The 230686-nt window shown below is 53.8% G+C and carries 193 protein-coding genes, 1 tRNA gene, 2 other RNA genes and 11 pseudogenes (1 of these 207 cut by a window edge); 99 read left to right on the top strand and 108 right to left on the bottom strand.

Going from position 1 to position 230686, the window contains the following annotated elements; translation table 11 throughout:
- Nucleotides 1-1446 precede the first annotated feature (1446 nt).
- Nucleotides 1447-2219: pseudogene (locus JG725_RS20645) on the bottom strand (DDE-type integrase/transposase/recombinase); the annotation flags it as partial.
- Between the two features lie 107 nt (nt 2220-2326).
- Between JG725_RS20645 and JG725_RS10520 the strand changes: the two are divergent.
- The 3 pseudogenes from JG725_RS10520 to JG725_RS10530 form a co-directional block, all read left to right on the top strand.
- Nucleotides 2327-3114, top strand: a pseudogene (locus JG725_RS10520) (integrase core domain-containing protein); the annotation flags it as partial.
- Nucleotides 3115-3161: 47 nt separating this feature from the next.
- A pseudogene (locus JG725_RS10525) lies at nt 3162-3374 on the top strand (iron chelate uptake ABC transporter family permease subunit); the annotation flags it as partial.
- A pseudogene (locus JG725_RS10530) lies at nt 3371-3879 on the top strand (ATP-binding cassette domain-containing protein). The pseudogenes JG725_RS10525 and JG725_RS10530, both read left to right, overlap by 4 nt.
- A 406-nt stretch (nt 3880-4285) precedes the next feature.
- Here JG725_RS10530 and JG725_RS20650 read toward each other — a convergent pair.
- Complete coding sequence (locus JG725_RS20650; RefSeq protein WP_233356397.1) at nt 4286-4564, bottom strand: DUF2913 family protein; 279 nt, start codon at nt 4562-4564, stop codon at nt 4286-4288.
- A gap of 484 nt (nt 4565-5048) precedes the next feature.
- Nucleotides 5049-6020 carry an IS110 family transposase gene (locus JG725_RS10540; RefSeq protein ID WP_199377909.1) on the bottom strand — a complete coding sequence of 324 codons (972 nt, stop codon included), beginning with the start codon at nt 6018-6020 and terminating at the stop codon, nt 5049-5051.
- Between the two features lie 335 nt (nt 6021-6355).
- On the opposite strand from JG725_RS10540, the gene JG725_RS10545 reads away from it, so the two are divergent.
- The 15 genes and pseudogenes from JG725_RS10545 (at nt 6356) to JG725_RS10615 (ending at nt 14704) form a co-directional block, all read left to right on the top strand.
- On the top strand, nt 6356-6622 hold the full coding sequence (locus JG725_RS10545) for a hypothetical protein (protein WP_233356391.1): 267 nt from the start codon (nt 6356-6358) through the stop codon (nt 6620-6622).
- 12 nt (nt 6623-6634) lie between these two features.
- Nucleotides 6635-6946 carry a hypothetical protein gene (locus JG725_RS10550; RefSeq protein WP_199377913.1) on the top strand — a complete coding sequence of 104 codons (312 nt, stop codon included), beginning with the start codon at nt 6635-6637 and terminating at the stop codon, nt 6944-6946.
- Nucleotides 6947-7004: 58 nt separating this feature from the next.
- Nucleotides 7005-7472, top strand: coding sequence for a hypothetical protein (locus tag JG725_RS10555; RefSeq protein WP_199377915.1), 468 nt, complete (start codon nt 7005-7007; stop codon nt 7470-7472).
- A gap of 46 nt (nt 7473-7518) precedes the next feature.
- Entirely contained in the window at nt 7519-8058 is a 540-nt protein-coding gene (locus JG725_RS10560) for a DUF4234 domain-containing protein (RefSeq protein WP_199377917.1), read from the top strand.
- A gap of 88 nt (nt 8059-8146) precedes the next feature.
- Nucleotides 8147-8965: a DUF932 domain-containing protein gene (locus JG725_RS10565; protein ID WP_199377919.1), complete on the top strand. Its 819-nt coding sequence runs from the start codon at nt 8147-8149 to the stop codon at nt 8963-8965.
- Between the two features lie 337 nt (nt 8966-9302).
- Nucleotides 9303-9698, top strand: a pseudogene (locus JG725_RS10570) (antirestriction protein).
- Between the two features lie 11 nt (nt 9699-9709).
- The gene (radC, locus tag JG725_RS10575) at nt 9710-10189 is read left to right on the top strand and encodes a DNA repair protein RadC (RefSeq protein WP_199377921.1); all 480 of its coding nucleotides are present in this window, start codon (nt 9710-9712) and stop codon (nt 10187-10189) included.
- A gap of 13 nt (nt 10190-10202) precedes the next feature.
- Complete coding sequence (locus JG725_RS10580; protein WP_199377923.1) at nt 10203-10424, top strand: DUF987 domain-containing protein; 222 nt, start codon at nt 10203-10205, stop codon at nt 10422-10424.
- Between the two features lie 22 nt (nt 10425-10446).
- A pseudogene (locus JG725_RS10585) lies at nt 10447-10807 on the top strand (type IV toxin-antitoxin system YeeU family antitoxin).
- Between the two features lie 5 nt (nt 10808-10812).
- On the top strand, nt 10813-11043 hold the full coding sequence (locus JG725_RS20875; RefSeq protein WP_199377925.1) for a hypothetical protein: 231 nt from the start codon (nt 10813-10815) through the stop codon (nt 11041-11043).
- Nucleotides 11044-11139: 96 nt separating this feature from the next.
- On the top strand, nt 11140-11517 hold the full coding sequence (locus JG725_RS10595) for a TA system toxin CbtA family protein (RefSeq protein ID WP_199377927.1): 378 nt from the start codon (nt 11140-11142) through the stop codon (nt 11515-11517).
- A pseudogene (locus tag JG725_RS10600) lies at nt 11514-11994 on the top strand (DUF5983 family protein). Before JG725_RS10595 ends, JG725_RS10600 begins: the two are co-directional and overlap by 4 nt.
- 28 nt (nt 11995-12022) lie before the next feature.
- On the top strand, nt 12023-12226 hold the full coding sequence (locus JG725_RS10605; protein WP_199377929.1) for a hypothetical protein: 204 nt from the start codon (nt 12023-12025) through the stop codon (nt 12224-12226).
- 82 nt (nt 12227-12308) lie between these two features.
- Nucleotides 12309-13157: a DUF4942 domain-containing protein gene (locus JG725_RS10610; protein ID WP_199377931.1), complete on the top strand. Its 849-nt coding sequence runs from the start codon at nt 12309-12311 to the stop codon at nt 13155-13157.
- Nucleotides 13158-13447: 290 nt separating this feature from the next.
- Nucleotides 13448-14704: an integrase arm-type DNA-binding domain-containing protein gene (locus JG725_RS10615; protein ID WP_199377933.1), complete on the top strand. Its 1257-nt coding sequence runs from the start codon at nt 13448-13450 to the stop codon at nt 14702-14704.
- Between the two features lie 451 nt (nt 14705-15155).
- On the opposite strand, the gene JG725_RS10620 is transcribed toward JG725_RS10615, so the two are convergent.
- The 6 genes from JG725_RS10620 to JG725_RS10645 form a co-directional block, all read right to left on the bottom strand.
- Nucleotides 15156-16025: an integrase domain-containing protein gene (locus JG725_RS10620; RefSeq protein WP_199377936.1), complete on the bottom strand. Its 870-nt coding sequence runs from the start codon at nt 16023-16025 to the stop codon at nt 15156-15158.
- 775 nt (nt 16026-16800) lie between these two features.
- Nucleotides 16801-17022, bottom strand: coding sequence for a helix-turn-helix transcriptional regulator (locus JG725_RS10625; RefSeq protein WP_199377938.1), 222 nt, complete (start codon nt 17020-17022; stop codon nt 16801-16803).
- Nucleotides 17019-17618, bottom strand: a complete 600-nt coding sequence (locus JG725_RS10630; RefSeq protein WP_330528910.1) for an ash family protein — start codon at nt 17616-17618, stop codon at nt 17019-17021. The genes JG725_RS10625 and JG725_RS10630 overlap by 4 nt, the downstream gene beginning before the upstream one ends.
- Before the next feature lie 210 nt (nt 17619-17828).
- Nucleotides 17829-19115 carry a restriction endonuclease subunit S gene (locus JG725_RS10635; protein ID WP_199377942.1) on the bottom strand — a complete coding sequence of 429 codons (1287 nt, stop codon included), beginning with the start codon at nt 19113-19115 and terminating at the stop codon, nt 17829-17831.
- Entirely contained in the window at nt 19108-20742 is a 1635-nt protein-coding gene (locus tag JG725_RS10640) for a class I SAM-dependent DNA methyltransferase (RefSeq protein ID WP_199377944.1), read from the bottom strand. Before JG725_RS10640 ends, JG725_RS10635 begins: the two co-directional genes overlap by 8 nt.
- Nucleotides 20736-23831, bottom strand: coding sequence for a type I restriction endonuclease subunit R (locus tag JG725_RS10645; protein ID WP_199377946.1), 3096 nt, complete (start codon nt 23829-23831; stop codon nt 20736-20738). Before JG725_RS10645 ends, JG725_RS10640 begins: the two co-directional genes overlap by 7 nt.
- Before the next feature lie 293 nt (nt 23832-24124).
- Between JG725_RS10645 and JG725_RS10650 the strand changes: the two genes are divergently transcribed.
- The 3 genes and pseudogenes from JG725_RS10650 to JG725_RS10660 form a co-directional block, all read left to right on the top strand.
- Nucleotides 24125-24907, top strand: a complete 783-nt coding sequence (locus JG725_RS10650; RefSeq protein ID WP_199377948.1) for a type IV toxin-antitoxin system AbiEi family antitoxin domain-containing protein — start codon at nt 24125-24127, stop codon at nt 24905-24907.
- Entirely contained in the window at nt 24894-25823 is a 930-nt protein-coding gene (locus JG725_RS10655) for a nucleotidyl transferase AbiEii/AbiGii toxin family protein (protein WP_199377950.1), read from the top strand. The genes JG725_RS10650 and JG725_RS10655 overlap by 14 nt, the downstream gene beginning before the upstream one ends.
- A 499-nt stretch (nt 25824-26322) precedes the next feature.
- Nucleotides 26323-26610, top strand: a pseudogene (locus tag JG725_RS10660) (nucleotidyl transferase AbiEii/AbiGii toxin family protein); the annotation flags it as partial.
- Nucleotides 26611-27115: 505 nt separating this feature from the next.
- Here JG725_RS10660 and JG725_RS10665 read toward each other — a convergent pair.
- A pseudogene (locus tag JG725_RS10665) lies at nt 27116-27827 on the bottom strand (Fic family protein).
- 514 nt (nt 27828-28341) lie between these two features.
- Between JG725_RS10665 and JG725_RS10670 the strand changes: the two are divergent.
- From JG725_RS10670 to JG725_RS10690, 5 genes are all read left to right on the top strand, one after another.
- Entirely contained in the window at nt 28342-28836 is a 495-nt protein-coding gene (locus tag JG725_RS10670) for a group 1 truncated hemoglobin (RefSeq protein ID WP_172290223.1), read from the top strand.
- A gap of 1180 nt (nt 28837-30016) precedes the next feature.
- Nucleotides 30017-31261, top strand: a complete 1245-nt coding sequence (locus JG725_RS10675) for an aspartate aminotransferase family protein (RefSeq protein ID WP_172290224.1) — start codon at nt 30017-30019, stop codon at nt 31259-31261.
- The gene (locus JG725_RS10680; protein WP_199377952.1) at nt 31261-32322 is read left to right on the top strand and encodes a zinc-binding dehydrogenase; all 1062 of its coding nucleotides are present in this window, start codon (nt 31261-31263) and stop codon (nt 32320-32322) included. The genes JG725_RS10675 and JG725_RS10680 overlap by 1 nt, the downstream gene beginning before the upstream one ends.
- Nucleotides 32323-32326: 4 nt before the next feature.
- Entirely contained in the window at nt 32327-32968 is a 642-nt protein-coding gene (locus JG725_RS10685) for an HAD family phosphatase (protein WP_199377954.1), read from the top strand.
- Between the two features lie 43 nt (nt 32969-33011).
- Nucleotides 33012-34160 carry an MFS transporter gene (locus JG725_RS10690; protein WP_172290227.1) on the top strand — a complete coding sequence of 383 codons (1149 nt, stop codon included), beginning with the start codon at nt 33012-33014 and terminating at the stop codon, nt 34158-34160.
- Between the two features lie 219 nt (nt 34161-34379).
- On the opposite strand, the gene JG725_RS10695 is transcribed toward JG725_RS10690, so the two are convergent.
- The 3 genes from JG725_RS10695 to JG725_RS10705 all read right to left on the bottom strand — a co-directional run bounded on the left by JG725_RS10695 (nt 34380) and on the right by JG725_RS10705 (nt 37243).
- Entirely contained in the window at nt 34380-35672 is a 1293-nt protein-coding gene (locus tag JG725_RS10695; protein WP_233356394.1) for a glycoside hydrolase family 68 protein, read from the bottom strand.
- A 279-nt stretch (nt 35673-35951) separates the two neighbouring features.
- A complete protein-coding gene (locus tag JG725_RS10700) occupies nt 35952-36290 on the bottom strand; it encodes a phage holin, lambda family (protein ID WP_172290228.1) in 339 nt (112 codons plus the stop codon).
- 254 nt (nt 36291-36544) lie between these two features.
- Complete coding sequence (locus JG725_RS10705) at nt 36545-37243, bottom strand: antitermination protein (protein WP_172290229.1); 699 nt, start codon at nt 37241-37243, stop codon at nt 36545-36547.
- Between the two features lie 422 nt (nt 37244-37665).
- Between JG725_RS10705 and JG725_RS10710 the strand changes: the two genes are divergently transcribed.
- On the top strand, nt 37666-38364 hold the full coding sequence (locus tag JG725_RS10710; RefSeq protein ID WP_172290230.1) for a helix-turn-helix transcriptional regulator: 699 nt from the start codon (nt 37666-37668) through the stop codon (nt 38362-38364).
- Between the two features lie 104 nt (nt 38365-38468).
- On the opposite strand, the gene JG725_RS10715 is transcribed toward JG725_RS10710, so the two are convergent.
- The 11 genes from JG725_RS10715 to JG725_RS10765 form a co-directional block, all read right to left on the bottom strand.
- Nucleotides 38469-39185, bottom strand: a complete 717-nt coding sequence (locus JG725_RS10715; protein ID WP_172290231.1) for a 4'-phosphopantetheinyl transferase — start codon at nt 39183-39185, stop codon at nt 38469-38471.
- A 106-nt stretch (nt 39186-39291) separates the two neighbouring features.
- Nucleotides 39292-40569, bottom strand: coding sequence for a NupC/NupG family nucleoside CNT transporter (locus JG725_RS10720; protein ID WP_233356395.1), 1278 nt, complete (start codon nt 40567-40569; stop codon nt 39292-39294).
- A gap of 313 nt (nt 40570-40882) precedes the next feature.
- Complete coding sequence (locus JG725_RS10725) at nt 40883-41707, bottom strand: TatD family hydrolase (protein ID WP_172290232.1); 825 nt, start codon at nt 41705-41707, stop codon at nt 40883-40885.
- A 94-nt stretch (nt 41708-41801) separates the two neighbouring features.
- Nucleotides 41802-41990 (bottom strand): stress-response protein, encoded by a 189-nt coding sequence (locus JG725_RS10730; protein ID WP_172290233.1) that lies wholly within the window; start codon nt 41988-41990, stop codon nt 41802-41804.
- A gap of 122 nt (nt 41991-42112) precedes the next feature.
- A complete protein-coding gene (locus JG725_RS10735; RefSeq protein ID WP_000490275.1) occupies nt 42113-42274 on the bottom strand; it encodes a DUF1328 domain-containing protein in 162 nt (53 codons plus the stop codon).
- Between the two features lie 163 nt (nt 42275-42437).
- On the bottom strand, nt 42438-43052 hold the full coding sequence (gene osmY, locus JG725_RS10740; RefSeq protein ID WP_172290234.1) for a molecular chaperone OsmY: 615 nt from the start codon (nt 43050-43052) through the stop codon (nt 42438-42440).
- 485 nt (nt 43053-43537) lie between these two features.
- The gene (gene prfC, locus JG725_RS10745) at nt 43538-45127 is read right to left on the bottom strand and encodes a peptide chain release factor 3 (RefSeq protein ID WP_172290235.1); all 1590 of its coding nucleotides are present in this window, start codon (nt 45125-45127) and stop codon (nt 43538-43540) included.
- 235 nt (nt 45128-45362) lie between these two features.
- Nucleotides 45363-46121: a 2,3-dihydro-2,3-dihydroxybenzoate dehydrogenase gene (gene dhbA, locus JG725_RS10750; protein WP_172290236.1), complete on the bottom strand. Its 759-nt coding sequence runs from the start codon at nt 46119-46121 to the stop codon at nt 45363-45365.
- On the bottom strand, nt 46118-46996 hold the full coding sequence (locus tag JG725_RS10755; RefSeq protein ID WP_172290237.1) for an isochorismatase: 879 nt from the start codon (nt 46994-46996) through the stop codon (nt 46118-46120). The genes dhbA and JG725_RS10755 overlap by 4 nt, the downstream gene beginning before the upstream one ends.
- A complete protein-coding gene (locus JG725_RS10760; RefSeq protein WP_199377956.1) occupies nt 46996-48624 on the bottom strand; it encodes a (2,3-dihydroxybenzoyl)adenylate synthase in 1629 nt (542 codons plus the stop codon). Before JG725_RS10760 ends, JG725_RS10755 begins: the two co-directional genes overlap by 1 nt.
- On the bottom strand, nt 48621-49811 hold the full coding sequence (locus tag JG725_RS10765; protein WP_233356400.1) for an isochorismate synthase: 1191 nt from the start codon (nt 49809-49811) through the stop codon (nt 48621-48623). Before JG725_RS10765 ends, JG725_RS10760 begins: the two co-directional genes overlap by 4 nt.
- Before the next feature lie 169 nt (nt 49812-49980).
- On the opposite strand from JG725_RS10765, the gene fepB reads away from it, so the two are divergent.
- Entirely contained in the window at nt 49981-50994 is a 1014-nt protein-coding gene (fepB, locus tag JG725_RS10770) for a Fe2+-enterobactin ABC transporter substrate-binding protein (RefSeq protein WP_199377960.1), read from the top strand.
- Here fepB and entS read toward each other — a convergent pair.
- A complete protein-coding gene (gene entS, locus JG725_RS10775; RefSeq protein WP_199377962.1) occupies nt 50991-52247 on the bottom strand; it encodes an enterobactin transporter EntS in 1257 nt (418 codons plus the stop codon). The two genes, fepB and entS, sit on opposite strands and share 4 nt — an antisense overlap.
- Nucleotides 52248-52450: 203 nt before the next feature.
- Between entS and fepD the strand changes: the two genes are divergently transcribed.
- Nucleotides 52451-53446 (top strand): Fe(3+)-siderophore ABC transporter permease, encoded by a 996-nt coding sequence (fepD, locus tag JG725_RS10780; RefSeq protein ID WP_172290423.1) that lies wholly within the window; start codon nt 52451-52453, stop codon nt 53444-53446.
- Nucleotides 53446-54444, top strand: a complete 999-nt coding sequence (gene fepG, locus JG725_RS10785) for an iron-enterobactin ABC transporter permease (protein ID WP_172290422.1) — start codon at nt 53446-53448, stop codon at nt 54442-54444. The genes fepD and fepG overlap by 1 nt, the downstream gene beginning before the upstream one ends.
- A gap of 78 nt (nt 54445-54522) precedes the next feature.
- Here the strand turns inward: fepG and JG725_RS10790 are convergent, their stop codons facing one another.
- The 6 genes from JG725_RS10790 to JG725_RS10815 form a co-directional block, all read right to left on the bottom strand.
- Nucleotides 54523-61695: a non-ribosomal peptide synthetase gene (locus JG725_RS10790; RefSeq protein WP_199377965.1), complete on the bottom strand. Its 7173-nt coding sequence runs from the start codon at nt 61693-61695 to the stop codon at nt 54523-54525.
- Between the two features lie 26 nt (nt 61696-61721).
- Nucleotides 61722-61946, bottom strand: coding sequence for an MbtH family protein (locus JG725_RS10795; protein WP_172290243.1), 225 nt, complete (start codon nt 61944-61946; stop codon nt 61722-61724).
- A gap of 1 nt (nt 61947) precedes the next feature.
- Nucleotides 61948-63294 (bottom strand): enterochelin esterase, encoded by a 1347-nt coding sequence (fes, locus tag JG725_RS10800; RefSeq protein ID WP_199377967.1) that lies wholly within the window; start codon nt 63292-63294, stop codon nt 61948-61950.
- 153 nt (nt 63295-63447) lie between these two features.
- Nucleotides 63448-65544 carry a TonB-dependent siderophore receptor gene (locus tag JG725_RS10805; protein WP_233356403.1) on the bottom strand — a complete coding sequence of 699 codons (2097 nt, stop codon included), beginning with the start codon at nt 65542-65544 and terminating at the stop codon, nt 63448-63450.
- Nucleotides 65545-65816: 272 nt separating this feature from the next.
- Nucleotides 65817-66629, bottom strand: coding sequence for an ABC transporter ATP-binding protein (locus JG725_RS10810; RefSeq protein WP_199377969.1), 813 nt, complete (start codon nt 66627-66629; stop codon nt 65817-65819).
- Between the two features lie 91 nt (nt 66630-66720).
- Nucleotides 66721-67383: a YtjB family periplasmic protein gene (locus JG725_RS10815; protein WP_172290246.1), complete on the bottom strand. Its 663-nt coding sequence runs from the start codon at nt 67381-67383 to the stop codon at nt 66721-66723.
- A 163-nt stretch (nt 67384-67546) separates the two neighbouring features.
- Here JG725_RS10815 and serB point away from each other — a divergent pair, with 163 nt between their 5' ends.
- Both serB and radA read left to right on the top strand, forming a co-directional pair.
- Nucleotides 67547-68524 carry a phosphoserine phosphatase gene (serB, locus tag JG725_RS10820; protein ID WP_199377971.1) on the top strand — a complete coding sequence of 326 codons (978 nt, stop codon included), beginning with the start codon at nt 67547-67549 and terminating at the stop codon, nt 68522-68524.
- 17 nt (nt 68525-68541) lie between these two features.
- The gene (radA, locus tag JG725_RS10825; RefSeq protein WP_172290248.1) at nt 68542-69924 is read left to right on the top strand and encodes a DNA repair protein RadA; all 1383 of its coding nucleotides are present in this window, start codon (nt 68542-68544) and stop codon (nt 69922-69924) included.
- Nucleotides 69925-70022: 98 nt separating this feature from the next.
- Here radA and JG725_RS10830 read toward each other — a convergent pair whose 3' ends face one another.
- From JG725_RS10830 to JG725_RS10840, 3 genes are read right to left on the bottom strand one after another with little or no spacing between them, the layout of a single operon-like run.
- On the bottom strand, nt 70023-70931 hold the full coding sequence (locus JG725_RS10830; protein WP_199377973.1) for a DMT family transporter: 909 nt from the start codon (nt 70929-70931) through the stop codon (nt 70023-70025).
- Complete coding sequence (locus tag JG725_RS10835) at nt 70918-71889, bottom strand: fatty acid desaturase family protein (protein ID WP_199377975.1); 972 nt, start codon at nt 71887-71889, stop codon at nt 70918-70920. Before JG725_RS10835 ends, JG725_RS10830 begins: the two co-directional genes overlap by 14 nt.
- Nucleotides 71890-71891: 2 nt before the next feature.
- Nucleotides 71892-72164, bottom strand: a complete 273-nt coding sequence (locus JG725_RS10840; RefSeq protein ID WP_199377977.1) for a 2Fe-2S iron-sulfur cluster-binding protein — start codon at nt 72162-72164, stop codon at nt 71892-71894.
- A gap of 365 nt (nt 72165-72529) precedes the next feature.
- Between JG725_RS10840 and nadR the strand changes: the two genes are divergently transcribed.
- A complete protein-coding gene (nadR, locus tag JG725_RS10845; protein WP_172290250.1) occupies nt 72530-73807 on the top strand; it encodes a multifunctional transcriptional regulator/nicotinamide-nucleotide adenylyltransferase/ribosylnicotinamide kinase NadR in 1278 nt (425 codons plus the stop codon).
- Here nadR and JG725_RS10850 read toward each other — a convergent pair.
- The 3 genes from JG725_RS10850 to zapA all read right to left on the bottom strand — a co-directional run bounded on the left by JG725_RS10850 (nt 73780) and on the right by zapA (nt 75036).
- Nucleotides 73780-74406 (bottom strand): 5-formyltetrahydrofolate cyclo-ligase, encoded by a 627-nt coding sequence (locus JG725_RS10850; RefSeq protein ID WP_172290251.1) that lies wholly within the window; start codon nt 74404-74406, stop codon nt 73780-73782. The genes nadR and JG725_RS10850 overlap by 28 nt on opposite strands.
- Nucleotides 74407-74448: 42 nt before the next feature.
- Nucleotides 74449-74632, bottom strand: a non-coding RNA gene (gene ssrS, locus JG725_RS10855) — 6S RNA.
- Nucleotides 74633-74706: 74 nt separating this feature from the next.
- Nucleotides 74707-75036 carry a cell division protein ZapA gene (gene zapA / locus JG725_RS10860; RefSeq protein WP_048639681.1) on the bottom strand — a complete coding sequence of 110 codons (330 nt, stop codon included), beginning with the start codon at nt 75034-75036 and terminating at the stop codon, nt 74707-74709.
- 187 nt (nt 75037-75223) lie between these two features.
- Between zapA and JG725_RS10865 the strand changes: the two genes are divergently transcribed.
- From JG725_RS10865 to ubiI, 4 genes are read left to right on the top strand one after another with little or no spacing between them, the layout of a single operon-like run.
- Nucleotides 75224-75808 carry a YecA family protein gene (locus tag JG725_RS10865; protein ID WP_199377979.1) on the top strand — a complete coding sequence of 195 codons (585 nt, stop codon included), beginning with the start codon at nt 75224-75226 and terminating at the stop codon, nt 75806-75808.
- A 60-nt stretch (nt 75809-75868) separates the two neighbouring features.
- Nucleotides 75869-77188 (top strand): Xaa-Pro aminopeptidase, encoded by a 1320-nt coding sequence (pepP, locus tag JG725_RS10870; RefSeq protein ID WP_199377981.1) that lies wholly within the window; start codon nt 75869-75871, stop codon nt 77186-77188.
- A gap of 55 nt (nt 77189-77243) precedes the next feature.
- A complete protein-coding gene (gene ubiH / locus JG725_RS10875) occupies nt 77244-78422 on the top strand; it encodes a 2-octaprenyl-6-methoxyphenyl hydroxylase (protein WP_199377983.1) in 1179 nt (392 codons plus the stop codon).
- Between the two features lie 33 nt (nt 78423-78455).
- Nucleotides 78456-79667, top strand: coding sequence for an FAD-dependent 2-octaprenylphenol hydroxylase (ubiI, locus tag JG725_RS10880; protein WP_199377985.1), 1212 nt, complete (start codon nt 78456-78458; stop codon nt 79665-79667).
- Between the two features lie 39 nt (nt 79668-79706).
- Here the strand turns inward: ubiI and JG725_RS10885 are convergent, their stop codons facing one another.
- Together JG725_RS10885 and JG725_RS10890 are read right to left on the bottom strand one after the other, a co-directional pair.
- Nucleotides 79707-80207 carry a TIGR00645 family protein gene (locus tag JG725_RS10885; protein ID WP_172290256.1) on the bottom strand — a complete coding sequence of 167 codons (501 nt, stop codon included), beginning with the start codon at nt 80205-80207 and terminating at the stop codon, nt 79707-79709.
- A 144-nt stretch (nt 80208-80351) separates the two neighbouring features.
- On the bottom strand, nt 80352-81389 hold the full coding sequence (locus JG725_RS10890; protein ID WP_199377987.1) for an NADP-dependent oxidoreductase: 1038 nt from the start codon (nt 81387-81389) through the stop codon (nt 80352-80354).
- 599 nt (nt 81390-81988) lie between these two features.
- Between JG725_RS10890 and JG725_RS10895 the strand changes: the two genes are divergently transcribed.
- The 5 genes from JG725_RS10895 (at nt 81989) to JG725_RS10915 (ending at nt 87859) form a co-directional block, all read left to right on the top strand.
- A complete protein-coding gene (locus tag JG725_RS10895) occupies nt 81989-82531 on the top strand; it encodes a DUF1440 domain-containing protein (protein WP_172290258.1) in 543 nt (180 codons plus the stop codon).
- Between the two features lie 224 nt (nt 82532-82755).
- Nucleotides 82756-84384 carry an ABC transporter substrate-binding protein gene (locus JG725_RS10900; protein WP_199377989.1) on the top strand — a complete coding sequence of 543 codons (1629 nt, stop codon included), beginning with the start codon at nt 82756-82758 and terminating at the stop codon, nt 84382-84384.
- Nucleotides 84362-85324, top strand: coding sequence for an ABC transporter permease (locus JG725_RS10905; protein WP_172290260.1), 963 nt, complete (start codon nt 84362-84364; stop codon nt 85322-85324). The genes JG725_RS10900 and JG725_RS10905 overlap by 23 nt, the downstream gene beginning before the upstream one ends.
- A complete protein-coding gene (locus tag JG725_RS10910) occupies nt 85314-86180 on the top strand; it encodes an ABC transporter permease (RefSeq protein ID WP_172290261.1) in 867 nt (288 codons plus the stop codon). Before JG725_RS10905 ends, JG725_RS10910 begins: the two co-directional genes overlap by 11 nt.
- Nucleotides 86177-87859 carry an ABC transporter ATP-binding protein gene (locus JG725_RS10915; protein ID WP_199377991.1) on the top strand — a complete coding sequence of 561 codons (1683 nt, stop codon included), beginning with the start codon at nt 86177-86179 and terminating at the stop codon, nt 87857-87859. The genes JG725_RS10910 and JG725_RS10915 overlap by 4 nt, the downstream gene beginning before the upstream one ends.
- Nucleotides 87860-87992: 133 nt before the next feature.
- Here JG725_RS10915 and JG725_RS10920 read toward each other — a convergent pair whose 3' ends face one another.
- From JG725_RS10920 to JG725_RS10975, 12 genes are all read right to left on the bottom strand, one after another.
- A complete protein-coding gene (locus tag JG725_RS10920) occupies nt 87993-89546 on the bottom strand; it encodes a methyl-accepting chemotaxis protein (protein WP_172290263.1) in 1554 nt (517 codons plus the stop codon).
- Nucleotides 89547-89711: 165 nt separating this feature from the next.
- Nucleotides 89712-90491, bottom strand: coding sequence for an ABC transporter ATP-binding protein (locus tag JG725_RS10925; protein ID WP_172290264.1), 780 nt, complete (start codon nt 90489-90491; stop codon nt 89712-89714).
- Nucleotides 90475-91335 (bottom strand): ABC transporter ATP-binding protein, encoded by an 861-nt coding sequence (locus JG725_RS10930; protein WP_199377993.1) that lies wholly within the window; start codon nt 91333-91335, stop codon nt 90475-90477. Before JG725_RS10930 ends, JG725_RS10925 begins: the two co-directional genes overlap by 17 nt.
- A complete protein-coding gene (gene opp1C, locus JG725_RS10935; protein WP_199377995.1) occupies nt 91335-92162 on the bottom strand; it encodes a nickel/cobalt ABC transporter permease in 828 nt (275 codons plus the stop codon). Before opp1C ends, JG725_RS10930 begins: the two co-directional genes overlap by 1 nt.
- Nucleotide 92163: 1 nt before the next feature.
- Nucleotides 92164-93096, bottom strand: coding sequence for a nickel/cobalt ABC transporter permease (opp1B, locus tag JG725_RS10940; protein WP_199377997.1), 933 nt, complete (start codon nt 93094-93096; stop codon nt 92164-92166).
- 126 nt (nt 93097-93222) lie between these two features.
- Complete coding sequence (gene nikA, locus JG725_RS10945) at nt 93223-94824, bottom strand: nickel ABC transporter substrate-binding protein (protein WP_172290268.1); 1602 nt, start codon at nt 94822-94824, stop codon at nt 93223-93225.
- Nucleotides 94825-95244: 420 nt separating this feature from the next.
- Complete coding sequence (locus JG725_RS10950) at nt 95245-96858, bottom strand: methyl-accepting chemotaxis protein (RefSeq protein ID WP_199377999.1); 1614 nt, start codon at nt 96856-96858, stop codon at nt 95245-95247.
- A 161-nt stretch (nt 96859-97019) separates the two neighbouring features.
- On the bottom strand, nt 97020-98087 hold the full coding sequence (locus JG725_RS10955) for an alpha/beta fold hydrolase (RefSeq protein WP_172290270.1): 1068 nt from the start codon (nt 98085-98087) through the stop codon (nt 97020-97022).
- 231 nt (nt 98088-98318) lie between these two features.
- Nucleotides 98319-98582 carry a hypothetical protein gene (locus tag JG725_RS10960; protein ID WP_199378001.1) on the bottom strand — a complete coding sequence of 88 codons (264 nt, stop codon included), beginning with the start codon at nt 98580-98582 and terminating at the stop codon, nt 98319-98321.
- A gap of 283 nt (nt 98583-98865) precedes the next feature.
- Nucleotides 98866-100041 carry a VENN motif pre-toxin domain-containing protein gene (locus tag JG725_RS10965; protein ID WP_330528922.1) on the bottom strand — a complete coding sequence of 392 codons (1176 nt, stop codon included), beginning with the start codon at nt 100039-100041 and terminating at the stop codon, nt 98866-98868.
- 405 nt (nt 100042-100446) lie between these two features.
- Nucleotides 100447-107466 carry a hemagglutinin repeat-containing protein gene (locus tag JG725_RS10970; protein ID WP_199378003.1) on the bottom strand — a complete coding sequence of 2340 codons (7020 nt, stop codon included), beginning with the start codon at nt 107464-107466 and terminating at the stop codon, nt 100447-100449.
- 42 nt (nt 107467-107508) lie between these two features.
- Nucleotides 107509-109287: a ShlB/FhaC/HecB family hemolysin secretion/activation protein gene (locus tag JG725_RS10975; RefSeq protein WP_199378106.1), complete on the bottom strand. Its 1779-nt coding sequence runs from the start codon at nt 109285-109287 to the stop codon at nt 107509-107511.
- Nucleotides 109288-109351: 64 nt separating this feature from the next.
- Between JG725_RS10975 and JG725_RS10980 the strand changes: the two genes are divergently transcribed.
- Both JG725_RS10980 and JG725_RS10985 read left to right on the top strand, forming a co-directional pair.
- Nucleotides 109352-109627 (top strand): hypothetical protein, encoded by a 276-nt coding sequence (locus JG725_RS10980; protein WP_199378114.1) that lies wholly within the window; start codon nt 109352-109354, stop codon nt 109625-109627.
- Nucleotides 109533-110036, top strand: a complete 504-nt coding sequence (locus JG725_RS10985; RefSeq protein ID WP_172290272.1) for a GNAT family N-acetyltransferase — start codon at nt 109533-109535, stop codon at nt 110034-110036. Before JG725_RS10980 ends, JG725_RS10985 begins: the two co-directional genes overlap by 95 nt.
- 79 nt (nt 110037-110115) lie before the next feature.
- Here JG725_RS10985 and rraB read toward each other — a convergent pair whose 3' ends face one another.
- Nucleotides 110116-110541 carry a ribonuclease E inhibitor RraB gene (gene rraB, locus JG725_RS10990; protein WP_172290273.1) on the bottom strand — a complete coding sequence of 142 codons (426 nt, stop codon included), beginning with the start codon at nt 110539-110541 and terminating at the stop codon, nt 110116-110118.
- 162 nt (nt 110542-110703) lie between these two features.
- On the opposite strand from rraB, the gene argF reads away from it, so the two are divergent.
- Nucleotides 110704-111711 (top strand): ornithine carbamoyltransferase, encoded by a 1008-nt coding sequence (gene argF / locus JG725_RS10995; protein ID WP_172290274.1) that lies wholly within the window; start codon nt 110704-110706, stop codon nt 111709-111711.
- Between the two features lie 45 nt (nt 111712-111756).
- Here argF and JG725_RS11000 read toward each other — a convergent pair whose 3' ends face one another.
- On the bottom strand, nt 111757-112224 hold the full coding sequence (locus tag JG725_RS11000; protein ID WP_172290275.1) for a YhcH/YjgK/YiaL family protein: 468 nt from the start codon (nt 112222-112224) through the stop codon (nt 111757-111759).
- Nucleotides 112225-112691: 467 nt separating this feature from the next.
- On the opposite strand from JG725_RS11000, the gene pyrB reads away from it, so the two are divergent.
- The 7 genes from pyrB (at nt 112692) to JG725_RS11035 (ending at nt 118785) form a co-directional block, all read left to right on the top strand.
- Nucleotides 112692-113627 carry an aspartate carbamoyltransferase gene (gene pyrB, locus JG725_RS11005; protein WP_172290276.1) on the top strand — a complete coding sequence of 312 codons (936 nt, stop codon included), beginning with the start codon at nt 112692-112694 and terminating at the stop codon, nt 113625-113627.
- A gap of 15 nt (nt 113628-113642) precedes the next feature.
- On the top strand, nt 113643-114107 hold the full coding sequence (gene pyrI, locus JG725_RS11010; RefSeq protein WP_172290277.1) for an aspartate carbamoyltransferase regulatory subunit: 465 nt from the start codon (nt 113643-113645) through the stop codon (nt 114105-114107).
- 113 nt (nt 114108-114220) lie between these two features.
- On the top strand, nt 114221-114607 hold the full coding sequence (ridA, locus tag JG725_RS11015; RefSeq protein WP_172290278.1) for a 2-iminobutanoate/2-iminopropanoate deaminase: 387 nt from the start codon (nt 114221-114223) through the stop codon (nt 114605-114607).
- 234 nt (nt 114608-114841) lie between these two features.
- Complete coding sequence (locus JG725_RS11020; protein ID WP_172290279.1) at nt 114842-116281, top strand: circularly permuted type 2 ATP-grasp protein; 1440 nt, start codon at nt 114842-114844, stop codon at nt 116279-116281.
- Nucleotides 116275-117204: an alpha-E domain-containing protein gene (locus JG725_RS11025; protein ID WP_172290280.1), complete on the top strand. Its 930-nt coding sequence runs from the start codon at nt 116275-116277 to the stop codon at nt 117202-117204. Before JG725_RS11020 ends, JG725_RS11025 begins: the two co-directional genes overlap by 7 nt.
- The gene (locus tag JG725_RS11030) at nt 117201-118025 is read left to right on the top strand and encodes a transglutaminase family protein (RefSeq protein WP_172290281.1); all 825 of its coding nucleotides are present in this window, start codon (nt 117201-117203) and stop codon (nt 118023-118025) included. Before JG725_RS11025 ends, JG725_RS11030 begins: the two co-directional genes overlap by 4 nt.
- A gap of 22 nt (nt 118026-118047) precedes the next feature.
- Entirely contained in the window at nt 118048-118785 is a 738-nt protein-coding gene (locus tag JG725_RS11035; RefSeq protein WP_199378005.1) for a proteasome-type protease, read from the top strand.
- A 3-nt stretch (nt 118786-118788) separates the two neighbouring features.
- Here JG725_RS11035 and JG725_RS11040 read toward each other — a convergent pair whose 3' ends face one another.
- From JG725_RS11040 to JG725_RS11060, 5 genes are all read right to left on the bottom strand, one after another.
- Nucleotides 118789-120372: an ABC transporter ATP-binding protein gene (locus JG725_RS11040; RefSeq protein ID WP_199378007.1), complete on the bottom strand. Its 1584-nt coding sequence runs from the start codon at nt 120370-120372 to the stop codon at nt 118789-118791.
- Nucleotides 120365-121186 carry an ABC transporter permease gene (locus JG725_RS11045; protein ID WP_172290284.1) on the bottom strand — a complete coding sequence of 274 codons (822 nt, stop codon included), beginning with the start codon at nt 121184-121186 and terminating at the stop codon, nt 120365-120367. Before JG725_RS11045 ends, JG725_RS11040 begins: the two co-directional genes overlap by 8 nt.
- A gap of 63 nt (nt 121187-121249) precedes the next feature.
- On the bottom strand, nt 121250-122236 hold the full coding sequence (locus tag JG725_RS11050; RefSeq protein WP_172290428.1) for an ABC transporter permease: 987 nt from the start codon (nt 122234-122236) through the stop codon (nt 121250-121252).
- 14 nt (nt 122237-122250) lie between these two features.
- Entirely contained in the window at nt 122251-123795 is a 1545-nt protein-coding gene (locus tag JG725_RS11055) for an ABC transporter substrate-binding protein (protein WP_199378009.1), read from the bottom strand.
- An 83-nt stretch (nt 123796-123878) separates the two neighbouring features.
- Entirely contained in the window at nt 123879-124787 is a 909-nt protein-coding gene (locus JG725_RS11060; protein WP_199378011.1) for a homocysteine S-methyltransferase family protein, read from the bottom strand.
- Between the two features lie 370 nt (nt 124788-125157).
- Between JG725_RS11060 and nrdD the strand changes: the two genes are divergently transcribed.
- Together nrdD and nrdG are read left to right on the top strand one after the other, a co-directional pair.
- Complete coding sequence (gene nrdD, locus JG725_RS11065; protein WP_199378013.1) at nt 125158-127296, top strand: anaerobic ribonucleoside-triphosphate reductase; 2139 nt, start codon at nt 125158-125160, stop codon at nt 127294-127296.
- Between the two features lie 57 nt (nt 127297-127353).
- A complete protein-coding gene (gene nrdG, locus JG725_RS11070; RefSeq protein WP_172290288.1) occupies nt 127354-127818 on the top strand; it encodes an anaerobic ribonucleoside-triphosphate reductase-activating protein in 465 nt (154 codons plus the stop codon).
- A gap of 41 nt (nt 127819-127859) precedes the next feature.
- On the opposite strand, the gene JG725_RS11075 is transcribed toward nrdG, so the two are convergent.
- The 5 genes from JG725_RS11075 to JG725_RS20795 all read right to left on the bottom strand — a co-directional run bounded on the left by JG725_RS11075 (nt 127860) and on the right by JG725_RS20795 (nt 132363).
- Nucleotides 127860-128513, bottom strand: a complete 654-nt coding sequence (locus tag JG725_RS11075; RefSeq protein ID WP_199378015.1) for an NAD(P)H-binding protein — start codon at nt 128511-128513, stop codon at nt 127860-127862.
- 14 nt (nt 128514-128527) lie between these two features.
- Nucleotides 128528-128992 (bottom strand): YhbP family protein, encoded by a 465-nt coding sequence (locus JG725_RS11080; protein WP_199378017.1) that lies wholly within the window; start codon nt 128990-128992, stop codon nt 128528-128530.
- A 186-nt stretch (nt 128993-129178) separates the two neighbouring features.
- A complete protein-coding gene (locus JG725_RS11085) occupies nt 129179-131326 on the bottom strand; it encodes a YgiQ family radical SAM protein (protein WP_199378019.1) in 2148 nt (715 codons plus the stop codon).
- Nucleotides 131327-131536: 210 nt separating this feature from the next.
- Complete coding sequence (locus JG725_RS11090; RefSeq protein ID WP_330528926.1) at nt 131537-132232, bottom strand: polymer-forming cytoskeletal protein; 696 nt, start codon at nt 132230-132232, stop codon at nt 131537-131539.
- 2 nt (nt 132233-132234) lie between these two features.
- On the bottom strand, nt 132235-132363 hold the full coding sequence (locus JG725_RS20795) for a hypothetical protein (RefSeq protein WP_255556155.1): 129 nt from the start codon (nt 132361-132363) through the stop codon (nt 132235-132237).
- A 263-nt stretch (nt 132364-132626) separates the two neighbouring features.
- Between JG725_RS20795 and JG725_RS11095 the strand changes: the two genes are divergently transcribed.
- The 5 genes from JG725_RS11095 to JG725_RS11115 all read left to right on the top strand — a co-directional run bounded on the left by JG725_RS11095 (nt 132627) and on the right by JG725_RS11115 (nt 139298).
- A complete protein-coding gene (locus JG725_RS11095; RefSeq protein ID WP_199378021.1) occupies nt 132627-133562 on the top strand; it encodes an aminoimidazole riboside kinase in 936 nt (311 codons plus the stop codon).
- Nucleotides 133563-133847: 285 nt separating this feature from the next.
- Entirely contained in the window at nt 133848-135380 is a 1533-nt protein-coding gene (locus JG725_RS11100; protein ID WP_172290293.1) for a carbohydrate porin, read from the top strand.
- Between the two features lie 87 nt (nt 135381-135467).
- Entirely contained in the window at nt 135468-136838 is a 1371-nt protein-coding gene (locus JG725_RS11105; protein WP_172290294.1) for a sucrose-specific PTS transporter subunit IIBC, read from the top strand.
- Nucleotides 136838-138247, top strand: a complete 1410-nt coding sequence (locus tag JG725_RS11110; protein ID WP_199378023.1) for a sucrose-6-phosphate hydrolase — start codon at nt 136838-136840, stop codon at nt 138245-138247. The genes JG725_RS11105 and JG725_RS11110 overlap by 1 nt, the downstream gene beginning before the upstream one ends.
- Nucleotides 138248-138278: 31 nt before the next feature.
- Complete coding sequence (locus JG725_RS11115; RefSeq protein ID WP_172290296.1) at nt 138279-139298, top strand: substrate-binding domain-containing protein; 1020 nt, start codon at nt 138279-138281, stop codon at nt 139296-139298.
- 42 nt (nt 139299-139340) lie between these two features.
- On the opposite strand, the gene exbD is transcribed toward JG725_RS11115, so the two are convergent.
- The 5 genes from exbD to pepA all read right to left on the bottom strand — a co-directional run bounded on the left by exbD (nt 139341) and on the right by pepA (nt 146053).
- The gene (gene exbD, locus JG725_RS11120) at nt 139341-139763 is read right to left on the bottom strand and encodes a TonB system transport protein ExbD (RefSeq protein ID WP_172290297.1); all 423 of its coding nucleotides are present in this window, start codon (nt 139761-139763) and stop codon (nt 139341-139343) included.
- 3 nt (nt 139764-139766) lie between these two features.
- Complete coding sequence (exbB, locus tag JG725_RS11125) at nt 139767-140798, bottom strand: tol-pal system-associated acyl-CoA thioesterase (protein WP_199378025.1); 1032 nt, start codon at nt 140796-140798, stop codon at nt 139767-139769.
- Between the two features lie 338 nt (nt 140799-141136).
- Nucleotides 141137-143992: a valine--tRNA ligase gene (locus JG725_RS11130; RefSeq protein WP_199378027.1), complete on the bottom strand. Its 2856-nt coding sequence runs from the start codon at nt 143990-143992 to the stop codon at nt 141137-141139.
- A gap of 12 nt (nt 143993-144004) precedes the next feature.
- Entirely contained in the window at nt 144005-144454 is a 450-nt protein-coding gene (locus JG725_RS11135) for a DNA polymerase III subunit chi (protein ID WP_172290300.1), read from the bottom strand.
- Nucleotides 144455-144541: 87 nt separating this feature from the next.
- Nucleotides 144542-146053, bottom strand: a complete 1512-nt coding sequence (gene pepA, locus JG725_RS11140; protein ID WP_172290301.1) for a leucyl aminopeptidase — start codon at nt 146051-146053, stop codon at nt 144542-144544.
- A gap of 280 nt (nt 146054-146333) precedes the next feature.
- On the opposite strand from pepA, the gene lptF reads away from it, so the two are divergent.
- The 5 genes from lptF to JG725_RS11165 all read left to right on the top strand — a co-directional run bounded on the left by lptF (nt 146334) and on the right by JG725_RS11165 (nt 151298).
- Nucleotides 146334-147434 carry an LPS export ABC transporter permease LptF gene (gene lptF / locus JG725_RS11145; protein ID WP_199378029.1) on the top strand — a complete coding sequence of 367 codons (1101 nt, stop codon included), beginning with the start codon at nt 146334-146336 and terminating at the stop codon, nt 147432-147434.
- Complete coding sequence (gene lptG / locus JG725_RS11150; RefSeq protein WP_172290303.1) at nt 147434-148504, top strand: LPS export ABC transporter permease LptG; 1071 nt, start codon at nt 147434-147436, stop codon at nt 148502-148504. The genes lptF and lptG overlap by 1 nt, the downstream gene beginning before the upstream one ends.
- Nucleotides 148505-148730: 226 nt before the next feature.
- Nucleotides 148731-148815: transfer RNA gene (locus JG725_RS11155), tRNA-Leu, on the top strand.
- Between the two features lie 219 nt (nt 148816-149034).
- The gene (locus JG725_RS11160) at nt 149035-150294 is read left to right on the top strand and encodes an integrase arm-type DNA-binding domain-containing protein (protein ID WP_199378031.1); all 1260 of its coding nucleotides are present in this window, start codon (nt 149035-149037) and stop codon (nt 150292-150294) included.
- Between the two features lie 50 nt (nt 150295-150344).
- Nucleotides 150345-151298 carry a hypothetical protein gene (locus tag JG725_RS11165; RefSeq protein WP_199378033.1) on the top strand — a complete coding sequence of 318 codons (954 nt, stop codon included), beginning with the start codon at nt 150345-150347 and terminating at the stop codon, nt 151296-151298.
- Between the two features lie 251 nt (nt 151299-151549).
- On the opposite strand, the gene JG725_RS11170 is transcribed toward JG725_RS11165, so the two are convergent.
- The 4 genes and pseudogenes from JG725_RS11170 to JG725_RS11185 all read right to left on the bottom strand — a co-directional run bounded on the left by JG725_RS11170 (nt 151550) and on the right by JG725_RS11185 (nt 154081).
- Nucleotides 151550-151834 (bottom strand): helix-turn-helix domain-containing protein, encoded by a 285-nt coding sequence (locus JG725_RS11170; RefSeq protein WP_010298306.1) that lies wholly within the window; start codon nt 151832-151834, stop codon nt 151550-151552.
- A complete protein-coding gene (locus JG725_RS11175) occupies nt 151824-152144 on the bottom strand; it encodes a type II toxin-antitoxin system RelE/ParE family toxin (RefSeq protein WP_005971241.1) in 321 nt (106 codons plus the stop codon). Before JG725_RS11175 ends, JG725_RS11170 begins: the two co-directional genes overlap by 11 nt.
- 284 nt (nt 152145-152428) lie before the next feature.
- Nucleotides 152429-153175: pseudogene (locus JG725_RS11180) on the bottom strand (AAA family ATPase); the annotation flags it as partial.
- A gap of 27 nt (nt 153176-153202) precedes the next feature.
- On the bottom strand, nt 153203-154081 hold the full coding sequence (locus tag JG725_RS11185) for an integrase domain-containing protein (protein ID WP_199378035.1): 879 nt from the start codon (nt 154079-154081) through the stop codon (nt 153203-153205).
- A 1011-nt stretch (nt 154082-155092) separates the two neighbouring features.
- Here JG725_RS11185 and JG725_RS11190 point away from each other — a divergent pair.
- Both JG725_RS11190 and JG725_RS11195 read left to right on the top strand, forming a co-directional pair.
- Nucleotides 155093-155173: pseudogene (locus JG725_RS11190) on the top strand (type II toxin-antitoxin system RelE/ParE family toxin); the annotation flags it as partial.
- A gap of 40 nt (nt 155174-155213) precedes the next feature.
- On the top strand, nt 155214-155537 hold the full coding sequence (locus JG725_RS11195) for a DNA-binding transcriptional regulator (protein WP_199378037.1): 324 nt from the start codon (nt 155214-155216) through the stop codon (nt 155535-155537).
- A 414-nt stretch (nt 155538-155951) separates the two neighbouring features.
- On the opposite strand, the gene JG725_RS11200 is transcribed toward JG725_RS11195, so the two are convergent.
- Complete coding sequence (locus JG725_RS11200) at nt 155952-156131, bottom strand: hypothetical protein (RefSeq protein WP_199378039.1); 180 nt, start codon at nt 156129-156131, stop codon at nt 155952-155954.
- Between the two features lie 176 nt (nt 156132-156307).
- Between JG725_RS11200 and JG725_RS11205 the strand changes: the two genes are divergently transcribed.
- Nucleotides 156308-157222 carry a WYL domain-containing protein gene (locus JG725_RS11205; protein ID WP_199378041.1) on the top strand — a complete coding sequence of 305 codons (915 nt, stop codon included), beginning with the start codon at nt 156308-156310 and terminating at the stop codon, nt 157220-157222.
- Nucleotides 157223-157911: 689 nt separating this feature from the next.
- Here the strand turns inward: JG725_RS11205 and JG725_RS11210 are convergent.
- From JG725_RS11210 to JG725_RS11225, 4 genes are all read right to left on the bottom strand, one after another.
- Complete coding sequence (locus tag JG725_RS11210; protein WP_199378043.1) at nt 157912-159012, bottom strand: DUF1615 domain-containing protein; 1101 nt, start codon at nt 159010-159012, stop codon at nt 157912-157914.
- 99 nt (nt 159013-159111) lie between these two features.
- Entirely contained in the window at nt 159112-159930 is an 819-nt protein-coding gene (locus JG725_RS11215; RefSeq protein ID WP_172290329.1) for an ABC transporter ATP-binding protein, read from the bottom strand.
- The gene (locus JG725_RS11220; protein ID WP_172290330.1) at nt 159927-160679 is read right to left on the bottom strand and encodes an ABC transporter permease; all 753 of its coding nucleotides are present in this window, start codon (nt 160677-160679) and stop codon (nt 159927-159929) included. The genes JG725_RS11215 and JG725_RS11220 overlap by 4 nt, the downstream gene beginning before the upstream one ends.
- 14 nt (nt 160680-160693) lie before the next feature.
- Nucleotides 160694-161725, bottom strand: coding sequence for an ABC transporter substrate-binding protein (locus JG725_RS11225; RefSeq protein WP_172290331.1), 1032 nt, complete (start codon nt 161723-161725; stop codon nt 160694-160696).
- Nucleotides 161726-162217: 492 nt separating this feature from the next.
- Here JG725_RS11225 and JG725_RS11230 point away from each other — a divergent pair, with 492 nt between their 5' ends.
- The 5 genes from JG725_RS11230 to dkgA all read left to right on the top strand — a co-directional run bounded on the left by JG725_RS11230 (nt 162218) and on the right by dkgA (nt 168281).
- Complete coding sequence (locus JG725_RS11230) at nt 162218-163213, top strand: LysR family transcriptional regulator (RefSeq protein ID WP_199378045.1); 996 nt, start codon at nt 162218-162220, stop codon at nt 163211-163213.
- A 241-nt stretch (nt 163214-163454) separates the two neighbouring features.
- The gene (gene aspA / locus JG725_RS11235; protein WP_199378047.1) at nt 163455-164885 is read left to right on the top strand and encodes an aspartate ammonia-lyase; all 1431 of its coding nucleotides are present in this window, start codon (nt 163455-163457) and stop codon (nt 164883-164885) included.
- Between the two features lie 259 nt (nt 164886-165144).
- Complete coding sequence (metC, locus tag JG725_RS11240; protein WP_172290334.1) at nt 165145-166338, top strand: cystathionine beta-lyase; 1194 nt, start codon at nt 165145-165147, stop codon at nt 166336-166338.
- A 200-nt stretch (nt 166339-166538) separates the two neighbouring features.
- A complete protein-coding gene (locus JG725_RS11245; RefSeq protein ID WP_172290335.1) occupies nt 166539-167198 on the top strand; it encodes a DedA family protein in 660 nt (219 codons plus the stop codon).
- Nucleotides 167199-167453: 255 nt separating this feature from the next.
- A complete protein-coding gene (gene dkgA, locus JG725_RS11250) occupies nt 167454-168281 on the top strand; it encodes a 2,5-didehydrogluconate reductase DkgA (RefSeq protein WP_199378049.1) in 828 nt (275 codons plus the stop codon).
- 83 nt (nt 168282-168364) lie between these two features.
- On the opposite strand, the gene ftsP is transcribed toward dkgA, so the two are convergent.
- The 3 genes from ftsP to parC all read right to left on the bottom strand — a co-directional run bounded on the left by ftsP (nt 168365) and on the right by parC (nt 173150).
- A complete protein-coding gene (gene ftsP / locus JG725_RS11255; RefSeq protein ID WP_199378051.1) occupies nt 168365-169780 on the bottom strand; it encodes a cell division protein FtsP in 1416 nt (471 codons plus the stop codon).
- Nucleotides 169781-169959: 179 nt separating this feature from the next.
- The gene (locus JG725_RS11260; protein WP_199378053.1) at nt 169960-170697 is read right to left on the bottom strand and encodes a 1-acylglycerol-3-phosphate O-acyltransferase; all 738 of its coding nucleotides are present in this window, start codon (nt 170695-170697) and stop codon (nt 169960-169962) included.
- A gap of 182 nt (nt 170698-170879) precedes the next feature.
- The gene (parC, locus tag JG725_RS11265) at nt 170880-173150 is read right to left on the bottom strand and encodes a DNA topoisomerase IV subunit A (RefSeq protein WP_172290339.1); all 2271 of its coding nucleotides are present in this window, start codon (nt 173148-173150) and stop codon (nt 170880-170882) included.
- Between the two features lie 400 nt (nt 173151-173550).
- Here parC and JG725_RS11270 point away from each other — a divergent pair, with 400 nt between their 5' ends.
- The gene (locus JG725_RS11270; RefSeq protein ID WP_199378055.1) at nt 173551-175992 is read left to right on the top strand and encodes a TonB-dependent hemoglobin/transferrin/lactoferrin family receptor; all 2442 of its coding nucleotides are present in this window, start codon (nt 173551-173553) and stop codon (nt 175990-175992) included.
- Nucleotides 175993-176101: 109 nt separating this feature from the next.
- Here the strand turns inward: JG725_RS11270 and parE are convergent, their stop codons facing one another.
- From parE to nudF, 5 genes are all read right to left on the bottom strand, one after another.
- On the bottom strand, nt 176102-177997 hold the full coding sequence (parE, locus tag JG725_RS11275) for a DNA topoisomerase IV subunit B (protein ID WP_172290341.1): 1896 nt from the start codon (nt 177995-177997) through the stop codon (nt 176102-176104).
- A 117-nt stretch (nt 177998-178114) separates the two neighbouring features.
- Nucleotides 178115-178696: an esterase YqiA gene (gene yqiA / locus JG725_RS11280; protein ID WP_172290342.1), complete on the bottom strand. Its 582-nt coding sequence runs from the start codon at nt 178694-178696 to the stop codon at nt 178115-178117.
- The gene (gene cpdA / locus JG725_RS11285; protein ID WP_199378057.1) at nt 178696-179523 is read right to left on the bottom strand and encodes a 3',5'-cyclic-AMP phosphodiesterase; all 828 of its coding nucleotides are present in this window, start codon (nt 179521-179523) and stop codon (nt 178696-178698) included. The genes yqiA and cpdA overlap by 1 nt, the downstream gene beginning before the upstream one ends.
- An 84-nt stretch (nt 179524-179607) precedes the next feature.
- The gene (locus JG725_RS11290) at nt 179608-180039 is read right to left on the bottom strand and encodes a DUF1249 family protein (RefSeq protein ID WP_172290344.1); all 432 of its coding nucleotides are present in this window, start codon (nt 180037-180039) and stop codon (nt 179608-179610) included.
- A 4-nt stretch (nt 180040-180043) separates the two neighbouring features.
- Nucleotides 180044-180676, bottom strand: a complete 633-nt coding sequence (gene nudF / locus JG725_RS11295; protein WP_172290345.1) for an ADP-ribose diphosphatase — start codon at nt 180674-180676, stop codon at nt 180044-180046.
- Between the two features lie 345 nt (nt 180677-181021).
- Here nudF and tolC point away from each other — a divergent pair, with 345 nt between their 5' ends.
- From tolC to JG725_RS11310, 3 genes are all read left to right on the top strand, one after another.
- Nucleotides 181022-182422, top strand: a complete 1401-nt coding sequence (gene tolC / locus JG725_RS11300; RefSeq protein ID WP_172290346.1) for an outer membrane channel protein TolC — start codon at nt 181022-181024, stop codon at nt 182420-182422.
- 192 nt (nt 182423-182614) lie between these two features.
- Nucleotides 182615-183280: a DUF1190 family protein gene (locus tag JG725_RS11305; RefSeq protein ID WP_172290347.1), complete on the top strand. Its 666-nt coding sequence runs from the start codon at nt 182615-182617 to the stop codon at nt 183278-183280.
- Between the two features lie 11 nt (nt 183281-183291).
- The gene (locus JG725_RS11310) at nt 183292-184452 is read left to right on the top strand and encodes a glutathionylspermidine synthase family protein (protein ID WP_172290348.1); all 1161 of its coding nucleotides are present in this window, start codon (nt 183292-183294) and stop codon (nt 184450-184452) included.
- A 49-nt stretch (nt 184453-184501) separates the two neighbouring features.
- Here the strand turns inward: JG725_RS11310 and ygiD are convergent, their stop codons facing one another.
- From ygiD to rsmI, 3 genes are all read right to left on the bottom strand, one after another.
- On the bottom strand, nt 184502-185287 hold the full coding sequence (ygiD, locus tag JG725_RS11315) for a 4,5-DOPA dioxygenase extradiol (protein ID WP_199378059.1): 786 nt from the start codon (nt 185285-185287) through the stop codon (nt 184502-184504).
- A 217-nt stretch (nt 185288-185504) separates the two neighbouring features.
- Nucleotides 185505-185883, bottom strand: an RNA gene (gene rnpB, locus JG725_RS11320) — RNase P RNA component class A.
- A gap of 32 nt (nt 185884-185915) precedes the next feature.
- Nucleotides 185916-186779, bottom strand: a complete 864-nt coding sequence (rsmI, locus tag JG725_RS11325; RefSeq protein ID WP_199378061.1) for a 16S rRNA (cytidine(1402)-2'-O)-methyltransferase — start codon at nt 186777-186779, stop codon at nt 185916-185918.
- A gap of 61 nt (nt 186780-186840) precedes the next feature.
- On the opposite strand from rsmI, the gene JG725_RS11330 reads away from it, so the two are divergent.
- From JG725_RS11330 to dolP, 4 genes are all read left to right on the top strand, one after another.
- Complete coding sequence (locus JG725_RS11330; RefSeq protein WP_199378064.1) at nt 186841-188853, top strand: penicillin-binding protein activator; 2013 nt, start codon at nt 186841-186843, stop codon at nt 188851-188853.
- Entirely contained in the window at nt 188850-189206 is a 357-nt protein-coding gene (locus JG725_RS11335) for a YraN family protein (protein WP_172290433.1), read from the top strand. The genes JG725_RS11330 and JG725_RS11335 overlap by 4 nt, the downstream gene beginning before the upstream one ends.
- A gap of 155 nt (nt 189207-189361) precedes the next feature.
- The gene (diaA, locus tag JG725_RS11340) at nt 189362-189952 is read left to right on the top strand and encodes a DnaA initiator-associating protein DiaA (RefSeq protein WP_172290352.1); all 591 of its coding nucleotides are present in this window, start codon (nt 189362-189364) and stop codon (nt 189950-189952) included.
- 10 nt (nt 189953-189962) lie between these two features.
- Nucleotides 189963-190538, top strand: a complete 576-nt coding sequence (dolP, locus tag JG725_RS11345; RefSeq protein ID WP_199378066.1) for a division/outer membrane stress-associated lipid-binding lipoprotein — start codon at nt 189963-189965, stop codon at nt 190536-190538.
- A 299-nt stretch (nt 190539-190837) separates the two neighbouring features.
- Here the strand turns inward: dolP and mtgA are convergent, their stop codons facing one another.
- The 4 genes from mtgA to JG725_RS11365 form a co-directional block, all read right to left on the bottom strand.
- Complete coding sequence (gene mtgA / locus JG725_RS11350; RefSeq protein ID WP_199378068.1) at nt 190838-191569, bottom strand: monofunctional biosynthetic peptidoglycan transglycosylase; 732 nt, start codon at nt 191567-191569, stop codon at nt 190838-190840.
- The gene (elbB, locus tag JG725_RS11355; protein WP_172290355.1) at nt 191566-192219 is read right to left on the bottom strand and encodes an isoprenoid biosynthesis glyoxalase ElbB; all 654 of its coding nucleotides are present in this window, start codon (nt 192217-192219) and stop codon (nt 191566-191568) included. The genes mtgA and elbB overlap by 4 nt, the downstream gene beginning before the upstream one ends.
- 311 nt (nt 192220-192530) lie before the next feature.
- On the bottom strand, nt 192531-194888 hold the full coding sequence (gene arcB / locus JG725_RS11360; protein WP_199378070.1) for an aerobic respiration two-component sensor histidine kinase ArcB: 2358 nt from the start codon (nt 194886-194888) through the stop codon (nt 192531-192533).
- Nucleotides 194889-195020: 132 nt separating this feature from the next.
- Nucleotides 195021-195950 (bottom strand): TIGR01212 family radical SAM protein, encoded by a 930-nt coding sequence (locus JG725_RS11365; protein ID WP_199378072.1) that lies wholly within the window; start codon nt 195948-195950, stop codon nt 195021-195023.
- 655 nt (nt 195951-196605) lie between these two features.
- On the opposite strand from JG725_RS11365, the gene gltB reads away from it, so the two are divergent.
- The 3 genes from gltB to JG725_RS11380 all read left to right on the top strand — a co-directional run bounded on the left by gltB (nt 196606) and on the right by JG725_RS11380 (nt 203424).
- Entirely contained in the window at nt 196606-201066 is a 4461-nt protein-coding gene (gene gltB, locus JG725_RS11370; RefSeq protein ID WP_199378074.1) for a glutamate synthase large subunit, read from the top strand.
- Between the two features lie 9 nt (nt 201067-201075).
- Complete coding sequence (locus tag JG725_RS11375) at nt 201076-202494, top strand: glutamate synthase small subunit (protein WP_172290359.1); 1419 nt, start codon at nt 201076-201078, stop codon at nt 202492-202494.
- Nucleotides 202495-202650: 156 nt separating this feature from the next.
- Nucleotides 202651-203424, top strand: coding sequence for a (S)-acetoin forming diacetyl reductase (locus tag JG725_RS11380; protein ID WP_172290360.1), 774 nt, complete (start codon nt 202651-202653; stop codon nt 203422-203424).
- A gap of 188 nt (nt 203425-203612) precedes the next feature.
- Here JG725_RS11380 and sspB read toward each other — a convergent pair whose 3' ends face one another.
- The 5 genes from sspB to zapE all read right to left on the bottom strand — a co-directional run bounded on the left by sspB (nt 203613) and on the right by zapE (nt 207382).
- Nucleotides 203613-204110 carry a ClpXP protease specificity-enhancing factor gene (gene sspB, locus JG725_RS11385; protein ID WP_172290361.1) on the bottom strand — a complete coding sequence of 166 codons (498 nt, stop codon included), beginning with the start codon at nt 204108-204110 and terminating at the stop codon, nt 203613-203615.
- 5 nt (nt 204111-204115) lie between these two features.
- A complete protein-coding gene (sspA, locus tag JG725_RS11390) occupies nt 204116-204757 on the bottom strand; it encodes a stringent starvation protein SspA (protein ID WP_172290362.1) in 642 nt (213 codons plus the stop codon).
- Between the two features lie 422 nt (nt 204758-205179).
- A complete protein-coding gene (gene rpsI / locus JG725_RS11395; RefSeq protein WP_172290363.1) occupies nt 205180-205572 on the bottom strand; it encodes a 30S ribosomal protein S9 in 393 nt (130 codons plus the stop codon).
- A 15-nt stretch (nt 205573-205587) separates the two neighbouring features.
- Nucleotides 205588-206016 carry a 50S ribosomal protein L13 gene (rplM, locus tag JG725_RS11400; RefSeq protein WP_121573560.1) on the bottom strand — a complete coding sequence of 143 codons (429 nt, stop codon included), beginning with the start codon at nt 206014-206016 and terminating at the stop codon, nt 205588-205590.
- A gap of 235 nt (nt 206017-206251) precedes the next feature.
- A complete protein-coding gene (gene zapE, locus JG725_RS11405; RefSeq protein ID WP_172290364.1) occupies nt 206252-207382 on the bottom strand; it encodes a cell division protein ZapE in 1131 nt (376 codons plus the stop codon).
- A 222-nt stretch (nt 207383-207604) separates the two neighbouring features.
- Here zapE and zapG point away from each other — a divergent pair, with 222 nt between their 5' ends.
- The 3 genes from zapG to degS all read left to right on the top strand — a co-directional run bounded on the left by zapG (nt 207605) and on the right by degS (nt 210820).
- Nucleotides 207605-208009 (top strand): Z-ring associated protein ZapG, encoded by a 405-nt coding sequence (gene zapG, locus JG725_RS11410; protein WP_172290365.1) that lies wholly within the window; start codon nt 207605-207607, stop codon nt 208007-208009.
- 212 nt (nt 208010-208221) lie between these two features.
- The gene (gene degQ, locus JG725_RS11415) at nt 208222-209592 is read left to right on the top strand and encodes a serine endoprotease DegQ (RefSeq protein ID WP_172290366.1); all 1371 of its coding nucleotides are present in this window, start codon (nt 208222-208224) and stop codon (nt 209590-209592) included.
- A 136-nt stretch (nt 209593-209728) separates the two neighbouring features.
- The gene (gene degS / locus JG725_RS11420) at nt 209729-210820 is read left to right on the top strand and encodes an outer membrane-stress sensor serine endopeptidase DegS (RefSeq protein ID WP_172290367.1); all 1092 of its coding nucleotides are present in this window, start codon (nt 209729-209731) and stop codon (nt 210818-210820) included.
- Nucleotides 210821-210889: 69 nt separating this feature from the next.
- On the opposite strand, the gene murA is transcribed toward degS, so the two are convergent.
- From murA to mlaF, 7 genes are all read right to left on the bottom strand, one after another.
- Nucleotides 210890-212152 carry a UDP-N-acetylglucosamine 1-carboxyvinyltransferase gene (gene murA / locus JG725_RS11425; protein WP_172290368.1) on the bottom strand — a complete coding sequence of 421 codons (1263 nt, stop codon included), beginning with the start codon at nt 212150-212152 and terminating at the stop codon, nt 210890-210892.
- A gap of 52 nt (nt 212153-212204) precedes the next feature.
- Entirely contained in the window at nt 212205-212459 is a 255-nt protein-coding gene (ibaG, locus tag JG725_RS11430) for a BolA family iron metabolism protein IbaG (protein WP_172290369.1), read from the bottom strand.
- Nucleotides 212460-212579: 120 nt separating this feature from the next.
- The gene (gene mlaB, locus JG725_RS11435) at nt 212580-212873 is read right to left on the bottom strand and encodes a lipid asymmetry maintenance protein MlaB (protein WP_172290370.1); all 294 of its coding nucleotides are present in this window, start codon (nt 212871-212873) and stop codon (nt 212580-212582) included.
- Nucleotides 212874-212902: 29 nt separating this feature from the next.
- Nucleotides 212903-213532, bottom strand: coding sequence for a phospholipid-binding protein MlaC (gene mlaC / locus JG725_RS11440; RefSeq protein ID WP_199378076.1), 630 nt, complete (start codon nt 213530-213532; stop codon nt 212903-212905).
- A gap of 12 nt (nt 213533-213544) precedes the next feature.
- Nucleotides 213545-214111 carry an outer membrane lipid asymmetry maintenance protein MlaD gene (mlaD, locus tag JG725_RS11445; RefSeq protein ID WP_172290372.1) on the bottom strand — a complete coding sequence of 189 codons (567 nt, stop codon included), beginning with the start codon at nt 214109-214111 and terminating at the stop codon, nt 213545-213547.
- A gap of 4 nt (nt 214112-214115) precedes the next feature.
- The gene (gene mlaE, locus JG725_RS11450) at nt 214116-214898 is read right to left on the bottom strand and encodes a lipid asymmetry maintenance ABC transporter permease subunit MlaE (RefSeq protein ID WP_172290373.1); all 783 of its coding nucleotides are present in this window, start codon (nt 214896-214898) and stop codon (nt 214116-214118) included.
- A gap of 7 nt (nt 214899-214905) precedes the next feature.
- Nucleotides 214906-215721 (bottom strand): phospholipid ABC transporter ATP-binding protein MlaF, encoded by an 816-nt coding sequence (gene mlaF, locus JG725_RS11455; protein ID WP_172290374.1) that lies wholly within the window; start codon nt 215719-215721, stop codon nt 214906-214908.
- Between the two features lie 305 nt (nt 215722-216026).
- Here mlaF and JG725_RS11460 point away from each other — a divergent pair, with 305 nt between their 5' ends.
- From JG725_RS11460 to rnk, 12 genes are all read left to right on the top strand, one after another.
- The gene (locus JG725_RS11460; protein ID WP_172290375.1) at nt 216027-216989 is read left to right on the top strand and encodes a calcium/sodium antiporter; all 963 of its coding nucleotides are present in this window, start codon (nt 216027-216029) and stop codon (nt 216987-216989) included.
- A gap of 33 nt (nt 216990-217022) precedes the next feature.
- Nucleotides 217023-218009, top strand: coding sequence for an arabinose-5-phosphate isomerase KdsD (gene kdsD / locus JG725_RS11465; RefSeq protein WP_199378078.1), 987 nt, complete (start codon nt 217023-217025; stop codon nt 218007-218009).
- Between the two features lie 74 nt (nt 218010-218083).
- Nucleotides 218084-218650, top strand: coding sequence for a 3-deoxy-manno-octulosonate-8-phosphatase KdsC (gene kdsC / locus JG725_RS11470; protein WP_199378080.1), 567 nt, complete (start codon nt 218084-218086; stop codon nt 218648-218650).
- On the top strand, nt 218647-219213 hold the full coding sequence (gene lptC, locus JG725_RS11475; RefSeq protein ID WP_172290378.1) for an LPS export ABC transporter periplasmic protein LptC: 567 nt from the start codon (nt 218647-218649) through the stop codon (nt 219211-219213). The genes kdsC and lptC overlap by 4 nt, the downstream gene beginning before the upstream one ends.
- Complete coding sequence (gene lptA, locus JG725_RS11480; protein WP_172290379.1) at nt 219194-219766, top strand: lipopolysaccharide ABC transporter substrate-binding protein LptA; 573 nt, start codon at nt 219194-219196, stop codon at nt 219764-219766. Before lptC ends, lptA begins: the two co-directional genes overlap by 20 nt.
- Before the next feature lie 3 nt (nt 219767-219769).
- Nucleotides 219770-220495, top strand: a complete 726-nt coding sequence (gene lptB / locus JG725_RS11485; protein ID WP_172290380.1) for an LPS export ABC transporter ATP-binding protein — start codon at nt 219770-219772, stop codon at nt 220493-220495.
- A 56-nt stretch (nt 220496-220551) separates the two neighbouring features.
- Complete coding sequence (rpoN, locus tag JG725_RS11490; protein ID WP_172290381.1) at nt 220552-221985, top strand: RNA polymerase factor sigma-54; 1434 nt, start codon at nt 220552-220554, stop codon at nt 221983-221985.
- 23 nt (nt 221986-222008) lie between these two features.
- On the top strand, nt 222009-222296 hold the full coding sequence (gene hpf, locus JG725_RS11495; RefSeq protein WP_172290382.1) for a ribosome hibernation promoting factor: 288 nt from the start codon (nt 222009-222011) through the stop codon (nt 222294-222296).
- A 97-nt stretch (nt 222297-222393) separates the two neighbouring features.
- The gene (ptsN, locus tag JG725_RS11500) at nt 222394-222867 is read left to right on the top strand and encodes a PTS IIA-like nitrogen regulatory protein PtsN (RefSeq protein ID WP_199378111.1); all 474 of its coding nucleotides are present in this window, start codon (nt 222394-222396) and stop codon (nt 222865-222867) included.
- 139 nt (nt 222868-223006) lie between these two features.
- Nucleotides 223007-223858 (top strand): RNase adapter RapZ, encoded by an 852-nt coding sequence (rapZ, locus tag JG725_RS11505; RefSeq protein ID WP_172290384.1) that lies wholly within the window; start codon nt 223007-223009, stop codon nt 223856-223858.
- Complete coding sequence (npr, locus tag JG725_RS11510; RefSeq protein ID WP_172290385.1) at nt 223858-224130, top strand: PTS phosphocarrier protein NPr; 273 nt, start codon at nt 223858-223860, stop codon at nt 224128-224130. Before rapZ ends, npr begins: the two co-directional genes overlap by 1 nt.
- Nucleotides 224131-224293: 163 nt before the next feature.
- A complete protein-coding gene (rnk, locus tag JG725_RS11515; RefSeq protein WP_172290386.1) occupies nt 224294-224704 on the top strand; it encodes a nucleoside diphosphate kinase regulator in 411 nt (136 codons plus the stop codon).
- 87 nt (nt 224705-224791) lie between these two features.
- On the opposite strand, the gene pmbA is transcribed toward rnk, so the two are convergent.
- Nucleotides 224792-226132, bottom strand: coding sequence for a metalloprotease PmbA (gene pmbA, locus JG725_RS11520; RefSeq protein WP_172290387.1), 1341 nt, complete (start codon nt 226130-226132; stop codon nt 224792-224794).
- Nucleotides 226133-226365: 233 nt separating this feature from the next.
- On the opposite strand from pmbA, the gene yjgA reads away from it, so the two are divergent.
- Nucleotides 226366-226917, top strand: coding sequence for a ribosome biogenesis factor YjgA (gene yjgA / locus JG725_RS11525; protein WP_172290388.1), 552 nt, complete (start codon nt 226366-226368; stop codon nt 226915-226917).
- A gap of 166 nt (nt 226918-227083) precedes the next feature.
- Here the strand turns inward: yjgA and JG725_RS11530 are convergent, their stop codons facing one another.
- The 3 genes from JG725_RS11530 to yhdP form a co-directional block, all read right to left on the bottom strand.
- The gene (locus tag JG725_RS11530; RefSeq protein WP_199378082.1) at nt 227084-228685 is read right to left on the bottom strand and encodes a methyl-accepting chemotaxis protein; all 1602 of its coding nucleotides are present in this window, start codon (nt 228683-228685) and stop codon (nt 227084-227086) included.
- Between the two features lie 467 nt (nt 228686-229152).
- Nucleotides 229153-230598 carry a metalloprotease TldD gene (tldD, locus tag JG725_RS11535; RefSeq protein ID WP_199378084.1) on the bottom strand — a complete coding sequence of 482 codons (1446 nt, stop codon included), beginning with the start codon at nt 230596-230598 and terminating at the stop codon, nt 229153-229155.
- A 60-nt stretch (nt 230599-230658) separates the two neighbouring features.
- A protein-coding gene (gene yhdP, locus JG725_RS11540; protein ID WP_199378086.1) for an AsmA2 domain-containing protein YhdP crosses the window boundary here: on the bottom strand, nt 230659-230686 show its final stretch. Its footprint extends 3788 nt past the window's final position; the window shows 28 of its 3816 coding nt (coding positions 3789-3816); its start codon lies off the right edge, out of view; it ends in the stop codon at nt 230659-230661.

The raw sequence follows: 230686 nt of genomic DNA on the forward strand, positions 1-230686 counted from the left end.
TTCAGGGCAAAAGCAATTTGCTCTTCAGTACAGCGGATCTTTTTCATGGCCGGATTGCCTCTTTTTTAAGGAAAAGAAGGGCAGAAAACTCCAGTTTAGCCTGGTCCTGTTTAATGGGAAGAGATCAAAAATGACTAACTTACCAAATAGCTCAACGTAATAAATAGACATAATAATTTTGTGATGAGTAAAAAAACATACCATACAGGTTACAGTTTAGTTGTAATAACATAAATCACCTACGACTCAATGCTTTACACACGCTACCGCCCATAACCGTTAACCAAGGACAATAAGGTCAAACTTCATCTTTAATAATTAATCTTTATCTAAGCTACTCCCTAGATAACCTTTTAGATACTTATTTATACCCTACAGTTCTTTTAAAGTGTTAAAACTTAAAAACAAGACTAAAAGTTTTTAAATTTATTCGTGCGAACGATTAACTTATTAAAGTCTGCTTTATTATGAATTGCATCGATATAATAAATTCATATTTTTTATTGAGTCATTGCAAGTAAGAAAATAACGACAAATAGTATTTTTCTGAAGGTGATTTGTGGTTCTTGATGTCCGCAGATTATTGAATTGTAATTATAAACCATTGCCATGATTACCACTCCATTGAATTAAACTCCACACAACTATAAAATGAGTTAGTGTTTTAATACTGACAATTAACTGAATCTCACTGAAAGTAATTGCCCATAATTAGCTCCCTTTGATTTTTGGTTCCAAAGTAAAATATTTTGGATAAAATAATTCAAAACATAAATAAAGAATACTCAAGTAATTCTGCAGTCTTGATCAACGCACATAACGTAGAATCTGAAACATTTTCTGAATTACCTTCGTTATCAATGCAATCGTTAGAAACTTTCACTTTACCCCTCCTCATTATCTAAGTGATAATCATTTACCTTTAGCGTTAAACCTGCCGTATTCGAACCATTCAGTCAAGCACTTGTTTTAAAAGGGTTACTTAAAATGATCTGCCGCAACTTATTGTGCTTGCAATCTTTCCGTCGGTATGAATACAATACAAAATAGCCTTTTTTTTAACATGGGTATACTCTGGAGGGGGATATGTGCTCTGATTCTACTAACGGTGAGAAGAGGCTCTATAGATACGTTTATGACCTGCAATCAAATGCTGGTTCACATCTTGGGGTGACGGCATTCAAACAAGCAATATTTTCATCAAGCATTACAACCGCATCGGATGCGGCATACTTGAGTACAGAACAATGTGAGCGGTTGGTCAATGACGCTATACCCAACCAACCTCCGCACCTTGATTTACCCGATAAATACATTTGTGGTTGTGGTTGTGAAGGTTGTTGCGGCTGTGGTCATGTTCTCTAGAATTGTTATTTTTTTATGCACTCAGTTGTGACTGAATCGCCACGAAGAATCCGACACTTCCAGCCATTAATAATATTGGCTTTAGTATTCTGCAGGTGGCGACTGATTGCGCGAACCATGCCGACACCTAAAATAATAAAGTATTTCGTTGTAATCTAAAATATTGCTTTGGACTTCTCCCTACGTTCCATAGTTATTTATACGTTCGCGTTTCAGCTGCAGAAAAAATTTTTCCGCAGCCGCTCTGACGTGGCAGTTCCCACGGCAGCGGCCCATGCTGCCTTCAAGACCGTGTGGTTTTGTTAACGATGGCCACTCATGGCTCGAATATTGACTGCATCAATGATCTCACCTGTCAGCCAAAACAACAAGCATAATGATGAAAACTGACACCCACATTCTTTCTATCAGAATGGCCCAGTACCTGTTTTTGAGGATTACACCGCACACCGCTATAAGCAATGCGTTCAGGACAATGTCTTTTGTCATCCGGGATTGCATTGACCAACCAATAACTTTCAGAAAGAACATATCAACCACCACGGCCATATACAGCCAGCCTTCGTCAGTCCCGATGTAGTTATATCCGTAACTCTACACTCATCGGTTGCGTCCGAATTGAACTGCCGCTGTAGACTGTTGGATGCCAAGATGGTTTTTTCACCTTTGCGTGCCCATTGTACTCCAGTACCCGGACTGAGCTCTTTTTCGACACACTTCAAAAGTCTCCAGACTCGGTTTACTCCGCACTGTTGCCCGCTCTCTCACAGATCGAGATGGATCTTGTGATAATCATAGATGCAGTCTGACTCAAGCCAAAACTGTTTGATCTGCCCGGTCAACATTTGATCTGCCTAGGGACACTGTTGATGATGAGAAGACTCTGGAAGGCTCTGTGTCGGACGCTTCTGGTAGATGCGAGTATTTAATGCAGCACTGTGACTTGCCAACGCACTTAACCTATTACAACTTGGAGATGAAGAGGCGCGCTGCCTTGGCGAGACGTTATCGAAAAAAAGCTTTAAAACAAGCGATAAAGCAGCAGCTCGTCAGCTATCTGACGACGCAATTTGCCATCAGCATCAGCCAAGCGTGCAGGACATTATCGCTGAGCAAGGCGGTGTAATTTTATCAGCCTGACATACGGCCTGATGAACCGGTAATTCTGGCGCTTACCGAACTGGCAGAGCGTTATTCGCGATACGTTTTTAAGAAGTTATTCCAGCAGCTGGAATCATAAATGCGTTCACCGGAAGCGCTAAATCAGAGCTGGTCCATCGATTTTATGCATGATGCGCTGCTCTGTGGCAGACTCTACCGGACCGTCAATATGGTGGATGATTTTAACCGTGAAGCGCTGGCGATAGAAATCGACCTGAATATCCCGGTTCAGCGTGTCGTCCCGGGACTGGAGCAGATCGTGGCAAACTGCAGCTATCCACTAAAGATGCGGATGGATAACGGCCCGGAACTAGTCTCACTGGAGCTGGCGTAATGGGCCGAAGAACATGGTGTGGTGCTGGAATTTAGCAAGCTAGCTGAACCGACGCAGATTCCTTTAACGGGCGGTTTAACCGGACGTACCGGACAGAAATACTGAATTTTTAAATTTTCAGAATCCTGAATGAAGTCCGGGAAATGACAGAGCGCTGGCTGAGGGAATACAGCAGCGAGCGGCCTCATGAATCCCTGAACAGCCTGACACCGGAGGAGTACCGGCTGATAGCCGACTCTCAAAAAGTGCGTTGAACTAAAGCAGGTATGATTACAAGTTCACTGCTGGTTGGCGCATCGATTTGATTGGCTTCATCGGTCTGGTGATCCCACATCTTATCTGTATGCCCCCTCACCGCTGGCTTATACCCTACTCAACGCTTGCGGGCGCGTTCCTGTTACTTCTTGCCGACACGCTAGTGCAACCAGCGGAAATACCCGTAGGGTTACACGCTAGCCTGATTAGAGGCCCCTACTTTTTGTGGCTGATTTTACGTAGCCGTATGGTGTCATGATTGAGACCAGAAATCTCGTTTACACCATTAACGGGCGCACGCTCACCCGCGATGTATCGCTGAACTTACCCAATGGTGAAATCCTAGCAATTCTCGGGCCGAACGGCGCAGAAAAATCGACTCTCCAGCCCAGTTAACCGGCTATCTGCCATCAGCAGCTGGCTCGCCTGTTGGTACAGCTCTGGGAACCGACGCCCTCTCCTAAATGGTTATTTCTTGATGAGCACACTTCGGCGCTGGATATTCACCATCAGTAGCATCTTTTCCGCCTGCTAAGAACGCTGGTGCGCGAAGACAGTTTAACGTCTGCTGCGTCCTGCACGATCTCAATCTGGCAACGCGTTACACTGACCGCGTCGTGCTGTTAAACAAAGCTAACGTCGTTGGCGACGGCACGCCGCAGGCGGTGCTGACACAGGAAACGCTCACCCAGCTTTATCAGGCGGATATTCATATCGTTGACGATCCAAGTAATAACGTTCCGGTTGTTGTAATGGATCCTTAGGCATTTTTTAAAGATTGATAAACGAAAGAATCGACAAATTGATCGGCTTTATGCCCCGACAGAGACCAGATGTTTACTATAAAGGTTGTAATGCTATCCTGCCAGACTCCAGCACCACGGTGGTCAGTGCATGGGTACAGAAAGCCGCCATACAGGCTGACAAATCGCCAGTGACCAAAAATTCAATCGATGCTACCAGTCCACCCTCGCTGGAAAAACCATGGGTCAATGCCGACTTTCTTACCAGCAGTGCTTCAGTTCCTCTGTATTCTTCTGTCAGACCTTCACTGTCCCAATCCCCGTCACTTACCACAGCATTTAACCAGCCCTGCGATTTAAGCTGTTCAATAGCGTAAGTCAGCCGGTACAAATCCGATTGAGCGGAAACGGGGCCTGTGCAGGAACTTCACAGATATTCCAGACGATTAAGCAAACTGGCAGCAAGGCCTTTGTTGCGCCCCAGCGTCAGTAACCCTTCAATATCGTATGCAATGGTACGCGGAAACCGTTTTTGCTTATATGCCACTGTTAACCAGCGCAGCAAAAATGTATGCGTGCTGAGTGGCGACAATGCCTGCCCATCCTGCTGCGCGGTACGTAGTGCGACAAGGGCGCACCAGGCAAAATGTGCAAGTTCAGCGACGGTTTGTTCAGGAAGAAAAGTATCGTGATTTTTTTCATTCAGGAATTATATCGGCGTTGGAGGCATCGGGGAAGAACAGGAGAAGATGAGTTCAGGTAAAAAAACAAACATCTTCTTAACTGAAAGAGCCATGGCCATCACGGACAAACAACACCTGTTCTGGCCACCATAACGGGAGATATCATTTCATTCACCCGGGCCTGTAACTGACTGAATGGCAGTGCAAATGAACATCCTTCAGTACGACTGATAATGAAAGATAACATACTGTTTGCATCATCACCCCGTCGGTATCGTATTCATTCGGCAGGACCGGCGCAGAACATAAGGAGATGGACATTACCGTACCGGCACACACCACCACGTACACATACCAGAGCAATCAGGTAATCAGTCTGCAGGAATTCACCGTCCGGAACGGCGACACCTCATACCAGGTATCTGCCAGGACAAACGATGAAGGCAGACCGTTCGCGTCCCTGGACGTTTACAAGGGAACACCTGAGCAACTGTCTTGAATACCAATTTATGAGGTAATCCTATGGTATGACTCTTCCCATTTTTCACCTTTTCTGACCATTGCATTCAGAATGGTCAGCAGTTTACGCATACAGGCCACCAGCGCTACTTTCCTGGGCTTACCTATAGCCAGCAGTCGGCTATAAAACGTCTTTATCACCGGGTTGAAGCGGGTCGCTACAAGTGCAGCCATATACAAAGCTGTGCGAACCCCGGCCCGGCCACCAAAGATGGTTCGTCGGCCTCGTAGAGTTCCAGAGTCACGGTTAACCGGTGTCACGCCGACAAGCGCGCTGATTTTACGCCGCGAAAGTTTCCCAAGTTCGGGAACCTCCGCCAGCAGGGCTGCGACAGTCATCAGGCCTACCCCTTTAATAGTGCAGAGTTTGTCGGCGAGTTCTTTAAAGTGTTCCCGGATGTGTCTGTCCATATCTTTGTCAATGCGCGCTAACTCATCTTTCAGTGCTCTGACGATGATATTGATACTCTCTCTGCTCTGCGGGTGCGACAGAGGCAGGCGGTTACGCTCAGCGACAAGCATCGTAATCAACTGACGTCTGCGCACTACCATAGCGATAAGCTCCTGACGATCTGCATCTGGGATGGCGCGGATAAAACGCTTCCGGTCCGGATGACGGTGAATCACTTCAGCCATTTGGGCTAGCGCCTTGGCATCAATACGGTCAGTCTTGGCCAGATAGCCCATTGCACGGGCAAAGTCGCGAGCCTGTCTGGGATTGATGACAACCACATCAAGACCTTTGTCTTGAAGAGAACAGGCAATGGCTGCTTCCAGTCCTCCGGTGGCTTCCATCAGGACTAAAGCAACAGAGTGCTCTTTCAATCTGGCAAAGATTGCGTCAAAGCCATCAACATCATTACTGGTGGTGAATTGTTCAATGTCTTCTTTGTTGGCAGCGACATCGAGAGAGGCTTTGGAAACATCGATTCCCACACAAATTGGATTCGGCAAACTCATAATTACCCATCCTTGCAAATACGTTATGACATACGGACAACTGTTCGGGTTTCAGATGAGCGGCTCAGTGTAGCGCCGGTTGCTCAGGTACGGGCTTTAAACCCCAGGCAGGATCAGGCCGCACACACTGTGCCAAATTTATCCGTCACCATGGTAACTAAATCTCAGGATACAAGGCAGGTAAGCATCTGGCGGAAATCCGGCTCGACCCGGATACGGTGGTGAACAACATCAGCCATGCACTTACGCAAGAAGGTGTGGCGCAATCGGACAGCCTCTGAGCGCAGATGTCTTAACGTATGGATATTAACACAATGATTAACAGGCAATTAAAAATGACGACGGCTTCCCGGGGCGTATTACTGGTCGTCACGCTGCTGTCAGCTCTGGCCGTGAGCGGCTGTGGTGACAAAAACGAACGTGAGTTTATCCGGGGCTGTAAGTCCGGTGGCGGAACCACTGCGGTCTGCGGCTGTATCTGGGATGAGCTGAAAACGAAATATACCCACGGAGAACTGGAGAAAATGAACCAGCAGTACGGCTATATACCCCCGCGTTTTATGGACAACATGCTGAGCGCCGCTCAGCAATGCAGAAAATAAGGACTGAACAGAATGACGCTTGTTATTAAATATTTCGCAATTGCCTTCGGCATCGCGCTTGTGGTTGTCCTGTTTAACGTATTCGGGAACACGGGCGAAATCCGCAGTTTCGGGCAGGGGATGGGGTATCTGTTCTGGATGACGCTTGGCCCCGGTATCGGCATGACGGTCGGCGCGTTCCTGTGCCTGTGGCTGATGCCGAATTCGGTATACACCAGCGAAGGTATGACCGGGCTGCTCAAAGCCCGTCTGTTCTGGCTTGTCGGGCCTCAAGGCATCGGCTGGCTGGCCGGTTTGATAACGGTTGGCAAACAGCTTATGTAACGCCCACGACGGGTTCATCAATAGTTGCCCACCTCTTCGATAATTTAAGGAAAAGTTCATGCGCAAACTATCTGCCGTTCTGCTGGTAACAACACTGGCATTCACTGGCTTCGCTCACGCTATCCCCAATATGTGGACCAGCGGCTTCGGCATGGGGGTGACCGAATACATCATCACCAGTCCCGAAAATGTGATGTTTAACCTCAACTGCACAGGCAACCCCGATGAGCAGAGCATCCTGCAGCATCACGTCATGCTCACCTTTCCCGATGGTTACGGGGCGGACTCACATGACGACCATACCGCCATCACGCTGGTAATAAACGATCGACAATTCCCGCTCCCTTCGTCTCTGGGATGGCGTAATGCGGACAATGCCTGGTCGCAGTTCATTACCGCCCTGGGGCAAGCTGCACATTTTGATGTGTATGTGAATAACAGGAAAGCCAGCAGTTTTAATCCAGGGATCAGGAATACACAGCAGGAACTGAAAAATATCAGCGACTGTGAAAATACGGCCGGTTAATTCACGGAAACACTACCCTCACTCGTTTAATACAGGAATTTAGTTCATGACGGATATCACGATTAATACTCTCAGCCAGCGGCTGAATACCCGTACGCTGCATTTTGTCCTGCTCAGCATGGCCACCTGCGGCGTCTGGCCCCTGCTCTGGCTCTACAAAAAGCAGGATATCATCAGCGACACCACGGGCTACCCGCTTTACGGCAATCTGTTTATTATCTGGCTCACCGTTTGTTTCGGGCTCAGCCGCCAACTGGGTGCCATGGCAGCGCCTGACCCGTACGGCTACGACTCAACCGGCGATATCCTGCTGGCCATCAGCGGACTGCTCTCAGTGGCCAGTGGTGTGATGTATGTGGTCTGGGCCTTTAAGGCCAGAACGGCGCTGCGTCACTATGCGCTGAACACGTTTCGTTTTGACCTGAAGATGAACGCCTTTTATACCGTGCTGTTTAACGTCTTCTACATCACGTACTGCATCAATGACATGCAGCAGGCGCTGGCGAAACACCAGATTATTCATGGCACTACTGCAACACCAAATGAACCCGCTCCAGCCGGGGCAGAACAGACGAACCAGCCCTGACAACTGCCACAACACAGGTATTACATACCACCGACGCCCTGCTCATCCGAGCGGGGCGTTTTTTTTGTTTCTCAGAAAGGAAATTTCCATGCGCTTAGCCAGCCGTTTTGGCGCGGTCAGTCTCGTGCGCCGTGACCGTCCGTTAACCCGCGATGAACTGGCGCACTATGTGCCCAGCGTCTTCAGCGAAGAAAAACATGAATCCCGCAGCGAGCGATACACATATATCCCGACCATCACCCTGCTTGATAACCTGCAGCGGGAAGGCTTCCAGCCGTTCTTTGCCTGCCAGACCCGCGTGCGCGACCTGAATAAACGCGACCACACAAAGCACATGCAGCGCCTCAGGCGTGAAGGGCAAATCACCGGCAAACTGGTCCCCGAAATAATCCTGCTTAACAGTCACGACGGCTCCAGCTCATACCAGATGCTGCCGGGCCTGTTTCGCTTTGTTTGCCAGAACGGGCTTGTCTGTGGCGAAACCTTTGGTGAGGTGCGCGTGCCACATAAGGGCAATGTGGTGGAGAAAGTCATTGAAGGGGCTTATGAAGTACTGGGAATATTTGACCGGGTGGAGGAGAAGCAGGATGCCATGCAGTCGCTGTTACTGCCGCCACCGGCACAACAGGCTTTTGCAAAAGCCGCGCTGACGTACCGCTTTGGGGAAGAGCACCAGCCGGTAACGGAAGCACAGATACTGACGCCCCGCCGCTATGAAGACCGTCAGGACGACCTGTGGTCAGTTTTCAATCGTTGTCAGGAGAACCTGCTGAAAGGTGGCCTGCCAGGACGTACTGCCAAAGGCAAACGCAGCCACACCCGTGCGGTTAAAGGTATCGACGGTGACGTGAAGCTTAACCGTGCCCTGTGGGTGATGGCAGAAAGCCTGCTGGAGAGCCTGAAGTAATGCAGCACATCCCCGATGGCGTGATTCAGGTCACGTCATACCCGTTTTCCCTGAACGACCAGACTGGCTGCCGCTCCATCTCTGACGACGACCTGTGCGCCTGGTGTTCACACCTTCTGTATCGCCCCGGTGAACTCAGCCTGTGCAGCTTAAGCATCCCTGAGGGTCACTGGCCCTCACGCTGTGATGATGGCTATGCGCAGTTCTGTCCGTCACTTCGTCTCAACACCCCATATGAAAATACAAAGGAAACTAAATGAACAACATACTCACCCTGACCAGCCCGGTAACTGAATCTCTCACATCACCACGTACTGATGCAGACCGCATCGAATGCATGCCCGTACTCGATGAATAGCGTGCTGCCTTCTGGCCGCAGCACTTTGGCAGCATACCGCAGTGGATAACCCTCGAACCGAGAATCTTTGCCTGGATGGACCGCTTCTGCGCGGATTATAGCGGCGGTATCTGGAATTTTTACTCACTCAGCAACGGTGGCGCGTTCATGGCTCCCGATGTCGGCAGCGATGAAAAATGGTCATTGTTTAACAGCATGAACGGTAACGGCGGTGAACTCAGCGCCGAGGCTGCAGGGATAACCGTCTGTCTGATGACTTACAGCCATCACGCCATGCGCACCGAATGCGCCGCCATGACGGAGCACTATTACCAGCTGCGGGACTATGCGCTCAATCACCCGGAATGCAGTGCCATTATGCATATCATCGACTGAGGTCAGGCACTATGGAACAACAGCTACCACTTTTTGCCGCCAAATTACCGCCGTCATCACAGCACACTGTCCGGGAAGCCTTAACCCTGCTGGAGCGCCAGTTACGCGAACCCGGCGCGTCATTTACCTCCAGTAGCTCAGTACGTGACTGGTTTCGTTTGCAGCTTGCTTCACTGGAGCGCGAAGAGTTTGTAGTGCTCTTTCTGGATAATCAACACCGCCTGATAGCCCATGAAACCCTCTTCATCGGCACCATCAGCCATACGCAGGTCCATCCACGGGAGGTGGTGAAGGCTGCGCTGAAACATAACGCTGCAGCCATGCTCGTCGGGCACTGCCACCCGTCAGGGCACGCAGAGCCCAGCGAGGCAGACAGACGGATTACAGAGCGCCTGAAACAGGCGCTGGAGCTGGTTGATATTCGTCTGCTGGACCACCTGGTTATCGGTGGGATGGATATTGTCTCGTTTGCCGAACGCGGCTGGTTATAGGGAGTAAACAGCGATGAAGATCATCAGTAAGCGCCAGGCGATGGCGATATACCGTCATCATCCGCAGTCCAGGTTGTTTCGCTTCTGTACCGGCCGGTATCAGTGGTCAGGCAGTATCTGTCACTATGCCGGTCGGGAGGTGCCGGATATCAGCGGTGTGCTGGCCGTCTTCGCTGAACGCCGCCAGGACCGCAACGGCCCATATGTCATATTACGCAGCGTTACCCTGAATTAATCTATTTTTGAAGAGTGCCTAAATGAAGAACTCCAAAAACCATGATATTGCCGAACCCTGGTGGGGACTTAAACCTACCGTCAGGCCGTGCTTTGGCGCACGACTGGTGCAGGAAGGCAACCGGCTGCATTATCTGGCTGACCGGGCCAGTATCACCGGGACATTCAGTGATGCGGATTTACGCCATCTCGATCAGGCGTTTCCTTTGCTGCTCAAACAGCTGGAACTTATGCTGGTTTCCGGTGAAATCAATCCCCGTCATCAGCACTGTGTCACGCTGTATGCAAAAGGTCTGACCTGCGACGCAGATACCCTCGGCAGTTGCGGTTATGTCTATAATTGCGATTTATCCGACGCCACCTGTAGCACAACCCGGAAGCTAATAGCCATGCCGCACGCCTGTAAAATCAGCGAGGTTATTGAACTGCTGCAACAGCATCAACACGACGACTTCGTATTATGTTCACTCTGGTACGAAGACGATGTACGCAATGTGGATGACTCTGTTACGACAGAAGAAACCAGAGCGGCATTACGCCATGCAGCCAGCCACCACGATGCAGAACAGGGCATTAACTGGGACACTCTGGAGGCCGCCCTTGACGCAATCCGGCAGTAAGTGGTTTCCCTGAAAAACACCGTAACTCACCGGCTTCCTTCACCGTTATACGTCCCCTGCCACCAACGCCTTATTTATTTAACAGAGATCAGCTTTATGCAAACCTTACCCACCATCCCAACGCGGAAGGCACCGTCACGCCAGTCACCAGTAGAAATCTGGCAGCAACTTCTTACGTATCTGCTGGAAAGGCATTACGGCCTTTCACTTGACGACACACAGTTTGGTGATGGCAATGTGATTCAGCAGCATATTGATGCCGGGATTTCACTGGCAGATGCACTCAATTTTCTCGTTGAAAAATCTGAACTGGTACGAATTGATCGCCCCGGTTTCTCCATTCAGCATCAGTCTCCGTTCATCAGCGCTATTGACATACTCCGGGCCAGAAAGGCCACCGGCCTGATGCAACGTACCGGCTATAAAGCGGTGACTTGCGCCATCAGTGGACGGTCTTCCGGGGGGCTGCAATGAAACTATCCCTCACAGTGGAAGCCGATACCGTCAATGTACTGGCCCTCAACATGGGCCGAATCGCTGTTGATATCGACGGTATTGAACTGGCCGATCTAATAGATGTGGTCTGTGATAACGGTTACTCGCTTCGTATTGCTGATGCCCCCGGAAAGCTGGTTGTTGAAGATCTACTTCCGCTCGCCGCCCGCCTTACTGGTATCCATTGCAGTACCGCGCATATCACCGAAGCCGACAACACCCTGCTGTACAAACTGTCGCACCAGCATGAAGACTTTGGTGAATCAGAATGGATTCATTTTTCGGGCTCAGGGTATATGCTCAGCCCGGGAGCCTGGTCATTTCCGGTATTGCGTCTTAAGCGTCTTAGCCTGTCGCCGGTTAGTGATCACGCTCATCCGTCGCTACGCCGTAGGCATTATTCACCTTGACGCCTGTGGTGAAGTGCTACCCGGCTTCGCTACCTTTGACTGGTAACCCGGCATTAAAACCACAAGGAGAATACATGCCAGAATTAACCACTGAAACAGCCCTCACTATTCTGATTAACAGGCTTCAGGACAACATTGATTGTGACGGTGAGATTTTCTTCGACAACGACAAAGATAATACGGATTCAACCACACTTTTACCCTGGATTGAGCAGGCACGAAATGATGTTCGTGACCTCCGACATCTCCAGCTTCTGCAACAGACCAGAACTGATTAGCCACCTGACAATACTCATCACACACGTATAAGCGCCAGCCCTTACCGGCTGGCGCTTTGCTTTCAGATAAAGGAAAGAAAAGATGTCAGACCTTACCTTCACCGAACCCGAGGTGTTAACCAACCATACCGATGTGATTTGCTCCACCAGCATTGAGCGCATCGTCACCGGACGTAATGCCGCACTGGCACAGATTGAAGCGCTCATTCAGCAACTCGACGATATTTCAACGCTGACCCGCAGTATCGGGGGGAAAACAGCTCTGGACTGGGCTATGAAGCAGGACTTCCGCTGCGGCTGTTGGTTGATGGAAAAAAGAGAAACGGCAATGAAGGCCATTACCCGCAACCTCGATCGCAGCATATGGCGAGACCTGATGAAGAAGTTCGGGATGCTCTCACTCATGGATGCCGAGGCCCGTAACCAGTGGTACAACAGCTTGGAAAAGGATGATATTCCGGCTATCAGCGAAGAGAATATTCTCAACACATTCGAGCAGTTGCATCTTAGTAAAGGTGACGTATTTGAGCGCGGGGCGATAAATGTGTTTAAAGGTCTGAGCTGGGACTACAAGAGTAACAGCCCGTGTAAGTTTGGGAAAAAGATCATCATGACAGGGCTGGTGAAATATGATCGTTGGGGATTTGGGCTTAACTGGGGCTGGCAGCGCGATCGATTAGCTGACCTTGAGCGGATGCTGATGATCCTTGACGGAAAGCCTGTTCCTGACAACCACGCTGACGTTACCCGTCGTCTCGGCGATCATATCCATGAAAACAGGCACAGTAATCACTATGAGGATGAGATGTTTGTGATCAAGTACTTTCAGAAGGGAACAGCGCATATCAGCTTCAAAAGGCCAGAACTGCTTGATAAAATGAACGACATTGTAACGAAGCATTTTCCTTCGATGTTACCCGCTCGTTCCTGAGTTTGAACCCCCCGATCCAGCACCAAAAAGGACTGAGGGTACAATTGAGGGTATAAAATTAATTAAACCAAAAAATAGATATATAAATCATAAAAATAACAAAACGCATCGATTCCGAGTCCGGCACCACCTTTCCTTTTTTATGCCTCCTTATAAATCCCCATGTGTATGTAATTCAATAAGTTGGCGTAAAAATCTTTCCCGATGCGTTTTGGTTTATTCCTTCGTATCCGGAAAATTTGGGGTCAGATTGCGGGTCGTTCAGTTCGATGAACGAAGGAGACCCTCACATGGCCCTGAATGACAGTAAAATCCGCGCAGCCAAATCCCGCGCAAAATCCTACAAACTTACCGATTCGCAAGGTCTGTACCTGACGATATCCGCCAGCGGCGCTAAGTTATGGTATTTCCGCTATCGCTTCGGCGGTAAGGAAAACCGTCTGGCCTTTGGTCCTTACCCGCAGGTGACGCTGGCGGAAGGCCGCGAGAAGCGCGACACGGCGCGTAAGCTGCTGGCGTCCGGCTTCTGTCCTTCTCTGATCCGCAAAACGGATAACGCCGCCGTTGATGAATCCCGCACTCTGGCATGGCACACCAGTAACCTTAAGCTCTGGTCGGACGTTCACGCCGATAAGATCCTCACCTGCCTGAAACGCTACGTTTTCCCCGATATAGGCGCGATGGATATCGCTCTGATTGAGACCCGGCATCTGGCGCAGTTGGTTAAAACCATCGACGATAAAGGCGTGCATGACGTAGCCGGACGGGTGCGCCAGCATCTGACCAAAATCATGCGCCACGCCGTACAGCAGGGCGTGATTAAATATAATCCGGCTTACGATCTTGATGGCGTCGTGACCCCGGTCGTGACCCAACATCACCCCGCCCTGCCACTGAAACGCCTGCCTGAACTGCTGGAGAAAATGGAAAACTACAAAGGCCGGATGCTCACCCGTCTGGCGCTGGAGCTGAATCTGCATGTTTTCCTGCGCTCCAGTGAACTGCGTTTTGCCCGCTGGGATGAATTCAACCTCAAAGCGCATATCTGGAGCGTACCCGCCCAGCGCGAAGCCGTAAACGGCGTGCGGTTCTCAGAGCGTGGCGCAAAGATGAAGGATGAACATCTGGTGCCGCTGTCACGGCAGGCGGTCGCCCTGCTAAAACAGATTCAGGCGCTTTCCGGCGAATCGGTCTTCGTTTTTCCCGGCGCACATACCCTGAACAAGCCGATGAGTGAAAACACCATCAACAAGGCGTTGCGCGTGATTGGCTACGACACCAAAACCGAAATCTGCGGGCATGGTTTCAGAACCATGGCCTGTAGCGCCCTGAACGAGTCCGGACGCTGGTCAAAGGATGCCATTGAGCGGCAGATGAGCCACAAAGAACGCAACGGCGTGCGTGCGGCTTACGTGCATAAAGCAGAGCATCTGGAAGCCAGAATCGAAATGATGCAATGGTGGTCGGATTATCTGGACGTCAGCCGGGGTGGATATGTCGCGCCGTATATTTATGCGCGACAGCATAAGGCCGCGGGTACAGCCTGACGGTTAATTCTCTGACAGGAGCAGATCCTGACGAGCGGGATCTGCTTCTTTGCTTTCTGAAAGGTTTTACCTTCGTATTTTTAACGATCAATCGGGAAACGCCTAAAATTATTCCGGCAGAATATTTTCAGGTCGTTACCTATCAATAAGGGTAATTTTTGAGGTAAATCTTATCGTCATTGCGACGATAAAAAATCTGCACCATAGGATGATTTTCTGCCGACACGACACTGCGCCAGAACCCGATATTCCGGCTAACTGCACCAGTATCCCGCCGCAGGAAAAACACAAAGCTGCACCAGATATCCGTTGAATAAACATCGAACTGCGCCGGTTACGGCCTTTTCAGCCCTTTGGCCCTTTCCGGTTTGGCGCTGTTACCCTTAGCTTTCCTTTACCCTTTCGGCCTTTTCCCTTTTGACTGCACCAGATACAGGAATTATCCTTCGTTTCAACATCCATAAACCTGCGCCACATAGCGCCCGCGACCGTCGCCGTGGCCCAAATCCATCGCGACCAATGCCAGCGCTTCTTTTTCACTGAACCCCTGCGCCAGATAATGGCGAATAGCATCCTGCGCCCAGGCGTAACGCAATGAATGCGGGGAATATGCACCGGTCAAGCCGATACGCGACGCCTGACCGTGCCAGTATTTCATCGCGCTTTTCAGGTCGGGCTTATCAATCAGCCTGCCGTTGCGTTGTTCCGCCACAGCCAGCGCATTTTCCAGCGCTTTTCTGACTGCGCCAGCGTCCAAAATCACCGTCTCGCGAGACCGCCCGCCTTTAGTGCCAAACACCACTGTGAGCCGGGATTCACCGCGATCCAGCGCCTGTTTCCATGTCCTAAGCGATTGCGCACACTGCACTGCTTCCTGAGAGCGCAATCCCATCAACCTTGAAAGCTCCAACACAGCAGCCATGCCCGCGTCTTTTGCACGAATGGTTTCCAGCACCTGCCAATAATGCTCCGCCGTGATGGCCTGCCGAGTACCGTTGCGGGATGCGCCGGATAAGCCGAGCGATTTATTAGACAGCCGTTCACTGGCAGCCAACCGATCACGCCCGGCCTGCTTCAGCAGACAGCGGAGCGCTGCCATTTCGTTTTGCAGACTGCGTTTCGTTATGTTCTGCGCCAGCCGTTCACGAACGTAACTCTCAATATGCCGCGCTTTCAGTTGCTCCACCCGCCGGATCTGCACATTTTGCGCCAGTAAGCGCTCACAAAATCGCTGCGCCAGCGCCATACGGTCATGAACGGTTTTATGACTGCCGCCCGCCTGTCGCGCCAGCGTTTTCATTTCCTGCTCCAGAAGACTCATTTTTGCATGTCCACCTTTCATGATTGCCGCAAAATCCAAAACAGATACAACCTTCCCCGGCGCATAGGCCGATAGCCCTGAATGATGGGGCGGGCTGCGAACGATATCTGAGCGCCGGGGCGGCAGCCGTTGAGGTGTAGTGGGGCTTCGGTTGTGCTCTCTGAGCAGCCGCCCGCTGGCGCGGGTTATCCCCCGGATCGTCCTGATCCCCCTCCGGTATCGGTTCAAGTTCTCCTGTGAGTGAAAGTGGGTTGAATTAAGGTGTCAGAATCCCGCCGTGCGTTGGCGCAGTTGAATTCTCTGGTGCAGTCAAAAGGCGCTGGTGCGTCACTTTCCCGCTTTGCGCGGTTAAAGTGACGCACTGGACTGGCGCAGTGATTGAGAATTGAAATTCTGTTGCAAGATAGCGGTCACGCGGCAGCAAAGCCTTACGGCAATGCAGGCCGTTGCCCGTCACGTTTATAGGCTGGTGCAGAAGTGAAGGATGACCTTAACCGTCTGTTAGACGGTCCGGCAGTTTGCAAAGGTAGCCGCCGGTAAGGGATTGACCATCCTGATTCATCAGGCGCTTCTCTCAGGTCATAAAGCATTTTGTGCAGGTGCAAACTTACACCCGTGGCAACAAGGCAGAAAGGGAAAACTGTTTTTTGCTTTTATAGAGTTGTTTGTTGATTTTTTCGTCATTTTATGAATGACAAGCTGCCGCGCTTCGCTTGCCTTCTCGCGTCCCGTTATCCGCGTTCGCCGATAACGGGACGCGAGAGATTGTTTTACTTTAGTGATCCTCTGGCTTGCGGTAACGGGAAGGCCAGATTTCCGCAGGCGCAACACCCAACGCTTCCGCAATCAGCCGTTCTCCCTTGGGCCAGTGTTTTGTCAGCGCATTCGCCAGCGTGGAAGAGGCCAGCCCTGCGTTACGCGAAACCGCCGCCAGTGTTGTTCCCCGCTTTTTCAGCGCCGCAATAATATCGGCGGGATGCCAGTCCTGTTGACTCATGCGACCACCTCATCAATACACTTCACGCCGTCAGCGGTACGTATCCAGCGCGGGGCTTTCAGTTCAGCGGCGAAGTAATCAACCAGTTCCGCCAGAAGCCAACGCAATTGTTCTTCCGCTTGTGGCGGAAACATCCGGCAAAGCAGAAGCTGAGTCAGGGTAAAACAGTAATCGCAAAGCGTATCCGAATCGGGGGCAAAACGGGGAGAATTTGTGGGCAAGGTATCAACGGTCAGGCTGTCTATCAGGTGAGGTGGAATGGGATCGCGTAGGCCCGGTTTCAGCAGCGCAAGACCGGCGGCAAGCCGACCGCAGAGAGCCATCTTCAGTACAGGATCGTAGCTTTCCGCCTGAGTATCTGCGCACTTTTCACAATGATCGGCCAGTACGGTGAAGTCTGTGGCGGCGCTAAAAGGAACGGTAAGTAACGGGTGAGTCTGGTTGAGGGTTGTAGCCATAGTGGCAGCCTCCGATGAGTAAGGAATATTACCACCACCGAAGAGACCAATCTTGCGGGTGGTGGACTGAACGGAGTTGGTCTTACCGGCCTCATCGGACACCGGCGCACCTTGCGGTGCCCCCGCCCAGCCCACCATAATTCGGTATAGCTAAGCATACGACATAAAAAAAGACGCTGGCGCGTCCTATGTCGCCGATGAAGTATTTCAGGAGACCAATCCCGGCACCTGATTTTGCAGGTGCGAGTAAAAGATAGCGCCATCGACGATAAGCTGCAAGGTATTTTGCTACGACAAACGAGGCGTAACGTTAATCTGGAATACGCCTCGCAAAAAGTATGCAGGAGCTTATTTGACTGTAACTTGCCCGTTCATCAGCATAGGGAGAAGCCAGTCGCGGAGCATGGTGAGTTGATGGTTTTCTTTTGTCAGTAATTCAATTTTTTCAAAGACAGATTCTATTTTTATTGCATACTTATCGATTAAATCAATATCATCAGGCAATGCCAGATTAGTATATTCAATATCGCTTGAAACAATTGAGTTAAATACTGATCCAGTAGCCTTAATTTCAAGATGATGTATCAACTCTTTAGTAAGATAATACAAAAATACAAAACTCACTCCTTGTTTCGCTCTCAGTGCATAACATGACTGATTCATAGCCATAGGCACAGCATTCAGGGCAAGGCGACCAACCGATCCTCTTGCAGTAATAAATATTGTATTTTTTTCAAAGAGGCGCGTACTACTGTTTTTTAGACCAAAATCAGTAATGCTGTCCTGCGTATTCAGGCTATAAATATTTTTATCTGAATCCGTTGGCGTAAAAAATGGAATAGATCCGTTCCAATATTCAGGTTTTGTCTTTTTGGGAGTTCCACCGCCTAATAAATTAGCTAAAGACAAGATATTCGAAGCGCACCAACCCGCCGGAATTTCCCGTTTCAAGATTGGGTTATACTCCATATTCCCGCCAGAGGTTTTATACGGTTTGCCATTAGCATCAGGGAAATCAAACTGTACAAACCAGTAGTCGTATAGCGTTTTCGCCATAGCTTCCAGTTCGGCGTTGATGCGATTGTTGACTTCTATCTTGTTAACAATAGACTTAAGAGTGGATGCAATCGCAACTGAATCATCCGGTAGAGGAATCTCAATGGCCTTAAGGTCTGGTATACAAAGATTACTTACAATAGACCCAGTTTTATCGCTCTTTTTTATTTGTTTTTGTACAAACTCTGATTGCAAAGCAAACAATAAATATTCACTGGTAATTTTCCTGGTATTAACTTTAATTAATACCATTCTCTGACCTAAACAGCACTCAATACCTTCTGGGATCATACAAACCTGTCCCATAGGAGCCTCTCGAGTAATTATGAGATCACCCGCCTCTGGTTTCGCTCTTTTTATGCGCACTTCAAAAGAGTTTTTATCAGTATATGACGGATTAGATAAATCAAGACAGCCATTTTTTATATTAAAGCTTCTTACTACTATTAATCCATCTTCAGACCATTTTGGTGTGGAGTGAGGACAATCTGTAATTGAAATACACAAGTCTTCAAGTGGAGCCGTTCTTCCAGAAAAAGGCTTTAATAATACTGACTCTTTCATTGAAACATCACTCATACTTCAACCCCGCCAGTTGCTTCTTAATTTCCTCTTCCAGCTCATGCGACTGGTTGAACAAATTATCCAGATTGTCGGTAAATCCTTTCATCTTGGCGGCAAATTGTTCCGGCGTCATATCGACATACTCAATTTTCACGTCAAAATATTGCCCGGCGCTTAACGAGTAATTTTTCGCCGCAATCTCATCATAAGAGACCACCACGGAGAAATCGTCTTCGCTCCACTTGTTATTAAATACTTCGCAAATACGTTTCTCTTCTTCTTGCGTCAGCACCGTTTTCTGGTTTTTACCGTCTTTGACCTTTTCGCCCAGATTCGAGGCGTCGACCAACACCACGCCCTCTTTGTTGCTGTCGTCAATAAACAGAATCGAGACGTTGGTGCCGGTGGTGGCAAAAATATTCGACGGCATGGAAATCACGCCCGCCAGCATCTTATTTTTCACCAGATGCTCACGAATACCCTTATCAATCCCCGACTGCGCGGTGATAAAGCCGGTCGGCACCACCACTGCCGCTTTACCGCCCGGTTTTAGCGAGTAGATAATGTGTTGCAGGAACAACTGATAGATCGCCATCTTATCTTTGGCGGCTTTAGGTACTTTCGGGATCCCGGCGAAGAAACGCTGCTGATTCTCTTTACTGTCCAGATCGTCACGAAAATCGCTGAAATCCATCTTAAACGGCGGGTTAGAAACGATATAGTCAAAGCGTTTCAGTTCCCGACCGTCCTTATGGTAAGGATACAAAATAGTATTGCCCTGAATCACATTCGGAATGGAATGCACAAGATTGTTGAGGATCAGGTTCAGGCGCAACAGGCTGGAAGATTTCTGCGAAATATCCTGAGTATAAATACTACAGCGATCCTCACCGATGGCATGCGCCACGTTCATCAACAATGTGCCAGAACCAGCAGCGGGATCGTAACAACTGACGTTGCGTACCGTGCCCCGCTGTTTTTCCGGCACCAGAATCGCGGCCATAATGCGCGCCACCGCGTGGGGCGTATAATACTCGGCGTATTTGCCGCCAGCGTTGCTGTTGTAGTCTTTGATCAGGTATTCAAAAATGGTGGCATAGAAATCGAATTTCTGGCTAAAGATATGCTCGAAGCTGAAATCGACCAGTTTGTTGATAATGGCGCGGCAAAAATCGTCGCGTTTTGATTCATCGGCGATAAACTGGCTAAGGCGGTCAAACAACACCACTTTCGCGCCGCCGTCGGTTTTAACCGCGAACACGTCATTGTTGATGGCTGCGATATCCATCAGGGTATCGTCAAAAGTTTTGGCGAAATCCGCCGCGTTTTGCCGGTTGAACAAGCTGGTAATGAAATGGTGCGGCTTCAGGCGCGCGGTATCGGCGCTCATTCTCAGTTGTAGCTTATCCAACTGCTCTTCACTCATCTGGCTAAGCGCCCCTTCCCAGCTTTCCGCGCTGGCGACGGCCTTATCCACCTTTTTCGCCTCGAAGGCAAACTTGTCGTTCAGGAACTTGTACAGGAACGCCTGAGTGATAATTTTGAATTCGTTACCGTCGTTACCCAGCCCATAGTTGGCGCAAATGCTTTTCAGGCTGTCGATCAGGGCCTTGGTGTTGTCTCTAAATTCCAGTTCTACCACGTACGTGCTCCGGTGTTAAATTCGTTCAGGTACTCTGTGACAATCAGACGGTTGATATCGTTCGCCGCCTGTGCCGTCAGTTTGATATGGTGCTGATCTTCAAAATGTTTGAGCACACAGGACACCATCTGCTTCTCAAAGTAACCTTCATTGTTCAGGAGCTGACTGTTATTCAGCACCTTATCATCCGCATCCAGCTTCACATCAAGCAGCGCCGCAAAGATTTTACGTTCCGGCTCGCTTAGGCCGCCGCGCTCCTGTAACCGTTTGTGCGTGCGCGCATACTTAGCGTCGCCCCGGTACTTCTGGCGCAGCAGGTTGTTCTGACGGTTCAGTTCCCGGATGCGGTCATGGATTTTATTCAGTGTGCCAATATTCGCAACCATTTCGTCCTGCGTGACTTCGCTGAGTTTCTTTTTCTTAAACAGGCGCTCCAGTTCTTCCTTCAGGGTGATGAATTTCGGGTCTTGCTGATCAAAGTTGCTGGCCAGCGCTTCGCGGGTTTTGCGCAACGTTTCTTTTAGCTTGTCGGCCAGCACCAGTTCTTCTTCGCCGATCTTGACGAATTTGAAAATCACGTCTTCCAGCGCCCGGTTCAGCAGATTTGAAGTATCGGTCCCCTGCTCCAGATCCGCTTTCAGGTTCAGCAGATCAAGGTGATTACTGGCTTCACGATACAGCAGATTCAGTTTGCTGAAATCCAGCGCCTGAAGAAATTCAACATTCCCTTGCTGCCGAATCAAGTTATACAGACTTCTAGCATCGGCTAACGCCTTTTTCAGCGCCAGCGCCGTTTCTCTGTCCTGTATTTGACTGACCTGATCGGCAAAAATTTCCGCATTTTCGATATCAAAACGGAACAGAACGTCTTTGATATGTTCGATTTCCTGCCGGATTTCTTCCTGTGATTTAAACAGCCGGGAGTAATGCTCCATCTCATCGCCCAATTCGGACTGGAGCTCTTCAAAGTAGGCTTTATTGGTGGCATCGAACTCCTGACGAATGTCGGCGAAATCCACCACATAGCCGTAGCGAAAATCTTTATAGGTGCGATTAACGCGGGTCAACGCCTGAAGCAGGTTATGCCGACGGATTACCCGTCCCAGATAGAGTTTTTTCAGGCGTTTGGCGTCAAAGCCGGTCAGCAACATGTTGTAGACAAACAGTAAATCAATGTTGCTGGCCTTGAAATCCTCCACCCACTGTTTGCGTTCCTGTTTGCTGCCCACATCGTGCAGAATCAAGGCGGCACGTTTGACCTTTCGCTTTTCCCAAGCGGTAGCGTGATAAACAACGTTTGATTCCGCAGCATGACCAACAGGCGTTATGTTTTCCGGCGCCGACACGGCAACAGATTCGCTATCGTCCGCATTAAATAAAGCAAACATCTGTTTCGCCTGTTCCGAACTGTCGCAAATAACCATGCCGCCAATGGTGTCGTCATTTAGCGCTCCCCGGCTCTGTGCGAAGTCGTTGATAATGTAGTCCAGCATCGGTTTAGCAAAGCTGGGGTGGGCGTAAACATATTTCCGTTCCACATCGCCCATTCTGACTTCAACGTCCTTTAACGCCTGCTGTAACACCAACCGGTAGTTGGTGGCTATCTCTTCCCGGATCAGGCGCAGGGTGTAGCCGTCCGCGATAGATGCGTTGTAGTAGTATTTGTGGATGTAATCGCCGAACAGCATCCGCGAGTTATAGTCGTCCCCCAGCAGCGGCGTTCCCGTCAGGCCAATTTTGATCGCGTGAGCATCCGACTGGCTTAAGTTGGCAAGAAAACTGCCTTCAGGGTTATAGCTGCGATGAACTTCATCAAGAAAGTACACCCGCTGAATACTGACATCGTAATCCTTAGTCGAGACGACATCCGGGTCATCTTTAAATTTCTGGATGTTGACGACGGTGATTTCCGGCGTTCCCTGATGGTTATGAAGTACCTGAGTCGCTTTGATATCACGGCTAAACGCATCACGCGAGTTGATCAGGTGTACGGTAAGACCACGAGCCGTAAATTCACGCTGCGCCTGTTGCAGTAAGTCCAGACGATCGACAATAAAATAGAACTTGGGGATGACCTGCTTTTTCTGAAAATAATCCGTCAGAAAGCGCACGTTATAATAGGCCAGCGCCGTTTTCCCACTCCCCTGCGTATGCCAGATAATGCCTTTTTTGACGCCCGCATTCAGCTTGCGCTCAATCGCTTTAGTAGCGAACAGTTGCGGATACCGCATAATGTGTTTCTGTATACCGTCTGGCTCAGAAACATAGGCCAACGCATAACGCAATATAAACGCCAGCCGATCACGGCTCAGTAATGAAGTACAGATGCGGTTCGTTGGTCGATTATGATCTTTATTTGTCTGAAATTCCGGGTTGGTGCGGATCACTTCCAGATTATTATCTTTTAATACAGCGATTTCAGTTTCATCAGACAAGGGCTTAAGCAACGCAGTCAGATTAAAGAGTTCTTCTTCGCGAAAATAGTTGAACTCGGGTTTATGGTACGCACTGCTGGCATAGAATGCGCCCTGAAGCGGCTCGGGATCGCCGTCATCATACTCCATGTTATTGGAGAAGATCATAAATTGGGTGATGTTGGCAAAGCGCTTGAATTTAGGGTTCTGAAAGCGTTTATTGATACGGTTGCGCTCCGCCAGTATGCCTTCCCGGTTGTTGGGCTTTTTCACCTCGATAAAAACCAACGGCATTCCGTTAACCAGCAGGGTGATGTCCGGGCGAAACTCTTCATCGCCATTTTCACAGGTCAGTTCAGTGACCACATGGAAGCTGTTGTTGTTGAAGTTTTCGAAATCAATCAGTTTTACGTTGGAGCGATCGGTGAGTTTTTCGTAGAAGGCGCGGCCTAAGTCCTCATTGTCGAGAAGAAGTTTGATCTCTTCCAACTGGCGGTCAATGTTATCAGGCGCTGTATCGGGATTGATTCTGGCGATGGCAGAAGTGAAAATTTCAGGAAAGATGTTGGTGCCTCTATCCCAGACCTGCTCTTTGAGGGACAAATAGCGGTAACCCAGTCTTATCAAGTGCAGGATGGTTGGGATCTTTACACGGGTATCTTCAGTGAATTTCATCTTATTCCCTGTTTTATCATGCCGTTACTTATCAGGGCATACAGCAAATGCAACGCCTCAGAACGATGAGTAACGACGATTGTTCAGCCTTGCTTCTATGTTACACGTTCCTTTTAAGCCAACCGAATATATTTACGAGCCTTCTTTAGTGAGTAGCCAAAGTTTGCTTTTTTGTTTAAATGTCGATTTAAAGTCGACAAATTAATAAATAATAAAACCAAAACTTGCCATGATTTTTCACTAAATCCATAATAGTTTAAAAATGGACTAAATTGTCTACTCATAGGTGACATTTGGCTAACTATATAAACTGGCTGATGCAGAATACCCTACCCGGTCAGGTGTTGCTCCAGTCATGGCTTAGCCGCAACGGCATAGATCGTAAGCTCTCTTACCGCTATGTACAGAACGGCTGGCTCAGGCGGGTAGCGCATGGTGTTTACTGTCGGACGGGTCGCAAACCCGACTGGGTCGATGCGGTTTCCTGTCTGCAAACTCAGTGGGAAAAACCGGTGCGGGTGGCAGGGCTGACCAGTCTTGCGCTACAGGGCCATGCTCACTATGCCGAACCGGGCAGGCCACAGGTCTGGCTCACGCTCCCGGCTTACGTCAAGCTACCGGGATGGTTCGCCACCTTTAAACAATCCGCCACCTTTATCACGTTATATACGTCGGGCCTGTCCGCTGATGTAACACCATTCACTACAGAACTGAAAATCGGCGATAGGCGAGTAATGGGCAGTTGCCCGGAACTTGCCGCGTATGAAATCGCCAGCGGCGTTCCCGCACAGATCTCGTTTGAACATGCCGACGCCCTGTTTCAGGGGCTGAACCTTCTCAGCCCGCGTAAATTACAGGTGCTGCTCGGCTCCAGTTATTCGATTAAAACCAATCGAGTGGCGCTCTATCTTGCTCAGCGCAACGGACATCCTTATTTTCAGTATCTCGATCAAAGCGTTGTAGAAACAGGTTCGGGAAAGCGACAAATCGTCCCCGGCGGCTGGCTGGAGCCGGATTATCAAATCACCGTTCCCCGAGCATTTAAACCGGAAGGAGTCGAAGATGGATCTGCGTGATAGTTATGCCCGCCAGGTCAGGCTATTAATGGCTGCCCTGCCCCATGTGGCAAAGGAGTCCGGCTTCGCCCTGAAAGGCGGCACAGCAATTAATTTATTTGTGCAGGATTTCCCTCGCCTATCGGTAGATATCGATCTGGTTTATAAAACCTTCATGGACCGCGATACTGATCTGTCGGCCATCAATGACGCCTTAATGCGTATTGCGGAATCGCTGAACGGCAGTGCGGGGATAACAGCTATTCGGCAGGAGAATAAAGCCGATGAAAAGCGCATCATCGTTAATACCATTGATGCGCAGACAAAGATTGAAGTCAGCCCGGTCTGGCGTGGATTGCTGTTGCCACCAACAGAGATGCCAGTATGCGAGCAGGTGGAAATGGAATACGGTTTTACCACCATGAATGTCGTCTCACTGGCGGATCTTTACGGCGGAAAAATCTGCGCCGCACTCGATCGTCAGCATCCGCGCGATCTGTTTGACGTACTGAATATGCTGAAGAAACCGGGACTGACGCGCGAGATCTTCGACGGTTTTCTTTGTTATCTGGCAGGTCATCCCCGCCCCATAGCCGAACTGCTGGCCCCAAACTGGGACACGGGGCGGATCGCCACGCTATACCAGCAGGAATTTTCAGGAATGACGCAGCAGGAGACTTCTCTGGAATCGCTTTTATCAGTAACGACTCTACTACCGCAGGCATTGAAATCTCATTTTATCGCTCAGGATCGACAGTTCTTACTCAGTTATAAGCAAAACAACCCTGACTGGTCGCTGTATCGCTATCCTGAAATTCAGCATCTCCCGGCTATTCGCTGGAAACAACGTAACTTAGCGGCGCTGAACGCTAAAAATCCGGCTAAGTTTACGGCAGCTCTAAACAAATTTATGACGGTTTTAGAGCAAAATTTTTAGCCTTGCTATATATGCAGTTCTAACCATTATATATGAATGATGCACCACGCGATAAATACGGCACCTCAACTATTCCGCTGTTCGATAAAGATCCTTGCGACACTGATGACAATAATGAACTCTGTACCCTGATATACCCCGCCACAAATAGCTATCTATGCGATTAGAACCACAGTAATAGCAACGAGTTCCTGTATTTGTTTTTGTCTGAGGATAAATTATCCAATATTTTTCCAATTCCAGATAATTTTGACGCCACTCCCTATCATCAACCCGGATAAGAAAATACCAAAATAGCCACAAAGGTCCCCAGAAAGGGAGAGACAGTAGGTATATCAAACGACGATAGTTCCGAGGGATACGCCGAAACTGAATGCCGATCCAATAACCAAATCTTTCCTGATGACTGCCATGATAGTGCTTACCAGACATCCTTTTCATATGCATTTCCTCGCAGGTTACGCAACACGAAGATATTACCAAAGAAGACGTCCCATAAGAAACGTCGCTGGGACCTCTTTTGTCAGTAACGACTTTGCTACCGCAGGCGTTGAAGTCGCATCTTACGGATCGGGATCGCCAATTCTTGCTCAGTTATAAACAAAATAACCCTGACTGGTCGCTGTATCGCTACCCTGAAATTCAGCATCTTTCCGTTATTCGCTGGACACAGCGTAATCTGGCAGTGCTGAATGATAAGAATCCGGCTAAGTATGCAGCGGCGGTGAGCAAGTTTGAGAGGATACTAAAGCAGTGCTTTGATCAGGGTTCAGAAGGACTAGATTGAGCATGATGTTTAATTATCTCAACTGAACTCTGACGACATCTCAAAAAAATGATGAAAATACAAATTAAATCAATAGATTATTCATATACGGTTCAATGCATTATCTCAAAAACACCTAATTCACATGTCGTTTCTTCGTTTAACACCACGATATGTGGACTTCAGGCCGTTATGTGTGGACATAACGAAACGGCTAATCGCTTAAACAACGGTTTTTCGTGATAACCATCACAAAAACAAAACGATTTTTTATGGGGGCTTTAGTGGGGGCGCTGTTTACTATAAATATCGACAAAACAGATAATTAACAGCATGTTAATCGTCGATATGATCCCGAGTCCGGCACCACTCATTTAGAAACGGATGTCTACTGACATCCGTTTTGCATTTTAACGTCAACAAGTTATCTCCTTCCCTACGTCTGCCAAGGTCTACTGAAAACCGCTCGCGATGTTCTTGCGCCAATTAAAGCCACTGAATGTAGCGAAAAAGTTAAACACTGAAATCACAAATCAGGAATAAACCCTTCTTCCCGCAAAACCCTAATCACCCCCACGAATCAGATACGAATTTGAAAACTTCGCGGTATAGCTACGAGCCCCTTCTTCCACTGGCTGAAGCAGTCCCCGGTCGATTAACTTGCCAAGATGAGATCCCCGAAAGCACGTATAGGCACCATTCTTCTAAGCCTTGCTCAGTTCCTTTATCGGCTAACGAAAGCATAGCGTAATAGCGTTCGCGATCGTTACAGAATACCGCTGTCGGATTAAGAACCCGACCACCGGCCTGAACATTAAAACCATACTAATCAATAATGCATAGGTCAGCAGTCTGACCGTTCTACCATTACCGTTGCCAAATGGATGTCTCCAGCCAAAGCGGTGATGCACCAGCGCAATCTTCATCAGATCATATTTTAGCTTATCAGCCCGGTTAATAAATGCCGCAATCCGGCGGCAAATGGTCAGACTGAGCAATACTGACGTTATGTTGCCGATATGCACCGGGAGTTTTATCGCCTTCCTGTTGCAGCCCGGCAACCGCCAGACTATGCAGCTCGCGGATAAAATATTCCGTTATGTCATCACCATTGTTCAGGTATTCGTCGATGAACTCCATCGTAGCTTCAATATTGTTAGTTCCGTCAGCGCATCGTCCAAAGGGGAATCAAAGCCAGGGTTCAGAAGGCCGAGTTCAAAGTGATTAAATTGAGCCATGATGTTTAGTTATCTCAAATGGTTCATGACGACATCTCAAAAGTACATCAAAAATACCAATGTAATCCATAAATTAGAAATAACGTCGTTTCTGATTATCTCAAGAATCATTAATCCAACATATCAAATTTAAGTTTAAAAGATGTTCAATAGAGAGGGTTACGGGCCATTGTCTACATAATGTCCTTTTCAGCCAAGAGATTGTCCGCCACAGCAATGTATTGCGCAGATTTCGCCTTAGTATCAGTCATGGATGTACTTTCACCTAAAACTGTTGCCAGGGAGTTCCTATGGAATCAGCAATAGACAAACATCTCAAATGTCCCCGAACACTTTCCCGTCGGGTTCACGATGATTATCAGTAGCCTTTTCCGATGTTTGTCGGCCGTGCAGGTGAGAGTCTGCGTGTAATGAACGTGTTCTGAGCCACAAGCCTGAGCCAGGAAGGCCAGCGAGAAGCAATGCAGGGACGCGCCACAACCATAAAACACATCCGAATCGGAGATAATGAACGATGAACGAACAGCAACCTGCTATGGAACAAAACGCCTCCCTCTATGTACGCCTCGGGGGTTATGATGCCATTTACGTGTTCGCCGGCGCCGTGTTGAGAAAAACCATGACGCACCCCACCATCGGCCATATCTGGAGCCATATGTCCGAATCGACGTTTATGAAGGAACATATCAACTTCGTCGATTTCCTCTGTGAAAAATGGGGCGGCAACACCAAATATCGGGGCCGAGACATGGTGACCGCACATCGCGGTATGGGGCTGACCGAAGAGCACTGGATCGCCGTGTTTGAGTGTATCGACGAGTGCTATGACGATTTCAACGTACCGGACGACATTCGCGAAGAGGTCACCGCCTTCCTGACTCAGTTCAAACCAGTCATCATCGGCGGACCTTCCTACCGGGATATCGTCATCGCGCACCCCGAAATGGATGTGGCCAAAGGGATGAAAAGCGTCGGCATCCAATGGCCGGCACCGGACAAATCATCCTGACGGGAAACCTTCTCCGCGAATACAAACGCCAGACAGCCTAAATCCAGCGGACGTCCGTCTCAATCACGCGCTTGTTCGTCTGAGACAAGTATTGTTGACGCGCCGGATTTATTATCAATCAGCAAACTGAACCGCCCCAGCTTTCCTGGAGAATGTTAAATCCGGGAACTCAGGCTGCCGGTTCCTTATTTCCCAGGGAAGCATAATATGCCTTTTCTGCTTCCGCTGGCGGGATATGGCGGTGGGGCGTCTAGCCCACAGCGCCTGCTCCAGTGCATCCAGTACGAACGACGTTTCCATTGTCGATGATATCCCAGGAAGTCAGGGAAGACGCGCTAACTATTTGTTAAAAACAATACCCGGATAGTATGTCCATCCCCAGGGCGAGGTACGCCTATGTTTTATTTTTCAACCTAACCTCAACGAAATGGCTTTTTTTAAGAAATTTTAATTAATTTAATAAATGAGTCGGGCGATTTCATCCTTGTCATTATGCTGCATTCACACTTATAAATATTAAGACAATATAACGAATAACAATAGGATAGGTCGTTTGCATCTCATTTGGTTGATGATTACATCAATTAATAAGTTCGCTATTAATATTTCTTGAATATTTTTAATCGCTGTTGACGATGCCATTTATTGGATTATATTGTTTAATGTAATTAAAAATAATTAAAAACTCAAACTTACTACTTATATAATCAAGATGGAATTTATTTACTACACTATTTATGACTATAGAAATAACCGTTTTTAAAGTGCATAAATATTGCCAAATTAATGATGAGCGTTATTAGAAATAATTCACATTCAAGGTTTTAACCACTTTACAAGTGAGAGATTATGAATTCAATTAATTATTATACCGTGTCACAACGTAACATTGTTAGGATACACGACACGCGTCGATCGTCCTGATTTTCATGTGCATCCATTTAAAAGATGTCAATCATCGCTAGGCCTGTAATTAAATGGCATCTATATAATCGCACGCAAAAAAACAATATCTTTTATTATATTTAATTTGGTTAAGCATCTTTCATTTGTGCCATCAAGGTAGCTAACACGAATACTCTTAATATTTGGTGGGTTTTTACCATCATCAAATATTAAAAGACGAGTTTACATACTGGAAAACATCTCTACAAGCTTCAATTGAAAAATGGTATATATTATGAATGATAGATTTGAAAGTATGATATCTCGCTATAAAGGCGATGGTCCCTATTTGCAGGTTGACGATATCAAATATATTGATGCCGCTTCAGGTACATTTAATCTACAATTCGGCTATACCAACAAAAGGATAGCGGATAAACTTAAAGCGCAAATTGATCGCTGTGCTCACTTAAGCTCTGCTTATACCCGTGAAATATCACAGTGCATACTTAAGAAACTCATAAAACATACTCCTGAAAATATTGATCGTATCTGGTTGCGTGATGTCAGCGGCTCTGGTGCCGTTGAGTGCGCTATCCGTATGGCGCAGAAGTACACTGGACGCTCAGGCGTCATTTCGCTTTTTTTGGCTCATCACGGTCAATCTCTGGCGACGGCTCAGATTTCGGGGAATGCATTTCGTATTAAACATTTTCACGTAAATATTGACGGCTCTCTAAAAATTCCCGTCCCTGCAAGCGTTATGTCAAATTCTGAAGAGACGCATCAACAAGAATATTACCCCGATATCCAGGATATTTATCAGTACGGGTCAAATGAAAACATTGCCTGCTTAATCGTTGAACCGATACTGGGTAATGGCGGGAATATCGTCCTTTCCGAGAGCTTTTATCGTACTGTGCGTGAGTTCTGCAATAGAAACGGCATTATTCTTATCGCCGACGAGGTGCAGACGGGTTTTGGAAGAACAGGCACCTTTTTTGCCTCAGCCGGTTATGCCAAGGCACTTGAACCAGATATTATCGTATTTGCCAAAGGGGCGGGGGGAATAGGCATTCCGACCGGCGGCGTCCTGATGCGAAAAGAACTGGACGTACTTGAGTCATTCGAACATTCAAGCACCTCTGGCGCTAATCCTTTATCACTTGTCGCCCTAAATGAAACTGTCGATATTCTTGAAGAAGAAGGGATTCTTGACAATGTCGTGAATGGTGAAAAATTTTTGCGTAGCGGATTGCTGTCGCTACAGGAAAAATATGCAGACATCAGTGGCGTACGGGGTGTGGGATATATGTACGGGTTTGATACTCCCAGCCCTGAATATGCAACGCAAGCTATTGCGATTGCGGCCAAGCATAGATTGATTATTCGTGGTGCTCGATATGGGAAAGGTAAAGCGCTAAAAGTTCGTCCGCCTCTGATTTGCACCCGAGAACATTTGCAGGAAATTCTCACCAAATTGGACAGTACTTTTAACGAAATGCAAAGCTTATCTATTTCCCAAACGGAGGCAGTGTAATGCAGGCGCTTAAATATTATCAGACATGGCAGGTTGATATTACTGAAACACCGGAACCGACGTGTTCCGAGGCGGATGATGTTATTGTTGATATCGCCGTATGTGGAATTTGTGGAACTGACGTAGGCATTATTAGCGGCGACTATCCGGTCGCGCAGAGTGGCGTAACTATTGGTCATGAAGCCAGCGGCGTAGTGGCTAAAGTGGGTAAAGGCGTCACCCGGTTTAAGCCGGGTGACAGAGTGGTTATCAATCCTACGTACTCCTGTAAGCAATGCCGCATGTGCCAAACCGGCAATCCAAACCATTGTGAAAAGAAAATGGGCACTGAAGCGGGTGTGTCTTATGACGGTGCTTTCGCAAATCAGTATCGTGCTAAGGAAGCTTTTTTACGCAAGTTGGATGATCACGTCACCATGCGGGAGGCTGCGCTGACAGAACCTTTAAGCTGCACCATCACCGGCGTGGATAAACTGGCGATAACCCATACCAATATTCGAGCGGCCGTTGCCGGCGCAGGCCCGATGGGGATGCTCTATTTGTGGGTGCTGCACCAACGGGGGGTCGAGGCTTTTATGGTTGAAAAAAATCCTCATCGGTATCAGTTTGCCAGCGATAGCCTACCGCCTTCATCGCGTATTTATGATGATTTTGAGCAAGCCCTGGAACAGGAATACGGATCCCGGAACAGTCAGATCGACCTCGTGGTGGATACGACGGGTCAGTTGACCGAATTGATATTCGAGCATCTCGCTCCCGGCGGCAAGTTATTGAACGTGGCGTTAAAGGATAAGCACGCCACCCTGGACGTACTGAAAATTGCCGATAAGAGTCTGTCGATCATCGGTTCGATCGATTCGCTGAATAACAGCTTTGAACGCGCCTACGCCATGATCCGTGATGGGGAAGTTCCGGCCGAGCGTCTGATAAGCCATGAAATTGCCTTCGCTGATTATCAGCGTGCTTTCAGACTGGTCGGCTGCGATATAGCCAACAAGACAATGGCGCCGCTTGAGGTTCCAAATTGTAAGGTGTTGATACGTTTGGCGAATATTGATTAACGGAGTGAATATGACATCTCTGTCCGTGATTTTTGATATCGACGGAGTCATTGTTGATAGCGAAAAGCTGCACTTTGACGTGTTGCAGACGCTGGTTCCGGAGCAGATACAGCATTATACGCCACAGCAGCTTATTGGACTGAGTCTGGAGGATACGCTGAGTTTTATCGGCATAGCCGCTTCCGATCAGCCCGGTATTGTCTCTCGGGTGATCGATACCTATAAAGAGCTGCTTGCTCCGCACTCCTTGCGTCCGGGCGTGAAGGATCTTATCTACAAGCTGCAACAGCGGGGCATCGCCTTTGGTTTTGTCTCTACCGCCCCACGCCACCTATGCCTTGCCAACCTGGCGCTCCTTGAGCTGGACGAGCCAGTTCAAGTGATAGGGGGAGACGATATAGCGCGCACCAAGCCGTTCCCTGACCCTTATCTGGAGATGCTTGAACGACTCCACGCGGCGCCGAAAAATACGGTGGTGATTGAAGATACCGACCTGGGGATCTCTGCTGCGAATCAGGCTGGTATCGCGCAGATTTATGCATGGCCTCATGCGCTCTCTGACCAGCAGCACTATCGGCAGGCCTCCGCGGTAATTGCCAGTCTGGGCGATATCGCTGAGTTTTCTCAACTAAATGTAGTTTCCTGACAGCTACCCCCCATGTCCGCGTGGGGGGTATAAGGATGTCGTTGTGACTGAAAAAGACGCTATCTCCCTGACCAAAAAACCGATTGCAGCAACGCGCAAAGCTTTTTTCATCGCCGGATTCAGCCTGGCAAGCTGGGCCCCGCTTATCCCGCTAACCAAAGAGCGTCTTCAGGTGGATAACGGCATTATGGGCGCTATCCTGTTAGCTTTTGGCCTTGGGTCGCTATTGATGATGCCTTTATCCGGCATGTTGGCTGTCCGCTTCGGCTGTCGGCGCGTTTTTACGCTGGCGCTGCTGTTAGTTTTAGCTACGCTGCCGGCGTTAGTGAAATTGGAGGATATTATCCCGCTGGCGCTGGCGCTTTTTCTCTTTGGCGCAGGCATCGGCGCCATGGATGTTGTGGTCAACATTCATGCCGTGATTACCGAAAAATATGCCCAAAGACCGATCATGTCCGGATTTCATGCACTTTTCAGTCTTGGTGGAATAGCCGGCGCCGCGGCGGTCAGCGCACTACTGGCCGGGGGAATATCGCCGCTGCATGTCGTGATGATAGTGATTGTTCTATTAGGATTAATCATGTTGTTTGCCTGGTCTGGCCTCATGGATAAGGCAGAACGCCGCGAGACGCCTTTTTTTGTGTTGCCAAAGGGAGTGGTAGTTGTGCTGGGGCTGCTGTGCTGCATCGCATATGTGATGGAAGGTTCCATGCTGGACTGGAGCGGGATCCTGTTAATCAGCCAGCACAACATCGATATCCATCAGGCGGGGCTGGGATATACACTCTTTGCCATCACCATGACGTTAGGGCGGTTTCTGGGGGACAAAGCGATTGCGATGCTGGGAGCCAAGAGGATCTTTATTGGTAGCGCAATCCTGGCCACATCAGGATTTATAGTGCTTATCGCGAGCAATGCGTTATTACTGACCGCTTTGGCATTTCTGCTGATTGGCATGGGGGTTGCGAATATTGCCCCGATGCTGTTTACCGCGTCAGGGCAGCAAAAAGATATGCCTGATGCGTTAGCTGTCGCCGCGGTTTCTACGCTGGGCTATTCAGGGATATTAATGGGTCCCGCGATAATTGGTTTCGTCGCGCATCTTTTCTCTCTGATTGGCGCATTTATTTTTGTTACTCTGCTTTCAATTATCCTGCTGGTTGTTTCATGTAGGGTCAAATTAACGACTTAGGGGGATGTAAGCGGAACGGTAGCATGCTTATAAACCTGAGGAAGAGTGATGAAGCTTGATAACAGGCGGGGATGGGGCTTGTGGTGAATGTCAACGTAATAGACAACTGACTATCTCCCGGCTCCGGGCATAGTCCCTGCAAAGAAACCAGCCAGTTGGCTTTCCGGGTACCGGACTCTTTATAAAAAAGGAGCCGCCGCAGCGGCTCCCCGGCAGCGATTATCTCACCTCAACATCAATCATTGGGGGGATATAGCCATAGTCATACTCTTCCAGCACGAAGGTCTGTTCGCCTTTCAGTTTGATCGATACCGTCGGCGCTTCGGTGCCCCCGATGCGATAGGTATCTTCACCCGTTGGTACGGAATCAATGAAGGATGTCACCAACCCGTTAGGCATAACATAGTGCGAGTAGGTCTGGTAAGGCTGTGAAGGCGGATTGCCCAGAACCAGCCCGGAGCCGTTCAACGGAACATAAGGCCCGAACAGGTTTTCACTGACAAAACCGTACACGCCGTCAGGCCCAGTGAGGCCGTCGCCATAGGTAAACTTATGGCTGATGGTGAACAGGTAGTATTTTCCATCCTGGAAAACAAAGTGCGGACGCTCGGTCTGGTCATTTACGCCAACCGCCGTGATCAGCGGCGGCAGCAGTTCCCAATCATCCCCATCCTCATCACGGCACACCGCAATACCTACGCAGCCGGTCTGATAGTGGGAATTGCCGGCATCTTCATAGCCAGGAGGCACATCGCCCAGTTCCTCTTTTCCAACCACATGGGAACCGCGCTCGCCCGCAACGTTGCCTTCAAACAGCATATACAGTTTGCCGCTTTTCGGATCACGGAACGGGCAAGGATCGCGGAAGGCCCAGTAAGGGTTCTGGCTTTCGGTCTGGTACATTTTGCCATCGGCTTCAAACAGGATTTTCACCTTTTTAAAGCCCACCATTTCCACGCCGTTTTCTGTGGTCACCACACGTCCGCGCACTTTTACGATGGTCGCGCCCGGCGTCACCGCAGTGTAGTAAAGATCTATTTCACCGCGATCGTTCAGCAGAACCGGCGTACCCGCCCATTCGCGCGTCGTCGGTGAAACGCCTTCTTCCATGACGCGGCCGCCCAGGATCCAGTCTTTACCGGTGCGTGAATACCAGAAGTACATTTTTGCCCGGCCGTGACGGTCGTTCCAGTCGAGGGTAATGTCATAATTGCCCTGTTCGTCCTGATACTCCGGCGCGGTCGGGTTACGATCGGCGGTCAGGGTGAAAATAACCGACCAGCCGTTGACCGAGGCGATATTGCCGTCAATATCGCGCAGCGGCATGGTATCCCAGATAAACACGTCATCGCTCATGACCGGGAAATCGCCGCTGACCAACGGCTGGGTTGTGGTCGGATCGTATTCATTGACTTTCAGCGCATCTGCCCGCGACCAAATAGTCGGCTTATGCGGTTGAATACTTTTAAGAGCGGCTTTCTTACCTTGATTCAATTGATTAAGTTGATTCATAATATTTCTCTCTTGATAAAAATAAAATAAAACCAAAACATCAGGTTTGATATTCTGGCGACGTCTTTCTTTATAACGGATAATGTCCATATAATGACGGGCGCAAAAAACCCTTCCGCTGAAAAAGCAGAATAAATTCACTATTGGACTCAACAAAAAAACAAATGTATTTCAGACAATATTGCTTCAGATAAATGTTTTCATACACCTCCTTTTTTAAAAGATAACAACCCGAGCTATAAGAAAATAACTCATCAAGTAAGACATTACCTGATGAGTTTATTTCTTAGTGTTTTTTTCATTTTCCGTTCGTTCATTGAACAATCTCAATATACCGCGACGAATCTGCTCGACGCCGATAAAACCAATCATGCCGCCCAACGCCGGCGTCAATGTTTTAGGCAGCGAATAATACTCCAGAGATGCAACAGCAGTCAGCGTCAATGCCCCACACAGCGCGCCTTCCAGCAGCATACGCTGCCAGCCTCCACCGGTGTACGCAACGCGCAGTATCGCTATAAAAATAGACAGCAATACTCCCCCTGTGGGGACATCTCCGCGCCACCAGGCATGTATTAATTCATAAATGCCTGCCCAACTGAAGACATTACTTTGCATATTTACTCTTCCCCAATATGGATTAAACAAATAAGAAAATTCTTATCAAAGTCACCGCTCATAAATAATGCATAAAAAAAGCCCCGGGGTTATCCGGGGCTAAAATAAAAAAAGCCTGCAATCAGCAGGCTTTGTAATATATCTGTTTTCCGATGGCTCAATCACTACATCTCCATCATGGGAATAAATCTAACCAGTTTCGGACAAGAGTGCAAGCCTTAATTTAAAAAAAAGTGAATTTTATTTTCTGCGCTTTATTGTTGCGATGATGTAATCAGGGAAAATAGTCTTTCAGCGGCCGTAGATTCCTGATAACACTGGGCAATAAGAGAATCATAAAATACCTTCCAGTTTCGTGACCATGTGCGCTGCGTTAAATCAGGCACCAACGTTTTAATCACTTTATATACCGAGACCGACTTTACCGGCTTCATACCGCTGCCGCCGCAGCGGGGACAAACTTTCTCTATCGTCTCACCCGCCGCGCGAGAGGCGGCGAGATCCGTCACTTTGCCCCGGCCTTTGCAACGGCAGCGGTTTTGCGGATCGTCCGCCGTCCGGCTGTATTCCTCCACGGCCATTTTCGCCATCAGCACGATGCAGTTCGCCATCTGCCGGCCGGCTGCCTTTCCCACCCGCGCCGGCGCCTGTTTCAGGCCAAAACGGGCGATCCCCGCTATCGCTTTGTTTCTTTCATCAGGATCTTTGTTGTACTTGGCAAAGATAAGGCTAAGCCCCAATGCCTCGCGTGACTGGACGACTCCGAGGGCCAGCAGGATATCGCTATAGCTGTCCCGCGCGCCCGCGGAAGAAACGCTTCCTTTTCTGGCCTGACTTATGGGTCTGTTGCCGCTTTGGGGCCGATAAACATACGTGGGCGACGCTTCCCGGCATGTAAACATCGACGAGGCCGATTTGGGGCCGCACAGGCTAAGCGCATGTTCAATCTTCATTGTAGTATCTCCGTATAACAAGCTGAGACGCTACATCGCTTAAGCGCCCGAAACCGTGTTGATAATCCGAGGTTAGATAACCACAGTCTGGCCCTATTCGGATGACGCTTCTCCCCCACGCCCCCCATAATCGCCAAAGAGGGGGCAATCCTGTTTGTGGCCGGTTCAAGTACCCGGACCGTGCTCGCAACGGACGTATTGTCGATTTACGTTCCATAGAGTCTTTCCTTTCGATCTTACTGTTAAATCCTGGTGAATAACCGCGGCTGGCGGCCATTCTGTCTATGTGCTTTGTCAGCCACCTAGTCAAAATTCAGTCATTTTTTTGTTGATTTTATCATCCGTAAAGCAGACTATAGTCAACGCCAATCAACAATACAACGAATAAATCAACACAGTGTTTATTTTTTAAGTTGGTAAAAATGACAGAGCTAACCGAACGCCTGCGCCATCTGATGCGCGAAGAGGGAATGAAGCAAAAGGATTTGGCAAAGATTGTGGGTACGTCACCTCAAACAGTAAACAACTGGTTAAAACGCGGAACGCTGAGTCGCGAATCCGCCCAGGCCATCAATGAAAAAACCGGCTACTCATTAGACTGGTTACTTAGTGGCATTGGTCAGCCGAAGCCAGAAAGCAGCAATTTCAAGGTTTCCCGCCTGCATGTCACCGAGTGGGAAAGCATTGATAACGATGATGACGAATTTGTGGAGGTTCCATTGTTAGGCGTCAGGCTATCAGCCGGAGGGGGCGCGTATGATATTGATGAAGATGAAGTTTATGCACTCCCCTTTCGTTCTCATACTTTAAGGCGGCTGGGTATCCGGGTGGAAGATACCCGCGTGGTTACCGTCATGGGCGACAGTATGGAACCCAAGCTGTCGGACGGCGACAAAGTCGCCGTCAACCTGTCGGACAGACAGATCCGGGACGGCAAAATGTATGCCATTCGCATGGGTGAGTTGCAACGCGTAAAAGCGCTGATCAAACGGCCCGACGGAAGTATCATCGTGCGTTCTTACAACTCGGCCTATGAAGACGAGGTTGTCACTAAAGAACAAATTATCAACGGTGAACTGGCCGTTATCGGGCGCGTATGGTGGGTATCCGCACTGGTGTGAACGGCCGCTCCCCTAAGCCGCTGACGACGATTTCCGCTTCGCACGCGGCATTGACGGGCGACAACCACTCGCACAACCGGCCCGCGTATTAGCGGGCCGGTTGGTTAACAACAGAGAAAGGTTGCAATATCATACGACCTTTTCAGGAAAGTCCCCCGAAAGCGGCGGCCCGCGTGGAACATTGGCGTTAAATCAGTCTGTAGTTCCAGTTCAAAAGTCTGTCTGGCGCTGTCCAACGCGACCATTCTGGCATCCAGAAAATCGAAATAGCGTTTAACCTGCGGATACAACGCCTTAAATAAACTCTCTTTGGCGGAAAAGCTAAGCGTCAATAAACAGCGGAATTCATCATTCTGCGCGTTCAGCCACTGATATTCCTCTTCATCCACAATACCGGGCCACAACGCCTGCGCGCGTTCAGCAGACAGAAAAGTCTCGATATCGACGCCGACGCAGGAAAGATCCGTACTGCGGATATGTGCTGCGCACAATACGCTATCCGCATTATGGCTCAAGGAACCGGCGATATTTTCAGGCCATTGCGGAGATCGATCCTCGCCGCTGTGCAGGACGAAATCGACAATCCCCAGTTTACGCACCACCTGTCTGGCCAAACAGCGGCCTGCCAGAAACTCGGCACGACGTTTCGGCACGGAACGTTCAAGCGCATCGGAAAACGGAATCTCAGCCTCGGTAAACAACACGTCGGAGTAGGCGGACAAATGGAAATGACAGCGGGCGCTAAAACCAGGGTACATGGCGCCATCCATTGCCTGCGGGAACGTTATCCATTCAACATCATTAATAAAAGCAGCAAGCATGTTACTTTACTCTTGAAGGAGAAATCACTTTCAGGGCAATCCAGCACCTCAGCCTTCAATAAATATAATGGGCGGCTCCCACCCATTATCACTCAACCAAGAACCATTACAGCGCTAAAAAGAACCCGGCGATGCTGGCGCTCATCAGGTTTGAAAGCGTACCCGCGGTGACGGCTTTCAAACCAAACCTGGCAATATCCTGACGCCGCGTCGGCGCCATACTGCCCAGTCCTCCAATAAGGATAGCTATCGATGACAAGTTAGCAAACCCACAAAGTGCGAACGAAATAATGGCCTTGGTATGATCGGACAACACCTGTAAACCAGCGGCCGCCACCACCTCGTCGGCTTTCAAATACCCGCTAAAATTCATATAGGCCACAAACTCATTGACGATCAGCTTTTGACCAATAAACGATCCGGCGATAGTCGCTTCATTCCAGGGAACGCCGATCAAAAACGCCACTGGCGAAAAGATCCAGCCTAAAATCAATTCCAGCGACAACTGCGGATAGTTAAACCAACCGCCCACGCCGCCCAGAATACCGTTAAGCAATGCGATCAGCGCGATAAACGCCAGCAGCATCGCGCCCACGTTCAGCGCCAGTTGCATACCGGAAGCCGCGCCGCTGGCCGCCGCATCAATCACGTTGGCGGGCCGATCGTTTTCATCGACAAAGCCGGACATCTCCTCCCGGTCATGGGTGCTTTCCGTTTCAGGCACCATCAGCTTGGCAAACAACAGCCCGCCGGGAGCCGCCATAAAGGAGGCCGCGATCAGGTATTCCAGCGGCACGCCCATCTGCGCATAACCGGCCATGACCGAACCGGCGATAGAGGCCAGACCGCCACACATAACGGCAAATAATTCCGACTGCGTCATACCGGCGATATACGGGCGCACCACCAGCGGCGCTTCTGTCTGACCGACGAAAATATTCGCGGTGGCGGAAAGCGATTCCGTGCGCGACGTGCCCAGCAGTTTCTGCAAGCCGCCGCCAAGCAAGCGAATCACCCACTGCATAACGCCCATGTAATAGAGCACGGCGATGAGTGATGAAAAGAAAACGATAATTGGCAGCACGCGAAGCGCAAAAACAAAACCGCCGCCGCCGAAGACTTCAAACATTTGGTCGGAAACCAGGCCGCCGAACATAAAAGAGACGCCCTGATTACCATAAGAAATGATATTGGCCACACCTTCCGTCATGCCCCCCAGCACTTTGCGTCCTAACGGAACATATAACACCAATGCGCCAATACCGATCTGAATCAGGAAAGCGCCCAATACCGTGCGTAGCCTGATGGCCTTGCGATTGCTGGAAATCAGGACGGCAAATAATACAAGTGCCGCCATGCCGATGAGACTCATGAAGAGTTGCATGTGAAGTTCCCTTTAGCGCGAGATAACGATAATTTTTTGCTAACAACCCGTTGTGATAACCATCAGTCGTTATAAAAATGAGAAGCCGATCGCCCGACAAAGCAGGAGACAGGTGACTTATCAGCCGAGCCGAGCCGATTATAAAGGCACGCTTTGAGCCGTAGCCAACTTATGTCACAAATATATACAACATCGAATGGTTGAAAACACATAATAGTGATCTGCATCACAATTTCATTGCCATTATATGAAAAAACAATGGCTATTTTGGAGGGAACTTCATGGAAAACGGCTTTTAAACGCCAATTATGGTCTACCCGTACTGCGGCAATCCGAACAGTCTGAGCGTATTGCGATATACCGCCGTTGCGATATCCGCGGCGGGTTCAGGCCGCAGTTGGCAAAGCGACTGAAAAACCGCCGTTACCCGCTCAGGGCGATTTGGCTCCCCCTGATAGCCATAAACGGGCATATCCGGCGCGTCGGTTTCCAGCAACAAGCAACTGAGCGGTAAACGGGCGATCGCCTGACGGCTTTTGTTGGCGCGAGGATAGGTAATCGTTCCGCCCACGCCGATATAATAACCTAAGCGAACGAATGCCTGCGCCTGTTCCAGGCTTCCGGCGAAGCCGTGGATCACGCCGGTACGCGGCACCTCAACACGACGCAACAATTGCGCCAGTCGATCGTGGCTGCGGCGCGAGTGCAGAATGACCGGCAGATCATACTGCTTCGCCAACCTGAGTTGAGCCTCAAGCAGGTGATATTGCCGCTCAAACTGCGGCTCTTGCATATAAAGATCCAGCCCGATTTCTCCCACGGCGACCATCTTGGCGGGCTTTTGACGCAGCTGCGCCGCCAATAGTTCGAGATCGGCATCACGATGATGGGAAATATACAGCGGGTGCAACCCAAGAGCCGCATAGAGAGATGAGTGGCGGCGCGCCAGCGAGAGCACTCGCTCAAAGCGACAGGATTCGACGGCGGGGATAATAATTCGCTCGATACCTGCTTCCGAGGCCAGACGCAGGCTTGCCAGTTCATTCTCGCCGAACAGCGGGAAGTCGAAATGGCAGTGAGTATCAATAAAGGTATGCCGGGCGGCGGTATTTTCTGCCAGCCGGTTTTCAATCGTCATAGGCTTGACCGGGGTAATGAACGTGCCGAATCAACCCCGTCGCCGAGGCCCGAAAACGGGCAACGGAAAGACGCATTTCCAATCTGGACGCCCCTCAGTGTAAAACTTTCTTTTCCGAGGAGAGCTTATCATGCTGTTTTCCGTAATCTTCCTGGAGTATCCCGGATAAATAACCGTTATTCGCCTCCAGCCAGGCGCAGTCGCTGTCAAACCATTCGGCCCACATCGCCCAGAAATTCCCTTTCCACTGTTTCCATTTGCCAACTGCTATATCACTATTCATCATAGACCTCCTGATAAAACATCGAGTTCAGCAAATACCTCAAACAGGGTGTCAAATAAATATGACAGCCATATGGCATGGCTGCCCTGTCTTCATCCTCTTCTAATAATTTATACGCTTATCTAGGGCCGTTTGCGACCCATAAACAAACTTACCAGGAACAAAATAATCCCGACAACGAAGACGATTTTAGCCGCACCTGCCGCCGTACCCGCCAGACCACCAAAACCTAATGCCGCAGCGATCAGAGCGATAACTAAAAAGATAATACCCCAACGAAACATATGCTCTCCTTACCAAAAAAATTAAAAATCATGGCGATCGTCCTGACACTGATAATGCATCCTGATTGCGTATCCAGGTGGTAATGCCTTGTTTTGCAGGTTCAGGTCATAACGGGTTATCCGCCAGAGCGGATAACCCGGTTTATATATTTAAAATTAACGGTTATGACTTAATCGTTAAGTCGTTTTTGACGCTTTTTACGCCGTCAACGGCTTTGGCGATACTTTCAGCACGCGCTGACTGAGCCTGGTTATCAACTTCACCGCTCAACAGCACGACGCCTTCATGCGTCTCAACCTTCACCTTACGCGAAGGAACAATATCGTCCGCCAGCAATTTGGCCTTAATCGAACTGGTGGTCATGGCATCACCCGCATAAGCGCCGACAGACTGCGAGGTATTATCCTTAACCTGGAGTTTGTCGCTCACCGACTGCACACCCTCGATTTTCGTCGCGATGTCTACCGCGCGAGTGGCCAGCGCCTGGCTGCCGACGAATCCGCTCAGGGTGACGACGCCATTAGTGGTCTCAACGGAGATATCGCCGCTGGTGATGGTTTTATCTTCCAGCAAGGCGCTTTTCACCTTTGCCGTGGTTGCGCTGTCACTCATGTAACCTGACGCTTTATTGGCGGAGCTATCCACTTTTTCACCTGTAGTGTTGGCGATACGTTGTACTTTTTGCCCAAACGTATCGTCTGCCAGCGCATTACCGCCGACCAGAATCGAACCCAGAGCGACGGCGATCAATGATTGTGTGAGTTTGGTCTTTTTCATCAATATCTTCCTTTATGTTTTTATGTGCCCGACACATAGCGATGCGGGCTGCATTAACGCAGAGTGATTGCCAATGCCATTCAAAATATTGCCGTAACCTCATGTCGTTGATTAAATGCACCCGTCATTAACGTCATCTAAACCAAAATAAACAGAGTACAGTTCCTAAAATAGGAAAAAATGCAATATAAAGAACTAGCTAAAATTGCGTTAACAGGTAAACAAACTAGAAACACTTAACACGTTGTTAACTATAGACCACGGAAAAGGAAATCACAGGACGATAAAGAGAAAAGAACGGGAACCGGCGGCAATTCAGATTTGTCTGTGGCGGGTTTTTCCGCCATAACCTCGGGCAATATATGACTAATTAGTTGATAAATAATAAAAAATATAAACAAAACGCCCGAATCGAACCGCATTTATCGCTATTCGAGCGGGCGCTTAAATTTCACACAAAACGCTGATTACTTATACAGCTCGGATTAATGTTCGCGCGTTTTATGGAACATGACTTCAGGGTAACGTTCCCGCGTCAGGTTCAGGTTGACCATGGTCGGGGCGACATAAGCCAGATTGTCGCCGCCATCCAACGCCAGATGCTGTTCGTTCTTGCGTTTGAACTCTTCAAACTTTTTCACATCGCCGCATTCGACCCAGCGCGCGGTGGAAACATTAACCGATTCGTAGATAGCTTCCACGTTGTATTCGGTCTTCAGCCGCGCGACCACCACGTCAAACTGCAACACGCCCACAGCGCCGACGATAAGATCGTTGTTGGTCAACGGACGGAATACCTGTACCGCGCCCTCTTCCGAAAGCTGCACCAACCCCTTCAGCAATTGTTTTTGCTTCAACGGATCGCGCAGACGGATGCGGCGGAACATTTCCGGGGCGAAGTTGGGAATACCGGTGAACTTCATCTCTTCACCCTGGGTAAAGGTATCCCCAATCTGGATGGTGCCGTGGTTATGCAACCCGATGATATCTCCCGCATAGGCCTCTTCGACGTGCGAACGGTCGCCGGCCATAAAAGTCAGCGCATCGGAAATCACCACATCTTTGCCGGTACGCACCTGACGCAGCTTCATGCCTTTCTCATATTTACCGGACACCACGCGCATAAACGCCACCCGGTCGCGGTGTTTCGGATCCATATTGGCCTGGATTTTAAATACGAAACCGGTGAATTTCTGTTCGTCGGCGACCACTTCGCGCGTATCGGTTTTACGCGGCATCGGCGCCGGCGCCCAGTCAACCAGGCCGTCCAGCATATGGTCGACGCCAAAGTTACCCAGCGCCGTACCGAAAAACACCGGAGTCAGATCGCCGGACAGAAACGCCTCCAGTTCAAACTCGTGCGACGCCCCTTTAACCAGCTCAAGTTCTTCACGCAGTTGCATCGCCAGATCTTCGCCAATCGCCACGTCCAGATCCGGGTTATCCAATCCTTTGATGATGCGGACTTCCTGGATCGTATGACCTTTACCGGACTGATAAAGATAGGTTTCGTCTTTATAGAGGTGATAAACGCCTTTGAACAGCTTGCCGCAGCCAATAGGCCAGGTGATAGGCGCGCAGGCGATTTTCAGCTCGTTTTCCACTTCATCCAGCACTTCCATCGGATCGCGGATGTCACGGTCGAGTTTGTTCATGAAAGTCAGGATCGGCGTATCACGCAGACGAGTCACGTCCATCAGCTTACGGGTACGATCTTCGACCCCTTTCGCCGCGTCAATCACCATCAGGCAGCAGTCCACCGCCGTCAGGGTGCGGTAGGTATCCTCAGAGAAGTCCTCATGCCCCGGGGTATCAAGCAAATTGACCAGACAGTCATGATAGGGAAACTGCATAACGGATGTGGTAATGGAGATACCGCGCTGTTTTTCCATCTCCATCCAGTCGGATTTCGCATGCTGGCTCGAACCCCGCCCTTTTACCGTACCGGCGGTCTGGATCGCCTGTCCGAACAGTAATACTTTTTCGGTAATTGTGGTTTTACCGGCATCGGGGTGGGAAATGATGGCGAAAGTTCTTCTTTTCGAGACTTCGCGGGCGTATTCACTTGGAGACATGATTTTCAGGTTTCTTCTGTTAGCCACCCGGCGTCAGCATCAAATCACCTCGATGTCAGCGTCAGGCAAAGCGGAAATAAAAGAGAGTAAGCCGGGTATTTTCCCTGATTTAACGGTTATACACAATCAGTGACTGAAAGCGGCGGATATCACCGGTCATATGCCAGGCAGGCGCTCAACCTGCCTGGCACCGATGAATAACGGAATCTTTTACCGGCTTTATCGATGGCGATGCTCAGGCGCCCAGCGTGGCGCCGCCATCAATGACGATATCCTGTAGCGTAATATGACCGGCCAGATCGGAGGCCATAAATAAAATGGCGTCGGCAATCTCCTGCGGACGGGCGATTTTCCCCAGCGGAATGCCCAGTTTGAATTGTTCGGGAAAACCGGCGATGGTTTGCCGCTCCGACTCTGGAGCGTGCCACAGGGTGCGTTGCATCGGCGTATCCGTCGAGCCTGGCGAGATCACATTACAGCGCACGCCGTAGGGCGCCAGCTCCAGCCCCACCGTCAGACACAGGCTGCGCAGCGCCGCTTTCGAGGCGCAGTAGGCGGCCATGCCCACCCGGGGAACATGCGCGGCATTGGAGGCCACCGTAACAATCGCCCCGCCGCGCTGACGCTGAAACTGCGGGATCGTCGCCTGAAACAGGTTGAATGCCCCGCCCGCGTTGACCGCCAGACAATCCTGCCAGTCCTGCTGACTGAGCGTTTCCGCCGCCCCCATCCGCAAAATGCCGGCCCCGTTGACCAGCACATCCAACCGCGGCGTTTGCGATAGCCGTTCGGCGCAACGCGCCGCCACGGCGTCGGCATCGCTGATATCCAGCAGGCAAGGGGTAAAAGGCGGCGCGCCGTCGGAGAACGCCCGATCGAAACCCACCACCTCGGCCCCGGCCTGTACGAAACGACAAGCCGTTTCGTAACCGATGCCGCGGCCTGCGCCGGTTACCCACACCTGCTTCCCGGTGAAATCAAGTTGGCTGCTCATGCTTCCTCCCGCTGTACGGCCGTCAGCAGCGAGATCCAGTGGTTGATGGTCGGGGTTTTTACCAACGTGACGAAATCCACCTCGTGGCCCTGCTGACGCCAGCGGCTCACCAGCGACATGATGCGCACGGAGTCCAGTCCGTAATCCAGCAGGTTTTCGTCATCGCCCACCTCACCGCAGTCGTCGTCCAGAAACGGCAGCAGCTCCGCCCGCAGGCTGGCGTGACTGTATTCCGCCGCCGAGGGCGCAGAAGCGATCAACTGGCCGGTGGTGACCACCCGCCCGCAGCGGCCGGCGCTATAGCGCAGGGCCATCATGTGCTCGTCCAGCGAGAAATCGGCCAGCGCGTCAGCCACCATAAACGGTTTGATATCGCGCATAAAGGCGTCATTGGCGGTGGTCAGACAGCCGATGTGGGCATAAATCCCGCAGATAATCAGCTGGTTACGTCCGGCATCGCGCAGTCGCTGCTCCAGGTCGGTGCGCAGAAACGCGCTGTAGCGCCATTTTACCAGCACGGTATCGCCGCTGTCGGGCGTCAGCGCATCAGTGATTTTCTGCTGCTCGGGATAGTTGTTCAGCCCCGGCCCCCACATATCGTTCAACAATGCCCTGTCGGCCGCGCTCTGGTTGTTCGGCTGCGCGGTGTAGAACACCGGAATAGCGTGCTGACGACAGAAATCCTTCAGACGAACAATATTTTCGATAAGCCGGGCGGTCAGCGGACTGTTTTCCCCCCAGAAATTAAGAAAATAGTGCTGCATATCGTGGATTAACAACGCCGCGCGCGGCGTTTCCAACGGCCAGCTCACTTTGTTGTCAGGCAGGGACGCCGCCGACGGCAGAGGATAGCTATTCAGTTTGGGAATACTCATCAGTGACTCTCCTGCAACGGTTGCGTAAGCTGTTGCGCCATCTCGCGCAACCGTTGTTTATCGACTTTTCCGACCGGTGTTTCCGGTAACGCCGGCAGGCTGGTAAAACGATCCGGTAATTTATAATCGGCAATGCCCTGTTCGCGCAGGTGACGGCGCAGCGCCACGGATTTGATCGCTTCCCGGCAAACGACGAAAGCGCAGCTTTTTTCCCCCATCAGCGGATCGGGGATGGCGACCAGCGCGGCGTTAATCACCTGCGGGTGGCGTAACAGCAGATTTTCGATCTCTTCGGCGGCAATCTTTTCGCCCCCGCGGTTAATCTGATCTTTCTCCCGCCCCACCACCTGTAGGTGGCCGTCCTGGTGTTGGATCACCACATCGCCGGAGCAGTAGAAGCCCTGCTCATCAAACACCTGTTGGTTATGATGCGGACTGCGGTAATAACCGCGAAAGGTGTAGGGACCGCGGGTCATCAGCCGCCCGGCCTGCCCACAGGGCTGGGGATGCCCTTCGGCATCGGCCACCCAGACTTCGTCGTCCGGGCTGATCGGACGCCCCTGGGTGGTGAAGATGACGCTGTCATCGTCATCAAGGCGGGTATAGTTCACCAGCCCTTCCGCCATGCCGAAAACCTGTTGCAGTCGGCATCCCAGTTCGGCGGGGATGCGGCAAGCCAGCGCCTCGCTCAGCCGTGCCCCGCCGACCTGTAATAACGTCAGGCTTTGCAACGCGTTACGCTGACCGAGCAGAGAAACGGCTTCCAGCCACAGCGTTACCGCAGGCGGCACCAGCGCCGTCACGTTAACCCGATGCCGTTCAATCAGCGGAAAACAGTGGTCGGCGCTGGGATCGGCGGCCATCACCACCGTTCCCCCGGCATAAAATACGCCCAGTGCGCCCGGCGAACTTAACGGATAATTATGAGCGGCCGGTAAGGCGCACAGATAACGAGTATCGGCGTCAAAATGACAAATTTCCACGCTGGCGCGAATACTGTAGTAGTAATCGTTATGGGTGCGGGGGATCAGTTTCGGCGTGCCGGTACTGCCGCCGGACAGTTGAAAAAACGCCACTTCATCCGGCGGCGTCGGCGAGGAAGCTTCATCGTTCCCCGTTTCCTGAAGCAGATGATTTAAATCGCGGTCGGGGTTTTCATCGCCACGCAGGATCGCCAGTTGTAAAGAAGGGGTGATCTGACGTAACGCATCAATAAACCTATCGTCATGAAACAGGTCATGACGGCGATCGGCGATCAGCAGCGCCGGGGCTATCTGTTGCGCATAGGCGCTCAATTCGCTGCGCTGATGATTGAACAGCGCATTCACCGGCACCACGCCAATACGCAGCAAGGCGAAATAGGTCAGGTAAAATTCGGCGATATTGCCCAACTGCACCAGCGCCGTTTGTCCGCGCCGTACGCCGCGACGGGTCAGTGCGCCAGCCAGCCGGTCGACATGCTGGTTTAGCTCGCGGTAGCTGAAGCGGCGCTCGCCGTCGATCAGCGCCGGCGCGTCATTATCCCGGTGACGGCTGAGGATATCGTCCAGCGGCCGGTCAATCCAATAGCCGCGCTCACGGTAGCGCCGTTCCAGCGCCGCGGGCCAGCGGTTGAATTCGATCATCATGCGACACACTCCCGGTGATCGGTTATTCCAAAGGCATGCAGCATGGTGCTCAGCTTCACGCCGGTTTCGTTCCATTCGGAAACCGGCTGCGAATCCGGCACAATGCCGGCGCCGGCAAACAATCGCACCCGGTTTTCACGCACTTCGCCACAGCGGATAGTGACCACCCATTCACCGTTACCCTGCGCATCGCACCAACCGACGATGCCGCCGAACAGCCCGCGTTCGAACGGCTCAAGATCGGCGATTAACCGCCGCGCCGTGTCGGTGGGATAACCGCACAACGCGGGCGTAGGATGAAGTAAACAGGCCAGCGACAAGGCGTTGTCGGCATCAGTCGCCGTTTCGCCGCTGATGGCGGTCGCCAGATGCCATAGCGTGGCGGTGGAGAGCAATTGCGGCGTCTCGGGGATGTGCAATTGGCGACAGCGGGAGGTCAACACCCGGCGCATTTCGTTAATCACCACCCGATGCTCATAACCATCCTTTGCCGAATCCAGCAATTGTTGTCCGGCGCGCCGATCGGCTGGCGGAATGTTGGCGCGCGCCGCCGATCCGGCCAGCGGCGTGGAGTGCAGATCACGGCCCGACTTGCGTAACAATAGCTCAGGGCTGGCGCCCAGCAGCGCGCCATCGTCCAGGGGAACGTAAAAATGATAGGCGTCGGGTTCGCGAGCCAGCAGACGCGCCAACAGCACCCGATGATCGACCGGCGCGCTGAGTTCGATATCCAGCAGGCGCGAGAGCACGACCTTGGTTAATTTTCCCTCCCGCGTCGCCCTCACGGCCTGACTCGCCAAATCGATAAAAATATCCCGGTTTGGGCGTGGCTGGGTTGTCACGATATCCGGTAATGAAGGACAATCATTGAGTACCGGCATGGTTAGGCCGGTGCGACAAAACCAGTGGCTTTGCCGGGGAATAAACAGCGCCGACGGACGGGACGCATCAAAGGGGATGGCGCCAACCACCACCGGTTCGGCGATGCCCGCCGCCCTTGCGCGCGCAAACGCCTGTTGCAGCGTGCGCTGAAAGACGCCGCCGGTATCAAAGCCATCGCCGGCGGGCGTCGTCAACGCCATAAAACGACCTTGTGTATACAGGCTACGGAAGGGAGAACTGAAAAAGAACCCTGAATCTGGCTGCCAGCCACGGTTCTCCTCTTGCGTGACATTGTCCCTAATCAAACGGTACACTCGCAACCTCCGGTATAATTCATAATGATAACGATTATGATAACTATCATCATTAATAGGTTTGCGTAACAACTTATGACGATGCTTTCGCATTGTCAACAGTAGGAAAACGAGCTTCACGTCCCCCAATTTTATGTTTAAGCGATAAGAGGTTTAGGTGATGAGAGCGGTATTTTATTTCTCGGGCTGGCGCTATGCGTTGCTGCCGGTGTTGGCGTTAATGCTGAGCGCCTGCGACGGAAAAACCGAAACCGGCGCGGCAACGAAACCGGACAATGCGGCTATCGAAGGTTGGCCGCGACAGATTCAGACCCTTGACGGCACGCTCACGCTCAAGGCGCCGCCGCAGCGCATCGTCTCCACCAGCGTCACCGTTACCGGCACCCTATTGGCGATTGACGCGCCGGTCATAGCCAGTTCCGCCACCAGCCCGGGCTCCCGCGTTTCCGACAGTCAGGGATTCCTGCGCCAGTGGGGTGACGTCGCCCTCGAAAGTAAGGTAAAAAAAACCTATGAAACCAAGCCTAATGCCGAAGCGATAGCCAACGAAGCGCCGGATCTGATTGTGGTCGCCGCCACGGGAGGCGATTCCGCCCTGGCGCTGCGTCAACAGCTTAGCGCTATCGCGCCGGTACTGGTGGTTAACTATGATGATAAAAGCTGGCAGGAACTGGCCTCTCAATTGGGCTACGCCACCGGACGCGAAGAGCAGGCCCGGGCGGTGATCGCGAAATTCGACGACCGGCTGAACGCCGTGAAGCAACGTTTGCAGTTGCCTCCGCAGCCGGTCAGCGCTTTTGTCTGGCGGGAAGACGGCAAGGGCGCCAATTTATGGACTATCGACTCGGCGCAGGGCCAGTTGCTTAAACAGTTGGGTTTCGAGCTGGCCGCCGTACCTGATGCGGTACGAGGAAACCACAGCATGGGCATGCGTAAGGATCTGGTGCAATTGTCCGGCGAGAAGATGGCAGACGGGCTGAACGGCAATACCTACCTGCTGTTTTCCACAGATGAAGAGAGCATCGAGCCACTGCTCGCCAACCCGTTTGTCGCCCATTTACCGGCGGTCAGGGACAGGCAGGTTTACGCCATGGGCAACGATACCTTTCGTCTGGACTACTACAGCGCCAGCAATATGCTGGATCGGCTGGAAAAATACTTTGGCGCGCATTAATTTCCCGCCGATGATGCCGGCTGCGGCGGGTTGAGGTTTTCAAGCCGACGCAGCGAGGCCGACAGTGCGGCCAGCGCCACGCCGGCCAGCGCGGCGCCGAGACCGAACAACAGGCCGGAGGTTTGCGGCAGCAGTTGGGTTCCCATGGTGCCCAGCAACAGCGCGCCAAACGCATCTCCGGTCACGGCCTGCGCCGTCCACAGGCCATTGACGCGTCCCAATAACGCATTTGGCGTCAGACTCTGCACCAGGGTAAATTGCAACAACGAATTGATCGCGCTGAGATAGCCGTAGATCGCCAGACAGCACAGCGATAGCACAAAATACGGCATCAGGCTGAACAGGCTAAGGACTAAAAATCCCGCCACGGCGGTAAAGATCATCAGTCTGCCGGGCCGGGGGGTTTGCGCCACCCGGCCGCTGGTAAACGCCCCCAGCGCCGCCCCCAGCGGTATCGCCGAATACATCAGTCCCAAATGTAAAGCGTCAATCTGCCAACGGATAGCCAGTGCGGGAAACAGCACCCGGACGGCGCTGGTCAGGCTGACCAGCGTCCCCATCAGCACGATGGCGCCGATAACCCGATTCTGTTTTAAAAAAACCACGCCCGCCAGCAGCGCGCGCCCGGGATGCTCCTTCGGCTGCTGCGGCGGCGGCATCGACGGCAAGCGAATGAGCGGGATCAGCGTTACCCAGGTTCCGACGGCGGCTAAAGCGTAATTCCAGCCCACATCGCCCCAGGCGATAACCATTCCCCCGATGGCGGGAGACACCACCGCGCCGAAGCGTACCGTCAGCATACTGATGCCTCCCGCCGAGGCGAGGTTTTCGCGCCCGACCAGCGCCGAGGTGGCCGCCATCAATGCCGTCATGCCGACCGCGCCGAAAAAACCATCCCATACGGCAAGCAACCAGAGCAGGATCAACGACGGTTCCGGTGCCAGCGTATTCAGGAATAAACCGGCGAATCCGGCGCCGCAGGTGGCGCGGGCAAACAGGATAAGGCGACGGCGGTTGTATCTGTCCGCCATAACGCCGCCCAACAACAGGCCGATAAACATGCCGCCCCCGGCCAGAACGACCGCCAGACCGACCTGAAGCGTCGAACCGGTCATCTGCTGGATCTGCACCGGAACCGCCACGGTCAGCATACCCAGCGCCAAAACGGAGATAAAACGCGCGCAAAACAGCGCCCGGAAATCGCGATTCTCTTTGAGTAAACTGAAATTGAGTAAAATGGAGGGTCTGTCCATGGCATTTTTCCGGCGGTTGTACATTGCGATTGCGTCGATAAAACTAACCTCATCGACGCCAGCGTTTTGTTCGCGATAAAGGCATGTTATTATAATCAATATCAAATTATATTGATAATTATAATCATTTGCATATGCATTCCAATAAGACGCCAGTTCCACCGATGGATAACGCCGATCTGCTGCGCCCCTCATCAAAGGGAATGATAACCGGCCATCCGCTGTACGGCTTACTCATCGTCAGTCTGTTATTGATGCTGTGCTGTCTGCTCAGTTTATTCGTCGGCGCCAAATATATTTCCGTTGCCAGCGTCATCAACATATTGAGCGGCGATCATTCCCATCCCGACAGCACGATTATCCTTGATGCCCGCATACCGCGCACGCTGGCCGGTTTGCTGGCTGGCGCCGCGCTCGGCGTATCCGGGGCGCTGATCCAGGCGCTGACCCGCAATCCGCTGGCCGACCCGGGTATTTTAGGTATAAATGCCGGCGCCAGCTTCGCGGTGGTAATCGGTATCGCGTTTTTCGGCGCAACGCTGCCTGAACAGTACCTGTGGTTCGCCTTCAGCGGCGCGCTATTATCCAGCATCGGGGTATGGCTAATCGCTTTCCAGGCTCGGGGAAAGTCCAGCCCGGTTCGTTTAACCCTGGCCGGGGTGGCGCTCGGCGCCGTGCTGGCGGGAATGACCTCCGCTATCTCGCTGATGGATCCGCTGGTCTATGACCATGTTCGTTTCTGGGAAGCCGGTACGCTGGATATCCGCAGCATGCACATTATAAAAGTGATCGCGGCGCCGGTGCTGGCCGGGTTGGCGCTGGCTTTGTTACTGGCTCGCTCCCTTAATGTGCTGGACATGGGGCATGACATCGCGCAGGCGCTGGGCACGCGTACCACCGTCATTCAGGTGCTAGGCCTGATCGCCATCACGCTGTTATGCGGCGCCGCTACCGCCGCGGTGGGGCCGATTGCGTTTATCGGTCTGATGGTGCCGCATATCGCCCGTCGGCTGGTCGGTCCGGATCAGAGGAAGATCCTGCCCTGGGTACTGCTGCTGACGCCGGGCCTGCTGTTGATTTCCGATATGGTCGGCCGGGTTATTGTGCCCGGAGAATTACGCGTTTCCATTGTTACCGCCTTTATCGGCTCCCCGGTACTGATTGCTCTGGTCCGCCGTCATGGAGGGAAAAACGGGTGATGCAGATCGGATTGGCTCAGAACACCCGGCGTCGGCGCGGATATTGCGGCATCATGGCGACGCTGTGCCTGATGCTGGCGATACTGGCACTGGTTTCAGGCACCATGCCGCTCAGCATCGAGCAGATACTTCGGGCTTTATGGGGCGACGCCCCCGCCAACATCGTCACCATTGTGGTTCAGTGGCGTTTGCCTCGCGTGGTCATGGCGCTGATCTTCGGCGCTGCGCTTGGCGTCAGCGGCGCCATCTTCCAGTCGCTGCTGCGTAATTCGCTCGGCAGTCCGGACATTATCGGGTTCAACTCCGGCGCCTATACCGGTGCGCTGATGGCGATAATCCTGTTTAACGGCGGCGAATTCAGTATTGCGGGCGGCGCCCTGGCGGGGGGTATTCTCTCCTCGGCGCTGGTCTGGCTATTGACATGGCGTCACGGAATTCAGGGCTTTCGTCTGATTATCATCGGCATTGCCATCAGCGCGCTACTCTACTCCGTCAATACCTGGCTTATCATCTCGGCGTCGCTGGAGTCGGCCATGTCCGCCGCGCTTTGGGGCGCGGGTTCGCTTAACGGCATTACCTGGAGCAAAGGGCTGCCCGCCCTGCTATTTATCGCCACGGCCTTTACCCTGTCGTTATTGCTGACCCGGCGTATGACGCTCATGGAAATGGGCGACGATACCGCCCGGGCGCTGGGCGTACCGGTGGAGAGCTCGCGGCTGCTGTTGATGGTGATCGGCGTGGCGCTGACCTCGGCGGTGACCGCGGCCGCCGGCCCTATATCGTTTATATCCCTGTGCGCGCCGCAGATCGCTCGCCGTTTAAGCGGCGGAGACACCCCCTCTCTGCCGGCGGCCGCGCTGACCGGCGCCTTTTTATTGTTGGCGGCCGATTTTCTGGCGCAGCGTCTATTCTCGCCGAATCAGTTGCCGGTCGGCGTCGTTACGGTGTGTATCGGCGGCGTCTACCTGCTGGTATTGCTGACGCGGGAATCCCGCTGAATATCCCGCCAAGCCTCATGCACTTATGCACTTCGCGCCGGGCGGCGATCCTGGTCCGCCGCCCGACAGACCGGCAATTTACAATCCGGACAGAACCTTATCGATCAGCGGCCCCAGTCTGGCCAGTGAAGCCGGCGAGATAATGTCGATATGGCAACAATCCAGCTCAAACACCCGTAATCGCCGCACATAGGGAGCCCAGACGGCCTGCACATCCATCCCTTCCGGAAGCGAGCCTTTGGCGACAAACAGCGTGGCCTCTCCCTGATAGCGGGCGGTCCGGGTCTGCGACAGCAAACGCACCGAGTCAGCGTAATTGGCCTCAATATCATCAAACATACTCCGCTTTTGCCGCTCAAGGGCAAGATCCACCGTCTCCGCGCTGGCGGCCATAAACAAGTCGCGCTCATTGTCGACCTCCTGTCTGGCTTTTTCGTCCATTGATGCCGTCCAATCCTGGGTTTCCGGGGGATAGGTATCCAGCAGGCCGAGAAAAGCCACCGTCTCTCCTTGAGCCTGTAAGCGGGCGGCAATGCCCTGAGCCACGGTGCCGCCCAGCGAATACCCCATCAGATGATAAGGCCCATGCGGCTGCACTCGTCGCAGATTGACCAGATGGTGTTCGCAGACCTCGTCCATGGTGGCGCAACGGGCAATCGGCCCCTCCGGACGCGGCGACTGTAAGCCAATAACCGCCCAACGCGACGCCAGATAGCGAGGCAGTACGCTGAACTGCCAGGCAAATCCGGAAGCAGGGTGAATACAGAACAGCGGGTGTCCTTCTCCGGATCGCAACGGCAGCACCTGATCGAATCCGGCACGCCGCATCTCCTCGCCGGCCCGCTCGCCGTCAAGCAACTGCGCCAGCTTTTCCACGCTCGACGCCACCATCAGTTGACCGACGGAAACCGGTTTATCCAGTTCGCGGCGCAGTTCCGCCGCCAACCGCATCGCCAGCAGAGAATGACCGCCCAACGCGAAAAAGTCATCGGTGGCATTCACATCGTCCCGCTCCAGCAAACGGGCGAACAGCCCGGCCAGTTGCGTCTCCAGCCCCGGACGCGGCGGACGTCCTCGCCGGCCTCCGCTCTCCTCGGGCAACGGCAGCGCTTTGCGATCAAGCTTACCGTTGGCGCTCAGGGGCAGAGAAGGCAGGATCACCACCGCGACCGGCACCATATGCGCGGGCAATTGTAAGGCCAGCGCGGCGCGCAGGGCCTCGCCATCCAGTTGCGCCGCCGCTTCGGGCACGACATAACCGACTAACTGACGGGCATCCGCCCCGGCCGTCGATCCGCGTTGGCCCAGTATTCTGGCCTGCACCGCCGCCTGATGCACGCCCGGCAGGGCCGCCAGCGCAGATTCAATCTCACCCGGCTCGATGCGCTGTCCACGTATTTTCAACTGATCGTCCCGGCGGCCGAGATACTCCACCTCGCCGCCCGGCAACCAACGCGCCACATCACCGGTACAGTACATACGCTTGCCAACCGCCCCCGGATCGGCGACAAAACGACTGGCGGTCAGTTCCCGTCGATGCAGATACCCCTGCGCCAGTTGCTCGCCGGTCAGGTAAAGCTCGCCGGCGACGCCTGGCGGCACCGGCCGTAACCAGGGATCGAGAATACGCAGTCCGGTATTCCATACCGGCCGACCGATGGGCACGCTTACGCCGCTCACCGCCGACAGCGCCTGACCATAAGCATCGTGCCAACTGACATCGACCGCCGCTTCGGTCGGGCCGTAAAGATTATATAACGGTACGCCGGTCATCCTTTCCCAGCCGCGGGAAAGCTCGGTCGAAAGCGCTTCGCCGCTACAGAACACCCGCCGCAACGTCGCGCACGTCCGCACGGCATTCTCGTCGTCCAGCGCATCGACAAAAGCCGCCAGCATCGAGGGAACGAAATGCATGGTGGTGATGCGGTGCTTTTCCGTCAGCGCCATTAACGCCGCCGGATCGCGATGGGCTTCCGGCGGCGCCATCACCAGCGTCGCGCCGACCATCAGCGGCCAGAAAAATTCCCATACCGATACGTCGAAACTGCACGGCGTTTTTTGCAACACCACGTCGTCCGCGCCCAGCGGGAATTGATGCTGCATCCACAACAGGCGATTGACGATAGCGTTGTGGGCAATCACCACGCCCTTCGGCCGGCTGGTGGAACCGGAAGTGTAAATAATGTAGGCGGGATGATGGGGAGACGGCGCCTGACGGCACGGCGGCAGGTCGCGATCGGCCGTCAGCAGGCTCCCATAAGAAAAGATCTGTCCCGATGCGGCGAAACGCCCGCGTTGCGTTGCGTCGGTGATAATCAGCCGCGGTTGCGCATCGTCAATCATCAGTTGCAGGCGCTCGTCGGGATAGCCGGTATCCAGCGGCAGATACGCTGCGCCGGCTTCAACCACCGCCATTAATGCCAGCGACAGAAATATCGAACGCGGCAGCGCGACCGCCACGGTGTCGCCGGGGATCACCCCGGCGACCGCCAGACGCTGTGCGAGCCGTTCCACCTGTTCACGCACCTCGGCATAACTCAGCGAGTGTGTTTCATCCACCAGCGCAACGGCTTGCGGCGAGCGAACGGCCTGACGCGCCAGCAGCCCGCTCAAGGTATCCGGCATGACCTCATGCCCGGTTTGATTGGCGTGGCGCAGCATTGCCTGCTCCGACTCGCTCAACAGCGACAGCGCCGCCAGCGGCCGCTCAGGCGCAGCGACCAGTTGTCGGAACAGCAGTTGCAGGCGCAGCGCCATCGCGTCGGCATCCACCTGACCTGCGCGATACTCCAGGTGCAGCGACAGTGTATCGCCGGGAACGGCCATCAGCGTCAGCGGGTAGTGCGTATAACCGCGATTACACATGCTGGTGCAGCGCACCTCGCCGAAAGGACGATGGAGCAACTCGCCTTCATCCGGATAATTCTCCACCACCAGCAGGGTATCGAACAGGGCTTCGCCTCCGGCCAGTTGTTGGATCTCGCCCAGGCCCAAATCGTCATGGGCCAGGAGATCAACCTGCTTCGGTTGTATTTGCACCAGTTGTTCCAGCAGGGCGCGATGAGGCTGTAAGCGAATGCGGACCGGCACCGTATTACTAAACAGGCCAATGTGATCGCCGGTCCCCGCCGGCCCGGCAAAGCGCCCGGATACCGGCGTGCCGAACACCACGTCGTCGCGGCCGCTGACGGCACCCAGCAGGGTCGCCCAAATTCCCTGTAGCAGCGTATTTAGCGTCAGCCCCCAGCGCAGGCGCAGTGATTCCAGACCGCGTTGCAATTCCGGCTCCAACGTTACCGGCAAGCGGCGCATCGCGCCTTGCGTAGACGGAGCGTCGCCGAACAGCACGCAGGGCGCGACGTCCGTCAGCGCTTCGCGCCAGGCGGCTTGCGCCGGCCCTTTGTCGCGCGACGTCAATCGGGCGATCACCGCGGCGTAATCCGCCTGCGGCGTCGGCAGGGAAGCCGTCATGCCGCCAAACACAAACAGCAGTTCGCGCAACATAATGGCGGAAGACCAACCATCGGCCACCAGATGATGCGCGACGATCAACAGGGTTGAACGCCGTGAGGAAAATTGCACCAGCACCGCCCTTACCAGCGGCGCATCACTGCCGTCAATCAGCAGATCGCGATCCAGTTCCTCCTGTTCGATCCGTTGCAGGTGCCGCTGTTGCTCCCGCTCGTCCATGCCGCGCAGATCGTGCTGGCGCCACGGCCAGCGGTTATCCGTAGACCGCCGGGGCAAAATTTGCAATGGCGCGTCGCACAGCGTGGTATCAAAGCATGCGTTGAGCTGCGGGTGACGATCCAGCATGCTGTTCAGCGCCGCCTTTATCCGCGCCGCCGTCAGCGCCCCGTCAAAATCAAAGCGACTCAAAGCGTTATAATTGCCGCTGCCGTCTCCCAGTTGGGCATGGAACAACAATCCCTGCTGTAACGGTAAGGTCGGCAAGACCCAACTGACCGGGCCGTATTTAGCGCCGACGCGCGCCATCAGCGCCTTGTCGTCGGTCAGCAGCGGCAACGTCGGGGGCGTGTCGTCATCGTGCCAGGCGCTCATGGCGGGCGCCATCGCCAGCGGAGTGCGCAGGGAGAAAATGTCCCTTGCCGACAACTGATAACCGGCCTGTCGCAGGGCATTAGCCAACATCATGGCCGAAATACTGTCGCCGCCCTGTAAAAAGAAATCCTCATCGGCGTAAAAAGCCTCCAGACGCAATACCGCGGCGATGGCATCGCACAACAGTCGCTCACGGGCATTTTGCGGCCGTCGCCGTGGTAATCGCTTCGCTTCGGGCTGCGGCAATGCGCGGCGATCAATTTTGCCGCTGCTGGTGATCGGCAACTGCGGCAGCACGACCAGTTGACTGGGCAGCATGTATTCCGGGATACGCTCTCGCAGCCGGGCATAGAGTCGCTCGCTGACCCGTTCCGGCTCCGCCGCCAACGCCTCGCCCACCGCGCAGTAGGCCGCCAGTTGAAAACGTCCCGCCGTTTCGCGGGTTACCACCGCGGCGCTTTCCACCTCCGGCAGCGCCGAGAGCGCGTTTTCCACCTCGCCCAGTTCAATTCGATAGCCACGGATCTTAACCTGATGGTCGATACGGCCGACGAAATCAAGCTGACCGTCAGCGCGCCAGCGTACCAGATCGCCGGTACGATAGAGTCGTTCGCCCTGGCCGAACGGCGAGGCGACAAACCGCGCGGCGGTCAACCCCGCTCTGCCAAGATAACCGCGCGCCAGTCCGGCGCCGCCCAGATAAAGCTCACCGATAGCGCCAACCGGCGTCGGCTGCAATCGGGCATCCAGCACCCAGACGCACATGCCGGACACCGGCCGGCCGATGACCGGCTCCGCGGCGTCCGCCGGATCGGCAATCACGCTGTCGACCGTACACTCCGTCGGGCCATAATAGTTGCGCGCCGCCACCTGCGGATGCTGCCTGAGTTGCTGCCACAGCGCAGGGGATACCGCCTCGCCGCCCAGCAGGATCATCAGCGGCTGATGCCTGCCCGACGCGAATAATCCCGCGGCCAGCATCTGTGTCAGCATCAACGGCGTCACTTCAATAATGTCGGTGCGCTGACGTTGGATCGCCGTTACCAGCGCCAGCGCATCGCGGCGGGTATCGTCATCAAACAGATCCATTATCTGGCCGTCGAGCATCCCCAGCAGCGGATCCCAACTGGCGTCAAACACCCAGGCGGCGCTGTGCCCGGTATGCAATCGCCGGGTCTCTCCCCGGTCGGACAACCTCTTCGCCGCCGCCGCAAACGCGCCGGCCCGGTGGACGTTGAGCAGATTGAGCAGCGCGCCATGCGTATTCATCACCCCTTTCGGCCGACCGGTGGATCCTGAGGTATAGATGATATAAGCCAGATGATCCCCGCGCAGCGAAAACCCACGTTCGGCATCGTCCGGCGGCAGATCGCTGACTGCCGTCAGACACTCGCTGTCCAGGCACAGCGTGGGGATCGTCGCACAAGCGGCAAAGCGCGAACGCCAGGCCTCGATAGTTATCAACCGCTCTGGCTGGCTCTCGGCGATCGTCATCGCCAACCGCTCCGGCGGAGAATCCGCATCCAATACCATGATCACCTGACCGGCCATCATCACCGCCAGCATCGCCACCACGCATTCGGGGCCGCGCGGCAGTAGAATAGCCACCGGAGACTGCGGCTTTCCATCAAGCAACCTACGCGCCAACCGCGAGGCCCGTTGCCGCAGTTGACGATAGCTGATGTTTTCGTCTTTCCAACACAGGGCGACCGCCTCCGGCTGCTGCGCGCATTGCCGCAGAAAGGCATCCAGCACCGAGGTTTCATGCTCAACGCAGCGGGTTACGCCGCCGTCGCTCCAGCCAGAGAGCCGGTCTCGCGCCGTCTCATCCAGCAGGCTGGCTTCGCCGACCGCCAACGAGGCATTGCCGGCGAACTGGCGCAGCAACAGCGGCAAACAGGCGGCGTAATCCGCCAGTTGCTGCTGCTGGTAACGCGCCTGGTTTGCCAACAGCTCCACGCTGAGCGCGCCGTTCTCGTCAATATACAGGTCGATCTCAAGGTCGCTTACCGGCCCCGATGCCAACGGGTGCGTGATGGCCTTAACGCCGTGGAACTCAAGCTGATAATCGAATAATTTGATATTAAAGGTCGGGCCCATCATCCCCTGGCTTTCGCCGATACGGCCGAGATCGCGCAACAGTTGTTCGCCATCGTAGGCCTGATGACGCCGTACCGCCTTAAGCTCCGCCGCCACGACACGCGCCACCTCATACAACGTCGCATCGGGATCGGCATAGATCGGCACCGGCAGGACATTCACTACCGGGCCGATGGCGTTTAATGCTTGCGACCCCATCCGGCGCATAAAGGTGAATCCCGCCGTATAGGCCGTTCTGCCGCCCAGACGCCCCACCCAGACCGCCGTCAGGGCCAGGGCGATTTCCATGACGCTTAGCCGCGTGGTCAGCGAGGGTGCCGTCAGTTGCGCAAAATCGTCGGCATCCAGACGCAGCGAATAACGCAACACATGCGGCGAAGGGCGACTATCGGACAGCGGCTGCGCCGCGAGGCTGACCGGCGGCGGCAACTGTCGACATTTGTCCAGCCAGAAAATTTTGTCGCGCGCGCAGGCGGCGACATGCCGCTCGTCAAGATATTCCCGCACCACGGCGGAAAAAGGCGTAAACGGCGACGGGCCGGCGGAAACGCCGTCACGGAGAGCATGATAGATATGCGCAATCCTGCGGGTCAGCGCGGTAAAACTGAAACCGTCGACCATCAGATGATGATAACGCTGATACCAGAACCAGCGTGCCGGAGCGGTGCTGAGGCGGAACAGGATATGCCGGTACAGTACCTCATCGCCGCCGGCCCGCAGGTTACCGGCCAAATCCTGACGCATCATTGCCAGAGCCGCGGCGGGCGCATCCGCCTCATGGCTGAGATCGATGTATTCGGGATGGGGTAAATTACCGTCGTCCCCCGCCCCCGGCAGGATTTGCACCACCCCGCCATCCCGCTCGGCAAAACGCGCCCTGACGGTATCGGCCTCCATCAGCCCCTGCCGGATCGCGTCGAGCATACGGTCCGGCGTCAGTTCACCGTTGATGTCGACATAGTGGGCCACCGCGAAGGTATTCGACCAGGGCGAGAGTTGATCGGCGAACCAGATACCAGGCTGCGCAGCCACCATCGGCAACACTTGCAACGCGGTGCTGGTATCCGGGGATAGGGATGTATCGGTCATGAGCTAAAATCTCCTGGCTTGGTGAATTATGAGGCTTGTTGCGCATTGCGCAGACCGGCGGGCCGCATATCGGTCCAGTGGGCCTCAAGCCAGGCGACGCACTCCGCGCGCGGCAAGGGGCCCAGCACGGTTCGCCAGCCTGGCGGAATCGCCTTGAAATCCGGCCATAAGCTGTACTGCTCCTCATCATTCATTAGCACCAGGAAAGAATAACGTTCATCATCGAACGGATTTTGTATTTGCTGTTCCATGTTAGGGTTCCTGTCTGATAGGGGTGATTGGCCCCGCCGGCGAGTTGGCCTGCCAGTGCGGGAAATCCGGCGACCAAAGAGCCGTCAGTCCGTCAATGAGTCCGCCCCGCCAGCACAGGGCGTCGTGACCGCCGGTAAACTCCCTGTAACACAGAGGGTGGTGGGTATGGCGCAATACCTCGAACAGGCGTTGATTAACCCGGTGGATCAACGTCTCGCGCCGTCCGGCCTCCATAAAGATTTTCAGTGTGTCGCGACTTCCCAGCCCCTGTTTAATTTGTTCAATCAACCAGCATTCACCGTCTGCGGCTTCGGTTGCCTGGATCAGATCCTGACGCGGCCACCAGAAGGAGCCGGATTGACTCAGCACGCAGCCGAAACGTTGCGGCCAGTGTAGTCCGGCGAACAGCGCCGCCAGCCCCCCATAGCTTTGTCCGGCCACGATGGTGGTGGCGGCCTCGTCCTGATAGGCGCACATGTCGGCGATCTGCGGCAACAGCTCTTCCTGTAGCGCCAGCCAAAACCGATCGTTACAGGTCAACTCCCTGCTCCGATGCGCGCTATCTATCGCATCGATCAGCAGATAAACCGCTTGCGGCAACTGCCCGGATTGCGTCTGTTTCATCAGCGCCGACCATATGGGCATACCGGATGCCCAGAACTGGCCGTCCAGCAGGATCGCCAATGGACGCTTATCGGGCTGCGCGTCACCGGTAGTGAAAATCCAGACGGTGCGAGAGTTGCCAAGGCGCTGGCTGTGCCAGCGATAGGATTGCAAGCGCGCCGCCGGAGGCTGGCGGCCGAGGCCGAGATCAAAGTCGCGCCAGGCCGGTTGCGGCGGCGCATCGGGCAGATGCAACCCCGACAGGGATTGCCCACGGCTGCCATGCCAGAAACTGTGTCGGTTGAGGGGATCGTGCGTCGCCCGGTTCAGCGTCTTGCACCACCACTCCCGCTGCGCCAGACGCTGGCTGCGGCTATCTCCCTCAGGCGGGTTAAAACGCTGCTGGTCGGCGGCGGGGATAAAGGAATAGCTGCCGCGCCAGTCCGATGCCAGAATGGTGCTCCAGTGCCAGACATCGGTGCCCGGCAAACGTTCCATGGACTCCGGCGACATTTTATGGTGGTCGGTAACGCAATTAATATCTATCCACACATAGCGAGTGACGGATGTGCGCTCGCTGCCTTGCGGATCGCGCCAAAAGAAAGTAGCCCGGTAATGGCCGGTCGAAAGTCTTTCCAACCGCGGTATCTCCACCTCGCTCAATTCACGCCACCATGCCTCACTGCCGGCATCATGCCGATGCAGCATCAATTGAATCGGGGGTTGCTCAGCATAGTGATTCATTGAAATTACTCTCTCTGCCGTGAGCCGATTTAATCGCGTTCTCCCAGGTTGCTCTGAAACTTGGATGTGATAACCCGGAACAGCGATGTAAAAGAGGGTTGACCACCATGGCGACCGAAACGATCGCCATGGTCTGTTCAGTGATGAGAGGCGCTACCACTCATAATTCACCGTCGCGGTAACCGTACGCCCGATACCGTAGAAGCAGGCGGTGGCGGAAGCACACGAGGCGACATATTTTTTGTCGAACATATTATTCAGATTGATCTGCGCCGACACGCCTTTCAGCGATGGCGTCAGACCGCCCAGTTCATAGCTGACTTTCGCATCGTATAAGTCGGCGGCGGGAACTTTAAAGGTGTTCTGGGCGTTACCCTGGCTGGTGCCGATATATCTGGCGCCCAGACCAAGACCGAGACCGTTCGCCGCGCCGGAGTGGAAATTATATTCCCCCCACAGTGAAGCCATATGCGAGGGAATACGCGCCGGGGTTTTACCTTGCGTGCCGGCCACGGTGGTTTTGACGGTTTCGGAATCGATATAGCTATAGGAGGCGATCAGGTTGATGGATTCGGTCAATGCCGAATGCACTTCCACCTCCAGTCCCTGATTGCGGATTTCGCCGATCTGTTCAAACCAGCCCAGGCTGCTGTTATAGGTGGACACGTTCTGCTGGCGCAGATCGTAGAGCGACAGGCTCATCAAGGTATTCCAGCCCGGCGGCTGATATTTGACCCCGACTTCCACCTGTTTGCCGGTGGTCGGATCAAAAGGCGCAGCGCCCGGCGCACGGTTGGTTTGCAGGTTGGGTTCGAACGACGTGCTGTAGCTGATATACGGCGAAACGCCGTTATCGAAGGCATACAGCAACGCCGCGCGGCCGGTGAACTTGTTATCGTTTTGCTGGATCTGAGTGCTGTCGAGATAGTCGTTGGTGCGTACTTCCGTCCAGTCGTAGCGCCCCGACAGCAACAGGTTCCAGTTATTCCATTCCATTTGATCCTGCGCGTAGACGCCGAACTGATCCAGCGTCTGTAACTCATCCGTTGCCTTGCTCAGAGTGCTCTCATCCACTGATATACCATAGCTGGGAGAGGACCAATCAATTTGGTAGCTGGTACTGCTGCCCCGCCACAGTTTCTGCCGATCCTTATTCCATTTATAGTCAAGGCCGGTCAACACCAGATGATCCACCGCCCCGGTGGCGAACTGGGCCTGTAACTGATTATCCAGCACAAACTCATCGGTATCACGCTCTTCTACCTGAGCGCGTCGGTTCAGCACATAGGTACTGGCGGAGTTTGCATAGACAAAGTATTTGTATTTCTGATTGATATTGGCGTAGCGCGCATTTTGCCTGAAAGTAAATATCTCGCCGAAGTTATGTTCAAACTCATAGCCAATAGCGGATTGCTCGCGCTCTGACAGATTAAAGGACGGATCGCTGACATTAAAATCACGGGGAATATAACCCCGCTCGGTGCCGAATACCGTACCCACCGACGGCAGGAAGTTGCGGTAGCCGGCATCGGGATCTTTCTGGAAACTGGTCAGCAACGTGAAGCGGGTATCGATATTGGGATACCAGGTCAGCGACGGCGCAATCGCGTAGCGCGTCTCTTTGTAATCCTTGACCTGATTATTCTGGGTGCGCGCCAGACCGTTGAGGCGATACAGCAGGGTATTGTCATCATTCAATGCGCCGCCAAAGTCAAACGCCCCCTGGGCCAGCTCATTATTGCCGCCTTTGATCTGGACTTTGCGTATCGGGGTGGCCGTCGGACGTTTGCTGGTCATACTGACCAGGCCGCCGGGATTGACCTGGCCGTAGAGCACCGACGCCGGGCCTCTGACCACTTCCACCCGCTCCAGCAACCAGGGTTCAATCACCCCGGTTTGCGACCCGGCCGAACCGCCGAAACTCAAACCGTCCAAAAATCGCGGTACATAGGAAAATCCGCGAATAAACACCTCATCATAACGGTTGGAACTGCCGCGGTACTCAGAAATCACCCCGGCGGAATAGCGCAACGCCTGCGGAACCGAGGACACATCCTGCGCATCCATCTGATCGCGGGTGACAACGGAAATAGATTGCGGCGTTTTTATCAATGGCGTTGCGGTTTTACTGCCGGCCTGGCTGGTGGTCGCCACCATTCCTTTAAGCGGCGCGGTGGGCGATTCATTTGTTGTTCCGGCGACCACTGTGATGGTGTCGCCCTGTGAGCCGGCCGTTGTGTCTGCCGCCATGCCCGGAACTGGGTGCACTATTGCCAGTACCCATCCCATATGCAAGCAGGCATGAAAACTTTTTTTATGCTTTATTTTCATATAATTAACCTTTGCGCAATATTGTTAACATCATCCCATGTAACCCTATTTTTTTGCCAAAAAACCTTAGCACAGCAAAAATGCAAAATGCTAATGATATTTATTATCATTAGCATTTTTTTAATTAGCGGCGGAATTTTGGTTTTTTAATGCCTGAGCAGGCATATGGGATGTGGGCTTATCGGCAACGGTCAGACGATAGCAACACCTGGGATCGGGTGGTAACGTCCACACGGCACAATCAGCGGCGTGTGAGATACCGGGTCGTCAATAATCACGCAAGGCATGCCGAACACCTGTCTGATCAGGTCGGCGCTGACGATCTCGGAAGGTTTCCCCTGCGCCATAAGCCGTCCGGCCTGCATAACGATCAGATGGTCGGCATAACGACAGGCCTGATTCAGGTCGTGCAGCACCGCCACCAGCGTACGGTCATGTTGCTGGTGAAGATCGCGAAACAGATCGAGCAGATCAATCTGATGCGCCATATCCAGCCAGGTGGTGGGCTCATCCAGCAGCAACAGCGAGGTCTGCTGCGCCAGCACCATGGCTATCCATACCCGTTGGCGCTGACCGCCAGATAGTTCATCCACGCTACGCTCAGCCAGTGAACTGACGTTGGTGGCGAGCATCGCCTGCTCTACCGCTTCCTGATCCGCCGCGCTCCACGGTTTCAACAGGTTCTGATGCGGATAGCGCCCGCGCGCCACCAGATCAGCCACCGTGATGTTATCCGGTACGATGGCATGCTGCGGCAGCAGGCCGATTTGCCGGGCCAGCGCTTTAGTGGGGAGATGATGAATGTTTTTGCCATCCAGCAGCACCTCTCCCGCCAGCGGTTTCAATAACCGGCACAGCGCCCGCAGCAACGTGGATTTGCCGCAGGCATTAGGGCCGATAATCACACTGAATTGATTATCCGGAATGGTGACGCTCAATGCTTCGGCGATGATTTTTTTATCGTACGCAAGCGTAAGGTCGGTGGCGTGCAAGAGACTCGTCATCAATGCTTTACTCTTCATAATTGCCGTAAAATTTTAATTAATCATCATGCCAGAAGTCTTCGTGCCTATTCTACGTACATGATGTTTCACCTCAGGGTTTTCCCGGATTTTCCTTCTCCGTATCCTCGCCATCATCTTCTTTCACCGGCGTACTGGCGGTCAGCAAATAGGGCGACTGCTGCCAGCGGGTGCGGCGGTTCTGCAACAGGGTACGGGTTAGAATGATGCCGATCGCCAGCGACAGCAGAATCATCAAGCGCAGAATATTGGTGGTGTTGTCCACCTGCTTGGCTTCGGTCTCCAGCACGTGCGTATCGAGCGTAATACGTAGAAAACCGATCGGACCGTCTTTGCCCTCAATGGGCTGCACCAACTGATAGTTAAAGTAGCTGCCGACCCGATTGCCATCCAATGCCAGCCGATCCCGGAGCTGAACCTGCTCGCCGGCGCGGGCGATCAACGAACCATCCTGCTGATAAATGCCGGCATCCAGAATACGGCTATGATCGGTAAGTTGCTTAAGGATATTATTGATTTTCAGGCTGTTATCGTCAGCGCTTTCCATCAGCGGAGAGAGGCTGTAGGCAACCTGGCTGGTCAAGGTGCGCGCCAGCTCTTCCACCTGTTCGGAGCGCGCCATCTGGTGACTCAGACTAAAATAAGAAGCGCCCTGCATCAGTATCACCAGCAGAGCTAAGCAAATCAGCACAATGGCTGTGCGATGTAGGCGAAATTTTACCCGTGCCCGAACCATGATAATCCTTACGCAAATTGGATACTTTATGTTGCCAGAAGCGTCGACGATAGGATAGCTTGTTGCCCTGTTTTCCGACCGATATGTTTTGTGGCTAAACGGATGCACACGCCGAACAGGATGCGCCCGGCCACATTATTACCGCCAGTAGAGGATCTGCCCCATGTCGAATAGTCTGACCTATCGTGATCTCCCGAACGAGATTAACTGTTGGCCGGGACTGCCGCTATCGCTGAGCGGTGATGAAGTGATGCCGCTCGATTACCGCGCCGGCGACACCGGCTGGTTATTATACAGCGACGTCCTCGATAAAAATTTACTTGCCCGCTACCAGCGCAGACTGGGGGCCGCAATGGTGATTGTCAGCGCCTGGAATGTGGGTGATTATCAGGTGGTGCGGCTGGCCGGCACGCTGACGCCGCGGGCCAAGAAGCTGGCGCATGAACTGGGCCTGGACGTATGCCCGATGCGTAACGCGCCGACCCTGCGCGCGCCCGGCCTGCTGGTGATGGATATGGATTCCACGGCGATTCAGATCGAGTGCATCGATGAAATCGCCAAACTGGCGGGAACCGGCGAGCAGGTTGCCGAAGTCACCGAACGGGCGATGCGCGGCGAACTGGATTTTGCGGCCAGCCTGCGTCAGCGGGTAGGCACGCTAAAAGGCGCCGACGCCAATATTCTGCATGAGGTGCGTAAAACCTTGCCGCTGATGCCTGGCTTAACCAACATGGTCGCTCAACTTCAGCAGGCGGGTTGGCACATCGCCATCGCTTCCGGCGGATTTACCTATTTCGCCGATTATCTGCGTGAGGAACTGGGCCTGGTTGCCGCGGTCGCCAACGAAATGGGTATGCGGGACGGTAAACTGACCGGCGAAGTCATCGGCCCGATTATCGATGCGAAATTTAAAGCGAACACCCTGCGCGAACTGGCGGAAAAACTGGACATTCCGCCACAGCAGACCGTCGCCATCGGCGACGGCGCCAACGATCTGCTGATGATCAAAGCCGCTGGCTTGGGCATTGCCTATCATGCCAAACCGAAAGTCAACGAGCAGTCCGCCGTGATAATCCGCCATGCGGATCTGACCGGGGTACTGTGTATCCTCAGCGGCAGCATGAGACACGAAGAACGTTAATCCAACCGAGGTCAACCGTGGCAAAAGCAGTCAAACGCGCCTTTGTATGTAATGAATGTGGAGCTGATTATCCGCGCTGGCAGGGACAGTGCAGCGCCTGTCATGCCTGGAACACCATTACCGAAGTTCGTCTGACGGCGGCCGCCTCTTCACGTTCCGAGCGTCTGACAGGCTATGCCGGTGAAAGCGCCGGTATCAGCCGGGTGCAAAAACTGTCGGAAATCAGTCTGGAAGCGTTGCCGCGTTTCTCCACCGGTTTTCAGGAATTCGACCGCGTATTGGGCGGCGGCGTGGTGCCGGGCAGCGCGATCCTGATCGGCGGCAACCCCGGCGCGGGTAAAAGCACCCTGCTGCTGCAAACGCTGTGCAAACTGTCCGAACAGATGAAAACCCTGTACGTGACCGGAGAAGAGTCATTGCAGCAGGTGGCGATGCGCGCCCATCGCCTCGGCTTGCCGGCGCAAAACCTGAATATGCTGTCTGAAACCAGCATCGAACAAATTTGCCTGATCGCCGAGCAGGAACAGCCAAAGCTGATGGTGATTGACTCCATTCAGGTGATGCATCTGGCCGATATTCAGTCTTCACCCGGCAGTGTGGCGCAAGTGCGTGAAACCGCCGCCTATCTGACCCGCTTTGCCAAAACCCGCGGCGTCGCCATTATCATGGTCGGTCACGTCACCAAAGATGGTTCGCTGGCCGGCCCGAAAGTGCTGGAACACTGTATTGACTGTTCCGTGTTGCTGGATGGCGATGCCGATTCCCGTTTCCGCACCCTGCGCAGCCATAAAAACCGCTTTGGCGCCGTCAACGAGCTGGGCGTATTTGCCATGACCGAACAGGGACTGCGTGAAATCAGCAACCCTTCCGCCATCTTCCTCAGCCGTGGCGATGAGATCACCGCCGGCAGTTCGGTGATGGTGGTGTGGGAAGGCACGCGCCCGCTGTTGGTGGAGATTCAGGCGCTGGTGGATCAATCGATGATGGCCAACCCGCGCCGGGTGGCGGTCGGGCTGGAGCAAAACCGGCTGGCCATTTTACTGGCGGTGCTGCATCGTCACGGCGGCTTGCAGATGTCGGATCAGGACGTGTTCGTTAACGTGGTGGGCGGCGTCAAAGTCACCGAAACCAGCGCCGATCTGGCGTTGCTGCTGTCGCTGGTCTCCAGCCTGCGCGATCGCCCGTTGCCGCAGGATCTGGTGGTGTTTGGCGAAGTCGGGCTGGCGGGGGAGATCCGTCCGGTGCCCAGCGGACAGGAACGTATCGCGGAAGCGGCCAAGCATGGTTTTAAACGCGCCATCGTTCCCCATGCCAATATGCCGAAAAAACCGCCCGCCAATATGCAGGTTTTCGGCGTCAAAAAACTGACCGACGCGCTGGATATCCTGAACGACCTCTGAATCCCATATCCCCCGGCTCCGCCGGGGGGATCAAGTGATAAATCGACTCGCCATCCTGACTCGTTAATCTGGTAAGAGGTATCCCGTTTGGCCGGGTTTTAATATCGCGCTTTTTTTAGCGAAAACCGTGAGGGGGAAAATTCATGCAGGAGGATGGCAAGGAAAATCAACGCTCCACCGATATATTGCACGGGCGAGGAGAGCTGCCCTAAAAAAATGGCGCTGAAAAGAATGGCAAAAACCGGCTCGGATAACTCGATTAATTGCACCGATTGGCTCGACGTCAGCGTCAGCGCTTTGGTCGTGCACCAGAAACCGCCGATAGTGGGCAAAATAGCCAGCAGGAGCAGCATGACGGCCATTTCAACCGTGACAGAGGCCGCCAAAGAGGAAGAATGTACCGGGAAATAGAGGTAGATGCTGCCGAACAGGAGCAGCGTACACATCTGCGGCATCCCCGCGCCCAGTTTCAGCTTTTTGGACAGAAACAGGAATAAACCATACCCGATACCCGCGAGCATGGCATTGATGAGACCGACGGTGAAAGTGAGTTCGATGCCGCTTTCATCGGAAAAAATCAGGTACAGTCCGACGATGGACAAGGTTATGGCCTGGATTTCTTTCCAGGAAAATAAGCGCTTTTCAGCTATTGCCGAAAGCATAAAAGAAAAGACGGTCGCCGTACCAAACAACATGAATACGACGGTGGCTACGTTCGTCGTCGAATAGGCACTGGTTTCGAAGTGATACAGCATAAAAAAGCCAAAGAAAGAACAAATCAGCACCACATGCCAGTGTGACTTTATGAAATGGAACAGAGCGGCTCTTCTGGCGGAACTCATGATAATGACAAAGATGATAGCCAACCCGATAAGGCATTTGTAAAACGCCACCTGGGCTGGTGAAAGTCCTGTCTGAAATAGTTTGACGCTCAAAACGCCCACGGTTCCGTTGAAAATAGCGGCTAACAGCGCGTAAACGATCCCGGCAATCTTATTGGTATTCACGGTTTCCGCTCCTGTCATTTTTTACCGCGTCCAAGTTCTTTATTATCTTTTTCCACAATGATTCGTTGTTATTGGCAGAAAGGAAAATGCCGCCCATGCGTTGGTTTCTTTTTCTATAGTCGATGTCCTGCATCATTATTTCGTGAGCCTTCTTCAAATTCCAGAACGGAATACTGGGCATGAGATGATGTGTCAAATGATAGTTTTCCGCGTGCATACCGGTGAAAAACAATTCCGCTTTTGCGCTGAATCTGTTCCAGGTTTTATCAATATCATCGTCATTATCGATAATAGGATAATGTTCAGCAAGCTCAATAAACCACCCAATCATAGGGAAAGTGGTAATAAGAGGAACAATCCAATAAAAAAATAAAATCGAGAAAGCATCTGTTAAATAGCACAGTAGCAGAATGAAAAACCACACTATCAAGAGAGTTTTCACCTCCCTGTCTTTAATATCACCCAGTCGATTTTTGATCAGGTATCGGATAAATGAAGGGCTTTTACTAAGAAGTAATGGCGATATAAGATGAGACCATAAAAACTTTCTTTTTGACGATGTGTCGAAAAGATTAGATTCCCGATAGTATTGGGAATCAGGATCCTTATCAAGATCCCCAAGGAAGTTATGGTGTAAAATCACATGACTTCTAGCATATTTTTTAAATGTTTGAAAAATAGTGTATCCACTAACATACTTTCCTAAAAAGTCATTGAGCTTCACGTTGGACGCAAGCACCCGATGCGCTGATTCATGCAGTATTGTAGCTAAAGCTCGTTGTCTCGAACCAATAAAAAAAACAGTCAGAAAGTAAAAAAATACATTATTAATGTAACACGACAAAGAAATTGCGATAATAATTTGTAACCAGTCTAATAATACGGCAATGGCGCCTCTGTAATTATTCAATAGGGAAAGAGACTGTAGTTCATCCGTAATTTTTTTATCAAAATCCATATTTATCCCTTAAAGCTATCTACAATAGATTTTTCGTCCAGCGAGCATTGGCAGAGTAAACGGTGTTCAGATGGGGATAATCCCATTAAATCCAGAAATTCTTTCTCTGAATTGCTGACACTCCCTAAATTTCCGTGACTTACTTTTACCAGGCATTTACCACATTTCCCTTGCAGGCATTGAAACTTAATAGAGTCAATGTCACTTGCTACTTTTGACAATTTTACACCAAGAGGGAAAAAATAAGACTTTCCATTTACTGTAATTTCTTGCATTCCTATTAGCTTTTATGAAGTTTCACTAGTGTTAAATAATTTATATTTATGATTATCTTTTGTCAAGAAGATAATAAAAAGCATAACAAACGCCCAATAAAAACATAACTTTATGTTTTTTATTTATTTTTATACCTTATGGCTTTTTTGTTATTTCTTATTACCAATTAGTATAGTTAATGTATAACTTGAGCATGTCTTATAAGTATTCCCTTCTTATCGCCTTTGTAGCACTGATCCCGCAGTGATAGCAGCATCGTTTGAAAAACTGGGTATACATCTGGACGGTAATTTATCCCGCGAATAGTCCAAAGCCCGCCGCTCTGTGCTATTTTGTTTAGCACACTAAACTGGAGCGTCGGACTATGTCGCCATTCGATTATCTGAAATCCGCCATCCGGCAAAAGGGATGCACGTTGCAGCAGGTCGCTGATGCGACAGAGATGACCAAGGGCTATCTCAGCCAGTTGCTGAATGCCAAAATCAAAAGCCCCAGCGCGCAGAAGCTTGAAGCCCTGCACCGCTTCCTCGGGCTGGAATTCCCACGACACGAAAAAAAGATTGGCGTGGTCTTCGGCAAATTCTATCCGCTGCATACCGGCCATATCTATCTGATCCAGCGCGCGTGCAGCCAGGTGGACGAACTGCATGTCATTCTGGGCTACGACGAACCACGCGATCGCCTGTTGTTCGAGAACAGTTCCATGTCGCAGCAGCCCACGGTCAGCGATCGGCTGCGCTGGCTGCTGCAAACCTTCAAGTATCAGAAAAATATCCGTATCCATGCTTTTAACGAACAGGGCATGGAGCCCTACCCGCACGGCTGGGACGTGTGGAGCAAAGGGATTAAGGCCTTTATGCGCGAGAAAAGCATCGAGCCCAATTTCGTGTACACCAGTGAAGAACAGGATGCCCCGCAGTATCGCGAACAGTTGGGTATTGAGACGGTATTGGTCGATCCCCAGCGTTCCTTTATGAGCATCAGCGGTTCACAGATCCGTCATGATCCTTTCCGCTATTGGGAATACATTCCGACAGAGGTCAAACCGTTCTTTGTGCGCACCGTCGCCATCCTCGGCGGCGAGTCCAGCGGCAAATCCACGCTGGTCAACAAGCTGGCGAATATCTTCAATACCACCAGCGCCTGGGAATACGGCCGCGATTACGTGTTCTCTCATCTGGGGGGCGACGAAATGGCGCTGCAATATTCCGACTACGATAAAATCGCGCTGGGTCAGGCGCAGTACATTGATTTTGCCGTGAAATACGCCAATAAAGTGGCGTTTATCGACACCGATTTTGTTACCACGCAGGCGTTCTGCAAAAAGTATGAAGGCCGGGAACACCCGTTCGTGCAGGCGCTGATCGATGAGTATCGCTTCGATCTGGTTATTCTGCTGGAAAACAACACGCCGTGGGTGGCCGACGGATTGCGCAGTCTCGGCAGTTCAGCGGCACGCATGGAATTCCAGAATCTGCTGACGGCCATGCTGGAGGAAAACGATATCCGCTATGTCCACGTCGAGGAATCAGACTACGATACGCGTTTTCTGCGCTGCGTTGAGCTGGTGCAGCAGATGTTGGGACACGAAAGGCACCCGGCGCTGGTGGAAAATCACTCTTCCGCCTCCCACCGCCAGTAGCGCGAGGGGGTGATGATTTCCGGCAGCGGGATATCCCAGCGCTCAACAGGCAACGCCTCTACGTGCTGGCAATCATGGGCCAGACCAATCGGGTAAGGCCCATACCGCCGCCAGTCCCGCAGGGTGCGGTCATAGAAACCGCCGCCCATTCCCAGCCGTTGCCCCTGGCTGTCAAACGCCACCAGCGGCGTCAACAGCACGTCCAGCCGTTGCAGCGGCAATACCTGGCGCACATCCAGCCGGGGTTCTAAAATCTTCAGCCGATTGACCACCAGCCGCGTATCCGGCGCATAACGCAGAAACAGCAAATGCCCGGCGCTGAAAGGGTGCAATACCGGCAGGTAAACCCGCTTGCCCTGCCGCCACAGCAGATCGATCAACGGTTGCGTGTTCAGCTCGCCGTCAAAGGCAAGAAATACCGCCACGCTGTCGGCCTGCCGGATTTTCGGATGCTTGATGGCCCGCTCGGCGCCCTGTTGCGCAAACTGCGCCTGTTGCTCGGCGCTAAGCTGACGACGGCGCTGCCGCACGTCCTGACGGATTTGCTGACGAAGTTGAGCGGAAGAAAGCGATGGCGTGGATGATGAAATCGGCTGCATACGAGAAGGTAATCGCCGTGATTGATCACAAATGAAAGAAAGGGAATCTCCGAGATGCCGCCGCAGGCTGTAACCCTTGAACCCTTGGTTCAAGGTGAACATAGCGTCGCAGTCTTAAGGCTTCTCGGACGAACCGAGCATGCTCACCAACCGCGGAGCACTACATTCTGTTGGTTTGAAATATCGGCTCAGGGGACTGACCCGCTGACGAACATCTCAGAGAAATTTTATTCGTTACTCGCGATAAACCTTATCACGTCTTATCGCGTAAAAACACCGAACTTTTGTTAAAACTCGCGGTTACTCAAACTGAGCGCCCTGACGATCGGTAATGCGCCCCTGCTCCAACAGCGCCTGTTCGATGGTCTGTTGCAGCATACGAATCCGCTGTTCCATGTTGGCGGCATAGTCGCGGGTCTTACCCCGTTCCTGCGCCAGTTCATGGCACACATTCAGCGCGGCGATGAAAACCAGCTGCTCTGTGTTGGTGACTCTAGTGCGAACTTTAAGATCTTGCAACCGCTGGTTAAGATCTTCCGCAGCCTGATTCAACGCTTCCTGTTGTTCCGGCGGACAATTGACTCTTAACGAACGGCCAAAAATCTGAATATCTACGGGTTGTGCAGACATACCACCTTCCTGACTTATTTCGTTTTCGCGCCCGCCTGGAATAAATCCTGCGCTGCCTGACACGGGCCAGTTAAAGCGGGCGTCACTATATATATCCAAAATATAAGATACAAGCCCTTTCTGGTATACCCCCAGAGCTTGGTGGTAGCATATCACGAACCAATCCTGCCAACGATGACGAATCCGCATGTCTATAGAAAATACGTTTCCAGGCTATGCAGCCCTTGACACACTACTTCACCAACAACAGATCGCGCTGACCGCGGCGGAAATGCACGGGTTAATCAGCGGGATGTTGTGTGGCGGCAACCATGACGACAGCTGGAGAACGCTGGTATTCGAGCTGACCAATGAGGGCATGGCCTTCCCGCAGACGCTGTCTCAGCCCCTTCAGCACCTGTATCAGGTGACACGTGAAACGCTTGAAGATGAGGGTTTCATGTTTCAGCTTTTCCTGCCGGATGACAATAGCGAATCGGTGACCGTTTTTGACCGGGCCGATGCGTTGGCCGGCTGGGTAAACCACTTTTTGCTGGGTCTGGGCGTGGTGCAGCCGAAGCTGAACAAAGTACAGGGCGAGCTGAAAGAAGCGATTGACGATTTACGCAACATTGCCCAGCTCGGTTATGACGAGGATGAAGATCAGGAAGAGCTGGAACAATCGCTTGAGGAAGTGATCGAATATGTGCGCGTCTCCGCCATTTTGTGCCATAACGAATTTATGAGCCAGCCGATTGCGGCGCCGGAACAGAAAAAACCGACGCTGCACTAATTCCTCGCCAAACCAGACCGTGGGATAGCAAACAGTACGCAATATTTTCAGGAGCAGGTGATGAACCAACAAGAATTGCTTCGCCGTCGTCAGACACTGCTGGAGAAAATGGCTCCCGCCAGTGCGGCGATTATTTTTGCCGCGCCGGAAGCGACGCGCAACGCCGACAGTGATTATCCTTACCGTCAGAACAGCGACTTTTGGTACTTCACCGGTTTCAACGAACCCGAAGCCGTGTTGCTTCTGGTTAAAAGCGATGAAAAACATCAGCATAGCGTGATTTTCAACCGCGTGCGCGATCTCACCGCCGAAATCTGGTTCGGACGCCGTCTCGGACAGGAAGCCGCCCCGGCGAAACTGGGCGTCGATCGGGCGCTGCCTTTTGGCGAAATCGACACGCAGTTGCATTTACTGCTTAACGGTCTGGATGTGATTTACCACGCCCAGGGCGAGTACGACTATGCCGACAGGCTGGTGTTCGCGGCGCTGGACAGGCTGCGTAAAGGTTCCCGTCAGGGATTCATCGCCCCCGCGACGCTGACGGACTGGCGTCCGTGGGTGCATGAAATGCGGTTATTCAAATCTCAAGCGGAAATCGACGTTATGCGCCGCGCGGGCGAAATCACCGCGCTGGCCCATATCCGCGCCATGGAGAAATGCCGTCCCGGCATGTTTGAGTACCAGCTTGAGGGCGAGATTCACCATGAGTTTACCCGTCACGGCGCGCGCTACCCCTCGTACAACACCATCGTCGGCAGCGGCGATAATGCCTGCATTTTGCACTACACCGAAAATGAATCGCAGATGCGCAACGGCGATCTGGTGCTGATTGACGCCGGGTGCGAGTATCGCGGCTACGCGGGGGATATTACCCGGACATTTCCGGTGAACGGCAAGTTCACCGCCCCGCAGCGCGCCATCTACGACATTGTGCTGCGTTCTCAACTCAGGGCACTGGAACTGTTCGCGCCGGGCCGCAGCATCCGTGAAGTGAATGAAGAAGTGGTGCGGGTCATGGTCAGCGGGCTGGTAGGGCTTGGGATCATGAAAGGCGAAGTGGAGCAGTTGATGGCGGAACAGGCCCATCGTCAGTTCTTTATGCACGGACTGAGCCACTGGCTGGGGCTGGACGTGCATGATGTTGGCGATTACGGTTCAACGGATCGCGGCCGTCCGCTCGAACCCGGCATGGTGCTCACGGTCGAACCCGGTTTGTACATTGCCCCTGACGCCAGCGTTCCTCAGCAATATCGGGGCATCGGTATCCGTATTGAAGATGACATTCTGATCACCGAAAACGGCAACGAAAACCTGACGTCCGGCGTAGTGAAAGACGCCGATGCCATTGAAGCGTTAATGGCGAACGCGGCCGGGCAATGACGGCCGGCGCGAACCGTTTAGAAAAAAGCGGGATAACCATCATCAGGACAAGAAAATGACGGTAATGATTGTCGGCGGCGGCATGGCCGGCGCGACGCTGGCGCTGGCGATATCCACGCTGTCGCAAGGAAAAGTGCCGGTTGAGCTGATTGAAGCGCAGTCGCCGGGCGATCGTCGGCACCCGGGGTTCGACGCCAGAGCCATCGCGCTGGCGGAAGGCACCTGTCAGCAGTTGGAAACCGTCGGTATCTGGCAGGCGCTGGCGAGCTGCGCCACGTCGATAACTCACGTACACGTCAGCGACCGCGGTCATGCCGGTTTTGTGAATCTGCAAGCATCGGACTATCGTGTGCCGGCATTGGGTCAGGTGATCGAACTGCACGAAGCCGGACAACGGTTATTCGCCCTGCTGCAACAGGCCCCCGGCGTTCGCCTGCACTGTCCGGCCACCGTGGTTTCCGTTGCCCGCACTCGGCATGACGCCACCTTGACGCTGGATAACGGCGCGACGCTGACCGGGCAACTGCTGGTCGCCGCCGACGGCTCGCACTCCATGCTGGCTCAATCCTGCGGCATCCAATGGCGGCAGCAGGACTATGATCAGATCGCGGTCATCGCCAACGTCACCACATCGGAAGCGCATCGGGGCCGAGCGTTCGAACGCTTTACGCCGCATGGCCCGCTGGCGCTGTTGCCGATGAGCAAAGGACGATGTTCGCTGGTCTGGTGCCATGCGCAAAACCGGCAAGCGCAGGTCGATGGCTGGAGTGAGGCCGAATTCCGCCGGCGGTTACAGTCGGCGTTCGGCTGGCGCTTAGGCGCTTTCACCCATATTGGCGAACGCCGCAGCTATCCTTTACGCTTACTGACCGCCAGCGGGCATATCCATCATCGTCTTGCGTTGGTGGGCAATGCGGCGCAAACGCTGCACCCGATTGCCGGACAGGGCTTTAATCTGGGGCTGCGGGACGTGATGTCGCTGGCGGAAACGGTGGTGGATGCCGCTAAAAACCGACAGGACCCCGGCAGCTATCCGGTACTCAGCCGCTACCAACAGCGCCGTCAGCCCGACCAGCATGCGACGGTGGCGATCACCGATGGGCTGGTCAGGCTGTTCGCCAACCGCTATCCCTCGTTGGAGATTGGCCGCAATCTGGGTCTGATGGCCATGAATAATTTGCCGCAGTTGCGCGACGCATTTGCCCGCCGCACGCTGGGCTGGGTGGAACGTTAAGTTCACCGATCAACACAACAGGAAGAGAGCTGAATGCAATCATTCGACGTGGTTATTGCCGGAGGCGGCATGGTGGGTCTGGCGTTAGCCTGCGGCTTACAGGGCAGCGGTCTGCGGGTCGCGGTGCTGGAAAAACAGCCGCCGGCGCCGCACGCGCCCGGCACAGAACACGCGCTGCGGGTCTCCGCCATCAATGCCGCCAGCGAATGCCTGCTGCGTCATCTGGGGGTGTGGGAAAATCTGGCCGCACAGCGCGTCAGCCCCTATAACGCCATGGAAGTCTGGGATAAAGACAGCTTTGGCAAAATCAGCTTCAGCGGCGAAGAATTTGGCTTTTCGCACCTCGGGCATATTATCGAAAACCCGGTGATTCAGCAGGCGCTGTGGCAACGCGCCGCCCAGTTAAGCGATATCACGTTGCTGACGCCGGCCGCCTTAAAACAGGTTGCCTGGGGAGAAAACGAAGCCTTCATCACCCTACAGGACGAGAGCATGCTCACCGCCCGTCTGGTTATCGGAGCGGACGGCGCCCATTCCTGGCTGCGCCAACATGCGGATATTCCCCTGACCTTCTGGGATTACGGCCATCACGCGCTGGTTGCCGCCGTCCGCAGCGCGTCGCCCCACCACTCGGTCGCGCGCCAGGTGTTTCACGGCGACGGCATGCTGGCTTTTCTGCCGCTGAGCGATCCGCATCTCAGTTCGATCGTCTGGTCGCTGCCGCCCGATCGGGCGCAGGCCATGCTGTCGCTGCCGGTAAGCGAATTTAATCAGCAGGTGGCGATGGCGTTCGATATGCGTCTGGGGCTGTGCGAACTGGAAAGCGAACGCCAAACCTTTCCCCTGACCGGGCGCTACGCCCGGAGTTTTGCCGCCCATCGACTGGTGCTGGTTGGCGATGCCGCCCACACCATTCATCCTCTGGCGGGTCAGGGCGTCAACCTCGGTTTTATGGACGTGGCGGATCTGATTGCCGAGCTGAAGCGCCTGCAATCACAGGGCAAAGATATTGGCCGGCACCTCTATCTCAGGCGCTACGAGCGTAAACGCAAGCACAGCGCCGCCGTAATGCTCGCCGGCATGCAGGGTTTTCGCGAGCTGTTTGACGGCGAGAATCCGGCCAAAAAACTGTTGCGCGATGTCGGTCTGGTGCTGGCGGATAAACTGCCCGGCATTAAACCCACGCTGGTGCGTCAGGCGATGGGATTGAACGATCTGCCGGACTGGCTGGATGAAAGCAGGTAAGCCCGCACCGCCAAACAAAACGGCGGGCGGCGAAAGTAACTACTTGGCTTTCTCGTAACGCGACACGCGATCCAGATAGCCCATGACAAAAGCGGACAACACGAATGTCAGGTGGATAATCACATACCACATCAGCTTGTTGTCGGGAATATTGCGCGCATCCATAAAAACGCGCAATAAATGGATAGAAGAGATCGCCACGATCGACGCGGCGACTTTATTCTTCAGTGAGCCGGAGTCCATCTTGCCAAGCCAGTTCAACTTCTCCCGGCCGCTGGAGATATCCAATGCCGACACAAAGTTCTCATAGCCGGACAGCATCACCATCACCAGCAACCCGCCCACCAGCGTCATATCGATCAGCGACAGCAATGTCAGCACCACATCGGACTCCGCCATGGCAAAAACATTCGGCAGGACATGGTAGACTTCCTGGAAAAATTTAAGCATCAGCGCCAGCAGGCCAAGCGACAACCCCAGATAAATCGGGGCCAGTAACCAGCGCGACGTGTACATCATATTTTCAATAAAACGTTCCATAACTCATCATAGGCAGGTGAAACAGCCGGCAATAATAGCGAAAAGTCTCTGCGCGGTGTTAATCAATTCTTGAATCCTTCAGATCTCCCGTCTCCACCGTTTTTCCCGGCTCATCCGCGGGCGAACCGGGCGATGGATAAAGCTTTACGCATCCGGCCCGACGCGCACCACCAGCTTGCCGAAATTGCGCCCCTGCAACAGCCCGATAAACGCCTCGGGAGCGTTATCCAATCCTTCAACGATCTGTTCCCGGTATTTGATCTTTCCTTGCGCCACCCACGGCTCTACGGCTTGCCAGAACTCACCAAACCGCGGGCCGTAGTCGTCAAAAACGATGAATCCCTGCATCCGGATACGTTTTTTCAAAATCGTGCCCGCCAGCAACGGCAGGCGATCCGGCCCGTCAGGCAAGCCGGTCGCGTTATAATTGGAAACCAATCCGCATACCGGAATACGCGCAGAGGTATTCAGCAGCGGCAACACCGCATCAAATACGGCGCCGCCGACATTTTCAAAATAGATATCAATCCCCTGCGGGCAAGCTTTTTTCAACTGTTCGGCAAAATCCGCCGCACGGTGATCGAGACAGGCATCGAATCCCAGCGTTTCAAGCGCATAGCGGCATTTCTCCTCGCCGCCGGCTACCCCAACCACACGGCACCCTTTCAGCTTGCCGATTTGCCCGACCGTCGCCCCGACCGGCCCTGTCGCCGCCGCGACAACCACCGTTTCCCCGGCCTTGGGTTGGCCGATGTCCATCAGCCCCATATAGGCGGTGAAGCCCGGCATCCCCAGCACGCCCAGCGCATAAGAGGGATTTTTGGGCGTCGGCCCCAGATTGGTTAATCCGCGACCGTCGGAAACGGCATAGTCCTGCCAGCCGCTGTAGGCCTGCACCCAGTCACCGACGTGATAATCCGGGTGTTTCGAAGCCGCCACCCTGCTGATGGTCGCCCCGACCATCACCTCTCCCAGCTCAACCGGTTTGGCATACGACGGCGCGTCGCTCATGCGTCCGCGCATATAAGGATCGAGCGACAGAAAAACCGTGCGCAGCAGCACTTCCCCTGTTTTTACCTCTGGAATCGGCTGCTGCTCTAAACGGAAATTATCCTGCACAGGCGCGCCATGCGGACGCTGCGCCAATACGATGCGGCGATTGTTGTGAACGGTTTGCGACATGACTGTTTTTCCTTTGAACCAAGAGGATGAACAAAATAACCTGTTTGACAAAATATTAGCCGACTTTAATCAGTGATTCGAAATAGGTGAACCGGCGCACGGTTATTTTATCGTCTGATCGATAGAGTCTATTACGCTCGCAGAACGTCGACCGAACGATCGCTGATGCGTCAGTATGTTCTATTCATTGCAATAACGTAGCGCATATACTTATTTAATTTACATAGCATAGTTATTATTTTAATTCGTTATAATATTTATAAAATCGCCAGATAACCGCTGATTTCAAAAAAAAGGATTTACATAAATATACATTTAGAAATAATAAATAACCATTGTTCCTCTAGCCGGCATCATTATTTTCACATTACGCTTTTCCTGCTATCAATATAAAATCGATCATATTTATTGATAGGTGTATTATCCCTGCCGAATAAGAACCTACCCCGATAGATAACACTGCACTATGTGGATGGGTTCTTGATCGCTTTCAATCAGTTATGTGGTTAATTTAACAACAAAATGTTTGACTGGATTTGATTCCGCGCGCGATTTTGCACGGAATTAAACCTGTTACCAGGTTATTTAGGGAGAATAGTATGCAGTTACGAACCACAAAGGAAAAAATCCTGATAGCGCTGCTCGTCGGGATAATTGCCGGCCTCGTTTGCGCACTTGCCAAGTTCGGCTGGGAAATTCCTTTTCCGCCAAGAACGCCGCTGCGAGACATGACTAACCCGCCGCAGGAATTATTACAACAGCTCGGCATGTCTTATGAAATGTCGCACATTACCTACCTGTATAATGGCAACGCAAGACCAATCATGAGCTTTATCATGCACTTTGGTTTTTCCATTACTTTTGCCGTGCTGTATTGCGTCGTCGCTGAGTTCAATCCCAAAATCAAACTCTGGCAGGGTGCGTTTTACGGCCTGGTTCTCCACGTCGTATTCCACGTTTTCCTGCTGCCGCTGTTCGGCACCGTTCCGGCGCCGTGGGATCAGCCGTTTGCGGAGCATTTCTCTGAACTGTTCGGCCACATGTTCTGCTTCTGGCTGGTGGAAATCGTGCGCCGCGACCTGCGCAACCGCATCACCCATGCGCCGGATGCTGAAGTGCCGCTTTCCGAAGCGACCCGCTAATTTCATCTCTTCATACGACACCGGCCGCCTCAACAACAGGCGGCCGTTTTTTCTTCCGGCCTGAATCGCTCTGCTTTCCACACACTTCCGGCAGGCACGCTTTCTTCCGTTATATACTTTTTTGGCATTAAAAAGTATTTTTTGTACTTTTACACCGTTCCTCCGCCTCCCTACATTTACAGCAACATAAGATGGGCTAATGTAAAATTTCAAGGACTCAGGGAATGGAAAAAAATCATCAGCAACGCCGATTTCCGACGGCTAAACTCCTCACCGCAGGCGCTTTCTCACTGCTTTTCACCCTAAACCCCAGCGCATGGAGCGCAGACAACACGGAAAAACCGGTTCAGGGCGGCATACTGAATGTCGGGCTGGGCAGCGACACCCCCATCATTGATCCGCACATTACCGCCTACGGCGTGACGGCGCTGATCGCCCGCAACGTGGTGGACTCGCTGGTCGGCCAGGCGGAGGACAACCGTTTTACCCCCTGGCTGGCAGAGCGCTGGGAAATCAACGACGACAATACCGAATACACTTTCCATCTGCGCAAGGATGTGACCTTCAGCGACGGCACCAAACTGGATGCCGAAGCGGTGAAATATAATCTTGAGCGCATTCTCGATCCGAAAACCACCTCCAGCTATGCCAAATCGCTGTTAGGGCCGATCGACAATATCACCACGCCCGACGACTACACGGTAGTGATCCATTACTCCTCTTCGTTCGCACCGCTGTTGCAAGGACTGAGCCTGCCGTATCTGGGCATCCAGTCGCCGACCTACCTGAAGAACACGCCGAACACCAGCAATACGGTGGTGGGATCCGGGCCGTTTATTCTGGACTCCTTTGTCAAAGGCAGCGGCAGCAAGCTGAGCAAACGCGCGGATTATAACTGGGGGCCGGGTTATGCCAAACACACCGGCCCGGCTTATCTGGACGGCATTACCTTTAAATATCTGCCGGAAGCCTCCGTCAGGTTGGGCGCGTTGACCAGCGGCCAGATTCAGGCGATTGACGCCGTTCCGCCGGCCAATTACCCCGCGGTGAAAAAGAATCCGCGTCTGGACGTGCTCACCTATGAAAACCCGGGCGTCAACCGCGTGCTCTACCTGAACACGACGAAAGGGCCTTTCCAGGACGTCAAGGTTCGCCAGGCGTTCCAGAACGCGGCGGATACCGCGACGGCGGTGAAAGTCTCCTTTTTCGGCACGCTGAAAGCGGCGGATAACGTTGTCGGCCCGGCAACGCTTTATTACGATCCCACGGTGAAATCACGCTGGGGATTTGATTTGCAAAAAGCCAACCAACTACTGGACAGCGCAGGCTGGAACAGCAGAGACAGCGCGGGCTATCGCCTTAAGGACGGCAAACGCCTGACGGTCACGTTCGTTTATGCCACGACAAACGTTGAGGCCGCCGACGTAACGCTGTTCCAGGCGATTCAGTATCAAGTCAAGCAGGCCGGATTTGATCTGCAACTCGATCCGGTTGATGCCGGCGGGTTTACCAGCCGAACCAATGCCAATGAATACGATATCGCCTCCAACTTTTTCGTCCGCGCCGAACCCGATATCCTGCGCACGGTGTTTGACTCCGCCTATGCGCCGCCTAACGGCAACAATTTCACGCGCATCAGCGCACTGGATGAAAAGCTGAGAAAAGCGGTGGGCGCCGGCGACGCCGAGCGTAAACAACTCTATACCGATATTCAGCATGAAGTTATCGATCAAGCCTATGTCCTCCCGGTCTATATTCCGGCTTACCAGCTTGGTTTGTCGAAGCAGGTACAGGGAATAAACTGGGCGACCAATGCTAAACCGAACTTCTATGATGCCTGGATTAAACGCTAATCTGGCGGGGATCGGCAAACGTCTGTTAACCATTCTGGCTGTGCTCTGGGGCGCGGCCACATTGACGTTTATCGCCGTTAAACTGATCCCCGGCGATCCCATCGCGATTCTCAGCGGCGGCGACAACGTGGTGGACGACGCCTATCGGGCGGCGCTGACCCGGCAATTCGGCCTCGACCAGCCGCTGTGGATGCAGTACCTGCGTTATTGCGCCCAGGCGTTGCAGGGTGATTTCGGCATCAGCTACCAATATCGGCAACCGGTGCTGTCGGTCATCCATGACGCCATGCGCGAAACGCTGCCGCTAGCGCTCGGCGGACTAACGCTGGCGCTGGCGCTGGCTATTACCAGCGCGCTGATCACCGCCGGGCGCTACCATCAACTGCGGCGTCTGGTCTCCTGGCTGGAGCTGACGCTGCTCAGCACGCCGGTATACTGGATCGGGATTGTTCTGCTGAGCATCTTCAGCTTTCATCTGCAATGGTTCCCGGTCACCGGCAATGACGGTCCGATCTCACTGGTGCTGCCGATCATCACCCTCAGCCTGCCGATTGCGGCGCTTCTCAGTCAGGTGCTGCGCGACGGGCTGGAAGAAGCCCTGTCCCAGCCGTTTGCCCTGACGGTGCGCACCCGCGGCGTCAGCGAAACCCGGCTTAGAGTCCGCCACGCGCTGCGCCATGCGACGCTGGCGGCGTCAACGCTGACCGGTACGCTGCTGGCCAGCGTGCTGGGCGGATCGGTACTCACCGAAACGGTATTCGGACGCGCCGGCATCGGACAGATTACGCTGCAAGCGATTGGAACCCGCGATATGCCGCTGGTGCTCGGCGTGGTCATGCTGTCCGCGCTGCTGTTTGTGTTGATTAACCTGTTGGTGGATGCTTTATACCTGATTGTCGATCCCCGTTTGCGCAAGAAGGCGAACGCCCATGAGCAGTGAATCTATGATACTACCGCGCACACGCCGTCACCCGAGCTATCGCAACCCCTGGCTTTCCCCGGCGACGCTGTTGCCGGCGGCGATGGTCTTTCTGCTGGTGCTGGCGGTATTTTTCCCGTCGCTGTTTACCAGCCGTGCCGCCGATGAAATGGATCTTGGCGCGGTTCTGCAACCGCCGAGCGGCGCTCACTGGTTCGGCACCGATACGCTGGGACGGGATATCTTTGCCCGGGTGATCCACGGCACCTCGCTGTCGCTGAGCATCGGCGTCGGCGCCATGTTGATCGCCTGTCTGGGCGGCGTGCTGTTCGGCACGCTGTCGGTGCTGGCACCCACGCCGGTGCGCCAGACGCTGGTGCGTCTGCTGGATATCATGCTGGCCTTTCCCGACCTGCTGTTGGCGCTGCTGGTGATCGCCGTGTTGGGGCGAGGCCCGGAAAACACGCTGCTGGCGGTCGGTCTGGCCGGGATTGCGGGCTATGCGCGGCTGGTAAGATCGCAGGTGCTTCAGGTGCGGCTTTCGGGTTACGTGGAACACGCCATCGCGCTGGGAGAGCGCCCGCTGTACATCGTCGTACGGCATATCATTCCCAACACGCTGCGACCGTTGCTGATCGTCGCCACTATCGGCGTCGGACACGCGGTGCTGTCCGCGTCCGCGTTGAGTTTCCTTGGATTAGGCGTGGTTCCTCCCACCGCCGAATGGGGCGCGTTACTGGCCGACGGCCGTAATTTCCTGGATATCGCGCCGTGGGTCAGTCTGTTCCCGGCGACGGTGGTGGCGCTTTCCGTTATCGCCATCACGCTATTGGGACGACGTTTACAAACCATTCTGGCAAAAGGCGGGGCATCATGAGTCATCACCTTACCGCGCCCGCCGTACAACCGCTGCTGAACGTACGGGAGCTAAGCGTGACGTTCCCCGGCGGCGGACAAGGGCCGGTGGAGTCGGTAAAAAACCTCAGTTTTCAGGTTAACGCCGGTGAAATACTGGCGCTGGTCGGCGAATCAGGCTCAGGGAAATCGGTCACCGCCCGGTCGCTGGTCGGGCTGGCGGGGGAACATGCCGACGTTCGCGCCACGGCCCTCGATCTGCTGCGCCATGACGGCAGCCGCTGCGACCTGCGTTACCTGACCGATCGCGACTGGCGGCATATCCGTGGCCGCGAGATTGGCTTTATTTTGCAGGATGCGCTGGTATCGCTCGATCCGTTACGCAAGATCGGGCAGGAAGTGGCCGAACCGATCCTCACCCACCGCTTGCTGCCGCGCACGGAGATTGCCGGACGGGTCGCGGCGCTGCTGGAGCAGGCAGGGATCCCCGACCCGGCTAACCGAGCCGCCCAGTATCCGCATGAACTCTCCGGCGGCTTACGCCAGCGGGCGCTTATCGCTTCCGCTCTGGCCGGCGGCCCTCAATTGCTGATTGCCGATGAACCCACCACGGCGCTGGACGCCACGGTACAGCAGCAGGTGCTAAAGGTGTTTACCGCACTGGCGCGGGCCGGTCACGGCGTGCTGCTGATCACTCACGATCTGGCGGTGGTCTCGCAGGTGGCCGACCGCGTGATGGTGATGCAAAACGGATCGCTGGTCGAATCCGGCACGGTCGGTCAGGTGCTTTCCGCACCGAAACATCCTTATACCCGCCGTTTGCTGGCGGCGATCCCGACCGCGGCAACGCGCGGCGACTGGCTGGCGGGTGAAAATCCGCTCCACGATCTTCCTGCCGGCGTTTTGTCATCGGTCGCCGCCTCCCATGGCGAAACGCTATCCGACACCGCTCTGCACGTGGATCAGGTATCCGTCGCTTTTACCCGCCCCGACGGCAGCCGTATGGATGCCGTCAACCGGGTATCGCTGGAAGTGAAACGTGGGGAAACGTTGGGTATTGTCGGCGAGTCCGGCTCGGGAAAAACCACGCTGGGGAAAATTATTCTGGCCTTGCAAAAACCGGATCGCGGCGAGGTACGGCTGGCGGAGCGCCCCTGGAGCGCCTTGCCGGAACATGAACGCCGCCCGCTGCGCGCCCGTATTCAGACCATCACCCAGGATCCGCTCGGCTCGTTCGATCCGCAATTTACCGTGGCGCAAATCCTCCGGCAGCCGCTGCGATTACGCCGCGATCTCAGCCAGGCGGATCGGCAACAGCGCATCCTGACGCTGCTGACGTTAGTCGGGCTGACGCCGGATCTGCTGTCGCGACGGCCGACGGCGCTTTCCGGCGGCCAGCGGCAACGGGTCTCGATCGCCCAAGCGCTGGCCTCCGAGCCAGACCTGCTGATCTGTGACGAACCGGTTTCCGCGCTGGACGTCACCACCCAGGCGCAGGTATTGGATCTGCTGGTGGCGCTACAACGTCGGTTGCAGCTTTCCATGCTGTTTATCTCCCACGATCTCGGCGTGGTGCAACATATGAGCCACCGCATTGCGGTGATGAAAGACGGTGAAATCGTGGAAACCGGCGATGTCGAGCAGATATTCAGCCAACCGCAGCACCCTTATACGCGGCTGCTGCTGTCGACGGTGAACTAGCCGGACGACTGACGAGTTGGAAAAGCGCTTGATAACAGCCGCCCCCGACGTTGGCTTGCCGACCAATCAGAGGGGTGTTCAGCAGGCGTTTGGCGAACGCCAAACGCCTGCCATCAGCCAACCGGCAACGCGGCTATACCGACGCGGGCAGATAGCCGGCGGATTCGTTGACGTGGAACTTATCCACCGTGCGAGACAGTTCCTGAGCCTGATCGCTCAGCGACTTCGCCGCCGCCAGCGCTTCTTGCACCAGCGCCGCATTCTGCTCCGTGCTCTGATCCATCTGAGATACCGCCAGGTTGACCTGCTCAATCCCCGAACTCTGTTCTGAGCTGGCCGAGCTGATCTCGCCCACCATTGCAGTCACCCGCTGTACGCTCTCGACGATCTCGCTCATGGTATCGCCGGCGCGCTTCACCAGCTCCGTGCCTTCGCCGACTTTGGATACCGAATCATCAATCAGGTTTTTGATCTCTTTCGCCGCCGATGCGGAACGCTGCGCCAGAGTACGGACTTCACTCGCCACCACGGCAAAACCCCGGCCTTGTTCGCCGGCACGGGCCGCTTCCACCGCCGCGTTCAACGCGAGAATGTTGGTCTGAAACGCAATGCCGTTGATAACGCCGGTGATATCCACGATCTTGCGTGAAGAAACATCAATGGAATCCATGGTGTCGACCACCTGTTTAACCACCGATCCGCCGCGTACGGCCACATCCGAGGCGGACACCGCCAGTTCATTGGCATGCCGCGCATTTTCGGCGTTCTGCTGAACGGTAGCGGTCAATTCCTCCATCGCGGCGGCCGTTTGCTCCAGCGCGCTGGCCTGCGACTCGGTGCGCGATGACAGATCTTCGTTGCCGGAAGCGATTTGCGCCGAAGCGGTAGCGATTGAGTTAGTGCTCCCGCGCACCTGACTCACCAGATGTGAAAGATTGTCGCGCATGATGCGGATAGCATACAGAATGCTGGTCTGGTCCCCGGCGCGCGTCTGCACGTCGACCACCAGATTGCCGTCGGCGATTTGCCTGACCACATCCACCGCGTACTGCGGCTCGCCGCCCAACTGGCGCAACAGCGTACGCAACATATTCCATGCCAACGCCGAAATAATCAGCAGCAATACGACGCCGATGGACAGCAGGATACCCGCGTTACGCCAGAAAGCCTGCTGAATATCGTCAATGTAGTCGCCATAGCCGATGGTCCAGTCCCAAGGCTCGAATTTGATAACGGCATACAGCTTCTCAACCGGATCCTGAGTTCCCGGACGCGTGCCGTTGGCGATCACCGTACCGATTGTCTTGCCCTCCAGCGCTCCACGATAGCGTTCTCCGGCCTCTTTGCCGCCGTTGGCATCGACGATGCCCACGCGTTTGGGGTTGGGATGGACATAATTAATGTCATTGGTGAAACCGCGCACGAAGAAATAGCGATCGCCCTGATGAAAACTGCTGATGGCGCGTTTGGCTTCACTTTGCGCCGCTTCAGACGATAACTGACCGGTCTTTTCAAGATCGTAGGCTTTTTGTGCGGCGGCATGGGCGAGCTCTACCAGCGTCGAAAGCTGGCCGGTACGCTCCGTCATCATAGATTGGTACAGCGTGTTTAATGCAACCGCTGACAGTACAATTAACCCCAGTAATGTTGTTCCGCATAACAGAACGATGCGTGTTTGTAATTTCATGGCGTCAGTTCCCTGCTGAATTTTTAGGATTATTCTTAGTATGAAAATCGCACTATACATTAAGGCTGTGTGTTACGCCATATTCAGCGACGAGATCGGCGGCAGGGCGAGAGAGGCGCCGCAAAGAGCAGGATTGATCCAGACGGTTTCACCGGCGGAGGCGCATTAAAACGCCATCACCGCCTGTAAAAGGTTGCGCGCATAAGGGTGCCGCACCTGCCCCAGCGTCGCAATATCATCGACCCGTTCAATGATATTGCCCTGCTGAAGAAAAATTACCCGCTGGCACAGATAAGTAATCGCGGTCAGATCGTGACTGATAAACAGATAGGTCAGACCCAACTGACGGCGCAAGTCCGACAGCAAATCAAGGATCTGCACCTGCACGGTCACATCCAGCGCGCTGACCGCTTCATCCAGCACCATAAAATCAGGTTTGCCGGCAATGGCTCTGGCGATACAAACCCGCTGCATCTGCCCGCCGCTGAGCTGGTGCGGAAAACGTTCACAGACATCCTCCGTCAGCCCGACCTGTTCCAGCAACGTAATCACCTGCCGCCGCACATCGTCACGCCGGGGGGTTCCCTGAACCAATAACGGCTCGGACACAATGCTCAACACGTTCATAAAAGGGTTGGCCGACGAGGTGTAATCCTGAAAAACCGCGCTGACCCGCAAGTGTCTTTTACGTTGCGATTGCCAGAACCGCCGCGGCGCGTACAACTGCTGATCGCCCAGCCTGACCTGCCCGCTTTTAGGCGCCTCCAGCCCCAGTAAAATACGCCCCAGCGTACTCTTACCGCTGCCGCTCTCGCCGATAATGCCCAGGCACTCGCCGGCTCGTACGTCGAACGACACGCCGTTGAGTACCGGTAACCATTTGGCGGCGCCATCCTGGGAACGATAGCCGTGATGCACGTCGTTCACTTCAACCAATGTGTTCACTTTCTACCTCCCGACGCGGCCTTTGCCGATCGTTTTGCGACATATCGACCAGTGTCTGATAACGCTGCTGCAACGCCTGACGCGACGCCACCAGATAGCGGGTATGTTGATGCCGAGGCTGATGCAGCACCTGCCGAACATCGCCCTGTTCCACCGCACACCCTTGATGCATTACCAGCACCCGGTCGGCAATGCGATTGACCACGCCGAAATCGTGCGAAATAAAGATCATGGTGGTGCCCAGACGTTCGCGAATCGCGCGAAATTCCTCCATGATGTCGAACTGGGTCACCGAATCGAGCGCGGTAGTAGGCTCATCAGCGATCAGTAATTGCGGCTCCAGCGCCAACGCAATGGCAATCATGACCCGTTGCAGCATCCCGCCGCTGATCTGGCTGGGGTATTTATCAAATAACCGCGTGACATCACGCAGCCGGACCAGTTCCATCATCTCCAGCGCCAGCTCGCGGGCGTCGCGCCTGTTCAGCGCCAGATGCGTCCGAAACGTCTCCACCATCTGGCCGCCGAGCGTCTGTAAGGGATCGAACGCGCTCATCGGATGTTGCAGGATCATGCCGATAGTTTTACCCCGCAGGCGACGCATCGCCTCCGGCTCCTGCGCCAGCAGATCCGATCCATTCAACCAGGCCTGTCCCGACTGGGTAAACGGCGCGCCCAGCAGCCCCATAAGCGCACGGCAGGTCAGGCTTTTACCGCTGCCGCTTTCGCCGACGATGCCAAGACAGGCGTGGCGCGGCAGCGCGAAAGAAATATCATGCAGCAGACCACGCCCCCCGGACTGAAGCCCGACCCGCAAATTCTCTACCCGTAATAGATCGCTCATCAGTGAGACTCCCGAGGGTCAAACGCATCACGCAAACAGTCGCCCAGCAGATTAAATGCCGCCACCACCACCAAAATCGCCAGCCCCGGCGCCAGCATTTGCGTCGGATGGCTCATCATCACTTTCTGCGCTTCACTCAACATCGTTCCCCACTCCGCCGTCGGCGCCTGTACGCCCAACCCAAGAAACGACAGCGCCGAGATATTCAGGATCACCCAACCGGTATCAAGCGTCGCCAGCACCACGATCTCCGATAGCGTATTCGGCAACAGATGACGCCGCAGGATAAACCACAGCGGCGTACCGCTGGCGCGCGAAAACAGGATATAGTTTTTTTGACCGTGCTTGATCACGATCCCCCGGATCATGCGGGTGTACCATGCCCACTTCACCAGAATATTAGCCAGGATCACATTAACGATCCCCACGCCTAGGATCCCGACAATCGCCAGGATCATGATCTGGCTGGGAAACGACAGCATGATATCGCAGCAGCGCATCATGACTTCATCCAGCCGGCCGCGAACATAGCCGGATAAAAAACCAAACACGCAGCCGATGACAATGGTGATCGCCATCGTAAGCAGCGCCAGAAAAAGCGTGGTCTGCACGCCGAACATCAGGCGCGACAACACGCAGCGCCCCAGATGATCGGAACCCAGCGGGAAGCGCGCGCTAACGTCGGCATATTTGCGCGCAATATTGATTTTATTGGGATCGTTAGGCGCCAACCACGGGGCAAAAATACCGATAACCACCACGGCGATAATCACCACCAGGCAGAGCAGCGCGACCTTATCGCGCAATAGTTTGTGCGAAAAATGCATATTATCCCTCTTGCCGCAGAGCGGGATCCATCCAGCGCTGAACGATATCCACCAGCAAATTACATATTACAAACAGTACCGCCATCATCAGGATATAGGCTTGGATCACCGGATAATCACGATTGAAAATCGCCGAAATACATAACCGGCCGACCCCCGGCCAGGCAAAGATATTTTCGATAATCACCGTGCCGGCCAGCAGTTGCGGAATACTCATCCCCAGCGCGGTAATACTGCTGTGCAGCGAATTCTTCAGGACGTGGCGCAGAATGATGCTTTTTTCCTTCAATCCGCGGGCGCGCGCATAGTACACATAATACTGCTGCATATTTTCCAGCATATTATTGCGGATCAAGCGGATATAGATTGCCACGTAAACCATGGACAGCGTGACGGCAGGCAGAATGATATGGGAGAACGTGCCGCTGCCGCTGGTCGGCAACAAATCCCACGATAGCGCAAACCACCAGATAAGCAGCAGCCCGAGCCAGTAACTGGGCATTGCCGTTCCGAGGAACACCAGCGTGCGGATCAGACGATCGAAAACGCTGTCTTTATAGACGGCGCTCAATACCCCCAGTGGAACGCTGACGCACAGAATAATGACCAGCGACAGCGCGGCAAGCTCCAGCGTCGCCGGTAAACAGCGGGCTAGCTCATCCAGCACCAGGCGATTGTTGATGTAGGAATAACCGAAATCCAGCCGCACGGCATCATATAGCCAATAGAAGTAGCGGATCAGAAACGGACGATCCAATCCCAACTGCTGACGCATCTCGGCGATGGACTCCGGCGTCGGAATAATTTCATTCACCCGCAGCGCGACTTCCGCCGGATCGGCTGGCACCAGATTCAATAACAAAAAAGACAGGAATGAGATCCCCAGCAAAATCGGTAACGTCAGCAGCAAACGACGACAGAGATATCTTTTCACACAACAACCTATAATTTCGCAGATCCGGCAATATAGAGAAACCGCAAGCGGCATGGCTGGGATCTATCCGTTACCCGCAACCCACGCCCACAGGCGTCTGTCGACAGATAACGGATCTATCAGGGCTTAGTCGCGGTACATGCGATCAAACGGGATCTCAAATTGCGATGGATTGAACGCGACGCCTTTCAGGCTCTTCACATGCACCGCCCGGTTACGTTCATAGGTCAGCGGAATATAGACCGCCTCTTCATGCAACGTGGTCAGTACATAGCGATACAGTTCCTGCCGCTCTTTCTCATCGGTGGTGATCAACGCGCGCGTAATGCTGCTATCAATCTGCGTTTTCTGCGTCAGTCCCTGTTGCGCCGCGTAATCGCCATAGACCGGCAATTTCATGCCAGACAAGAACGACTGCGGATCGTAAGGCGTTCCCCAGGAGATGTTGAATACGATATCGAATTTACCGGCTTTCTGACGGTCGCGATATGCCTGTTCCTCTTCGCCATGCAGTTTGAGTTCGATACCCAGCTCAGCGAATTCATTTTGCAGATATTCGGCGATAACCTTCTGTGAAGCGGTATTACTGTCATAGTAAATTCCAACGGACAGCGGTTTGCCCTCTTTCTGCCGCCAGGTTTGCCCGCTTTTCTGTTGCCAGCCTGCCGCATCCAGCAGTTTTTTTGCCTGATCCAGATCGTAGGCATAAGGCTTGAGATCGATATTGCTGTACGGCACATTTTTCGCCAGCAGCGTATCGGCAGGGACTTCACTGCCGTTAAAAATCCCTTCCGCGATATCAACTTTATTTACCGCATGTTGCAACGCCTGACGTACACGCATGTCCTTCAGATTTTCCGACGTCGTATTCATCAACAGCATTCGGGTCGAAACCGGCTCAGACAGTTGGGTAGTAAATTTTTTGTCTTTGCTCAGCCGTTCAAAAGCATCGGCATCGATCATATTTTTACCGTAAATCAGCTCGATTTCGCCTTTCTGCAAAGCCAGCAAGCGGGTTTGCGTATCCGGGATGACTTTCATCACCACCTTTTCCAACTTCGGCTTTTCGCCCCAGTAAAGAGGATTGAGCGTGAATACCGCATATTCGTCGGTTTTGTGTTCGCTCATCACGTAGGGGCCGGTGCCGATATACGCGTTCACCCCGTGCCGGGTTCCCCCTTCTTTCATTGCCGCGGGAGAAATAAAACGCATCGGCCGGGTAACCGCCAACTCAATCAGGAAAGGGTAGTAGGCTTCTTTCAAGGTAAAGCGCAGACGATGTTCATCCAGCGCTTCAACCTTATCAATGATGCGCACCATCTCCAGCCAGCCATGACGTTCGCGGTTATCCAGTATCGCATCGATATTCTGTTTCGCCGTCTGTGCGTTGAATGCCGCGCCATCGCTGAATTTGACATCGGAACGCAACGTAAAGGTATAGACCTTACCGTCCGCCGACGTTTCCCATTTTTCAGCCAGCCAGGGTTCAATCCCTTGCGGCGTGACCTTGACCAGTGACTCATACAACATGTTCTGCGCCCAGATCTCACCGGAATAAATATGCGGATTGAGATCGCGGGTATCGCGGAAATTGGCAAAAGTCAGCGACTGAGGCTCCTGTGCGACGACAGAATTGGCGAATACAGGGGAGAGGCAGAGCAGCAGAGAGGTAACGAGACGACGGGATTTGCTTTTCCCGTCATGAAGAGCATTTTTCAATTTATACATAGTAATAATCCATTTACCTAAAAAGCACCAAAGCGCGGAAAAAAATCAACGTAAAACAGGCCATATTTTATCCATAAGGCCGTTCAAATGATACTGATTATCGTTTAAGAAAATATGATTTAGCGCAGAGAAATTGAACGACATCCATGCTTGACATCGGCTTAATACCAGGCAATTTCCGCACAATAGGTTTTGAGGGAATAACACTCTAATTTTTCATGTAGATACCGCTATAGCGCGTTACGAACTTCGGCTTTTGGACGAAGCAGAGAACGCCAGAGTGCCTTGAGCGCCCTGACTCGCCGGCAAAGAGGACGAGCGGCGGCGTATATCGTCGATAGCGGGGATCTGAGATTTATCGCCTGTTTTCGCTTACCGGGGCAACCCTGACGAAAGCAGGCGACGGGGGGATTTAAAGACTTAGCGGGCATCCACCAACGCGAGATTCTGACGCAACTCCGATACCGGAATTTCCGTCCTTTCTCTCTCAATCTGGAAACGGGTCACGGACTGTTGCAGGTTGGCAACCTGTTCTTGCAGAGAACTGGCGGATGTCGCGACTTCCGATACCAGGGTCGCATTCTGCTGGGTCGCCGTATCCATTTGATTGATGGCTATATTAATCTGCGAAATTCCCCGGCTCTGTTCACCGGAAGCCACCATGATCTCACCCATGATATCCACGACCTTTTTCACATCCGTCAACACCTCATCCATGGTTTTACCGGCCACTTCAACCAACCCGGCACCTTTATCAATCCGGCTGAGCGAAGCATCGATCATAGTGCCGATCTCTTTCGCCGCCGTCGCGCTACGCTGGGCCAGTGTTCTCACTTCGGACGCCACCACAGCAAACCCTTTACCATACTGACCGGCTCGGGCAGACTCCACGGCCGCATTCAGCGCCAGTAGGTTCGTCTGGAAAGCAATGCCGTCGATCACGCCGACAATATCGGAAATCTTGGCGGAACTCTGTTTAATCGAGCGCATGGTATCGACCACTTCCGATACGACATCACCGCCACGGGACGCGGAATCAGAAGCTTGCTGCGCCAGGTCATTCGCTTTGCGAGTGTTGTCCTCGTTGTTTTTCACCGTCGCCATGATCTGTTCCATGCTTGATGCGGTTTCATCCAATGAGGCGGCCTGTTGCTCTGTACGGCTGGAGAGATCAATATTGCCCGATGCTATCTCTTCCACCCCGATACCGATCGCGTCCGTCCCGTTGCGCACCACCAACACCATGTTTTCCAGCCCGTCGCGCATGCGCTGAACCGCCGAAAACAGCTGGGCAATTTCATTTTTCCCGCGGATATCAATTTTGGCCCGCAGATCGCCTTCGGCGATACGGTCAAAAACCGCAATCGCCTGATTCAGTGGCTTCACCACCAGATTCGTCACGATGGACCAGGTCAGCACCGCCAGCAGCACGGAGCATGCAATGGCGCTATACAAAATGACTTCCATGCTTTTAACACGGTCATTAGAATCATCGTAGGAGTTATCAATGCTCTGTAGTTTGTAACTCACCAGCGCTTTGGACGATTTATCAAATGCGGCGTAGAGCACCGTGGACTTACCGGCGCGCTGGCGATATTCATCCAGATTTCCGGCTTCAAGCGCGGCAACGCCGGGTTCGATAAAGGTTTTCATCAGGGTGTCGCGATTCGTGGCCATCTCTGACGAAATAACTCTTTCCTGCTCGGATTGCGGATACGTCAGATATTGCCGCCATTTCCCATTGGCGCCATTAATTTTGTCTTTGGCCCGTCCCAACGCCACCTTGGCTGCCTCGGTGTCGCCTTTTCCCATCAGCGACTCATAAAGACGTAAATCCAGCCGGGCACGCAGCAATAATTCAGAACTTTCGTTCAGCGCCACCAGCCCGGGCAGAACTTCTTTATCGACCTGCCCGAATGATTTATTTCCCGATTGAAGAGCGACTAATCCCAAAACGCCGACGAAGAGCAATAATGCGGCTAATGAAAAAACCATAATACTGAGTGCGGTACGGATCTTTATCTTGCGAAACATAAACTATCCTTATTACCTGATAAATGAAAAAAGGATGAACATTTCCCCTAACCGGAGCCATTTAGTTATTCACATACAACCGCAATAAAAATAAAGAAAACTCCAAAAGAATAATGACCGACAGAAAAAAAATTTTTATGCCGGTCAATAATGATTACTTATTATTCATGAGATGGATTTTTTTCTAAAAAATCTTTCAGTTTATCTTTATAAAACCTCGCTGACATCATCGTGCCATGCCCGCTGGTTTCTTTACTGGCAGGGATCAGAAACACATCTGCTTGCTTTATTTTCTTTAGCTCATTATCCAATATTCCTGTTTCAACAGGATTACGTTCATCATCTTCAGAATTAATAACCAAAACCGGGGCTTTAATTTTCCCCAATTCCGGTTCCGCATTATAATTGGCGGACGAACCCCAAATATAAATAAAGTCATTCGCATCGCTGGTTAACGGAGCAGCCAGACGATCTTCCACCAGCTTATCGGCTTGAGCACGGGTCGGCGCTTTATTCTGGTAAGCCAGCGTCCCACCGGTAGTGGCAATGCTGAACATAATGCTGGCCGTCTTCAGCGCCGGCGGTTGCTGTGTGTAATTACCATTATTCCAAGCCGGATCATTTTTGATGGACTCAATTAATATGCGCCGCATCATCCAGTTACGACCGGATAATTCATTCGGCAATGATGCCATCGGCACCAGCGCATCCATCATGTCTGGGTGTTTTTCACCCCATATCCAGGTTTGCATGCCGCCCATGGAATAACCCATTACCAGGCGCAAATGTTTAATGCCCATTCCCTCTTTTAACAAACGATATTGCGCTTCCACCATATCGTTATAATCATATTGAGGAAATTTCATCCGTAATCCATCAGAGGGTTTAGATGATTTTCCGGACCCAATACTTTCAGGCATAATAATAAAGTATTTACTGCTATCCAACGCCTGGCCGGGACCAAACAACTCCCCGCCGAAACCATTTGCCAACAATGCCTTAATCGGCTGATTGGTTCCGTGCAGTAATAAAACGGCGGGTTTGTTGCGATCGCCAATGGTGTAATAGTGAATTCGGAGATCCTTAAGTTTCTCTCCACTATTGAACGTGAACTCGGGAACAATCCAATCGGCTTCTTGAGGAGACGGGAAATTGGCCTGTGCGTGCGTTAAGAGTGACAACGTTAACAGAAATGCACCCATCAACCCTAGTACTATACGGTTATCCATAAAACAACTCTTTGGAAATCATGGAATATGAAAGCACTGATGTTAATGTTTTTTAGGAAAAATCCCAATATGGTAAGCGTGCTAATAATGAAAAAAATATTATTATCTAATAGTTTTATTTATGACAAAACATTATATAACCAGTTTTTAATACAATGAGATCTCTGACATTCATGCCTAATCCTTTTGCCTGAACATCCACGCCGACAGTCTGATACACAACGAGCCAGTTCATCGACGCACCACTGGCACGCTATTACGCTTAACCCGCTCCCGACAGCAGCACATTGCATCAAATCGGGATTCAATGGGATTACAATCGCCAGCACTGATGTGAACCCTGATATCGCAACAACAAGAGTAAATATCATGACCCTCCGGCATCGTCCCCGTCACCAGTTTATGCATCGCATACTGCCGTTCTTCTTCCGTTATCGGGTTCAGCACATTTCCTTCCTCGTCCGTCAGGTTGGTGTTGGTATGCAACGATGCCATCGAAACTCCAACATCTTGCAATCCCTTCGGCGCAATAGCGTTTAGGTTGAAGTTGTTATTCTCCACAACAATTACTTAAGATTTTTTCTACATTTTAGATAATATGAAAGCCATATTCCCGCACCTATCCATCCACCACCAAATACACCGATCTTGCTATAGTGTATAACCTGTTGAAAAGTTATTGGATGTGATAGAACGATCCATATCGTAATTACTACACCAACAGCACACACAACAGCATAAGTGATGATTAAAAACAAAAGGAATAAAAGAGGGTGTTTCACTTATCACCTCCTTGAACTTCCTTTTGAGCAGCACTACTAGCAGCTTCTGACATTAAAGAACCGACACCACCACCAGACATACCTGGAATTGGACTCATTGCCCCACCTTTAAACAAATAACCAGGGCCAAAGGAATTCTCAGTATATTTTAAAGCGTTCTTACTGGCCTCCATTCCAAAGTAATTTTTAATGTACTGAGTTTCTAATTTATTGGTAATGGCAGAGCCGATACCATAACCTACTCCAGTACCTATCATGCTACCCATCACAGCGGCTTGACTATCTTGTCCTGTAATTTGGCTAGTCGCATAAGCACTACCCGCACCAATAAGTTGGTTTGAATAATAAGATTTACCGGTGGTTGCCGCACCGGTTAGCCCAGAAAACCCAAAGCTAACTAAATCAAATTTATCTCCGGTATTTCCACTAGAGATTTGTACTAGACCATTCGCACCATAACTTAAAGCTCCACCAACTAATTTATCACTCATCGTTGTTGACGATGAAAATAACGATTTCCCCCCCGCGACCAATCCCCAGAAATTTTCTGGCTCACCAATAAACGCCAAAGCACGATCACCGTTAGTAGTATGACTATTAATATAATTAAGGTCATAATTGTTATTGGATGCAACATAATCCCTTACATCCCGGTTATCCAACGAACCGTATAGCCAATCAGGCCGTTCAGCAGCAGACAACCCGCCTTCAACATTCCATTTAGTTTCACCACTCAGAACAACCAGAGGATCTGTCGCCAGCGCCTGTTGCAACTCTTCACGGTTTTCCTTATTTAACGAGTCGTATTTACGAATTACCGCATCACAGTCGTCACCGGAAGCCTTGCAAGCTGTCATTTCTTTATCAAAAGCGCGAGCCTCATCAAAGCTCAGGTAATTATTCTCCACCGCATTCTGCCCACCCTGCGCACCCGCCACCGCGCTCGCCGTGGAATCTCCCGCCGTACCGGCTGCCAGGCTGCCTGCCAGTAGCGATAGCGTGCTCACCGTCTGTTTCTCGCTTTCGCTTAGCTCTGATGCCTTTTTGCCCGGGTATAACTGCTCGGCGATTACCCGCGCCGCTAGCTCTCCGCCCGCTGCGCCCACGGCGCCCGACAATGCGCCGTTACCACTCGCTTCCGCCACAATCCCCCCCAGCACCGCATGCGCCACTGCGTTCGCCGCCACATTGGTGTTTCCATTCGCATCCGTGGTCGCCTTTTTAATCTCCGTCGCCAGATACGGAACGGGGTAAACTGGTGATTGAGGTGGAACTTAGGCTCTGGCGGGTAAAAGTGACGATCTAGGCCAAATGGCCGGGATCATATTACTAAGAGCCTGAAGGCGGCTTCTTTTTAAATTTATCCAATAACTTAAAAATCAAAATGCCTAGCCATGCAATACATCCAGTCATACCCCCCAAATAAAATATCCTAACTAACTCCGCTTTCGTTATAGCCCATTCATCCGTCAGCAGATAAGACAGTGAACCTATAATTAAACGATAGCCAAAACCTAAAACCCAAAAAAATATGAGGCAGTAAACGAATAAACATACCGCTGAGGTAAACTTGCCTCTCATTTTTTCTCTCCAACCCGATCTATGAGATCTTCCGCTGCCTTACTTCCTACTTCAGATGTAAAAGCCCCTCCGACTTCATAAATAAATTCGGGAACAGGATTACTGCCAATCGCTTTTTGTACAACTTCAGGTGCATATTTCCCAAATGCGCCGCCAGCCCAAGAACCTGCCGCAGCACTACCAATAGCCCCCGCACTTGGCCCATCCGTAAATACCGCGCTTCCCATCGCTATACCCACGTTCGGCAAAATATTACGCCCCGGAGCCAATCCGCCAGTAACTAGCGCCGCCGTGGTGCTCCAGTAATCATAGGTTTTATTTTCAGTACCCGGCTGACTCAGGTCATACCATTGATATGCGGCATTCGCGCCGCCACTCAGCGCAGAACCAACCGCCACTTTGCCTATTGACGCCGCTGGCCCCAGATACCATGCGCCGGCTATCAGCACGCCGTTCGTATAACCGTCCACTATCGCTTTCGAGATATCCTGCCCTTCCGGCATCGTCCCCGTCACCAGTTTATGCATCGCATACTGCCGTTCTTCTTCCGTTATCGGATTCAACACGTTGCCGTTTTCATCCGTCAGGTTGGTGTTGGTATGCAACGATGCCATCGAAACTCCAACATCTTGCAATCCCTTCGGCGCAATAGCGTTTAGGTTGAAGTTGTTATTCTCCACCGCATTCTGCCCACCCTGCGCACCCGCCACCGCGCTCGCCGTGGAATCTCCCGCCGTACCGGCCGCCAGGCTGCCTGCCAGTAGCGATAGCGTGCTCACCGTCTGTTTCTCGCTTTCGCTTAGCTCTGATGCCTTTTTGCCCGGGTATAACTGCTCGGCGATTACCCGCGCAGCAAGCTCTCCGCCCGCTGCGCCCACGGCGCCCGACAATGCGCCGTTACCACTCGCTTCCGCCACAATCCCCCCCAGCACCGCATGCGCCACTGCGTTCGCCGCCACATTGGTGTTTCCATTCGCATCCGTGGTCGCCTTTTTAATCTCCGTCGCCAGATACGGCGCCGCACCGCCCGCTATCGCCTGCGCGATATTGCCGCCCGCCAGTCCCTGCGCCGCCGCTGTGACCGCCATTATCCCCTGACGAACCGCCCCGCCGGTGCCGAAACCTGAGTCATTCAGCGCCTGATTATAGGCTGTATTATACGCCGTCTGGTATACCGATTGGCGGATGTCCGCATCCGTGGGGTTCAGGTTCGGCTGTTTCCCGTTCGCCAGCGCCTCCCGTGCCGTCCTCACATCTTCATCGCTGAGTCGGCCCATTTTCGCTTCTGCTTCCGCCTTCGCCGCTTTCGTGGCGATTATCTTCCCTTCCGTTCCCGCGATATCCATCACCTGATTGCTGATGTCGGCGATAAGCTGCATCTGCTGGAGCCGTTTCTGCTCTTTCTCTTTATCAAAAATCGGACTCAGCGTCTGATTAGCGTGCTCCACGTCATTGCTCAGTTGGCTTACATCCTGCCGCTGGTTGGCTTCATCACGAATAACCCACTGCCCGTCGCTCACCGCAGCCCGCGTCGTGCTCTCGGCGTCGCCCCGGTTATTCCCGCTTATCAGCGAATTGGACGCCAGATTGCTCACCATCTGGTCGCCTATCGGCCCGCCGGTGCTGATGCCCACCCCGCTGTGCGAGGTCTTAAACTCGGCCTTGTTCTCAATATCGCTAAAGCCCAGCGTGCCCGTCTCCAGCCGGTTTTCCTCCACACCCGACGTCGAACCGATGACCGCGCCATCCAGTTGCGTATGCTCGCCGACGCGGATGTCATAACCGCCCTGACCGGCAAACAACCCGGTCTGCTCCTGCACGCTCTGGTAGTTGCTGTGCAGCTTGTCCTTGCTCATGCTAAAGCTGGCCGATGCCGTCCCCACCCCATAAATAGGAATGCTGACGCCCGCGCTCATATTTTGCTGCTTGCTGTCGTAGACGTCGCTATCCTGCTCGCTGCGCAGCAGCAGATTACGCCCTACGTTTGCCGTTATCTGCTCGCCGCTGACCTGCGCGCCCTGAAGCGTGGCGTCGCGCCCGCTGCGCAAACCAACCTGACGCCCCGCGTCCAGCAGCGTTTCCGTATGGCTCAGTCCTTCGCCCAGTTCGCTGCCTTTGCCTTTATTCATGCTGGCGTTCACGCTCAGGCTTGCGCCGCCGCCGCCCACCCCAAGACTCAGGCCGATACTGCCGCCCTGGCTCTTGTTGCTGCCTGCGGTATGCTGGCTGTTCCGTGCCGACAACAGTTGCATATCACGCGCGGCGTCCAGCGTTAAATCCTGGCCGGCGCGCAGTTGACTGCCCTGAATGCGGATATCGCCGCTTTGTTCGCTCTGACCGCCGCCGGTGGCGGTAAGCGACAGATTACGTCCGGCGTTAAGGCTGCTGCCCTGTGCGACGCGCTGTTCAACGGTCTGTTCCGACTGTGACGACTGGCTGCCCAGTGAAACGCTGATGCCGACCATATTATTATTGGCGGCATCGTCGCCCTGTGCGGAAGCCAGGCGCCCGGCCTGTACCGCCTGTACGCCGCTCAAGGTCGCCTTCACGCCTTGCAGCGCCTTCAGGCGGCTATCTTCGGTCGATTTGGCCGTCTGCGCCGTTGCCACCGCGGTATTCAACGCGCTGCCCACCGTCCCGCTCAGCGCCAGCGTCAGACCGCTTTTCTTCTGTTCGTAGGTTTGCCGCTGGATCTGCCGATCCTCCGCCGCCGTGATGGCAATCGCCTCGCCGCTCAGGCGCAGATCCTGCCCGGCGATCAGATCGCTGCCCTGCACGCTTAACGCCTGACCCGCCTGGAGCGTGACGTTGCCTTTTTCACTGCCTACCGTACTGGCTTTCTCGCTGTTGCCATCGGTATCCGTGGTGCTTTTCTGGCTGGCCTGACCAATACTGAAGCCAATGCCGCCGCTGCCCATCAGGCCGGATTTTTTCTCTTCCTTAAGGTGGGTTTCCCGATGGCTTTCCTGCGCGGTCGTCACCCTGAGATCGCGCCCCGCCGACAACAGCACATCCTGTGTTCCCGCCGCCGCGCTGCCGCTAAGCTGTAAGTTATTGCCCGCGCTAAGCGCCACCGTCTCACCGCTGAATGTGCTGCCGACGGCGGATTGATGGTCAATACTGTCGTGCGTTTCCCGCGATTCTGACGAGAGCATCCCGCTGCTGCTCTGCTTACTGTGTTCCGTCAATGTGTAGGAGGAGCGGCCGCTGGTCAGAGTGATATCGTTACCCGCCTGAGCCTGCAATCCCTGCTGCGCCGTTACCGACGCCGCCGTGGCGTTCAAATCCTGTCCGGCGCTCAGCACAATCCGTCCGTTGGCGGCGATCTCGCTGCCGATATCTTCACGGGCGGCATAGTGGCGGTAATTACTGCTGTCCCAATCGCTGTTGAGCGTTTCCGTGGTGGTCAGCGTCGCCAGATTGAGGTTGTTCCCGGCGTGGATACGTGTTTCGCCGCCGGCGCCGGCATTGATGACCTGACTGGCCGTCAGATTGATATCGTTGCCTGCCGAGAGCGTCAGCGCGCCCTGATCATTCTCCACATACAGCCCCGCCACGCGATCCAGAATGCGGTTGTCCACGCTTCCGCTCAGCGTGCTGGCGCTGTTGATGTCGCCGCCGGCCAACGCCGTCAGGCTCTCTTGCCCTTGAATAACGCCGCCGATATTGTTCAGATCGTTGCGAACCTGCAAGGCGACCTGTTTCCCCAGCAGCGAACCGCCCTGGTTGTCCAGCGCATCCGCAGAAATAAACAGCGAGTCCCGCGCGACAATGCGGCCGCTGTTCAACATACCGCCCGCGAGGCCGACAGAGACGTTATTGCCCGCCAGCAGGCTGCCCGCGCCAACTTGTTCATTCGACCGCACTTTGGCGTAAACCTGCGGCACCAGCACCGACTGCGCGGAGCCGTCCGATAAAGTGACCGATTTTCTCACCATCCACACCATATCGGTGGTGAGCAACGCCATCTGTTCCTGACTTAACGCCACGCCCGGCGTCAGGCCGAACTGCCGGCCGAAAGCGATCCCCGCGTCCATCAGCGCCTTATACTGCTCTTCATCACTGTTATAACCCGCCAGATAACGCTGCCCGGTCAGTTGCGCAATCTGCTCGCGCACTTCCCGCTGCTCATAAAAACCGTCGCCCAGCCGCTTGTCTTTACCCTCGGTTTGCCCGAACGCTTGCAACATGTAGTCGGAACTCAACCACTGTTTCTGATTGGCGAAGCGCGGGTCGGTTTCCACCAGATAGCGACTCTCCGCCGCCGGCTGGAGGGTAAACAGACTGCTGCCCGGCAGTTTGACCGTCGGCATGGCGTCTTGCTGGCCGACTTCTGCGGTGCGCAACGCGGTGACCGCATAGCCCGAGCCGTTGAAAGCGGCCTGCTCCCGCCAGTCGCCGGCTTTCAGGTCGATAGTCTCGACTTTGGCATTCGGCGCATAAGGATCGCCGTCAATGCCCTGCGAGGTTTTTGTCACACCGCGCCAGTTCTTTTTCTTTCTGGCATACCAGCGCTCTTGCCAACCGATGTCGGTGGTGATGCGCTCGCCCGACGTCGCCAGATTGCTCAGCTCTTTGATACCGTCGATCAGCAAGCCCGCGGCAACAACCCGGCTATCGCTGTTGGTCATCCGCGTCGCCGTCAGCCACAGATTGCCGCCGGACAGGATTTGCCCCGGATCGCTCTCTTTTACGCGCGTTTCACTAACGGTACGGGTATACATGTAGCGATAAAACCGCTCATCGGCGTAACCGTCCGGCATATGCGCGGTATGAACGCCATATTTGTTGCGCGTAAACCCGATATCGCTCCAGCTATAGCGCGTGGTATGCCCGCTGAGCACCGCCTCGTCAATATAGCTTGAGGTGGTTACCACTTCCGTCACCAGACGGTCGTTGACGTTATTGATGTTGCGGGCGGACAACGCCATATCGCCCGCCGATTCTATGGTGGCGCTATGGTTGTTAATCGTATCGGCCTGACCTGTCGCCAGCCCATCCGCATTCAGATTGCCGCCCAGCGTCATCACGCCGTCGCTGTAGATCAGCGCATGTTGCCGGTTATTCAGCGTGCCGACGCCCAAATCCAACCCCCGGCGCGCGGCGATGGAGGCGCCGATCCCCGTCTCATCCAGGTTGTTCAACGTCTGCGACTGTAAGCTGATCCAGTCGCCGTAAATACGTCCGCTGCCGATGTTGTTCAGCGTATCGGCGTCGATACGGGTCTGGCCGCCGTCAATCAACCCGCGGTTGGTCAGCGTATCCGTCAGGGCCAGTCGCGTTTTCAGGCCGCTGATTTCACCACTGGCCTGATTGTCGAGGCGGTTAGCCGTCAGCGTCAGATCGTCACCGGACTGAATTTTATGGCGGTTTGTCACGTCGCCCGTCACCGTCAAATCGAGTTTGCCGTCAGCGATGACCTCGCGGTGATTATCAAAACGCTGCGCGGACGTCAGCGACATATCGCCCAGCGACAGCAGTTGCCCGTCGCCGCTCAGGCTATCGGCCCTTACCGTCAGCGACTTCCCGGCAATAAGCGTGCCTTCCGTGTTGCTGACCGCCTGCGCGGCCGTCACGTTAAGCGCGTTGTCCGCGCTGATTTTCGCCTTGCGGCTGGAAACCGAACCGGCGACGGCGTTGATTGCCACGTTCGTGGCCTGCGTCTGGCTGCCGTCCGCGTTTACGTCGGCCGCCGTCATGCTCAAGCCGCCGCCGGCCAGATGCTGGCCTTGCGCATCAATGCGCTGGCTGGCGGCCAGCGATAAATTGCCGCTGTCGGCCACGGAACCATCGCTGTTGATGCCGGCCCCCAGCACCGCGCCCTGCTGGTTATTGATGCCGCCCGCGTTAAGCGCGGCATCACGCTGCGCCGCCAGCACACCCCGGTTGACGGTTTGTTGCCGCGTTTGAACCGCCACATCCCGTTGCGCATAGACTTTGCCGCTGTTATCCAGCTCGCGCCCCGCCAGTTGGATATCCTGCGTGGCGTTGATGCTGCCGCTGTTTTCAATACGTCCGTCCGCCGTGATGACGACGCTGCCCGCCTGTGCGCCGATCGCGCCGGCATTGCGCACGCCGACGCCTTGCTCCGTACCGATCAGTTGGATTTTACCGGCGTACATGCCGCCCAGTTGCGCCACATCCACCGCCAACTTCGGCTGATCCTGTTTGGCGGCATCAGACGCCGATGCGCCGCCGCGCTTTTCCACCTGTTGCTGGTCGGCGCTGACGTTATTGCGCCCGGCGGTCACGTTTAACTCATTAGCCCAGATCCCGGCGTTAATCTCCACGGTCTGCGCGATCAAATCGGTATAGTTCTGGCGGCTGGTATCCATGCCCGCGCCCTGTACCTGAATTTTTCCTTTCTCGACCTGATAGCCTTTCAACCGGCCGTTTTCCAGCGTGGCTTTGCCGGTGGTCAGCGTCGCCCGGTTGGCGTTGATAAAGCCGCAACCGTCGCAACTGATGCCGGACGGGTTGGCAATCACGACCTGCGCCTTTTTCCCGGCGACTTCGATATAGCCGTTCAGTTTGCTGGGATCGCGTGAATTGACTTCGTTAAGAATGATTTTAGCTTCGCCTTTCGCCAGCCAGGGGTTTCCCGCCACCCATCCCCCTTGCTGCGTCTGCACCTGTTTATGCGAGTTGTTGAGGATCGCGCCCTGGTTATTGACGTCGAACTGGCTGTAGACATTGCGGGACACGCCGCCCGCGCTGGGGGTTTGAATATTGACCTGCGGCGTACCGTTGGCCGTCTGTAAAATGGTCGGTTTCTGATTGCCGGGCGCATTGCGGTCCGCCACGATACTCGCCTGTGCGGCGGGCGCCAGCGAAACAAAACCCATCGCGCCGAGCATCAGGAACGTCAGCGGCGAAAGGCGGCCGATCATTTGGCTCAGCGTCGGGCCAGGGCCGGAAGAGCCGGAACCGTTGACGCAGCCGCGGCAAATATCCGCCACCACCATCAAAATGCCGCGAGCCCGGTTAAAAACAATACGATACAGGTGCTTATTCATTCTCGTTATCCATTCACAGAAAGAAGTTTCTCAACAAACACGTCAGTACTGCCAATTCAGATTGAAACCCAGCACTACCGGGCTGGTATCGAAGCCGTCGGGCTTGGAAAGCGGGATACCGGCGAACAGGTCATAACCGGTTTTAAACGCATTGCCGCGCACCCCGATTACCCCGCCCGCCAGATGACGGCCCTGCAACATTTCCGTGCTGTTGTCGCCGATCTCGCCGTAATCCACCCCCAGATACAGTTCCTGATTCTGAAGCGGCGTGCGCCAGGCCAGCTCATTGCGCACCAGCCAGCCCTCGTCGGCGCTAAGCGTCAGCTCGCCGTCAAAACCGCGAACCGTCCAACGGTTGCCGATGGAAAACTGATCCTGCGGCGTCAGACGCGTGCTGGCTAGCTGACGCTGGTATTGGACGTTGTAGCGGAAAGCCTCATCAAACATCGCGAATGGGACATCCAGTTCCGTGTAAAACTGCACGATTTTGGCTAACCCGGTGCCTTCCCCGCGCTCTTCTTCCGGCGCTGGCTGCGCACCAAACCACCGGGTGCCGCGCTGATAGCTGACCGCCGCATCCAGCGTCGCCTGCGAAATATAGTGACGATGCTGCAAACCCAGACGCCAGGCGGAAGTTTTACGCTTCTGCACTTCCACTTCCGTATCATTGATGAAGTTGCGTGATTCACGGGTCATCACGTCGTAGCTGATGGAGGTTTTCTGGCTGCCGCTGCGGTGCAGGACGCGGCTGAGCTGGAAGTTGAGACTTTCACTCTCCCCGCTGTAGACATAGTTTTCGTTCAACCCGGCGACAGTCTGGTGATAGTCATACCCGCTGGCCGTCACGCCCGCCTGCCAGTAGCCGAAAGGAACCGAGTAGTGCGCGACGTAGCTTTTACTGCCCTTGCCGCCGCGCCCTTGCAGATCGCGGCTGCCGTAGAGGTAAAACGTATCGCTGAGAGAAAAAGGATTATCGAGGAATAGCGTCAGGCCGCCCTGATAACGGCCGGTGCTTTTGGTGCCGGAATCATCCAGGGAAGCCCCCAGCCGCCAGTGGCGATCCTGCTTATAACTGACCACGACGTCGCTTTCCCCCGGCTGTCCCCCGGGGATCAGCTGCATATCGGCCTGTGCGGTCGGCACGCGTTGCAGATTTTCCAGCCCCTGTTCGATATCGCGCAAATCCAGCAGCTTGCCTTCGCGCGCGGGCAATGCGCTGTAGAGTTGGATATAACCGTCGCTGTCCGGCGACAGCGTGATGTTGCCGACTTTACCGGCCATCACCACCAGCTTCAGCGTGCCGCTTTTCAGATCCTGTGCCGGCGCCAACACCCGCGCCGTCACGTAGCCATGATCGACCAGCCTGTTCTGCAAAGCGCTCATCAGCAGGTTGATCCCTTTACCGCCCAGACACTGATTTACCGCCTGATCGGCCAACCGCTGCAAGGGCAGCCAGCCGGGGAAATCCTCCGTACCTTGCAGCTCGACTTTTTTAATCGGAAAACAGGGCGTCATTTCGACCGGAAAATGCAGGCGGGTGAGAAAGCGGCCGGGAGGCTGTAAACGCACATCCGGCGCCGACGGCGCCAGTTGACGCTCCTGCGCCCGTTGCCGTTCCTGCTGGTTGATCTGCTGCTGATTAATCTGTTGGTTATCGATCCGTTGCGGATCGACGGGCGTCGCCGCATCGGCGCCGACTGCAAAGAAAGGTAAAGGGATCGTGAACAGTAACTGACGTAAAAAATGAGACCCGATAAAATGATATTTATTTAATAAATTGATTTTTATATATAAAAAATAAAAATAAACGATCCTTGTCATCATGCTCTCACCGGGAGTGATAAATAATTGGTTACATTTTCACATCGCTAACCTGCGTCAGGAAATGGGAACTGTCTTATTCGAAATGGATGGCGCGTCGCTGTTCAGTCTTGCCGTCGATCGGGATCGCTATTCCGCCGATCCGGCCATTCCAGAGACTGAATTTCATTACTGTGTGAAATGGTATTACAATCAGCCTGGAACCTATTTGATTAGCCAATACCGTAAAAAAAAGAGCGAATATCATGATGACCGCAATGCCTGTCACCCTTCGGATGCGCCCGATCACAGCACAAGACAACGCCGCTATCGCCGGTGTTATCCGCTGCGTTTCCGCTGAATTCGGTTTGACGGCGGACAAGGGCTACACGGTATCCGATCCTGATCTGGATAGCCTGTTTGAGCTTTATAATCGCCCGAATAGCGCCTACTGGGTGATTGAATATCAGGGTGAAGTGGTTGGCGGCGGAGGTATCGCGCCGCTGGCGGCAGGCGATGAGGATGTTTGCGAATTACAAAAAATGTATTTTTTACCCGTGCTGCGCGGCAAAGGCCTGGCCAGAAAGCTTGCCTTACTGGCGCTGGATTTTGCCCGCCAGCGGGGATTTCGCCGCTGCTATCTGGAAACCACCGGCCACTTAACCAGCGCCATCCGGCTGTACCGATCATTAGGGTTTGAGCATATTCCCCATGCCATGGGCAATACCGGGCATACCGATTGTGAAGTGACCATGCTTAAGCAGTTGTAAGCCGGCAACCGTCAGATAAGAGAGAGGAAGCCGCGGAAACTTTCGCCGCCGCGGCTTTAAATGAGGCCGGGCTTAACGATTAATGGCGTTTTCCATCATCGTCTTCGTCATAAAAATCTTCGTCGTTTCCTTCTTCTCCGTCTTCGCCATCGGGATCTTCAAAGTAGGTGCCCCAGCCGTCATAGTTCACGCCGTGGCGTTCGGCCAGCGTCAACAGCTGTTCGACCTGAGCATCGATCAATTCCGCGTTCAACGCCACTTCGCTGATGGCATCGCAGCACATCAGCAAAACGCCGTCTTCCACTTCAAGCTCTTCCGCATCGGTCACTTCATAGCCTAATTTGAACGCTTCCACGGCGACCTTTTCCAGCACCTCAAACTTTTCGGCTGAGAAATGGTGCTCAATGGTATAGAGCGCATCGGGATCGCTGCCGTCATCCAACAGTTCTTCGATGATCAGGCGTGTCTCTTCACGTTGTTCTTCCAGCAATTCGCGGTTTGCCATGCCTCAGTCCTCATTAATCGGCGTAGTATTTCGTCATTGTCCCACAGCCCTGCGGCGGTCTCCACCATAAAGTTTGCCGCCGACACTTGAATTTGAATAATTACACATATAAAGTGAATTTTAATTCAACCATTGGTGTTGAGCTGCATGGAGATATGCCTCATGAAACCGTTTTATAAGCGTCATTTTTTAAGATTAATGGATTTTACGCCAGTAGAAATTGCCGATCTTTTAGCTCTGTCAACGAAACTCAAAGCCGATAAAAAAAGCGGCGCTGAAATCCGCCGCCTGCAAGGTAAAAACATCGCACTCATCTTCGAAAAAGATTCGACCCGCACTCGTTGCTCTTTCGAAGTTGCTGCATACGATCAGGGGGCACAGGTGACCTATCTGGCGCCCAGCGGCAGTCAAATCGGACACAAGGAATCCATCAAGGATACCGCGCGGGTGCTGGGCAGAATGTACGACGGTATCCAGTATCGCGGCTACGGTCAGCAAATCGTTGAAACGCTGGCGCGCTATGCGGGCGTCCCTGTCTGGAACGGGCTGACGGATGAATGCCATCCGACACAGTTGCTGGCCGATTTACTGACCATGCAGGAACATTTGCCGGCCAAGCCGCTGTCGGCGATGAAACTGGCCTATGTGGGCGACGCCCGCAACAACATGGGCAACACCATGCTGGAAGCGGCGGCGCTGACCGGGCTGGATTTACGTCTGATTGCCCCTAAAGCCTGCTGGCCGGAAGAGGGATTGGTCGAGGGATGTCAGGCGGCCGCCAAACAAACCGGCGGCGCCATTACGCTGACGGAAGATATTGCCGCCGGCGTGGCGGACGTCGATTTCATCTACACCGACGTCTGGGTGTCGATGGGCGAACCCAAAGAAACCTGGCGGCAACGAATTACGCTGCTGAAGCCCTATCAGGTCAATATGGCGATGATCGCCGCAACCGGCAACCCGCAGGTGAAGTTCCTGCACTGCCTGCCGGCGTTCCATGACGATCAGACCACGCTCGGCAAACAGATGGCGGAGCAGTACGGACTGCACGGCGGCATGGAAGTCACGGATGAGGTGTTTGAATCCGCGCACAGCATCGTCTTCGATCAGGCGGAAAACCGGATGCACACCATTAAAGCGGTAATGGTGGCGACGTTAAGCCAGGATTAGCGATCTGCGCCACCCCGGCGAAGGGCCGGGGTGGCGCAACGCCGATCACCGCACCAGCGATGCGTCAATCTTCACCACCGCTTTACGCACGTGCGCAGGCTCCCCTACCGCACATAACGGCTTATGCACCTCGCCCGGATAGAAGACCACAAAGTCGCCTTCCCGCATCACAATCTGTTTTTCCTGTTCCCCGCACGGCAAAAAAGCGATGTCTTTATCCGCCAGCCAGTCAACGTCCGGCTTGCCGGCCGGCAGGTTGCTGAACGTCATCCCTTCCACGCCCGACAGAATAATCTGGATATCCAGATATTTGGCGTGATACTCGGCGCGGCGATTTTCAAACAGATCGGTACTGTCATTGGAGAGCAGCACAAATGCGTTATCACCGTCGATATCATGCTTACCCAGCGGCGTCTGGGCCGTAATATGCCGCTTAACGTGCTCGATGGCGTCGCGCAGTTTTGCCGGCAGATAAGGAACCAACTCAAGGTGATGGATATTGCCTGTGATCATAATTTTTTCCCGTTTTAAAATAAAACCGCGTTTTATAAACTGAATTTTTACCCATGTTATACGCGCTGAACAGCATACCCGCCAGCACGTTATTCTGAAAAGGTGACCTGAATTTCATACTTTTATTTTGCCGTCGGTGACCTGCATTTCCTGCCGTGGGAGATATTCATCCGCAACCGATTGCCATGCGTAAAAAATCACGTTTTTCGCTTGAATTAGCCTCATCGGCGCGTATAATTCCCGACAATTTGCCGGGAGGGATCATGCACTGCTGCATAAAAAAAATCGCTGCGATTGTTGGTTATCAACCACAGCTGCCATCCGGTAGCCAGCCAGCGTTTTCCTTTCCGTTGCTTGACCGATCATTCATAAAGGCCCCTCAGTGAGGGGCTTTTTTTTGCCTGTTATCCAGGGCACGTCAGACGCGATATCTGTTTTCCGGCCTAACCGTAAGGAGAAAAACAAAAATGGTCAATCCGCTTTATCAAAAACACATCATTTCAATTAACGACCTCAGCCGAGGGGAGTTGGAACTGGCATTGCAGGTTGCCGCCAGCCTGAAAGCCAACCCGCAGCCTGAGCTGTTAAAGCACAAAGTGATTGCCAGCTGTTTTTTCGAAGCATCGACGCGTACGCGCTTATCCTTTGAAACCGCGATACATCGTCTGGGCGCCTCGGTGGTGGGCTTCGCCGACAGCAGTAACACCTCGTTGGGCAAAAAAGGCGAAACGCTGGCCGACACCATCTCGGTTATCAGCCAGTATGTGGATGCGATCGTCATGCGGCACCCGCAGGAAGGGGCATCCCGTCTGGCCGCGGAATTTTCCGGCGGCATTCCGGTACTGAACGCCGGCGATGGCGCCAACCAGCACCCGTCGCAAACGCTGCTCGATCTGTTTACCATTCAGGAAACCCAGGGACGCCTGAGCAACATCAATATCGCCATGGTGGGCGACCTGAAATATGGGCGCACCGTGCATTCGCTGACGCAGGCGCTGGCGAAATTCGACGGCAACCGCTTTTACTTTATCGCCCCGGACGCACTGGCGATGCCGGACTACATTCTGACCATGCTGGAAGAAAAAAATATTCCCTACAGCCTGCACAACAGCATTGAGGAAGTGGTCTCCGAGCTGGATATTCTGTATATGACGCGGGTGCAGAAAGAGCGTCTGGATCCGTCGGAATACATCAACATCAAGTCTCAGTTCGTGCTGCGGGCCGCCGACCTGAACGATGCGCGCGCCAACCTGAAAGTGCTGCATCCCCTGCCGCGCGTCGACGAAATCACCATCGATGTGGATAAAACGCCCTACGCTTACTATTTCCAACAGGCGGGAAATGGCATCTACGCGCGTCAGGCTTTGCTGGCGCTGGTACTGAATCGCGAACTGGTTCTGTGAGAGAGAGGAAGAGTCATGACTCACGATAATAAATTACAGGTGGAAGCCATCAAGCGTGGCACGGTTATCGACCATATTCCCGCACAGGTGGGTTTTAAGCTGCTGACGTTATTCAAGCTGACCGCAACCGACCAGCGCATCACCATCGGTCTGAACCTGCCTTCAAACCAACTGGGCCGCAAGGATCTGATCAAGATTGAGAACGTCTTCCTGACCGAGCAACAGGCCAATCAACTGGCGATGTATGCGCCGCAGGCCACCGTTAATCAGATCGATGATTACGATGTGGTGCGCAAACTGGCGCCGACGCTGCCCGATCATATCGACGATGTCTTAACCTGTCCGAACAGCAATTGCATCAGCCGCAGCGAACCGGTGTCGTCTTCGTTCAGGGTCAAACAGCGTGAAGGCGACGTCCATCTGAAATGTAAATACTGCGAAAAAGAGTTCGAGCGTCAGGCTGTCTTGCAGGATCGCTAAGCATCGCTGCCGCGCTTTCTTCGATTGCCCCGCTCGCAGACATTGCCTGAGGCAGGGCTTTTTTGAATAATGGCAGCACTCGCGTTCCTTTTACGTCCCAATCAGGAGATACCATGTCACGCACCATCAGCACCGAACAGGCTCCCGCCGCCATCGGCCCCTATGTACAAGGCGTCGATCTCGGCAGCATGATCATCACTTCCGGTCAAATTCCGGTTAACCCGAAAAGCGGCCTGGTCGCCGACGACATTACGGCACAGACGCGCCAGTCGCTGACTAACGTCAAGGCGATTGTCGAAGCCGCCGGTCTGAAGGTTTCCGATATCGTCAAAACCACGGTGTTCGTTAAGGATCTGAATGATTTTTCCACCGTCAATGCGGCCTATGAAGCTTTCTTTACCGAACACGATGCGCCTTTCCCGGCGCGCTCCTGCGTTGAAGTCGCTCGTCTGCCAAAAGACGTGAAAATCGAAATTGAAGCGATCGCCGTTCGTCGCTAAGCCCTGTCATTGGTCATAAATGTAAAAAGACGCACCATGATGGTTGCGTCTTTTTTATTGTCTCGCTCTCCGCCTCACACCCTGAAGCGAACCGCCGCGGTGCAGGCACGTCAACGGCCGCCCCAATAGAGTGCGAAATCGTTGGCTAAATAATGATGGCGACACGTTTCGCTGAAATGGCGCATTTTATGCATTGCACTATTATCGCTATTAAGCGTGATGCAGGGGATGACCATGATAAAAATGACGCTTCCGACACCGTCTTACTACGATGAGATGCTCTCCGTAGAAGGCAGGCAACGCCAGCACTACAATTCCTATTGGCAATGGTTGCAACAAACCGACCAGCAGGCCATCAGACAGAAAAAGGAGCAGGCTGAACTGCTGTTTCACCGCGTCGGCATCACCTTTAACGTCTACGGCGAAGAAGGCGGCACCGAGCGTTTAATTCCTTTCGACAGCGTACCGCGGATTATTCCCGCCCATGAATGGCGTCAGCTCGATCTCGGCATCCGCCAGCGGGTACAGGCGCTGAATGCGTTTCTCTACGATATCTATCATCAGCAGCATATTCTCAAAGCCGGCATTATTCCCCACGAACAGGTGCTGGCGAACGATCAATACCAACCCTGTATGCAGGGCGTGGATTTACACAACAATATTTACGCCCATATCACCGGTATCGATATGGTGCGCAACAGCGACGGCAATTATTACGTGCTGGAAGACAATCTGCGCACCCCGTCCGGCGTCTCCTATATGCTGGAAAATCGCAAGATGATGATGCGCTTGTACCCGGATCTGTTCGCCAGCCAACATATCGCCCCCGTCGAACGCTACCCCAGCTACCTGCTGCAAACGCTGCGCGAAAGCACGCTGGTGGACGACCCTACCGTGGTGGTATTGACGCCGGGACGCTTCAACAGCGCCTATTTTGAACACAGCTTTCTGGCGCAGCAGATGGGCGTTGAGCTGGTGGAAAGCGCCGATCTGTTCGTCAAAGAGGGGGCCGTCTATATGCGCACCACCGAAGGCCCTTGCCAGGTGGACGTGATTTATCGCCGCGTGGATGACGCGTTCCTCGATCCGCTGGCCTTCCGCGCCGATTCCATGCTCGGCGTGCCGGGTCTGCTGTCGGTGTATCGCGCCGGCGGCGTAGTGCTGGCCAACGCGATCGGCACCGGCGTGGCGGATGACAAGTCCATCTATCCTTACGTGCCGGACATGATCCGTTTTTACCTGTCCGAAGAACCGATTCTGGGCAACATCCCCACCTGGCAGTGCCGCGATCCCAAAGCATTGAGCTATGTGCTCGACAATCTGGACAGCATGGTGGTGAAAGAGGTTCACGGCGCCGGCGGCTACGGCATGTTGGTCGGCCCGCGGGCGACACGCCAGCAGATTGAGGATTTCCGCCTGCGGCTGTTGGCTAACCCGCACAATTACATCGCCCAGGAAACGCTGGCGCTGTCCACCTGCCCTACTTTCGTCGAGGACGGACTGGCTCCCCGTCACATTGACCTGCGCCCATTCGCCCTTTCGGGAGAGGAGATCCGGCTGATCCCCGGCGGTTTAACCCGTGTGGCGCTTACGGAAGGCTCCTTGGTGGTCAACTCTTCACAGGGCGGCGGCACCAAAGATACCTGGGTCATGGAGGAGGACGAATCATGTTAAGCCGCACAGCCAGTGAACTGTATTGGATGGCCCGCTATCTGGAGCGGGCGGAAGGCCTCGCCCGCGTGCTGGACGTGACCTACAAACTCTCCATGATGCCGCGTCACAGTCAGCAGCAGCGCGATCTGGCGCTACCGCTGAACCTGACCCATACGCATGAGCTGTTTCAGCATCGTTACGCCCGTTTCTCCATGGATAACCTGCTGAACTTTTTTGCGCTGGACAGCCAGAACCCCAGCAGTATCTACAACTGTATTGAAATGGCCTGGAACAATGCCCATGCCGTGCGCGGCAGCCTGTCCTCGGAAGTATGGGAATGTATCAACACCACCCGCATCGATATCCGCAATCTGCGCCATCAGGGGGTGGATAAAATCGGCATTGATGCGTTCTTTGACTGGGTGAAAGAGCGGGCCCACCTGTTTCGGGGCGCGATATTCGGCACCCTGCTGCGTAACGACGCCCAGTGCTTTATTCGGCTTGGCACCCTGATCGAACGCGCCTACGCCACCGCCCAGTTGCTCAGCCTGAAAGATCAGCAGTTGAACAGCGATCCCGATCCGGTACGGGAATACTACCGGCTGGATACGCTGCTGCGGGCCGTCAGCGCCCGGGAAGCCTATCACAGCATCTATCGCCAGCCGATCAGCCGTGAAACCGTCACCGAATTACTGGTGTTGCGTGAGGATGTGCCGCGTTCGCTGCACGCCTGTATCGGCGATCTGGTGCAGCAGTTGGAGGCGATCGGCAGTCAGCGGGCCAAGGTTCCCCACCGTCTTGCCCATCTTCTGCACGTCGAACTGCGCTTCAGTTCGCTTGACGACATCATCGCCGAAGGTCTGGATACTTATTTGAATCACTTCATTAGTAAAATCAATGAACTGGCTGACAGCATCCGCCATACCTATCTGGAGGCGCTATGAAACTGACCATTAATCACCTGACGCATTATCACTATGATGAAGAGGTGAAATTCAGCACCCAGTACCTGCGTTTGACGCCGCAGAACTCAGCCCGCCAGCAGATCCGCGAGTGGCGCCTGACGCTGCCCGCTTCAGCCGTCGCCACCACCGATGCTTACGGTAATGTCCTGCACGTGCTGACCCTCGATGTTCCGCATCACGACATCACCATTCACGCTCAAGGCGTGGTGGAAATCGCCGATAATGCAGAAGAGTCCTACCAGACCAGCATGGAGGATACGCTCTCGCCGCTGGTGTTTCTGCGCACCACGCCGCTGACCGAAGCCGACGGCAGCATTCGTGCGTTTGCAAAGCGCTATTACCGGCCCGATGCGCCGGAGGAAAGTCTGAACACGCTGATGGCGGAATTACAGTTGAAAATGCCGTATACTCCCGGCGCCACGCAGGTTCAGGATACCGCGGCGGAGGCTTTCGCCATGCAGAAAGGCGTTTGTCAGGATCATACCCATGTCTTCCTGGCCTGCTGCCGCAGCCTGAATATTCCGGCCCGCTACGTAAGCGGTTACGTGTATAGTCAGGATACCCAGCATGTGGCCATGCACGCCTGGGCCGAAATCTGGCTGAACGAGCGCTGGCAGGGATTTGATATTACCAATAACACCCGGCAGCTCCATCAACACCTGTGGCTGGCCGTAGGCATGGATTATCTGGATGCCTGCCCGGTACGCGGCACGCGGCTCGGCGGCGGGTGTGAAGAGATGTTTTCAGAGGCTGAAGTCCGCCTGTTTGAACAGCAACAGCAGGTACAGCAGCAACAGTAAATTTTTAACCAAAAGGTACTCTATGACGTACTGTGTGGCCATGCGTCTGTCCGACGGTTTGGTATTCGCTTCCGATTCCCGCACCAATGCCGGCGTCGATCACATTGCAACGTTCAAAAAACTGCATGTTTTTCATCATGACGGTGAGCGCGTGCTGGTGCTCCAATGCGCCGGCAATCTGGCTACCACCCAGAGTATCATCAGCCTACTCAGCGCCCGCATCGAGGCGCAGCACACGCCGAATCTGATGCAGGTCGATTCCCTGTATGACGCCGCCACCTTGCTGGGAGAAACCGTGCGTGAAGTGATCCACCGCGATAGCCAATCCCAGCAGAGCGGCAGCAATACCAACTTCGGCTGCAATCTGCTGCTGGGCGGTCAGATTGGTGATGAAGAACCGCGGTTGTTCCATATTTATCCCGAAGGCAACTTTATCGAAGCCACCCGCGATACGCCTTATTTCCAAATCGGCGAAAGCAAATACGGCAAACCGATTATCGACCGCGTGCTAAGCATGGATACGCCGCTGGAACAGGCCATGTGCTGTGCGTTGATCTCTATTGACTCCACCCTGCGCAGCAACCTGTCCGTCGGGCTGCCGCTGGATGTGATGATTTATCGCAATAACAGTTTCGACGTCAGCGAACAACAGCGCATCACCGAGCATAACGCCTATTTCACCACCATCCGTAAGGCGTGGGCGGAAGGATTGCTGCATACCTTTCGGCAGTTGCCGCCCTTCCCTGAGATAACCCAATAGCCGTCAATCGGCAGCGGCCATCGCCTGCTGTAGCCAGCCGCAGCGCATTTCCGGTACGGCATTCAGCAGCCGCTGCGTGTAATCATCCAGCGGCGGCGATAACGCGTCGTCAGCCGCGCCCTGACGAATAATCCGCCCGTTTCTCAGGACCGCCACGCTGTCCGCCACTTCACGAACCACATGCAGATCGTGAGTGATAAACAGATAAGAGACCCCGGTCTCCTGCTGAATCCTGGCCAATAGCGCCAGTACATCGCGCGCCACCAGCGGATCCAACGCGGAGGTCGGTTCGTCACAGACGATCACCGCCGGCGAAGCCGCCAGCGCCCGGGCAATGCAGACGCGTTGCTTCTGACCACCGGAAAGCGATGCCGGATAGCGTTCGGCAACCGTCGCCGGCAACCCCACCTGATGCAGCAACTCACCAACGCGCGCGCGCCGCAAGGCCGCGGGTAAATCCGTCAGGCAGGCGATGGCGCGTTCAATCTGCACGCCCACCGTCAAGCGAGGGTTCAGCGCCGTATCCGGATGCTGATGAATCATCTGTATCGATTGCAACTGCCGCCGGGTACGCTTCGCCAGTCTCGCAGGCAGAGGTTCGCCCGCCAACGAAATGTCGCCGTCGCTCGGAGCGAGCAACCCGCACACCGCCCGGCCCAACGTCGATTTCCCCGAACCCGATTCGCCGATCACCGCCAGCGTCCGTCCGCGGCTTAGTTGCAGGGAAACCGAATCCAGCACGCGTTGCCGATCGTAGTGAACACTGACCGAACGGATATCCAGCAGCGCCGTGTTCAGCGGCGGCTGAGGCTGCTTGCGCTCGCCTCTCACCTGCAACAGTTGCCGGGTATAGGCTTCTTTGGGCTGGGCCAGCAGTTGCGCCGTTTCGCCCGTTTCAACCTGACGGCCGTGACGCAACACCATAATACGGTTGCTGAGCTGGGCCACCACCGCCAGATCGTGACTGATATACAGCGCGGCGACGCCGGTTAAACGAATAATGTCGTCGATCGCCTTCAGCACCCCCAGTTGCGTGGTGACGTCCAGCGCCGTGGTCGGTTCATCAAAGATAATCAGCTCAGGGCCGGCGCACATCGCCATCGCTATCATCGCCCGCTGAAGCTGGCCGCCGGATACCTGATGCGGATAACGTTTGAAAAACAGCGCCGGTTGCGGCAGGGAAAGCTGCTCGAACAGCGTCAGCGCCCGTTCGGTGGCCTGCCGGCGAGACAGCACTCGATGGCGTACCGCGGCTTCAATCACCTGTTCGCCGATGGTTTGCGCCGGATTAAACGCCGCGCTGGCCGACTGCGCCACGTAGGCAATGCGCCTGCCGCGTATTTTACGCAGTTGCCGCGCCGGGAGCGCCGCCAGATCGGTATTGTGAAACCAGATCTTCCCGTGCTGAATCCGCATGCCATGACGGCAATGGCCGAGAATAGCCTGGCCGATGGTGGATTTCCCGGCGCCGGATTCGCCAATCAGCCCCAGCACTTCGCCTTTTTTCAGGCTGAAAGAGATGTCCTGTACCAGCGTCTGATCGCCGGCCGCCACGCGCAGTTGTTCAACGCGCAATAAATCAGCCATGCCGGCCTCCGCGCCAGTTGCGTTCGTTACGGCTCAGCAGCCAGTCGGCCACCGCGTTCAGCGACACCGCCAGCAGGGCGATGGCCGCCCCCGGCACCAGCGCCGCCCAGACGCCAAACAGGATGCCGTCTTTATTGTCGCGCGCCAATCCGCCCCAGTCCGCCGTCGGCGGCTGGATGCCCATGCCGAGAAACGACAGCGCGGAAAGAAACAGCAGGATGAAGATAAAGCGCATGGCAAACTCGGCCACCAGCGTGGTCAATGCGTTCGGCAAGATTTCCCGCCACAGGATCCAGCGCATGGATTCGCCGCGCATCCGCGCCACCTCAATAAATTCCTGGGCGGCGATATCTACCGCCAGCGCGCGGGCCACCCGCAATACCCGCGTGGCTTCAAGCCCCCCGAGCACCAGAATGATGGTCAACGTGCTCTTCGGCAACATCGCCAGCACCACCAGCGCCAGAATCAGCGTCGGGATCGCCATCAGCACGTCATTCACCCGCGAAATCAACTGATCCGCCCAGCCGCCGCATACGCCGGCCAAAAACCCCAGCAGCGTGCCAAGCAAGAAGGCCAGCAACGCCGCCAGCGCGGTGACCGCCAGCGAGGTACGCGTCCCCCAGATCAGGCGCGAGAACAGATCCCTGCCCAGATTGTCCGTCCCCAGCAGGGCGCTATCCGTCGGCCCCAGCCAGGCGCCGCCGATCACCTGTTCAGCCGGATAAGGAGCAATCCACGGCGCCAGCAGCGCCACGAAAATAAACCCGCCCAGCCCCAGCAGGCCGAGCAGTACGGAAGGTTTTATTACAGGCATTCAGTCGGCGCCCTTTTTCTCAGCATAGTGCATTCTCTCGCATGGCTTACTCTGTTCAGGGGATCAGCGGGCATGACGCAGACGGGGATTGGCGATCAGCGCCACCACATCCGCAACCAGGTTCAACAAGATATAAATCGCCGCCAGCACCAGCGCACAGCCCTGGATCACCGGCATATCGCGTTTGCTGATGCTGTCGACCATATACTGCCCCAGCCCGGCATAAACGAAAACGTTCTCCACGATCACCACGCCGACCATCAGGTAAGCCAGGTTCAGCACGATAACGTTGATAATCGGCCCCCAGGCATTCGGCAGCACATGACGCAGCAAGATAGCGGAAGGCGAAATGCCTTTCAGCAAGGCGGTATCGACATAGGCGGCGTTCTGCGCGTTGATCAGCGCCGCGCGGGTCATATTGCTCATATGTCCCAGCACCGCCAGCACCAGCGTGATACAGGGCAAGGCTATCGCGCTCAGTCGCGCTGATAACGGCATTCCGTCGCTCACGCTGCTGTTGCTGGGCAGCCAGAACAGGGTAATGGAGAAAATCAGGATCAGAAGATAGCCGGAGAAGAACTCCGGCAGCGCCACCGCCGTACGGGTAAACAGGCTTATCAGTTGATCGAGCCAACTCCCCTGATAGCGCACGGAAAGGAATCCCATCAGCAAGGCCAGCGGCACCGCCACCGCGGCGGTGACGCCGGCCAGAAACAGCGTATTTTCAAGACGCGCGAGCAGCACCGGAGCGATATTCTGGCGGCTGGTGAAGCTCTGCCCGAAATCCCCCTGTACTATCCCGCCCAGCCAGGAGAGATAACGGGATAGGGCCGGTTGGTCTAGCCCCAGTTGCAGGTTCAGCGCCTGCACCGCTTCCGGCGTGGCGGACTGCCCCAGAATAGCCGCCGCCGGGTTGCCCGGCAGTAATTGAATGCCGGCAAAAATCAGCACCGACACCACGGCAATCATCGCCACGCCCACCAGCAGACGACGCATAATCATCATCAGCAGTGGGGATCGCGCGCTAAAAAACCAGCCGTTACCTAACATCACATTACCTGTATTCAGCTTGCCAGCCACACTTTCTCCGCGGCGCGATTGCCGCTCAGCGGGAAGCCGGGGATGGCATTCAGGCCTTTGACTTTGGTGCTGCACGCATCCAACGCATCGGCATACAGCGGGATAATCTCGCTGCCCTGTTCCACCAACATCAGTTGAATATCGTGGTAAATCTGACGGCGCGTGTCTTCATTCTGTTCGCCGCGCGCAGACTGCACCAGTTGGTCAAAAGCCGGCTCATGCCAGAACGATTCATTCCACGGCGCCTGACTGGTAAACACCAGCGACAGCAGCGCATCGGCCGTTGGGCGCATCGACCAGTTGGAAGAAACGAACGGTTTTTTCATCCACACGTTATCCCAGAAGGCATCGTCCGGTACGCGTTCCACCGTCAGCGGAATGCCGGCGCGCTGGGCGGAAGCCTGATAGAGCTGACCGGCATCCACCGCGCCGGGGAAACCGGCATCGGCGACGGACAGCACCAGCGGGCCGTTGAATCCGGCTTTCTGCCAGTGATACTTGGCCTTTTCCGCGTCGTAGGGACGCTGTGGAATGTCTTTGGCGAAATAGCGATTCGACGGGAAGACGGGGTTATCGTTCGCCACGCTGGCGTAACCGCCCAGCACGGTATCGACGATCTGCTGACGATCGATGGCGTACTTCAGCGCCAGACGTCCATCCAGCGAGGTGAACGGCGCGACGTTGCCCAACCCGGGGAAAGTGAAAATAAACGCATCGCGCGAGCGCAGCAATTGCAGATTCGGCATCTTTTCAATGCGGCTGACAATGCGCGGGTTCACGCGGTTGATGATATGGGCGGAACCGCTGACCAGCGCCGCCACGCGCGCGGTGGAATCGTTCATCGCCAGCGTCTCCACCGAATCGACGTGCCCGCGTTCGCTGTTCCAGTGAGTCGGGTTGCGCTTCACAAGCGTACGCACGCCCGGCTGGAAGCTTTCCAGAATAAACGCGCCGGTGCCGATCCCTTTATCAAAGGATTCGTTTTCCGGCGTGATGGCGAAGTGCACATCGCTCAGCAGCGCGATAAATTCGACATTCGGTTCGTTAAGGCGAAGGGTGACTTCATGTGTCGCCGTCGCTTCCAGCGAGGTGACCGGGTCCAGATAGCCTTTTACCGCCGAGCTGGATTTTTCGCCGCGATGGTGGTTCAGGGAGTAAATCACATCTTTCGCCGTCAACGGGCGACCATCGTGGAAAGTTACGCCGGAACGGATTTTCAAAATCCAGGTACGGCCGCCTTCCGCGCTCTCCCAGGACTCCGCCAGCGAGGGGATCAGTTCGCCTTTTTCATCCAGTTCAACCAGATTGTTGAACAACTGCGAGCCGACAAAATACATGTAGGTTTCAAACCAGAACGCGGGATCGAGACGGTCGGTGCTGGAAGCGTTGTCCACGCCCACAATCAGGTGCCCGCCTTTCTGCGGCGTCTCATTGGCTTGCGCCCCCCAGGCATAGCCCAACGGCCAGCCCGCGGTTGCGGCCGCGACGGAAACCGCGCAGGCTCCCTTGATAAAATGACGGCGATTCATGATGTTATATTCCCTTGGTTATTCCATCCTGGTGGAATGATATGGTTATTATCGTTAGCGAAAATAAACGGAAAGCGTGTCTTTTATGCCTGACGCGGCAACGATTGCGCCAGACGGGCGATATGCTCCGGGCCAATGCCGCAACAGCCCCCCACCATCGTTGCGCCCTGCGCCGCCCACTCCCGGGCCAGTTGCAGGTAGCCTTCCGGGTGGGTATCGCTTCTCAGGCGGCTCAAGCCTTCATTGGCGCCGCGCTGATTATCTTCAGGTTCAAAGGCGTTGGCATACACGCCAATATTAATGGCGGACTGACGCTGGAGGAGAACGGATTTGGCCTGTTTCACCGCCGGCGCCATCACTTCGGGACGGCTACAGTTGAACAGCAGGCTACTCGCGCCGAGCCGGATCGCGGTTTCAGCCGCGGCGGTGACGGTTTCGCCGGATCGCAAATGGGCATGGCCCTGTTGGTCGACGTCATCTTCCAGCGTGAAAGAGAACCACAGCTCGCGCGTGTCGTCAGACAGCAGCTCGCGCACCAGCGCGACTTCAGCCAGCGAGCCCTGCGTTTCCGCCAGCCACACATCCACATATGGGCTGAGCGCCTCAATCAATACCCGCAGAATCGGCGCCGCGGCCTCGGCGTCAAACAGATCGGGGCGATAGGATCCCAAAACCGGCGGCAGCGAGCCCGCCACCCGTACGCTGCCGCCGGCGGCATCCGCCGCGTCCCGGGCCAGCTTCCCGGCCAACGCCGCCAGCTCCCGGCCACGCGCCGAGAAGACGTCATCGCCGATATGAAAAGGAACGACGGCGTAACTGTTGGTGGTAATGACCTGCGCGCCCGCCGCGATAAAGCTGTCATGCACTTGCCGAACATGTTGCGGCGATTCCATCAGCGCCAACGCCGACCACTCCGGCTGACGAAAAGGCGCCCCGACACGCGCCAGTTCACGCCCCATTCCCCCGTCCAGAATCAGAATGCTTTCCGCCATGGTCATTCCCCTGCCGAATCAATAAAAAGTGCGTTCACCTTACTTAAAACACATCTGGATGTCTAGATGCCTTGATAGCTAAATAACGGTAATCCATTGTAATGCCGCGTCCGCCAAGCCTTCGCTGACGGCGGTTGGTTTTTGGTCATATTTTGTACAAGTACGAATTCTCTACGACATTTGATTTTCTTTGCTCTACGTCAATTTTACAGCAATAAAAGTGCGAACACCCCTATGCAAATTCAATATATAGTGCCTATCCTATAAACATCACCTATATATAGTGTTTATCCACAATATCATCCACAGCCCCCGCAGCCCTTGTGCGCTGTGGTTTTCGCTTGTGGATAACCTGACAGAGGAACAGAACGTGAAACCAGTAGTGATTAAACGGGATGGTTGCCAGGTACCTTTTGATGAAGTACGCATCAAAGAGGCGGTCGAGCGCGCGGCACAGGCGGCGGGCATCGACGATGCGGATTACTGCGCAACCGTAGCCTGTGCGGTCGCTCAACAAATGCAGGGTAAATCGCGCGTGGATATTCGCGAAATCCAGGACGCGGTGGAAAACCTGCTGATGTCCGGCAACTACAAACAGTTGGCCCGTACCTATATTGAATATCGTCATGATCGCGATGTGGCGCGTGAACGTCAGGGCCGTCTCAATCAGGAAATCCGCGGTCTGGTTGAACAGAGCAACATGGCGCTGCTGAACGAAAACGCCAACAAAGACAGTAAAGTGATCCCCACCCAGCGCGATCTGCTGGCGGGGATTGTCGCCAAGCACTATGCCAAGCAGTACATTTTACCGCGCGATGTCGTGCTCGCTCACGAGCGCGGCGAAATTCACTATCACGATCTCGATTACTCTCCGTTCTTCCCGATGTTCAACTGTATGCTGATCGATCTGGACGGCATGTTGACCAAAGGATTCAAGATGGGGAACGCGGAAATCGAACCGCCAAAATCCATCTCGACCGCCACCGCCGTCACCGCTCAGATTATCGCGCAGGTCGCCAGCCACATTTATGGCGGCACAACCATTAATCGCATCGATGAAATTCTGGCGCCGTTTGTGGCCGCCAGTCATGAAAAGCACAAGGCGGTGGCCAAAGAATGGCATATTCCCGACGCCGATAGCTACGCCCGTACCCGTACGGAAAAAGAGTGCTACGACGCCTTCCAGTCGCTGGAATACGAAGTCAATACGCTGCATACCGCCAACGGCCAGACGCCGTTCGTCACGTTCGGTTTTGGGCTGGGCACCAGTTGGGAATCCCGGCTGATTCAGGAATCTATTCTGCGTAACCGTATTGCCGGGCTGGGCAAAAACCACAAAACCGCCGTTTTCCCCAAGCTGGTGTTTGCCATTCGCGACGGCCTGAACCACAAGGCCGGCGATCCGAATTACGACATCAAGCAGTTGGCGCTGGAATGCGCCAGCAAGCGCATGTATCCCGATATTCTCAACTACGATCAGGTCGTTAACGTCACCGGGTCGTTTAAAACTCCGATGGGCTGCCGCAGCTTCCTGGGAATTTACGAGGAAGACGGCAAGCAAATTCACGACGGGCGCAACAATCTGGGCGTGATCAGCCTTAATCTGCCGCGTATCGCACTGGAAGCCAACGGTGATGAAGTTCGCTTCTGGACGTTGCTTGACCAGCGTCTGGCGCTGTCGAAAAAAGCGTTGATGACGCGAATCGCCAGACTGGAGAACGTAAAAGCGCGCGTGGCGCCGATTCTGTATATGGAAGGCGCCTGCGGCGTGCGCCTAAAAGCGGACGATAGCGTCGCGGACATCTTCAAGAACGGACGCGCCTCCATTTCGCTGGGCTACATCGGCCTGCATGAAACCATCAATGCCCTGTTCGGCAACGAGGTTCATGTTTTTGATAACGACATGCTGCGCGAAAAAGCCGTGGCGATCGTCGCGCATCTGAAAGCCGCCACCGATCGGTGGAAAAAAGAAACCGGCTACGGCTTCAGCCTGTACAGTACGCCGAGCGAAAACCTGTGCGACCGCTTCTGCCGTTTAGACACGGCGGAATTCGGCGTGGTTCCGGGCGTGACCGATAAAGGCTATTACACCAACAGCTTCCATCTGGATGTGGAGAAGAAGGTCAATCCCTACCAGAAGATCGACTTTGAATCCCCCTATCCGCCGCTGGCGAACGGCGGTTTCATTTGCTACGGCGAGTACCCGAACCTGCAACATAACCTGAAAGCGCTGGAAGACGTCTGGGATTACAGCTATACCCGCGTACCGTACTACGGCACCAACACGCCGATAGACGAGTGCTACGAGTGCGGCTTCACCGGTGAATTCGAATGCACCAGCAAGGGCTTTACCTGCCCGAAATGCGGCAATCACAATTCGGCCCGCGTATCCGTCACCCGTCGCGTTTGCGGTTATCTCGGCAGCCCGGACGCCCGTCCGTTTAACGCCGGTAAGCAGGAAGAGGTCAAGCGCCGAATCAAACACTTAGGTAATGGGCAACTGGGTTGATATTCTCAGGCCGCAAAAATCGCGGCCTTATTTTCATCAAACGCGGCTTTTACGCACATGAATTACCACCAGTATTATCCCGTTGATGTGGTCAACGGCCCCGGGACACGCTGCACCCTGTTTGTTTCCGGGTGTGTGCACCAATGCGCCGGTTGCTATAACAAAAGCACCTGGCGGCTTAATTCCGGCCAGCCGTTTACCCAGGAATTGCAGGATCGCATCATCAATGATCTTCAGGATACGACGATTCCCCGGCAGGGGATTACGCTATCCGGCGGCGATCCGCTCCACCCGCAGAACGTGCCTGAGATTCTGCAACTGGTGAAGCGGATACGGGCGGAGTGCCCCGGTAAGGACATCTGGGTGTGGACGGGTTATGTACTGGCGGAGCTGACGGCGGAACAACGGCAGGTTGTGGATCTGATCAACGTCCTGGTTGACGGCAAGTTTGTGCAGGATCTGAAAGACCCTGCGCTAATCTGGCGGGGTAGCAGCAACCAGGTTATTCATTACCTGCGCTGACGCCGCTTTTCCGCAACCGCGGCAACCAGAAAACGGCCTGGTTAATGCAGCGGTTGCCGCTTGCCCAGCGCGCGTAGCTGGTCGGACTCCAACACCGTCACCTTGGCTTTAGGCTCAGGCGAAAAGGCCTGATTCAGTAGTGCTTGCGCCACGGTTTTCCCGTCTATTGCCCGCCATTGCGCCGGAAAAAAGCGGAATATCGGCGCCGTCAGGCTCTCCAGAGGGCGGCTGTCGACCCGTTCACCCAACAGCATTGATGGCCGCGCCAGCGTCAGATGTTGCCACCCTTGCTGACGCAACGACTTCTCCATCTCGCCCTTGACCCGTGGATAAAAGAAAGGAGAAGCCGCATTGGCGCTGAGTGAACTGACCACCAGCAGATGTTTCGCTCCCAGCGCCAGCGCCGTTTTGGCGCCCTCCACCACCAGCGTGTAATCCACATAGCGGAACGCCGGCTTACTTCCCGCGGCCTTCAGCGTGGAACCCAGGCAGCAAAAAGCGATATCAATAGGAGAAATCAACTGGGAAAGCGCCACTGAAAGATCGGCGTTATGGGGATTCACCACTTTTTCAGAAGGAGGCAACGGCTTACGAGTAGGCGCGTAAATCGTTTCAACCCGGTGATTGGCCTTTAAAAGTTGCAACAGTTCATTTCCTACCAGACCCGTCGCCCCTAACAGCAATACCCGGCTCATACATTCTCCTTTGGTTATCTGTCTTTTAACATCGCCACGTCATGATCAGTTCGCTGCCAGTGACGTTTCTTGCCGAATCCCAGCGTGTTGTCCGTCATTTTCAGTTCGGTTATCCGTAAGCGCCATATCGGCGTCTTTGCCGCGCGGGCGATCGGAAACCGTGCGTTATAACGCGCCCGCGCCTGCTGCTCGTCTTCCCCTTGCAACCGATCGGCCTGCGCCCGGAACTGTACGCCCTTAATCCGCATGACGCTTTTCGGCTGACCGCTGACCGTCCCGGCAACCTGCGGCTGCCGGCGCATCAGCTCGCCATGACGGGTGTGCGGCTCCGTCATCAGATAAAAAGCCACCTGCTGTTCGTCGTAAGTATAGAAGCAACTCGCACACCATAAATCCGAATTATCGCTTACGCATAATGTCAGTACGTGCAGCTTCTTCAAATAACGGGAGATGGCATCAAGCGCGTATTCGGTCTCCATCGGTTCTCCTGCCAAAACGGCTCATCAACTTTCGACAATATCCTGCCGGTCGCCGCCGGGTACGACAGCCTTATCTTGACCGTAGCGGCATCGTTTTAGTTCCCGGTAAGGGCAAGGATAACAGGGACGAGCGACTTTACCGACCGATGCCGATGAACGCGGTCGAAACGATACGGACAGCCGATCCTACGACGGCTTTTTACCGGATGATTTACGGGCTGCGGCCGGCGTGGTAAAACGCGTTCGCGCGGGGCGAGTAGATGCGCCGTCCTTCCCGCCGCGCGCCGCGGCGCGTTCCCCCGGCGCCGCGGCGGGAACCAGACAGTCGGGGCGATTTCCAATCAGCCGTTTCTTGCCCATTGCGATCAGCGCATCGCGGATCAGCGGCCAGTTCGCCGGATCATGATAGCGAAGCAGCGCTTTATGCAGACGGCGCTGACGCTCGCCCCGCGGCACCACCACATCCTCGCTTTTGTAATCCACTTTGCCAAGCGGGTTCTTGCCGCTGTAATACATGGTGGTGGCATTCGCCAGCGGAGAAGGATAAAAATTTTGCACCTGATCCAGTCTGAAACGATGCTCTTTCAGCCACAGCGCCAGATTGACCATATCCTCATCCCGAGTGCCCGGGTGCGCGGAAATAAAGTAGGGGATCAGGTACTGCTGTTTTCCCGCCTGTTTTGAATAGTCGTCAAAAAGCTGTTTGAAGCGATGATAGCTGCCCATACCGGGCTTCATCATTTTTGACAGCGGCCCGGATTCCGTGTGTTCAGGCGCGATCTTAAGATATCCCCCCACATGATGCTCGGCCAGTTCCTTGATATAACGCGGATCTTCAACCGCCAGATCGTAACGCACGCCGGAAGCGATAAGGATTTTTTTGATGCCTTTCAGGCTGCGGGTGCGCCGATACAGTTTGATGGTCGGCTCATGATTGGTATCCATGTGCGCACAGATTTCCGGGTACACACAGGACGCCCGGCGGCAACTCTGCTCGGCGCGCGGCGACTGACAGCGCAACATGTACATGTTGGCCGTCGGGCCGCCTAAATCGGAAATAACGCCGGTGAATCCCGGCACGCGATCGCGGATCTCTTCGATCTCTTTCACAATCGACGCCTCAGAGCGGCTCTGAATGATCCGCCCTTCATGCTCGGTAATCGAACAGAATGAACAGCCGCCATAACAGCCGCGCATGATGTTGACCGAAAAACGGATCATATCGTAGGCCGGGATCGCCGCATTGCCGTAGGCAGGATGCGGGACACGCTGAAACGGCAGCGCAAATACCGCATCCATTTCCTCGGTCGAGAGCGGGATCGCCGGCGGATTGATCCAGACGTAGCGGTCGCCATGCTTTTGCATCAAGGCTCTGGCGCAGCCTGGATTGGTTTCGTGGTGCAATATCCGCGACGCATGGGCGTACATGACTTTATCGGCTTTCACTTTTTCGAAAGACGGCAACAACACATAGGTTTTTTCCCACGGCTTGGGTTTTGCCGCCCGCACGGCGATCGGCTGCGCCGCATCCGGCGCGAGGCATTCTCCTGCGGAACAGGGCAAATCTTCGCCATAAGGATTGACGATCGGTTCAATGCGGCCAGGCTTGTCGAGGCGGGTTGAGTCAACGCCCGTCCAGCCGGTCAGCGCCGTTTTACGCATCACGGCGGTATTGCGCACATCCTGAATATCGCTTATCGATTCGCCTGCCGCCAGGCGGTGCGCAATCTCCACCAGCGGGCGCTCGCCGTTGCCGTAGACCAGCATATCCGCCTTGGCGTCCACCAGCACCGAGCGCCGCACGGTATCCGACCAGTAATCATAGTGGGCGATGCGCCGCAGGCTGGCTTCGATACCGCCAAGGAGCACCGGGACATCGCGATAGGCTTCTTTGCAGCGCTGGCTGTACGCCAACGTTGCCCGATCCGGCCGCTTTCCCGCGAGATTACCCGGCGTATACGCATCGTCATGGCGTAATTTTCGATCCGCCGTATAACGGTTAATCATCGAATCCATATTTCCGGCGGTGACGCCAAAAAACAGATTCGGCTTGCCGAGGCGCATAAAATCGTTTTTCGACGTCCAGTCCGGCTGCGCGATAATGCCGACGCGAAAGCCCTGCGCTTCCAGCATCCGTCCGATAATCGCCATGCCAAAGCTCGGATGATCGACGTATGCATCACCGGTCACCACGATCACATCACAACTGTCCCACCCCAGTTGATCCATCTCTGCCCGCGACATCGGCAAAAACGGCGCAGTACCGTAACATTCGGCCCAGTAACGCGGGTACGAGAACAGGGTACGTTCGGGTTGGATCAGGCTGATTGGCATAGCGCTCTTCGTTGTCGGAAAATGGATTTTATACGCCCGGTTAACATATGCTCGATTATCAACCGGGATACAGGGGGCGGAAATTATACGTGGACAAATATAAAACTGCTGATAAGAGTGCTGCCGACATGCGGCGGATCAAGATTTTCGGCGCTGAGGTACGCTGAAAGATTAGAAAAGACGCCCCCAGCGCATGAGGATTATCGCCGTTTAGCTTAGCGCCGGAGTATTCCCCGCCGACACGCCGACGTTCTCTTGCACGACATTACCTTTTTTCTTTTCCACATAAGCCGGTTTTTCCTGACTCCGCGTTTGCGGATTTGACTGGCCGGTAAATATGCCGCCTTTCTCAATGGAGAGTTCATCCGAGAATATCTCTCCCACCACGCTTCCCTGCGCCAGAATGGACACCACGCCGGCGGAAACCCGCCCTTCAACCTGGCCGTTGATGATAATATGCTGCGACGTCATTTCGCCTTTCACCCTGCCGCCATGTTCTACCTTAATGGTATCGCCGCAGCGCACGTCGCCTTCGATCTCCCCTTCCACGGTAATATTGCCGTCCGTCGTCAGCCCGCCGGCCATACGCGCGCCCTGAGCAATAAACGTGTCTTTCCTGACGCGTGCAGGGCTGACTGAATTAACCAACGCCGGCGGATGGGTTACGTCACCATTCCCTGGCGATTCATCGCTTGATTTTTTCTTTTTATCAAATGAAAACATCGGCTGATTCCTTTTTATTTTGTAAAAAAACGCCATCAGCGCCGGCAGGGCGAATCCCAGAACGGCAACCAACGCCTTGCCATAAAACAACGCGGATAAATCCATGTGGATATCCACCAGCCAGACAATCACCAGCAAGGCCCATATCGCCCACAGCCCCCATAACAGATTGTAATTACGCACGGTTATTGCACCGTCTGGAACGCAGCAATGTTTATCTCAATAGGTTTAACCGTGGTGTTTATGGCGCAAGCGGCGTGCTGAATAGCGATGATGGCGTCGGATCTCATGCCGGAAGATGTGTGGCGGCTCATATGCCTTCTCCTTATTCGCCCTAGCTCCTGATAGACAAAGGATAATCCCAAATACTGCCTTTAAGGCATCGGCTAAAACGCGCTTTTATTTAGGCCGCTAGCGAATATTTGCGTAGCGCATCACATAAATGCGCTTCACTTTCCAGAGAAAAAAACCGCTATTTTGTGGCGTTCCACTAACATCTTTCGTGAATCTGTTGCGTAGCTAAACCGATTCTTCTATTTTAGCAGCCAGTTCTATTATCCCTGATAAGAGTAATTCTATGGCACATAAGATTTGGGTAATGGGTGATGCCGTCGTCGACCTCATCCCAGAAGATGCAGATCGCTATATCAAGTGTCCGGGCGGCGCGCCCGCCAATGTGGCGGTGGGCATCGCCAGACTTGGCGGGCGTAGCGCGTTTATCGGCCGGGTCGGTGACGATGTTTTTGGTCACTTTATGCAAAACGTCCTGTCCCGTGAACAGGTAGAAACAGATTGCATGACGCTTGACGGCCGCTATCGCACCTCTACCGTGGTGGTCAGTCTGGATCAGTCCGGCGAGCGTTCATTCACTTTTATGGTTCGCCCCAGTGCGGATCTGTTTTTACAACCGGGTGATTTACCGGCATTCCAGCGTGGTGAATGGCTGCATCTCTGCTCTATCGCCTTATCACAGGAACCCTCTCGCAGCACCGCGTTTGAAGCGATGCGACGCATAAAAGCCGCCCAGGGATGGGTCAGTTTCGATCCCAATATCCGTGAAGACCTCTGGTCCTGCCGGCAGGAATTACAGCACTGCATCGCACAGGCTTTGGCGCTGGCCGATGTGGTTAAACTGTCGCGGGAAGAGCTGGCGTTTCTCAGCCAAACCACCGATGTGGAACAAGGCATTCAGCGGCTTATGCAGCAATATCCCGTCAAACTGCTGCTGGTCACTCTGGGCGGCGAAGGCGTGTGGTTACACGATCGCCGGCGGCTACAGCAGTTTGCCGCGCCCTATGTTACCCCGGTTGACACCACCGGCGCCGGCGATGCCTTTGTTGCCGGGCTGCTGCAAGGTTTAGCCGAATATGACGACTTATCGCAGCCCGTTTCCTGGGACAGGGTAATCGAGCAAGCCCAGTTGTGCGGCGCGCTGGCTACGACGGCGAAAGGCGCAATGACGGCTCTGCCTTATGCGCAGCAGCTTCGCGCCACCACATTGGCCAGACATTAACGCCGCGGCGGTTCGACTTTTCCACGCCATTGATTGCAGGATTCAGACAGGCCTTTCCCTCCAGCGACGCGAGAACCAAGTAACCGAGAGGCGGCCTGTTCTCCCGCATCCGGCAAGATAAAGGGGATGTTTTGCAGCCAGGATCACAGATACAGAATCGGGTTGGTAAAATTTCTTGCCAACCCGATATCCGGCCTTTACTTTCCACTTGAAAAACCGGTTTAGCATTTTAGCAAAACGGACTCTGTCAACACAGTAAAGCTCCATCCAAAAGAGAACAAAAAAATGAAACTAAACTATCTTGCCGTAACAATAGGATTACTCCTCTCCAGCCCTTTCTACGCTTCTGCCGCCAGTACCGACAGTATTGAAGCCCGTCTGAACGCTCTCGAACAAAGACTGCAAGCAGCCGAACATCGTGCGCAAACCGCTGAAGCCAGAGCAGAAGCGGCGGAAAAACAAACCCGGCAACTGGAAGCGCGTACCGCGCAAACTGAACAGAAAACCCAGCAGGTTGAGCAGCGCACCACCGCGCTGGCCAGCCAGAAGTCATTCGCCGATGGTTTCGAGTTCCATGGCTATGCCCGCTCCGGTTTACTGGCAAATGACTCTTCTGTCAGTTCAAACGCCGATTTTGGGCCTGGCATGTCTCCCGCAGGCGGAACCGGTGGACATATTGGCCGCTTGGGCAATGAAGATGACACCTATGTCGAGTTGAAACTGGAGCACAAACAAAAGCTGGACAACGGCGCGACCACCCGATTCAAAGTCATGATGGCTGACGGCCAACGCAGCTATAACGACTGGACGGGTGATGACAGCAAGCTTAACGTTCGGGAAGCCTTTGTTGAATTAGGTTCTCTGCCAACCTTTACCGGCGCGTTGAAAGACACCACGCTGTGGGCGGGTAAACGTTTTGACCGCGACAATTTCGATATTCACTGGCTGGACACCGATGTGATCTTCCTGGCCGGCACCGGCGGCGGCATCTACGACGTAAAATGGGCGGATAACTTCAAAAGCAACTTTTCCGTCTATGGGCGCAATCTGGGCGCAATTACCTCGCTGGATAATGACATCAAAAACTATATTTTCACTGCCAACAACTATGTCGGCCCGTTCCAGTTTATGCTGAGCGGATTAACGGCGAACAATAACGACGTACGTGAAAACACCGGAAATAATAGTGCGAATACCGTCACCAATACTAACGCTGGCGATAAAGGTTTCCACGCGATGGCGGCCTGGCATGGCGATAGCTTCTACGGGCTGCGTGAAGGTAGCGCGAAAGTAGCCGTCCTCTATGGTCATGGTTTAGGCGGCGAAGTTAAAGGCATCGGTTCGGATGGCAACCTGACCAATGATGCCGACACCTGGCGTCTGGCGACCTACGGCACGACGCCATTAAGCAAAAACTGGAGCTTCGCGCCGTCTATTTTGGCGCAATCCAGCAAGGATCGTTACGTCAGCGGCGACAACTATGAATGGATAACGTTTAACGCCCGTCTGATTCAGGAAATCACCGAAAACTTTGCGCTGGCTTATGAAGGCAGTTATCAATATATGGATCTCGATCCACGAGGCTACAGCGATCTCAATAAGGTCAGCGGCGGATTCTATAAGCTGACCTTTGCTCCTACGTTTAAAACAGGCGATATCGCCAACTTCTTCAGTCGTCCTGAGCTGCGTCTGTTCGCCAGCTACATGAACTGGGACAAACGACTGGATAACTACTCAAGTACAGACACTTTCGGCTCTACCGGCTTCACTGCTGGCGGCGAATGGAATTTCGGCGTCCAGATGGAAACCTGGTTCTGATAATCGGATAGCACGATCGCCGGTTATCACCACTGATGACCGGCGCAGGGGATACCAAGTATCCCGATAATAAAAAAGAGGAATAAAATGGACATTAACGCCACAGCGACAGCGCTTATCCCCTTATTGGGCGGAAAAGAAAACATCGCCAGCGCCGCCCACTGCGCCACCCGTCTGCGTCTGGTACTGAACGATGACAGCCTGGCGAACAAGAAAGCCATTGAAAATGTCGAAGGGGTCAAAGGCTGCTTCCACAACGCGGGGCAGATTCAGATCATTTTCGGAACCGGCCTGGTCAATAAAGTCTATGCCGAATTCATTAAGGTCGCCGGTATCAGTGAATCCAGCAAATCCGAGGCCGCAACGCTGGCCGCCCGGAAACTGAACCCGCTGCAACGGCTGGCGCGCCTGCTGTCGAACATCTTTGTTCCCATCATTCCGGCCATTGTGGCATCCGGTCTGCTGATGGGCGTGCTCGGCCTGATCAAAACCTACGGCTGGGTCGACGCCGGCAGCGCGATTTTCATTATGCTGGATATGTTCAGCTCCGCCGCCTTCATCATCCTGCCTATTCTTATCGGCTTTACCGCCGCGCGGGAATTCGGCGGCAACCCTTATCTGGGCGCCACGCTGGGGGGGATCCTCACCCATCCGGCGCTGACCAATGCCTGGGGCGTGGCCGGCGGCTTCGAAACCATGAACCTGTTCGGTCTGGATATTGCCATGGTGGGTTATCAGGGCACGGTATTCCCGGTTCTGCTGGCCGTCTGGTTCATGAGTATGGTGGAAAAACGCCTGCGCAAAGTCGTGCCGGATGCGTTGGATATCATTGTTACGCCGTTCCTGACCGTGGTTATTTCCGGCTTTATTGCCTTGCTGATCATCGGCCCGGCAGGCCGTATGCTGGGCGACGCCATCTCTTTCGTACTGAGTACGCTGATTGCCCACGCTGGCTGGCTGGCCGGATTGCTGTTCGGCGGTCTCTATTCCGCGATTGTTATCACCGGCGTTCACCACAGTTTTCATGCCATTGAAGCCGGCCTGTTGGGGAATCCCAATATCGGGGTCAACTTCCTGTTGCCTATCTGGGCCATGGCTAACGTTGCGCAAGGCGGGGCTTGTCTGGCGGTGTATTTCAAAACTCGCGACGCTAAAATCAAAGCCATCGCCGTCCCTGCCGGCCTTTCCTGCCTGTTGGGGATTACCGAAGCAGCGATATTTGGTATTAATCTGCGCTTTATCAAACCATTCCTGGCAGCCCTTGCGGGCGGTGCGCTCGGCGGCGCGTGGGTCGTATTCAATCATGTCAGCATGACGGCGGTAGGATTGACCGGCTTCCCCGGGCTCGCAATCGTACAGGCAGGCTCTATGCTTAGCTACCTGATTGGTATGCTGATCGCCTTTAGTACAGCGTTTATCATTTCATCCCTGCTGAAATATAAAACGGATAGCGAATAATGAAAGAAGTCCACTTATTAAAGCGCATGGCGCACGCCCTGATGTCAGGTCAAAATCAGACTCATGATGATCCATACCGTCCGGCCTGGCATTTGTCGCCTAACGTTGGGCTACTCAACGATCCGAACGGGTTCATTCATCATAACGGGCGTTACCATCTGTTTTATCAGTGGAATCCTTTAGCCTGTGCCCACGGAGCAAAATTCTGGGGGCACTGGAGCTCAGCCGATTTGGTGCACTGGAGACACGAGCCTGTGGCGCTGGTTCCCAGTGAAAGCTATGAGACCCACGGCTGCTATTCAGGTTCCGCCGTGGCGGATAACGGTGCGATTACGCTGATTTACACCGGCAACGTCAAGTACGACGACGGCTCGCGTACGGCCTTCCAATGTCTCGCCCGCGAGAATAACAATGGTGAATACGACAAACTGGGGCCGGTACTGACGCTGCCCGAAGGCTATACCGGCCATGTCCGCGACCCGAAAGTCTGGAAGCATGATGGCCGTTGGTACATGGTGTTGGGCGCGCAGGATAAAGCGCTACAGGGAAAAGTGCTGCTGTATCGCTCCAACGATCTGCTCGGTTGGGAACACGTGGCCGAAATCGCCGGTTCCCGGCTTGGCGGACTGGGTGATTTTGGCTACATGTGGGAATGCCCGGACTTATTCAGTCTGGGCGGTCAGGAGGTGTTGATCTGCTGCCCGCAAGGGCTGGCTGCGGAAGAAGAACGCTATCTCAATACTTTTCAGTCCGGCTACTTTATCGGCAAGCTGGATTATCAGAACGGCCATTATTCGCATCAGGATTTTAACGAACTGGATCTCGGTTTCGAATTTTATGCGCCGCAAACCACAGCAAGCGCCGACGGTCGTCGTTTGCTGTTTGGCTGGATGGGTATCCCTGACGAAAACGAGTTTTTCGCCCCGACCATTAAACAAGGGTGGATGCACACCATGACCTGCCCTCGGGAACTTACGCTACGTGAAGGCCGGATTTATCAACAGCCTGCCCGCGAGTTGCAACAGTTGCGCAGCGAGCCTTATGTTTGGCAGGGCACCGCCGACTATGCCCCGTCTCTTGCCGTCGAGAGCGCGGAAGTGCAATTGTCGATCCACGGGGAGTTCCAGCTCACGATCGCCTCGTTGTTGGTGCTGTGCTGGGACGGTGAACGTCTGACCCTGAGTCGGCGTAATCTGCGCACCGGCGAGTCCGAACACCGCTACTGGCGTGGAGATCTTTATCATTTACAGATCTTGTGCGATCGCTCCAGTATCGAAATTTTTATCAATGAGGGAGCCGCGGTGATGTCTACCCGCTATTTCCCGGAAGGCGACGCGACCCTTTCTTTCAGCGGATCCGGACGACTAACGCTACAGCACTGGCTGTTAGCGCCATGCGTGATAGAATAACATCCCCTTTTTTCTAACAGCAGACTCAGCGGTGAAACAGACTAAACGCGTAACAATCAGTGATATCGCCGCGCTGGCCGGTGTATCAAAATCCACCGCCAGTCTGGTACTGAATGGCCGTAGTAAAGAGTTCCGCGTTTCTGATGCCACCCGCGATCGCATTCTGCTGATTGCCCACGAGCAACGCTATCAGCCCAGTATCCATGCGCGTTCGTTGCGTTCCTCCCGCAGTAACACGCTGGGGCTGGTGGTGCCGGAAATGACCAACTACGGCTTCGCCGTTATCTCACGCGAGCTGGAAATGCTGTGTCGCGAAGCGGGATTACAGTTGCTGATCGCCTGTACGGATGAAAACGCCAGTCAGGAAATGATGGCGGTCAACAGCCTGGTGCAGCGTCAGGTTGATGGACTGATTGTCGCATCCAGCATGCTCAGCGATAGCGAATATCAGAAAATCAATCAACAGTTGCCGGTGGTGCAGTTTGACCGGGTGATTGGCGACTCCACCTTGCCGCTGGTGGTCTCCGAGGCCGTGGAGTCAACGGCGGAGATGGTGGAACGTATCGCTCGTCAGCACCGCGAGGAATTCTATTTTATTGGCGGCCAATCCCGCATCTCCCCTACCCGCGATCGTTTGGCGGGGTTCCAGTTGGGATTACAGCGTGCGGGTCTGGAATGTCGTCCTGAGTGGATTATTCATGGCAGCTACCATCCCAGTTCCGGCTATGAGATGTTCGCTCAGCTTTGCGCGACGCTGGGTCGCCCGCCCAAAGCGCTGTTCGTCGCCGCCTGCGGTTTGCAGGAAGGGGTTTTACGTTACCTGAATCAGCACAACCTGATGGAAAGCGATATCCGTCTGTGCAGCTTTGACGATCACTATCTGTTTGACTGTTTACCGTTGAAGATTGATACCGTCGCGCAGGATTGCGAAACGCTGGCAAGAAGCAGTTTTGAAATGATTACGCGCTTAATCGACCAGCAGCCGCTGGACGAGGACAAATGCTATATACCGACCCGGATACACTGGCGGCATCCTGATTCACGTCAGTAAATCAGGCGCCGCCGTGAACGTCGACCGCTATTCGGCGGCAGACTATTTGGCCGCGGATTCCGCGCCGACCAACCCGACCTTGAGATAGCCGGCTTTGCGCAGCGCATCCATAACGCGCATCATGGTTTCATAATCGACGCTTTTATCCGCCTGAAAGAAGATGGTGGTTTCTTTATTGGCGTTGGTTTTGGCATCCAGAGCCTGAGCCAGTGACGGTTCGTTAACCGCATCGTCTCCCACGTAGAGCTGCTTGTCCGCTTTCACCGTCAGGTAAACCGGTTTTTCCGGGCGCGGTTGAGGCGCGGCGGAAGAGGCGGGCAGGTCTACGCGAATGTCCACCGTTGCCAGCGGAGCCGCCACCATAAAAATGATCAGCAGAACCAACATGACATCAATAAACGGCGTCACGTTGATGTCATGCATCTCGCCATTGTCGCTCACATCATCGTTCAAGTGCATGGCCATGGCTTATCCCACCCGCAGTTTATGCGTCGATGACGCCACCCGGTTGTCATTGCTGGCCGCCACATCCAGATCGCGGCTCAGCAGCAGCAGCACCTGTGCGGCAACATCCCCCACCAGCGCCTTATAGCCGGCGATCCAGCGGGCGAAGACGTTATAAATCACCACGGCGGGGATGGCGGCAACCAGACCAATCGCCGTCGCCAACAAAGCCTCGGCGATACCCGGCGCGACGACGGCGAGATTCGTGGTCTGGGTTTGGGCAATACCGATAAAGCTATTCATGATGCCCCATACCGTACCAAACAGCCCGATAAACGGCGCCACCGCGCCGACCGTCGCCAGATAGCCGTTTCCACGTCCCATATCACGCCCGGTCGCCGCGACGCGACGTTCCAGACGAAAAGCGGTACGTTCTTTAATGCCGTTGTTGTCGTCAGAACGGGCCGACAACTCTATTTCATTCTGCGCATCCGCCAGCAGTCGCTGCGCCACGCTGCCCGCTTTGAAGGCTTCTACGGTTGTTGCCGCATCATCCAGCGTTCTAGCCTGTTCCAAAGCCTGATATTCACGGCGCAGGCGACGCTTGGCGCCCATCAACTCCACGCTTTTACTGAAGAAAATCGCCCAGGTGATGACGGACGCCAGCAAAAGACCAATCATGACCGTCTTCACCACCCAATCGGCATGTTGATACATACCCCAGACAGAGAGATCGGTTTGCATCAGGTTATTCGTACCCGGCGACGCGCTGGTGGGCAGTGAAAGCGGTGAAGGGATCAGTGTTTCCGGTGTTGTTGCCGTAGCGGGAGAATCAGGGGCGGCGGAAAGATCAGGAATAACCGATGTCGCAGTATCGCCGGTGCTGTTCTCACCGGACAGCGGCGTTGCCGCAGGCGCTGCAAACGCATTTCCACTGAGTCCGGCAGTCAAAAGCAGAATAACCAGCACGCTACCGGAAAATACGCTGAACGCGCTACGTTTTTTTTGCCAGGCTGATGACACCTGTTGATTAATGTTACTGACAGCCGTATTCACGCTGTGCCTCCACCGTTAATCCATCACTAATGACACAAGAAATCAGCCTGAAATAATATCAAACCCTGAGCGAATTGATAGTTATTCTCATTATTATTTATAGTTGTTGAAGTATTTTTTTTCGTACTTACGCACGATCTGCTACCTCGTTTGCATCAGAAATAAGGGCATACATAAAGGAGAGAACAAGCTTGTCGGCAGCACAGAAAATGCCCTGAGGCATCAAATCCGCCGGCATAGGAGGTGGTATTTATATGCGGATAAAAAACGCCCGATGCAATGCATCGGGCGTTTTATCTGACCAGGACGATAAGAAAATCATCAATCCAGATAAGGAATTACAGCGCCGCGATCGTCGCCTGCTGTTCCAGCAATTTCGCTTTGGCAACGAAATAGCCATCCAGTTTTTCACGCTCTTTGGCAACCACGGCTTCCGGAGCGCGTCCCACAAAACCTTCGTTGGACAGTTTGCTTTCGATGCGGCCGATTTCAGCTTCGATTCTAGCCACTTCCTTCGCCAGACGATCCAGCTCCGCGGCCTTATCGACCAGACCGGCCATTGGGATCAACAGCTCAGCCCCTTCGACCAGTTTGGTCACGGAAACCGGGCCTTTATCACCCGCCGGCAGCAGCGTAATGCTTTCCAGACGCGCCAGCGTCTGGATAAAGCTGCGGTTCTCTTCTACCCGACGCCGGGCTTCAGCGCTGGCATCGCGCAGCAACACTGCCAGCGGTTTACCCGGGGCAATGTTCATTTCCGCACGGATGTTACGCACGGCAATAATCGTCTGCTTGATCCATTCGAGATCGTTCAGCGCCTGCGTATCTTCCTGTGCCGCATCGTACTCAGGGAAAGGCTGCAACATTATCGTATCGGCGGTAATGCCTTTCAGCACTTTCACCCGTTGCCAGATGGTTTCCGTGATAAACGGAATGATCGGGTGCGCAAGACGCAGCAGCGCTTCCAGCACGTTCACCAGCGTATGGCGCGTGCCGCGCAGTTCCGCTTCCGTTCCGCCATTCATCACCGGCTTCGCCAGCTCCAGATACCAGTCACAGAACTGGTTCCAGGTGAATTCGTACAGAATGTTGGCGGCGATATCGAAACGATAGCTGTCCAGCGCTTCGCGATAGGCTTTCACCGTGCGGTTGAATTCAGCCAGGATCCAGCGATCGGCCAGCGACAGTACTTTTTCCCCGTCGTTGAAACCACAATCCTGATCTTCGGTATTCATCAGCACGAAACGGCTGGCGTTCCACAGCTTGTTACAGAAGTTGCGATAGCCTTCCAGGCGCTTCATGTCCCAGTTGATATCGCGACCGGTGGATGCCAGCGCCGCCAGCGTAAAACGCAGCGCGTCCGTACCGTGCGGCTCAATGCCGTTCGGGAACTGCTTCTCGGTGCGCTTACGGATTTTCTCCGCCAGTTGAGGCTGCATCATATTGCCGGTACGTTTTTCCAGCAGCGCGTCTAAAGAAATGCCGTCCACCATATCCAGCGGGTCAATCACGTTCCCTTTGGATTTCGACATTTTCTGGCCTTCCTCGTCACGGATCAGACCTGTCATATATACGGTGTGGAACGGAACCTGCGGCTTGCCGTTTTCATCTTTGATAAAGTGCATGGTCAGCATGATCATGCGGGCAATCCAGAAGAAGATGATGTCGAAACCGCTGACCATCACGCTGCTGGGATGGAACGCTTTCAACTCCGGCGTCTGTTCCGGCCAACCCAGCGTGGAGAACGTCCACAGACCGGACGAGAACCAGGTATCCAGTACATCTTCGTCCTGATTCAGCGCGACATCGTCAGACAGATTATTTTCACGACGAACTTCCGCCTCATCACGGCCGACATAGACGTTGCCGTCGGCGTCATACCAGGCCGGGATACGGTGGCCCCACCATAGCTGACGGGAGATACACCAGTCCTGAATGTCGCGCATCCAGCTGAAGTACATATTTTCGTACTGCTTGGGCACGAACTGGATTTCACCCTGTTCGACGGCCTCGATCGCTACTTTTGCCAGCGGCGCCGTGCGCACATACCACTGGTCAGTAAGCATCGGTTCAATCACCACGCCGCCGCGATCGCCGTAGGGAACGGTCAAATCGTGGGCCTTGATTTCTTCCAGCAGGCCAAGCTCATCGAATGCCGCCACCACGGCTTTACGCGCGGCAAAACGCTCCAGACCACGGAAGGATTCCGGGATATCGCGGCCGTAAGCGGTGCTGGCTTCGCCGTTGGTATCAAATACTTCAGTTTCCTGACGAATATCGCCGTCAAACGTCAGAATATTGATCATCGGAAGCTGATGGCGTTTGCCCACTTCGTAGTCGTTGAAATCGTGCGCCGGCGTAATTTTCACGCAGCCGGTGCCTTTTTCCATATCGGCGTGTTCGTCACCGACGATTTTGATACGGCGGTTAACCAACGGCAGGATCACGTCTTTGCCAATCAGGTCTTTATAACGCGGATCTTCCGGGTTTACCGCCACGCCGGTATCGCCCAGCATGGTTTCAGGACGGGTGGTGGCGACCACCAGATAATCTTTGCCTTCGGCGGTTTTAACGCCGTCGGCCAGCGGATAGCGCAGGTGCCACATGGAACCTTTTACATCACGGTTTTCAACCTCCAGATCGGAAATCGCGGTGCGCAGTTTCGGGTCCCAGTTCACCAGACGTTTGCCGCGATAAATCAGATCCTCTTTATAAAGGCGCACAAACACTTCTTTCACCGCGTTGGACAACCCTTCGTCCATGGTGAAACGCTCACGCTCCCAGTCGACGGAGTTACCCAGACGACGCATCTGACGGGTAATGGTGCCGCCAGACTCGGCTTTCCACTGCCAGATTTTATCGATAAACGCGTCCCGGCCGTAATCATGGCGGGTTTTGCCCTCTTCCGCCGCGATCTTGCGCTCAACCACCATCTGGGTGGCGATGCCGGCGTGATCGGTACCCGCCTGCCACAGCGTATTTTTCCCCTGCATACGCTGATAGCGGATCAGCGTATCCATAATGGTTTGCTGAAAAGCATGACCCATATGCAAACTGCCGGTGACGTTGGGCGGCGGGATCATGATACTGAAGCTTCCCTGGCTCGCGTCGCCGTTCGGCTTGAAATAGCCTTGTTCTTCCCAGCGCTCGTAAAGCGGCTGCTCGATATCTTGCGGGTTATATTTCGTTTCCATTATGCTCAAAATTCAGTGAGTTGGCGGCTTGGCCGTAGTCAATTGAAAGCCGACGCTGCGATAGGCCTTATAGCGGTCGCGCGCCAACTGTTTCAGGGATTCTTCGTAAGGGACAAAGTCTATCACTTCATGGAAAGCGGTGGCAAAATCCGCGAAATGCGGCAACAGGCTGATCAGCAGATCCCGCGGGGCATTTCCCCGCCGCTCGGGCCAGGCCAGTTCGACCGGCGCCCCCTGGCGCGGCCCCTCGCCCGCCAGATTATGCGGAACGAACGAATGGGGATCGCGTTGCCACAGCGCTTCATCCAGCCGGACAGCCTGCTGCTCATTCTCACAGGCAATCAACACGCGCTTTCCCGCGCGCCAACGTTCTGCCGCCAGCGAGCAGGCCAGCGCCTCAAAGGCGCTAAGCTCACCGCTTCTGCTATCGTGTTCAAGAAGATAGAACGTTGCGTTTTTCATTATCTACACTATTGATAAAGGCCGGAAAACCCGGCCCGTTATTGCAGGTTTATTCAGACGCCGCTTACCGCGCCTGACAGATTGCCATCATTCTACGTCGTTCAGACCGGCACGATTAAGCAGGAACTGCGACAACAGCGCCACCGGGCGACCGGTAGCGCCCTTGGCTTTGCCTGAACGCCAGGCCGTACCGGCGATATCCAGATGCGCCCAGCTATACTTACGCGTAAAGCGCGACAGGAAGCAGCCGGCGGTAATGGCGCCGCCGGGACGGCCGCCAATGTTTGCCATATCGGCGAAATTAGATTCCAGCTGTTCCTGGAACTCATCGGTCAGCGGTAAACGCCAGGCGCGGTCGCCAGATTGTTCGGAAGCGCTCAGCAGCTCATGCGCCAGCGGATTATGGTTCGCCATCAATCCGGTGATGTGATGGCCGAGCGCAATCACGCAGGCGCCGGTCAGCGTCGCAATGTCGATGACCACATCCGGCTCATAACGCTCAACGTAGGTCAAGGTATCACACAGCACCAGACGGCCTTCCGCATCGGTATTCAGCACTTCCACCGTCTGCCCCGACATGGTGGTCAGCACATCGCCCGGACGGTAAGATCGCCCGTCGACCATATTTTCACAGCCCGCCAACACGCCGATAATATTCAGCGGCAGCGCCAGTTCCGCGGCCATGCGCATAACGCCGTAAACCGTGGCGGCGCCGCACATGTCGTATTTCATTTCATCCATACTGTCGGCAGGCTTGATGGACACGCCGCCGGAGTCAAACGTCAGACCTTTACCGACCAGCACAATCGGCCGGGCATCCGCCGACGGATCGCCTTTATATTCGATGACGGACATCAGCGATTCATTCTGAGACCCCTGACCGACCGCCAGATACGCATTCATGCCCAGCTCTTTCATCTGCTGTTCGCCAATCACGCGGGTGATAATATTCTGGCTGTAGGTATCGGCCAGTTGGCGCGCCTGCGACGCCAGATAGGCGGCGTTACAGATATTGGGCGGCATATTGCCAAGATCTTTCGCCGCCTTGATACCGGCGGCAATCGCCAGACCGTGCTGAATAGCGCGCTCGCCGCTGGTCAGTTCGCGACGCGTCGGCACGTTGAACACCATTTTACGCAGCGGACGGCGCAGTTCGACTTTGTTGCTCTTGAGCTGATCAAAGGTATAGAGCGATTCTTTCGCGGTTTCGACGGCCTGGCGCACTTTCCAATAGGTATTTCGCCCTTTGACGTGCAGTTCGGTCAGAAAACAGACCGCTTCCATTGAACCGGTTTCATTCAGCGCGTTGATGGTTTTCTGAATAACCTGTTTGTATTGACGCTCATCAAGCTCGCGCTCTTTGCCGCAGCCAATCAGCAAAATACGTTCTGAAAGAATGTTGGGTACATGGTGCAATAACAATGATTGCCCCACTTTGCCTTCTAATTCACCGCGGCGCAGCAACGCGCTGATATAGCCGTCGCTGATTTTATCGAGCTGCTCGGCAATTGGGGACAGGCGACGCGGTTCAAACACGCCGACGACAATGCATGCACTGCGTTGTTTTTCCGGGCTACCGCTTTTTACGCTGAACTCCATGTACTCTCCTGAATCTTAAAGACAAAGGCGGGATCAACGGCTAGAATGTTCCACTCCGTAATACTTTCCCGCCGTTGCGTTAACATACCTGTGTTAATCTTGACGACGTAACGAATCTGTTTTGGTGACTATAAGCAGGTTCTGATACAACAGCCTAAACACAGTATGTTGTAATACAGTTTTAGCTACGAGGTTGCCACAAATGAGTATAAATGGCGAGTTAGCGAAGAAACTATCTATTTTCCTGCAAAAAGACAAGTTTTCACAGGCGTAATTAAGCGTGATCATCATTCGATATCTGGTACGGGAAACATTTAAAAGCCAATTGGCCATCCTTTTCATTCTGTTGCTGATTTTCTTTTGCCAGAAATTAGTGCGGATACTGGGTGCCGCCGTTGACGGCGAGATCCCGACAAATTTGGTTATCTCCCTGCTGGGATTAGGCGTGCCGGAGATGATCCAGCTCATTTTGCCGTTAAGCCTGTTTCTTGGGTTATTGATGACATTTGGCCGTCTGTATGCAGAAAGCGAGATCACGGTGATGCATGCCTGCGGGCTGGGAAAACGCGTGCTGCTAAAAGCCGCGCTGGCGCTGGCGCTGCTGACGGCCGCAATAGCGACCATCAACGTGCTGTGGGTCAGCCCCTGGTCTTCTCGGCATCAGGAAGTGGTGCTGGCGGAAGCAAAAGCCAACCCCGGCATGGCAACATTGGTCGAAGGACAGTTTCAGTCGGCTCAGGGCGGCAACGCGGTGCTGTTTGTCGGCAACGTCAGCGGTCAGGAGTTTGAACACGTGTTTCTGGCGCAGTTGCGGCCCAGCGGAAACGCTCGGCCTTCCGTGGTGGTGGCCGATCGCGGACACGTCACGCAGAATAGCGAAGGCTCCCAGGTGGTGACGCTGGATAACGGTTCCCGCTATGAAGGAACCGCACTGTTACGCGATTTCCGTATCACGGACTTCACCAACTATCAGGCGGTGATTGGTCACCAAACGGTGACGCTTGATAGCAGCGATGTTGAACAGATGAGTATTCGGGCGCTGTGGCATTCGAACGAGCATGACGCGCGGGCCGAGTTTCACTGGCGTTTAACGCTGATTATATCGGTATTCATCATGGCGCTGATGGTGGTTCCGCTGAGCGCGGTCAACCCGCGGCAAGGGCGTGTGTTAAGCATGCTGCCGGCGATGCTGCTATATCTGATTTTCTTCCTGCTGCAAAGCTCGCTGCGCTCCAACGCCAGCAAAGGAAAAATAGATCCCATGCTTTGGATCTGGCTGACGAACCTGGTGTATTTCGGCATTGCGGTGGCGCTCAACCTATGGGACAGCGTTCCGCTGCGCAGAGTGCGCGCCCGTCTTAAATTACAAGGAGCGGCCTGATGTTTGGCGTACTGGACCGCTATATCGGTAAAACCATTTTCAATACCATCATGATGACCCTCTTCATGCTGGTATCCCTGTCCGGCATCATCAAGTTTGTCGATCAGTTACGTAAGGTCGGACAAGGCGGCTATTCGGCATTCGGCGCCGGGCTTTATACGCTGCTCAGCGTACCCAAAGACATTGAAATCTTCTTCCCAATGGCCGCGCTGCTCGGAGCTTTGCTGGGTCTCGGAACGCTGGCCACCCGCAGTGAGCTGGTGGTGATGCAGGCCGCGGGATTTACCCGTCTGCAAATCGCCTCCGCCGTCATGAAAACCGCCATTCCGCTGGTATTACTTACCATGGCGATAGGCGAATGGGTATCGCCGCAGGGTGAGCAGATGGCGCGCAACTACCGCTCGCAGATGATGTACGGCGGTTCGATGCTCTCTACGCAAAATGGCCTGTGGGCAAAAGACGGCAATGACTTCATTTATATTGAACGCGTTGTGGGCGACAGCGAGCTTGCCGGCGTCAATATTTACCATTTCGACCAACAAAACAAACTGCTGTCCGTTCGCTATGCGGCGTCCGCCTCTTTCGATAATGGCGTATGGAAACTCACTCAGGTTGACGAGTCCGACCTGAGCGATGGAAAACAGATTGGCGGCAGCCAGACGCTGAGCGGTGAATGGAGAACCAACCTGACGCCCGATAAACTGGGCGTGGTGGCGCTGGAACCTGACTCGCTTTCTATTCGCGGGCTGCGCGATTACGCCGCCTACCTGAAGCAAAGCGGACAGGAATCGAGCCGTTACCAGCTCAATATGTGGAGCAAGATATTTGCGCCGCTATCCGTCGCCGTAATGATGCTAATGGCGCTGTCGTTCATCTTTGGCCCGCTACGCAGCGTGCCGGCCGGCGCCCGTATCGTCATCGGCATCAGTTTCGGTTTCCTGTTCTACCTGCTGAATGAAATCTTTCGACCGCTCAGTCTGGTGTACGGCATTCCTCCGATACTGGGCGCCGTATTACCGAGCGCCGTGTTCCTGGTCATCAGCGTGGCGCTGCTGCTCAAACGTCGTTAAGGTAAACTGAACAGATAAAAGGCGCTGGCCGGGCAACCGCTCAGCGCTTTTTTGTCGGCGGCGACATCCAGGTACAACGTAAAAGTGCCCTTCCCTGCCCCCGAAAGCGCGATAACACCTTGCCAAAGATGATTTTTTCAGCACTTAACCCGGCACCGGACGGATTAGAGTTGCGCCCGAGTCGGCAAAAGGTATAATGCACCCGTTTTCCGCATACTACTTCAGTGCCGAAGTGGCGAAATCGGTAGACGCAGTTGATTCAAAATCAACCGTAGAAATACGTGCCGGTTCGAGTCCGGCCTTCGGCACCATCGTATGAAAATCAAGTCACCTCAGGGTGGCTTTTTTTATGTCCATAATCGTCCACTTAAGTTCATATCCATCTGTAAAATAACAATTTTAATTTCATTCCTCTCTCTGCGTTTTTGTCTGTTTTATCCACGCTGGTCTTTTTTCGTCCATTGACATCCAGATAATTTTGGGGTCAAGATGAGGGTCAATTCACTTCGATTATGAGTTGACCCCCAATTATGGCGCTGACCGACGTTGTTGCCCGTACCGCCAAGCCTCGTGAGAAAGCTTACAAGCTCTCGGATGCGCATGGTCTGTATCTTTTGGTGAGTCCTAACGGCTCTAAGCGCTGGTATCTCAAATACCGCTTTGAAGGAAAGGAGAGCCGGATTGCTTTCGGTGCCTATCCGCTGATCTCGCTGGCGAAGGCCAGAGAGAAGCGTGATGAGATACGATTGCTGCTGTTGGAGGGTATCCACCCAACGGAAAAGCGCGAAGAAGAAAGAGAGCAGGCACAAGAGGCGTTGAATACTTTTGCGAAGGTCGCGCAAGATTGGCACAGAAACATTAGCCAAAACCGCTGGTCGGAAACGCACGCCGGACGGGTATGGCGCGATATGGAACGTAATATTCTACCTGCTATCGGGCATCGCCATATTGCCGATCTGAAAACTAAAGACCTGCTGGAGCCGCTTAAAGTCGTGGAACAGAACGGCCATCTTGATTTAGCATCGCGGCTGCGCCAGCGCGTCACCGATATCATGCGTTACGCGGTGCAGAACGATCTGATAGAGCGCAACCCTGCGCAAGACCTCTCCGGGGCGATAGCCGCGCCAAAAGCCACCCACCGGCCTGCGTTGAAGCTGAACAAACTGCCGGACTTTCTGGCAAGGATTGAACGCCACAAAGGGCGGGCATTAACCAAGCTGGCGTTAAAACTTACTCTGTACGTTTTCATCCGATCCAGTGAGCTACGTTTTGCCCGTTGGCCGGAAATCGATTTCAAATGCGCCATGTGGACGATACCGGCTGAACGTGAAGCCATCCCCGGCGTGAAGCACTCACAGCGTGGCGCAAAGATGCGGTCTGAACATCTGGTGCCGTTATCCCGACAGGCTTTAGCGCTGCTGGAAGAGATCAAGGCCATCAGTGGCGGACACGAACTGATTTTCCCCGGCGATCACCGGCCAACCAAACCGATGAGTGAAAACACCGTCAACAATGCATTGCGGGTAATGGGCTACGACACCACCACCGAAGTATGTGGACACGGTTTCCGCACGATGGCCTGTAGCGCACTAGTTGAGTCCGGCCAGTGGTCACGGGATGCGGTAGAGCGGCAAATGAGCCATCAGGAACGTAATGGCGTTCGTGCTGCTTACATCCACAAGGCGGAACATCTGGATGAGCGCAGGCTGATGCTGCAATGGTGGGCGGATTATCTGGATGCGAACCGGGATGAGTATGTGGTGCCGTATGAGTTTAAGAGAGCTTACTAAATTATATAAATTTACTTTGCATTAAAATAACGTCATGGAGAGATAATAAGATGAGTGTCGAGGTAGCAACAGCGGTCGGATTGCTTGCAATACCATTGTCAGCGGCATTAGGGTTTGTAGCAATTATAATTGGACATGCTGGATTTAATTCTGATAAGAAGAAAAAAATATCTAAATCAATAAGTAATATTAATCTGGGCTCGGAAGCAATAAATGGATTTTCTGATTATTGGTCTGGTTATTATTTTAAATTGTTTGGTGATGGATTTTTCTCAAAAAGACAGCTAATAACCATTCCACTATTTACTATATTATATTCGTTTATATTGTTTTTTGCTTGGTTTATGTATGTTCTAATTTTTCTTAATCCTAACAAGATAATTCCAGAGCAAATTCCAATGCCAATTAAATTAGCTATTCATGATTTTTATTTATATGGCATATGGTATTCTATTTTACTGGATTTCATATCTATTCAATTGACTAAAATGTATATAAAATCAAAAGGTACATCTAACTTTTCGTTCATGAAGTCTGTTTTTTATTTTTTATTATCTATTTTTATTGTTTACTTTATTTTTACAATAATTATTTACCAACTTAAATTAGATGCAACTGATGATTTGTATAATAAATTTGGCTTATATCTTGAGTTAAGGCCTGCGTTGATCTATGAACCATTTGAGTCAATATATGAATCTTTAAGTTTGATTGAGAGTAGTACATTCATGGTCGTGACATCAAAAGGAATCTTGTCGAATTACTTTGTCCCTCAGGCAGTCATGTTTTACAGTTCTTTTATTTCTCAGATATCTTTACTTTTGATATTTCTTTCTTATTTACTTTCAAGAATTCTTATTAAATTTAAAATATTATCTATAGATTTTGTGAAGGGGGTTGGAACTGCAAAGTATACGGCCTATGGATTTCTTGGTTTAACGATAATTTCTTTTTTATTTGTTTTAATGCTTGTGGTAATTATATACTTGATAGTTTCATCATAAAGATTAACCAATAATTTAGATTGTGCATTTATTTTTGAAAAATATTCTCATTATCTACCGCGCCAGCCCCTTTTTTGGGAGGGGCTGGCGCTCATCTTTCTTATGTGGATGATTTTCCAGCTACTCATCATATCCAAGTATCATGTTGCCAGATCGTCTTCCACCATATAGAAGTAGCAAGCCGGAATGTGTAGCACCGACGCTAGCCGACAAGCCAGTGCAAAATCCGGCTTATAAATACAGCGCTAATCTTAACCCAGTGACAGCTTAAGCTGCATCCCGCAAGCAGCGGCATACCGTTGTAAGGTTGAGATACTCGCACTGGAAACATTTCTCTCAAGGCGGCTCACCGCAGGTTGGCTTACACCCATGCGAGCAGCGATCTCTGTACTTGTCAGACCTGACTTGGACTTCATTTCGATCAGAACAGCGCGAAGCGCTTCTTCTTGAGTTTCGTCCTCATACGCTTTTTTAACTTCAGGATTAGAAAGCGCTTTCGCTTTAACTTCAGAGAAGCTGATACCTTTAACTGCCATCTTTCAATTCCTCCCATCTTGACTTTGCTAGCGCTATTTCAGCTTTCGGGGTCTTAGGGGTTTTCTTTACGAACGTCCTTAAAATATAGATCTTACGTCCTTTTGCGTAAGCAAAAAACGTTCTGCTTATGTCCTTTCTACCAACCCGTAGCTCAAACAACCCACCTTCGATGATGTCTGTGTCTGGATATCTTAGCTCTGGCCCTTTAGCTTCAAGCTTTTCAAGCCCTTTAAGCGCTTTTGCTTGCATGACCGGTTCGAGGTCATAAATTTCGCTTGCAGCTTCGGGGTGAAAAATCAATTCATACATGTCAATCCCCTTATTAATGGGGAATATAACTAATAAGTTATAATAACTCAAATGTTATATTTAGTGTGTATCGGCAGAGTAAAACATTAGCAAGCCATCCCCCACCTTTCCCCCACTTGAAGAGGGATCACGGTTTCCCCCACCTGATTTTCATGGTTAGCATAAAAATGATTGTTTATTAGTGAGTTAAATCATTCCCCACTTCGTGCGTATATATACATGGGAAGTGGGGGAAAATGCCGGATAGAGGGACTTATTATCCGTTCGCCCCCACTTTCCCCCGTTTAATCCCCCACCTTATTCCGTTGTGATAACGGCGTAATCCGCTCACCCTCAAAGGCAATCAGACCATCCTTTTCCAGTTTGTCCAGCCAGCGGGTGAACTTCTTGTTCACATCAAAGCCCATTGCCCGCATGTCGTCACGCACCAATGAACGGGTGCAGCCTTCACCGTTGGCCGTGCGTGAGCGAATGGCCTGCCATAGGGCAAAATGATTTTCCGTCAGCCGTGGGATACCGGCTAAATCGGGATCGCTGGCAGTCTCATCCTCTCTGACTTCACGGCCTTCATCGTTCAGCACCAGCGAGGTGATCTGGTCGCCATCATCATCCACGTACAGATCGACGGCATTCAGGTCATAGGCACGACGCGGCGGCTCTTCTGCATCTTTCATTTTGGTGCAACTGAGGATCAACGCGCCGCCTTCACCTTCACGCCTGACGTTAAATTCTACGTCCAGCGCAGCACGGAAGGCGCTGGATCCCCGCGCCCCTTTGTCCTGATCTTTACCGGAATGATGGATAATCAGCACCGTGGCCTGTGTCGCCGCTTTAATCGCGTCACATCCCTGAATGAATGCGCCCATGTCTTTAGCCGCGTTCTCATCCGAACCGCCAAAACAGCGGGCGAGCGTATCCAGAATAATCAGACGAACCGGCATACCGGAGGCGACTTTCACATCGCGGGCGGCGCGTATCACCTGCTGTACGCTCTCCGGACTGGCAGGAAAAATCGGGCAATCGACGCGATAAGCGAATCAACGTGATATCCGTCATGTTCAATCCTCCTTCCGGGTGTAAACCCGCTCGACATAGCGCCCCCGACCATCACCGTGGCCGAGATCCATAGAGGTTAATGCCCTGGCTTCACTGCGGGAAAAGCCCTGTGACAGGTAATAACGCATGGCATCCTGCGCCCATGCGTAGCGCAGGCTGTGCGGAGAGTATTGGCCGGTCAGCCCTAAGCGGGTGGTCTGCGTGCGCCAGAAGTTCATGGCGGTTTTCAGGTCGGGTTTATCGATCAGCCTACCGTTACGCGCCTCGGCCACCTCTAGCGCCGCTTTCACTGCCCGTTGAATCGCTTCGCGATCGATAATCCGGGTTTCGCGCGGCCTGCCGCCTTTGGTGCCAAACACCACGGTCAGCGTCTGTTGATGACGCTCAAGCTGCTTTCCCCACGTTTTCAGCGAACTGGCGCACTGCACCGCTTCCTGAGAGCGCAGCCCCAGCAATCGGGCAAGCTGAAGTGCGCAGGCCAGCCCTTTATCACGCTGTAGCGCTGCAAGCAGAACGGTCTGATAGCGCTCATCTGGGATAGCGAATTTTGTCCCGGCACGGCTTGCGCCACTCAGCCCCAACGCGTTGTTGGTCAGGCGATCAGAAACGGCGAATTTTTCCCGTCCTCCCTGCTTAAACACCGTGCGCAGCGCCGCCATTTCGTTGTGCAGGGTACGGATGGCAATGCGTTGTGACAGCCGTACGGCGACATAGCTTTCGATATGTCTGGCTTTGAGATACTTAACGTGACGCACCTGAATATTCAGCGCCAGCAGGTGACGGCACAGCCTGTCCATGATGCGGATACGATCATGAACCGTCTTGTAGCTCCCGCCAGCCTGTTTCGCCAGCGTGGTCATTTCACGACTTAATTTACTCATGCAACTTACCTCTCATAATTCAACTGGATGCTTTTCTCTGGCGCATGGGAAAGGGCAGAAACAATCGCAATTGACCTGCCTTGAACGATACCTGTGCGCCAGAGCGGACAGCAGTTGAGGTCTTGGGAGGTGTCGGCTATGCACTCGGTGCGGCCGCCTGCGGTTGCAGGTTTTCCTCTCAGGCTGTTAGGCCTGCCTCGGTATCGGTTCAATCTCCTGTAAAAAAAGCGATCAGTCCGGCACAAACGGGTGTGTCAGATTCATGACGCAGTGGTTGAGGTGCATGTCTCAGGGGCTGATGGGGTCTTAGGCTGCGGCGTCACTTTCATCCGTTGACACGGAAAAAGTGACGCCGGTGCAAACGTTGCAGGCAGGCGCGTAGCAGATGCCTGACGGCATAGCAGCGCGCAGCCAGCACGTTCACACGCGCAGACGCAAATCATTGAGACGAGTAAAACCGAAGTTGCACGATACGTGAACTTACGAGAATTAAGCGCTGTTTAAGCCGCCTATGAAGTGAAATCACCGCAACGATAAACGTTGCAGCTACGGCCAGTCTCCTACGGTATGGAAGCCGCTCTCTGGCTGGGTATAGTGAAGCCCACTGTAATGTTGGGCTTGAGGTTTAGTCAAAACAGACCTTCATCACCACGCTCGCAACGGCGTTCAAACTACCCGGTGATATCTGCTTTCAAAGGCTGGCAGATTTACCACACGCAACTGTGCGCGTTCTTCCTTGCAGGCTACGGAAGTGTTTGTGGTCGCCCGTAAGGCGTCAGTCTCAGACCACGCTCCATTCCTTATGACTTTGGCATTGTGACCACCCGAAGGCGTTTCTCACAGGTCACTCGTATCATCCCGATACTGGAAACATTGGTGGCTGTCATCGACAGCATGGTTTCATGGTCAAAAATACGACAGAGCTTTGCAAGTTTCAAGCACTTTGACTCTGCCAGAAAAAAGAGTAATCTAGCACTTAGTGCTATAGTTAAGGTTACAGGATGTCAGCTGATACGTGTATTCAAAACCAAATGGTTCACTAAGGCGGCTAAATCCCACGCCATCAAGGATAGCGAGTTGTGTGAAGCTATCTAGGCGGTGATCAATAGTAAAGAACGGGTGGAGATTTGCCATGACCGCAAAAAGTAAATTCAAGAGTCCTGCATTTGAGGCTATCCATAGCGCGGCTTCTGGATTATTCAGCGTCGATGCTATCCCACAGGAAACGATGCGCAACTTTGACAAAGCGTGTCTCAATAGCGTGGACGATCTTCAGCCCATTGAGATTAAGGCACTACGTGAAAAGCTGAACGTCAGCCAGCCAGTTTTCGCCAGCTACCTGAATACCAGTGTTTCGACGGTACAGAAATGGGAAAGCGGCGTAAAACGCCCCAGCGGGTTATCTCTGAAACTGCTTACCGTGGTGCGGAAGCATGGGTTGAAGGTGTTAGTTTGATTAAGTTGTGCAGGCTTATTCTTAATATGACAATTTTGGAAGATAAGTTTTGAGTAAAAGAAGAAAGTCGGCATTCTTCATAACAGAATGCCGACTTTGACGTTACTGCTTATCTTTTAGTGTACTGATGGGGATCTTGAACATTCCGCCACCTTTTCGGTAGATACGTTTACCATTTTTGGTAATGTATGGTCTGTAAATGAATCCTTCTTCAGTAACTGGTGTTGGTACTAGGGCCATTACTTTTATCTCCGTATTTTACCTTTGCCTGTTGACTGACAACTAGAAAACGGGATAATGTCGGCCCTACAGACTTAGGTAATCGTTGAATCAATGGTGCATAGCACCACTGGACTAGGTTTGTGAACCGGCTAAAAAGTTGCAGCTTCATAGCCGGTTTTTTCTCTTGTTTCATCACACTGATTTCTCCTTCCTTACTCCTTTGAAAGGATTTCCATCCTTCTTTACATCCATGAACTGACCTGTCTCTGCATCTCGTTTCACCCATTGATCAGTTTTCGGGTTGTAAACTTGGGAACGACTTTTAATCATCCCATTGCGGTGACCATCACCACTTGGCGGATTTGTAGCCATTTTTAATCTCCATTGAAAACACAATATGTAGACCTGTGACTAGGTGTTTTTGTCTACATATGCCTACTCTAATGTTGTGAGATGCATTTTTCAACAAAAATATTCGAATCACCGATCTTTTTGATCGGTGACATCAGCAAAAAAGATCTGTATGGTGTGGAAAAAGGAGAGTAAAAATGAATCATTTGAAAAGCTTTAGCGATATCCAGCGAGACGATCTCATCATTGCAGAGCGGATGGCTTACATCGATTTTCGCCTAAACTATACGGGGAGAATTTCAAGAACTGACCTTGGTGATGCTTTCGGCCTTGCTGAAGCCTCAGCTACAAGGGTGCTAGGGCAATACAATGCCTACAGACCGAGTAATATGAATTATGATCGTTCTGAAAAGGTCAATGTGATCAATAAAGAGAAGTTTACTCCTCTGATCAATATAAAAGCAGAAGAAGCCTTAGAAATGCTAGCTTCTGGGTTTAATAAGAATCGATTAATCAATAAATCAGTGGTTTCCTACGCCAGAGTTGGGCAAACACCCAACTTATTAAATTGTAACCATGTTGCAATGATCACTAGGGCTATATACGAAAAAAAAGCGCTTAAATGTTGTTATAATTCAGCTAATAGTATGAACAGTACAGAAAGAGTTTTAGTTCCTCTAGCTATAATTTTTGACGGCAGAAACTGGATATTTCGAGCTTTTGATCGAAATGAATCTATCACCCAGAAATTTAAAAACTTTAACTTTGCTCGCGTAGCATCAGTCAGTGATATCGATGAGTCTAAAGAAACGGAGCAACTTCTTCATGAGAGCATTGTTCAGGATATGCAATGGAATACAAATGTTCCTGTTGCTTTAGAGATTCATCCCGCTCTTACTGAAAAAACAAAAGAAACGGTTCGAAATGATTTTGGAATAGCTGAAGGAGAAGATGAGCTATTCCTGACAGAACGTTCCGCACTCGTATGGTTGCTACTTCACCAATGGAATGTTGAAAAAGGCACTGAACCAAGTGAAAATAAAGGAGCGAGTCCCCTTTATTGGTTCAAACTCAAGAATTTGGAAATGTTGCGGCAATACGGCGCTTTATAACCTATTTTAACAAGCTTGAATGAAGGTACTTTGGTTATCTCCAAATATGGGGACCTTGTCATAACAAGGATTGCAGTCAGCCCGAGTATTGCCCTCAGTATTGCATGTTCTTCGCCCTGATAATTACGCTCGAGTATGGATGAATGAACTTACTATGGCGCACTTAAGCAGGCCGGATCGAGGGTGATTGAAGCGAATGGCAAGGATATCCTTGCGCTAGGTTGATTGAGTGCATCCCAGACGAACATTACGACCTGGTCTCCACATGGAGAGTCTGTTTTTAATGCAAAAACTTCCATCATAGAAGCATAATGGGGTCAAAAAGGGGGTCGATTAAAATTTAATTTTAAATTTAAATCAATTATTTCAATTGATTTAAATCATCATTCGAGTCCGGCCTTCGCACCAACAGAACATCAATAGACATCAATCAGAGCCCCCCATCAACAACACTAATGGCGCGATGGGGAGATACCATGAAACGCATTTCACCAGAACGTGAATTAGCGGCACTGGCTAAATTACTCCCCATTTGCTCTGACAGGCATTATCGCCCGTACAGCCAAGCCTTGCGAGAAAGTCTGCGCACTCGCGGATGCGCATGGCCTGTAGCCGCAGTCTATGCTCATGAGTTGTGCTGGCGGCGGATTTATAGAAATCAGGCGTCCAGTCACTACAAAAGCAATAGCTTATTGCACTCTGCCCATACAGCGCTGGCGACGCTCGTCGACCCGTTTCGCGAACCATGCCGTCGTCAATTTACGGGTGATTTTGGGGCTTTCCAATGCGATGCCCGGCAAGATTTCACGCGGCGTCTTGCCGCCGTTGGATTTATCGGCCAACGCATAGACTCGCTCATACAAACTGGTGTTTTCAAAATCCAGACTGTCGCCTTTTTCCAGCGCGCGGCGGATCGCCGCATCGCTCATGTCCAGACGTTTACTCAGCGAACGCACCGCCAGTTCCGTCGAGCCCGGTTTATCGGAAGCGTAATTGATTAAATCGCCATCCAGCGCCAGCGTAATGCCGCTCAGGCGGCTAACCGCCCGCTGGAAGGCCGCATTGCGACTGGCGTACCAGCCAGCATTAAAATCAGCAAAGCGATAGAGGGATTGGGTGTAATTCGCGGGATAGCCCAGCAGATGCATAATCCCGAAGTACATTCCCCCACGTCGGCTGAACACTTCACGGCGGATCGAGCCGTCTACCTGGTACGGATAGCCTTTGGCGTTGGCCTCGGCGAACGCAATGCTCACCTGCATCGGCCCGCCGGTGCGTACCGGATTCAGCCGCCCGAACAGCGTTTGCCCCATCGGCACCATATTGATGAAATCATCAAAGATCGCGCTCAGCTCTTTTTCGCTGCGCACCTTGTCCAACCGTTCGCTGTAACTTTTGCCGTTAGGTGATTTAATGAGCAACGCGGTTCGCACCAGCAGAGCCGGAATATGCAGTTTCTCCGCGCGGCGATCGATCTCCTGCCAGGCGATTTTCGATAACCCCGGCACCTGCGGATCGGCCTTGAACGTCGATTCCTGCTCGGTGACCGCCAGTACCGAGCACAGATTTTCATTACTGGCCTCAATGCCTTGTGCGGTAAACGCGGCGGCAATATCGGTTGCCCATCCCTGACGATCGCTGACGTTGGCAGGCAACAGTTTCAGCAGTTGCGCGCGGATCTCCGCCGGGCGCGGCGCCGGCGTCGGTGAAATGTGACTCGCACACCCGGCCAGCACCAACAAAGCCAGCAGACAAAATGGGCGAAGCCCGGAAATACGGTAATGTGACATCTTATCCCTGAGAATGAGAAAGCAGGCGCAGAGACGGTAGCGCAGCAGGCGCTGATGATCCAGCAAACAACATGTTTTTCTCACCTGCTGCGGCCGAATTTACGACGCCATCTCGCGTTTAAATACCGCCAGCGTATGGGCTTTGACCCGAATAAACTCCGGATCGCTCATCGCCTCGGCGCCGCGCGGCCTCGGCAGGTTAAAAGGAACCACTTCGGCAACCTGCGTCGGGCGGCGGGTCAGCAGCAGGATCTCATCCGCCAGGAATACCGCATCCTCCAGGTCGTGCGAGACGATCAGCATGCTTACCCCGGTGGCAATCTGCACTTCCTGTAATTTGTCGCGGATAAACAGCGTCATCTCAAAATCCAGCGCGGAAAAAGGTTCGTCAAGAAACATCACTTCCGGCTTTGGCCCCAGCGCGCGCATGATGCACACGGTCTGTTGCTGCCCGCCGGAAAGCTCATAAGGGTAACGCTGGAGGTCGAAACGGATTTCAAACATGGCGATCAGTTCCTCCACCCGCTGTTTTACCTCTGCCTTCTTCATGCCGCGGCGAATCAACGGATAAGCGATATTCGCGTAGGCGCTCATCCAGGGAAACAACGCATCGCGATAGTTCTGGAATACGTAGCCGATGGTGGTATCCGCCAGCAGCTTACCGTCGAACAGGATTTCCCCTTTATCCACCGGTATCAGCCCGGCAATCATATTCATCAGCGTCGACTTGCCGCAGCCATTCGGGCCGAATATCGAAACAATTTTGCCGCGCGGCAAATCCAGATTCAGATTGCTGTACAACGGCTGCCCGGCAAAAGACTTGTCCAGCCCGCGAATGGTTACATGCGTATCGGCCGGCGGATATTGATCCAACTGCGGCCCACGGTAGTCTGGCTGTAATGCGATAGGTTTCGTCATGCTTTGCCGCTCCAGTGAACAATTCTCTTCTCAACCAGTAAAAAAAGCAGATTCAACAGATAACCCAGCGCACCGGTTATCAGAATCGAGGCATACATATCCCTGATGTTGAAAATTTGTTGGGCGTCGATAATGCGATGGCCCAGCCCGGTTTCCGATCCGATGAACATTTCCGCGACGATCACGATCACCAGCGCCATCGACACGCCAGTGCGCAGCCCGACAAAGGTTTGCGCCAGGCTTTCCATCAGCATGATGTCTTTGAAAATATGCCAGCGGGACACCCCCATGACCTGCGCGGCCATCACCCGGGTTTTCTTCGCGTTCATCACCCCATAGGCGCTGTTAAACAGGATCACCAGTACTGCGGCAAAAGCGGCAATGGCGATTTTATTCGCATCGGTAATCCCGAAAATCAATAAGAACAAAGGAATAAGCGCCGAAGACGGCGTCGATCGGAAAAAATCGATCAGAAATTCAACGCTGCGATACACTGTTTCGCTGCTGCCGAGAATGACGCCGAGCGGCACACCGATCGCCGCGGCAAAGGCGAACGCCATCAGGGTGCGGTAAAGCGTCGAGGAAATATCTTGACGCATTCCCGCCTCGCCAAGGGCGTGAAACAGATAACTCAGCGTCTCCGTCGGGGAAGGCAGCAGCACCGGATTCAGCCATTTGGCGCTGACGGCAAGCTGCCACAGCAGAAACAGCAAAATGGGGCCAAGAAAAGGCAACAGCTTACGATTCATAATCTCTCCTGGTTTTAAGCTGAATACATCAGCGCCGCGACGGAAATGGGGTCGCGAAAAATCTTACGTTCGGTAAAAATGTCGTAGAACTTCTGGAAGTAACCAATATCCTGAGGGGTCATGTGGTTATACATCACAAAATTCGGCAGCGGCACCTGCTTCAACAACGCGCTGTCGATACCGGTAAAATTACCGATATTTTCTCGTGCGGCATCCGGCTGAGTCTGAATGAATTCGACGGCGCGGGCGTAGGCGTCGATAAAACGCTTGGCCTTATCCGCATTGCCGCTGATAAAGCCGCTGGTTAGCGCCGCCGCGCCGCCAAACCAGGGCGCATCGGCATCGTCGAGGACATATTTGGAAATCACGCCGGTTTCCAGCGTGCGCGCCAGATTTCTCATCTTGCCGACCGTGCCGGTGGGTTCCAGGGTATAGACGCCGTCAATCTGCCCGGCGGCGAGGGAAGGAATATGTTGCCCCACCGGCAGCTCGATCACTTTAGGATCGGTAAAACCATTTTTCTCCAGAATGATCTTGGCCAGCGTCACATTCTGGATGCCGGGGCCGGTGGCGATACGTTTGCCCTGTAGCTCCGCGATGCTTTTTACCGGGCTGTCGATCGGAACCAGAAACTCGTCCAGCACCCACTGATGATTGGACGGATTGGTGCAAATAAATTTAAACAGTTCCGGCATGGTCTGCGCCCCCAGCCCCAGCGCGCCCGTCGCCGTACCGTTGGCGCAGCCATGAATACGATTGGTGATCATCCCTTCGACAATCTGCTGGGGGCTGGCGAACTTCACCGCCCGCACGTTCAGTCCCGCTTCCTTGAAAAAACCGCGTTCGATGGCGACGTACAGCGGCAACCCGCCGACAATAGGCCAGTAGCCAATGCGGATCTCGTCATCCTCGGCAGCCTGCGCCGGGGAGATTCCCAGCGTTTCACCCGCGACGATCGCACCGAATGCCAGCGCGGAAAGTCGGAGCAAGCGCCGACGTTGTGGATTAGCAGGAACAGATAAAGCCTGGTGAGTGATACGTTTCATCGTTAATCCTCCAAAGGGTGAGCCGGGCGGCCACACCGAATAAAAACAGACAGTTGGGTAAGCTGTTGGAAATGGATTCAAACTTGTATACAAGTCTCACAGGGATTGCAGAAGTTATGCCAATTTTTAATTAATTGAATTTAAATCAATTTTTTTCAGGAAAGGGGCAAGAGGAACGTTGACAGTGCGTAAAGCCTGCGCATACGCTCTATATTAGTGCAGCGGCTTAAATTAAGACCTGATGTCTGCGGGCTGATGGTAAGGACTAAATGTAAAAGAACACGCGGAATGCCCTGTTCCCCCGCTACCTTCAGCTTAGCTACACCTAGTTATAAGAAAAAATTAATCAGTGACCTACGCCGTATTTTTTCCGCGTCTGACTCACTAAGCTGACGTCAGTTACAACGCCTGCCGGCAAGGCATTCTGGGTTAAACTGTATGTTTACCTGAATGCGTCAATAACCCAGTGCCCTGCACCGTAGGCAATACCAGATGGTCAAGCGAATAATGTCAGCCAATAAATCGATTGATATGTATGCCGTTCACGTCTTCGTGACGATGGCCGAGGCGGGAAGCATGACCGCGGCGGCCGCGCGGTTAGGCCTGACACCGTCAGCCATTTCGCAAACCATCAGGCTGTTGGAAGATGAATTTGGCGTCATGCTGGTCAATCGGGCCAGACGCCCTTTTGTCTTGACCCCCTATGGCATTGCGTTAAAGAACCGCGGAGAAGTGCTGACCGAAGAGATCGCCAACCTGAAAGCGCAAGTCCTGGAGGCGGGCAAAGGGATTAAACCCGACCTGCGCATCGGTCTGGTCGACTCGTTTGCCATCACCTGCGGTTCGGTATTCACCAAACGTTTGCTGAAAAGCTCATCGCAGTTGCTGATTCGTACGGGCCTAAGCCCACAGCAGGGTGAAGCGTTGATGCGGCGTGAACTGGATCTTATCGTAACCAGCGATCCGCTGATGGATACCGATAGCGTGGTGCGTTACCGTCTGTTTTCCGAAGGCTATTTCATTATTACGCCGCCGGAATATCGCAAACGCATCAAGACTATCGAGGATATTCGCGAGTTGTCCGCCGCGTTGCCGCTGGTGAGATTCAATCGCAACTCACAGATTGGCATGCAGATTGAACGTTATCTACGCAGAATAGATATCCGCGTTCCTAACAGACTCGAATTTGATAATGCGGATACCTTAACGTCCATGGTGGCCGCGGGGATCGGTTGGGCCGTGACCAGCCCGATCAGTTTTCTGCAATCGGAAATCCATTCCCGGCAGGTTGTGACCCATATGCCGGAACAACTGAATATTAAACGTTCGCTTTATATTGTCGGCCATCGCGATGAGTACAGCGCTTTCTTTGATGAAGCATGCGATGTGACGCATGAAATTATCAAGACCGTTTTTATTCCAAAACTGGAGAACCTTAATCGGGGAATAGAAAAATTGGTTTCGATTAACTCAAATGATATGGAATAGAACATTTATAAAATTTCAATAACCGGGAGACTAATCATCGGCACGTTAAAATAAGCACGTAAGGCATTTTTATTGAGGATGATTCGTCCTGACCCAAATTATCTCATCACGATAAATAAATATCGTGACGACTAAATATTGTCTTATCAAATAGCGGCCGCATTGATAAATAGCGCCGACTCACGGCTATATATTTAAAACAGGCAGCCTATGAAATCGATAAATGAAAGGAATAACGGTTATGTTAAATAATATTCGTATAGAAGAAGACCTGTTAGGTACGCGTGAAGTTCCCGCCAATGCATATTACGGTATTCATACGCTTCGGGCTGTCGAAAACTTTTATATTAGTGACCATACGATTAGCGATATTCCAGAATTTGTCCGCGCCATGGTGATGGTGAAAAAAGCGGCGGCGTTGGCAAACCGGGAGCTGCAAACGATCCCACGTAATATTGCCGATACGATTATTCAGGCGTGTGATGAGGTACTGAATAATGGCAAATGCCTGGATCAGTTTCCAGTGGATGTCTATCAGGGCGGCGCGGGTACATCGGTGAATATGAACACCAACGAGGTGCTGGCGAATATCGGCCTGGAGTTGATGGGTCATCAAAAAGGTGAATATCAATACCTTAACCCGAACGATCATCTGAATAAATGTCAGTCCACCAACGATGCCTATCCGACCGGTTTCCGTCTGGCGGTGTACAGCTCCATCCTGAAACTGGTGGATGCCATCACCCAACTGGGCCAGAGATTCGAGCGTAAAGCCCAGGAATTTGAAAATATCCTGAAAATGGGCCGCACCCAGTTGCAGGATGCGGTGCCGATGACGCTGGGCCAGGAATTCCACGCTTTCAACATTCTGCTGAAAGAAGAAAACCGCAACCTGCTGCGTACCGCGGAACTGCTGCTGGAAGTGAATCTGGGGGCGACCGCCATCGGCACTCGCCTGAATACGCCTGATGAATATCAGCATCTGGCGGTAAGCTATCTGGCGGCCGTCAGCGGCTTGCCCTGCGTCCCGGCCGAGGATCTGATCGAAGCCACCTCCGACTGCGGCGCCTACGTGATGGTACACAGCGCCCTCAAGCGTCTGGCGGTCAAGCTATCGAAGATCTGTAACGACCTGCGTTTGCTTTCTTCCGGCCCGCGTACCGGTCTGAACGAAATCAACCTGCCGGAGTTGCAGGCCGGATCGTCCATCATGCCGGCGAAAGTGAACCCGGTGGTGCCGGAAGTGGTCAATCAGGTGTGCTTCAAGGTTATCGGTAATGACACCTGCGTGACCATGGCGGCAGAAGCAGGCCAGCTACAGCTCAACGTCATGGAGCCGGTCATTGGGCAAGCCATGTTCGAGTCCATCCAGATTCTGTCGAATGCGTGTTGCAACCTGCTGGAAAAATGCGTCGATGGCATTACCGCCAATAAAGAAGTGTGTGAAGCATATGTCTTCAATTCTATCGGTATCGTGACCTACCTGAACCCGTTCATCGGTCACCATAATGGCGATATCGTCGGGAAAATCTGCGCCGAAACCGGCAAGAGCGTGCGTGAAGTGGTGCTGGAACGCGGCTTGCTCACCGAAGGCGAACTGGACGATATCTTCTCTATCCAGAACCTGATGCATCCGGCCTATAAAGCAAAGCGCTACACCGAATCCGTTTAATCGCCTTCCCGCACTCACCGGGGCATGCTGGTAAACCCGAGCTTGCCCCTGCCATTTAACGCGTTTTTCGCCTCAATCCGAAAAGCCTGCCCACAAGCCGCTTAAGCCGTGATAACGTAGAAAGTATCAGCGCGTTTAACCATCTACGACCAGAATGAATTAAACCACAGAATACAATGAGTCGGGTAAACGGGGTCATCCGGGCGTCTTGAATCGCCCCGCATGGCTGGCTCCAAAAGAGAATAAGGTGATATCGGTTATGACAAGCAAGAAAACGGCAACGGCATTGGTCTCCGCCGGACGCAGCAAAAAATTCACCCAGGGATCGGTAAACCCCGTCATTCAGCGGGCTTCCTCGCTGGTGTTCGATACCGTCCAGGATAAAAAACACGCCACCATCAACCGGGCCAAAGGCGCATTATTCTACGGCCGTCGCGGCACATTGACCCATTTCTCTTTGCAGGAAGCGATGGTCGAATTGGAAGGCGGCGCCGGCTGTGTGTTGTACCCATGCGGCGCGGCGGCGATCGCCAATGCGATCCTTTCTTTCGTGTCGGCAGGCGATCATGTGCTGGTCACCGGCTCCGCCTACGAACCCACCCAGGGGTTCTGTAATCAAGTACTCAGTAAGTTGAATATCGGCACGACCTATTTTGATCCGTTGATCGGCACGGACATCAGCGAACTGATACAGGAAAACACCAAAGTAGTGTTTCTTGAGTCTCCCGGCTCCCTGACCATGGAAGTCCACGATGTCCCGGCGATCGTACAAGCCGTACGCCGTATCAATCCGGAAATCGTTATCATCATGGATAACACCTGGGCGGCGGGCGTGCTGTTCAAAGCCCTGGAGTTTGATGTCGATATCTCGGTGCAGTCCGGCACCAAGTACATCGTCGGTCACTCTGACGCCATGCTGGGCACCGCCGTCGCCAACGAACGCTGCTGGGCCCAGCTACGCGAACATTCCTATCTGATGGGACAAATGGTTGATGCCGATACCGCCTATATCGCCAGCCGCGGTCTGCGTACGCTGGGAGTAAGGCTCAAACAGCACCAGGAAAGCAGTATTCGCATCGCCAGATGGCTGTCCGAACGCCCCGAAGTCGCCGTGGTTAATCATCCGGCGCTGCCGGAATGTAAAGGCCACGAATTCTATGTCCGTGATTTTAAAGGTTGCAGCGGTCTGTTTTCGTTTGTATTAAAAGACAAGCTGAGCAGCGCACAGTTGGCGCATTATCTGGATAATTTTGAACACTTCAGCATGGCGTATTCATGGGGCGGCTTTGAATCGCTGATTCTGGCCAACCAGCCGGATGATTTGGCATCAATCCGTCCGGTTGCCGGCGTTGACTTTAGCGGCACGCTGATTCGGTTACATATCGGGCTGGAAGACTGTGATGATTTGATTGACGATTTGGCCGCCGGCTTTAACAGAATGAAGGAAGTGTGACGGCGACCGGACTCATATCCCTTGATTTATCTGCCTCGGAGAGGGTAAAGCGTGTATTATAGAGAGCATAAGTTCTTACTAAAACCGCTTTACCTTAAACTTAGCCCTGCGTTGATATCAGCATATTAAGCACGATATGGTCGGGCATTTTGACCCGTTTCCGTTTTCTTTAGGGCATCAGTCAGCTGGCAGGAAGTAATATGAGTGTGGTTCACGAAATTATTCAGGCGCTATGGCATCAGGATTTCAGCGCGCTGGCCGATCCCCATGTCATGTGGGTGATTTACGGTGTTTTGTTTGCAACCCTGTTTCTGGAAAACGGTTTACTGCCCGCCTCTTTTCTTCCCGGTGACAGCCTGCTATTGCTGACGGGCGCCATGATCGCCAAAGGCGTCATGCACTTCATTCCCACCATGATCCTGCTGACCGTGGCAGCAAGCCTCGGATGCTGGTTCAGCTATCTTCAGGGCCGCTGGCTGAGCGATACCCGCCTGGTTAAAGGCTGGCTGTTGCAGTTACCCGCTCACTACCATCAGCGGGCTTATCGTCTGTTTCACAATCACGGGCTGGTGGCGCTGCTGATCGGCCGTTTTTTGGCATTCATCCGTACGCTGTTGCCCACCATTGCCGGTATTTCCGGGTTAAATAACACACGCTTTCAGATCTTCAACTGGCTCAGCGGTTTCCTTTGGGTCGGCGTTATCGTCACGCTTGGTTACAGCATGAGCCACATTCCCCTGGTAAAACGCTATGAAGATCAGGTGATGACAGCGCTGATCCTTCTGCCGGTGATCCTGCTGGTCAGCGGGTTAATCGGCATGATCGTTATGGTATGGCGCAAAAAACACGCCGCCGCCTGATCGCGCCCGAGCCAATCGGCGCGCGCTGAGATAAAGTCCGTTCCCCACTATCCCGCTGTTGCTTTTCCGACTTTACCGTCGTGCAGACTATTCCTTAGCCTGCGAAACAATAGCTTCATTTTTCGACTAGAATTAAGCGACACGCCCGATATGAGAAAGAAACCGATACCGCATCGGCCACAACACTAACGGGCTAGCCACTCCCGCCGCTCATTGGGTACATCAGTGAGGTGGCGGTCAAAAAAGGAGAGTGAAATGACGCAACTTAAACTTAAGCTGGCCGACGGCAACATCATGCCCCAGTTAGGCCTTGGCGTCTGGCGGGCAAGTAATGAAGAAACCGTGACGGCCGTAACCGAAGCATTAAAAACGGGTTATCGCGCGATTGATACCGCCGCCATTTATAAAAATGAACAGGGCGTCGGTCAGGCGCTGCAATCGGCGGAAATACCGCGGGAAGAACTGTTTATCACCACCAAGCTCTGGAACAGCGATCAGAAAGATCCGCAGAGAGCGCTGGAAGAAAGCCTGAGGAAACTGCAACTGAACTATGTGGATCTGTATCTGATCCACTGGCCGCTGCCGCAGCAGGATACCTATGTCGATGCCTGGCGAGGACTGATTAAATTACAGCAACAGGGGTTGGTAAAAAGTATCGGCGTCAGCAATTTCCACACCCATCACTTGCAACGACTGAAAGATGAAACCGGCGTGCTGCCCGTTATCAATCAGATTGAACTGCACCCGTTTTTCCAGCAGCGCCCGCTTCATACCTGGAACGCAACCCATCGTATTCAGACCGAGTCCTGGAGTCCGCTGGCGCAAGGCGGCGAAGGCATATTCGATCAGCCCATTATCCGCAAGCTGGCGGCGAAATATGATAAAACCCCGGCGCAAATCGTGATCCGCTGGCATCTGGATAGCGGGTTGGTCGTCATCCCGAAATCCGTTACCCCGGCGCGCATCAGAGAAAATTTCGACGTGTTTGATTTTCGTCTGGATAAGGATGAGCTGGGCGAAATAACGAAACTGGACAACGGCAAGCGTCTTGGCCCCGATCCCGACACGCTGGAAAACGATTGATCCTTTCTTCTTCGCCGGCCGGCGGTATTTGCCGGCGATATCGCCGCTCAAGATCTCAGTCCGTCCTTTGTACCGGCCAACCATCAGGCCGTAGGCTGAACGACAAGCTGCCCGGCCGAGCCGTGATCGGCCATTTCCAGCGTCTGGCTGTAGTAGAGCAAGGGAAAAGCCTGTGATGAGGGTTGGGTGAAATACACCAGCAGTTCGACATCGTTATCCACCCACACCGTATCCTTCCAGCCGCTGTCCTCTATCGGCACAGCGCCCCCGTTGACGCTACGCACCAAAAACTTTACGCCTTGAATATGGAATGACTGCGGGGTATCGGCATGGATAAGCCAACGCTCACAGCGCCCTAATTGGGTCTGGACATCGGCGCGGGTCATATCCCACATTGCGCCGTTGATCCCCGGCAGGCTATCGCCCAGACGAAACTCGCGCGTGCGGCTGATGCTGCCTTCGATAATGTTATCCGCCAGCAAACGCATCGGCAGATTATCGGTTACCAGGGGTAATAACCCCGTCGGTTTCAGCGTTAATACCTGCGTTGAAATCAAAATGCTGGATGGCTCAAACAGCCCGCGCAGACGATCCATAATCCCGGCCGACTCGCCCGCGGTAAGCGTAACCTCATCGCCCTGCGACATATCAATCAGGATCTCCCGCCGTTCGCCAGGCGCCAGCGAGATCTGATTAATCGCCATCGGGGCAGGCAACAGCCCCTGATCGCTGGCGATAACGTGGATCGGGCGTCGGTCACTCATCCGCATGATATAGCGGCGGGCATTCGATGCATTGACCAGCCGTAATCGCACCCAGCCGCGGGATACTTCAACATAGGGGTTCTGAACGCCGTTAACCAGCAGCGTATCGCCGACAAAACCGCCGCTGCCCGGCGGGTTGTAAATCGGCACGCCGAAGCTATCCAGACGTTTATCCTGAATAATCAACGGGAAGTCATCCACGCCATAGTGATTGGGAAGCGGTAATGATTTACCGCTGCTGTCTTCCACCAGCCACAGCCCCGCCAGCCCGTTGTAAACATGAGGCGCCATCCGGTTTGGCGTGTTGGCATGATACCAACAGGCGGCCGACGGCTGGCGGATCGGTAATACCGGCGACCAGTCCATACCCGGCGAAATGATACGCGCCGCGCCGCCCATCAGCGAGCCGGGAACCTGTAATCCGCTGACCGTCACGGAGACCGGTTCATTGAGCCGGTTGCTGTAAATCAGCTTAACGTCATCCCCGTCAAACACCCGCACCGTCGGCCCGAGATAATGTCCGTTGAAGCCCCAGACGGGCGCTTTACGATCGCCGGTAAAAGCCCAATGGACGCGTTGCATCGTCAGAAACAGAGGCTGGCCCCGCCGCGACTCCAGCAATGGAGGTATCGGTAATGCGGTTGACGCGCCGTTTACCCGCGCCGACAAAGGCTGACTCGCCGCACACAACGCTAAACCCGATGCCTGAATAAACTGACGCCGGCTGAATGACATAGTTGCTCCGTAAATCTGTTAAACCGTATGCAAAATTTAGCTTCCGAACGACGGTGCGGAAGATATCAATGCCGGACCGGAAAGACCGAAACCACCGGTAATCGTCAAACCACCCAAAAAACCGCAATATTGCCGAATGTCTGGCGGTCAAAGGTTGCAGCAGGCTAAGTCTGGCTGGCTTATTTTTTTTCTGCCGCCTCGCGTTCTGCGACTTCCGCATCCAACTGCGCCAGCTTGGCGGCCATAATCTCATGACAGTGCGCGGCCAGTTCACGAACCTGCTCTTTAGTGTAGGAACGGGTATCGATCGGCGGCAACATTTCCACGATTACATGACCATTATTCCAGCGATTCAGCTTCACTTTATTGCTGGTGGTGGAAATGCAAATCGGTACAATCGGCACTTCCGCGCTGATGGCGGCGTGAAAGGCCCCGGTTTTAAACGGCAGCAGCCCACGACCGCGGCTGCGCGTTCCTTCAGGAAACATCCAGATCGAAATATTGTGCTCTTTGATGTGTTTGACCACCTGAGCAATGGTGCCGTGCGCTTTGGCCCGGTTTTCGCGGTCAATCAGCAGATTCCCCGTCAGCCAATACAGCGGGCCGAAGAAAGGGATCCACAGCAGGCTTTTTTTGCCCACGGTCACCGTCCGCGGTTGAACCGCATTCGATGCGGTGACCATATCGTAATTATTCTGGTGGTTGGCAATATAGATACATTTGCCGTAATGCGCCGCCTCTTCCGGTATGCGTTTTTCCACCTTCAAACCGAAAACCACCGACAAACGTCCGAAGAGGTGGCCGAATGTTGCGACGTGACGCGGATTTTTAGGACTGAAAAGACAGTAAATAGAACCAAAAATACAGATCAGCAGCGAAAATACAATCACCACAATAAACCGAAGAATGAATAACATAACAACCTCATTAGCCAACCGCCGCCGCTAGTATATACCCTTCATCAAATATACTGCGCGATAAACCATGCTCCCCTTTGCCGCGGGTTGGCGATGTTTTAATTAGGTAAAATCCGCAAGGATCGATCAAACAGGGGAAAAGACGATATTATCTCGTCGCCTTTTCCCCGGTGTTGATGATTTTACTCTTCGCTGCTGCCGTCGCCAGTCCGTTTCGGGGCATCGACATCAATGCGATCGATACGTTGCAGACCACGCAGCAGCGTGCCTTTCCGCCCGCGTTCGCCCTGATATTTTTGTAGCTCGTTGGCGCGCAGAACCAGTTTGCGTTTACCAAAGTACAGCGTCACCGATGCCTGCGGCGGCAGCAACAACAGCCAGGTCAGGCGATCCTTGCCGCTGGCAAAGTCTGCTGACGTAATAGACACGATCTTATTGCCTTTGCCTTTCGACAACTGCGGTAAATCAGAAACCGGGAACAACAGCATCCGGCCCGCGGCGGTGATCGCCATCAGCAGATTGTCCTCGCCGTTAATCTCCAGCGGCGGCAGCACCTTGGCATTGTCCGGCAGGGTGATAATCGCTTTTCCTGCGCGGTTGCGCGCCACCAGATCGTTAAAGGTACAGACAAACCCATAGCCGGCGTCGGAAGCCATCAACAGCAGTTGATCGTCCGCGGCCATCAGTACCTGTTCGACGGTCGCGCCCGGCGGCGGCGTCAGCTTACCGGTCAACGGCTCGCCCTGACCGCGCGCCGAAGGCAGCGTCAGCGGATCAAGCGCGTAGCTGCGGCCTGTCGAGTCGATAAACACCACCGGCTGATTGGTTTTACCGCGGGCGGCGGAACGGAAGCTGTCGCCCGCTTTATAACTTAACCCGGAAGGATCGATATCGTGTCCTTTGGCGCTGCGTACCCAGCCCATTTCCGACAGCACGATCGTGACGGGTTCCGACGGGACAAAATCATGTTCGCTCATGGCTTTCGCCTCGCCGCGTTCCTGCAACGGCGAACGGCGATCGTCGCCATAAGCTTGCGCATCCGCCTGAATTTCTTTTTTCAGCAGATTACTCAGCTTACGCTCAGATCCCAGCAACGCCTGAAGATGATCGCGCTCTTTCGCCAGATCGTCCTGCTCGCCGCGGATTTTCATCTCTTCCAGCTTGGCCAAATGGCGTAATTTCAATTCCAGAATCGCTTCGGCCTGCGTTTCGCTCAGGCTGAACTGACGCATCAACACCGGCTTAGGCTCGTCTTCGGTGCGAATAATGTGGATCACTTCATCGATATTGAGGAACGCAATCAGCAAACCTTCCAGAATATGCAAACGCTTGAGCACTTTTTCCAGACGGTAATTCAAGCGGCGGCGCACGGTATCACGGCGGAACACCAGCCATTCAGTCAGGATTTCCACCAGCCCTTTGACGGCGGGGCGACCATCCAGACCGATCATATTCATATTGATACGGTAGCTTTTTTCCAGATCGGTGGTGGCGAACAGATGGTTCATCACCTGATCCAGATCGATACGGTTGGAGCGCGGCACCAGCACTAATCGGGTAGGGTTTTCGTGGTCGGATTCATCACGCAGATCTTCAATCATCGGCAGTTTCTTGGCGCGCATCTGGCTGGCTATCTGCTCCAGCACTTTGGCCCCCGAAACCTGATGAGGCAGCGCGGTGATCACCACTTCGCCATCCTCTTTTTTCCAGACGGCGCGCATACGCACCGAACCGCGCCCGTTCTGGTAAATTTTACGCACGTCATCACGCGGGGTAATGATTTCCGCTTCCGTCGGGAAATCAGGCCCGTGAACGTATTGCAACAGATCTTCCAGCGAGGAGCCGGGTTTATCGATCAGCGCCACCGCCGCCGCCGCCACTTCACGGACGTTATGCGGCGGGATGTCGGTCGCCATACCGACGGCGATCCCGGTCGTGCCGTTAAGCAGAATGTTCGGCAGCCGGGCAGGCAGCATTTTCGGCTCCTGCATGGTGCCGTCAAAATTCGGCACATAGTCGACCGTCCCCTGCCCCAGTTCTCCCAGCAGGGTTTCAGCATATTTAGACAGCCGGGATTCGGTATAACGCATGGCAGCAAATGATTTGGGATCGTCCGGCGCCCCCCAGTTCCCCTGCCCGTCCACCAGCGGATAGCGGTAGGAGAAGGGCTGCGCCATTAATACCATCGCCTCGTAACAGGCGCTGTCGCCATGCGGATGATATTTACCCAACACGTCGCCGACGGTACGGGCCGATTTTTTGAATTTGGCGCTGGCATTCAGGCCCAGCTCCGACATGGCATAAATAATACGGCGCTGTACCGGCTTCAGACCGTCGCCGATAAACGGCAACGCCCGATCCATGATGACGTACATGGAGTAGTTCAGGTACGCATTTTCAGTAAACGTGTGCAGCGCCAGGCTTTCTGCGCCGTCATGCGTCATCTCACTCATTTATCTCATTTCCTCACATCGCAGCGCGATTATTGCTTTCTTTAACACGCTACACGGCATGTTTGGCGGGAATAGTACCTTATCTGGCCGTGTCCTGTCACAGATAACGCCGGCGGACTCACCCGTCACCGGCGGCGACGCCTGACGGCTTTATTTTGGGCGCGCCGGTCGATGATGAAACGCTCGAAAGCCACGCGGCCGATTACCCGCCAAAACGTTTTATTAAGAATTATTCATTATGATTTTTTCCAACAATGATAATAATTATCATATGGTAATGGTTATCATTTCCATATTTTTTGTAATGTTATCAGACGTTAACTTTTGAAGTTGGCTGCCAGCATCGTCCTGTTTATCCCGGCATGGCTGGTCGAACAGAACCATAGAAAAGAGTATCACTATGTTAATTAATAAGAATCTCAATAAAATTCTTCTCACCGGGATATTGGCCGGCACAGCGTTGAACAGCACGGCGGCCGATAGCCAATCACCCGCACAGCGTAACGTGGCGAACAACGATGCCGCCGGGACAAAAAATCAGACGACCCCGACCAGCCAATCCGAGCCGACCGGCGATGTAATGACGGTTTACTCGCCCAAAGTTGAGAAAGAAGCCGGTACCAAGACAATCATCACCGCCAGCGATATGCAGAAAGAGGGCGGCAACGATTTCAGTACCATCATGCGCTACCAGCCGCTGATCAGCGCGCCGGGCGTCACCAGCGGCGTCAGCGCAGGTAAAAGCAGCTATGACCGCGGCGGCGCCAGTGGATACAATATTCGCGGGCTGGAAAACAACCGGGTCTCCATTGATATCGACGGCGTGGAGCTACCGTCTTCCACCGATCGCGGTACATCCACGGTCAGCGGTCGCCGCCAGACGGGCAGCACCGGCATTGGCCGTGGCGACTATCTCGACCCGTACCTGTACGGTTCAGTGGATATCGAATCCGGCGCCACGTCGGTCGCCAACAGTAATAACGCGCTGGGCGGGTCGGTCTCTTTCAAACCAAAATCCGCCAATGATTATCTAAACGCCGGCAAGCACAGCTATTTTGGTTATCAGGCCGGTTATGACTCCGCCAACCGCAGCGTCCACAACGGCATTACCGCGGCCGGCGGCGACGACGATCTGCGCGGCGTTATCGTCATCAGCCGTCGCGACGGCAATGAAACCGAAAACCAGCGCGACGCCGCGATCGACAGCACCCCGGCCAACTGGCACTCCAACGCGATATTGGCGTCCGGTATCTGGCAGGCGACGAGTTCGCATCAGCTTACCGCCACCGTCGATTATTATCACAAAACCAATCACGCCAATTTCCCGACCTGGAACATGAGCGCATCGGGCGTCTCGTCACTTGACGGCAGCACCTCCTATCAGGACAGTCAGACCCGCCGTTGGGGATTCAGTCTGGCGGATCTCTATACGCCGGAAGATTTCGCGCTGTTCGACAGCCTGAACACCAAGCTGTTTTATACCCAAACCGAAGCGCACGACTATACCGTCACCGATGCTTCCACGCCGGCTTCCGTCTGGAGCAACTACGATACCAAAACCATCGGTCTTGAGAGCAAGGCTAGCAAGGAATGGCGTAATCACAGTATCAGCTACGGTTTCAATGCTCGTCAGTCGAAAACAGAACGTCCGTTCATCACGGAAAATCTGACGGCTAGCGGCCTGGGTATCGATCTGGGGCGCCCGCAGGCGGATAGCGAAATCGTCAATCTGGGCGCTTTCGTACAGGACAAGATCACCTGGGATCTGGCGGGTCGCGACTTCTCGGTCGTACCCGGAGTGCGTTTTGCCTGGCAGCACGCCGAACCAAAGAACGCGTCCAATCTGTTTACCAACACTAATGGCAATGTAACTTCAGACGAAGCCGCCGGCATGTATGGCACCAATGCCGATGGACAGGTTCTGCCGTCCATCGCATTCCAGTACACCCTCACGCCCGATCTGCTGGCCTACGTTCAATACCGGCGCGGTGCCCAGTTCCCCACCGACGGGCAACTGTACGGCTCCTGGGCTCTCGGCTATATGGGCACTTCCAGTAGCTATGCCATCCTGAGCGATCCAAACCTGAAAACCGAAACCAGCGATAACTATGAACTGGGGCTGAAAGGTCAGATAGTGGAAGGCGTCACGCTAAGCGCGTCGGCCTTCTATAGTGATTACAAGAACTTTATCGCCAACGGTTACTACCGCCGCGCCGATAATCCCGCCTTGTTCGCCGGCGTGCCGAGTAATCTCAGCATTCTTTATCTGACCGAGAACCGCGATAAAGCCTATATCTACGGCGGTGAAATCAGCGCTAAATTCAACCTCGGCACCTGGTTCGAACAGGCGAACGGCTTCAGCGCCCGTCTGGCCTACGGCTACACCGAAGGGGCATCAAAATCCAGCGCCAGCGGCGACTCGTATGTCGCTCTGGACTCGGTAACGCCGCAGAAAGCCGTGGTGGGTATCGCCTACGATGATCCGTCCAGCCTCTACGGTGCCGCGCTGATCGCCACTTTCAACAAAGGCAAAACCGCCACTTACGCGGCGGGTCGTAAGCTCCCTTCCAATGGAAACAATCTGGGTTCTGACGATTATACGTTTATGCATGTACCGGGTTACGCGCTGGTGGATCTGACCGCTTACTACCGCGTATCCCAAAACGTGAGGCTTAGCGGCGGCATCTACAACCTGACCGACCGCAAATACTGGGATTATCAGACCAGCCGCAATATCGAGGCGCCGACCAGCACCAATGCCGGTGATATCAACTACTACAACCAGCAGTTGGCCATCGCGCCGGGCCGCACCTTCCAACTGGGAATTAATGTTGATTTCTGATGAGTCGTGAGGCGGAAACGCCTCATTGATTATTGTCCGACGAGACGGGATAAGAGCGCCGCGCTTGCTTATCCCGTTTTTACCGTTTGAACGCCGGCCGATGCCGTCGTTATACCTCGATTTCCGCCCGGTCGCCCTTCTCCTGCAACCAGTTGCGGCGATCTTCCGAGCGCTTTTTCGCCAGCAGCATATCCATCATCGCCATGGTCTGATCGATATCGTCGTCGTTTATCGTCAGTTGCACCAAACGGCGGGTATTCGGATCGAGCGTGGTTTCGCGTAATTGCAGCGGATTCATTTCGCCCAGCCCTTTAAAGCGCTGAACGTTGGGTTTGCCTTTTTTACGCTTGAGCTGCTCCAGCACGCCCGCTTTTTCTTCTTCATCCAGGGCGTAATACACCTCTTTACCGAGATCGATCCGGTACAGCGGCGGCATCGCCACATACACATGCCCGCCTTTCACCACCGAGCGGAAATGACGAACGAACAAGGCGCACAGCAGCGTGGCGATGTGCAGACCATCCGAATCCGCATCCGCCAGAATGCAAATCTTGCCGTAACGAAGCTGGCTTAAATCGTCGCTATCCGGATCGATACCGATCGCCACCGAGATATCGTGCACCTCCTGAGAAGCCAGCACCTCATCGGACGACACCTCCCAGGTATTCAGGATCTTACCTTTCAGCGGCATGATCGCCTGGAATTCACGTTCTCTGGCCTGCTTGGCGGAGCCGCCCGCGGAGTCCCCTTCCACCAGAAACAGTTCCGTGCGGTTCAGATCCTGCGAGGTGCAGTCGGCCAGCTTGCCGGGCAGCGCCGGGCCACTGGTCAGTTTTTTACGCACCACTTTTTTGGCGGCGCGCATGCGGCGCTGAGCGCTGGCGATCGCCAGTTCCGCCAGTTGCTCGGCGGTCTGAATATTCTGGTTTAGCCACAGGCTGAACGCATCTTTCACCACGCCGGAAACGAATGCCGCGCACTGGCGTGAGGACAGGCGCTCTTTGGTCTGCCCGGCAAACTGCGGATCCTGCATTTTCACCGACAGCACGTAAGCACAGCGCTCCCAGATATCATCGGCGCTCAGCTTCACGCCGCGCGGCAGTATATTGCGGAATTCACAGAATTCACGCATCGCATCCAGCAACCCCTGACGCAACCCGTTGACGTGCGTTCCGCCCATCGGGGTCGGGATCAGGTTAACATAGCTCTCGGTCAGCAATTCGCCGCCTTCCGGCAGCCACAGCAGCGCCCAGTCAACGGCTTCCGTATCGCCGGAAATGGAACCCAGAAACGGCTGTTCCGGCAGGGTGATCAATCCGTTTACCGCTTCGCACAGATAATCCTTCAACCCATCCTGATAGCACCAGCGCTGCTCGGTATTATTGAGCTTATCTTTAAACACGATCTCGACGCCGGGACACAATACCGCTTTGGCTTTCAGCAGGTGCGTCAAACGAGAGACGGAAAAACGCGGGCTGTCGAAGAATTTTTCATCCGGCCAGAAGTGAACGCGCGTACCGGTATTACGACGGCCGCAGGTGCCGGTTACGGTCAGATCCTGCACTTTGTCGCCGTTCTCAAACGCCATATCGTACACCTGACCATCACGCCGCACCGTCACTTCCACACGTGAAGACAACGCGTTGACCACCGAGATCCCCACCCCGTGCAAACCGCCCGAGAACTGATAATTCTTATTGGAGAATTTCCCTCCGGCGTGCAGCCGGCACAGAATCAGTTCAATCGCCGGAACCCCCTCTTCGGGGTGAATATCCACCGGCATACCGCGACCGTCGTCAATCACCTCTAGTGACTGATCGGCGTGCAAAATCACATCGATACGGCGCGCGTGCCCGGCTAATGCCTCATCGACGCTGTTGTCTATAACCTCTTGCCCCAAATGGTTAGGACGCGTGGTGTCGGTGTACATTCCCGGACGACGGCGCACCGGTTCCAGTCCGCTGAGTACTTCAATCGCATCAGCGTTATAGCTTGATTGAGTCATGGTTTGAGTTAATTCGTTGTTTTAAAAGAATAAGTGGTAAACTATACCGGAGGTACGTTATTCACGAGCGCGTAACCGGCGACGTTCGCCGGCTATCGCGGTTGGCACCCTTGTTGATCAGTCTGTCGTGAGCCCCAAAAAATTCACTATGGGTGAAAAAAAGTGCTCAAATCCGACAAAGGCATGACTGCCCCCTGACTCCACTGTTTGGCGACAGGCGGTGTAATACGCCACCGCCTGACGATAATCCAGAACTTCATCCCCGGTCTGAAGCAGCAGCCACAGCAAATCAGGCGCTTCCAGCGGATCAACCTGCATGACCTTCAGATCGTAAATGTGCCGTGACTCTAGCACATATTGTTCGCCGGTGTAGGGGTTCTGATATTCGCCCAGATGGTCGAGCAGCAGTTCAAACGGCCTGACGGCCGGGTTCACCACCACGGCGGGAACGGTAAAGCACTGGGACAGCCAGGTCGCATAATAACCACCGAGCGAGGAACCCACAATGCCCAGCGGCCGACCCGCGTGCGCCATCACCAGCGACTCCATCATCTCCGCCGCCTCGGCCGGATAAGGCGGAAGCTGCGGCACCAGCATATCGATGTCGGGATGCCGGCTGGCCAGCCATGTTTTCAGCGCCGTCGCTTTGGCTGAATAAGGCGTGCTGTTGAAGCCGTGCAGATAAAGCAGGGTCGGCATCAGTAACCGTCCGAATCCATATCGGGCAGGAATTCGCTCCCCGCCAGACGATGCACCTCGGTCTCCAACTGACCGTCCGGCATCAGATCCAGATAACGCCAGCCGGGCGCTAAACCGTCAATGGTGAAATTCGTGCAATGGGGTTTGAACTGAACGCAGGTAGAGGGCGTGGCCAGCAGACGTCGGCCGTGCCAGTCAAGATCCAGCTCCTGATGAATATGTCCGCACAAAATGGTACTCACCCGCGGATAGCGGGCCAGCACCGCCGCCAGACTATGCGCGTTACGCAAACTGTGCTGATCGAGCCAGGTACAGCCGGAAGGATGCGGATGATGATGCAGTAACAGCAGAGTATGGCGATCCGGCTGACTTTGCAGACTACGCTCGAGCCATTCGAGCTGATAATCGCTCAGTTCGCCATGCGGCACGCCAAACACCTGGCTATCCAGCAGAATAATCTGCCATGTATCGCCCAACAGCACATGTTTGGACGGCGCAATCTCCGCCTCGGCCAGCGCATCGACCATCGCCGGCTGAAAATCATGATTGCCCGGCAACCACACGCAGGGGGCGGACAAGCGCTGGATCCCGCGCGTGAAATGGCGATAGGCCTCCAGCGAATGATCCTGAGCCAAATCGCCTGTCGCCACGATTAAATCAAACTCATGCTGCTGAGCCTGTATTGCATCCAGCACGGCGTGATAGCTGCGGTAGGTGTTAATACCCAGCAACGTTTCATGCTCACCGGCAAAAAGGTGGGTATCTGTTATTTGTAAAATCCTGACTCTGGCCCCACTCGCCACAGGAAGTGTCAACAGGCTTTCCAAATGATGGTGTCCTTGGTTACTTAACTCTGTCTATACCCGCCATCTTTCACGTCGCAGGCGCGTCGGCTTCCCGCAACCTGAAATCTATTGGGTATCAAAAACCGGGATCGACATCGAACCATACGCCAAACAATATTTTAGCCAATCAGCAAGAAACTGATTAATTTGATGCTTTTCGTCACGTTGATGTAACTTCTTGTTCGGATAATCATAACGTGCTTTGAAGCGGAAGATCTGCTGACTGGCACACACTTCCGCAACCAACGCGTCATGATACAGCCTGACCGTCATCATGGGCAGACTCCAGTAGCTTACCGCCGGGGCGGTCTGCTGGATTTCCACCAATGAGGTATACCGGGTGGATTCAATAATGGTTAAACGATAAACCGCATGATTAACGTGATAAACCGCCGTTTCACCGACTTCGTCGATACGGGGCAGCAAACGACGCAATTGCATGAAATTGGTTTCGCATAGCCTCATCATTGCCGGGAAATCCGGGGTATAACGTTTCATAAATTCAATCCACCCACGCCTTTCTCAATTTTTCATGGTGCAGTGCCAACCATTGCAGGGCAATGACAGACGCGGCGTTATCGATAATCCCTTCCTCAACCCATTGATAACTCTGCTCACGGCTGACGACATGAACCCGGATATCTTCATTTTCTTCCGCCAGCCCGTGAATGCCCGCCGCCGTCCGGGTATCCACTTCCCCTACCATAACAGCCAGACGCTCACTGGTGCCACCGGGACTGGCCAAATAGCTGATTATTTGCCGGCAGCGGCCCACAGATAACCCGGCTTCCTCCTGGGCCTCCCGCCGGGCGACCTGTTCCAGACTTTCTCCCGGCTCAATCATGCCGGCCACCAGTTCAAGCAGCCAGGGAGAGACGCTGGTGTCATAAGCGGCAATGCGTATCTGTTCGACCAGCACCACCTCATCACGCACCGGATCGTAAGGCAGCAGGACAACCGCATGCCCGCGTTCAAAAATCTCGCGGCTGACTTCATCGCTCATTTCGCCATTAAACAACCGATGACGAAAACGGTAGCGTACCAGTGAAAAAAAGCCGTTGTATAACTTTTCACGTGCAATAATTTCTACATCGTCTTGATTAAAAGTAACCGGACTGGGTACTGAAGACGTCATGACTAAGCTCCTGTCACGAGTATGATGACGCCCGGTATTGTAGCGCGGACTCGCCAATCATCACACTCGCTGTTGTTTGTGGTAAATTTACGTACACCCGGAACCTATCCCAGCAGGCATGATGGTCATCGCCACTTTTGGTGCCGGCCGTGTCCCGACAGTACGAAAATAAGGACACGCCGCTCAAGTACAACACAGAGTAAATAAAATGACTAATCGGGCGGATGGCGGGAAAAGATGGCACGTTCAGCTACCTTATCCTATTGGCAGATTCTGATAGAATCGACGACTATTCGTCTATCGACAGCGCTATATAGCGACATTGCTGCACAACAAGGAATGCAAATGAAGAAATTGCTCCCTCTCCTTATCGGTCTGAGCCTGGGTGGTTTTAGCGCCATTAGCCAGGCGGAAAATCTGTTACAGGTTTATCAGCAGGCGAAAACGACCAACCCTGATTTACGCAGCTCAGCCGCCACCCGCGACGCCGCGTTTGAAAAAATCAACGAAGCCCGCAGCCCGCTGCTGCCGCAATTGGGTTTAGGCGCGGATTATACCTATAACAATGGCTATCGCGACAACCAGGGTGTGAACAGCGATGTGAAAAGCGCGTCATTGCAGTTGACGCAAACCCTGTTCGACATGTCCAAATGGCGCGCGCTGACCTTACAGGAAAAACAGGCCGGCATTGAAGACGTTACCTATCAGAGCGCGCAACAGGCCCTTATTCTGAATACGGCGACCGCGTATTTCAATGTGCTGCGCGCCATTGATTCCCTGTCTTATATCAACGCGCAAAAAGAAGCCATCTACCGTCAGTTGGATCAGACCACTCAGCGTTTTAACGTCGGTCTGGTGGCGATTACCGACGTACAGAACGCGCGCTCCGAGTACGACAGCGTGCTTGCCAACGAAGTGCTGGCGCGCAATACGCTGGATAACGCCCTGGAAGTTCTGCGTCAGGTAAGCGGTAATTTCTACCCGCAGTTGGCGGGTCTGAACATCGACAATTTTGCCACCCGTCAGCCCGGCGTGGTAAACAACCTGCTGAAAGAAGCAGAAAACCGCAACCTTAACCTGCTGTCCGCCCGCCTGAGCCAGGATCTGGCGCGCGAACAAATCCGTTACGCGCAAACCGGGCACATGCCTACGCTGGATCTGACCGCCTCCACCGGCGTCAGCGATACCAGCTATTCGGGTTCCAATGCCCGCGGCAGTTCGTTTAATGACAGTGACGTCGGTCAAAACAAGGTCGGCGTCAGTTTCAGCTTACCGCTGTATAGCGGCGGCGCGACCAGTTCGCAGGTAAAACAGGCGCAGCACAGTTTCGTCAGCGCCAGCGAACTGCTGGAAAGCGCTCACCGTTCCGTCGTCCAGACCGTGCGATCTTCTTTCAACAATATTTCCGCCTCGATCAGCAGCATCAACGCGTATAAACAGGCTGAAGTTTCCGCGCAAAGCTCACTGGATGCGATGGAAGCCGGTTATCAGGTAGGCACCCGAACCATTGTCGATGTGCTGGACGCCACCACCACGCTGTATAACGCCAAGCAGCAGCTTTCCAGCGCCCGTTATGATTACCTGATTAATCAGCTGAACATTAAATCCGCACTGGGGACGCTGAATGAAAGCGATCTGCAAGCGCTGAATGCCGCGTTAGGCCAGCCGGTTTCAACCACGCCGCCGGTCAGCGACGATCACCGCAGCGGGCTGCTCACGCAAACCACCTCCGCGCCGCTTCAGTAGTCCTATCGCTATCCTGGGGAACAAACGTTCCCCTCTCATGCCGATAAAGCGAAGCGCCGCACAACTGAATGTATAGCAACGTAAAGAGTCGCTCGGTTACTGCCTTTGGTGCTTTAAATTCAAGCAGCCTTCCCCTATTCTTAACACACTTGTTAGTCATTGGGCATGATGCCTTTTCTCTGGGATAACACGATGAAACGTACCAAAAATATTAATCAGGAAACTTTCCGGAAAGGATGGCGAACGTACCGTCTGGCGCCCATCGCCTTGGCCGTCAGTACGGTATTTGTATTGGCAGGCTGCGAGCAGGCCGATGAAACCGTTTCCCTGTATCAGAACGCCGATGAATGTTCGAGCGCCAATCCATCGATGAGCGAGCAGTGCACCACCGCGTATAACAACGCCCTGAAAGAAGCGGAAAAAACCGCGCCTAAATATGCGACGCGCGAAGACTGCGTGGCTGAGTTTGGCGAAGCGCAATGTACTCAGGCTCCGGCGCAGGCCGGCATGGCCGCGGAATCTCAGCAGAGCGGCAGTTTCTGGATGCCGCTGATGGCCGGTTATATGATGGGCCGAATGATGGGCGGCGGCGCTGGCTACGCCCAACAGCCGCTGTTTACCTCAAAATCCCCGACCAGCCCGGCCAACGGCAAATTCGTTGATGCGACCGGTAAAAATTACGGTAATGCCACGACGGGCCGAACCATTAACGTACCGAAAACGGCGCTGGCGCCTAAACCCGCCACCACCTCAACCATTACCCGCGGCGGGTTCGGCGAGACGGTCGCCAAACAGACCAGCATGCAACGCAGCAACGCCAGTTCAAGTTCCAGCTCTTCCCGTAGCATGGGTGGCTGAGGACGTATTTAATGAAGCGGATTGAAATCAAAGAACGTCCCGACTGGCGTGAGAAAGCCACCGAATTCGGCTTTCGTTTTCACACCATGTATGGAGAACCCTACTGGAGTGAAGAGGCGTACTATCAGTTTACCCTCGCACAAATCGAAGAATTGGAAGACACCACCGCCGAGCTGCACCAGATGTGCTTACAGGTGGTGGAAAAAGTCGTCGACAGTGAACAGCTACTGACGAAATTCCGCATTCCCAAACACACCTGGGAATTTGTCAGGGATTCATGGCGCACCCGCCAGCCGTCGCTTTATTCGCGCCTGGATTTGGCTTATGACGGCAAAACGCCGGCCAAGCTGCTGGAAAACAACGCGGATACGCCGACATCGCTCTATGAAGCGGCATTTTTTCAATGGCTGTGGCTGGAAGATCAACTCAAGTCAGGGCAATTGCCGCAAACCGCCGATCAGTACAACAGTATTCAGGAAAAGCTGATCGAACGTTTTGAGGATCTCAAACTCAATCACGGTTTTGGTTTGTTGCATTTCGCCTGCTGCCAGGATACGGAAGAAGATCGCGGTACGGTGCAATATCTCCAGGATTGCGCGCTGGAAGCCGGTCTGCCGAGTGAATTTCTTTATATGGAAGAAATCGGCCTGGGTGAAAAAGGCCAGTTTACCGATCTGGAAAACCAGGTGATCGGCAATCTGTTCAAGCTGTATCCCTGGGAATTCATGCTGCGCGAGATGTTTTCCACCAAGCTGGAAGATGCCGGCGTTCGCTGGCTGGAACCCGCCTGGAAGAGCATTATCTCCAATAAGGCGCTGCTGCCGATGCTGTGGGAGATGTTCCCGAACCACCCCAACCTGTTACCCGCTTATTTCAGCGAAGACCAACACCCGGCGCTGGAAAATTACGTCATCAAGCCGCTGTTTTCGCGCGAAGGCGCCAATATCCAGATTGTGGAAAACGGCAAGGAGATTGCCGCGGTGGGCGGGCCATATGGCGAAGAAGGCAAAATCATTCAGCAATACCACCCTTTGCCCAGATTCGGCGACAGCTATACCCTGATTGGCAGTTGGCTGGTAAACGATCAACCCTGCGGCATTGGCGTACGCGAAGATCGCGAACTGATCACGCAGGATCTGTCGCGTTTTTACCCGCATATCATTCTGGATTAATCGTAAAAAAGGCACGGTTTCACACCGTGCCTGCCACGAAAAAACGACGTTATCCTACCTGCACCGACAACATACTCAGCGATCCCATGGCAATGCCATCGACCGGTACAGTGACGGCTTCTTTACCATCCCAGCTTCCCAGCACGTACAGCAGCGGCAGATAGTGATCGGGCGTTGGATTGGACAACGCCGCGCCTTCATGCTGCATAAAGTTTATCAGCGGATGGTTGTCTCCCTGATACGTCAGGTTATCCCGGACAAACCGACTGAATGAAACGGCCCAGGGATAGGGTTCGTCGTCGCCATCCCATTTAATCATACGCAGATTGTGCACCACGTTGCCGCTGGCGACAATCATGATGCCCTCATCCCGCAGCGCCGCCAGTTTACGGCCCAACTGATAGTGATACTCCGCCGGCTGCGTCCCATCAATACTAAGCTGCACCACCGGAATATCCGCCTGTGGATACATCTTTATCAGCACCCCCCAGGAGCCGTGATCCAATCCCCATTCGCTGCGATCCGCCGCCACCGGAATGGGCGCCAGCAGCCGTTGAATTTTTTCGGCCAGATCAGGCAAGCCTGGCGCCGGATAGCGGGTATCAAACAACGCCTGCGGAAAACCGCCGAAATCATGGATGGTGCGGGGATTTTCCATTGCCGTCACCGCCGTGCCGCGAGTATACCAGTGGGCGGAAACCGCCAGAATGGCTTTCGGACGCGGCAATGTCGCCCCTAACGCCTGCCAGGCCTGAGTGTACGGGTTATTCTCCAACACGTTCATCGGGCTACCGTGACCGAGGAACAGTGCGGGCATCCGGGCTGTGTGGTTCATAAAATATCCTTAGCAAAATGCCAGCGTCGTGCAACAGCACGTAATGAGATTACTCTACGCCCTTTGGGTGCCGGAAAAAGTCGGATATCTGTGATGAAGAACATCAATAAATTTGAAAATAATCGTTAGCAGAAAAGAAAATACCTTTGCGGACAACGCGTTACGGGCAAAAAAACGGCCAACGCGCGAGGTGAATCGCACGTTGGCCGTATACAAACAAGGGAGTTGACCGTTAAGCCGGGTTCTGTCGTGGACAGTCATTCATCTAGGCCAGCAATCGCTCACTGGCTCAAGCAGCCTACCCGGGTTCAGTACGGGCCGTACCATGTGAACCCCTATTTGGCCTTGCTCCGGGTGGAGTTTACCTTGCCACGGACTGTTGCCAGCCGCGCGGTGCGCTCTTACCGCACCCTTTCACCCTTACCTGTACCCGCATAAGCGGGCCATCGGCGGTTTGCTCTCTGTTGCACTTGTCGTAGGCTTGCGCCTCCCAGGCGTTACCTGGCACCCTGCCCTATGGAGCCCGGACTTTCCTCCCCTCCACTTGTCTCCCCCGAAAGGGACGGCAGTGAAGCGGCGACTGTCTGGTCAACTCCGGCGCGGATTGTATAGTGTTTTACCCTACGTGTCATCTTTCCTGCCGGTCGAGCGCATACTTATACAGCGCATTCTTCTTAACGCCGTGGATTTCCGCGGCCAGCGCGGCGGCCTTTTTCAACGGCAGCTCTTTTTGCAACAGGGACAGCGTTCGCAGAGCCTCGGCCGGCAAGGCATCAATATCCGCTTTGTGGCCTTCCACAATCAGCACCATTTCGCCCTTACGGCGATTTTCATCTTCCTTCACCCACTCCAACAGCTCGCCCACCGGCGCGCCGTGGATGGATTCCCAGGTTTTGGTGATTTCACGCGCCAGCACCACATAACGCTGTGGGCCAAGTACCACGATAATGTCCTGCAAACTATCCAATAACCGATGTGTCGACTCATAAAAAATCAGGGTTCGCGGCTCTTCCTGCAACGCGCGCAATGTATCGGTGCGCGCTTTGGTTTTCGCCGGCAAAAAGCCTTCATAGCAAAAGCGATCGGAAGGCAGTCCGGCGGCCGACAGGGCGGTAATCGCCGCACAAGCGCCCGGCAAGGGGACAACACGGATCCCGGCCTCGCGGCAGCGTCTCACCAGATGATAGCCGGGGTCGTTAATCAGCGGCGTTCCCGCATCGGAAACCAGCGCAATACTTTGTCCGGACTGCAATTTCGCCAGCAACGTGTCTGCTTTTTGCTGTTCATTGTGATCGTGTAGTGCGAAAAGCCGCGCATTAATGGCAAAATGTTGTAACAGCAAACCGGTATGACGGGTATCCTCGGCGGCAATCAGATCAACATGCCGCAATACCGCCAAAGCACGTTGGGTGATATCGCCCAGATTGCCAATCGGCGTGGGGACAATGTAGAGGGTGGATGCAGAAATGTCTGCTTGTTGGTCTTGATTCATTGTTTCATCCGAGTTGCCGATTTAATATTGAGCATCTTTAAAAAAAATCACTGGATACAGTATGCTTTCCTTTCATTTCGTCCGTACCCAGGCAGGGCGCGCTATCCCTGTTTTGTTAGCGGCGCTGTTTCTTGCAGGCTGTCCGAGTCAGGCGCCGCAAAGCCCGCCGCCCGAGGTTCAGGGCCAGGCTGATGCTTCATCTGATTATTATCTGCAACAGATGCAGCAAAGCAGCGATGATAACAAGGCTGGCTGGCAATTACTTGCGATTCGTTCTCTGATACAGGAAGGCAAGGTGCCGCAGGCAAGTCAGCAGTTTAGCGCATTACCTGAAAAATTAAGCGCGGCGCAGCAACAGGAACGGCAGTTGATCAATGCTGAACTGGCCGCCGCACAGAACAACATGGACGCCGCGAACGCCGCCCTGGGCCAGTTGGACATCAATACGCTCGGCGAACAGCAGAAGCGCCGCTACTATCAAACGCAGATCAACGCCAATCAGGGGCGTCCTTCCATCACGCAGCTGCGCGCCTACATCGCCCAGGAGCCGTTGCTGCAAGGCGACGAGCGTCAATCAAATCTGGATCAGACCTGGCTGACGCTGGCGCAAATGAGCCCGCAGGAATCGGGATCGTTACTGATCAACGCCAACGAGAACACGCTGGCCGGCTGGGTGGATCTGTTGAATACCTATCAGAATAACCGCCAGTCTCCCGACCAGCTAAAAGCGGCCATTCAGGATTGGCAGACCCGCTATCCGCATCATCCGGCGGCCAAAACGCTGCCGACGCAGTTAAATCAAGTGGTTGATTTCCACCAGTCGCAGGTTAGCAGTATCGCGCTGCTGCTGCCGTTAAACGGCCAGGCCCAGGTGTTTGCCAATGCGATCCAGCAAGGGTTCAACGCGGCTAAAAACGGTCAGGCGACCATGGCGGAAACCGCGCCATCGGCCGGCGATCCCCAGCAGATGCAAAATAGTCAGCCTGCCGATGGTCTGGATGAGCAAAACGTTCAGGATGGTCAGCCTGCCGCAGAATATAGCACCGATGTTGATACCGTTGCCGCAGCCCCCGCAGAACAACATGCGCTTCCCAGTTCCTTACCGGTAAAAGTGTATGACACTTCATCTCAGCCCTTGGCGAATGTGTTGGCTCAGGCGCAACAGGACGGCGCTTCCCTGGTCGTCGGGCCGCTATTGAAAAACGAAGTGGAACAACTGGCAGGAAGCCAGTCTCCGTTGAATATTCTGGCGCTCAATCAGCCGGAACATGCGCAGAACAGCCCCAATATCTGCTACTTCGCGTTGGCGCCGGAAGATGAGGCCAGAGACGCCGCAAAGTTTATTTACCAGCAGGGTAAACAGCAGCCGTTATTACTGGTGCCGCGCGGAACCCTGGGCGATCGCATCGTCAATGCGTTTGCGCAAGCCTGGAGCCAACAAGGCGGCGGTAACCTATTGCAGCAACGCTTTGGCAGCGCCTTTGAGTTAAAACAAGCCATCAACAGCGGCGCGGGCCTAAGCCTGAGCGGCCAGCCCGTCAATATGACGCCGCCGCAACCCCAAACCGGCACAACGGTTGGCGGCTTAACTATCCCGGCGCAGGTGCCGCCGACGGTTAACGCCGCCATCAGCGGCAATATTGATGCCGTCTATATCATCGCCACCCCCGATGAACTGGCGCTGATCAAACCGATGATTGATATGCGCACCACATCGCGTTCACGTCCTGCGCTGTATGCCAGTTCCCGCAGTTTTCAAGCCGGCAGCGGCCCTGATTTCCGTCTCGAAATGGAAGGGTTGCAGTTCAGCGAGATCCCGCTACTCGCCGGGGAAAATCCGGCGCTGATGCAGCAGGTGAGCAACCAGTTCAGAAACGATTACTCGCTGGTGCGCCTGTATGCCATGGGGATGGACGCCTGGACCCTGTCCAGCCGCTTTGCTGAAATGCGTCAGATCCCCGGCCATCAGGTGGCAGGAGCGACGGGCAGGCTGAGCGCGACATCCGATTGCGTGATTAACCGGCAAATGACCTGGCTGCAATATCGTCAGGGACAGTTGGTGCCCGCATCCTGAACCGGCGGACGACAGGCGCAGATTACGAACAGCGGGCCAGACGCTATCTTGAACGCGCCGGCTTAACCTTCGCCGCCGCCAATGTCACGTTGCGCGGCGGTGAGCTGGATTTGATTATGCGCGATCGGCAAACCTGGGTGTTTGTGGAAGTCCGCTATCGGCGGAATGCCGATTTTGGCGGCGCGGCCGCCAGCGTGACCCGACAGAAACAGCGGCGGTTGCTTCATGCCGCCGCCGTCTGGCTGGCGCAACGGGACGCCAGTTTTGATACGGTGGACTGCCGTTTCGACGTGCTGGCCATTACGGATAACCAATTTTCCTGGATCCCTAACGCTTTTAACGCGCAGGAATGATAGATTTCAGCGCCGCTCCCAATAAGCATTTGCTCCGGGACGTTCAAACGCCATCGCGTTTGGTCGGACACGGCTCAAGCCCCAAATGGCGAGCAACATCGCTATAGGGACAGGCCATTAATGTATGGATTTTAATTAAAGTAGGTTAATTCAACGTGCTGGATAGAATAAAAGTTTGTTTTACCGAAAGTATTCAAACGCAGATCGCTGCTGCGGAGGCCTTACCGGATGCAATCTCGCGTGCCGCCGTGGCACTGGTGCAGAGCCTGTTGAACGGCAATAAAATTCTGTGCTGCGGTAACGGAACGTCGGCCGCCAACTCCCAGCATTTTGCCGCCAGCATGATTAATCGCTTCGAAGCCGAACGCCCCAGCTTACCGGCGATTGCACTTAATGCCGATAATGTGGTCATAACTGCGATCGCCAACGATCGGTTGCATGAAGAGATCTACGCCAAACAAGTTCGGGCGCTGGGACAAACCGGCGACGTGTTACTGGCGATATCAACCCGCGGAAACAGCCGCGACATTGTAAAAGCCGTGGAAGCGGCGGTAACCCGAGATATGACTATCGTCGCCCTGACAGGTTACGATGGCGGTGAACTGGCCGGGCTGCTTGGTCCACAGGATGTGGAAATCCGCATTCCTTCACACCGTAGCGCCCGTATTCAGGAAATGCACATGCTGACGGTTAACTGCCTGTGCGATTTAATTGATAACACCTTGTTTCCACACCAGAACGATTAAGGAGCACTACATGAGGATAAGTTCTGCATTTGCCGTGTTGTCTATCGCCCTGCTACTACAAGGCTGCGTCGGCGCCGTCGTTGTCGGAAGCGCCGCGGTCGCCACCAAAAGCGCCACCGATCCCCGCACGGTGGGGACGCAGGTTGACGACGGCACGCTGGAAATCCGCGTGAACAACGCCATCAGCAAAGATGCGCAATTGAAAAAAGACGCCCGCGTTGTTGTTACCGCTTATCAGGGAAAAGTGCTGCTGACGGGGCAGGCGCCCAATACAGAACTCGCAAACCGTGCTAAACAAATCGCCCTTGGCGTGGAAGGCGCAGCCGAAGTCTATAATGAAATACGACAGGGCAACCCGGTATCGTTGGGAACCGCCTCAATGGACACCTGGATCACCACCAAAGTTCGTTCGCAAATCCTGACGAGCGACACGGTGAAATCCTCCAACGTAAAAGTCACCACCGAAAATGGTGAAGTCTTCCTGTTAGGTCTGGTCACCCAACGTGAAGGCGCGTCTGCGGCTGAAATTGCCAGCAAGGTCAGCGGGGTGAAACACGTCACCACCGCATTTACCTATCTGCAATAATTTAGCCGCCCGGCAACCTCAACCGCTGATGTTTTCATCGGCGGTTTTTTATTTATTCCTCAACCGGCGATAATAGCCAGACGGCGCGCCGGGCATCGACACAAACGCCGCCAACGTCCCCTCAACCAGCCAATCACCACGAACCCAAGCCACCCATCATCTTTATCAGGATCGCGCCGCCAGCAAGCTCTGAGGCGCGAATAATCATGGTTAGCGCCCTTGGATGGCCTCGATTGTTGCCACACATCCCCAGCGCGGCAGGATAAACAGCAGTAAGCCGCTCAACCGCATAGGCGCGTTCAGTTTAATCCGTGTGAGCGCAAAAACGCTTCGCCGCCGATCTGGCGCATCTGGCGTAAAATCCATTGCTGGCGTTGGATCACGTAACCGGACGGCGCGTTTACGCGAAAACGTATAGGATTTGGCAACACCGCCGCCAGCAAAGCCGCTTCGCTGGCGGTAAGCCTGCTGGCAGACTTGTTGAAATAACGCCTTGCCGCGGCTTCCACGCCGAAAATGCCGGGGCCGAATTCAGCGACATTCAGGTAGACCGTCAGGATCCGCCGTTTGGTCCATACCAGTTCAACACCGGTGGTAATCCCGGCCTCGAGACCTTTTCGCAGCCAACTGCGGCCATCCCACAAGAACAGATTTTTCACCGTTTGCTGAGAGAGCGTAGAAGCGCCACGGATCCGTTGCGTGTTACGTTCGTTATGTTTCAGCGCCGAGTTAATGGCATCAATATCAAAACCCCAGTGTTGAGGGAATTTCTGATCCTCGGCGGCGATCACCGCCAGAGCCATCGCCGGGGCTATCTCATCCATTGAGACCCAGTCGGAATGGGCAACGTACGCAAAATCGCCGCTTAACCACGCACTAACCTGCCGGTCAACCATCACGGCGGAAAACGGGACCGGCAGAAAAGAAAACAGCAGTATACCTGCCAGCCATAGTCCCAATACCGTCAGCAGAAACCTGATGACCAGACGTTTAAGACGCATCAGCAGACCATTGCGACGGTTCGATTTCATTCAATAAAATCCAGTACGCGCGCCACCAGCTTATCAATGCCTTTGGCGGCTTCACTGATTGAGCCAGCCAGCATATAGGCGGGCGTAGTGATAATTTTATGTTCGGCATCCACCACAATATCGTCAACCGGACAAACCACGTGAATTCCGCCCATTTCCTCAATCATTTCAGCAGTATCAATATCGTTACCAATTGTAATCCTGACCGGTTCTCCCAGTAGCTTTGGCAACAATGCCGGACTGATGCAAATAAAACCAATTGGTTTATTTTGCTTATAAATTTCCTGTGTGAGTAATTTTAAAGATTCATCGACCTGACAGGCCGAACCCTGAGTGACGAAATCGCTTAAATTTTTTGCCGAGCCGAACCCGCCGGGCACAATTAACGCATCAAGCTGTTGCGCATCGGCTTCTGAAAGCGGCCGGATTTTCCCTCTGGCAATGCGGGCGGATTCGACTAAAACGTTGCGATTCTCATTGGTTACATCACCCGTCAGATGATTGACCACATGTAATTGCGGCTTATCCGGCGCAAAGCAAACCGCTTCCGCCCCCGCCCGATCCAGTGCGAGCAGCGTCAGTACGGCTTCATGAATCTCTGAACCATCATAAACACCACACCCGCTCAGGACGATACCAACTCTTTTCATCAACTTTTCCTCCATTTCATTACATCAACTAATTGATTTTTTAATTGACAAACACTAATCTACATCACACATTTTAATGATTCTTGTAACTAACATTTCTGTATTTGCTAGTTTGTTACTTGATGAAGATGTAAATTAGTAAAGGTAAGAATATCCGCACTTGCGAGCTCACGACTCCTGATATCTAAAAATATGCAGGTGCCCGTTTTCCCTGGTGTTGGCGCATAATTCGCGCACCCCGGCTTCGGTCGGGGTCATTTTTTTACTCGCAACATCCCTGTCGCTCGCCCTACGGGCCGCCGCAAGCGGCGTTACAAATCTCTTTTGGAAATTTTTTCGGCTTCCGCCACCCAGTCCCGCAGAACCTGCACATCATGACGCCAGTCATGCTTAAGCTCTTCGATCCATTCCTGTACGTTATCCCACCAGGCCGGCAACGTCGGCGTCTGTATCTGTTGGGCGACCTGTTGCAGATGACGAAGCCCGACCGATCCCGCCGCGCCTTTGATCTTGTGTCCCTCTTCGGTAATGCCTTTCTGATCGCGCGCGGTCATATTGGAATCGAGGATCGCCAGATAGCCCGGCATCATTTGTTCGAACATATCCAGGCTTTGGTGAATCAATTTGGGTCCGACCAGATCCAGGTATTGTTCCAGCATCGCAATATCCAGCAGTTCCTCGTTAGCCATTTCATCACCTTTTTCGGTAACGGGATCGTCAGCACGGACGATTTGATGATCCCAATATTGTTTGATAACCGCCGTCAGCGCCGGCACCGACAGCGGTTTACTGAGCACGTCATCCATACCGGCGTCCAGATACTCTTTTTTATCTTTTAGTACGTTGGCCGTTAACGCCACCAGCGGCGGCAGGCTCCGGTCGGCATAGCGCTCACGGATATGACGAGCCACATCCAGTCCGGTCATATCCGGCAGTTGGATGTCCAGCAACGCCAGATCAAACTCATCGGGATCGAACATATCCAGCGCTTCTTGCCCGGTCATCGCCACTTCCACGCTGCTGCCCAGTTTTTCCAGCACGGAACGCGCCACCACCACATTCAGTTCGATATCCTCCACCAGCAGCACATGCAGCGCCGGCAGCGGCATCTCATCGTCCGCATCCTGGCTGCTGACGACCTCTTCCACCCGTGGCGCGATGACCGTCAGCGTGAAGCAGGAACCTTTACCCTGAATACTGGCAACGTGGATGTCGCCCCCCATGTTTTGCGCCAGACGTTTTGAAACCGACAGGCCGATGCCCGTTCCTGTCGCCGGCTTGCCGCCATGCTGATCCTTCACCTGATAATACATGGCAAAGATTTTTTCCAGCTCATCCGTCGGGATCCCCATGCCGGAGTCCTCGACCTCAATACGCAGACAATCGCCCCGCTCATGCCATACCCGCACCACGATTTTTCCCTGCGGGGTGAATTTCACCGCATTGCTGAGCAGGTTCCACAGGATCTGCCGCAGACGTGTGCCATCGGTAATAATTTTCTGCGGCAGAGGCTGGTGCAGTTCCATAATCAACTTCAGCCCTTTGGGCTGAGCCAACAACCCGCCTAAATTTTCCAGATCGGCCAGAAATCCGGTGAAATCTATCGGCTGGTTATCCAGTTGCACTTTGCGGCGTTCCTGTTTGTCCATTTCAATCACGTCGTTGAAAATATTGCCCAATGTGATCGCACTGACATGAATCGTTTTCAAATACTTTTGCTGTTCCGCATCGAGCTGGGTATCCAGCAAAATGCGGCTTAGCCCGACAATGCCGTTAAGCGGCGTACGAAGCTCGTGGCTGATCGTTGAGATGAAAGTGGTCTTCTCCCTGCTGGCGTTCTCTAACGCGTCCTGGTAACGCTTACGCTCCGTTATATCGCGTCCAAATCCCATCAGCCCGTGTCGTTTGCCCATTCGATCGTAAAACGGCACCTTACGCAGTTCAAAACAGGCTTTGCGGCCGTCGGGATACACCAGCCACTGCTCATACGTCAGCGACACGTTATGACGGAACACTTTCTCGTCCGTTTCCATCACTTTCTCGGCGATGTCCGGCGGATAAACATCCTGCGGCGTCAGGCCGACAAGCTGCTTCTGGCTTTTGCCGACCAGCAGTTCCATCGCGCGGTTGCAGCCAGAAAACTCTTTTTCTTCATTGCGGTAATAAACCAGATCGGGCGACGCATCGAGGAAAGAGCGCAGCAACGCGGACTGTTGCTCCAGCTCGACCTGCGCCTGCTCACGGCGCGCCATCTCTTCTTTCAGCTTGCTCACCACCCGCAGACGCGCTTCTTCTGATTTGATACGGTCGGCGATTTCCTGATTAAGCTGGGCGATATTTTCCTGAAGCTGTTCATTCAGTTCCAGATCCCGGTGACGCATCTCCTCCAGTTTGGCGACCAGCTTCGACAGCCGCTGGCGTGATTCTTCGAGTTGCTCGACGACGACGGAAAGAAAATAAACCGCCCACGGGGTAATCAGCAGCCCGAAAAAGACCGAACGAACCACATCAATATTTTCCACTTCTCCGCTGAGCAGCAGGGTGACGGCCATCTGCACCACCATCGCCAGCAGTACCAGTACCGAAGCCAGCAGCAGTGAAAAACGGACAAGCCCCAGTTTTACCATCAAATCAACATAGTACTGAGCCAACAGGCGGATTTGCTTCATAGCGGTTTCCTTGGTTACGAACCACCGAATCATATCGTAAAACAACAATAAGTGCGGTGACGGCGCAGGAGATTCACGACATAACCTGCCGGCGTTGCACAACACGCGCATTTTGCTAAAAATATCAGCCGGCTACGGCGCGCTGTACTGATAAGGCGTGCCCAATGCCGATCCCTGCACGCCGTGAAGCTGTAGATAACGCCCCAACTCTACCATGCCGGTCCAGCGATTCTCACACCATAGCGGGGCCAGCAATGTCGGGCGACGGGCGCTGGCGGAAATGCGGTGGTAGATAATCTCCGGGGGCGTACGGCGGATCATCTCACCGGCGGTTGACACATACTCATCCAGCGCCAGCTCGGATAGTCTGCCGACGCGCCAGGCTTTCGCCATAATGCTGCCTTCCACGATGTGCAACGGATGAAGCTTGATGCCTTCCACGCCGGTTTCGACCACCCGATCGAGCGTGGATAAACAACGCGGAGCATCTTCGCCCGGCAGACCGACGATAAGGTGACAACACACCTTCAGACCACGCTCGCGGGCGCGCCGGACCGTCTGTTGGTAGCAGGCGAAATCATGGCCGCGGTTAATCCGGCGCAACGTTTTATCGCAGGCGCTTTGCAGACCCAACTCCAGCCAGATTTCATAGCCCTGCTCGCGATAACCCGCGAGCAGATCCAAAACCGCGTCCGGTACGCAATCCGGCCGGGTGCCGACGCACAGCCCGACCATATCCGCCTGAGCCAGCGCCGCCTGATACATATTTTCCAACACCTTAACCTCGGCATAGGTGCTGGTATAGGCCTGAAAATAAGCCAGATAACGGTTTGCGCGGTTTATCTTTCCGGACTGCGCGGCCAGTTGCCGGGCAATGCTGCGCTGCTGCATCTGCTCATCGGCAAACGAAGCGACATTACAGAACGTACAACCTCCCCGCCCCAGCGTTCCGTCCCGGTTGGGGCAGCTAAAACCGCCATGCAGCGCGAGCTTGTGTACCTTTTCTCCGTAGCGGCGTTGAAGATTTCCGCCAAACATATTGATTAATTTTTGTAATTGCATATTCTGATTAGCCCTCTTGAGGAACAGAAGCCTACTCTGTCGGCCCCTCCGTCGCGATGACATCGATCAATCCCCCCACTTCAGTCAAAATGAATTATTATTCGCTTTTAGTGCAAATAAACTCACATTGACGCTGATTAATTTTTCTTATCCGCCCACGCGACTTCATTAAAAGATGACGAGAAAATGAAAAACAGTGGCATAAATCAAAAAACCGAGCCAAAGCAGTACAAGATTCCGAAAATCAGAAAAATTGCAGCATGTAGGGGAGATATTGTGATATGAGCATAGTGATACAGCTCACAGTTCGATCAAATCCAATAGTCCTTAATCAGCATACTTTAGCTAAAAAAAACATTAACTTTCATAGGTATAACTAAAAATTATCCCTTATCGGCACATTTTGCACAGGTATTTGACCTGAACAGGCTTTCTCGCTAATTTGGGAATCCGCTGGAAGCTTTCCTGATAAGTCCGCGACTTGTCATATTTATGCAGTAAATGAAGACTCCCTCTAAAAACAAGTCATTTACCACTTGTGAGACCGTCACGAGAGGCCGAAGAAGAGAGCGGCAGGCTTATAGCCGCTCGACGCCAAGGTGCTTTCTCGCAGTAGGTTGTGAGAGTCACACAGAGCCCGGGGAGGTTCACTATTATGTTGTACGATGCATCCCAAGAGAGAGACAACTGTGGTTTTGGATTAATCGCCCATATAGAAGGTGAACCGAGCCACAAGGTAGTGCGTACTGCGATTCACGCACTTGCCCGTATGCAACACCGTGGCGCGATCCTTGCTGACGGCAAGACCGGCGACGGCTGTGGCCTATTACTTCAAAAACCCGATCGTTTCTTCCGTCTGGTTGCGGAAGAGCGCGGCTGGCGGTTAGCCAAAAATTACTCCGTCGGCATGATGTTTCTCAATCAGGATGAAGAGCTGGCCCGCGCCACGCGCCGGATTGTAGAAGAAGAACTGCAAAACGAAACGCTTTCCGTGCTCGGCTGGCGTGAAGTGCCGACCAATCCGGACGTGCTGGGTGAAATCGCCCTGTCGTCTCTGCCGCGCATTGAGCAAATCTTCGTCAATGCCCCGGCCGGCTGGCTACAAAGCGATATGGAGCGTCGGTTGTTTATGGCGCGCCGCCGCATTGAAAAACGGATTGAAGATAAAGAATTCTACGTTTGCAGTTTTTCCAATCTGGTGACGATCTATAAAGGCCTGTGTATGCCGGCGGATCTGCCGCGCTTCTATCTCGATCTGGCCGATCTGCGCCTGGAATCGGCAATCTGCCTGTTCCACCAGCGTTTCTCGACCAACACCGTACCGCGCTGGCCGCTGGCGCAGCCGTTCCGCTATCTGGCGCACAACGGCGAGATCAATACCATTGCCGGTAACCGCCAATGGGCGCGCGCCCGTGCTTATAAATTCAAAACCCCGCTGATCCCTGACTTGCAGGATGCCGCGCCGTTCGTCAACGAAACCGGTTCCGACTCCAGTTCGCTGGATAATATGCTGGAGCTGTTCCTCAGCGGCGGGATGGACATCATCCGCGCCATGCGTCTGTTGGTGCCGCCTGCCTGGCAAAACAACCCGGATATGGACCCGGAGCTGCGCGCCTTCTTCGACTTTAACTCCATGCACATGGAGCCGTGGGACGGCCCGGCCGGCATCGTGATGTCCGACGGACGCTACGCCGCCTGTAACCTCGACCGTAACGGTCTGCGTCCGGCGCGCTACGTCATCACCAAAGACAAACTGATTACCTGCGCCTCCGAAGTGGGGATCTGGGATTATCAGCCGGATGAAGTGGTGGAGAAAGGCCGCGTCGGGCCGGGCGAACTGATGGTTATCGACACCCGCAGCGGCCGTATTCTGCATTCCGCCGAAACCGATGACGATCTGAAAAGCCGTCACCCCTATAAAGAATGGATGGAGAAAAACGTCCAGCGTCTGGTGCCGTTTGAAGAATTGCCGGAAGATCAGGTGGGTAGCCGCGAATTTGACGACGCCCTGCTGGAAACCTATCAGAAGCAGTTTGGCTACAGCAGCGAAGAGCTGGATCAGATTATCCGCGTGCTGGGCGAGAACGGTCAGGAAGCCACCGGCTCGATGGGGGACGATACGCCATTCGCCGTGCTGTCCAGCCGCCCGCGCATTATTTATGACTACTTCCGTCAGCAGTTTGCCCAGGTGACCAACCCGCCGATCGATCCGCTGCGTGAAGCGCACGTTATGTCCCTGGCGACCTGTATCGGCCGCGAAATGAACGTCTTCTGTGAAGCGGAAGGTCAGGCCCACCGCCTGAGCTTTAAATCCCCGATCCTGCTTTACTCCGATTTCAAACAGTTGCTCTCCCAGGATCAGCAACACTACCGCGCGGATACTCTGGATCTGACGTTCGAACCGGAACAGCAAACGCTGCAACAGACCATTGAGAAACTGTGCGACGCCGCCGAACACAAAGTGCGCGACGGCGCCGTTCTGCTGGTGCTGTCCGACCGGGCGATCTCGGCGAAACGTCTGCCGGTTCCCGCGCCAATGGCCGTGGGCGCGATTCAGCGTCGTCTGGTAGAGAAAAGCCTGCGCTGCGACGCCAACATCATTGTTGAAACGGCCAGCGCGCGCGATCCGCACCACTTTGCCGTATTGTTAGGTTTTGGCGCCACCGCCATCTATCCCTATCTGGCCTATGAAACGCTGGCGCGGCTGGTGGATAACCACACCATTGAAAAACCCTACCGCGCAGTGATGCTGAACTACCGTAACGGCATCAATAAAGGGCTGTACAAGATCATGTCCAAAATGGGCATTTCAACGGTCGCCTCTTACCGCTGCTCCAAGCTATTTGAAGCCGTAGGCTTGCATAACGACGTTGCCGATCAGTGCTTCCAGGGCGTCGTCAGCCGTATCGGCGGAGCCAACTTCAGCGATTTCGAACAGGATTTGCTCAATCTTTCCAAACGCGCTTGGCTGAAACGCAAAACGCTGGAACAGGGCGGGCTGCTGAAATTCGTGCACGGCGGCGAATACCATGCCTACAACCCGGATGTGGTCACTACGCTGCAAACCGCGGTTAAAAGCGGCAAATACAGCGATTACGAACAATACGCCAAACTGGTGAACGATCGTCCGGCCGCCACGCTGCGCGATCTGCTGGCGCTGAAACCGCAGGAAGGCGCGGCCATTTCCCTCGACGAGGTCGAGCCGGCGACAGAAATGTTCAAGCGCTTTGATACCGCGGCGATGTCGATTGGCGCGCTCAGCCCGGAAGCCCATGAGTCGCTGGCTGAAGCCATGAACGGTCTCGGCGGTTACTCAAACTCCGGCGAAGGCGGTGAGGACCCGGCGCGTTACGGCACCAACAAGGTTTCCCGTATCAAGCAGGTGGCTTCCGGTCGCTTTGGCGTCACGCCGGCCTATCTGGTCAACGCCGACGTGATCCAGATTAAAGTGGCGCAGGGCGCCAAACCGGGCGAAGGCGGTCAGTTGCCCGGCGATAAAGTCACGCCGTATATCGCCAGACTGCGTTATTCCGTCCCGGGCGTGACGCTGATTTCACCGCCGCCGCACCATGATATTTATTCCATTGAGGATTTGGCGCAGCTGATTTTCGATCTGAAACAGATCAACCCGAAAGCCATGATCTCGGTAAAACTGGTTTCCGAACCCGGCGTCGGCACCATTGCCACCGGCGTGGCCAAAGCCTATGCCGATCTGATCACCATCGCCGGTTACGATGGCGGCACCGGCGCCAGCCCGCTGACGTCGGTAAAATATGCGGGCTGCCCCTGGGAACTGGGTCTGGTGGAAACCCAGCAGGCGCTGGTCGCCAACGGCCTGCGTCACAAAATCCGCTTACAGGTGGATGGCGGTCTGAAAACCGGGCTGGATATCATCAAGGCGGCGATTCTGGGAGCGGAAAGCTTCGGTTTCGGCACCGGCCCGATGGTGGCGTTAGGCTGTAAATACCTGCGTATTTGCCACCTGAACAACTGCGCCACCGGCGTCGCCACCCAGGACGAAAAACTGCGCCGCGACCACTATCACGGCCTGCCGGAACGCGTGACCAACTACTTCCAGTTCATCGCGCACGAAACCCGGACGCTGATGGCGGAATTGGGCGTCAGCCGTCTGGTGGATTTGATTGGTCGTACCGATCTGCTGGTCGAACTGGACGGTTTCACCGCCAAACAAAATAAGCTGGATCTGTCGCCGTTGCTGCACACCGCACAGCCCCATCCGGGCAAGGCGCTGTACTGCACCGAAAGCAATCCGTCGTTTGATAAGGGCCTGCTGAACAAAGAGCTGCTGGCGCAGGCGCAACCGCACGTGGACGCCAGACAGAGCAAAGCGCTCTACTTTGATATCCGCAACACTGACCGTTCGGTCGGCGCCACCCTGTCTGGGGCGATCGCCGCCAAACATGGCGATCAGGGTCTGGCGAGCGATCCGATCAAAGCCTACTTCTCCGGCACCGCCGGTCAGAGCTTTGGGGTCTGGAACGCGGGCGGCGTCGAGCTGTCATTGACGGGCGACGCCAATGATTACGTTGGTAAAGGTATGGCCGGCGGCAGCATTTCCGTGCGACCTCCGGTGGGATCGGCGTTCCGCAGCCATGAGGCCAGCATTATCGGCAACACCTGCCTCTACGGCGCCACCGGCGGCAAGCTGTTCGCCGCCGGCCGCGCAGGCGAACGTTTCGCCGTGCGTAACTCCGGCGCTATCACCGTGGTGGAAGGCATCGGCGATAACGGCTGCGAATACATGACAGGCGGCATCGTCTGCGTGCTGGGCCGCACCGGCGTCAACTTTGGCGCGGGCATGACCGGGGGCTTCGCCTACGTTCTGGATGAAGACGGCGAATTCCGCAAACGCGTTAACCCTGAACTGGTAGAAGTGCTGGAGGTAGAACAGTTGGCGATTCACGAAGAGCATTTGCGCGGCCTGATTACCGAGCATGCGCAACACACCGGTTCACAGCGCGCGGAAGAGATCCTCGCTAACTGGCCGGCCTGGGCATCGAAATTTGCTCTGGTGAAACCGAAGTCAAGTGATGTGAAGGCATTGTTGGGTCACCGTAGTCGTTCCGCAGCCGAGCTGCGGGTTCAGGCGCAGTAAGAGGTCATCATGAGTCAGAATGTTTATCAATTTATCGACCTACAGCGCGTTGATCCGCCAAAAAAACCGCTGAAAATTCGTAAAATTGAATTTGTTGAAATTTACGAACCGTTCTCGGAGAGCCAGTCCAAAGCCCAGGCCGATCGCTGCCTGTCATGCGGCAACCCTTACTGCGAGTGGAAATGTCCGGTTCATAACTACATTCCCAATTGGCTGAAGCTGGCGAATGAAGGTCGGATTATCGAAGCGGCCGAGCTATCGCACCAGACCAACAGCCTGCCGGAAGTCTGCGGACGCGTTTGTCCTCAGGATCGTCTGTGTGAAGGTTCCTGTACGTTGAATGACGAATTCGGCGCCGTGACCATCGGCAACATTGAACGCTATATCAATGATAAAGCGATCGAGATGGGCTGGAAGCCGGATGTGTCGAACGTACAGCCAACCGGCAAGCGCGTGGCCATTATCGGCGCGGGCCCCGCCGGTCTGGCCTGCGCTGACGTGCTGGCGCGCAATGGCGTCCAGGCGGTGGTATTTGATCGTCATCCTGAAATTGGCGGCTTGCTGACCTTCGGCATCCCGGCCTTTAAGCTGGAAAAAGAAGTGATGGTCAAGCGCCGCGAGATCTTCAGCGGCATGGGCATCGAATTCCGTCTGAACACCGAAGTGGGTAAAGACGTCCAGATGCAGGAACTGCTGGATGAATATGACTCCGTGTTCCTCGGCGTCGGCACCTATCAGTCCATGCGCGGCGGTTTGGAAAATGAAGATGCGCCGGGCGTCTACGATGCCCTGCCGTTCCTTATCGCCAATACCAAACAGCTGATGGGCTTCGACGCTTCTGAAGAAGAGCCTTACATCACCATGCAAGGCAAGCGTGTTGTGGTACTGGGTGGCGGCGATACCGCGATGGACTGCGTGCGTACATCGATTCGTCAGGGCGCCGCGCACGTCACCTGCGCCTATCGCCGTGATGAAGAGAACATGCCCGGATCTAAACGCGAAGTGAAAAACTCGCGCGAGGAAGGGGTCGAATTCAAATTCAACCTGCAACCGCTGAGCATTGAGATTAACGGGGCCGGTAAGGTGTGCGGCGTCAGAATGGCGCGTACCGCGTTGGGCGCGCCAGATGCCAACGGCCGCCGCCGTCCTGAAATCGTTGAAGGCTCCGAGCACGTGCTGGAAGCGGATGCGGTGATCATGGCTTTCGGTTTCCGTCCGCACAAGATGGCTTGGCTGGCTGAATACAGCGTTGAACTGGATAGTCAGGGCCGCATCATCGCGCCTGAAAACAGCGAAAATGCTTTCCAGACCAGCAACCCGAAAATTTTTGCCGGCGGCGATGCCGTACGCGGCTCGGATCTGGTGGTGACCGCCATTGCCGAAGGGCGCAAAGCCGCCGACGGCATCATGAACTACCTGGAAGTGTAATCCCCTTGCCTGGACCGGCCCTTTCGGTCCAGGCAGTATCTCCTGATAATCCCTGCGAATATCCCCCTTCCCGCCTGGAAAAATCCCGCTTAGCGTCTAGTATAGTTACGTGCTTGCACGTTGATATTAATAGTAATTTGTATTTTAGGAGATAACATGACAGTTAAAGTGGCGCTTGTTACTGGCGCAGGTCAGGGGATTGGCCGCGCTATTGCGCTCAGATTGGCAAAAGACGGCTTTGCCGTCGCCGTAGTAGACTACAACACAGACACCGCCCGTAGCGTGGCGCAGGAAATTGAGCAGGCCGGCGGTCAGGCTATCGCCATTCAGGCTGATGTTTCTGATCGGGACGCGGTTTTCGCCTCCGTCGCGGAAACCCAGAAAAAATTCGGCGACTTCAACGTCATCGTTAACAATGCCGGGATCGCGCCCTCCACGCAGATTGAAGACATTACCCCGGAAATTATCGATCGCGTATATAACATCAATGTTAAAGGTGTTATCTGGGGTATCCAGGCTGCCGTCAAGGCGTTTAAATCTCTTAACCACGGCGGCAAAATCATTAACGCCTGCTCTCAGGCCGGCCACGTCGGCAATCCTGAACTGGCGGTATACAGCTCCAGCAAATTTGCCGTCCGCGGGCTGACGCAAACCGCGGCGCGCGATCTGGCGCCGCTGGGCATCACCGTAAACGGCTTCTGTCCGGGGATTGTACAAACGCCAATGTGGGACGAGATTGATCGTAAAATCTCTGAAGCGGCGGGAAAACCGGCGGGCTACGGCACGGCTGAATTTGCAAAACGCATCACGCTGGGACGCCTGTCCCAACCGGAAGACGTTGCCGCCTGCGTGGCTTATCTGGCAAGCCCTGATTCCGATTATATGACCGGACAGTCCTTGTTGATCGACGGCGGTATGGTATTTAGTTAATCGCTTAACTACATGCCCTACCCACAACCGGGCGCCACCAGCCCGGTTGTTCTCTGACAAAAAGCATCAGCCAGATACCGCTAACGATTCAGCCAACCTCTACGACATCCGATTAAAACCCCAAACGCCGCTGGCTCGAAATGTAAAAAAGGGCACGATAAATTGTGCCCTCCGACGAGTGTGGTGATTTATTTAACCACCCGCAACGAGGGTCTTCCCCCTTTGGGAGGCTGTGGCGGATCGTCGTTCGGATTGCCGTTTTCATCCGTCGCGTCGGAATTGTTGTCGACGATAGACACCACCGTGCTGGCAGTGGCGTCCTCATCCTGAAAATCATCGACTTCGCCCGCCGATTCATACGCGGGTTCCGGCTCAAACATGGTGCCGGCGCCGTTTTCACGGGCGTAAATAGCTAATACTGCCGCCATCGGTACATAAACCTGGCGTGGTACGCCGCCGAAACGGGCGTTAAAACGGACGCTGTCATCAGCTAGCTCAAGTCCACCAACAGCACGGGGGGCGATATTCAGCACAATCTGCCCGTCGCGGGCAAACTCCATCGGCACCATAACACCCGGCAGCGTGATGTCGACCACCAGATGAGGCGTCAACTGATTATCCAGTAACCAGTCATAAAAGGCCCGTAATAAATACGGACGACGCGGAGACAGTTGAGACAACGCCATGTTGTTTAACCTCTGGTTTGCAAACGCATTTCACGTTCAGCTTCCGTCAGGGACGCCAGGAACGCATCACGCTCGAATACGCGTGTCATGTAACCTTTCAATTCCTTCGACCCGGAACCGCTTAATTCAATCCCTAACTGCGGCAAACGCCATAACAGGGGAGCCAGATAGCAATCCACCAGGCTGAACTCTTCGCTCATGAAGTAAGGCGCTTCGTTGAAGACAGGCGCAATCGCCAGCAATTCTTCACGCAGTTGCTTACGCGCGGCGTCCGCTTCCTGCGCACTGCCCTGCATAATGCTCTTCAGCAGAGAATACCAGTCATTTTCAATACGGTGCATCATCAGACGGCTGTTACCACGCGCTACCGGATATACCGGCATCAGCGGCGGATGAGGAAAACGTTCATCCAGATACTCCATGATAATACGTGATTCATAGAGCGTCAGTTCCCGATCGACAAGCGTCGGAACCGAACCATAAGGATTGAGGTCAATAAGATCCTGCGGCAGATTATCCATGTCCACCTGTTCAATCTCGACACTCACACCTTTCTCCGCCAGTACAATGCGGACCTGATGGCTAAAAATGTCGGACGGACCAGAAAACAGCGTCATTACCGAACGTTTGTTGGCAGCGACAGCCATGAAAACCTCCAAGTTTATCGAGAAAATACGGCGAATAACCGATCTGCTTTTATCCTGCAAACCCTTATCTGCATTTTGTCATTCAGAGTGGAAAACCACCTGACAAAATCAGTCGTTTTAGAAAAAAACACTCACTGGCGAACAGGCATAAAATCGGCGAATAGTTTATCAGATTTTGTTCATTCTGTGGGGGTACTAGCGTAATTTCATCATTAACACCCAGTAAAAAAGAGGTTTTTTTCGACAAAAATAGCCTTTCAGACAGAAAAATTTCCGGGAAAACTTTTTAACGTCGCAAAGCAACGAGTCAAAGGGTGGCGGGCAATACGCCCGTAGGGTGGAAGGCATTCCGCCTTCCATAAAAAACCCGGCGACAAGCGCCGGGTCTTTCGCATTGATTTCGCTGCAATTGCAGCAGGAAATTAACGCTTGGAGAACTGAGGACGACGGCGTGCTTTACGCAGACCGACTTTCTTACGTTCAACCTGACGAGCATCACGGGTAACGAAACCGGCTTTACGCAGTTCGCCACGCAGAGACTCATCATATTCCATCAGCGCACGGGTGATACCGTGACGGATCGCACCAGCCTGACCGGAGATGCCACCACCTTTAACGGTAATGTACAGGTCAAACTTGCCAACCATGTCGATCAGTTCCAGCGGTTGACGAACTACCATACGGGCAGTTTCACGACCGAAGTACTGTTCCAGACTACGCTGGTTGATAACGATATTACCACTGCCCGGTTTGATGAACACGCGAGCGGCGGAGCTTTTGCGGCGACCAGTGCCGTAGTATTGATTTTCAGCCATTGCCTATAATCCCGATTAAATGTCCAGAACTTGCGGTTGCTGTGCCGCGTGATTGTGCTCGGTGCCCGCGTAAACTTTCAGCTTACGGAACATGGCACGACCCAGCGGGCCCTTCGGCAGCATGCCTTTAACCGCGATTTCAATCACGCGCTCAGGACGGCGGGCAATCATCTCTTCAAAGGTCGCTTGTTTGATACCACCGATGTGGCCGGTGTGATGGTAATAAATCTTGTCAGAACGCTTGTTACCGGTTACGGCAACTTTGTCTGCGTTCAGAACGATGATGTAATCACCCGTATCAACGTGCGGAGTGTATTCCGCTTTATGCTTGCCGCGCAGACGACTAGCCAGTTCAGTTGCGAGGCGACCCAGGGTCTTACCGCTCGCGTCAACAACGTACCAGTCGCGTTTTACGGTTTCTGGTTTAGCTGTAAAAGTTTTCATTAAAAGCTTACCCAATAATTAGTTACACGCAGGTGTTCACCCAACGCTTAAAAACAGTTGAGGCTCACACGACCATCAAGTCCAGCAAACCTACCCCTTCGAATAGCCATTGCCGGCACTATTAAAGTTTTTGGGAAAAAAACTTTGTTGTAACGTGGGGTCGCAGGATTATAGAGAAGTCGCCGTCAAAGATCGACCTTTTTTCTCGGCCAGACCAAGAAAAATCACCGCCGGTTTACGCCAGATGCGGCTGGCTCAGATACGCCTCGCTCTGCATTTCCTGCAAGCGTGATAAACAACGCTGGTATTCGAACCTCAGGTGCTCGCCCTGATAAATCTCAAACATCGATACCTGCGCGGAAATAATCAGTTTAATCCGACGCTCGTAAAACTCATCGACCAACGCCAGAAAACGGCGGGCGGTATTCTCTTCCGCGCTGCCCATCACCGTAACGTTGTGCAGCAGCACGCTATGGTAAAGGCGGGACAGGGCGATGTAATCATTCTGGCTGCGCGCTTGCGCGCACAGCGTCGAAAATTCGACGGCAAGTACGCCGTCGCTCGCGCCAAGCGTAGGCAAAGGGTGATGATTTATCTCAAGAACCGGCCCCGGCGTCACCCATTGCTGCCCTGACAAGCGGGTAAACATCTGCTGCATCGCCGCTTCTGTGCGGGCATCCAGCGGCGTTAGGTAAAGATGAGCCTGCGTCAGCGTCCGCAGCCGATAATCAATGCCCGCATCGACGTTGCGCACGTCGCAATGTTGTTTAATCAGCGCAATCGCCGGCAGAAAACGGGCGCGCTGCAACCCGTTGCGATATAACTCGTCCGGCGGAATGTTAGACGTGGCCACCAGCGTAATGCCGCGGGCAAACAACGCGCGCAGCAGCTCAGCCAGCAACATGGCGTCGGTAATATCCGAGACGAAGAACTCGTCGAAACACAGCACATCCGTTTCGGCTTTAAACCCGTCGGCGACCTTTTCCAATGGATTTTCCTGCCCCTGAAGCTGGTTTAGCTCTTCATGCACCCGCAACATAAAACGATGAAAGTGCAGCCGTAGTTTGCGCTTAATGGGCAGGCTTTGAAAAAAAAGATCCATCAGCCAGGTCTTGCCTCTTCCCACCCCGCCCCACATGTATAAGCCCTGAACAGGAACGGAAGCGCTTTTATCGCTTAACCCCAGCCACGAGCGCCATTTGCCCAGTCGTCCCGACGCATCGCCTGCGGGATGCGCGGCGCGCTCGCACAATGCCCGATGGATCGAGTCCAACTGCACCACAGTCTGATGCTGAACCTCGTCAGCGTGGTACTCTCCGGCTGACAGCGCCTGCTGGTAAAGCGCCAATGGTGTCGTCTGCTGCATAATCATCACAATCCCTGAGAAAAAAGTTAGTTGTGTTTTGTCGTGCGTTGCCGTCGATTCGAGCCGTAATCGTAGCAGTTAACTACCTTGATGCCAGATATGCGTCAACATAACCCTAAGTCATCACGCTTCAGGATTCCACTCAGACAAGGTTAGCGGTTATAGTGACTATATATTAAGTGAAAAACCCTACGGAACAACGAAGTCAAAATAGGAGTCATTATGACCTGGGAGTATGCGCTGATTGGGTTGGTTGCCGGTATTATCATTGGTGCTGTCGCCATGCGTTTTGGCAATCGTAAGCTACGGCAACAGCAGGTATTACAGCACGAGTTGGAGAAAAGCAAAGCAGAACTGGAAGAGTATCGCCAGGAGCTGGTCGGACATTTTGCCCGTAGCGCGGAGTTACTGGACAACATGGCGAACGATTATCGTCAGCTTTACCAGCATATGGCGAAAAGCTCCAACAGTTTGCTGCCGAATATTCCCGGTCAGGACAACCCGTTTAAATATCGCTTAACGGAAGCTGAATCGGATAACGATCAGGTTCCCGTCGATATGCCGCCGCGCGACTATTCCGACGGCGCATCGGGCCTGCTACGCGGAGAACGCCCGGTCCGCAAGTAAACGCGGCTTGCTTACTGCGTGAGGCTTCATCCGGCCTCACGTTTCCACCTGCTTTCTTCCCATGAAAACCGGTCGCGTAGACTATAGTTACAATCTACTGACGAAACATCAGTGAACTTTACACACTGATACCACTCTGACTCTTCACCGTGTGTTTAAGTTTATATATCATCGTTTTATTCATCCGCTGGTCGTGAGAGAGTTAATCAACAATGAAGAAAAAATCTTTATTATTTAGTGCATTGGCCATGAGCATAAGCTTGACCCTGTCCTCGCTCCCGGCGGCGAACGCTGCGCTGCCCGCAGTAGTTCAGGAACAACAGCTTCCCAGCCTGGCGCCGATGCTGGAAAAAGTCCTGCCCGCGGTAGTCAGCGTACATATCGAGGGCACCCAGGTGCAACGCCAGCGCGTGCCGGAAGAGTTTAAATTCTTCTTCGGTCCGAACTTTCCAACCGATAAACAAAGCTCCCGCCCCTTTGAAGGGTTGGGATCCGGCGTCATCATCAACGCGGCGAAAAGCTATGTTCTGACCAATAATCACGTCATCAACAATGCGGATAAAATTCGCGTACAGTTAAACGACGGGCGCGAGTATGAAGCCAAACTGATTGGTCGCGACGAACAGAGCGATATTGCTTTGCTGCAACTGGTTGATGCCAAAAATCTGGTTGAAATCAAAATGGCGGACTCCGATCGATTGCGCGTCGGCGATTTCGCCGTTGCGGTGGGGAACCCCTTCGGTCTGGGGCAAACGGCGACGTCCGGCATTATCTCGGCGCTGGGGCGCAGCGGGCTGAATCTGGAAGGGTTGGAAAACTTCATTCAGACCGATGCCTCAATCAACCGCGGCAACTCCGGCGGCGCATTAGTCAACCTTAACGGCGAGCTGATCGGGATTAACACCGCTATTCTGGCGCCCGGAGGCGGAAATATCGGCATCGGCTTCGCCATTCCCAGCAACATGGCGCAAAACCTGGCTCAGCAACTGGTTGAGTTTGGCGAGGTGAAACGCGGCGTCCTGGGCATTAAAGGCAGCGAAATGACTTCCGAGATGGCTAAAGCCTTCAAGGTCGATGCCCAGCGCGGCGCGTTCGTCAGCGAAGTGCTGCCGAAATCCGCGGCGGCAAAAGCCGGCATCAAGGCTGGCGATGTCCTCACCTCGCTGGACGGAAAACCGATCAGCAGCTTTGCCGAGCTGCGCGCCAAGATAGGAACAACCGCCCCCGGGACAACCGTGAAAATCGGTTTGCTGCGTGAAGGTAAACAGCAGGAAGTCGCTGTCGTCCTGGATAACAGCGCGACGTCCACCACCAGCGCCGAAACGCTGTATCCCGCCTTGCAGGGCGCCTCGCTGACCAACGGGCAGTTGAAAGACGGCGGCAAAGGCATCCAGATCGATAACGTCGCCAAAGATTCGCCAGCCGCTCAATTGGGCTTGCAGAAAGGCGATATTATTATCGGCGTGAATCGTGAACGGGTAGAAAACATCACCCAGTTGCGTAAAATTCTGGAGGCCAAGCCTGCCGTTCTGGCGCTGAACATCGTACGCGGCGACGAAACCATTTACCTGCTGTTGCGGTAAACCAAGACGCCCGGCGTATTTTTCAACGTCGCCTTGCGACGGCCCGTCGTAAAAAATCGGACACTGCGCGCTGCGGTGTCCGATCATCTCATGATATTCTCATTGTCATATTCCTTTTCGACAGTAAAACACGCTCATGCTTGTTAAGTTATTCCGTTCCGCGCTGCTTGGGGTGATCGTTGCCGGCATTCTGCTGGTCGCTCTGCCCGTGCTGCAATCAAATACGCCGTTGTTTAAAAACAATGAGAGTAATGACAGCCCCCCCGAAAATACGCCGCTGAGTTACTATCAGGGCGTTCGTCGTGCGGCGCCCGCCGTGGTCAATGTATATAACCGCGTTCCCGATCCGGAACGGCAAAATGAACTCAATATCCGTACCCTCGGATCTGGCGTCATCATGAATGAAAAAGGGTATATTCTGACCAATAAGCATGTCATCAATAACGCACAGCAAATACTGGTCGCGCTTCAGGATGGCCGACTCTATGAAGCGATGGTCGTTGGTTCAGACAGCTTGACCGATCTGGCCGTCCTGCGAATCGACGGCGTTTCCCTGCCCGTCATTCCGATTAATCCGGACCGCATCGCGCACATCGGCGATGTGGTGATGGCCATCGGCAATCCCTACAATCTGGGGCAAACCATCACTCAGGGAATTATCAGCGCAACCGGGCGCGTCGGGCTAAGCGCCGCCGGAGAGGATAATCGTCAGAATGGCCGCCAAAACCTGCTGCAAACCGACGCATCGATTAACCACGGCAACTCCGGCGGCGCATTGGTTAATACGCTCGGCGAACTGGTCGGCATCAATACGCTGTCTTTTGATAAAAGCAGCGATGGGGAAACACCGGAAGGCATTGGCTTCGCCATCCCTGTCGCGCTGGCGACCAAAGTGATGGGCAAGCTTATTCGCGACGGTCGGGTAATCCGCGGCTATATCGGCATCAACGGTATACAGATGGAAAACATCGACAGCAAAGGCATTGAGCAGGGAAGATTAAGCGGGATCCTGGTCAAAACGGTCGATCCGGGAGGGCCGGCGGATAAAGCCGGTATTCAGGTCAATGATATTCTGTTGAGCGTTAACAACAAGCCTACCCGCTCGGTCATTGAAACCATGGATCAGGTCGCGGAGTTACGTCCGGGCACCGTAATCCCCATTACCATCGAACGCGATAAAAAATCGATAACGCTGAATATGACGATTCAGGAGTTTCCGGTTAACTGAGATCGCCAAACCGCGCGCCGAAAGTAAAACGGAGACCGGGCGGTCAGACCACCGCCCGGCCCGCGCCGGCTAGTCGCCTGCTTTAACGCGCTCGATATTGGCGCCCAGCGCGCATAATTTATCTTCAATGCGCTCGTAGCCGCGATCGATATGATAAATACGGTCAACCACCGTCACGCCTTCGGCAATACACCCCGCCAGCACCAGGCTGGCCGATGCGCGCAGATCCGTCGCCATCACCTGCGCGCCGGACAGTTTTTCCACACCGTGACAAATGACCGTATTGCTTTCGATTTCCGCCTGAGCCCCCATGCGGATCAGCTCCGGCACGTGCATAAAGCGGTTTTCAAAAATCGTTTCGGTGATCACGCCTGTTCCTTCAGCCACCAGATTCAGCAGGCTGAACTGCGCTTGCATATCGGTGGGAAACCCGGGATGCGGCGCGGTACGGATAGTCACCGCTTTCGGGCGCTGACCATGCATATCCAGGCTGATCCAATCCTCGCCGATTTCAATATCCGCCCCGGCCTCACGCAGTTTCGCCAGCACGGCATCCAGCGTTTCCGGACGGGTGTGGCGGCAGACCACGTTACCGCCGGAAATCGCGGCGGCCACCAGGAACGTTCCGGTTTCTATACGATCCGGCAGGACGCGATATACGCCGCCGCCCAAACGCGCGACGCCTTCAATGGTGATTTTATCGCTCCCCGCGCCGCTGATTTTCGCCCCCAGCGTATTGAGGAAGTTCGCCGTATCGACAATCTCCGGCTCACGGGCGGCGTTTTCGATGATGGTCGTACCTTCGGCCAGCGTTGCCGCGCTCATGATGGTCACCGTGGCGCCCACGCTGACCTTGTCCATGACGATATGCGCGCCTTTCAGACGGCCGTCCACGGAAGCCTTGACATAGCCCTCTTCCAGCGTGATTTTGGCTCCCAGTTGTTCAAGGCCGTTGATATGCAAATCAACCGGGCGCGCGCCGATGGCGCAACCGCCCGGCAGTGAAACCTGCCCCTGCCCGAAACGCGCCACCAGCGGCCCCAACGCCCAAATGGAAGCGCGCATGGTTTTCACCAAATCGTAAGGCGCACAGAATACATTCACCGCGCTGGCGTCAACGTGTACCGAACCATTACGCTCAACGCGGGCGCCCAGTTGGTCGAGTAACTTCATCGTGGTGTCGATATCACGCAACTTGGGCACATTCTGGATTTCTACCGGCTCTTCCGCGAGCAAGGCGGCAAACAGAATAGGCAGAGCAGCATTCTTGGCCCCGGAAATGGTGACTTCACCAGAGAGCCGGGTTGGCCCCTGCACACGAAATTTATCCATAGTAGCGGTTTCTCAATGTTTCAAATCCAATATCACGTCGCATAACTACGGCTTAAAAGCCGTTCAGTTTGCGGTCGCGCTGCCATTCTTCCGGCGTATAGGCCTTGATCGACAGGGCATGAATACGGTTATCCGCGATGTATTCCGCCAGCGGCGCATAAACAGCTTGCTGTTTCTTCACCCGGCTCATGTCGGCAAATACGTCGCCCACCACGATGACCTGAAAATGGCTGCCATCGCCAGAAACGTGGGCTTCCTGTAGTGCCAATGCATTCATCAGCACATCTTTAATTTCATTATTTTCCATCGATCTCGATTTCTATGTCAGGGAGATGATAAACAGGATGGTATCTTAGATGAATATGCCGCTATCTTAAATCCCCTTGTGCAACGCCAAAGGGGAGAATTCAGACGCGCACAATCCCGCTCAAGATACGGGGATGATTTCGTTGAGGTTATACAAGGCTATCAGCGTTTTTAACCGATCGCCCGCCCCGTTGATTTTCAGTTCGACGCCTTGCCGGGACTGCTGGTAATAAAAGTGAATCAGCAACGCCAGACCGGCGGAGTCAACCCGATCCAGCCCGGAGACATCCAGCGAGGTTTTATCCGCCAGTAACAGGTCGCGTTGCCGCCAGAGCGACAGCAACGTTTCACGATCCAGCGCGCCCGATAAAATCAGCGTCGATTGCTGTGACTGCCAGTTCAGCGCATTAGCCATTTTTCTACCCAGAATATTTCTTACCCAGATTAGTTTTGCTGATCCAGCGTAATCGGTTGTTTCGCCGCGGCGTTTAACTGCTGGGTCAGACCGTCGACGCCTTTCTGACGCAATGTCGCCGCCCATTCATTTTGCTTGGTCGTGATCATGCTGACGCCTTCGGCAATCATGTCATAAGCCTGCCAGTTGCCGCTCTGACTGTTCTTGCGCCATTGGAAATCAAGACGCACCGGCGGGCGGCCGCCGTTATCAATAATCGTCACGCGGATAGCGATAATGTTGGCATCGCCTAATGGCTGATCCGGGGCAATCTGATAGGTTTGCCCGTGATATAACGCCAAAGCCTGGCCGTATGCCTGTTCCAGATAGGCTTCAAACGCCTTGAAATAGGCATCGCGTTGGGCGGGGGTCGCATCTTTATAATAACGGCCCAGCACTAACGCGCCGGCATACCTTACCTGTACATACGGCAAAAGTTCTTCACGCACTACGTTACGCAGATAGTCGGGGTTTTGTCTGATCCGCGGCTGCTCGGTTTTCAGACGATCGAACGTCTTTTGCGCGGCTTCGCTCATCAAACGGTACGGGTTCGTTTGATCCGCCGCGTTGGCTAATGGTGCGACCACCAGTAAAGCGACCATCAGTAAACGTTTCAACATGCAGGTATCCTCTTATGGATGTGAAGTAACGGGCTGGCCTTGAGGTCCAGGCGCGACGGCCGAATCCGTTGCCGGGGCAGACGTCGCCTGGCCGGTATTATCCTCGCTATTGCCGCCGCTCTTATATAGGAATTGACCGATGAGATCTTCCAGCACCATGGCGGACTTGGTGTCCTGAATCACACCGCCGTCTTTCAGTATTGAGGTGCCCATCTCTTCATCCTCAAAACCGACATTCAATGCCAGATATTGCTCGCCCAGCAGACCCGAGGTGCGGATCGCCAGCGAGCTGGTATCCGGAATATGGTCGTAGCGTTGTTGAATATCCAGCGCTACGCGGGGAAGGTAGGTTTTTTCATCCAGCGAAATGTCCGCTACCCGGCCAACCACCACACCGCCGATTCTGAGCGGCGAATGGGTTTTCAACCCGCCAATATTGTCGAACGTCGCGTACAAACGATACGTCGGCTGGTTTCCGATAGACTTGATATCGGCGACTTTCAGGCACAAAAAGATAATGGCACACAGCGCAATCAGCATAAATGCGCCAACCCAAATTTCACTTTTCTTGGTTTGCATCGACTCAGTTCCCAAACATCAGTGCTGTCAGCACAAAATCCAATCCTAATACCGCTAATGATGAGTGCACGACGGTACGCGTCGTCGCACGGCTGATCCCTTCGGAGGTCGGAATCGCATCATAACCATTAAACAGTGCAATCCAGGTTACGGTAATCGCGAACACGATACTTTTAATCAGGCAGTTCAACAGGTCGTGCCGCCATTCAACGGCGCCCTGCATAGCCGACCAGAAAAAACCGCTGTCTATACCTTTCCATTCGACGCCGACCAGCGCCCCGCCCCAGATGCCGACGGCGACAAAAATGATCGCCAGCAGCGGCATACTGATTAACCCGGCCCAAAAACGCGGGGCGACCACCCGCCGCAGCGGATCGACCGCCATCATTTCCATACTGGAAAGCTGTTCGGTGGCCTTCATCAGACCGATCTCCGCCGTCAGGGCCGACCCCGCGCGACCGGCAAACAACAATGCCGTGACCACCGGGCCAAGCTCACGCAGCAACGAAATCGCCACCATCATGCCCAAACTGGCTTCGGCGCTATAGGTGGTCAGCACCAAATAGCCTTGCAACCCCAGCACCATACCGATAAACAGGCCGGACACCATAATGATTAACAGCGACTGAACCCCGACGCTGTATAGCTGTTTGATTAACAGCGGCCACTGTTTCCTGAACTCCGGTTTACCCACTAACGCATTAAACAGCATCAGTCCGGCGCGCCCAAAGGAAGCGCAGGTAGAAATTCCCTGACGTCCCAGCGACGCCAACGCCTGTAATAACATGAATTCGTTAACTCCCTGCCGAACCTAACAGCGCGGCTTTATAGTCACCCGCCGGAAAACGGAAAGGGACCGGCCCATCGGCAATACCGTCCAGAAACTGACGCACGCGGGAGTCGTCATTGGCTTGCAATTGCGCCGCCGTGCCTTCCGCCACCACATGCTGGTCGGCAACAATATACGCATAATCGGCGATGCTCATCACTTCCGGCACATCATGGGAAACGACAATACACGTGACGCCCAACGCATGATTCAGTTCATCAATCAGCTTTACCAAGGTTCCCATGGTGATCGGATCCTGCCCGACGAAGGGTTCATCAAACATAATCAGTTGCGGATCAAGCGCAATCGCCCGCGCCAGCGCCGCACGGCGGGCCATGCCGCCGGAAAGCTCGGCGGGCATGAGTTCTGCGGCGCCCCGCAGCCCCACGGCCTCAAGCTTCATCATCACCGTGCTACGCAACAGCGGCTCCGGCAAACGGCTGTGTTCACGCAGCGGCCAGGCGACATTATCAAACACATTCAGGTCGGTAAATAACGCGCCGGACTGGAACAACATGCTCATTTTCTTGCGGGCGTCATACAGCGCGGAACGTGAAAGCGTCGGAATATTATCGCCGTCAAACCAGATTTCACCGCTATCTGGCTGCAACTGCCCGCCGATTAAACGCAGCAACGTCGTTTTACCAATACCGGAAGGCCCCATAATCGCGGTGACTTTCCCCTTGGGAACGTTCAGCGTGATATCTGTAAAAATCTGCCGTTCTCCGCGTCGGAAACTCAGCCCGCGGATCTCAACCAGATTGGTATCCTTATGGTTCATTCTCTCATATTCCTTACCGATCAGCGTGTTATCTACGATCGTCAGTTTTAAACCAATAACGGTAATGCGGCCCCATCACTCAATCCTAATGGCTGATATTCGTCAAAGCCCGAGTTTTACAAAAAATTACGGTACGTTCTTATCCAAAGAAGCGGAACAAAACCGCCATAGGTTTTACTTTTTCGCCTCACACAGTCAGAATTAGCGCTAATGATGAAAAACGCTTTTTTGTCGAAAATTCGTCCAGAACGGCTGGTTTATATACCCAAATGAACCGGTGATTATACCTTAATAAAGGACGCCGCATGCTTTTTGCGACAACACTCTTGATTGTTGGCCTGGTATTACTGGTTTATGGCGCTGATCGCCTGGTATATGGCGCCGCGATCCTTGCGCGTTCTTTTGGCATACCGCCGCTGATTATCGGCATGACCATCGTCGGTTTCGGCACCTCCCTGCCTGAATTGATTGTCTCGGTAACCGCCGCGTTAAACCATCAGATCGATATGGCGGTCGGCAACGTGCTTGGCTCCAATATCGCGAATATTCTGTTAATCCTCGGCAGCGCGGCGCTGATTCGCCCATTGACGGTACATTCGGCGCTATTGCGCCGGGAGTTTCCGCCGATGCTGCTGGTCACTGTTTTGTGCGGCTTTTTACTGCATGATAGTTATCTGAGCCGCGCCGACGGCGTGATACTGCTGATCGCCGCCGGGCTGCTTATGCTGCTGGTACTTAGAATAGCACGGCAGGCGCAGCAGGAAGAGGTCGATAGCCTGACCCGGGAACAGTTGGCCGAATTGCCGCAGGAAGACGGCAACCAGACGGTGGCCATTTTATGGCTGATCCTCGGCCTGATTATTTTACCTATGGCCGCCCGCATGGTGATCGACAACGCCACCGTGATCGCCCGCCATTTTCATCTCAGCGAACTGACCATCGGCCTGACGGTGCTGGCGGTCGGCACCAGTCTGCCGGAGTTGGCGACCGCGATTGTTGGCACGTTGAAAAAAGAAGATGATATTGCGCTGGGCAATCTCATCGGTTCGAATATTTTCAATCTCGTGATCGTGCTGGGCGTGCCGGCGCTGCTTTCTCCGGGCGCGCTCAATCCGCTCGCATTCCAGCGCGATTATTGGGTCATGCTGGGAGCCAGCGCGCTGTTGACGGCGCTTTGCCTCAGCAGGAAACGCAGCATCGGACAAGGCGCCGGCGCACTTTTGTTATGTGCTTTCGTTGCCTACCTTTCGGTATTGCTGTTTTCTTAACCAGAACATCAAAACAAGCAGGATTATCCAGGTATGTCACATTTTGAACTACAACCCGGTTTTGATTTTCAGCAGGCGGGCAAGCAGGTACTGAGTATTGAACGCGACGGGCTGGGGCAACTAGACCAGTATATTGACGATAACTTCACCCGGGCTTGCGAAAAGATCTTCTACTGCCAGGGGAAAGTGGTGGTGATGGGCATGGGGAAATCCGGTCATATCGGTTGCAAAATGGCCGCCACCTTTGCCAGTACCGGCACGCCCGCCTTCTTTGTTCATCCCGGCGAAGCCAGCCACGGCGATCTGGGCATGGTGACGCCGCACGATATCGTGATCGCCATTTCCAACTCGGGCGAATCACATGAAATTCTATCGCTGATCCCGGTGCTGAAACGTCTGAAAGTGTTTCTGATTTGCATGACCGGCAATCCCGAAAGCACGATGGGAAAAGCCGCCGATATTCATCTGTGCATTCATGTTCCGCAGGAAGCCTGCCCGCTCGGACTGGCGCCGACCAGCAGCACCACCGCCACGCTGGTGATGGGGGACGCGCTGGCCGTCGCATTATTACAGGCGCGCGGTTTTACCCCGGAAGATTTTGCTTTATCCCACCCCGGCGGCGCGCTGGGCCGTAAACTTCTGCTGCGCGTCAGCGATATCATGCATTCGGGCGATGAGATCCCGCACGTCCCCCATGACGCCTCCCTGCGTGACGCGCTGTTGGAAATTACGCGCAAAAATTTAGGGATGACGGTAATCTGCGGTGCGGATATGAAAATCCTGGGCATCTTCACCGATGGCGACCTGCGCCGGATTTTCGACATGAAGATTGACTTGAACAGCGCCCGTATTGCTGATGTGATGACCGCCGGCGGTATTCGCGTCACGCCGCAAACGCTGGCGGTGGATGCCCTCAATCTGATGCAGTCGCGCCATATCACGTCGTTACTGGTCGCGGAGGACGATCGCCTGCTCGGCATCGTTCACATGCACGATATGCTGCGCGCCGGCGTGGTGTGATCGATCATTTCTGTGTAACCATACCGTACGCGGTGCTAAATGCTGTAGGGTAAGAGAACCAAGGATAAACGTGAATGAGTGAAATCAGGGCGCAAACCGATACCTGTTACGGGCCTGTCGATCAACGGGTACTGGATAAAGCCCGCGACGTCCGGCTGTTGATCAGCGACGTTGACGGCGTATTGTCCGACGGCCTGATCTACATGGGCAATCAGGGCGAAGAACTGAAAACGTTTAACGTCCGGGATGGCTACGGTATCCGCTGTTTGCTGACCTCCGGTATCGACGTCGCCATTATTACCGGCCGAACGGCCAATATGCTCGTCGATCGCTGTAAAACATTGGGGATCACCCACCTTTATCAGGGGCAGTCGGACAAGCTTTTGGCCTTCCGCGATCTGTTGGATAAACTGGCGGTGACGGCCGATCAGGTTGCCTATATCGGCGACGATCTGATCGACTGGCCGGTGATGGCGCAAGTCGGTTTAAGCGTTGCCGTGGCCGACGCCCATCCGTTACTGTTGCCGCGGGCCGATTATGTAACACGTATTGCGGGAGGCCGCGGCGCGGTGCGTGAACTTTGCGATTTAATTCTGTTCTCACAGAATAAGCTGGAGCATGCCAAAGGGTTGTCGATATGAGTAAAACAAAGCGTTGGCTGACAGCCTTGCTGGCTTTGCTGGCTCTCATTCTGATCGGCTGGAATGTAGCCGATCAGGAGGGCCAATCGCCGCCGGAACAGCAGGATACCGCGGTGCCGGTTTATACCAGCGAGAAAACGACGACGCAGGTTTACAGCCCCGCCGGAAAACTCAGTTACCGGCTGGTTTCCGACAAAGCCGAGTATTTTAGCGACGAACAGCTTAGCTGGTTTACCACGCCTGTCGCCACGCTGTTTAACGAACAAGGCACGGCCACCTGGTCGGTACGCGCCGATCGCGCCAAGCTGACCAAAGACAGAATGCTCTATCTGTACGGTCACGTTGAGGTCAATAGTCTGACCAATGACTCACAGTTGGAGCGGATAAAAACGGACAATGCCCAGGTAAATCTGGTCACGCAGGACGTCTCTTCCGACGACGAAGTCACCCTGTACGGCGCCAGTTTCACCTCTAACGGGATGAAAATGCGTGGTAATCTGCGTGAAAAGACAGCCGAGTTGATCGAAAAGGTAAAAACTTCTTATGAAATTCAAAACAAATAAACAGATGCGCAATGCCCTGCTCGCCAGCTCGCTGTTAGCCGTCAGCGCTCCGATCTTCGCCGTCACCGGGGACAGCAATCAGCCCATTCATATCGATTCAGCCCAGCAATCCCTCGATATGCAAGGCAACACGGTGACCTTTACCGGCAACGTGGTGGTCAAGCAGGGAACGATTGAGGTTAAAGCCGATAAGGTTATCGTGATACGCCCGCAGGGCGAGCAAGGCCGCGAAGTGGTTGAAGGCTATGGCAATCCGGTCACCTTTTACCAGATGCAGGATAACGGCAAGCCGGTGAAAGGCCATGCCCAGAAAATCCGCTATGAGCTCGCCAATGATTTTCTGGTGCTGACCGGTAATGCCTATCTGGAACAGATGGATAGCAATGTAAAAGGCGACCGCATCACCTATCTGGTGAAGCAACAACAGATGGAAGCGTTCAGCGACCAGGGCAAACGTGTTACGACGGTATTAGTTCCCTCCCAGCTTCAGCAGAAAGAGAACCCGGGACAAACCTCCACCTCTCAACAACCGAAACCGCGAGTCACTGAATAACGTATGGCAACATTAATCGCAGAAAATCTGGCTAAAGCGTATAAAGGCCGTAAGGTCGTGGAAAATGTCAGCCTGACGGTCAACTCCGGTGAGATTGTCGGTCTGTTGGGCCCCAACGGCGCAGGGAAAACCACGACGTTTTATATGGTTGTGGGGATCGTGCCGCGCGATGCAGGGCGGATCGTGATCGATGATGAAGATATCAGCCTGCTGCCTCTTCACGATCGCGCGCTGCGCGGGATTGGCTATTTACCGCAGGAAGCGTCGATCTTTCGCCGGCTGAGCGTGTATGACAATCTGATGGCGATATTACAGATCCGCAAGGATCTGACCTCGGAACAGCAGGAAGATCGCGCCAATGAACTAATGGAAGAATTCCATATTATTCATTTGCGCGATAGTCTGGGACAATCGCTTTCCGGTGGCGAAAGACGCCGGGTGGAAATTGCCCGCGCGCTGGCGGCGAATCCTAAATTCATCCTGCTGGATGAGCCTTTCGCCGGCGTCGATCCTATTTCGGTGATTGATATAAAAAAAATAATCGAACATCTGCGCGACAGCGGACTGGGCGTGTTGATTACCGATCATAACGTCCGCGAAACGCTGGATGTCTGTGAGCGCGCCTATATCGTCAGTCAGGGGCATTTAATCGCTCACGGCTCACCTACGGAAATTCTGGCCGACGAACAGGTAAAACGTGTCTATCTGGGCGAAGGCTTCCGACTCTGATAGGGTAGGATTTTTTAATTGACGACATAAAATAAATATAAGGAAGTTAGCGCTACATGAAGCAAGGTTTGCAACTCAGGCTTAGCCAGCAACTGGCCATGACTCCGCAGCTACAACAGGCGATCCGTCTGTTGCAACTGTCCACGCTTGAACTGCAACAAGAGATCCAATTGGCGCTGGAAAGCAATCCGTTACTAGAGCAAACGGACAATCATGAAGAAATAGAGTCTTTCGAGACAACCGACAGTGATTCACTGGATACCGGTGAAGCGCTTGAGCACAAGGACATGCCGGAAGAGTTACCGCTTGACGCGACCTGGGACGAAATCTATTCCGCAGGCACGCCGTCGGGCACCGGCACCGATTATCGTGATGAAGAGTTGCCGATCTACCAGGGCGAAACCACTCAGACGCTTCAGGATTACCTGATGTGGCAGGTCGAGCTGACGCCTTTTTCCGATACCGATGCCGCCATCGCCACCTCTATCGTCGATGCCGTGGACAACACCGGTTATCTCACCGTGCCGCTGGAAGATATTCTCGACAGCATCGGCGATGAAAACGTCACGCTGGATGAAGTGGAAGCCGTGCTCAAACGCGTACAGCGTTTTGATCCCGTTGGCGTCGCCGCCCGCGATCTGCGCGATTGTCTGCTGGTTCAGCTTTCCCAGTTTGCGGACGATACGCCTCGTCTTACCGAAGCCCGACTGATTGTCAGCGACCATCTCGATCTGCTGGCCAACCATGATTTCCGCAGCCTGATCCGCGCCACACGGTTAAAAGAAGAGGCGCTGAAAGAAGCATTGGCGCTGATTCAGTCCCTCGATCCCCGTCCGGGGCAGTCAATTAATACCGGCGAGTCCGAATACGTCATTCCCGACGTGCTGGTACGCAAAATCCAGGGACACTGGGTGGTGGAGCTGAATACCGACAGCGTTCCGCGGTTACAGATTAATCAGCAATATGCCGCGCTGGGCAACAGCGCGCGCAGCGACAGCGACGGTCAGTTTATCCGCAGCCATCTACAGGAAGCGCGCTGGTTAATAAAAAGCCTGGAAAGCCGTAATGATACCCTGCTCAAAGTCACCCGCTGCATTGTCGAACAGCAGCAGGATTTTTTTGAACAGGGCGAAGAATTCATGAAACCGATGGTGCTGGCGGATATTGCCCAGGTGGTGGATATGCATGAATCCACGATTTCCCGGGTGACGACGCAAAAGTTTCTGCACAGCCCCCGCGGCATTTTTGAACTAAAATATTTCTTCTCCAGCCACGTAAATACCGACAGCGGGGGTGAAGCTTCGTCGACGGCTATCCGGGCACTGGTTAAAAAATTAATTGCTGCGGAAAATCCCGCCAAACCGCTAAGCGACAGCAAGCTGACCACGTTGCTTTCTGAACAGGGCATCATTGTGGCGCGGCGTACCGTGGCGAAATACCGAGAGTCTTTATCTATCCCACCGTCGAACCAGCGTAAACAACTGGTTTGATCTCAACAGAGAAGGAAGACACTATGCAGCTCAACATTACCGGACACCACATCGAAATTACGGAACCGCTGCGCGATTTCGTGAACACCAAGTTTGCCAAATTAGAGCAATATTTCGACCGCATTAATCAGGTCAATGTGGTGCTTAAAGTGGAGAAAGTACAAAAAATCGCCGACGCCACGCTCCATGTTAATGGCGGAGAGCTGCATGCCACATCGGAAGCGGAAGATATGTATGCCGCCATTGATTTGTTGATCGATAAACTGGCCCGACAGCTCAATAAGCATAAGGATAAGCTTAAACAGCACTGATTTTTCTCCCTGCCGGTTTAGGCAGGGAATCGGCCCGGCCCACATATCGTATGGGCCGGGCTCACCAGAAGTGAAAGTGTCGTTAAGTGAATATAAAATGAACAACGTTCCCGTTTTGCAACTCAGCACAGTGTTACGTCCCGAGTGCGTCCGTAGCTCCGTCCATTGCCAAAGTAAAAAACGGGCATTGGAAATCATCAGCGAGCTGGCGGCCAAACAGCTTAATCTGTCTTCACAGATTATTTTTGACGCCCTTCTCACCCGGGAGCGAATGGGCAGCACCGGCATCGGTAATGGCATCGCCATTCCTCACGGTAAGCTTGAGGATGACAATGCGCTGGGAGCCGTTGGGGTATTTATCCAGTTAGAACAGCCTATCGCCTTCGATGCGATTGATAACCAAGGCGTTGATTTACTTTTTGCCTTGCTGGTTCCGGCAGAACAATGTAAAACCCATTTACATACTTTATCGCTTGTCGCCAAACGATTGGCCGATAAAACCGTGTGTCGGCGCCTGCGCGCCGCGCAAAGCGATGAAGAACTCTATCAGATTATGACGGAAGCCGGTTAGCTCAGGTGATAGTGATGCTTATGATGGATGGCGATATGCGCGGTAATAATCGTGTCCCGACAATTTATGTTCCGACAATTGATTGTGAAAACAATGGCAATAGCCGTTCTCCATCACGTAGCCAAAGGGGAGTCGTCAGATGGTGCTGATGATCGTCAGTGGTCGTTCAGGCTCAGGAAAATCTGTCGCTCTGCGCGCGCTGGAAGATATGGGGTTCTACTGTGTAGACAACCTGCCTGTAGTTCTGCTGCCGGAATTGGCCAGCACGCTGGCCGAGCGCAATATCTCCGCCGCGGTCAGCATTGACGTACGCAATATGCCGGAGTCGCCGGAAATATTTGAGCACGCGATGGCGCAACTGCCGCAAAGTTTCTCGCCGCAGTTGCTGTTTCTGGATGCCGATCGCAATACGTTGATCCGCCGTTACAGCGATACCCGCCGTCTGCACCCGCTGTCCAGCAAGAATCTGTCGCTGGAAAGCGCTATCGATGAAGAGAACGATCTGCTGGAGCCGCTGCGCTCGCGCGCCGATCTGATTATCGACACCTCTGAAATGTCGGTGCATGAACTGGCCGAAATGCTGCGTACCCGCCTGCTTGGCAAACGGGAGCGCGAGCTGACCATGGTGTTTGAATCTTTCGGCTATAAGCACGGCATCCCGATCGATGCCGACTATGTGTTTGATGTGCGTTTCCTGCCCAATCCCCACTGGGACCCGAAATTACGTCCGATGACCGGTCTGGATAAACCCGTCGCCGCCTTCCTCGATCGGCACACCGAAGTACATAATTTTATCTATCAGACCCGCAGCTATCTGGAACTGTGGCTGCCCATGCTGGAAACCAATAATCGCAGCTACCTGACGGTGGCGATTGGCTGTACCGGCGGCAAACACCGTTCCGTTTACATCGCCGAGCAGTTGGCTGATTATTTCCGCTCGCGCGGCAAAAACGTACAGTCCCGCCATCGCACATTAGAAAAACGTAAATAATGACCATCAGACAAACGGTGGAAATCAAAAACAAGCTGGGCATGCATGCCCGGCCAGCCGTGAAGCTGTTTGAACTGGTGCAAAGCTTTAATGCGGAAGTCATGTTGCGCAATGACAGCGGTACGGAAGCCGAGGCCAGCAGCGTGATCGCCATGCTGATGCTGGACTCGGCCAAAGGCCGTTTCATCGAAGTGGAAGCCTCCGGCCCGGATGAAGAGCTGGCGCTGGCAGCCGTGATTGAGCTATTCGAAGCCGGATTTGACGAAGAATAAAGGCATTCACAGACGTTCATCATCTTCGTGACGGCGATCGCTTTCCTTTCTGCTGAGAAACACCTACTCTTTCCAGACAACGCTTTTTTTTATACACACCCCCGCTCCACTGGCGCGGGGGTGTTGCTTTTTTGTCATCTGGAAATAAAAACTGGAGAGGAGTATGACGAAACCCAACCTGACAATCAGTGAATTGGATGCGGAACGTCTGGATATGTTACTGGAGCAGCCCGCCTTTGCCGGCAGCGATATCGCCCAGGCCCTGAACGACGAGCTTGATCGGGCGGAAATTTTACCTTCCGTCAATATCCCTGCGGATGTGGTCACCATGAACAGTCGGGTACGTTTCCGCGATCTGAGCGCTAACGAAGAACACACCCGCACGCTGGTTTATCCGGCGGCAGTGCAAGACAGCAAGGAACACTTGTCCGTCATGGCGCCGCTGGGCGCGGCATTGCTGGGCATGCATGTGGGCGACACCATCGTCTGGCGGTTGCCGAACGGCGACGAGGCGCATATCGAAGTGCTGGAACTGCTTTATCAGCCGGAAGCGGCGGGCGAGTATCACCGCTAAACGGCGATAACGCAGAGAAATGACAAACCGTCGGACAACGCCGACGGTGACGGTCGCAAGATCACACCGCTGTCATGCCGTTTCCGCTTATTCCCCCGCGATCTTCATTTCAGGCAGCAACACCGACCCACACTGAATATTACTGCGCGTTTCGATGTCATTGCCGATCGTGACGATGTTGCGCAACATGTCTTTCAGATTACCCGCGATGGTGATCTCACTAACCGGATATTGAATTTCACCGTTTTCCACCCAGAAACCGGAAGCGCCGCGGGAATAATCGCCCGTCACGCCGCTGACGCCCTGCCCCATCAATTCGGTGACCAACAGCCCTTTCCCCATCTTCCTGAGCAGGCCGTCAAAATCCAGCCCTTGTCCCGCAATGCGCCAGTTATGGATACCTCCCGCATGTCCGGTGCTTTTCATGCCCAGCTTGCGAGCGGCGTAGCTGGTCAGCAGCCAGGTTTGTAACACGCCGTCTTTCACAACCTCCCGCTGCTGGGTGCGCACGCCTTCGCTGTCGAACGGCGTCGATGCCAGCCCTTTGCGTAAATGCGGCAATTCCTCAATCGTCAGCCATTCCGGCAAAATCTGCTGGCCCAGTTTATCCAGCAGGAAAGTCGATTTACGGTACACGCTGCCGCCGCTGATGGCGCCGACCAAATGGCCGAACAGCCCTGTCGCCACTTCCGCGGCGAACAGTATCGGCGCCTGCATGGTTGGAAGTTTGCGCGGCGACAAACGGGATAAGGTGCGGCGCGCGCACTCTTGCCCGACCCACTCGGGGGTTTTCATATCATCCAGCGAACGGCCGATGGTATAGGCGTAATCGCGCTCCATATCGCCATTCACTTCGGCGATCACGCTACTGGACATGGAATGGCGGCTGGAGCAATAGCTTTGCAGCATGCCGTGGCTGTTGCCAAACACTTTGATACCGTAATGGCTGTTGAAACTGCCGCCTTCGGTATTGGTGATTCGCGTGTCGGCCTTCAGCGCAGCCTGTTCGGCGCGCGCGGCCAGTTCAATACCGCGCTCCGCATCCAGCTCCGCCGGGTGAAACAGATCCAGATCCGGGGCTTCAAAGGCCAGCAACTCTTTATCCGCAGGCCCGGCGAAAGGATCGACGGAAGTGTAACGGGCAATATCCAGCGCCGCCTGCACCGTACGGGCGATGGCGTCCGGGCTGAGATCGGTTGACGATGCGCTGCCCTTGCGCTGCTGGTGGTACACCGTGATGCCCAGCGCGCCGTCGCTGTTAAATTCAACGTTTTCAACCTCACCATAGCGGGTGCTAACGCCAATCCCCGTCGTTTTCGACACGGCGACTTCCGCCGCATCAGAGCCCGCACGGGCCAGTTCCAGCGCCTGTGCCACCGCCTGTTCCAGCGCTTTACGCTGTTGTGCAACCTGAGTGATTATTGTCATCGTTCTGCCATAATGAGTGAAAAAACCAACACACCTGCAACTTGAAAGATGAAGGGGTTAAAAAGGTGTAGCATAATGCCTCTCAGTCTAACAGGATCGGCGAATAATTTCGCACAAAGCCCAAACCTGTTAGGATCGGCCTCTTTATTATGGCGGGCGACCAGCCTGCAACTTTCAGGGCCGCGGCCAGCGGCGTTAACGATTTATCCTGAAAATTTTTTTAGGAACCAACCATGAACAACAAACCCGAAGACTGGCTTGATGAAGTCCCGGACAATAACGCAGAAGACGACGATGATGAAATCATCTGGGTCAGCAAAAGCGAGATAAAACGCGATGCCGAAGCGCTGAAAGAACTGGGCGCAGAACTGGTTGAGCTGGGTAAAAATGCGTTGGAGAAGATCCCGCTGGATGACGATCTGCGCGCGGCGGTTGAACTGGCGCAACGCATCAAGAAAGAAGGCCGTCGTCGCCAGTTGCAACTGATCGGCAAAATGCTGCGCGCTCGCGATCCGGAGCCGATTCAGGCGGCGCTGGATAAACTGAAGAACCGCCATAATCAGCAGGTTGTGCTGTTCCACAAGCTGGAACTGCTGCGCGATCGTCTGGTGGCGGAAGGGGATGACGCCATTCCGGATATTCTGGCGCTTTACCCGAATGCCGATCGCCAACAGCTACGTTCGCTGGTGCGTAACGCCCAAAAAGAAAAAGCGGCCAATAAGCCGCCAAAATCCACCCGCCAGATTTTTCAGTATCTGCGCGAGCTGGCGGAAACCAGCGAATAGGCGGGTAATAAAAAGCCGCGGTGGCGGCGGCCTGTAGCGGTGGCGGCAGATAGCCGCCAATAAAAAAGAGCGGTCTAAATCGCCGCTCTTTTGCCCGGGAAACAACCGATCCCGGCATTGAATGCGCTTAGCGCCGACTAACCACATTCAGCCAGCCACGCCAGGCTTATCCTCTGCCGATAAGAACGTTACCGCTGGCGGCGTCAACGCCGTTCATGCGGGATAGGGTAAAGACGCGCATGGCCGCCTCCAACAAATCGGCCTGCTCGGCCAGCGAATTGGTTGCCGATGACGCCTCTTCAACCAGTGCGGCATTCTGCTGTGCGACCTGTTCTAACTGCGTCACCGCGACATTGACCTGCCCGATCCCCTGACTTTGTTCTTCCGAGGCCAACGAGATACCGGCAATTAATTCCTTCACTTTATTCACTTCCGCCAGCAATGTTTCCATATCATTGCCGGATACCGAAGCCAGCGCCGAGCCTTGCTGAATTTTATTATCGGTGTCTTCAATCAGCTCTTTGATTTCCTTGGCCGATGTCGCGCTGCGCTGCGCCAGATTACGCACCTCGGATGCCACCACGGCGAAACCTTTCCCGGCTTCACCGGCGCGGGCGGCTTCCACTGCGGCATTCAAGGCCAGAATATTGGTCTGAAAAGCAATGGAGTCGATAACACCGATAATGCTTGAGATCTTCTCCGAGCTTTCCGAAATATCATGGATGCGGTTAACAATATTGGTAATATTGCTGCCGTTCTTTTGCGCCAACGCGGCCATATTTTCCGTCATCCCCGTCACCAGTCTGGTATTTTCGGTATTTTGTTTTACCGACGAGGTCAATTCTTCCATGCTGGCGGCGGTCTGCTCAATTGATGAAGCCTGTTCTTCCGTCCGTGACGATAAGTCCTGGTTACCAGCGGAAATCTGGCGAGTCCCGACCGAAATGACTTCAGACGACTCTCTGACATCTGAAACAATGACTTTCAGCGACTGCTTCATATCCTCCAGCGACGTCAATAATCCCCCCATTTCCGTTTTCGGCTGATGCGGAATTTCCAGGGATAAGTCGCCTTTTGCAATCAGGCTGAAGAAATGTTTAGCCTCGTTGATCGGGGTGAAAATAATGGTGCTCACCAGAATTTTCGCCAGAATAATCAAAACGATAGTTAACGCAATCGTCGCGATGATAACGCCCATGTTGATTTTATAGGAATGCAACGAATGGTCGATTTCCCGATCGCCCAACTCCCTGGCGAAATTGGAAAACTCGCCAATGCTTTTCTGAAGCGCCTCGCCTTTATACGACACCGTTGTGGTCATCAACTGGTAAAAAAGATCCAGGTTACCTAAATCCAGCGCCTGCTGCGCAGGAGCGATACCCTCTTTCATATAGGCATCATAGGCTTTCTCAATATTGAGACGCAGCTGTCGGCCATGTTCCGTCACCGGGACAATGCCGCGTAACGCTTCCATATGCTGATTTGCTGACTTTAAGTAACGGTTAGCCTTCTCCTCCATGATTTTCGTATCTTTTCCATCTTCCCTGGCCATGGCGATATGATAAGAAACGATCCTTCCGCTTAATAAATCAGCATATAATTCATAGACAGGGTTGAGCTGATCGCCTTCAATTCTGTCGATGGTGTACAGCGCATTTTTACTTTTTGTCAGCGCATTAAGACTAAAAGCGCTAACACAGATAAGCGAAAGACTGAACAATCCAATAATTATTGTCAGCCCCAAGCTTATTTTCACTTTCTTAAACATTGCCCACCTCTTAAAATATTAACAACGGTGTCTATCGTCCATCGTCGATAGATCTTTATCACATATTATTTATTTGGGATGATCATCCATTAAGTTAAATAAACTAAGCCAATAGTGTTATATTTTTATAAATATATAGTATATATCACCAGATAGCTTATCTTTAGCATTGCAATAGTTTCACACGTAAATTGTTGAATAATTATTAATTTTTGCCACGTTAATATTAATGCTTCACATTATCAATCAAGAGGAAAATATAAATATCTTAAAGAGAATAATATGGATAAAAATATAATCGGCCCAGCGTCCGCCATTAAATAGGACCATGAGAAAAGTCAGGAAAATATCCTAATGACAGGAAAAAATATTGAGAAAATATCCTGATTTATCTTTTAAGAAAAATAAAAAAGGCGCGAGCCTATCGCAGCTCGCGCCTTTTTAAGCAGACCATATTCAGCCGGTAATTAGGCTGTTCCGCCCACGGTAAGGTTATCCAGCTTCAGCGTCGGCTGTCCAACGCCAACCGGCAGGCTTTGCCCCTCTTTGCCACACACGCCCACGCCTTTATCCAGCGCCAAATCGTTTCCTACCATCGAGATCTGTTGCATGGCTTCAATGCCGGAACCAATCAGCGTGGCGCCTTTCACTGGCGTGGTCACTCGACCCTTTTCAATCAGATAAGCTTCCGACGTGGAGAACACAAACTTACCGGAAGTGATATCCACCTGACCACCGCCAAAATTCGGCGCATACAAACCGTATTCAACGCTGGCGATAATCTCTTCCGGCGTTGATTTTCCAGCCAGCATATAGGTATTGGTCATACGCGGCATCGGCAGATGCGCATAAGATTCACGGCGGCCGTTACCGGTCGGAGCAACGCCCATCAGGCGGGCATTCAGTTTATCCTGCATGTAGCCTTTCAGAATGCCGTTCTCAATCAGCACGTTATACTGTCCCGGCACGCCTTCATCATCCATAGCCAATGAACCGCGACGCCCTTGCAGCGTGCCGTCATCAACCACCGTACAAAATTCGGACGCCACCTGTTTGCCCATCTGGCCACTGAATACCGAGGTTCCGCGGCGGTTAAAATCGCCTTCCAGACCGTGCCCGACCGCTTCATGCAACAGCACCCCCGGCCACCCCGCGCCCAGCACCACCGGCATCGAACCTGCCGGCGCGGCGATCGCCGACAGGTTTACCAACGCCATGCGTACCGCTTCTTTGGCCCAGGCTTCCACGCGGACTTCGCCGTCGACGATTTCCCAGAAATAGTCATAACCGCTGCGCGATCCACCTCCGCTGGCGCCGCGTTCACGCTTGCCGTCCGCTTCGACCAATACGCTAATAGACAGACGAACCAACGGGCGAACATCCGCCGCCAGCGTACCGTCGGTGGCCGCCACCAGCACTAACTCGTACACGCCGGTCAGGCTGGCGGTCACTTCCTGCACGCGGGCATCGGCGGCGCGCGCCATCGAATCGGCCTTTTGCAACAACGCGATCTTGTCTTCACGGCTCAGGCTATCCAGCGGATTAAACTGGGGATAAAGCGCACGGTGAGAGACCTCACCCAGCGTATGCGCCGTTCCCGCCCCCTGTTCGCGCACAATGCTGCGAGCGGCCTGCGCGCTTTGCTGCAACGCATTCAGCGTGATCTGGTCGGCATAGGCAAAACCCGTTTTTTCGCCATTAATGGCGCGGATCCCCACGCCCTGATCGATATGGTAGGAGCCGTCCTTGATGATGCGATCTTCCAGCACCCACGACTCATGATAGCTGGACTGAAAATAGAGGTCGGCATAATCCAGACGACGTTCATTCAGCAACCCCAGCACAGAGGACAGATCCTGAAGATTCAATTTGTTTGCGGTGAGTAATTGCTCACTGACAAAAGACAGACTCATATTTTTTCACTCTTTATTAGATGAAATCGGGTGAACGCGCCGCGGATGCCATTGATGTCTTTACTTCCGACTCGGCTCACGCAGCACT

It is taken from the genome of Brenneria sp. L3-3C-1 (assembly GCF_016456245.1).
Taxonomy (GTDB): domain Bacteria; phylum Pseudomonadota; class Gammaproteobacteria; order Enterobacterales; family Enterobacteriaceae; genus Brenneria.

Coding starts and splice junctions, on each gene's coding strand:
- JG725_RS10540 (WP_199377909.1), bottom strand. CDS start 6,020: ATGAGTTTGCCGAATCCAATTTGTGTGGGAATCGATGTTTCCAAAGCC.
- JG725_RS10545 (WP_233356391.1), top strand. CDS start 6,356: ATGACGACGGCTTCCCGGGGCGTATTACTGGTCGTCACGCTGCTGTCA.
- JG725_RS10550 (WP_199377913.1), top strand. CDS start 6,635: ATGACGCTTGTTATTAAATATTTCGCAATTGCCTTCGGCATCGCGCTT.
- JG725_RS10555 (WP_199377915.1), top strand. CDS start 7,005: ATGCGCAAACTATCTGCCGTTCTGCTGGTAACAACACTGGCATTCACT.
- JG725_RS10560 (WP_199377917.1), top strand. CDS start 7,519: ATGACGGATATCACGATTAATACTCTCAGCCAGCGGCTGAATACCCGT.
- JG725_RS10565 (WP_199377919.1), top strand. CDS start 8,147: ATGCGCTTAGCCAGCCGTTTTGGCGCGGTCAGTCTCGTGCGCCGTGAC.
- radC (WP_199377921.1), top strand. CDS start 9,710: ATGGAACAACAGCTACCACTTTTTGCCGCCAAATTACCGCCGTCATCA.
- JG725_RS10580 (WP_199377923.1), top strand. CDS start 10,203: ATGAAGATCATCAGTAAGCGCCAGGCGATGGCGATATACCGTCATCAT.
- JG725_RS20875 (WP_199377925.1), top strand. CDS start 10,813: ATGCCGCACGCCTGTAAAATCAGCGAGGTTATTGAACTGCTGCAACAG.
- JG725_RS10595 (WP_199377927.1), top strand. CDS start 11,140: ATGCAAACCTTACCCACCATCCCAACGCGGAAGGCACCGTCACGCCAG.
- JG725_RS10605 (WP_199377929.1), top strand. CDS start 12,023: ATGCCAGAATTAACCACTGAAACAGCCCTCACTATTCTGATTAACAGG.
- JG725_RS10610 (WP_199377931.1), top strand. CDS start 12,309: ATGTCAGACCTTACCTTCACCGAACCCGAGGTGTTAACCAACCATACC.
- JG725_RS10615 (WP_199377933.1), top strand. CDS start 13,448: ATGGCCCTGAATGACAGTAAAATCCGCGCAGCCAAATCCCGCGCAAAA.
- JG725_RS10620 (WP_199377936.1), bottom strand. CDS start 16,025: ATGAGTCTTCTGGAGCAGGAAATGAAAACGCTGGCGCGACAGGCGGGC.
- JG725_RS10625 (WP_199377938.1), bottom strand. CDS start 17,022: ATGAGTCAACAGGACTGGCATCCCGCCGATATTATTGCGGCGCTGAAA.
- JG725_RS10630 (WP_330528910.1), bottom strand. CDS start 17,618: ATGGTGGGCTGGGCGGGGGCACCGCAAGGTGCGCCGGTGTCCGATGAG.
- JG725_RS10635 (WP_199377942.1), bottom strand. CDS start 19,115: ATGAGTGATGTTTCAATGAAAGAGTCAGTATTATTAAAGCCTTTTTCT.
- JG725_RS10645 (WP_199377946.1), bottom strand. CDS start 23,831: ATGAAATTCACTGAAGATACCCGTGTAAAGATCCCAACCATCCTGCAC.
- JG725_RS10655 (WP_199377950.1), top strand. CDS start 24,894: ATGGATCTGCGTGATAGTTATGCCCGCCAGGTCAGGCTATTAATGGCT.
- JG725_RS10670 (WP_172290223.1), top strand. CDS start 28,342: ATGAACGAACAGCAACCTGCTATGGAACAAAACGCCTCCCTCTATGTA.
- JG725_RS10675 (WP_172290224.1), top strand. CDS start 30,017: ATGAATGATAGATTTGAAAGTATGATATCTCGCTATAAAGGCGATGGT.
- JG725_RS10680 (WP_199377952.1), top strand. CDS start 31,261: ATGCAGGCGCTTAAATATTATCAGACATGGCAGGTTGATATTACTGAA.
- JG725_RS10695 (WP_233356394.1), bottom strand. CDS start 35,672: ATGAATCAACTTAATCAATTGAATCAAGGTAAGAAAGCCGCTCTTAAA.
- JG725_RS10700 (WP_172290228.1), bottom strand. CDS start 36,290: ATGCAAAGTAATGTCTTCAGTTGGGCAGGCATTTATGAATTAATACAT.
- JG725_RS10705 (WP_172290229.1), bottom strand. CDS start 37,243: ATGAAGATTGAACATGCGCTTAGCCTGTGCGGCCCCAAATCGGCCTCG.
- JG725_RS10710 (WP_172290230.1), top strand. CDS start 37,666: ATGACAGAGCTAACCGAACGCCTGCGCCATCTGATGCGCGAAGAGGGA.
- JG725_RS10715 (WP_172290231.1), bottom strand. CDS start 39,185: ATGCTTGCTGCTTTTATTAATGATGTTGAATGGATAACGTTCCCGCAG.
- JG725_RS10720 (WP_233356395.1), bottom strand. CDS start 40,569: ATGCAACTCTTCATGAGTCTCATCGGCATGGCGGCACTTGTATTATTT.
- JG725_RS10725 (WP_172290232.1), bottom strand. CDS start 41,707: ATGACGATTGAAAACCGGCTGGCAGAAAATACCGCCGCCCGGCATACC.
- JG725_RS10730 (WP_172290233.1), bottom strand. CDS start 41,990: ATGAATAGTGATATAGCAGTTGGCAAATGGAAACAGTGGAAAGGGAAT.
- JG725_RS10735 (WP_000490275.1), bottom strand. CDS start 42,274: ATGTTTCGTTGGGGTATTATCTTTTTAGTTATCGCTCTGATCGCTGCG.
- osmY (WP_172290234.1), bottom strand. CDS start 43,052: ATGAAAAAGACCAAACTCACACAATCATTGATCGCCGTCGCTCTGGGT.
- prfC (WP_172290235.1), bottom strand. CDS start 45,127: ATGTCTCCAAGTGAATACGCCCGCGAAGTCTCGAAAAGAAGAACTTTC.
- dhbA (WP_172290236.1), bottom strand. CDS start 46,121: ATGAGCAGCCAACTTGATTTCACCGGGAAGCAGGTGTGGGTAACCGGC.
- JG725_RS10755 (WP_172290237.1), bottom strand. CDS start 46,996: ATGAGTATTCCCAAACTGAATAGCTATCCTCTGCCGTCGGCGGCGTCC.
- JG725_RS10760 (WP_199377956.1), bottom strand. CDS start 48,624: ATGATGATCGAATTCAACCGCTGGCCCGCGGCGCTGGAACGGCGCTAC.
- fepB (WP_199377960.1), top strand. CDS start 49,981: ATGAGAGCGGTATTTTATTTCTCGGGCTGGCGCTATGCGTTGCTGCCG.
- entS (WP_199377962.1), bottom strand. CDS start 52,247: ATGGACAGACCCTCCATTTTACTCAATTTCAGTTTACTCAAAGAGAAT.
- fepD (WP_172290423.1), top strand. CDS start 52,451: ATGATAACCGGCCATCCGCTGTACGGCTTACTCATCGTCAGTCTGTTA.
- fepG (WP_172290422.1), top strand. CDS start 53,446: ATGCAGATCGGATTGGCTCAGAACACCCGGCGTCGGCGCGGATATTGC.
- JG725_RS10790 (WP_199377965.1), bottom strand. CDS start 61,695: ATGACCGATACATCCCTATCCCCGGATACCAGCACCGCGTTGCAAGTG.
- JG725_RS10795 (WP_172290243.1), bottom strand. CDS start 61,946: ATGGAACAGCAAATACAAAATCCGTTCGATGATGAACGTTATTCTTTC.
- fes (WP_199377967.1), bottom strand. CDS start 63,294: ATGAATCACTATGCTGAGCAACCCCCGATTCAATTGATGCTGCATCGG.
- JG725_RS10805 (WP_233356403.1), bottom strand. CDS start 65,544: ATGGCGGCAGACACAACGGCCGGCTCACAGGGCGACACCATCACAGTG.
- JG725_RS10810 (WP_199377969.1), bottom strand. CDS start 66,629: ATGACGAGTCTCTTGCACGCCACCGACCTTACGCTTGCGTACGATAAA.
- JG725_RS10815 (WP_172290246.1), bottom strand. CDS start 67,383: ATGGTTCGGGCACGGGTAAAATTTCGCCTACATCGCACAGCCATTGTG.
- serB (WP_199377971.1), top strand. CDS start 67,547: ATGTCGAATAGTCTGACCTATCGTGATCTCCCGAACGAGATTAACTGT.
- JG725_RS10835 (WP_199377975.1), bottom strand. CDS start 71,889: ATGGATTTTGATAAAAAAATTACGGATGAACTACAGTCTCTTTCCCTA.
- JG725_RS10840 (WP_199377977.1), bottom strand. CDS start 72,164: ATGCAAGAAATTACAGTAAATGGAAAGTCTTATTTTTTCCCTCTTGGT.
- nadR (WP_172290250.1), top strand. CDS start 72,530: ATGTCGCCATTCGATTATCTGAAATCCGCCATCCGGCAAAAGGGATGC.
- JG725_RS10850 (WP_172290251.1), bottom strand. CDS start 74,406: ATGCAGCCGATTTCATCATCCACGCCATCGCTTTCTTCCGCTCAACTT.
- zapA (WP_048639681.1), bottom strand. CDS start 75,036: ATGTCTGCACAACCCGTAGATATTCAGATTTTTGGCCGTTCGTTAAGA.
- JG725_RS10865 (WP_199377979.1), top strand. CDS start 75,224: ATGTCTATAGAAAATACGTTTCCAGGCTATGCAGCCCTTGACACACTA.
- pepP (WP_199377981.1), top strand. CDS start 75,869: ATGAACCAACAAGAATTGCTTCGCCGTCGTCAGACACTGCTGGAGAAA.
- ubiH (WP_199377983.1), top strand. CDS start 77,244: ATGACGGTAATGATTGTCGGCGGCGGCATGGCCGGCGCGACGCTGGCG.
- ubiI (WP_199377985.1), top strand. CDS start 78,456: ATGCAATCATTCGACGTGGTTATTGCCGGAGGCGGCATGGTGGGTCTG.
- JG725_RS10885 (WP_172290256.1), bottom strand. CDS start 80,207: ATGGAACGTTTTATTGAAAATATGATGTACACGTCGCGCTGGTTACTG.
- JG725_RS10890 (WP_199377987.1), bottom strand. CDS start 81,389: ATGTCGCAAACCGTTCACAACAATCGCCGCATCGTATTGGCGCAGCGT.
- JG725_RS10895 (WP_172290258.1), top strand. CDS start 81,989: ATGCAGTTACGAACCACAAAGGAAAAAATCCTGATAGCGCTGCTCGTC.
- JG725_RS10900 (WP_199377989.1), top strand. CDS start 82,756: ATGGAAAAAAATCATCAGCAACGCCGATTTCCGACGGCTAAACTCCTC.
- JG725_RS10905 (WP_172290260.1), top strand. CDS start 84,362: ATGATGCCTGGATTAAACGCTAATCTGGCGGGGATCGGCAAACGTCTG.
- JG725_RS10910 (WP_172290261.1), top strand. CDS start 85,314: ATGAGCAGTGAATCTATGATACTACCGCGCACACGCCGTCACCCGAGC.
- JG725_RS10915 (WP_199377991.1), top strand. CDS start 86,177: ATGAGTCATCACCTTACCGCGCCCGCCGTACAACCGCTGCTGAACGTA.
- JG725_RS10920 (WP_172290263.1), bottom strand. CDS start 89,546: ATGAAATTACAAACACGCATCGTTCTGTTATGCGGAACAACATTACTG.
- JG725_RS10930 (WP_199377993.1), bottom strand. CDS start 91,335: ATGAGCGATCTATTACGGGTAGAGAATTTGCGGGTCGGGCTTCAGTCC.
- opp1C (WP_199377995.1), bottom strand. CDS start 92,162: ATGCATTTTTCGCACAAACTATTGCGCGATAAGGTCGCGCTGCTCTGC.
- nikA (WP_172290268.1), bottom strand. CDS start 94,824: ATGTATAAATTGAAAAATGCTCTTCATGACGGGAAAAGCAAATCCCGT.
- JG725_RS10950 (WP_199377999.1), bottom strand. CDS start 96,858: ATGTTTCGCAAGATAAAGATCCGTACCGCACTCAGTATTATGGTTTTT.
- JG725_RS10955 (WP_172290270.1), bottom strand. CDS start 98,087: ATGGATAACCGTATAGTACTAGGGTTGATGGGTGCATTTCTGTTAACG.
- JG725_RS10960 (WP_199378001.1), bottom strand. CDS start 98,582: ATGGCATCGTTGCATACCAACACCAACCTGACGGACGAGGAAGGAAAT.
- JG725_RS10970 (WP_199378003.1), bottom strand. CDS start 107,466: ATGAATAAGCACCTGTATCGTATTGTTTTTAACCGGGCTCGCGGCATT.
- JG725_RS10975 (WP_199378106.1), bottom strand. CDS start 109,287: ATGACAAGGATCGTTTATTTTTATTTTTTATATATAAAAATCAATTTA.
- JG725_RS10980 (WP_199378114.1), top strand. CDS start 109,352: ATGGGAACTGTCTTATTCGAAATGGATGGCGCGTCGCTGTTCAGTCTT.
- JG725_RS10985 (WP_172290272.1), top strand. CDS start 109,533: ATGATGACCGCAATGCCTGTCACCCTTCGGATGCGCCCGATCACAGCA.
- rraB (WP_172290273.1), bottom strand. CDS start 110,541: ATGGCAAACCGCGAATTGCTGGAAGAACAACGTGAAGAGACACGCCTG.
- argF (WP_172290274.1), top strand. CDS start 110,704: ATGAAACCGTTTTATAAGCGTCATTTTTTAAGATTAATGGATTTTACG.
- JG725_RS11000 (WP_172290275.1), bottom strand. CDS start 112,224: ATGATCACAGGCAATATCCATCACCTTGAGTTGGTTCCTTATCTGCCG.
- pyrB (WP_172290276.1), top strand. CDS start 112,692: ATGGTCAATCCGCTTTATCAAAAACACATCATTTCAATTAACGACCTC.
- pyrI (WP_172290277.1), top strand. CDS start 113,643: ATGACTCACGATAATAAATTACAGGTGGAAGCCATCAAGCGTGGCACG.
- ridA (WP_172290278.1), top strand. CDS start 114,221: ATGTCACGCACCATCAGCACCGAACAGGCTCCCGCCGCCATCGGCCCC.
- JG725_RS11020 (WP_172290279.1), top strand. CDS start 114,842: ATGATAAAAATGACGCTTCCGACACCGTCTTACTACGATGAGATGCTC.
- JG725_RS11025 (WP_172290280.1), top strand. CDS start 116,275: ATGTTAAGCCGCACAGCCAGTGAACTGTATTGGATGGCCCGCTATCTG.
- JG725_RS11030 (WP_172290281.1), top strand. CDS start 117,201: ATGAAACTGACCATTAATCACCTGACGCATTATCACTATGATGAAGAG.
- JG725_RS11035 (WP_199378005.1), top strand. CDS start 118,048: ATGACGTACTGTGTGGCCATGCGTCTGTCCGACGGTTTGGTATTCGCT.
- JG725_RS11040 (WP_199378007.1), bottom strand. CDS start 120,372: ATGGCTGATTTATTGCGCGTTGAACAACTGCGCGTGGCGGCCGGCGAT.
- JG725_RS11045 (WP_172290284.1), bottom strand. CDS start 121,186: ATGCCTGTAATAAAACCTTCCGTACTGCTCGGCCTGCTGGGGCTGGGC.
- JG725_RS11050 (WP_172290428.1), bottom strand. CDS start 122,236: ATGTTAGGTAACGGCTGGTTTTTTAGCGCGCGATCCCCACTGCTGATG.
- JG725_RS11055 (WP_199378009.1), bottom strand. CDS start 123,795: ATGAATCGCCGTCATTTTATCAAGGGAGCCTGCGCGGTTTCCGTCGCG.
- JG725_RS11060 (WP_199378011.1), bottom strand. CDS start 124,787: ATGGCGGAAAGCATTCTGATTCTGGACGGGGGAATGGGGCGTGAACTG.
- nrdG (WP_172290288.1), top strand. CDS start 127,354: ATGAATTACCACCAGTATTATCCCGTTGATGTGGTCAACGGCCCCGGG.
- JG725_RS11075 (WP_199378015.1), bottom strand. CDS start 128,513: ATGAGCCGGGTATTGCTGTTAGGGGCGACGGGTCTGGTAGGAAATGAA.
- JG725_RS11080 (WP_199378017.1), bottom strand. CDS start 128,992: ATGGAGACCGAATACGCGCTTGATGCCATCTCCCGTTATTTGAAGAAG.
- JG725_RS11085 (WP_199378019.1), bottom strand. CDS start 131,326: ATGCCAATCAGCCTGATCCAACCCGAACGTACCCTGTTCTCGTACCCG.
- JG725_RS20795 (WP_255556155.1), bottom strand. CDS start 132,363: ATGAGCCGCCACACATCTTCCGGCATGAGATCCGACGCCATCATCGCT.
- JG725_RS11095 (WP_199378021.1), top strand. CDS start 132,627: ATGGCACATAAGATTTGGGTAATGGGTGATGCCGTCGTCGACCTCATC.
- JG725_RS11100 (WP_172290293.1), top strand. CDS start 133,848: ATGAAACTAAACTATCTTGCCGTAACAATAGGATTACTCCTCTCCAGC.
- JG725_RS11105 (WP_172290294.1), top strand. CDS start 135,468: ATGGACATTAACGCCACAGCGACAGCGCTTATCCCCTTATTGGGCGGA.
- JG725_RS11110 (WP_199378023.1), top strand. CDS start 136,838: ATGAAAGAAGTCCACTTATTAAAGCGCATGGCGCACGCCCTGATGTCA.
- exbD (WP_172290297.1), bottom strand. CDS start 139,763: ATGGCCATGCACTTGAACGATGATGTGAGCGACAATGGCGAGATGCAT.
- JG725_RS11130 (WP_199378027.1), bottom strand. CDS start 143,992: ATGGAAACGAAATATAACCCGCAAGATATCGAGCAGCCGCTTTACGAG.
- JG725_RS11135 (WP_172290300.1), bottom strand. CDS start 144,454: ATGAAAAACGCAACGTTCTATCTTCTTGAACACGATAGCAGAAGCGGT.
- pepA (WP_172290301.1), bottom strand. CDS start 146,053: ATGGAGTTCAGCGTAAAAAGCGGTAGCCCGGAAAAACAACGCAGTGCA.
- lptG (WP_172290303.1), top strand. CDS start 147,434: ATGTTTGGCGTACTGGACCGCTATATCGGTAAAACCATTTTCAATACC.
- JG725_RS11160 (WP_199378031.1), top strand. CDS start 149,035: ATGGCGCTGACCGACGTTGTTGCCCGTACCGCCAAGCCTCGTGAGAAA.
- JG725_RS11165 (WP_199378033.1), top strand. CDS start 150,345: ATGAGTGTCGAGGTAGCAACAGCGGTCGGATTGCTTGCAATACCATTG.
- JG725_RS11170 (WP_010298306.1), bottom strand. CDS start 151,834: ATGGCAGTTAAAGGTATCAGCTTCTCTGAAGTTAAAGCGAAAGCGCTT.
- JG725_RS11175 (WP_005971241.1), bottom strand. CDS start 152,144: ATGTATGAATTGATTTTTCACCCCGAAGCTGCAAGCGAAATTTATGAC.
- JG725_RS11185 (WP_199378035.1), bottom strand. CDS start 154,081: ATGAGTAAATTAAGTCGTGAAATGACCACGCTGGCGAAACAGGCTGGC.
- JG725_RS11195 (WP_199378037.1), top strand. CDS start 155,214: ATGACCGCAAAAAGTAAATTCAAGAGTCCTGCATTTGAGGCTATCCAT.
- JG725_RS11200 (WP_199378039.1), bottom strand. CDS start 156,131: ATGGCTACAAATCCGCCAAGTGGTGATGGTCACCGCAATGGGATGATT.
- JG725_RS11205 (WP_199378041.1), top strand. CDS start 156,308: ATGAATCATTTGAAAAGCTTTAGCGATATCCAGCGAGACGATCTCATC.
- JG725_RS11210 (WP_199378043.1), bottom strand. CDS start 159,012: ATGTCACATTACCGTATTTCCGGGCTTCGCCCATTTTGTCTGCTGGCT.
- JG725_RS11215 (WP_172290329.1), bottom strand. CDS start 159,930: ATGACGAAACCTATCGCATTACAGCCAGACTACCGTGGGCCGCAGTTG.
- JG725_RS11220 (WP_172290330.1), bottom strand. CDS start 160,679: ATGAATCGTAAGCTGTTGCCTTTTCTTGGCCCCATTTTGCTGTTTCTG.
- JG725_RS11225 (WP_172290331.1), bottom strand. CDS start 161,725: ATGAAACGTATCACTCACCAGGCTTTATCTGTTCCTGCTAATCCACAA.
- JG725_RS11230 (WP_199378045.1), top strand. CDS start 162,218: ATGGTCAAGCGAATAATGTCAGCCAATAAATCGATTGATATGTATGCC.
- aspA (WP_199378047.1), top strand. CDS start 163,455: ATGTTAAATAATATTCGTATAGAAGAAGACCTGTTAGGTACGCGTGAA.
- metC (WP_172290334.1), top strand. CDS start 165,145: ATGACAAGCAAGAAAACGGCAACGGCATTGGTCTCCGCCGGACGCAGC.
- JG725_RS11245 (WP_172290335.1), top strand. CDS start 166,539: ATGAGTGTGGTTCACGAAATTATTCAGGCGCTATGGCATCAGGATTTC.
- dkgA (WP_199378049.1), top strand. CDS start 167,454: ATGACGCAACTTAAACTTAAGCTGGCCGACGGCAACATCATGCCCCAG.
- ftsP (WP_199378051.1), bottom strand. CDS start 169,780: ATGTCATTCAGCCGGCGTCAGTTTATTCAGGCATCGGGTTTAGCGTTG.
- JG725_RS11260 (WP_199378053.1), bottom strand. CDS start 170,697: ATGTTATTCATTCTTCGGTTTATTGTGGTGATTGTATTTTCGCTGCTG.
- parC (WP_172290339.1), bottom strand. CDS start 173,150: ATGAGTGAGATGACGCATGACGGCGCAGAAAGCCTGGCGCTGCACACG.
- JG725_RS11270 (WP_199378055.1), top strand. CDS start 173,551: ATGTTAATTAATAAGAATCTCAATAAAATTCTTCTCACCGGGATATTG.
- parE (WP_172290341.1), bottom strand. CDS start 177,997: ATGACTCAATCAAGCTATAACGCTGATGCGATTGAAGTACTCAGCGGA.
- yqiA (WP_172290342.1), bottom strand. CDS start 178,696: ATGCCGACCCTGCTTTATCTGCACGGCTTCAACAGCACGCCTTATTCA.
- JG725_RS11290 (WP_172290344.1), bottom strand. CDS start 180,039: ATGAAACGTTATACCCCGGATTTCCCGGCAATGATGAGGCTATGCGAA.
- nudF (WP_172290345.1), bottom strand. CDS start 180,676: ATGACGTCTTCAGTACCCAGTCCGGTTACTTTTAATCAAGACGATGTA.
- tolC (WP_172290346.1), top strand. CDS start 181,022: ATGAAGAAATTGCTCCCTCTCCTTATCGGTCTGAGCCTGGGTGGTTTT.
- JG725_RS11305 (WP_172290347.1), top strand. CDS start 182,615: ATGAAACGTACCAAAAATATTAATCAGGAAACTTTCCGGAAAGGATGG.
- JG725_RS11310 (WP_172290348.1), top strand. CDS start 183,292: ATGAAGCGGATTGAAATCAAAGAACGTCCCGACTGGCGTGAGAAAGCC.
- ygiD (WP_199378059.1), bottom strand. CDS start 185,287: ATGAACCACACAGCCCGGATGCCCGCACTGTTCCTCGGTCACGGTAGC.
- rsmI (WP_199378061.1), bottom strand. CDS start 186,779: ATGAATCAAGACCAACAAGCAGACATTTCTGCATCCACCCTCTACATT.
- JG725_RS11330 (WP_199378064.1), top strand. CDS start 186,841: ATGCTTTCCTTTCATTTCGTCCGTACCCAGGCAGGGCGCGCTATCCCT.
- dolP (WP_199378066.1), top strand. CDS start 189,963: ATGAGGATAAGTTCTGCATTTGCCGTGTTGTCTATCGCCCTGCTACTA.
- mtgA (WP_199378068.1), bottom strand. CDS start 191,569: ATGAAATCGAACCGTCGCAATGGTCTGCTGATGCGTCTTAAACGTCTG.
- elbB (WP_172290355.1), bottom strand. CDS start 192,219: ATGAAAAGAGTTGGTATCGTCCTGAGCGGGTGTGGTGTTTATGATGGT.
- arcB (WP_199378070.1), bottom strand. CDS start 194,888: ATGAAGCAAATCCGCCTGTTGGCTCAGTACTATGTTGATTTGATGGTA.
- JG725_RS11365 (WP_199378072.1), bottom strand. CDS start 195,950: ATGCAATTACAAAAATTAATCAATATGTTTGGCGGAAATCTTCAACGC.
- gltB (WP_199378074.1), top strand. CDS start 196,606: ATGTTGTACGATGCATCCCAAGAGAGAGACAACTGTGGTTTTGGATTA.
- JG725_RS11375 (WP_172290359.1), top strand. CDS start 201,076: ATGAGTCAGAATGTTTATCAATTTATCGACCTACAGCGCGTTGATCCG.
- JG725_RS11380 (WP_172290360.1), top strand. CDS start 202,651: ATGACAGTTAAAGTGGCGCTTGTTACTGGCGCAGGTCAGGGGATTGGC.
- sspB (WP_172290361.1), bottom strand. CDS start 204,110: ATGGCGTTGTCTCAACTGTCTCCGCGTCGTCCGTATTTATTACGGGCC.
- sspA (WP_172290362.1), bottom strand. CDS start 204,757: ATGGCTGTCGCTGCCAACAAACGTTCGGTAATGACGCTGTTTTCTGGT.
- rpsI (WP_172290363.1), bottom strand. CDS start 205,572: ATGGCTGAAAATCAATACTACGGCACTGGTCGCCGCAAAAGCTCCGCC.
- rplM (WP_121573560.1), bottom strand. CDS start 206,016: ATGAAAACTTTTACAGCTAAACCAGAAACCGTAAAACGCGACTGGTAC.
- zapE (WP_172290364.1), bottom strand. CDS start 207,382: ATGCAGCAGACGACACCATTGGCGCTTTACCAGCAGGCGCTGTCAGCC.
- zapG (WP_172290365.1), top strand. CDS start 207,605: ATGACCTGGGAGTATGCGCTGATTGGGTTGGTTGCCGGTATTATCATT.
- degQ (WP_172290366.1), top strand. CDS start 208,222: ATGAAGAAAAAATCTTTATTATTTAGTGCATTGGCCATGAGCATAAGC.
- degS (WP_172290367.1), top strand. CDS start 209,729: ATGCTTGTTAAGTTATTCCGTTCCGCGCTGCTTGGGGTGATCGTTGCC.
- murA (WP_172290368.1), bottom strand. CDS start 212,152: ATGGATAAATTTCGTGTGCAGGGGCCAACCCGGCTCTCTGGTGAAGTC.
- ibaG (WP_172290369.1), bottom strand. CDS start 212,459: ATGGAAAATAATGAAATTAAAGATGTGCTGATGAATGCATTGGCACTA.
- mlaB (WP_172290370.1), bottom strand. CDS start 212,873: ATGGCTAATGCGCTGAACTGGCAGTCACAGCAATCGACGCTGATTTTA.
- mlaC (WP_199378076.1), bottom strand. CDS start 213,532: ATGTTGAAACGTTTACTGATGGTCGCTTTACTGGTGGTCGCACCATTA.
- mlaD (WP_172290372.1), bottom strand. CDS start 214,111: ATGCAAACCAAGAAAAGTGAAATTTGGGTTGGCGCATTTATGCTGATT.
- mlaE (WP_172290373.1), bottom strand. CDS start 214,898: ATGTTATTACAGGCGTTGGCGTCGCTGGGACGTCAGGGAATTTCTACC.
- mlaF (WP_172290374.1), bottom strand. CDS start 215,721: ATGAACCATAAGGATACCAATCTGGTTGAGATCCGCGGGCTGAGTTTC.
- JG725_RS11460 (WP_172290375.1), top strand. CDS start 216,027: ATGCTTTTTGCGACAACACTCTTGATTGTTGGCCTGGTATTACTGGTT.
- kdsD (WP_199378078.1), top strand. CDS start 217,023: ATGTCACATTTTGAACTACAACCCGGTTTTGATTTTCAGCAGGCGGGC.
- kdsC (WP_199378080.1), top strand. CDS start 218,084: ATGAGTGAAATCAGGGCGCAAACCGATACCTGTTACGGGCCTGTCGAT.
- lptC (WP_172290378.1), top strand. CDS start 218,647: ATGAGTAAAACAAAGCGTTGGCTGACAGCCTTGCTGGCTTTGCTGGCT.
- lptA (WP_172290379.1), top strand. CDS start 219,194: ATGAAATTCAAAACAAATAAACAGATGCGCAATGCCCTGCTCGCCAGC.
- lptB (WP_172290380.1), top strand. CDS start 219,770: ATGGCAACATTAATCGCAGAAAATCTGGCTAAAGCGTATAAAGGCCGT.
- rpoN (WP_172290381.1), top strand. CDS start 220,552: ATGAAGCAAGGTTTGCAACTCAGGCTTAGCCAGCAACTGGCCATGACT.
- hpf (WP_172290382.1), top strand. CDS start 222,009: ATGCAGCTCAACATTACCGGACACCACATCGAAATTACGGAACCGCTG.
- ptsN (WP_199378111.1), top strand. CDS start 222,394: ATGAACAACGTTCCCGTTTTGCAACTCAGCACAGTGTTACGTCCCGAG.
- rapZ (WP_172290384.1), top strand. CDS start 223,007: ATGGTGCTGATGATCGTCAGTGGTCGTTCAGGCTCAGGAAAATCTGTC.
- npr (WP_172290385.1), top strand. CDS start 223,858: ATGACCATCAGACAAACGGTGGAAATCAAAAACAAGCTGGGCATGCAT.
- rnk (WP_172290386.1), top strand. CDS start 224,294: ATGACGAAACCCAACCTGACAATCAGTGAATTGGATGCGGAACGTCTG.
- pmbA (WP_172290387.1), bottom strand. CDS start 226,132: ATGACAATAATCACTCAGGTTGCACAACAGCGTAAAGCGCTGGAACAG.
- yjgA (WP_172290388.1), top strand. CDS start 226,366: ATGAACAACAAACCCGAAGACTGGCTTGATGAAGTCCCGGACAATAAC.
- JG725_RS11530 (WP_199378082.1), bottom strand. CDS start 228,685: ATGTTTAAGAAAGTGAAAATAAGCTTGGGGCTGACAATAATTATTGGA.
- tldD (WP_199378084.1), bottom strand. CDS start 230,598: ATGAGTCTGTCTTTTGTCAGTGAGCAATTACTCACCGCAAACAAATTG.